The 226,453-nt window shown below is 63.9% G+C and carries 206 protein-coding genes, 2 tRNA genes, 1 rRNA gene and 1 riboswitch (2 of these 210 only partly in view); of the genes, 109 read left to right on the forward strand and 100 right to left on the reverse strand.

Annotated elements, in window-relative coordinates:
* The 3 genes from L1O02_RS27345 to L1O02_RS27355 form a co-directional block, all read right to left on the reverse strand.
* Window positions 1-714, reverse strand: a 16S ribosomal RNA gene (locus tag L1O02_RS27345); it reaches 825 nt to the left of the window's first position.
* A 626-nt stretch (window positions 715-1,340) separates the two neighbouring features.
* Entirely contained in the window at window positions 1,341-2,834 is a 1,494-nt protein-coding gene (locus L1O02_RS27350; protein WP_060837399.1) for a CoA-acylating methylmalonate-semialdehyde dehydrogenase, read from the reverse strand.
* 74 nt (window positions 2,835-2,908) lie between these two features.
* Window positions 2,909-4,258 carry an aspartate aminotransferase family protein gene (locus L1O02_RS27355; RefSeq protein ID WP_060837398.1) on the reverse strand — a complete coding sequence of 450 codons (1,350 nt, stop codon included), beginning with the start codon at window positions 4,256-4,258 and terminating at the stop codon, window positions 2,909-2,911.
* A gap of 124 nt (window positions 4,259-4,382) precedes the next feature.
* On the opposite strand from L1O02_RS27355, the gene L1O02_RS27360 reads away from it, so the two are divergent.
* From L1O02_RS27360 to L1O02_RS27390, 7 genes are all read left to right on the forward strand, one after another.
* A complete protein-coding gene (locus L1O02_RS27360) occupies window positions 4,383-5,303 on the forward strand; it encodes a LysR family transcriptional regulator (protein ID WP_060837397.1) in 921 nt (306 codons plus the stop codon).
* A 130-nt stretch (window positions 5,304-5,433) separates the two neighbouring features.
* Window positions 5,434-6,828: a nucleobase:cation symporter-2 family protein gene (locus tag L1O02_RS27365; RefSeq protein ID WP_060837396.1), complete on the forward strand. Its 1,395-nt coding sequence runs from the start codon at window positions 5,434-5,436 to the stop codon at window positions 6,826-6,828.
* A gap of 87 nt (window positions 6,829-6,915) precedes the next feature.
* The gene (locus L1O02_RS27370) at window positions 6,916-7,584 is read left to right on the forward strand and encodes a TetR/AcrR family transcriptional regulator (protein ID WP_016966688.1); all 669 of its coding nucleotides are present in this window, start codon (window positions 6,916-6,918) and stop codon (window positions 7,582-7,584) included.
* A gap of 5 nt (window positions 7,585-7,589) precedes the next feature.
* The gene (locus L1O02_RS27375; RefSeq protein ID WP_060837395.1) at window positions 7,590-8,171 is read left to right on the forward strand and encodes a YigZ family protein; all 582 of its coding nucleotides are present in this window, start codon (window positions 7,590-7,592) and stop codon (window positions 8,169-8,171) included.
* A 531-nt stretch (window positions 8,172-8,702) separates the two neighbouring features.
* Complete coding sequence (locus tag L1O02_RS27380; RefSeq protein WP_060842396.1) at window positions 8,703-10,268, forward strand: ABC transporter ATP-binding protein; 1,566 nt, start codon at window positions 8,703-8,705, stop codon at window positions 10,266-10,268.
* 11 nt (window positions 10,269-10,279) lie between these two features.
* Window positions 10,280-11,386, forward strand: a complete 1,107-nt coding sequence (locus tag L1O02_RS27385) for an ABC transporter permease (protein ID WP_060837393.1) — start codon at window positions 10,280-10,282, stop codon at window positions 11,384-11,386.
* Window positions 11,386-12,312: an ABC transporter permease gene (locus tag L1O02_RS27390; protein WP_060842394.1), complete on the forward strand. Its 927-nt coding sequence runs from the start codon at window positions 11,386-11,388 to the stop codon at window positions 12,310-12,312. The genes L1O02_RS27385 and L1O02_RS27390 overlap by 1 nt, the downstream gene beginning before the upstream one ends.
* On the opposite strand, the gene L1O02_RS27395 is transcribed toward L1O02_RS27390, so the two are convergent.
* Window positions 12,309-12,746 (reverse strand): hypothetical protein, encoded by a 438-nt coding sequence (locus L1O02_RS27395; RefSeq protein ID WP_108546007.1) that lies wholly within the window; start codon window positions 12,744-12,746, stop codon window positions 12,309-12,311. The two genes, L1O02_RS27390 and L1O02_RS27395, sit on opposite strands and share 4 nt — an antisense overlap.
* Window positions 12,747-13,077: 331 nt before the next feature.
* Between L1O02_RS27395 and L1O02_RS27400 the strand changes: the two genes are divergently transcribed.
* The 3 genes from L1O02_RS27400 (at window position 13,078) to L1O02_RS27410 (ending at window position 16,444) form a co-directional block, all read left to right on the forward strand.
* Window positions 13,078-13,761 (forward strand): SDR family oxidoreductase, encoded by a 684-nt coding sequence (locus L1O02_RS27400; protein WP_060837390.1) that lies wholly within the window; start codon window positions 13,078-13,080, stop codon window positions 13,759-13,761.
* 205 nt (window positions 13,762-13,966) lie between these two features.
* Complete coding sequence (locus tag L1O02_RS27405) at window positions 13,967-15,325, forward strand: 8-oxoguanine deaminase (RefSeq protein WP_108546006.1); 1,359 nt, start codon at window positions 13,967-13,969, stop codon at window positions 15,323-15,325.
* Window positions 15,326-15,436: 111 nt separating this feature from the next.
* The gene (locus L1O02_RS27410; protein ID WP_060842390.1) at window positions 15,437-16,444 is read left to right on the forward strand and encodes an SUMF1/EgtB/PvdO family nonheme iron enzyme; all 1,008 of its coding nucleotides are present in this window, start codon (window positions 15,437-15,439) and stop codon (window positions 16,442-16,444) included.
* Here the strand turns inward: L1O02_RS27410 and L1O02_RS27415 are convergent.
* Window positions 16,441-17,529: a calcium:proton antiporter gene (locus L1O02_RS27415; RefSeq protein WP_060837387.1), complete on the reverse strand. Its 1,089-nt coding sequence runs from the start codon at window positions 17,527-17,529 to the stop codon at window positions 16,441-16,443. The two genes, L1O02_RS27410 and L1O02_RS27415, sit on opposite strands and share 4 nt — an antisense overlap.
* A gap of 323 nt (window positions 17,530-17,852) precedes the next feature.
* On the opposite strand from L1O02_RS27415, the gene L1O02_RS27420 reads away from it, so the two are divergent.
* From L1O02_RS27420 to L1O02_RS27430, 3 genes are all read left to right on the forward strand, one after another.
* On the forward strand, window positions 17,853-18,935 hold the full coding sequence (locus tag L1O02_RS27420) for a BMP family ABC transporter substrate-binding protein (RefSeq protein WP_060837386.1): 1,083 nt from the start codon (window positions 17,853-17,855) through the stop codon (window positions 18,933-18,935).
* Between the two features lie 65 nt (window positions 18,936-19,000).
* Complete coding sequence (locus tag L1O02_RS27425) at window positions 19,001-19,966, forward strand: 2-oxoglutarate and iron-dependent oxygenase domain-containing protein (RefSeq protein ID WP_060837385.1); 966 nt, start codon at window positions 19,001-19,003, stop codon at window positions 19,964-19,966.
* 178 nt (window positions 19,967-20,144) lie between these two features.
* Window positions 20,145-21,098 (forward strand): adenosine deaminase, encoded by a 954-nt coding sequence (locus tag L1O02_RS27430; RefSeq protein WP_016966700.1) that lies wholly within the window; start codon window positions 20,145-20,147, stop codon window positions 21,096-21,098.
* Between the two features lie 76 nt (window positions 21,099-21,174).
* Here the strand turns inward: L1O02_RS27430 and L1O02_RS27435 are convergent, their stop codons facing one another.
* Window positions 21,175-22,551, reverse strand: a complete 1,377-nt coding sequence (locus L1O02_RS27435; protein WP_060837384.1) for an MFS transporter — start codon at window positions 22,549-22,551, stop codon at window positions 21,175-21,177.
* 125 nt (window positions 22,552-22,676) lie between these two features.
* Entirely contained in the window at window positions 22,677-23,585 is a 909-nt protein-coding gene (locus L1O02_RS27440) for a LysR family transcriptional regulator (protein ID WP_060837383.1), read from the reverse strand.
* A 118-nt stretch (window positions 23,586-23,703) separates the two neighbouring features.
* Between L1O02_RS27440 and L1O02_RS27445 the strand changes: the two genes are divergently transcribed.
* The 3 genes from L1O02_RS27445 (at window position 23,704) to L1O02_RS27455 (ending at window position 25,363) form a co-directional block, all read left to right on the forward strand.
* Window positions 23,704-23,997 carry a putative quinol monooxygenase gene (locus L1O02_RS27445; protein WP_108546003.1) on the forward strand — a complete coding sequence of 98 codons (294 nt, stop codon included), beginning with the start codon at window positions 23,704-23,706 and terminating at the stop codon, window positions 23,995-23,997.
* A gap of 31 nt (window positions 23,998-24,028) precedes the next feature.
* Entirely contained in the window at window positions 24,029-25,042 is a 1,014-nt protein-coding gene (locus tag L1O02_RS27450; RefSeq protein ID WP_108546002.1) for a zinc-binding alcohol dehydrogenase family protein, read from the forward strand.
* A gap of 144 nt (window positions 25,043-25,186) precedes the next feature.
* A complete protein-coding gene (locus L1O02_RS27455; protein ID WP_164990742.1) occupies window positions 25,187-25,363 on the forward strand; it encodes a hypothetical protein in 177 nt (58 codons plus the stop codon).
* 1 nt (window position 25,364) lies between these two features.
* Here the strand turns inward: L1O02_RS27455 and L1O02_RS27460 are convergent, their stop codons facing one another.
* Both L1O02_RS27460 and L1O02_RS27465 read right to left on the reverse strand, forming a co-directional pair.
* The gene (locus L1O02_RS27460) at window positions 25,365-26,561 is read right to left on the reverse strand and encodes a multidrug effflux MFS transporter (RefSeq protein WP_108546001.1); all 1,197 of its coding nucleotides are present in this window, start codon (window positions 26,559-26,561) and stop codon (window positions 25,365-25,367) included.
* Window positions 26,562-26,654: 93 nt separating this feature from the next.
* A complete protein-coding gene (locus tag L1O02_RS27465; protein WP_060837380.1) occupies window positions 26,655-26,852 on the reverse strand; it encodes a cation transporter in 198 nt (65 codons plus the stop codon).
* 145 nt (window positions 26,853-26,997) lie between these two features.
* Between L1O02_RS27465 and L1O02_RS27470 the strand changes: the two genes are divergently transcribed.
* The 3 genes from L1O02_RS27470 to cueR all read left to right on the forward strand — a co-directional run bounded on the left by L1O02_RS27470 (window position 26,998) and on the right by cueR (window position 30,332).
* On the forward strand, window positions 26,998-27,381 hold the full coding sequence (locus L1O02_RS27470) for a hypothetical protein (protein ID WP_016966707.1): 384 nt from the start codon (window positions 26,998-27,000) through the stop codon (window positions 27,379-27,381).
* A gap of 153 nt (window positions 27,382-27,534) precedes the next feature.
* Window positions 27,535-29,931: a heavy metal translocating P-type ATPase gene (locus L1O02_RS27475; RefSeq protein WP_108546000.1), complete on the forward strand. Its 2,397-nt coding sequence runs from the start codon at window positions 27,535-27,537 to the stop codon at window positions 29,929-29,931.
* Window positions 29,928-30,332: a Cu(I)-responsive transcriptional regulator gene (gene cueR, locus L1O02_RS27480; RefSeq protein WP_060837378.1), complete on the forward strand. Its 405-nt coding sequence runs from the start codon at window positions 29,928-29,930 to the stop codon at window positions 30,330-30,332. The genes L1O02_RS27475 and cueR overlap by 4 nt, the downstream gene beginning before the upstream one ends.
* A 220-nt stretch (window positions 30,333-30,552) precedes the next feature.
* Here cueR and L1O02_RS27485 read toward each other — a convergent pair whose 3' ends face one another.
* On the reverse strand, window positions 30,553-31,449 hold the full coding sequence (locus L1O02_RS27485) for a PA4780 family RIO1-like protein kinase (protein WP_060837377.1): 897 nt from the start codon (window positions 31,447-31,449) through the stop codon (window positions 30,553-30,555).
* Between the two features lie 433 nt (window positions 31,450-31,882).
* Between L1O02_RS27485 and L1O02_RS27490 the strand changes: the two genes are divergently transcribed.
* A complete protein-coding gene (locus tag L1O02_RS27490) occupies window positions 31,883-33,829 on the forward strand; it encodes a methyl-accepting chemotaxis protein (protein ID WP_060837376.1) in 1,947 nt (648 codons plus the stop codon).
* Between the two features lie 74 nt (window positions 33,830-33,903).
* Here L1O02_RS27490 and L1O02_RS27495 read toward each other — a convergent pair whose 3' ends face one another.
* Window positions 33,904-35,181 (reverse strand): acetyl-CoA C-acetyltransferase, encoded by a 1,278-nt coding sequence (locus tag L1O02_RS27495; protein ID WP_108545999.1) that lies wholly within the window; start codon window positions 35,179-35,181, stop codon window positions 33,904-33,906.
* A 133-nt stretch (window positions 35,182-35,314) separates the two neighbouring features.
* On the opposite strand from L1O02_RS27495, the gene L1O02_RS27500 reads away from it, so the two are divergent.
* Window positions 35,315-36,667: a 3-oxoacyl-ACP reductase gene (locus tag L1O02_RS27500; RefSeq protein WP_108545998.1), complete on the forward strand. Its 1,353-nt coding sequence runs from the start codon at window positions 35,315-35,317 to the stop codon at window positions 36,665-36,667.
* A gap of 2 nt (window positions 36,668-36,669) precedes the next feature.
* On the forward strand, window positions 36,670-37,524 hold the full coding sequence (locus L1O02_RS27505) for a MaoC family dehydratase (RefSeq protein WP_060837373.1): 855 nt from the start codon (window positions 36,670-36,672) through the stop codon (window positions 37,522-37,524).
* A gap of 7 nt (window positions 37,525-37,531) precedes the next feature.
* Here the strand turns inward: L1O02_RS27505 and L1O02_RS27510 are convergent, their stop codons facing one another.
* Window positions 37,532-37,981 (reverse strand): DMT family transporter, encoded by a 450-nt coding sequence (locus L1O02_RS27510; protein WP_060837372.1) that lies wholly within the window; start codon window positions 37,979-37,981, stop codon window positions 37,532-37,534.
* A 413-nt stretch (window positions 37,982-38,394) separates the two neighbouring features.
* Here L1O02_RS27510 and L1O02_RS27515 point away from each other — a divergent pair, with 413 nt between their 5' ends.
* Entirely contained in the window at window positions 38,395-39,915 is a 1,521-nt protein-coding gene (locus L1O02_RS27515) for a collagen-like triple helix repeat-containing protein (protein WP_060842382.1), read from the forward strand.
* A gap of 189 nt (window positions 39,916-40,104) precedes the next feature.
* Window positions 40,105-41,781 (forward strand): POTRA domain-containing protein, encoded by a 1,677-nt coding sequence (locus L1O02_RS27520; RefSeq protein ID WP_060837370.1) that lies wholly within the window; start codon window positions 40,105-40,107, stop codon window positions 41,779-41,781.
* Between the two features lie 154 nt (window positions 41,782-41,935).
* On the opposite strand, the gene L1O02_RS27525 is transcribed toward L1O02_RS27520, so the two are convergent.
* From L1O02_RS27525 to L1O02_RS27535, 3 genes are read right to left on the reverse strand one after another with little or no spacing between them, the layout of a single operon-like run.
* A complete protein-coding gene (locus L1O02_RS27525) occupies window positions 41,936-42,349 on the reverse strand; it encodes a response regulator (RefSeq protein ID WP_060837369.1) in 414 nt (137 codons plus the stop codon).
* Between the two features lie 54 nt (window positions 42,350-42,403).
* Window positions 42,404-42,610: a Flp family type IVb pilin gene (locus L1O02_RS27530; RefSeq protein ID WP_060837368.1), complete on the reverse strand. Its 207-nt coding sequence runs from the start codon at window positions 42,608-42,610 to the stop codon at window positions 42,404-42,406.
* Window positions 42,611-42,667: 57 nt separating this feature from the next.
* Window positions 42,668-42,874, reverse strand: a complete 207-nt coding sequence (locus tag L1O02_RS27535) for a Flp family type IVb pilin (protein WP_060837367.1) — start codon at window positions 42,872-42,874, stop codon at window positions 42,668-42,670.
* Window positions 42,875-43,204: 330 nt separating this feature from the next.
* Here L1O02_RS27535 and cpaB point away from each other — a divergent pair, with 330 nt between their 5' ends.
* The 5 genes from cpaB to L1O02_RS27560 are packed head-to-tail and all read left to right on the forward strand — an operon-like array spanning window position 43,205 to window position 48,425.
* Window positions 43,205-44,143 (forward strand): Flp pilus assembly protein CpaB, encoded by a 939-nt coding sequence (gene cpaB, locus L1O02_RS27540; RefSeq protein ID WP_108545995.1) that lies wholly within the window; start codon window positions 43,205-43,207, stop codon window positions 44,141-44,143.
* A gap of 39 nt (window positions 44,144-44,182) precedes the next feature.
* Window positions 44,183-45,370, forward strand: coding sequence for a pilus assembly protein (locus tag L1O02_RS27545; protein ID WP_235759060.1), 1,188 nt, complete (start codon window positions 44,183-44,185; stop codon window positions 45,368-45,370).
* On the forward strand, window positions 45,367-46,641 hold the full coding sequence (locus L1O02_RS27550; RefSeq protein WP_060837364.1) for a CpaF family protein: 1,275 nt from the start codon (window positions 45,367-45,369) through the stop codon (window positions 46,639-46,641). Before L1O02_RS27545 ends, L1O02_RS27550 begins: the two co-directional genes overlap by 4 nt.
* 16 nt (window positions 46,642-46,657) lie before the next feature.
* Entirely contained in the window at window positions 46,658-47,539 is an 882-nt protein-coding gene (locus L1O02_RS27555) for a type II secretion system F family protein (protein ID WP_060837363.1), read from the forward strand.
* Window position 47,540: 1 nt separating this feature from the next.
* A complete protein-coding gene (locus L1O02_RS27560) occupies window positions 47,541-48,425 on the forward strand; it encodes a type II secretion system F family protein (protein ID WP_060837362.1) in 885 nt (294 codons plus the stop codon).
* A 72-nt stretch (window positions 48,426-48,497) separates the two neighbouring features.
* Here the strand turns inward: L1O02_RS27560 and L1O02_RS27565 are convergent, their stop codons facing one another.
* On the reverse strand, window positions 48,498-49,289 hold the full coding sequence (locus L1O02_RS27565; RefSeq protein ID WP_060837361.1) for a response regulator transcription factor: 792 nt from the start codon (window positions 49,287-49,289) through the stop codon (window positions 48,498-48,500).
* Between the two features lie 125 nt (window positions 49,290-49,414).
* Window positions 49,415-49,885, reverse strand: a complete 471-nt coding sequence (locus L1O02_RS27570) for an A24 family peptidase (RefSeq protein ID WP_235759062.1) — start codon at window positions 49,883-49,885, stop codon at window positions 49,415-49,417.
* Window positions 49,886-49,958: 73 nt separating this feature from the next.
* On the opposite strand from L1O02_RS27570, the gene L1O02_RS27575 reads away from it, so the two are divergent.
* Together L1O02_RS27575 and L1O02_RS27580 are read left to right on the forward strand one after the other, a co-directional pair.
* Window positions 49,959-50,396, forward strand: a complete 438-nt coding sequence (locus tag L1O02_RS27575; protein WP_060837359.1) for a TadE/TadG family type IV pilus assembly protein — start codon at window positions 49,959-49,961, stop codon at window positions 50,394-50,396.
* Window positions 50,393-53,158 carry a PAS domain-containing sensor histidine kinase gene (locus tag L1O02_RS27580; protein ID WP_235759064.1) on the forward strand — a complete coding sequence of 922 codons (2,766 nt, stop codon included), beginning with the start codon at window positions 50,393-50,395 and terminating at the stop codon, window positions 53,156-53,158. Before L1O02_RS27575 ends, L1O02_RS27580 begins: the two co-directional genes overlap by 4 nt.
* Here the strand turns inward: L1O02_RS27580 and L1O02_RS27585 are convergent.
* From L1O02_RS27585 to L1O02_RS27605, 5 genes are all read right to left on the reverse strand, one after another.
* A complete protein-coding gene (locus L1O02_RS27585; RefSeq protein ID WP_235759066.1) occupies window positions 53,143-55,161 on the reverse strand; it encodes a pilus assembly protein TadG-related protein in 2,019 nt (672 codons plus the stop codon). The two genes, L1O02_RS27580 and L1O02_RS27585, sit on opposite strands and share 16 nt — an antisense overlap.
* A gap of 167 nt (window positions 55,162-55,328) precedes the next feature.
* Window positions 55,329-55,886 carry a DUF4136 domain-containing protein gene (locus L1O02_RS27590; protein WP_060842377.1) on the reverse strand — a complete coding sequence of 186 codons (558 nt, stop codon included), beginning with the start codon at window positions 55,884-55,886 and terminating at the stop codon, window positions 55,329-55,331.
* Window positions 55,887-55,922: 36 nt separating this feature from the next.
* The gene (locus tag L1O02_RS27595) at window positions 55,923-56,531 is read right to left on the reverse strand and encodes a DUF4136 domain-containing protein (RefSeq protein ID WP_060837355.1); all 609 of its coding nucleotides are present in this window, start codon (window positions 56,529-56,531) and stop codon (window positions 55,923-55,925) included.
* Window positions 56,532-56,542: 11 nt separating this feature from the next.
* The gene (locus L1O02_RS27600; RefSeq protein ID WP_235759068.1) at window positions 56,543-57,292 is read right to left on the reverse strand and encodes a methyltransferase; all 750 of its coding nucleotides are present in this window, start codon (window positions 57,290-57,292) and stop codon (window positions 56,543-56,545) included.
* The gene (locus L1O02_RS27605; RefSeq protein ID WP_235759070.1) at window positions 57,289-57,594 is read right to left on the reverse strand and encodes a MazG-like family protein; all 306 of its coding nucleotides are present in this window, start codon (window positions 57,592-57,594) and stop codon (window positions 57,289-57,291) included. The genes L1O02_RS27600 and L1O02_RS27605 overlap by 4 nt, the downstream gene beginning before the upstream one ends.
* Window positions 57,595-57,781: 187 nt before the next feature.
* On the opposite strand from L1O02_RS27605, the gene L1O02_RS27610 reads away from it, so the two are divergent.
* Together L1O02_RS27610 and L1O02_RS27615 are read left to right on the forward strand one after the other, a co-directional pair.
* Window positions 57,782-58,075 (forward strand): hypothetical protein, encoded by a 294-nt coding sequence (locus tag L1O02_RS27610; RefSeq protein ID WP_060837353.1) that lies wholly within the window; start codon window positions 57,782-57,784, stop codon window positions 58,073-58,075.
* A 67-nt stretch (window positions 58,076-58,142) separates the two neighbouring features.
* Window positions 58,143-59,489 (forward strand): MATE family efflux transporter, encoded by a 1,347-nt coding sequence (locus tag L1O02_RS27615; protein ID WP_060837352.1) that lies wholly within the window; start codon window positions 58,143-58,145, stop codon window positions 59,487-59,489.
* On the opposite strand, the gene L1O02_RS27620 is transcribed toward L1O02_RS27615, so the two are convergent.
* From L1O02_RS27620 to L1O02_RS27640, 5 genes are all read right to left on the reverse strand, one after another.
* On the reverse strand, window positions 59,483-60,358 hold the full coding sequence (locus tag L1O02_RS27620; RefSeq protein WP_235759072.1) for an alpha/beta hydrolase: 876 nt from the start codon (window positions 60,356-60,358) through the stop codon (window positions 59,483-59,485). The two genes, L1O02_RS27615 and L1O02_RS27620, sit on opposite strands and share 7 nt — an antisense overlap.
* A gap of 115 nt (window positions 60,359-60,473) precedes the next feature.
* Entirely contained in the window at window positions 60,474-62,387 is a 1,914-nt protein-coding gene (gene speA, locus L1O02_RS27625) for an arginine decarboxylase (RefSeq protein ID WP_060837350.1), read from the reverse strand.
* Between the two features lie 223 nt (window positions 62,388-62,610).
* Complete coding sequence (locus L1O02_RS27630; RefSeq protein ID WP_015634001.1) at window positions 62,611-62,982, reverse strand: translation initiation factor Sui1; 372 nt, start codon at window positions 62,980-62,982, stop codon at window positions 62,611-62,613.
* A gap of 198 nt (window positions 62,983-63,180) precedes the next feature.
* A complete protein-coding gene (locus tag L1O02_RS27635; RefSeq protein ID WP_060837349.1) occupies window positions 63,181-63,717 on the reverse strand; it encodes an NUDIX hydrolase in 537 nt (178 codons plus the stop codon).
* A 3-nt stretch (window positions 63,718-63,720) separates the two neighbouring features.
* Window positions 63,721-64,788, reverse strand: a complete 1,068-nt coding sequence (locus tag L1O02_RS27640) for a DUF2333 family protein (protein WP_060842374.1) — start codon at window positions 64,786-64,788, stop codon at window positions 63,721-63,723.
* A 288-nt stretch (window positions 64,789-65,076) separates the two neighbouring features.
* Between L1O02_RS27640 and gcbA the strand changes: the two genes are divergently transcribed.
* The 16 genes from gcbA to L1O02_RS27720 all read left to right on the forward strand — a co-directional run bounded on the left by gcbA (window position 65,077) and on the right by L1O02_RS27720 (window position 83,589).
* Complete coding sequence (gene gcbA, locus L1O02_RS27645) at window positions 65,077-66,747, forward strand: diguanylate cyclase GcbA (RefSeq protein ID WP_060837347.1); 1,671 nt, start codon at window positions 65,077-65,079, stop codon at window positions 66,745-66,747.
* A gap of 53 nt (window positions 66,748-66,800) precedes the next feature.
* Window positions 66,801-68,762, forward strand: a complete 1,962-nt coding sequence (locus tag L1O02_RS27650) for a methyl-accepting chemotaxis protein (protein WP_060842373.1) — start codon at window positions 66,801-66,803, stop codon at window positions 68,760-68,762.
* 312 nt (window positions 68,763-69,074) lie between these two features.
* The gene (aroQ, locus tag L1O02_RS27655) at window positions 69,075-69,527 is read left to right on the forward strand and encodes a type II 3-dehydroquinate dehydratase (RefSeq protein WP_060837345.1); all 453 of its coding nucleotides are present in this window, start codon (window positions 69,075-69,077) and stop codon (window positions 69,525-69,527) included.
* Between the two features lie 48 nt (window positions 69,528-69,575).
* The gene (gene accB, locus L1O02_RS27660) at window positions 69,576-70,037 is read left to right on the forward strand and encodes an acetyl-CoA carboxylase biotin carboxyl carrier protein (protein ID WP_060837344.1); all 462 of its coding nucleotides are present in this window, start codon (window positions 69,576-69,578) and stop codon (window positions 70,035-70,037) included.
* A 17-nt stretch (window positions 70,038-70,054) separates the two neighbouring features.
* The gene (gene accC / locus L1O02_RS27665; protein WP_060837343.1) at window positions 70,055-71,416 is read left to right on the forward strand and encodes an acetyl-CoA carboxylase biotin carboxylase subunit; all 1,362 of its coding nucleotides are present in this window, start codon (window positions 70,055-70,057) and stop codon (window positions 71,414-71,416) included.
* 232 nt (window positions 71,417-71,648) lie between these two features.
* A complete protein-coding gene (gene prmA, locus L1O02_RS27670; protein WP_060837342.1) occupies window positions 71,649-72,527 on the forward strand; it encodes a 50S ribosomal protein L11 methyltransferase in 879 nt (292 codons plus the stop codon).
* A 30-nt stretch (window positions 72,528-72,557) separates the two neighbouring features.
* Window positions 72,558-73,862 carry a DUF3426 domain-containing protein gene (locus L1O02_RS27675; RefSeq protein ID WP_129406331.1) on the forward strand — a complete coding sequence of 435 codons (1,305 nt, stop codon included), beginning with the start codon at window positions 72,558-72,560 and terminating at the stop codon, window positions 73,860-73,862.
* Window positions 73,863-74,058: 196 nt separating this feature from the next.
* Window positions 74,059-75,072, forward strand: coding sequence for a tRNA dihydrouridine synthase DusB (gene dusB, locus L1O02_RS27680; protein WP_016968220.1), 1,014 nt, complete (start codon window positions 74,059-74,061; stop codon window positions 75,070-75,072).
* Window positions 75,069-75,389 carry a DNA-binding transcriptional regulator Fis gene (gene fis, locus L1O02_RS27685; protein WP_003186237.1) on the forward strand — a complete coding sequence of 107 codons (321 nt, stop codon included), beginning with the start codon at window positions 75,069-75,071 and terminating at the stop codon, window positions 75,387-75,389. The genes dusB and fis overlap by 4 nt, the downstream gene beginning before the upstream one ends.
* Before the next feature lie 82 nt (window positions 75,390-75,471).
* Window positions 75,472-77,079, forward strand: coding sequence for a bifunctional phosphoribosylaminoimidazolecarboxamide formyltransferase/IMP cyclohydrolase (gene purH / locus L1O02_RS27690; RefSeq protein ID WP_235759074.1), 1,608 nt, complete (start codon window positions 75,472-75,474; stop codon window positions 77,077-77,079).
* A gap of 170 nt (window positions 77,080-77,249) precedes the next feature.
* Window positions 77,250-78,539, forward strand: coding sequence for a phosphoribosylamine--glycine ligase (gene purD, locus L1O02_RS27695; RefSeq protein ID WP_060837339.1), 1,290 nt, complete (start codon window positions 77,250-77,252; stop codon window positions 78,537-78,539).
* Window positions 78,540-78,638: 99 nt separating this feature from the next.
* Window positions 78,639-81,425 (forward strand): hybrid sensor histidine kinase/response regulator, encoded by a 2,787-nt coding sequence (locus tag L1O02_RS27700; RefSeq protein WP_060837338.1) that lies wholly within the window; start codon window positions 78,639-78,641, stop codon window positions 81,423-81,425.
* 63 nt (window positions 81,426-81,488) lie between these two features.
* Entirely contained in the window at window positions 81,489-82,085 is a 597-nt protein-coding gene (locus tag L1O02_RS27705) for a MarC family protein (RefSeq protein ID WP_060837337.1), read from the forward strand.
* A 33-nt stretch (window positions 82,086-82,118) separates the two neighbouring features.
* Window positions 82,119-82,571: a hypothetical protein gene (locus L1O02_RS27710; protein WP_235759076.1), complete on the forward strand. Its 453-nt coding sequence runs from the start codon at window positions 82,119-82,121 to the stop codon at window positions 82,569-82,571.
* Window positions 82,568-83,140, forward strand: coding sequence for a CPCC family cysteine-rich protein (locus L1O02_RS27715; RefSeq protein ID WP_235759078.1), 573 nt, complete (start codon window positions 82,568-82,570; stop codon window positions 83,138-83,140). Before L1O02_RS27710 ends, L1O02_RS27715 begins: the two co-directional genes overlap by 4 nt.
* A complete protein-coding gene (locus tag L1O02_RS27720; RefSeq protein WP_235759080.1) occupies window positions 83,137-83,589 on the forward strand; it encodes an SMI1/KNR4 family protein in 453 nt (150 codons plus the stop codon). Before L1O02_RS27715 ends, L1O02_RS27720 begins: the two co-directional genes overlap by 4 nt.
* Window positions 83,590-83,656: 67 nt before the next feature.
* On the opposite strand, the gene cobJ is transcribed toward L1O02_RS27720, so the two are convergent.
* The 4 genes from cobJ to cobG are packed head-to-tail and all read right to left on the reverse strand — an operon-like array spanning window position 83,657 to window position 88,026.
* Complete coding sequence (gene cobJ, locus L1O02_RS27725; RefSeq protein ID WP_235759082.1) at window positions 83,657-85,363, reverse strand: precorrin-3B C(17)-methyltransferase; 1,707 nt, start codon at window positions 85,361-85,363, stop codon at window positions 83,657-83,659.
* A complete protein-coding gene (locus L1O02_RS27730; RefSeq protein WP_060837333.1) occupies window positions 85,363-86,094 on the reverse strand; it encodes a precorrin-2 C(20)-methyltransferase in 732 nt (243 codons plus the stop codon). Before L1O02_RS27730 ends, cobJ begins: the two co-directional genes overlap by 1 nt.
* Window positions 86,094-86,720: a precorrin-8X methylmutase gene (locus L1O02_RS27735; protein WP_060837332.1), complete on the reverse strand. Its 627-nt coding sequence runs from the start codon at window positions 86,718-86,720 to the stop codon at window positions 86,094-86,096. The genes L1O02_RS27730 and L1O02_RS27735 overlap by 1 nt, the downstream gene beginning before the upstream one ends.
* Window positions 86,713-88,026 (reverse strand): precorrin-3B synthase, encoded by a 1,314-nt coding sequence (gene cobG / locus L1O02_RS27740; protein WP_281063616.1) that lies wholly within the window; start codon window positions 88,024-88,026, stop codon window positions 86,713-86,715. The genes L1O02_RS27735 and cobG overlap by 8 nt, the downstream gene beginning before the upstream one ends.
* Window positions 88,027-88,157: 131 nt before the next feature.
* Between cobG and cbiE the strand changes: the two genes are divergently transcribed.
* The 27 genes from cbiE to L1O02_RS27875 all read left to right on the forward strand — a co-directional run bounded on the left by cbiE (window position 88,158) and on the right by L1O02_RS27875 (window position 114,394).
* The gene (cbiE, locus tag L1O02_RS27745; RefSeq protein WP_235759084.1) at window positions 88,158-89,372 is read left to right on the forward strand and encodes a precorrin-6y C5,15-methyltransferase (decarboxylating) subunit CbiE; all 1,215 of its coding nucleotides are present in this window, start codon (window positions 88,158-88,160) and stop codon (window positions 89,370-89,372) included.
* 93 nt (window positions 89,373-89,465) lie between these two features.
* Window positions 89,466-90,563: a cobalt-precorrin-5B (C(1))-methyltransferase gene (locus L1O02_RS27750; RefSeq protein WP_235759086.1), complete on the forward strand. Its 1,098-nt coding sequence runs from the start codon at window positions 89,466-89,468 to the stop codon at window positions 90,561-90,563.
* The gene (locus L1O02_RS27755; RefSeq protein WP_060842362.1) at window positions 90,560-91,288 is read left to right on the forward strand and encodes a cobalt-precorrin-6A reductase; all 729 of its coding nucleotides are present in this window, start codon (window positions 90,560-90,562) and stop codon (window positions 91,286-91,288) included. The genes L1O02_RS27750 and L1O02_RS27755 overlap by 4 nt, the downstream gene beginning before the upstream one ends.
* A 173-nt stretch (window positions 91,289-91,461) precedes the next feature.
* Window positions 91,462-91,764: a type II toxin-antitoxin system RelE/ParE family toxin gene (locus tag L1O02_RS27760; RefSeq protein WP_060837327.1), complete on the forward strand. Its 303-nt coding sequence runs from the start codon at window positions 91,462-91,464 to the stop codon at window positions 91,762-91,764.
* A 3-nt stretch (window positions 91,765-91,767) separates the two neighbouring features.
* Complete coding sequence (locus L1O02_RS27765) at window positions 91,768-92,058, forward strand: addiction module antidote protein (RefSeq protein ID WP_060842360.1); 291 nt, start codon at window positions 91,768-91,770, stop codon at window positions 92,056-92,058.
* 99 nt (window positions 92,059-92,157) lie between these two features.
* A complete protein-coding gene (locus L1O02_RS27770) occupies window positions 92,158-92,556 on the forward strand; it encodes a DUF2946 domain-containing protein (RefSeq protein ID WP_060837325.1) in 399 nt (132 codons plus the stop codon).
* Window positions 92,557-92,620: 64 nt separating this feature from the next.
* On the forward strand, window positions 92,621-93,100 hold the full coding sequence (locus L1O02_RS27775) for a copper chaperone PCu(A)C (RefSeq protein ID WP_173655926.1): 480 nt from the start codon (window positions 92,621-92,623) through the stop codon (window positions 93,098-93,100).
* 114 nt (window positions 93,101-93,214) lie between these two features.
* On the forward strand, window positions 93,215-93,568 hold the full coding sequence (locus tag L1O02_RS27780; RefSeq protein WP_235759088.1) for a DUF2946 domain-containing protein: 354 nt from the start codon (window positions 93,215-93,217) through the stop codon (window positions 93,566-93,568).
* A gap of 88 nt (window positions 93,569-93,656) precedes the next feature.
* The gene (locus L1O02_RS27785; RefSeq protein ID WP_235759090.1) at window positions 93,657-95,789 is read left to right on the forward strand and encodes a TonB-dependent copper receptor; all 2,133 of its coding nucleotides are present in this window, start codon (window positions 93,657-93,659) and stop codon (window positions 95,787-95,789) included.
* Window positions 95,790-95,888: 99 nt separating this feature from the next.
* Window positions 95,889-97,271 carry a PepSY domain-containing protein gene (locus L1O02_RS27790; protein ID WP_235759092.1) on the forward strand — a complete coding sequence of 461 codons (1,383 nt, stop codon included), beginning with the start codon at window positions 95,889-95,891 and terminating at the stop codon, window positions 97,269-97,271.
* A 154-nt stretch (window positions 97,272-97,425) separates the two neighbouring features.
* Complete coding sequence (locus L1O02_RS27795; RefSeq protein ID WP_235759094.1) at window positions 97,426-99,561, forward strand: TonB-dependent receptor; 2,136 nt, start codon at window positions 97,426-97,428, stop codon at window positions 99,559-99,561.
* Between the two features lie 29 nt (window positions 99,562-99,590).
* The gene (locus L1O02_RS27800) at window positions 99,591-100,379 is read left to right on the forward strand and encodes an ABC transporter ATP-binding protein (RefSeq protein WP_235759096.1); all 789 of its coding nucleotides are present in this window, start codon (window positions 99,591-99,593) and stop codon (window positions 100,377-100,379) included.
* Window positions 100,376-101,335: an ABC transporter substrate-binding protein gene (locus tag L1O02_RS27805; protein WP_235759098.1), complete on the forward strand. Its 960-nt coding sequence runs from the start codon at window positions 100,376-100,378 to the stop codon at window positions 101,333-101,335. Before L1O02_RS27800 ends, L1O02_RS27805 begins: the two co-directional genes overlap by 4 nt.
* Window positions 101,332-102,342, forward strand: coding sequence for an iron ABC transporter permease (locus tag L1O02_RS27810; RefSeq protein WP_235759100.1), 1,011 nt, complete (start codon window positions 101,332-101,334; stop codon window positions 102,340-102,342). Before L1O02_RS27805 ends, L1O02_RS27810 begins: the two co-directional genes overlap by 4 nt.
* Window positions 102,343-102,490: 148 nt before the next feature.
* On the forward strand, window positions 102,491-102,790 hold the full coding sequence (locus tag L1O02_RS27815; RefSeq protein WP_060837317.1) for a hypothetical protein: 300 nt from the start codon (window positions 102,491-102,493) through the stop codon (window positions 102,788-102,790).
* A 279-nt stretch (window positions 102,791-103,069) separates the two neighbouring features.
* Window positions 103,070-104,335: an urea ABC transporter substrate-binding protein gene (gene urtA / locus L1O02_RS27820; RefSeq protein ID WP_060837316.1), complete on the forward strand. Its 1,266-nt coding sequence runs from the start codon at window positions 103,070-103,072 to the stop codon at window positions 104,333-104,335.
* 153 nt (window positions 104,336-104,488) lie between these two features.
* Window positions 104,489-105,991 carry an urea ABC transporter permease subunit UrtB gene (gene urtB / locus L1O02_RS27825; RefSeq protein WP_235759102.1) on the forward strand — a complete coding sequence of 501 codons (1,503 nt, stop codon included), beginning with the start codon at window positions 104,489-104,491 and terminating at the stop codon, window positions 105,989-105,991.
* Complete coding sequence (urtC, locus tag L1O02_RS27830; RefSeq protein WP_235759104.1) at window positions 105,991-107,070, forward strand: urea ABC transporter permease subunit UrtC; 1,080 nt, start codon at window positions 105,991-105,993, stop codon at window positions 107,068-107,070. The genes urtB and urtC overlap by 1 nt, the downstream gene beginning before the upstream one ends.
* Window positions 107,067-107,927 (forward strand): urea ABC transporter ATP-binding protein UrtD, encoded by an 861-nt coding sequence (urtD, locus tag L1O02_RS27835; RefSeq protein ID WP_060837314.1) that lies wholly within the window; start codon window positions 107,067-107,069, stop codon window positions 107,925-107,927. The genes urtC and urtD overlap by 4 nt, the downstream gene beginning before the upstream one ends.
* A 116-nt stretch (window positions 107,928-108,043) precedes the next feature.
* Window positions 108,044-108,742: an urea ABC transporter ATP-binding subunit UrtE gene (gene urtE, locus L1O02_RS27840; protein WP_129406315.1), complete on the forward strand. Its 699-nt coding sequence runs from the start codon at window positions 108,044-108,046 to the stop codon at window positions 108,740-108,742.
* A gap of 30 nt (window positions 108,743-108,772) precedes the next feature.
* Window positions 108,773-109,612, forward strand: coding sequence for an urease accessory protein UreD (locus tag L1O02_RS27845; RefSeq protein WP_235759106.1), 840 nt, complete (start codon window positions 108,773-108,775; stop codon window positions 109,610-109,612).
* A gap of 43 nt (window positions 109,613-109,655) precedes the next feature.
* Window positions 109,656-109,958 (forward strand): urease subunit gamma, encoded by a 303-nt coding sequence (locus L1O02_RS27850; protein ID WP_060837311.1) that lies wholly within the window; start codon window positions 109,656-109,658, stop codon window positions 109,956-109,958.
* Between the two features lie 9 nt (window positions 109,959-109,967).
* The gene (locus L1O02_RS27855) at window positions 109,968-110,501 is read left to right on the forward strand and encodes a GNAT family N-acetyltransferase (RefSeq protein ID WP_060837310.1); all 534 of its coding nucleotides are present in this window, start codon (window positions 109,968-109,970) and stop codon (window positions 110,499-110,501) included.
* A gap of 7 nt (window positions 110,502-110,508) precedes the next feature.
* Window positions 110,509-111,042 (forward strand): GNAT family N-acetyltransferase, encoded by a 534-nt coding sequence (locus L1O02_RS27860; protein WP_060842352.1) that lies wholly within the window; start codon window positions 110,509-110,511, stop codon window positions 111,040-111,042.
* Window positions 111,039-111,344, forward strand: coding sequence for an urease subunit beta (locus L1O02_RS27865; RefSeq protein WP_060837308.1), 306 nt, complete (start codon window positions 111,039-111,041; stop codon window positions 111,342-111,344). Before L1O02_RS27860 ends, L1O02_RS27865 begins: the two co-directional genes overlap by 4 nt.
* Before the next feature lie 123 nt (window positions 111,345-111,467).
* Entirely contained in the window at window positions 111,468-113,168 is a 1,701-nt protein-coding gene (ureC, locus tag L1O02_RS27870) for an urease subunit alpha (RefSeq protein ID WP_108545973.1), read from the forward strand.
* A 98-nt stretch (window positions 113,169-113,266) separates the two neighbouring features.
* On the forward strand, window positions 113,267-114,394 hold the full coding sequence (locus tag L1O02_RS27875) for a HAMP domain-containing sensor histidine kinase (protein ID WP_129406313.1): 1,128 nt from the start codon (window positions 113,267-113,269) through the stop codon (window positions 114,392-114,394).
* Between the two features lie 196 nt (window positions 114,395-114,590).
* On the opposite strand, the gene L1O02_RS27880 is transcribed toward L1O02_RS27875, so the two are convergent.
* Together L1O02_RS27880 and L1O02_RS27885 are read right to left on the reverse strand one after the other, a co-directional pair.
* Window positions 114,591-114,896 (reverse strand): chaperone modulator CbpM, encoded by a 306-nt coding sequence (locus L1O02_RS27880; protein ID WP_173655925.1) that lies wholly within the window; start codon window positions 114,894-114,896, stop codon window positions 114,591-114,593.
* A 20-nt stretch (window positions 114,897-114,916) separates the two neighbouring features.
* Complete coding sequence (locus tag L1O02_RS27885; protein ID WP_060841868.1) at window positions 114,917-115,855, reverse strand: DnaJ C-terminal domain-containing protein; 939 nt, start codon at window positions 115,853-115,855, stop codon at window positions 114,917-114,919.
* Window positions 115,856-116,153: 298 nt separating this feature from the next.
* On the opposite strand from L1O02_RS27885, the gene L1O02_RS27890 reads away from it, so the two are divergent.
* Window positions 116,154-117,419, forward strand: a complete 1,266-nt coding sequence (locus L1O02_RS27890; RefSeq protein WP_060837304.1) for an Hsp70 family protein — start codon at window positions 116,154-116,156, stop codon at window positions 117,417-117,419.
* A gap of 95 nt (window positions 117,420-117,514) precedes the next feature.
* On the opposite strand, the gene L1O02_RS27895 is transcribed toward L1O02_RS27890, so the two are convergent.
* From L1O02_RS27895 to L1O02_RS27915, 5 genes are all read right to left on the reverse strand, one after another.
* A complete protein-coding gene (locus L1O02_RS27895) occupies window positions 117,515-118,525 on the reverse strand; it encodes a hypothetical protein (protein WP_060837303.1) in 1,011 nt (336 codons plus the stop codon).
* Between the two features lie 124 nt (window positions 118,526-118,649).
* The gene (locus tag L1O02_RS27900) at window positions 118,650-119,369 is read right to left on the reverse strand and encodes a hypothetical protein (RefSeq protein ID WP_235759108.1); all 720 of its coding nucleotides are present in this window, start codon (window positions 119,367-119,369) and stop codon (window positions 118,650-118,652) included.
* A 164-nt stretch (window positions 119,370-119,533) separates the two neighbouring features.
* On the reverse strand, window positions 119,534-119,998 hold the full coding sequence (locus L1O02_RS27905; protein ID WP_235759110.1) for a hypothetical protein: 465 nt from the start codon (window positions 119,996-119,998) through the stop codon (window positions 119,534-119,536).
* Between the two features lie 214 nt (window positions 119,999-120,212).
* Window positions 120,213-120,512 carry a PsiF family protein gene (locus L1O02_RS27910; RefSeq protein ID WP_047301399.1) on the reverse strand — a complete coding sequence of 100 codons (300 nt, stop codon included), beginning with the start codon at window positions 120,510-120,512 and terminating at the stop codon, window positions 120,213-120,215.
* Between the two features lie 71 nt (window positions 120,513-120,583).
* A complete protein-coding gene (locus L1O02_RS27915; protein WP_235759111.1) occupies window positions 120,584-121,372 on the reverse strand; it encodes a helix-turn-helix transcriptional regulator in 789 nt (262 codons plus the stop codon).
* A gap of 96 nt (window positions 121,373-121,468) precedes the next feature.
* On the opposite strand from L1O02_RS27915, the gene L1O02_RS27920 reads away from it, so the two are divergent.
* Window positions 121,469-122,374, forward strand: coding sequence for a DMT family transporter (locus L1O02_RS27920; protein ID WP_129406309.1), 906 nt, complete (start codon window positions 121,469-121,471; stop codon window positions 122,372-122,374).
* Between the two features lie 3 nt (window positions 122,375-122,377).
* Here L1O02_RS27920 and L1O02_RS27925 read toward each other — a convergent pair whose 3' ends face one another.
* From L1O02_RS27925 to L1O02_RS27935, 3 genes are all read right to left on the reverse strand, one after another.
* On the reverse strand, window positions 122,378-123,268 hold the full coding sequence (locus L1O02_RS27925; RefSeq protein ID WP_060842346.1) for a triacylglycerol lipase: 891 nt from the start codon (window positions 123,266-123,268) through the stop codon (window positions 122,378-122,380).
* Window positions 123,269-123,378: 110 nt separating this feature from the next.
* Window positions 123,379-123,684 carry a multidrug efflux SMR transporter gene (locus L1O02_RS27930; RefSeq protein WP_060837297.1) on the reverse strand — a complete coding sequence of 102 codons (306 nt, stop codon included), beginning with the start codon at window positions 123,682-123,684 and terminating at the stop codon, window positions 123,379-123,381.
* Window positions 123,685-123,693: 9 nt separating this feature from the next.
* Window positions 123,694-124,332 (reverse strand): NAD(P)H-dependent oxidoreductase, encoded by a 639-nt coding sequence (locus tag L1O02_RS27935; RefSeq protein ID WP_060837296.1) that lies wholly within the window; start codon window positions 124,330-124,332, stop codon window positions 123,694-123,696.
* Between the two features lie 137 nt (window positions 124,333-124,469).
* Between L1O02_RS27935 and L1O02_RS27940 the strand changes: the two genes are divergently transcribed.
* Both L1O02_RS27940 and L1O02_RS27945 read left to right on the forward strand, forming a co-directional pair.
* Window positions 124,470-125,411, forward strand: a complete 942-nt coding sequence (locus L1O02_RS27940; RefSeq protein ID WP_235759113.1) for a LysR substrate-binding domain-containing protein — start codon at window positions 124,470-124,472, stop codon at window positions 125,409-125,411.
* A 111-nt stretch (window positions 125,412-125,522) separates the two neighbouring features.
* On the forward strand, window positions 125,523-126,053 hold the full coding sequence (locus L1O02_RS27945) for a ferritin-like domain-containing protein (protein ID WP_060842343.1): 531 nt from the start codon (window positions 125,523-125,525) through the stop codon (window positions 126,051-126,053).
* Between the two features lie 64 nt (window positions 126,054-126,117).
* Here L1O02_RS27945 and L1O02_RS27950 read toward each other — a convergent pair whose 3' ends face one another.
* Entirely contained in the window at window positions 126,118-128,193 is a 2,076-nt protein-coding gene (locus L1O02_RS27950) for an AsmA family protein (protein ID WP_235759115.1), read from the reverse strand.
* 384 nt (window positions 128,194-128,577) lie between these two features.
* On the opposite strand from L1O02_RS27950, the gene L1O02_RS27955 reads away from it, so the two are divergent.
* The 7 genes from L1O02_RS27955 to L1O02_RS27985 all read left to right on the forward strand — a co-directional run bounded on the left by L1O02_RS27955 (window position 128,578) and on the right by L1O02_RS27985 (window position 133,890).
* Window positions 128,578-129,045, forward strand: coding sequence for a hypothetical protein (locus L1O02_RS27955; protein ID WP_235759117.1), 468 nt, complete (start codon window positions 128,578-128,580; stop codon window positions 129,043-129,045).
* 169 nt (window positions 129,046-129,214) lie between these two features.
* Complete coding sequence (locus tag L1O02_RS27960; protein ID WP_016967858.1) at window positions 129,215-129,847, forward strand: TetR family transcriptional regulator; 633 nt, start codon at window positions 129,215-129,217, stop codon at window positions 129,845-129,847.
* Window positions 129,848-130,127: 280 nt separating this feature from the next.
* Complete coding sequence (ureE, locus tag L1O02_RS27965; protein WP_060842341.1) at window positions 130,128-130,628, forward strand: urease accessory protein UreE; 501 nt, start codon at window positions 130,128-130,130, stop codon at window positions 130,626-130,628.
* Complete coding sequence (locus L1O02_RS27970) at window positions 130,625-131,299, forward strand: urease accessory protein UreF (RefSeq protein WP_060837290.1); 675 nt, start codon at window positions 130,625-130,627, stop codon at window positions 131,297-131,299. Before ureE ends, L1O02_RS27970 begins: the two co-directional genes overlap by 4 nt.
* 9 nt (window positions 131,300-131,308) lie before the next feature.
* The gene (gene ureG / locus L1O02_RS27975; protein ID WP_060837289.1) at window positions 131,309-131,923 is read left to right on the forward strand and encodes an urease accessory protein UreG; all 615 of its coding nucleotides are present in this window, start codon (window positions 131,309-131,311) and stop codon (window positions 131,921-131,923) included.
* A 36-nt stretch (window positions 131,924-131,959) separates the two neighbouring features.
* Entirely contained in the window at window positions 131,960-132,532 is a 573-nt protein-coding gene (locus tag L1O02_RS27980) for a HupE/UreJ family protein (RefSeq protein WP_108545967.1), read from the forward strand.
* A gap of 218 nt (window positions 132,533-132,750) precedes the next feature.
* Window positions 132,751-133,890, forward strand: a complete 1,140-nt coding sequence (locus L1O02_RS27985) for an AGE family epimerase/isomerase (RefSeq protein ID WP_108545966.1) — start codon at window positions 132,751-132,753, stop codon at window positions 133,888-133,890.
* A gap of 73 nt (window positions 133,891-133,963) precedes the next feature.
* On the opposite strand, the gene L1O02_RS27990 is transcribed toward L1O02_RS27985, so the two are convergent.
* From L1O02_RS27990 to L1O02_RS28030, 9 genes are all read right to left on the reverse strand, one after another.
* Window positions 133,964-134,869, reverse strand: coding sequence for a cation transporter (locus L1O02_RS27990; protein WP_060842338.1), 906 nt, complete (start codon window positions 134,867-134,869; stop codon window positions 133,964-133,966).
* A 222-nt stretch (window positions 134,870-135,091) separates the two neighbouring features.
* Window positions 135,092-135,853, reverse strand: a complete 762-nt coding sequence (locus L1O02_RS27995) for an SDR family oxidoreductase (protein ID WP_060837285.1) — start codon at window positions 135,851-135,853, stop codon at window positions 135,092-135,094.
* An 896-nt stretch (window positions 135,854-136,749) separates the two neighbouring features.
* Entirely contained in the window at window positions 136,750-137,466 is a 717-nt protein-coding gene (locus L1O02_RS28000; RefSeq protein ID WP_016967871.1) for an ABC transporter ATP-binding protein, read from the reverse strand.
* Window positions 137,463-138,335, reverse strand: a complete 873-nt coding sequence (locus L1O02_RS28005; RefSeq protein ID WP_060837284.1) for an ATP-binding cassette domain-containing protein — start codon at window positions 138,333-138,335, stop codon at window positions 137,463-137,465. Before L1O02_RS28005 ends, L1O02_RS28000 begins: the two co-directional genes overlap by 4 nt.
* Window positions 138,332-139,627, reverse strand: a complete 1,296-nt coding sequence (gene livM / locus L1O02_RS28010; RefSeq protein ID WP_060837283.1) for a high-affinity branched-chain amino acid ABC transporter permease LivM — start codon at window positions 139,625-139,627, stop codon at window positions 138,332-138,334. Before livM ends, L1O02_RS28005 begins: the two co-directional genes overlap by 4 nt.
* A 2-nt stretch (window positions 139,628-139,629) precedes the next feature.
* On the reverse strand, window positions 139,630-140,544 hold the full coding sequence (locus tag L1O02_RS28015; protein ID WP_011058967.1) for a branched-chain amino acid ABC transporter permease: 915 nt from the start codon (window positions 140,542-140,544) through the stop codon (window positions 139,630-139,632).
* Window positions 140,545-140,705: 161 nt separating this feature from the next.
* On the reverse strand, window positions 140,706-141,842 hold the full coding sequence (locus L1O02_RS28020; RefSeq protein ID WP_016967874.1) for a branched-chain amino acid ABC transporter substrate-binding protein: 1,137 nt from the start codon (window positions 141,840-141,842) through the stop codon (window positions 140,706-140,708).
* Window positions 141,843-142,206: 364 nt separating this feature from the next.
* The gene (locus tag L1O02_RS28025; RefSeq protein WP_060842337.1) at window positions 142,207-143,490 is read right to left on the reverse strand and encodes an FAD-binding oxidoreductase; all 1,284 of its coding nucleotides are present in this window, start codon (window positions 143,488-143,490) and stop codon (window positions 142,207-142,209) included.
* Window positions 143,491-143,603: 113 nt separating this feature from the next.
* Window positions 143,604-145,094, reverse strand: a complete 1,491-nt coding sequence (locus L1O02_RS28030; RefSeq protein ID WP_281063620.1) for an aldehyde dehydrogenase family protein — start codon at window positions 145,092-145,094, stop codon at window positions 143,604-143,606.
* 171 nt (window positions 145,095-145,265) lie between these two features.
* Here L1O02_RS28030 and L1O02_RS28035 point away from each other — a divergent pair, with 171 nt between their 5' ends.
* The 3 genes from L1O02_RS28035 to nadE all read left to right on the forward strand — a co-directional run bounded on the left by L1O02_RS28035 (window position 145,266) and on the right by nadE (window position 148,415).
* Window positions 145,266-146,168: a LysR family transcriptional regulator gene (locus L1O02_RS28035; RefSeq protein WP_060842336.1), complete on the forward strand. Its 903-nt coding sequence runs from the start codon at window positions 145,266-145,268 to the stop codon at window positions 146,166-146,168.
* Between the two features lie 201 nt (window positions 146,169-146,369).
* Entirely contained in the window at window positions 146,370-147,584 is a 1,215-nt protein-coding gene (gene pncB, locus L1O02_RS28040) for a nicotinate phosphoribosyltransferase (protein ID WP_060837279.1), read from the forward strand.
* 3 nt (window positions 147,585-147,587) lie between these two features.
* Window positions 147,588-148,415: an ammonia-dependent NAD(+) synthetase gene (nadE, locus tag L1O02_RS28045; protein ID WP_060842334.1), complete on the forward strand. Its 828-nt coding sequence runs from the start codon at window positions 147,588-147,590 to the stop codon at window positions 148,413-148,415.
* 156 nt (window positions 148,416-148,571) lie between these two features.
* Here nadE and azu read toward each other — a convergent pair whose 3' ends face one another.
* On the reverse strand, window positions 148,572-149,018 hold the full coding sequence (gene azu / locus L1O02_RS28050) for an azurin (RefSeq protein ID WP_047301366.1): 447 nt from the start codon (window positions 149,016-149,018) through the stop codon (window positions 148,572-148,574).
* A 351-nt stretch (window positions 149,019-149,369) separates the two neighbouring features.
* On the opposite strand from azu, the gene L1O02_RS28055 reads away from it, so the two are divergent.
* Both L1O02_RS28055 and L1O02_RS28060 read left to right on the forward strand, forming a co-directional pair.
* Window positions 149,370-149,957 carry a TIGR00730 family Rossman fold protein gene (locus tag L1O02_RS28055; protein ID WP_060837277.1) on the forward strand — a complete coding sequence of 196 codons (588 nt, stop codon included), beginning with the start codon at window positions 149,370-149,372 and terminating at the stop codon, window positions 149,955-149,957.
* 68 nt (window positions 149,958-150,025) lie between these two features.
* Window positions 150,026-150,196, forward strand: a complete 171-nt coding sequence (locus L1O02_RS28060) for a hypothetical protein (protein ID WP_164990740.1) — start codon at window positions 150,026-150,028, stop codon at window positions 150,194-150,196.
* Between the two features lie 109 nt (window positions 150,197-150,305).
* On the opposite strand, the gene L1O02_RS28065 is transcribed toward L1O02_RS28060, so the two are convergent.
* The 13 genes from L1O02_RS28065 to rnr form a co-directional block, all read right to left on the reverse strand.
* A complete protein-coding gene (locus L1O02_RS28065) occupies window positions 150,306-151,196 on the reverse strand; it encodes a transglutaminase family protein (RefSeq protein ID WP_235759119.1) in 891 nt (296 codons plus the stop codon).
* Window positions 151,196-153,682, reverse strand: coding sequence for a circularly permuted type 2 ATP-grasp protein (locus L1O02_RS28070; protein ID WP_235759121.1), 2,487 nt, complete (start codon window positions 153,680-153,682; stop codon window positions 151,196-151,198). Before L1O02_RS28070 ends, L1O02_RS28065 begins: the two co-directional genes overlap by 1 nt.
* An 87-nt stretch (window positions 153,683-153,769) precedes the next feature.
* Window positions 153,770-157,045: a transglutaminase family protein gene (locus L1O02_RS28075; protein WP_235759123.1), complete on the reverse strand. Its 3,276-nt coding sequence runs from the start codon at window positions 157,043-157,045 to the stop codon at window positions 153,770-153,772.
* 171 nt (window positions 157,046-157,216) lie between these two features.
* Window positions 157,217-157,678 carry a hypothetical protein gene (locus L1O02_RS28080; RefSeq protein WP_060842331.1) on the reverse strand — a complete coding sequence of 154 codons (462 nt, stop codon included), beginning with the start codon at window positions 157,676-157,678 and terminating at the stop codon, window positions 157,217-157,219.
* Window positions 157,675-158,607: an NAD synthetase gene (locus L1O02_RS28085; RefSeq protein ID WP_235759125.1), complete on the reverse strand. Its 933-nt coding sequence runs from the start codon at window positions 158,605-158,607 to the stop codon at window positions 157,675-157,677. Before L1O02_RS28085 ends, L1O02_RS28080 begins: the two co-directional genes overlap by 4 nt.
* Before the next feature lie 180 nt (window positions 158,608-158,787).
* On the reverse strand, window positions 158,788-161,085 hold the full coding sequence (locus L1O02_RS28090) for a YgiQ family radical SAM protein (protein WP_060837271.1): 2,298 nt from the start codon (window positions 161,083-161,085) through the stop codon (window positions 158,788-158,790).
* A gap of 277 nt (window positions 161,086-161,362) precedes the next feature.
* Window positions 161,363-162,760, reverse strand: coding sequence for a replicative DNA helicase (gene dnaB, locus L1O02_RS28095; RefSeq protein WP_007921486.1), 1,398 nt, complete (start codon window positions 162,758-162,760; stop codon window positions 161,363-161,365).
* A 123-nt stretch (window positions 162,761-162,883) separates the two neighbouring features.
* Window positions 162,884-163,330: a 50S ribosomal protein L9 gene (gene rplI, locus L1O02_RS28100; RefSeq protein ID WP_007921484.1), complete on the reverse strand. Its 447-nt coding sequence runs from the start codon at window positions 163,328-163,330 to the stop codon at window positions 162,884-162,886.
* A 21-nt stretch (window positions 163,331-163,351) separates the two neighbouring features.
* Window positions 163,352-164,251 carry a hypothetical protein gene (locus tag L1O02_RS28105; RefSeq protein ID WP_235759127.1) on the reverse strand — a complete coding sequence of 300 codons (900 nt, stop codon included), beginning with the start codon at window positions 164,249-164,251 and terminating at the stop codon, window positions 163,352-163,354.
* Window positions 164,252-164,287: 36 nt separating this feature from the next.
* Window positions 164,288-164,518 carry a 30S ribosomal protein S18 gene (gene rpsR / locus L1O02_RS28110; protein WP_002551829.1) on the reverse strand — a complete coding sequence of 77 codons (231 nt, stop codon included), beginning with the start codon at window positions 164,516-164,518 and terminating at the stop codon, window positions 164,288-164,290.
* A 28-nt stretch (window positions 164,519-164,546) separates the two neighbouring features.
* The gene (gene rpsF, locus L1O02_RS28115) at window positions 164,547-164,972 is read right to left on the reverse strand and encodes a 30S ribosomal protein S6 (RefSeq protein WP_011058949.1); all 426 of its coding nucleotides are present in this window, start codon (window positions 164,970-164,972) and stop codon (window positions 164,547-164,549) included.
* Between the two features lie 247 nt (window positions 164,973-165,219).
* Complete coding sequence (rlmB, locus tag L1O02_RS28120) at window positions 165,220-165,981, reverse strand: 23S rRNA (guanosine(2251)-2'-O)-methyltransferase RlmB (protein WP_060842330.1); 762 nt, start codon at window positions 165,979-165,981, stop codon at window positions 165,220-165,222.
* Window positions 165,978-168,605 carry a ribonuclease R gene (gene rnr / locus L1O02_RS28125; RefSeq protein ID WP_235759129.1) on the reverse strand — a complete coding sequence of 876 codons (2,628 nt, stop codon included), beginning with the start codon at window positions 168,603-168,605 and terminating at the stop codon, window positions 165,978-165,980. The genes rlmB and rnr overlap by 4 nt, the downstream gene beginning before the upstream one ends.
* 226 nt (window positions 168,606-168,831) lie before the next feature.
* Here rnr and L1O02_RS28130 point away from each other — a divergent pair.
* From L1O02_RS28130 to L1O02_RS28145, 4 genes are all read left to right on the forward strand, one after another.
* Window positions 168,832-168,918, forward strand: a tRNA-Leu gene (locus L1O02_RS28130).
* Between the two features lie 165 nt (window positions 168,919-169,083).
* A tRNA-Leu gene (locus L1O02_RS28135) sits at window positions 169,084-169,170 on the forward strand.
* A gap of 183 nt (window positions 169,171-169,353) precedes the next feature.
* Complete coding sequence (locus L1O02_RS28140; protein ID WP_060837267.1) at window positions 169,354-170,379, forward strand: extracellular solute-binding protein; 1,026 nt, start codon at window positions 169,354-169,356, stop codon at window positions 170,377-170,379.
* A complete protein-coding gene (locus tag L1O02_RS28145; RefSeq protein ID WP_108545956.1) occupies window positions 170,379-171,944 on the forward strand; it encodes an iron ABC transporter permease in 1,566 nt (521 codons plus the stop codon). The genes L1O02_RS28140 and L1O02_RS28145 overlap by 1 nt, the downstream gene beginning before the upstream one ends.
* Before the next feature lie 64 nt (window positions 171,945-172,008).
* Here the strand turns inward: L1O02_RS28145 and L1O02_RS28150 are convergent, their stop codons facing one another.
* The 12 genes from L1O02_RS28150 to L1O02_RS28205 all read right to left on the reverse strand — a co-directional run bounded on the left by L1O02_RS28150 (window position 172,009) and on the right by L1O02_RS28205 (window position 186,348).
* Window positions 172,009-173,943, reverse strand: coding sequence for a methyl-accepting chemotaxis protein (locus tag L1O02_RS28150; RefSeq protein ID WP_060837265.1), 1,935 nt, complete (start codon window positions 173,941-173,943; stop codon window positions 172,009-172,011).
* A gap of 139 nt (window positions 173,944-174,082) precedes the next feature.
* Complete coding sequence (locus tag L1O02_RS28155) at window positions 174,083-175,375, reverse strand: adenylosuccinate synthase (RefSeq protein WP_047283686.1); 1,293 nt, start codon at window positions 175,373-175,375, stop codon at window positions 174,083-174,085.
* Window positions 175,376-175,429: 54 nt separating this feature from the next.
* Complete coding sequence (locus tag L1O02_RS28160) at window positions 175,430-176,617, reverse strand: ATP phosphoribosyltransferase regulatory subunit (protein WP_016965258.1); 1,188 nt, start codon at window positions 176,615-176,617, stop codon at window positions 175,430-175,432.
* 292 nt (window positions 176,618-176,909) lie between these two features.
* Window positions 176,910-177,779 carry a protease modulator HflC gene (hflC, locus tag L1O02_RS28165; protein ID WP_016965257.1) on the reverse strand — a complete coding sequence of 290 codons (870 nt, stop codon included), beginning with the start codon at window positions 177,777-177,779 and terminating at the stop codon, window positions 176,910-176,912.
* Window positions 177,779-178,957 (reverse strand): FtsH protease activity modulator HflK, encoded by a 1,179-nt coding sequence (gene hflK, locus L1O02_RS28170; RefSeq protein WP_047283685.1) that lies wholly within the window; start codon window positions 178,955-178,957, stop codon window positions 177,779-177,781. The genes hflC and hflK overlap by 1 nt, the downstream gene beginning before the upstream one ends.
* Window positions 178,958-179,053: 96 nt before the next feature.
* Window positions 179,054-180,355: a ribosome rescue GTPase HflX gene (gene hflX, locus L1O02_RS28175; RefSeq protein ID WP_060842327.1), complete on the reverse strand. Its 1,302-nt coding sequence runs from the start codon at window positions 180,353-180,355 to the stop codon at window positions 179,054-179,056.
* Window positions 180,356-180,367: 12 nt separating this feature from the next.
* Entirely contained in the window at window positions 180,368-180,628 is a 261-nt protein-coding gene (gene hfq / locus L1O02_RS28180) for an RNA chaperone Hfq (RefSeq protein ID WP_007921378.1), read from the reverse strand.
* Window positions 180,629-180,720: 92 nt separating this feature from the next.
* Window positions 180,721-181,692 carry a tRNA (adenosine(37)-N6)-dimethylallyltransferase MiaA gene (gene miaA, locus L1O02_RS28185; RefSeq protein ID WP_108545955.1) on the reverse strand — a complete coding sequence of 324 codons (972 nt, stop codon included), beginning with the start codon at window positions 181,690-181,692 and terminating at the stop codon, window positions 180,721-180,723.
* On the reverse strand, window positions 181,692-183,602 hold the full coding sequence (gene mutL, locus L1O02_RS28190) for a DNA mismatch repair endonuclease MutL (RefSeq protein ID WP_108545954.1): 1,911 nt from the start codon (window positions 183,600-183,602) through the stop codon (window positions 181,692-181,694). Before mutL ends, miaA begins: the two co-directional genes overlap by 1 nt.
* Window positions 183,599-185,026: an N-acetylmuramoyl-L-alanine amidase gene (locus tag L1O02_RS28195; protein WP_219915011.1), complete on the reverse strand. Its 1,428-nt coding sequence runs from the start codon at window positions 185,024-185,026 to the stop codon at window positions 183,599-183,601. Before L1O02_RS28195 ends, mutL begins: the two co-directional genes overlap by 4 nt.
* 3 nt (window positions 185,027-185,029) lie before the next feature.
* Window positions 185,030-185,500: a tRNA (adenosine(37)-N6)-threonylcarbamoyltransferase complex ATPase subunit type 1 TsaE gene (tsaE, locus tag L1O02_RS28200; RefSeq protein WP_060837261.1), complete on the reverse strand. Its 471-nt coding sequence runs from the start codon at window positions 185,498-185,500 to the stop codon at window positions 185,030-185,032.
* Window positions 185,488-186,348 carry an NAD(P)H-hydrate dehydratase gene (locus L1O02_RS28205; RefSeq protein ID WP_108545952.1) on the reverse strand — a complete coding sequence of 287 codons (861 nt, stop codon included), beginning with the start codon at window positions 186,346-186,348 and terminating at the stop codon, window positions 185,488-185,490. The genes tsaE and L1O02_RS28205 overlap by 13 nt, the downstream gene beginning before the upstream one ends.
* 63 nt (window positions 186,349-186,411) lie before the next feature.
* Between L1O02_RS28205 and queG the strand changes: the two genes are divergently transcribed.
* Window positions 186,412-187,491: a tRNA epoxyqueuosine(34) reductase QueG gene (queG, locus tag L1O02_RS28210; RefSeq protein ID WP_060837259.1), complete on the forward strand. Its 1,080-nt coding sequence runs from the start codon at window positions 186,412-186,414 to the stop codon at window positions 187,489-187,491.
* Here the strand turns inward: queG and L1O02_RS28215 are convergent.
* Together L1O02_RS28215 and orn are read right to left on the reverse strand one after the other, a co-directional pair.
* Window positions 187,473-188,087, reverse strand: a complete 615-nt coding sequence (locus L1O02_RS28215) for a trimeric intracellular cation channel family protein (RefSeq protein WP_173655924.1) — start codon at window positions 188,085-188,087, stop codon at window positions 187,473-187,475. The two genes, queG and L1O02_RS28215, sit on opposite strands and share 19 nt — an antisense overlap.
* Before the next feature lie 117 nt (window positions 188,088-188,204).
* Window positions 188,205-188,747 (reverse strand): oligoribonuclease, encoded by a 543-nt coding sequence (gene orn / locus L1O02_RS28220; RefSeq protein WP_011058931.1) that lies wholly within the window; start codon window positions 188,745-188,747, stop codon window positions 188,205-188,207.
* Window positions 188,748-188,855: 108 nt separating this feature from the next.
* Between orn and rsgA the strand changes: the two genes are divergently transcribed.
* Entirely contained in the window at window positions 188,856-189,887 is a 1,032-nt protein-coding gene (gene rsgA, locus L1O02_RS28225; protein ID WP_016965247.1) for a small ribosomal subunit biogenesis GTPase RsgA, read from the forward strand.
* Window positions 189,888-189,939: 52 nt separating this feature from the next.
* Here rsgA and motB read toward each other — a convergent pair whose 3' ends face one another.
* Together motB and motA are read right to left on the reverse strand one after the other, a co-directional pair.
* Window positions 189,940-191,037, reverse strand: coding sequence for a flagellar motor protein MotB (motB, locus tag L1O02_RS28230; protein WP_060837258.1), 1,098 nt, complete (start codon window positions 191,035-191,037; stop codon window positions 189,940-189,942).
* Between the two features lie 3 nt (window positions 191,038-191,040).
* On the reverse strand, window positions 191,041-191,892 hold the full coding sequence (gene motA / locus L1O02_RS28235; protein WP_060837257.1) for a flagellar motor stator protein MotA: 852 nt from the start codon (window positions 191,890-191,892) through the stop codon (window positions 191,041-191,043).
* 166 nt (window positions 191,893-192,058) lie between these two features.
* Here motA and L1O02_RS28240 point away from each other — a divergent pair, with 166 nt between their 5' ends.
* The 3 genes from L1O02_RS28240 to asd are packed head-to-tail and all read left to right on the forward strand — an operon-like array spanning window position 192,059 to window position 195,335.
* Entirely contained in the window at window positions 192,059-193,597 is a 1,539-nt protein-coding gene (locus L1O02_RS28240) for an HDOD domain-containing protein (protein ID WP_108545951.1), read from the forward strand.
* Window positions 193,598-193,640: 43 nt separating this feature from the next.
* On the forward strand, window positions 193,641-194,456 hold the full coding sequence (gene rhdA / locus L1O02_RS28245; RefSeq protein WP_060842322.1) for a thiosulfate sulfurtransferase: 816 nt from the start codon (window positions 193,641-193,643) through the stop codon (window positions 194,454-194,456).
* Window positions 194,457-194,474: 18 nt separating this feature from the next.
* Window positions 194,475-195,335 (forward strand): archaetidylserine decarboxylase, encoded by an 861-nt coding sequence (gene asd, locus L1O02_RS28250; protein WP_060837254.1) that lies wholly within the window; start codon window positions 194,475-194,477, stop codon window positions 195,333-195,335.
* Between the two features lie 72 nt (window positions 195,336-195,407).
* Here the strand turns inward: asd and serB are convergent, their stop codons facing one another.
* Window positions 195,408-196,622 (reverse strand): phosphoserine phosphatase SerB, encoded by a 1,215-nt coding sequence (serB, locus tag L1O02_RS28255; RefSeq protein ID WP_016964907.1) that lies wholly within the window; start codon window positions 196,620-196,622, stop codon window positions 195,408-195,410.
* Window positions 196,623-196,755: 133 nt separating this feature from the next.
* Between serB and L1O02_RS28260 the strand changes: the two genes are divergently transcribed.
* The gene (locus L1O02_RS28260; RefSeq protein ID WP_235759131.1) at window positions 196,756-198,282 is read left to right on the forward strand and encodes an AhpA/YtjB family protein; all 1,527 of its coding nucleotides are present in this window, start codon (window positions 196,756-196,758) and stop codon (window positions 198,280-198,282) included.
* Window positions 198,283-198,501: 219 nt separating this feature from the next.
* Here L1O02_RS28260 and L1O02_RS28265 read toward each other — a convergent pair whose 3' ends face one another.
* From L1O02_RS28265 to L1O02_RS28305, 9 genes are all read right to left on the reverse strand, one after another.
* A complete protein-coding gene (locus L1O02_RS28265; RefSeq protein WP_060837252.1) occupies window positions 198,502-199,212 on the reverse strand; it encodes an ABC-type transport auxiliary lipoprotein family protein in 711 nt (236 codons plus the stop codon).
* A gap of 178 nt (window positions 199,213-199,390) precedes the next feature.
* Window positions 199,391-201,649, reverse strand: coding sequence for a DNA topoisomerase IV subunit A (gene parC / locus L1O02_RS28270; protein WP_060842320.1), 2,259 nt, complete (start codon window positions 201,647-201,649; stop codon window positions 199,391-199,393).
* Between the two features lie 7 nt (window positions 201,650-201,656).
* On the reverse strand, window positions 201,657-202,178 hold the full coding sequence (locus L1O02_RS28275) for a TIGR02281 family clan AA aspartic protease (protein ID WP_108545949.1): 522 nt from the start codon (window positions 202,176-202,178) through the stop codon (window positions 201,657-201,659).
* A complete protein-coding gene (locus L1O02_RS28280; protein ID WP_060837249.1) occupies window positions 202,175-203,158 on the reverse strand; it encodes an esterase-like activity of phytase family protein in 984 nt (327 codons plus the stop codon). The genes L1O02_RS28275 and L1O02_RS28280 overlap by 4 nt, the downstream gene beginning before the upstream one ends.
* A complete protein-coding gene (gene parE / locus L1O02_RS28285) occupies window positions 203,158-205,062 on the reverse strand; it encodes a DNA topoisomerase IV subunit B (RefSeq protein WP_060837248.1) in 1,905 nt (634 codons plus the stop codon). Before parE ends, L1O02_RS28280 begins: the two co-directional genes overlap by 1 nt.
* Window positions 205,063-205,104: 42 nt before the next feature.
* The gene (locus L1O02_RS28290; protein ID WP_060842316.1) at window positions 205,105-205,713 is read right to left on the reverse strand and encodes a YqiA/YcfP family alpha/beta fold hydrolase; all 609 of its coding nucleotides are present in this window, start codon (window positions 205,711-205,713) and stop codon (window positions 205,105-205,107) included.
* A 67-nt stretch (window positions 205,714-205,780) separates the two neighbouring features.
* A complete protein-coding gene (cpdA, locus tag L1O02_RS28295) occupies window positions 205,781-206,596 on the reverse strand; it encodes a 3',5'-cyclic-AMP phosphodiesterase (protein ID WP_235759133.1) in 816 nt (271 codons plus the stop codon).
* Window positions 206,597-206,695: 99 nt separating this feature from the next.
* A complete protein-coding gene (locus L1O02_RS28300) occupies window positions 206,696-207,148 on the reverse strand; it encodes a DUF1249 domain-containing protein (protein WP_060837245.1) in 453 nt (150 codons plus the stop codon).
* Window positions 207,139-207,756 (reverse strand): NUDIX domain-containing protein, encoded by a 618-nt coding sequence (locus L1O02_RS28305; RefSeq protein WP_108545947.1) that lies wholly within the window; start codon window positions 207,754-207,756, stop codon window positions 207,139-207,141. The genes L1O02_RS28300 and L1O02_RS28305 overlap by 10 nt, the downstream gene beginning before the upstream one ends.
* Before the next feature lie 224 nt (window positions 207,757-207,980).
* Here L1O02_RS28305 and L1O02_RS28310 point away from each other — a divergent pair, with 224 nt between their 5' ends.
* Entirely contained in the window at window positions 207,981-208,724 is a 744-nt protein-coding gene (locus L1O02_RS28310) for an RsiV family protein (RefSeq protein WP_060837243.1), read from the forward strand.
* On the opposite strand, the gene cytX is transcribed toward L1O02_RS28310, so the two are convergent.
* Both cytX and thiC read right to left on the reverse strand, forming a co-directional pair.
* Window positions 208,696-209,982 (reverse strand): putative hydroxymethylpyrimidine transporter CytX, encoded by a 1,287-nt coding sequence (gene cytX, locus L1O02_RS28315; RefSeq protein WP_235759135.1) that lies wholly within the window; start codon window positions 209,980-209,982, stop codon window positions 208,696-208,698. The genes L1O02_RS28310 and cytX overlap by 29 nt on opposite strands.
* 100 nt (window positions 209,983-210,082) lie before the next feature.
* Window positions 210,083-211,972 carry a phosphomethylpyrimidine synthase ThiC gene (gene thiC, locus L1O02_RS28320; protein WP_060837241.1) on the reverse strand — a complete coding sequence of 630 codons (1,890 nt, stop codon included), beginning with the start codon at window positions 211,970-211,972 and terminating at the stop codon, window positions 210,083-210,085.
* Window positions 211,973-212,135: 163 nt separating this feature from the next.
* A riboswitch (TPP riboswitch) is annotated at window positions 212,136-212,240 on the reverse strand.
* A gap of 196 nt (window positions 212,241-212,436) precedes the next feature.
* Here thiC and L1O02_RS28325 point away from each other — a divergent pair.
* A complete protein-coding gene (locus L1O02_RS28325) occupies window positions 212,437-213,867 on the forward strand; it encodes a TolC family outer membrane protein (protein ID WP_060837240.1) in 1,431 nt (476 codons plus the stop codon).
* A gap of 98 nt (window positions 213,868-213,965) precedes the next feature.
* On the opposite strand, the gene waaA is transcribed toward L1O02_RS28325, so the two are convergent.
* Together waaA and L1O02_RS28335 are read right to left on the reverse strand one after the other, a co-directional pair.
* A complete protein-coding gene (gene waaA, locus L1O02_RS28330) occupies window positions 213,966-215,246 on the reverse strand; it encodes a lipid IV(A) 3-deoxy-D-manno-octulosonic acid transferase (RefSeq protein ID WP_108545943.1) in 1,281 nt (426 codons plus the stop codon).
* A gap of 22 nt (window positions 215,247-215,268) precedes the next feature.
* A complete protein-coding gene (locus tag L1O02_RS28335) occupies window positions 215,269-216,153 on the reverse strand; it encodes a LysR family transcriptional regulator (RefSeq protein WP_181321634.1) in 885 nt (294 codons plus the stop codon).
* 110 nt (window positions 216,154-216,263) lie between these two features.
* On the opposite strand from L1O02_RS28335, the gene L1O02_RS28340 reads away from it, so the two are divergent.
* The 4 genes from L1O02_RS28340 to L1O02_RS28355 all read left to right on the forward strand — a co-directional run bounded on the left by L1O02_RS28340 (window position 216,264) and on the right by L1O02_RS28355 (window position 219,734).
* A complete protein-coding gene (locus L1O02_RS28340; RefSeq protein WP_011058907.1) occupies window positions 216,264-216,596 on the forward strand; it encodes a multidrug efflux SMR transporter in 333 nt (110 codons plus the stop codon).
* 110 nt (window positions 216,597-216,706) lie between these two features.
* Window positions 216,707-217,882 carry an FAD-dependent oxidoreductase gene (locus L1O02_RS28345; RefSeq protein ID WP_060842309.1) on the forward strand — a complete coding sequence of 392 codons (1,176 nt, stop codon included), beginning with the start codon at window positions 216,707-216,709 and terminating at the stop codon, window positions 217,880-217,882.
* Entirely contained in the window at window positions 217,879-218,700 is an 822-nt protein-coding gene (locus tag L1O02_RS28350) for an aldo/keto reductase (RefSeq protein WP_108545941.1), read from the forward strand. Before L1O02_RS28345 ends, L1O02_RS28350 begins: the two co-directional genes overlap by 4 nt.
* Before the next feature lie 62 nt (window positions 218,701-218,762).
* The gene (locus L1O02_RS28355; RefSeq protein WP_108545940.1) at window positions 218,763-219,734 is read left to right on the forward strand and encodes a metal ABC transporter ATPase; all 972 of its coding nucleotides are present in this window, start codon (window positions 218,763-218,765) and stop codon (window positions 219,732-219,734) included.
* 47 nt (window positions 219,735-219,781) lie between these two features.
* On the opposite strand, the gene hldE is transcribed toward L1O02_RS28355, so the two are convergent.
* The 5 genes from hldE to L1O02_RS28380 all read right to left on the reverse strand — a co-directional run bounded on the left by hldE (window position 219,782) and on the right by L1O02_RS28380 (window position 225,785).
* Window positions 219,782-221,215, reverse strand: a complete 1,434-nt coding sequence (hldE, locus tag L1O02_RS28360; protein WP_016968290.1) for a bifunctional D-glycero-beta-D-manno-heptose-7-phosphate kinase/D-glycero-beta-D-manno-heptose 1-phosphate adenylyltransferase HldE — start codon at window positions 221,213-221,215, stop codon at window positions 219,782-219,784.
* Window positions 221,216-221,318: 103 nt separating this feature from the next.
* Window positions 221,319-221,939 (reverse strand): adenylyl-sulfate kinase, encoded by a 621-nt coding sequence (cysC, locus tag L1O02_RS28365; RefSeq protein WP_108545939.1) that lies wholly within the window; start codon window positions 221,937-221,939, stop codon window positions 221,319-221,321.
* The gene (locus L1O02_RS28370) at window positions 221,932-222,636 is read right to left on the reverse strand and encodes a sulfotransferase family 2 domain-containing protein (protein WP_060842305.1); all 705 of its coding nucleotides are present in this window, start codon (window positions 222,634-222,636) and stop codon (window positions 221,932-221,934) included. The genes cysC and L1O02_RS28370 overlap by 8 nt, the downstream gene beginning before the upstream one ends.
* Before the next feature lie 152 nt (window positions 222,637-222,788).
* The gene (msbA, locus tag L1O02_RS28375; RefSeq protein ID WP_108545938.1) at window positions 222,789-224,597 is read right to left on the reverse strand and encodes a lipid A export permease/ATP-binding protein MsbA; all 1,809 of its coding nucleotides are present in this window, start codon (window positions 224,595-224,597) and stop codon (window positions 222,789-222,791) included.
* 15 nt (window positions 224,598-224,612) lie between these two features.
* Window positions 224,613-225,785, reverse strand: a complete 1,173-nt coding sequence (locus tag L1O02_RS28380) for an O-antigen ligase family protein (RefSeq protein ID WP_108546014.1) — start codon at window positions 225,783-225,785, stop codon at window positions 224,613-224,615.
* A 146-nt stretch (window positions 225,786-225,931) separates the two neighbouring features.
* Here L1O02_RS28380 and L1O02_RS28385 point away from each other — a divergent pair, with 146 nt between their 5' ends.
* Window positions 225,932-226,453 carry the 5' portion of a lipopolysaccharide kinase InaA family protein gene (locus tag L1O02_RS28385; RefSeq protein WP_173664399.1) on the forward strand. It continues 45 nt past the right edge of the window, so only the first 522 of its 567 coding nucleotides appear in the window; its start codon is at window positions 225,932-225,934; the stop codon falls past the right edge of the window.

Below are 226,453 nucleotides of genomic sequence, written 5' to 3' on the forward strand. Positions count from 1 at the left end.
TGTTCCTTCCTATATCTACGCATTTCACCGCTACACAGGAAATTCCACCACCCTCTACCATACTCTAGCTTGCCAGTTTTGGATGCAGTTCCCAGGTTGAGCCCGGGGCTTTCACATCCAACTTAACAAACCACCTACGCGCGCTTTACGCCCAGTAATTCCGATTAACGCTTGCACCCTCTGTATTACCGCGGCTGCTGGCACAGAGTTAGCCGGTGCTTATTCTGTCGGTAACGTCAAAATACTCACGTATTAGGTAAGTACCCTTCCTCCCAACTTAAAGTGCTTTACAATCCGAAGACCTTCTTCACACACGCGGCATGGCTGGATCAGGCTTTCGCCCATTGTCCAATATTCCCCACTGCTGCCTCCCGTAGGAGTCTGGACCGTGTCTCAGTTCCAGTGTGACTGATCATCCTCTCAGACCAGTTACGGATCGTAGCCTTGGTGAGCCATTACCTCACCAACTAGCTAATCCGACCTAGGCTCATCTGATAGCGTGAGGTCCGAAGATCCCCCACTTTCTCCCGTAGGACGTATGCGGTATTAGCGCCCGTTTCCGGACGTTATCCCCCACTACCAGGCAGATTCCTAGGCATTACTCACCCGTCCGCCGCTCGCCACCAGGTACAAGTACCCGTGCTGCCGCTCGACTTGCATGTGTTAGGCCTGCCGCCAGCGTTCAATCTGAGCCATGATCAAACTCTTCAGTTCAAACATCTTTGGGTTTTGAGAAAACCCTAAACTTGGCTCAGCAATCGTTGGTTACATCTTTGATTTCTCGCGGAGTAACTTGTGATGCTGATAATCTTTTTGACTATCAGTCTGACTCCACAAGCACCCACACGAATTGCTTGATTCAGTTGTTAAAGAGCGGTTGGTTAAGATCTTTCGTCTCAACCGAGGCGCGCATTCTACAGCAGCCTCATTTGCTGTCAAGCGATTTTTTAAGAAGTTTTTGAAGATTTCCTCAACAACTTCAACCACTTGCGCTTTCGATCTCTCGTTAGCGGGAGGCGAATTCTACAGCGTTACACGCTGCTGTCAACACCTCTTTTTAACCGCTTTCGACCGAGATGATCGAATCGTTAACAAGGCGAAAACACACTGCCTTACTAACTGCTTCTGGCTTCGATAAACTGAAGCGTAACCGCTGCCGAAAACTGCGTAACTCGTTGAATCTCAAGGAGTTTTCCGTTTCGACTGCGCCGGAAGTGGGGCGAATTATAGACCTGTAGAATCTGCCGTCAACACATATTTTCATAAATCTGTCATATCGGTCAGAAAGCCCATAAAAGCAAAGGCCGGCCCATGAGGGCCGGCCTTTGCTGCTTCACAACTTACAGGCTTGGGAAGGCGAACTGCGAGGCTTCATGGCTGGCACGTTGCGGCCAACGCTGGGTGATAGCCTTGCGGCGCGTGTAGAAACGCACCCCATCAGGACCATAAGCATGCAGGTCACCAAACAACGAGCGCTTCCAACCACCGAAGCTGTGATAGGCCACCGGCACCGGCAGCGGTACGTTGACGCCCACCATGCCCACTTCGATCTCGTCGCAGAACAGGCGCGCCGCTTCACCGTCACGGGTAAAGATGCAGGTGCCGTTGCCGTACTCGTGATCGTTGATCAGTTGCATGGCCTCTTCCAGGCTGTTGACCCGGACGACGCACAGCACCGGCCCAAAGATCTCTTCCTTATAAATGCGCATTTCTGGGGTGACACGGTCGAACAGGCAGCCACCGAGGAAGAAACCGTCTTCGTGACCGGCCACGCTCAGGCCACGACCATCCACCACCAGTTGCGCGCCCGCGGCAACACCGTCTTCTACATAGCCACTGACCTTGTCACGCGCTTGCGCGGTAACCAGCGGTCCCATGTCCAGGCCGCAGGAAGTGCCGGCACCAATCTTCAGCGCCTTGATCTGAGGCACCAGCTTGGCAACCAGAGCATCAGCCACTTGATCCCCTACGCACACGGCTACCGAAATCGCCATGCAACGCTCACCACAGGAACCATAGGCTGCGCCCATCAAAGCACTGACGGCGTTATCCAGATCGGCATCGGGCATCAGGACCGCGTGGTTCTTCGCCCCGCCCAGCGCCTGAACGCGTTTGCCGCGCTTGGTGCCTTCGGCGTAGATGTACTCGGCAATCGGCGTCGACCCTACAAAACTCAGCGCCTTGACTTCCGGCGCCTCGATCAGCGCATCCACTGCGGTCTTGTCACCGTGCACCACGTTCAGCACGCCCTTGGGCAGACCGGCTTCATGCAGCAGCTCGGCGATCAACAGGGTGGAACTTGGATCGCGCTCGGATGGCTTGAGGATGAAACAGTTGCCGCAAACGATGGCCAGCGGGTACATCCACAGCGGAACCATGGCCGGGAAGTTGAACGGAGTGATACCGGCCACCACGCCCAGTGGCTGGAAATCGGACCAGGCATCGATGTTCGGCCCCACGTTGCGGCTGTACTCGCCTTTGAGAACTTCCGGCGCGGCACAGGCATATTCGACGTTCTCGATACCGCGCTTCAGTTCACCAGCCGCGTCCTCCAGCGTCTTGCCGTGCTCCTCGCTGATCAGCTGGGCAATGCGAGCCTCGTTCTGCTCCAGCAGTTGCTTGAAGCGGAACATCACCTGGGCGCGCTTGGCCGGTGGCGTATTGCGCCAGGCCGGGAACGCGGATTTGGCAGAATCGATGGCTTGCTGGATGGTTTCACGGCTGGCCAGCGGCACTTTATGAATCGCCTTGCCAGTGGACGGGTTGAACACGTCGCTGCTACGGCCGTTGTCGCTGACCAGCTCGCCGTGGATCAGGTGTTGAATCAGACTCATGCGGGGACTCCTGAAAGGGGGGAAGGCGCAGGCACGAAACGCTTCATGCCTGCTTCTATATAAGAGGGATCGAATCAGTCGAGCTTGTTCAGCACTTCGCCAACCGCGTCGAACAGACGATCGAGGTCTTGCGGCTTGCTATTGAAGGTTGGGCCGAACTGCAGGGTGTCGCCGCCGAAGCGCACGTAGAAACCGGCTTTCCACAGGGCCATGCCGGCCTCGAACGGACGCACGATCGCATCGCCGTCACGGGCCGCGATCTGGATCGCGCCGGCCAGGCCGAAGTTACGGATGTCGATCACGTTCTTCGCCCCCTTGATGCCGTGCAGCGCATTCTCGAAATGCGGAGCGACTTCAGCCACGCTCTGCACCAGGTTTTCCTTCTGCAGCAGATCCAGTGCCGCCAGGCCCGCCGCACAAGCCACCGGGTGCGCCGAGTAGGTGTAGCCGTGAGGGAATTCCACGGCGTACTCGGGAGTCGCCTGGTTCATGAAGGTCTGATAGATCTCGGAGCTGGCAATCACCGCGCCCATGGGAATGGCGCCGTTGGTGACCTGCTTGGCCACGCACATCAGGTCCGGGGTCACGCCGAAGCTGTCGGCACCGAACATCGAACCGGTGCGACCAAAGCCGGTGATCACTTCGTCGAACACCAGCAGGATATTGTGCTGGTCGCAGATTTCCCGCAGACGCTTGAGGTAGCCCTGTGGAGGCACCAGTACCCCAGCGGAACCGGCCATCGGCTCGACGAAGACCGCTGCAATGTTGGAAGCGTCGTGCAACTCGATCAGTTTCAGCAGCTCGTCGGCCAGGGCGATGCCGCCCTGCTCCGGCATGCCCCGGGAAAACGCGTTACTGGCCAACAGGGTGTGCGGCAGATGGTCGACATCCATCATCGCCTGGCCGAACAGCTTACGGTTGCCGTTGACGCCGCCCAGGCTGGTGCCGGCGATGTTCACCCCGTGGTAGCCACGGGCACGGCCGATCATCTTGGTCTTGGTCGACTGGCCTTTCAGGCGCCAGTAGGCACGCACCATCTTCACCGCGGTATCGGCGCACTCGGAGCCGGAGTCGGTAAAGAACACATGGTTCAGGTTGCCCGGAGTCAGGTCAGTGATCTTCTCCGCCAGCTGGAACGACAGCGGATGGCCGAACTGGAAGCCTGGCGAGTAATCCAGGGTGCCCAGCTGCTTGGATACCGCTTCCTGAATCTCCTTGCGCGAGTGACCGGCGCCACAGGTCCACAGACCGGACAGCGAGTCATAGACCTTGCGCCCCTTGTCATCCACCAGCCAGCTGCCTTCGGCGCCGACGATCAGCCGCGGGTCACGCTGGAAGTTGCGGTTGGCGGTGTAGGGCATCCAGTGAGCGTCAAGCTTGAGCTGACTGGCCAGGGACTGAGGAGCGGTTTCCGGCATGTTCATGAGCAAAACCTCGCGAGGCAATGAAGCGGCATAGGAACAAAAGCGTTGTTGCGACTAAGTTGCCACGGCTATAAAGTCGGTGAAATCCAACTTTAATAACCTTCAGTCTGGCCCCCACTAAACTATGAGTAGCCGTCGAGCCGACCCGCTGGCGCAAGTCAGCGACTTTGATATCCGCCTGCTGCGGATCTTTCGCAGCGTGGTGGAGTGCGGCGGCTTCTCGGCCGCAGAAACCGTACTCGGCATCGGCCGCTCGGCCATCAGCCAACAGATGAGCGACCTGGAACAGCGCGTCGGCCTGCGCCTGTGCCAACGCGGACGCGCCGGTTTTTCCCTCACCGAGGAAGGCCGCGAGGTCTATCAGTCGACCCTGCAACTGCTCAGTGCCCTGGAAAGCTTTCGCACCGAGGTCAACGGCCTGCACCACCATCTGCGGGGCGAATTGATCATCGGCCTCACCGACAACTTGGTGACCCTGCCCCACATGCGCATCACCCACGCCCTGGCGCAACTGAAGGAGCGCGGGCCGGATGTGCAGATCCAGATCCGCATGATCGCCCCCAGCGAGGTCGAGCAAGGGGTACTCGACGGCCGCCTGCACGTCGGCGTCGTGCCCCAGGCCAGCGCCCTGTCCGGGCTGGAGTATCAGCCGCTGTACGACGAACGCTCATTGCTGTACTGCGCGGTGGGCCACCCGCTGTTCTATGTCGACGACAGGCAACTGGACGACCAGCGCCTCAACGACCAGGACGCCATTGCCCCGACCTTCCGCCTGCCGGCGGAGATCCAGGCCCATTACCAGGCGCTGAACTGCACCGCCAGTGCATCCGACCGCGAAGGCATGGCGTTCCTGATCCTCACCGGACGCTACATCGGCTACCTGCCCGACCACTACGCCGCTCTCTGGGTCCAACAGGGCCGGTTGCGCGCCCTCAAGCCCAAGTCGCGCTTCTATGACCTGAGCCTGTCTTCGGTCACTCGCAAGGGACGGCGCCCCCACTTGGTGCTGGAGAGCTTTCTGGAGAGCCTGGCGGCGACTCGCTGAATCCCCGTCCGGCCCCGGCAAAGCCGCGCATTCAAAGGCCCGGAGCGACATTTTCGACAATAAACTGATCACTTGGACAGCTTTTTGCACAGACCCGGGCATCCAGAACCCTCAGCCCGAGTTCCATGCCATGTCGTCCGACCCTTCCCGCCCCACTGAACTGATCTACGGCCTCAACGACCGCCCGCGTCCCCCGGCCGCGCTGCTTGCCGCCCTGCAGCATGTGCTGGCCAGCTTTGTCGGCATCATTACCCCGCCGCTGGTCATAGGCTCGGCCCTGGGCCTGTCCACCCACCTGCCCTACCTGATCAGCATGGCGCTGATGGTGTCCGGGGTCGGCACCTTTATCCAGGCACGTCGCCCCTGGGGCATCGGCGCCGGAATGATCTGCCTGCAAGGCACCAGTTTCGCCTTCCTGGGCGCGGTGCTGGCGGCAGGGTTCCTGGTCAAGCACAGGGGCGGCAGCCCGGAAGACATCCTGGCGATGATCTTCGGCGTGTGCTTCTTCGGCGCCCTGGTACAGATCGTCCTCAGCCGCTTTATCGGGCAACTGCGAAGGGTCATCACCCCGCTGGTCACCGGCATCGTCATCACCCTGATCGGCATCAGCCTGATCAAGGTCGGCATCACCGATCTGGGAGGCGGCTTCAATGCCCCGGACTTCGGCGCCCCGGGCAATCTCGGCCTGGGCCTGCTGGTGCTGCTGACCATCATTGTGCTCAACCGCAGCGACACCCCGTGGATTCGCCTCAGCGCCATCATCATCGGCCTGGCCCTGGGCAGCCTGGTGGCCTGGTTCAGCGGCAAGCTGGTGCCCCAGCCCCTGCCCGACCTGCCGTTGATCAGCCTGCCGCAACCCTTCAAGTACGGTTTCAGTTTCGATTGGAGCGCCTTCGTCCCCGTCGCCCTGATCTACCTGATCAGCACCCTGGAAACCGTCGGCGACCTCACCGCCAACTGCATGCTGGCGCGCCAGCCCATCAGCGGTCCTTCCTATATAAGTCGGCTCAAGGGCGGGGTCCTGGGGGACGGCGTCAGCTGCCTGATCGCCGCCACCTTCAGCGCCTTTCCCAACACCACCTTCGCCCAGAACAACGGCGTGATTCAGCTGACCGGCGTGGCCAGCCGCTTCGTCGGCCTGTACATCGGCCTGATCCTGTTCTGCCTGGGGCTGTTCCCGCTGATCGGCGCGTTGCTGCAACAGATCCCCAAACCGGTACTCGGTGGCGCCACCCTGGTGATGTTCGGCAGTGTCGCCGCCGCCGGGGTACGCATTCTCGCCCAGGCGCCCCTGGACCGGCGCAGCATGCTGATCATCGCCACGTCCTTCGGCGTCGGCCTGGGCATCGCCGCACAACCGAACCTGCTGCACCTGCTGCCCCAGGTGGTGCAGACCCTGTTCGACTCGGCAATCACCAGCGGCGGCCTCACTGCACTGCTCATGTGCCTGCTGCTGCCGGAGGGCAAAAGCCTGCCGAACGACATAAATCCGGCGCCGGAAAAACCCGGCCTGAACGCCCGCTGAAGCTTTTGTCGCACCAAGGCTTGTCTGATCCACGTGGGTGCGCTATCAACGCACAGGTTGCACCCACAGACTTGCTCGGAAACCTCCATGACCTTTGAAGTCCCCGCCCACAGCACTCCTCACCCCGGCAAACCCGCCAGCCGCATTCGGCAGAAGAATGAAGAGGCCATCATCCAGGCCGCCGAGGACGAGTTCGCCCGTCACGGCTTCAAAGGCACCAGCATGAACACCATTGCGCAGAACGCCGGGCTGCCCAAGGCCAACCTGCACTACTACTTCACCAACAAGCTGGGGCTGTACATCGCGGTGCTGAGCAACATCCTCGAACTCTGGGACAGCACCTTCAACACCCTCACCGCCGAGGACGATCCGGCCGAGGCCCTGACCCGCTACATTCGCGCCAAGATGGAGTTTTCCCGGCGCCAGCCCCAGGCCTCGCGGATCTTCGCCATGGAAATCATCAGCGGCGGCGAATGCCTCAGCGAATACTTCAGCCAGGACTACCGCGCCTGGTTCCAGGGCCGCGCCGCGGTGTTCCAGGCCTGGATCGACGCCGGCAAGATGGACCCGGTCGATCCGGTGCACCTGATCTTCCTGCTCTGGGGCAGCACCCAGCACTACGCCGACTTCGCCACCCAGATCTGCCGCGTCACCGGCCGCAGCCGCCTGACCAAGCAGGACTTCGAAGCGGCCGGCAACAACCTGATCCGCATCATTCTCAAAGGCTGTGGCCTGACTCCCGCCCAGAAAGACTGACGCCCATGCCCTTTACCCTGGCCGGCCTTTGCGAATACCGCGAGGAGATTCGCAAAAGCCGCTTCATCACCTTCGCCGCGCCCATCAGCAGCGCGGCCGAGGCCCAAGCCTTCATCCAGCAGCACAGTGACCTCAACGCCTCCCATAACTGCTGGGCGTGGAAACTGGGCGACCAGTACCGCAGCAACGACGACGGCGAACCCGGCGGCACCGCCGGCAGACCGATCCTCGCGGCCATCGAAGCCCAGGACTGCGATCAGGTGGCAGTACTGGTGATCCGCTGGTACGGCGGCATTCAGTTGGGCACCGGCGGCCTGGCCCGAGCCTACGGCGGCGGCGCCAACAAATGCCTGCAGAGCGCCGAACGCATTGCCCTGGTCAACCGTGTGCCACTGCGCTGCGCCTGCAGCTTCAGCGAGCTGGCCCTGGTCAAACTGCGCATCGCCGAACTGGGCGGATTACTGGTGGATGAAGCGTTCACCGCCAACGGCGTGGAGCTGCAACTGGCCCTGGGTGAAGCCCTGATCGATACCCTGCAACAGCAACTGGCCGACCTCAGCCGCGGACGCATCCTCTTGCAGCGCTGAACGCACCAAGCCGGCCCGGCCACCTTGTGCATAACCTGGGCACCCCGGGCGCAGTTGCCCACATCGGCTGTGCACCCGCCTGTGGATAACCTGAGCACATAGCGCTGCAACCCTTCTGCAACGTGGCTTTGCGGGCTTTGCTCAGTTTTTATCCAAAAATCCCAGGGCCGAGCTTTTTGTACTGAAAAACAGCAGCTTAGGGCGCTTTATCGCGGTTCGGAAACAACCGCCCCCGGCTTATGCCCAAGCCGGCTGCTTGCACACAATTACTGTGGAGCAAGCTGTGGATAACCCGTGCAAGGCTGCTTCAGCCCCTGACGCCACAGGGCCTGCAGGCAACTGATCATTTTTCGCTCACCGGCTGGCGGACAAAAAAGGAGCCGTTTCAAGCACTTTGCCCCGAACTGGTGCTCGTCCGGGGTCGTGGCTCATCGCTCAAGGTGCATGCCTGAGGGACCTCCCGGTTTTTCTGACCCACTGGCCAGGAAATTGCTTTATCCACAGGCACACCGCCCAGCCGTCGAGCCAGCCATGCCCAATTCCGCCGTGCCCGTTGTCCCCACACCGCGCCTGCAACTGCGCCAGATCAGCAAACGCTACCCCGGCTGCCTGGCCAACGACGCCATCGACCTGAGCATCGCCCCCGGGGAAATCCATGCCTTGCTGGGGGAAAACGGCGCCGGCAAAAGCACCTTGATGAAGATCATCTACGGGGTGGTCCAGGCCGATTCCGGAGAGCTGCTCTGGCAAGGGCGCCGTCAGTCCATCGCCAACCCGGCCCAGGCCCGGAGCCTGGGCATCGGCATGGTGTTCCAGCATTTCTCGTTGTTCGAAACCCTCAGCGTGGCGCAGAACATCGCCCTGGCCATGGGCCGCGGCGCGGGCACGCCGAACCAGCTGGAAGCCAGGATCCGCGAGGTTTCCCAGCGCTATGGCATGCCCCTGGAACCCCAGCGCCTGGTGCACAGCCTGTCCATCGGCGAGCGCCAGCGGGTGGAGATCGTGCGCTGCCTGATGCAGGACATCCGTCTGCTGATCCTCGACGAACCGACCTCGGTCCTGACGCCCCGGGAGGCCGACGATCTGTTCATGACCCTGCGCCGGCTGGCCGACGAGGGCTGCAGCATCCTGTTCATCAGCCACAAGCTCGGCGAGGTGCGCGCCCTGTGCCACAGCGCCACCGTGCTGCGCGCGGGCCGGGTGGCCGGGCACTGTATTCCTGCGCAGTGCTCGGACCCGGAACTGGCGCGGCTGATGGTCGGCGACGCCGCGGCGATGATCACCGAGCACCCCAAAGCCCGGGGCAGCCATGACTTCCTGCGCATCGACCACCTCAGCTGGCACAGCCCCGATCCCTTTGGCTGCTCGCTCAAGGCCATCGACCTGACCCTGCGCAGCGGCGAGATCGTCGGCATCGCCGGGGTCGCCGGCAATGGCCAGGACGAGCTGCTGGCGCTGCTCAGCGGCGAGCAGCGCCTGGCAGCCGACGAGGCCCGACGCATCTGCTTTGCCGGCCAGGCGGTGGGCCACCTGTACCCCGATGCGCGGCGCCGGAAGGGCCTGGCCTTCGTCCCCGCCGAACGCCTGGGGCACGGCGCCGTGCCGGAGCTGAGCCTGGAAGACAACGCCCTGCTCAGCGCCTTCGAGCAGGGACTGGTGCGCCACGGCCTGATTCGACGATCCCGGGTCCGGGCCCTGGCCGAGCGCATCATCCAGCGCTTCGGGGTCAAGACCGGCGACGCCCAAAGCCCGGCCCGTAGCCTGTCCGGCGGCAACCTGCAGAAATTCATCCTCGGGCGCGAAATCCTCCAGCAGCCACGCCTGCTGATCGCCGCACACCCGACCTGGGGCGTGGACGTGGGCGCTGCCGCCACCATTCACCAGGCACTGATCGCCCTGCGCGACGCCGGGGCGGCGATCCTGGTGATCTCCGAAGACCTGGATGAACTGCTGCAGATCAGCGATCGCATCGGCGCCCTGTGCAGCGGTCGCCTGTCGGCGTTGAAGGACTGCGCCGACACCTCCCTGGTGGAAATCGGCGGCTGGATGGCCGGCGATTTCACCCCGTCCCCTTCAGCCCCCGCCTTAGCGGTGTAACGGAGTCGTCCATGCTGCTTTCACTCGAACCCCGCGGACGGCAATCGCGCCTGATGCTCGGCTGCTCGCCCCTGCTGGCCGCGCTGCTGACCCTGGGCTGTGGCGCCCTGCTGTTCATGGCCCTGGGACAGGACCCGATACTGACCTTGCACACCTTGCTGATCGCGCCGCTCAGCGACCTGTATGGCGTCTCCGAACTGCTGGTCAAGGCGCTGCCGATCCTGCTTTGCGCCCTGGGCCTGGCGGTGGCCTACCGGGCCCGCATCTGGAACATCGGCGCCGAAGGCCAACTGCTGCTCGGGGCCCTGGCCGGCAGTGCCCTGGCGGTCAACCTCATCGAGTTGCAAAGCCGCTGGGCGCTGGTGCTGATCCTGCTCACCGGCACCCTGGCCGGGGCCGCCTGGGCCGGGCTCACCGCCTGGTTGCGCACCCGCTTCAACGCCAATGAAATCCTCACCAGCATCATGCTCAACTACATCGCCCTGAACCTGTTGCTGTATTGCGTGCACGGCCCCTTGAAGGACCCCGCCGGGTTCAACTTTCCCGAGTCGGCGATGTTCGGCGACTTCAGCCGCCTGCCGCTGTTGATGGACGACGGCCGGGTTCACGCCGGGGTGTACTTTGCCCTGCTGGCCCTGGTGGCGGTCTGGGTGCTGTTACAGAAAAGCTTTGTCGGCTTCCAGATCAAGGTGCTGGGCCTGGACGCGCGCGCCGCCGGTTTCGTCGGCTTCCGCCAAAAGCGCCTGATCTGGCTGGCGCTGTTGATCAGCGGCGCCCTGGCCGGGTTGGCCGGGGTCTGCGAAGTCAGCGGCCCTATCGGCCAGCTGGTGCCGCAAGTCTCCCCCGGCTATGGCTATGCCGCGATCACCGTGGCCTTTCTCGGGCGCCTGAACCCGATCGGCATCCTGTTCTCCAGCCTGCTCATGGCGCTGCTGTACATCGGTGGCGAAAGCGCGCAGATGACCCTCAACCTGCCCCAGGCCATCACCCAGCTGTTCCAGGGAATGATGCTGTTCTTCCTCCTGGCCTGCGACGTACTGATCCTCTACCGGCCGCGCCTGAACCTGCGCTGGGCACGCCGCGACACTCCCCTCAGCGCAACCGCCGGAGCCCTGTGATGGACATCGATCTGCTGAGCAACATCTTCTACGCCATGGTCCGCTGCGGCACGCCCTTGCTGCTGGTGGCCCTGGGGGAGCTGATCTGTGAAAAAAGCGGGGTTCTCAACCTCGGCCAGGAAGGCATGATGCTGTTCGGCGCGGTGGTGGGGTTTATCGTCGCCCTCAACAGCGGGCAGCTGTGGCTCGGGGTACTGCTGGCGATGGCGGCGGGCATGCTGCTGTCGGCGCTGTTCGCCCTGGTGGCCCTGGTGTTCAACGCCAATCAGGTGGCCACCGGACTGGCCCTGAGCATTTTCGGCGTCGGCCTGTCGAGCTTTGTCGGCGCGGCCTGGGTCGGCAAGCCCCTGGCCGGGTTCGAGCCCCTGGCACTGCCGTTGCTCAGCGACATCCCGCTGATCGGCCGCATGCTGTTCGCCCAGGACCCGCTGGTGTACCTGTCCTTCGTCCTGTTCGCCCTGGTGGCCTGGGTCATCCTCAAGAGCCGGATCGGCCTGATCATCCAGGCCGTCGGCGAAAATCCCGACGCCGCCAGTGCCATGGGCCTGCCAGTGCTGCGGGTGCGGACGCTCGCAGTGCTGTTCGGCGGCGCCATGGCCGGGCTGGCCGGGGCCTACCTGTCCCTGGCCTACACGCCGATGTGGGCCGAGAACATGAGCGCCGGTCGCGGCTGGATCGCCCTGGCCCTGGTGGTGTTCGCCAGCTGGCGCGTGTGGCGCCTGTTGCTCGGCGCCTACCTGTTCGGCCTGGCCAGCATCCTGCACCTGGTAGCCCAGGGCCTGGGGCTGGCGATTCCGGCCAACCTGCTGGCGATGCTGCCCTATGCCGCGACCATCCTGGTGCTGGTGCTGCTGTCCAGGGACGCCTTGCGCACTCGCCTGTACGCACCGGTGTCCCTGGGCCAGCCATGGCAGGCGGGCCATTAGATGACCGGCACGCGCCCCGCTGCAGCCGGCTTGCCGACGACGCCTTTGACCGGCAGCAACTGCGCCACGCACCAGGCCAGCTCGAACAACAGGATCCCCCAGAGCAGCGCCGTGGCGCCGTGCATCAGGGCATAAAGCTGCCAGCTGGCGAAAAGGATGCGTCCCACCGCGTCATATCGGCCAAACGCCTGCTGCGGATCGCGAATCCGCAGCACCGCCCACACACAGACAATCGAGCCCATCAGGTTGGCCATCAACAGGTGGGTCGGTTCGAAAGGCGGCAGACTGCCCGCCAGGTGCAAGGCCTGGGCCGTGTCCTGCAGCAACCCGTGCAGGGCCATGAAACTCCAGGGGGTGACAAAGGCCAGGGTCATCAGCAAGTCATACCAGCCGCTGGCCCGGACCAATGTCCGATACTGCTCGGTCGTCCACATAGATGTCGCTCCATCGATTCAAGGAGCGCGCAGGCTAAAGCCTGGAGTATGCTCCAGGGTCAAGCCCTTTCGAGCCCCACGCATGCGCATTGCAGAACTGGCCGCCTGCGCCGTCAGCCACCACACCCTGAGCTTCGACCCGCAACGCGGGCTGGCCGCGTCCCCGCGCGGCGCCAAAAGGTGTCGCGACTGTCCGCCCGAGAGGCGGTCATTGCGGCTCTGCATCAAGACCGCGCAAGCGAACCGGGGCACTTGCGCCAGGCGCTGCAACCGCGGCTCGGCCAAGCCTGTCCATTGAATCCGTGATCCTCATTTTTCAAGGAGCCTCCTCATGTCCACGGCAAAAACCGCTCTGATCATCGGCGCTTCCCGGGGCCTGGGCCTCGGCCTGGTCCAGCGCCTGCTCGAAGACGGCTGGCAGGTCACTGCCACCGTGCGCAACCCGCACAAGGCCGAGGCCCTGCAAGCGTTGGGCAAGGTGCAGATCGAGCAGCTGGACATGGACGATCAGCAAGCCGTGATCGCCCTCAGCCACAAGCTCAAGGATCAGGTGTTCGACCTGCTGTTCGTCAACGCCGGGGTCAAGGGCCCGGACAACCAGTTGCCGGGCCACGCGACCCTGGCCGAAGTCGGCCAGCTGTTCTTCACCAACGCCGTGGCGCCGATCAACCTGGCCCAGCGCTTTGTCGGGCAGATCCGCAAGGACAGCGGCGTGCTGGCGTTCATGAGTTCGGTGCTGGGCAGCGTGACCATGCCGGATGCTCCGGAACTGGCGCTGTACAAGGCCAGCAAGGCGGCGCTGAACTCCATGACCAACAGCTTCGTCACCCAGCTGCAACAGAAGCTGACCGTGCTCTCGCTGCACCCTGGCTGGGTGAAGACCGACATGGGCGGCGAAGGCGCCGACATCGACGTGGAAACCAGCACCCGCGGGCTGATCGCCCAGGTCAATGCCTACACCGGCAAGGGCGGGCATCACTTCGTCAACTACAAGGGCGAAACCATCCCCTGGTAAGCCCGCAACCCCTGCAACCAGTGTCCCAGGTAGTGCTTGCACAGCGCTGCCAAGGCGCTGCAACGGGGGGGCAAACCGCAAGTTTTGTCCCCCGGCAAATCTTTCGCTAGACTGCGCACCTCGCCCCTTGCGGCGACCCTGGATCAGCAGACAGGGCAACACTGAGCTGGCTAACCTGAACCCACTTTCAGAGGAGCCGGCCACCATGCCTGCGACCCGTACCTGGTTAAAAAATCCCCTGGCCATCTTCACCGGCAATGCCCTCGACGCCCGTGGCGGCCTGGTCGTGCAAGACGGTCTGATCGTTGAAGTGCTGGGCCAGGGCCAACAGCCTGCGAGCCCTTGCCAGCAGGTCTTCGATGCCCGCGAGCACGTGTTGCTGCCGGGCCTGATCAACACCCACCATCACTTCTACCAAACCCTGACCCGGGCCTGGGCGCCGGTGGTCAACCAGCCGCTGTTCCCCTGGCTCAAGACCCTGTATCCGGTCTGGGCCCGGCTGACCCCGGAAAAACTCGCCCTGGCGACCAAAGTGGCGCTGGCCGAACTGCTGCTCTCCGGTTGCACCACCGCCGCCGACCATCACTACCTGTTTCCCGACGGCCTGGAAAACGCCATCGACGTGCAAGTCGAAAGCGTGCGTGAGCTGGGCATGCGCGCCATGCTCACCCGCGGTTCCATGAGCCTGGGCGAAAAGGACGGCGGCCTGCCACCGCAACAGACCGTGCAGGAAGGCCAGGTGATTCTCGACGACAGTCAGCGCCTGATTCGCCAATACCACGAGCGTGGCGACGGCGCGCAAATCCAGATCGCCCTGGCGCCGTGCTCGCCGTTCTCGGTGACCCCGGAAATCATGTCGGCCAGCGCCGAACTGGCCAACGGACTCGATGTGCGCCTGCACACTCACCTCGCCGAAACCCTCGACGAAGAAGACTTCTGCCTGCAGCGCTTCGGCCTGCGCACCGTGGATTACCTGGACAGCGTCGGCTGGCTCGGTCCGCGTACCTGGCTGGCCCACGGCATCCACTTCAACCCGGATGAAATCGCCCGCCTGGGCGCTGCCGGCACCGGCATCTGCCATTGCCCGAGTTCGAACATGCGCCTGGCCTCCGGCATCTGCCCCAGCATCGAGCTGACCGACGCCGGCGCGCCCCTGGGCTTGGGCGTGGACGGTTCGGCGTCCAACGATGCGTCGAACATGATCCTCGAAGCGCGGCAGGCGCTGTACATCCAGCGCCTGCGCTACGGCGCCGAGAAGATCACCCCGGAGCGGGTATTGGGCTGGGCGACCCGGGGTTCGGCGAGCCTGCTGGGCCGCACCGACATCGGCGAGCTGGCGGTGGGCAAGCAGGCGGACCTGGCGTTGTTCAAGCTCGATGAACTGCGTTTCTCGGGCAGCCATGATCCGGTTTCGGCGCTGCTGTTGTGCGGCGCGGATCGGGCGGATCGGGTCATGATCGGCGGCCAGTGGCGGGTGATTGATGGCCAGGTCGAAGGCCTGGACCTGAAAAACCTGATCGCCGATCACAGCCAGGCGGCCCGGCAGTTGATCGCTGGTAGCTGATCCTTGACTCCAACGGCGAGGGCCCCGATCCCTCGCCTGCGCCTTAAGCGGAATCGGATTGAGGAAACATGTTAGTTTCCGCCCTCGAACGAACCGCTATAGGGACATTACGTGAAACCAAAGTACGGACTGGCGCTCTGCGTCGCGCTGCTGATTTCAGGCTGCGAGAAACAGGAGGTTGCTGGCCCGCCCAGCAACGTGCTGTCAGCTGAAAAAGTGGCAGAAATTGCGTCGACCATCAGCCGTAAATACCCGAATCTGTCCCCACAAAACCGCGAGGCCGTACTCAACACAGTGGTCCGCTCGCTGGACAACATGGTGCTGATTGAGGGGGGCGAATTCCAGATGGGTGATTTCGGCTGGCCCCGTGGCTTCGACCCACAGGCCTTGTGCCAATGGCCCTGTGGCGTGGCCCCGGAAAAAATGGAGCGGATCAGCCTCGAGGTCGATGACGACTTCGTTCATCCGGTCAAATTGAGCAGCTATTACCTGTCCTCGTTGCAAACCACCCTGGGCGATTTTGATCTGTTCTTCCTGGCCCAAGGCAAGCCGCCGTTCGACGCAAAACTGCGCGAACTCGCCGAGATGAAGCACCTTTACCAGGCAAACCTGCCCGCCCCGGCGTCTAAAGAATGGCAAGAAGCCAAGGATTACTGCGGCTGGCTGGCAGAGCTCAGCGGCTATCCCGTCGATCTACCCACCGAGGCCCAATGGGAATATGCGGCGCGCAACCGCGGCCAACCGGTGATGTTCGCCACCGACAACGGCAATCTGGATTACGGCCGCAACTTCCCGGCCCCTGACGACAACGAAACCTTCGCCGTGGATAGGTTCGTGCCCAATCCGCTGGGCCTCTACAACCTCACCGGCAACGCCAGTGAATGGGTCAACGATTGGTACGATAAACACTACTATCGCGAGTCTCCCGTGGAGAACCCGCAAGGGCCTGAAACAGGCATTTATCGGGCGCAACGGGGCGCCAACAACGTAAATGCCAACGACCCGACCTTTTCGCCCTCGGCCAGCACCGTGCGTCGTTGGAGTTGGGGGGCACTCGCGGCCTGGAATGCCCCTGGAGTCAGCTTTCGCTGTGCCATCCAGTCAGCCCAGCCGCTTTAAAGACCCAGCAGCGACAGCATGATGAAGGTGGCAAACAGAACGAAGTGAGTCATGCCCTCGATGGCGTTGGTTTCACCGTCGTTGAGGTTGATCGCGCTGACGATCAGGGTGATGAACACCATCACCGTCTGCACCGGGGTCATGGCCATCTGGAACGGCTGGCCGGTGTACAGGGCCATGGCCTCCATCACCGGCACCGTGAGGATCACCGTCGACAGGGACGCGCCCAGGGCCACGTTGACCACCGACTGCATGCGGTTGGCCAGGGCCGCGCGCAGGGCGGTGAGAATCTCCGGCGCTGCGGAAATGGCCGCCACCAGGATCGCCGTGATCACCGGCGGCGCGCCCGTGCCTTCCAGGCCTAGGTCCAGTGTCTTGGACATCACCTCGGCCAGGGCGCCGATCACCACCACGCCGAACACCAGGATGCCGATGCTCCAGGCCAGGTTGATGGCCTGGGGTTGTTCCTGGGCCTCTTTACTGCGGCGCTTTTCCGGGTAGCTGTAGCTGAAGAAGTAACTGTGGGGCCCGACCTGCATGCGCAGGAACAGGGTGTAGAGCACCACCATCGCACCGATGGTGAAGGCCGAGTAGACCTTCCAGTCGGCCTCGGGGATGAACTCCGGCACCACCATCGACACCCCCATGGCGGTGAGGATCATCACGCTGTAGGTGCGCGCCGAATCGTCGTTGTAGGGCTGCTCGCCGTGCTTGATGCCGCCCATCAGCGCGGCCAGGCCGAGGATGCCGTTGATGTCCAGCATCACCGCCGAATAGATGGTGTCGCGCACCAGGGTCGGCGAGGCTTCGTTGCTCATCATGATGGCCAGGATCACCACCTCCACCAACACAGCGGCCAGGGTCAGGATCATGGTGCCGTAGGGGTCGCCGACCTTTTCCGCCAGCAGTTCGGCGTGATGGGCGACGCGCATCGAGGCGATGACGATAAAGCCGATCAGCACCAACCCGGCCATCAGGGCGATGCCTTGGCCGCTATTGAGCAACAGGTGTTCCAGGGGATAGGCGGCCACGGCCGCCAGCAGCGCAAGCAGCAAAAACTGTTCTTGCTTGAGGGAAGTGAACATTGCAGTCCTTTGACGGAAATAAAAACGAGTACAGGAGATGAGTAAAAGACTGCTTCGGGTCACTAACGTTTCGTTACATGTTAGTGCACCAGCCTCAGGCACCGCGCACCGGGTTGGATCTTGAAAGCCCTTCGCCGGCAAGCCGGCCCCTAGATTCCAGCCCCGTAGGAGCTGGCTTGCCAGCGAAAAGCGCGCCCCAAAGCCCCCGTAGGAACCGCCTCGCCGGCGCAACCGCCATCTTTGTTGTCCTGTTGGTCAGCTATTTGCATTGGCCTGCAGCGTTTGCCGCCCGCCCCCCTCACAACAAGATGGAGCTTCCATTCATGCATACACGCCCGTTGCACAAGCTGCTCTGCGCCCTGGCCGCCGCCATCGGCCTGAGTGCCAGCCTCACCGCCAGCGCCGCCGACCCGCTGAAGGTCGGCTTCGTCTACATCGGCCCCATCGGCGACCACGGCTGGACCTATCAGCATGAGCAGGGACGCAAGGCCCTGGCGGAAAAGTTCGGCGAGCAGATCAAGACCAACTACGTCGAGAACGTGGCCGAAGGCGCCGATGCCGAGCGGGTGATCCGCAACATGGCCAAGGACAACTACGACCTGATCTTCACCACCTCCTTCGGCTACATGAACCCCACCCTGAAAGTCGCCAAGCAGTTCCCCAAGGTGACCTTCGAACACGCCACCGGCTACAAGCAGGACAAGAACCTTGGCACCTACCTGGCGCGCACCTACGAGGGGCGTTACGTCGGCGGCTTTCTCGCGGCGAAGATGACCAAGAGCAAGAAGATCGGCTACGTCGCCTCGTTCCCGATCCCGGAGGTGATCCGCGACATCAACGCCATCCAGCTGGCCCTGAACAAGTACAACCCGGGCACCGAGATCAAGGTGGTGTGGGTCAACTCCTGGTTCGACCCGGGCAAGGAAGCCGACGCCGCCAACGCCCTGATCGACCAGGGCGCCGACGTGATCTTCCAGCACACCGACAGCCCGGCGCCGATCCAGGCCGCGGAGCGCCGCGGCGTCTATGCGGTGGGCTACGCCTCGGACATGGCCCACTTCGGCCCCAAGGCGGTGCTGACCTCCATCGTCAACAACTGGGCCCCGCACTACATCCAGGCCACCCAGGGGGTGCTCGATCACAGCTGGAAATCCCAGGACTACTGGGGCGGCCTGAAAGAGGGTACGGTTGAGCTGCCCCTCAGCGACCTGCTGCCGGCCCCGGTGAAAACCGAGGCCGAGCAGATCATCGCCAGCATCAAGAGCGGCGAGTTCCACCCGTTCACCGGCCCGATCAAGGACCAGGCCGGGGTCGAGAAAATCGCCGCGGGGGTCAGCGCCAGCAATGCCGAACTGGCCTCGATGAACTACTACGTCGAAGGCCTGAAGGCAGACCTCCCCAAATAAGCTGGTCGTCGCTGCCGGAACATCCGGCAGCGACGGCTGACCGTCAACCGGATGGGAGCCATTTCATGCATCAACTGCCGATCATCGATATCAGCCCGCTGTATCAGGAGGCCCAGCCAGGCTGGGACAGTGTCGCCAAACAGATCGACCGCGCCTGTCGCGAGTGGGGCTTCTTCTACATCAAGGGCCACCCGATCAGCGCGCAACGCATCGAGCAATTGCTGGCCATGGCCAAGCACTTCTTCGCCCTGCCCAGCGCCGAAAAACTCAAGATCGACATCACCCAGAGCCGCCACCACCGCGGCTACGGCGCCATCGCCACCGAGCAACTGGACCCGGGCAAGCCCAGCGACCTCAAGGAAACCTTCGACATGGGCCTGCACCTGCCGTATGACCATCCCGAGGTAGTGGCGGACAAGCCCCTGCGCGGCCCCAACCGCCACCCGCACCTGCCCGGCTGGAAAGACCTGATGGAGCAGCACTACCAGGACATGCAGGCCCTGGCCCAGACCCTGCTGCGGGCCATGACCCTGGCCCTGGGCATCGAGCGCGACTTCTTCGACCGCCGCTTCCAGGACCCGGTCAGCGTGCTGCGGCTGATCCACTATCCGCCGCGCCACACCGCCAGCAGCGAAGAACAGCAAGGCGCGGGAGCCCATACCGACTACGGCTGCATCACCCTGCTCTACCAGGACACCGCCGGTGGCTTGCAGGTGCGCAACGTCCAGGGGCAGTGGATCGATGCGCCGCCCATCGAAGGCAGCTTCGTGGTCAACCTCGGCGACATGATGGCGCGCTGGAGCAACGACCGTTACCTGTCGACCCCGCACCGGGTCATCAGCCCGCTGGGGGTGGACCGCTACTCGATGCCGTTCTTTGCCGAACCGCACCCGGACACCCGCATCGAATGCCTGCCCGGCTGCCAGGACGCGGAGCACCCGGCCAAGTACCCGGTGACCACCTGCGCCGAATTCCTGCTGTCGCGCTTTGCCGATACCTACGCCTATCGCCGGGAGCTGGAGCAGGCCTGATCGCCCATTCGGTCAGGTTTTACCGAACAATGGCGCCGCCAGATGTAGAATGGCGGCTTTTTCGGGCCCGGTGAAAACCTGGCGATAGCCGCAACCGCCGCCAGTTCCCCAGAGAAGGGCACGGCCCCGGCAGCGCATCACTCTCGCAGCGCCCGCCTGCACCTGATGAGACAACACCATGTATGACTGGCTGAACGCCTTGCCCAAGGCCGAGTTGCACCTGCACCTGGAAGGTTCCCTGGAACCGGAACTGCTGTTCGCCCTGGCCGAACGCAACAAGATCGCCCTGCCCTGGAGCGACGTCGAAACCCTGCGCAAGGCCTACGCCTTCAACAACCTGCAGGAATTCCTCGACCTGTATTACCAGGGCGCCGATGTGCTGCGCACCTCCCAGGATTTCTACGACCTGACCTGGGCCTACCTGCTGCGCTGCAAAGAGCAGAACGTGATCCACACCGAGCCGTTCTTCGATCCGCAGACCCACACCGACCGCGGTATCCCGTTCGAAGTGGTGCTCAACGGCATCGCCGCCGCCCTCAAGGACGGCGAACAGCAACTGGGCATCACCAGCGGCCTGATCCTCAGCTTCCTGCGCCACTTGAGCGAAGAAGAAGCACAGAAAACCCTCGACCAGGCGCTGCCGTTCCGCGATGCCTTCGTTGCCGTGGGCCTGGACAGTTCGGAAATGGGTCACCCGCCGAGCAAGTTCCAGCGGGTCTTCGACCGCGCCCGCAGCGAAGGCTTCCTGACCGTCGCCCACGCCGGCGAGGAAGGCCCGCCGGAGTACATCTGGGAAGCCCTGGACCTTCTGAAGATCCAGCGCATCGACCACGGCGTGCGCGCTTTCGAGGATGAGCGGCTGATGCAGCGCATCATCGACGAGCAGATCCCGCTGACCGTGTGCCCGCTGTCCAACACCAAGCTCTGCGTGTTCGACCACATGTCCCAGCACAACATCCTGCAAATGCTCGAGCGCGGGGTGAAGGTCACGGTCAACTCCGATGACCCGGCCTACTTCGGCGGCTACGTCACCGAGAACTTCCACGCCCTGTACACCGACCTGGGCATGACCCAGGACCAGGCCCGGCGCCTGGCGCAGAACAGCCTGGATGCGCGGCTGGTCAAACCGTAACGGCCTTCGCCGGCCAGCCGGCTCCTACAGGTTCATGTAGGAGCCGGCTGGCCAGCGAACAGCTCTCCCCTCTCTATCAGCCCCCCGCCTCGCTCAACGCCTCCAGCGTCTTGCCCCGGGTCTCCATCCCGAACAGCCAGACCACTCCCGCCGCGATCACGAAGCACGCCGCCCCCAGGGCAAACACCCCGCCCTGCCCGGTGATGGGAAACACCAGCCCGGTCACCAAGGGCCCCAGCAACGAACCGATCCGGCCAACGGCCGAAGCAAAGCCCGAGCCCGTGGCCCGGGCCGACGTCGGGTACAGCTCGGGCGTGTAGGTGTAGAGCACCGCCCACATGCCGAACAGGAAGAACTGCATCAACAGCCCGGTGCCGATCAGCAGCCCGACGTTGCCGCCAAACACCGCGCTCTGTCCGTAGAAGAACGCCATGACCCCGCCACCGAGCAAGGTCACGATGCACACCGGCTTGCGTCCCCAGCGCTCCACCAGCCAGGCGGCCATGAGAAACCCGGGAATCCCGCCCAGGGAAATCAGCACCGTGTAGTACACCGACTGCGTCACGGCAAAACCGGATGTTTGCAGCAAGGCGCTGAGCCAGGACGTCAGCCCGTAGAAACCCAGCAGGGCGAAGAACCACAGGCTCCAGATCATCAACGTGCGTTGCCGGTACAGGGGCGACCAGATCTGTTTCAGCGCGGAGAAAAAGTGCCCCGGCGCACTGTCGAGGCGTGGCAGGCGCACCGGCTCCGGCAACTGCGCCGTGCCCAGGGAAGCCCGGACCTTGTTCTCGATGTCGCCCAGCACGCGGTCCGCATCGGCATGCCGCCCGGCCTGCTCCAGCCAGCGCGGCGACTCGGGAATAAAGAAACGGATCACCAGCACGAACACCGCCGGAATCGCCAGCACCAGGAAGATGTCGCGCCAGCCGATCAGCGGCAGGAGGAAATACGACAGCACCCCGGAGGCAACGAAACCCAGGGGCCAGAAGCCGTCCATCAAGGCGATGTAGCGTCCACGGCGCTGCGCCGGGATCATCTCTGAAAGCATCGATTGGGCGATGGGAAACTCCATGCCCATGCCGATCCCCAGCAGCACCCGGAACAGGGTCAGGCTGTCCACGCTCTGGGCGGTGGAACACAGGTAGCTGGCCAGGCCCCAGAGCACGATGCTCCATTGGAACACCGGCTTGCGCCCGAAGCGGTCGGCGAGCATGCCCGACAGCGACGCGCCGAGCACCATGCCGAAGAAACTGGAGCTGGCCAGCAGGCCGGCCTGGGCCGAGCTCAGGCCGAACTCGGTTTTGATCGAGCCGAGGAGGAACGTCATCATCGCCAGGTCCATGGAATCGAAGAAAAACGCCAGGGCGATAATGATGAAGATCACCCGGTGATAACCGCTGATGGGCAATCGTTCCAAGCGCTCGGCGGCGCTGTATCCCTGTATGGCCATGCCCGTTCCCCCGGTTGAATGCTGGACCGTCCGAGTGTGCGGGATCGAGGCCGGGACGGATGGCTGAGGGCGACCTGTTCGCGTCAGGCAGCGACGCCGGGCACGGGGCCCGGGGTGGCCGGCTGCTACGGGCGGCGGGCGCTGATCTCGGCGCAACGCTCCTGAAGCAGGTCGCGCAGCAACTTCACCGGTTTGCTCAGGTGCGCCCGATGGGTGCACAGCAGGTTCAACGACGCGCCTTCGCAGCGCAGCTCCGGCAGCAGGATCTGCAGGCGACCGGCGAGCACATCGCCGGCCACGTCCAGCCAGGACTTGTAGGCAATCCCCTCGCCGGCCACGGCCCAGCGCCGCACCACATCGGCATCGTCGCTCAAGCGGTCGCCACTGACGGTCAGGCTCACCTCGCGCTTGCCGTCAAAAAAGCTCCAGAGGTCGTGCGCCCGGCTGTCGAGCATGTACAGCAGGCAGTTGTGCTGGGCCAGGTGTTCCAGCTGGCGCGGTTCGCCGTGCCGCGCCAGGTAGCTGGGAGCGGCGCACAGCACCCGGCGGTTGTCCGGGGCCACCGGCAAGGCCACCAGGCTGGAGTCCTCCGGCTCGCCGTAGCGCAGGGCGATATCCACCGGCTGGCGGAACAGGTCGGCAATCCGGTCCCCTAGCAGCAGGCGCACGCTGAGCTTGGGGTAGGCACGCTGAAACTCGTCGAGCCAGGGCAGCAGCAGGTTGCGGCCAAAGTCCGAAGGCGCGGACAGTTGCAACACGCCGCTGACCTGATCCTGGCCGCTGGCCAACAGGCGCCGTCCTTCATCCAGGTTGCTCAAGGCGGCGCGGGCGTATTCCAGAAAGCCCTCGCCCTCGGCGGTCAGGCGCAGGCTGCGGGTCGAGCGGGCCAGCAGGCGCGCGCCCAGGTGTTCTTCAATGCGCTTGAGGGCGGCGCTGGCCACCGCCGGCGACAGGTCCATGACCCGGGCCGCCGCCGACAGGCTGCCCAGATCGGCGGCACGCACGAACAACTGCAGGTCATCGAATCGCAGCATCGGTGAATTTCCGGATTATCAAAAAAATATTGAAAGAGACTGCTCTTTTAGCCGGTTTTATCTTCGGGAGAAATAGCCAATTATCTGCCCATCGCCTGACTCCCCTGAGGAAAACCCCATGTCCCAAGCCTTTACCGCGATTGCGACGCTGATCGCCAAGCCCCAGCAGCAAGCCGTCCTCAAGCGCGAACTCAGCGCCCTGGTCCCGCCCAGCCGCGAGGAAGCCGGCTGCCAGTACTACGAACTGCATGAGGACGCCGCGCAGCCGGGCACCTTCTACGTACTGGAACGCTGGGACGATGAAGCCGCCCTGGACTTTCACAACCACACGGCGCACTTCCAGCACTTCATCGCCCAGACCCGCGAGGCAATCGAGCACTTCGAGCTCAAGCGCCTGCAATTGCTCGTCTGAGCCCAACTCTCACACTCATCAGGAACTCATCATGAAAGCCATCGCCTACTACGCCTCCCTGCCGATCGACGACCCCAAGTCCCTGCAAGACATCGAACTGCCCGAGCCGGTGGCCGGCCCTCGCGACCTTCTGGTGGAGGTCAAGGCCATCTCGGTCAACCCGGTGGACACCAAAGTCCGCCAGAACGTCCAGCCCGAAGGCGGCGCCGCCAAGGTGCTGGGCTGGGACGTGGCCGGCGTGGTCAAGGCCGTGGGCAGCGAGGTCAGCCTGTTCAAGGTCGGCGACCGGGTGTTCTACGCCGGCTCCATTGCCCGGGCCGGCGGCAACAGCCAATTGCATACGGTGGATGAACGCATCGTCGGCCATATGCCCAAGAGCCTGGGCTTTGCCGAAGCCGCGGCCCTGCCGCTGACCGCGATCACCGCCTGGGAGCTGCTGTTCGAACGCCTGCAGATCAGCCAGGACCGCAGCGACCAGGGCCAGAGCCTGCTGATTGTCGGCGCCGCCGGCGGGGTCGGTTCGATCCTCACCCAACTGGCCCGGCAACTGACCGGTCTCAAGGTGATCGGCAGTGCCTCCCGGGAACAGACCCAGGCCTGGGTCCGCGAGCTGGGCGCCCAGCATGTGGTGGATCACCGCCAGCCACTGAGCGCCGAGCTCAAGCGCATCGGCATCCATCAGGTGACCCACGTGGCCAGCCTGACCCAGACCGACGCTCACCTCGATGAATTGGTGGAGGCCCTGGCGCCCCAGGGCAAGCTGGCCCTGATCGACGACCCGAAAAGCCTCGATGTGACCAAGCTCAAGCGCAAGAGCCTGTCGCTGCACTGGGAGTTCATGTACACCCGTTCGCTGTTCGAAACCGCCGACATGCAAGAGCAGCATGTGCTGCTCAACAAGGTCGCCGAGCTGATCGACGCCGGCACCCTGAAGACCACGCTGGGCGAGCATTTCGGCCAGATCAACGCGGCCAACCTGCGGCGTGCCCATGCCGTGCTGGAGAGCGGCACGGCCAAGGGCAAGATCGTTCTGGAAGGTTTCTAAGGCCCTGGCGGACGGTGGCCATCGCGCAGAAAAGCCCGCTGGTCGCCGTCAGTCCGAGAGTTGATTTCGGTCATATTTGTGACCGTATTCGGGTCTACACTGGCAGCCCTTGCACCGCACTCTTTTAGCGTTAGGAGGTCAGCAATGAAGATCCTGATAAAAGAACTGGCACACCCTCAAGGCTCCCAATGGCAGGTACGCCTGGATCAGCACGCGGTGACTTTCCGCAGCGAGGCCGAAGCCCGGGCGTTCACCCAGACCCTGCAGGCCCGCTTGCAAGCTCCCCACCAGATTCCCCAGGTTCAGCGCGCCGTCGGCTGACTCAAGGCTCGGCGGCTCTCAAGGCCCGGGCATTCTGCAAACGCCGGGTCACGACCGCCATGCTCACCGCCAGAACCCCGCACAGGCAGATGACCATGGCCATCGGCATGGCGCTGCCATCGTGCAATACCCCCACCAGATAGGCGGCACCCGCCGCCACGCTGAACTGCAGGCAACCGAGCATCGCCGACGCGCTGCCGGCCCGCGCGCCCTGGCCGTTCATGGCACAGGCCGCAGCGTTGGGAATGATGCAGCCCAGGCTGGCGATGCACACGAACAACGGCAGTAGCAGCGGCCAGAGTGCGCTGGTGTGCAAGGCGCTGATTCCCAACAGGGTCAGGCCCGCCGCCAGGTAGATCCACACCGTGCGCGCCAGCAGAAAGGCCGGCCCGCGCTTGGCCAGCAGGCGCGCATTGATCTGCGCCACCAGGATGAAGCCCCCGGCGTTGATCCCGAAGAACCAGCCAAAGTGCTCCGCCGGCACGCCGTAGAGCTTGATAAAGACAAAGGGCGAACCGGCGATGTAGGAAAACATCCCGGCGATGGCGATGCCGCCGGTCAGGGCGTGACCGAGAAAGACCCGGTCCGCCAGCAGCAGGCCGTACTGGCGCAGCGCTCCGGACAAGGGCAGGCGCGGACGCGTGGCCGGCATGCTTTCCGGCAGGCCCAGGGCCACCGCCAATCCGGACAGGGCGCTGAACACCGTGAGCATGATGAAGATCGACTGCCAGCCATACAGGTTGACCAGCAGGCCGCCGAGCATCGGCGCCAGGATCGGCGCCAGGCCCATCACCAGCATCAGTTGGGAGAACACCTTGGCCGAACCCACCGCGTCGCACTTGTCGCTGACCACCGCGCGGGAAATCACCATGCCGGCACAGCCGCCCAGGGCCTGGACAAAACGTGCACCGATCAGCCACTCCAGGTTGGGGGCATAGGCGCAGGCCAAGGAGGCCAGGGTGAACAGCCCCACGCCAGCCAGCAGGGGCAGGCGCCGGCCAAAACGGTCGGCCACCGGGCCATAGGCCAGCTGGCCGATGGACAGGCCGAGGAAATAGGCTGCCAGGGTCAGTTGGACGTGTTTTTCATCGGTGCCGAAAGCCAGGGCCATCGATGGAAAGGCCGGCAGGTAGAAGTCGATGGCCAAAGGGCCGAAGGCACTCAAGGCACCGAGAATCAGGATTGTGCGCAGGTTCATGGCATCCAGGCGAAGCGTAGGTCAGCGGGCGCACAGTCTAGCCGCGCTTGGACGCCTTGAACATTCCGATAGGTCGCTAACGATTAAAAAGACTCAGGCAACCTTGACCGCATAGCCTTCCTCACTGATCAGGCTGATCACTTCTTCATTGGACAGGCGACTCTCGACGCCCACTTCCTTGGCCGCCAGATCGACCCGCACCGTGGCCGCCGGATCCTTGCTTTGCAAGGCTTGAGTGATGGCCCGCACGCAGTGGCCGCAGGACATGCCTTGAACATTGAAAACTTGCATCACGCTTCTCCTGTATTGGGATGCACGCAGTCTTGTCCTTGCCACCGTGGCAAGGTCAAGTTGCGGATTGATCTGCCGGGCTGGAAATCGGCGCCGCGCTCCGCCAAGCTGCACGTCTTACGACATCACAGCAGGAGATTCAGCCATGCGCTGGTCCACTTTCAGCCTCGTCGGCCTCCTTGGTCTGTTCGCGGCAGCGCCGCCGGCCCTGGCCGCAGGAGAAGACTACGGCGTCCTGATCATTTCCCGGGAGCGGCTGGAAGTCGCCACCTCCTGCGAGATCGGTCTGTACCTTCAGGACCAGCTCGCCGGCCGGCTGTTCCAGGAGCAGAGCGCCTCCTTCAACCTGCCACCGGGCAAGGTGTCCGTGCGCCTGAAACTGCTGCCGGGCCAGGCGCCGGGCTGCAACCCCGGCATGCTTGCCCCAGGTTCCCAGGACATCAGCCTGCGGGCCGGCGATGTACTGAAGTTCCGCATCGCCAGCAACGCCTCGGGCATGTACCTCAAGCCCGCCGCCCTGGAATACTGAAGCCCCGCCTCGCCACACGCCTTGCGCCAGCCCGCGCAAGGCGCGCTGCAACGCCCCCCTTGGGACAAAATGAAGCACCCTGGCAATGCCCGCTTGACCTTGCCTGCATGGCAAGGTTGATCCTGTGGGCATCATTTACAGGGAGTGTCAGCCATGCCTGAATCAACCACCTTCGACCTGCCGATTGCCGGCATGACCTGCGCCAGCTGCGCCGGTCGTGTCGAGCGAGCCCTGGGCAAGGTCGCCGGTATCCGTGCAGTGAGCGTCAACCTGGCCACGGAACAGGCCCGGGTCGAAGCCCCCGGGGACAGCCTGCCGGCGCTGCTGCAAGCCGTGGAAAATGCCGGTTACAGCGTGCCGGTGCAATCCGTCGAATTGACCATCGGCGGCATGACCTGCGCGACCTGCGCCGGTCGCGTCGAACGGGCCTTGAACAAGGTTGCCGGGGTGCGCAGCGCCAGCGTCAACCTGGCCACCGAACGCGCCCACGTCGAGCTGCTGGGGCAGGTCGACCCGGGGCTGCTGATCAACGCCGTGACCCAGGCCGGCTACTCCGCCAGCCGGTGGCAAGCCGAGCAGAAACAGGGCGACGAGCAACAGCAGCACCTGCGCCGCGAGCGCTGGAGCCTGGTGCTGGCGATCCTCCTGGCCCTGCCCCTGGTGCTGCCGATGCTGGTGCAACCCTTCGGCCTGCACTGGATGCTCCCGGCCTGGGCCCAGTTCGCCCTGGCCACCCCGGTGCAGTTCATCTTCGGCGCACGCTTCTATGTCGCCGCCTGGAAAGCCGTGCGCGCCGGCAGCGGCAACATGGACCTGCTGGTGGCCCTGGGCACCAGTGCCGGTTATGGCCTGAGCCTGTATGAATGGGCCACGGCCGCCGCCGGCAGCATGCCGCACCTGTACTTCGAAGCCTCGGCGGTGGTGATCGCCCTGGTGCTGCTGGGCAAATACCTGGAAAGCCGCGCCAAGCGCCAGACCGCCAGCGCCATCCGCGCCCTGGAAGCCCTGCGCCCCGAGCGGGCGATCCAGGTCATCGACGGGCGCGAGCAGGAAGTCGCCATCAGCGCCCTGCGCCTGAACGACCTGGTGCTGGTCAAGCCCGGCGAGCGCTTCCCGGTGGACGGCGAAGTCATCGAAGGCCAGAGCCATGCCGACGAAGCGCTGATCAGCGGAGAAAGCCTGCCGGTGCCCAAGCAGCCCGGGGATAAAGTCACCGGCGGCGCCATCAACGGCGAAGGTCGCCTGCTGGTACGCACCCTGGCCCTCGGCGCGGAAACCGTGCTGGCGCGGATCATTCGCCTGGTGGAAGACGCCCAGGCCGGCAAGGCACCGATCCAGAAACTGGTGGACAAGGTCAGCCAGGTGTTCGTGCCCACCGTGCTGGTGCTGGCGCTGATCACGCTGGTGGGCTGGTGGCTCTATGGCGCGCCCCTGGAAACCGCAGTGATCAATGCGGTGGCCGTGCTGGTGATCGCCTGCCCTTGCGCCCTGGGCCTGGCCACGCCCACCGCTATCATGGCCGGCACCGGCGTGGCCGCCCGCCACGGCATTCTGATCAAGGACGCCGAAGCCCTGGAGCGGGCCCACGAAGTGAGCTCGGTGGTCTTCGACAAGACCGGCACCCTGACGTCCGGCACGCCGCGCATCGCCCACATGCAGGCCCTGGAGGGCGACGACAACAGCGTGCTGCAACTGGCCGGCGCCCTGCAACGCGGCAGTGAACACCCCCTGGCCAAGGCGGTGCTGGACCTGTGCCAGGAACGCCAACTGCCAGTGGCCGATGTCAGCGCCAGCCAGTCCCTGACCGGACGCGGTATCGCCGGCACCCTGGACGGCCGGCAACTGGCCCTGGGCAATCGCCGCCTGCTGGAAGAGTGCGGCCTGAACCCGGGCAGCCTGGCCCAAGCGGCCAAGGACTGGGAGCACGAAGGCCGGACCCTGTCCTGGCTGATCGAACAGAGCCCGCAATCCCGGGTCCTGGGCCTGTTTGCCTTTGGCGACACGCTCAAGCCCGGCGCCTTGCAGGCAGTGCAGCAACTGCGCGCGCGGCAGATCAGCAGCCACCTGCTGACCGGCGACAACCGTGGCAGCGCCAAGGTGGTGGCCGATGCCCTGGGCATCGACGACGTGCACGCCGAAGTGCTGCCGGCGGACAAGGCCGCCACGGTAACGGCGCTGAAAAAGACCGGGGTGGTGGCCATGGTCGGCGACGGCATCAACGACGCCCCGGCCCTGGCGGCGGCCGACATCGGCATTGCCATGGGCGGCGGGACCGACGTGGCGATGCATGCGGCGGGCATCACCCTGATGCGTGGCGATCCACGCTTGATCCCGGCGGCCCTGGAAATCAGCCGCAAGACCTACGCGAAGATCCGCCAGAACCTGTTCTGGGCCTTCGTCTACAACCTGATCGGCATCCCGCTGGCGGCGTTCGGCCTGCTCAATCCGGTGCTGGCCGGCGCGGCCATGGCCCTGTCCAGCGTCAGCGTGGTGAGCAATGCGCTACTGTTGAAAACCTGGAAACCCAAAGACCTGGAGAACGCCGAATGAACATCGGCCAAGCAGCGCGCAAGAGCGGCCTGAGCGCCAAGATGATCCGTTACTACGAGTCCATCGGCCTGCTCAAGCCGGCCCATCGCAGTGACAGCGGCTATCGCCTGTACGGCGACGAAGACCTGCACAGCCTGGCCTTCATCAAGCGTTCCCGGGACCTGGGCTTTTCCCTGGAGGAAGTGGGCAAGCTGCTGACCCTGTGGCAGGACCGGCAGCGGGCCAGCGCCGATGTGAAGGCCCTGGCGCGCCAGCACATCGACGAGCTGAACCAGAAGATCCGTGAACTGGCCGGGCTGCGCGACACCCTGCAGGACCTGGTGGAGCACTGCCACGGCGACCACCGCCCGGACTGCCCGATCCTCAAGGAACTGGCTTCGGGCAGTTGTTGCGGGTCCTGAGTACTTGCAAGAAGCAATCTCTGTAGCCGCTGCCGAGCCCTAGCGAGGCTGCGAAAAGGCCCGCAGGGCCTTGCTTGGCGATCCCTTGCAAAACCTCGGCGCCCTCGTCCCTTCGGGCCGTGCGCAGCCTGCGGCAGCGGCTACAAGGTGCCAAGGTGCCAAGGTGCCAGGTAGTTTGCAGGAATAAAAAATCCGGCCAAGGCCGGATTTTTCTATTCCATCACTGCATCCAGGGCGGAGGCGGTGGTTCTTCGGATTTGCCTGGCGGCGCATCGTCCGCCGCCCGCACGGCCTGCCGGCGCTCCTCGTCGAGACGTGCCGCTTCGATCTCGCGGATCACGCTGCCGACATCCGCCAGTTCCTCGGGGTCGTCGAACTCGCCGGTCAGCACACTGCCCGGGTGCAAGGTGCCGGCCTCGTACAGGGCCCACATTTCCTTGGCATAACGGGTGCGCTTGAGCTCCGGAGCGAATCGCCCGAAGTAGGACGCCATGTTGCCCACGTCCCGCTCCAGCATGCTGAACGCGTGGTTGTTGCCCGCCGCATCCACTGCCTGGGGCAGGTCGATGATCACCGGACCGTCCGGTGTCAGCAGCACGTTGAACTCGGACAGGTCACCGTGCACCAGCCCGGTACACAACATCAGCACGATCTGGGAAATCAGGAAGGCGTGATACTCACGGGCCTGGTCCGGTTCCAGCACCACATCGTTGAGCCGTGGCGCCGCATCGCCGTATTCGTCGGCCACCAGTTCCATCAGCAGCACGCCTTCGAGAAAGTCGAACGGCTTGGGCACCCGCACCCCAGCGTTGGCCAGGCGGAACAAGGCCGCCACTTCGGCGTTCTGCCAAGCGTCTTCGGTCTCCTTGCGCCCGAACTTCGAGCCCTTGGCCATGGCTCGCGCCTGACGGCTGTTGCGAACCTTGCGCCCTTCCTGATACTCCGCCGCCTGACGGAAACTGCGTTTGTTCGCCTCCTTGTAGACCTTGGCGCAACGTAGCTCGTTGCCGCAGCGCACCACATACACAGCTGCCTCTTTACCACTCATGAGTGGGCGCAGCACCTCGTCTACCAGACCGTCTTCGATCAGGGGTTCAATGCGTTTTGGAGTCTTCATCAGCTTTTATTGTGGGTCCCTTGTTACCAAACACGCGAAAGTCACTCGTTATACGGCAATCCTCCCACCACGGGAAAGGGCCGCCGAGCCGCGAGCGACAGCAATGCACTCAATGTGCCAGATCAATCCATCGACGCCGCCAGGGATCATAGCCAAGACTGCAGCGGCCAGTGGCTTTGCACGCCCTCGCCGCCGACGCGCCGCGACCAGTTTTTTTTGCGCCGCCGGCTCAATATTGCTCGGCGCCAGCCGAAGCCCTCAGAGAGACAGGGAGTTTGTCCGACAATCCAATAAAGACGTCAGCCGCCGGCCAAGGTTCGACCGCCCGCGGTTCGACTTCAGCCACAGGGACGACAATCAGCGCCACCTCACAATCTGCCAATAATCCGCGAGTCGCCTGCACTTCGTGGTCATACAAAAAACTGGAGCGCGGATGAACATCAAACAGAAACTGACCTGGGCCTTCGCCGTCATTGCCTGCCTGCCCGTGGTGCTGGTGGCCACGCTGGTGGTGATCAACCTGCGCAGCGAAGCGCAAAACACCTTTGTCGACGGCAGCGGCCGCGAGATCCGCCAAGTGGCCAACGCCATGCAGCTGTTCTTCGAAGGCATCAGCCAGAACATCGATTACCTGGCGGCGCAACCGTTGCTCACCCAGGCCGGCGGCGACCTCAAGACCTGGATGAGCGCCGATGCCGCCAAGGTGCCGGAAGGCGAGCAGGACAAGCGCATCTTCGACCTGTTCGCCGCCATGGCCGCCAGCCATCCCGCCTATGCCTATGTGTCCTACGGCGTGAGCAACGGCGGTTACGTCTCCTGGCCCGCCGACCTGAAGCTGGCCAACTACGACCCGCGCGTGCGCCCCTGGTACAAAGCCGCGCTGGCCAGCCCGGGCAAGACCCTGCGCACCGATGCGTACTACTGGGCCCCGGACGATGCGGTGCTGGTCAGCACCGTGCGCTCCCTGGCCAACCAGCTAGGGCCCCAGGGCGGCGTGGTCGCGGTCGACGTGTCGCTCAAACAGCTCACCGAAATCGTCAAGCAGATCAAGCTGGGCGAATCCGGCTACCTGATGCTGATGGAAAACAACGGCACGGTACTGGTCGACCCCAAGCAGCCGGAGCACAACTTCAAGGCCCTGGACAGCCTCGGCGAGGGTTACGCGCAACTGGCCAAGACCGGCAAGGGCCTGGTGCAAGTGGAGCTGGGCGGCGAACACTACATGGCCAACGTCTGGCCTTCGCAACAGCTGGGCTGGACCTTCATCGGCCTGATCAAGCAGAGCGAAGTCATGGGTTCGGCCACCCAGCTGACCTGGATCATCGCCGTGATCGCCGGGGTCCTGGCGGTGCTGTTCGCGGTGTTCGGCGCCAGCTTCGCCAGCCTCATCGTGCGGCCGATCCGCGGCGTGGCCAGCGGCCTGGAAGGCATTGCCCAGGGCGAAGGCGACCTGACCCAGAACCTGAACATTCGCGGCAATGACGAAACCGCGCAGTTGGCCAACTGGTTCAACCAGTTCCTCTCGGCGATCCGCAGCCTGATCCAGCACATCGGCCAGGCGGCGCAGAAGATTCTCGCCACCTCCCACTCCTCGACCCAGGTGTCCAGCGACATGGCCGAAGCCGCCGGGCGCCAGCGCGAAGCCGTGGACATGGTGTCCACCGCGTTCCACGAAATGGTCGCCACTGCCAACGAAGTGGCCCGCTCCTGCAGCCAGGCCGCGGAGTCGGCGGACAGTGGCCAGCGCCAGGCCCGGGAAGGCCAGCAGCAGATCGACGACGCGGTGCACAGCGTCGACCGCCTGAGCCAGGAGATCGAACAGTCGGCGCAATCGATGCAACAGCTGGAACGCGACAGCACCGATATCCAGTCGATCCTCGGCACCATCCGCTCGATCGCCGAACAGACCAACCTGCTGGCCCTCAACGCCGCCATCGAGGCCGCCCGGGCCGGTGAGCAGGGCCGCGGCTTTGCCGTGGTGGCCGATGAAGTGCGGGCCCTGGCCAAGCGCACCGCCGACTCCACCGCCGAGATCGACGGGCTGCTGGGCAACCTGGCCAAGCGCACCAGCGCGGTGACCCAGCAGATGCACGCCAGCCTGGAAGTGTCCCAGCAGTCGGTGAACCGCATCGGCCTGGCGCGCAACAGCTTCGGGCAGATCCGCGAATCGGTGGACGTGATCCGCGACATGAACACCCAGATCGCCACCGCCGCCGAAGAGCAGCACCAGGTGGCGGAAGACATCAACCGGCACATCAGCCAGATCCATGGCGATGCGCAGTTGGTGGCGGAACTGGCGAACTCGGCACGCCTGGATTCCCAGAGCCTGGCGGGGTTGTCCAATGAGCTGGACGCCCTGGTGCGGCGCTTCAAGACTTGAGGGTCTTTTCGCCGGCCAGCCGGCTCCTGCGGATGGGCGACTTGCCTCTGTAGGAACCGGCTGGCCGGCGAACATCAGCGTTCGATGATCGCCGTCACGCCCTGCCCACCTGCAGCACAAATCGAAATCAGCCCGCGCCCCTGCCCCGCCACACTCAGCAACTTCGCCAGGTTGGCGACGATGCGCCCGCCGGTGGCGGCAAACGGATGCCCCGCGGCCAGGGAGCTGCCTTTGACGTTGAGCCGGGCGCGATCGATGCTGCCCAGGGGCGCCTCCAGGCCCAGGCGGGTCTTGCAGTACTGCGGATCTTCCCAGGCCTTGAGGGTGCACAGCACCTGGGCGGCGAAGGCTTCGTGGATTTCGTAGTAGTCGAAGTCCTGCAGGCTCAGGCCATTGCGCGCCAGCAGGCGCGGTACGGCGTACACCGGCGCCATCAACAGCCCTTCGGCCCCCTTGACGAAGTCCACCGCCGCCGCCTCGCCGTCACGCAGGTAGGCCAGGATCGGCAGGCCGCGTTCCCTGGCCCATTGCTCACTGCCCAGCAGCACCAGGGAGGCGCCATCGGTCAGCGGCGTGGAGTTGCCGGCGGTGAGGGTGCCCTGGCCGCTGTGGTCGAAGGCCGGCTTGAGGCTGGCGAGTTTTTCCAGGCTCAGGTCCGGGCGCAGGTTGTTGTCCCGGGTCAGGCCGAGAAAGGGAGTGAGCAGATCGTCATGCCAGCCTTCGGCATAGGCCGCGGCCATTTTCTGGTGGCTTTCCAGGGCCAGTTGGTCCTGTTCGCCGCGGCCGATGCTCCAGGTCTTGGCCATCTGCTCGCAATGCTCGCCCATGGACAAGCCGGTGCGCGGCTCGCCGTTGCGCGGCAGTTCCGGCTTGAGGTGATGGGGTCGCAGTTGCAGGAGGATCTTGAGCTTGTCACCGATGCTCCGGGCCCGATTGGCCTGCAGCAGAATCTGGCGCAGCCCTTCGTTGACCCCGATCGGTGCGTCCGAGGTGGTGTCGACACCGCCGGCGATGCCGCAGTCGATCTGCCCCAGGGCAATCTTGTTGGCCACCAGCAACGCCGCCTCCAGGCCGGTGCCGCAGGCTTGCTGGATGTCGTAGGCCGCCGTGGTGGGCGCCAGCCGCGAGCCCAGCACACATTCGCGGGTCAGGTTGAAATCCCGGGAGTGCTTGAGCACGGCCCCGGCCACCACCTCGCCGATACGCAGGCCATGCAGGTTGTAGCGCTCGATCAGGCCTTCGAGGGCGGCGGTGAGCATGGCCTGGTTACTGGCCGTGGCATAGGGCCCGTTGGAACGGGCAAAGGGGATGCGGTTACCGCCAATAATCGCCACGCGACGCAGTTGTGTCATGGAGAGCTCCCTGTTCTGTGAGTGCGACTGCGGTGAGTAGGTCCCCCTCTAGCGTAGGAGGCTTCTGGCTGATCGAACGACTCGGAGCCATTCATGGTCCACACTTTGAACCCCAGCCAATGGAGTGCGTTCCATGTCCGACCGTTATATCGACTTCGCCAATTCATCCATCGGCCAACGCCTGGTGGGCGCCCTTGGCCTGCCGTCACCGGTGCGCCTGGAACGCTGGCAGGCCGGACGGCTGCGGCCCATCGAGGGCGCCTTGCTGGTGGGCGGCGGTCCCCTGGCCCAGCAGGTGAGCAGCCTGGCCCCGCGCCTGACCGACTCGATCTACAGCTACGGCTGCGATCCGGCCCTGGCCACACCGTGGATTCCCGGGCACGGTCCCAGGCTCAAGGCAGTGGTGTTCGATGCCAGCGAACTGCGCCACACCGATCAGCTCAAGCAACTGCGGGAATTCTTCCAGCCGCTGCTGAGAAGCCTCGAACCCTGCGCCCACCTGCTGATCCTCGGCCGGGCCCCGGAAACCCTCGATACGCCCTTCGCCGCCAGCGCCCAGCGTGCCCTGGAAGGTTTCAGCCGCTCCCTGGCCAAGGAACTGCGCAACGGCGCCACCCTGCAGTTGCTGTATGTCGGCCACGGAGCCGAGGACCAGCTGGAGGGGGCGCTGCGCTTCTTTCTGTCGCCCAAGAGCGCTTTCGTTTCCGGACAGGTTCTGCGCTTGCAGCCCTGCGCCGTCCAGGTCCAGGACTGGAGCCGCCCGCTGGCCGGGCGCAGGGCCCTGGTCACCGGCGCGGCGCGGGGCATTGGCGCGGCCATCGCCGAAACCCTGGCCCGTGATGGCGCCCAGGTGCTGTTGCTGGATGTGCCCCAAGCCAAGGTCGACCTGGAAACCCTGGCCGCGCGCCTCGGCGGACAGGCCATCACCCTGGATATCTGTGCTGCGGACGCCGCAACCCAGTTGCTCGAGCATCTTCCGGACGGACTCGACATCCTGGTGCACAACGCCGGCATCACCCGGGACAAGACCCTGGCCAACATGACCGCGGAGTTCTGGGATGCGGTGCTGGCGGTGAATCTCAACGCTCCCCAGGTGCTGACCCAGGCCCTGCTCGACAGCGGGCGCCTGCATGACCACGGGCGGGTGATCCTGCTGGCCTCCATCAGCGGCATTGCCGGCAACCGCGGGCAGACCAACTACGCCGCCAGCAAGGCCGGACTGATCGGCCTGGCCCAGTCCTGGGCGCCAGCGCTGCAGCCCCGGGACATCAGCATCAATGCCGTGGCCCCGGGCTTCATCGAGACTCAGATGACCGCCAGGGTGCCCTTCGCCCTGCGCGAGGCCGGGCGACGCATGAGCGCCCTGGGCCAGGGCGGCCTGCCCCAGGATGTCGCCGAGGCGGTGGCCTGGCTCGCCCAGCCGGGCAGTGGCGCGATCAGCGGACAAGCCTTGCGGGTCTGCGGCCAAAGCGTCCTGGGAGCCTGACGATGAGCAACCACTGGCACGATCTGCACCTGCCCGCCTCCCTGCCCCCGCTGTTCCTCAAGGCCGCGCTACGTCGCGGGATCAAGAACACGCCGTTGCCGGAGCAGGGCCTGCGCTGTTGGATCAGCGTCGAGCCGCGCCGGCTGGAGGCCTATCGCCAGGTGTGCGGTTACCTCGACAACGGCCTGCTGCCCGCCACCTATCCCCATGTGCTGGCCTTTGCGTTGCAGATGCAATTGCTCACCGACCCGGCGTTTCCTTTCCCCCTCTTGGGGCTGATTCATCTGGCCAACCGGATCCGCATTCTGCGCCCCATGGGCAATGTCGGCAGCGTGCGAGTCGCCGTTCGGGCGGGCAACCTGCAACCTCACGCCAAGGGCGCGGTGTTCGATCTGCTGACCACGGTCGACGATCTGCTGGGACCGCTCTGGGAAGCCGAAAGCCGCATGCTCTGCCGGGGTGTGCAAGTGCCGGGCGAGCCCGGCGCCCTGCCGTCGATGTCTGGGCTGGGTTTGAACGAAGTCAGTCGCTGGCAGGCCCAGAGCGATATCGGCCGGCGTTACGCCCGGGTTTCCGGCGACTACAACCCGATTCATCTCAGTGCCTGGAGCGCCCGCCTGTTCGGCTTCCCCCGAGCCATCGCCCACGGTCTGTGGAACAAGGCGCGAGCCCTGGCGGCCCTGAGCGACACCTTGCCGGCCGCCAACATCGAGGTGACGGTGCAATTCCTGAAACCGCTGCTGCTGCCCGGTGAAGTGCGCTTGCTGGCCAGCGCGGCGGGGTCCAGCGGTGAACTGCAATTACTCGGCAACGGCGATCTGCAGCACATGCAGGGAGGTTGGCGACCGATCGCCTGACGCGCGCTCAGCCTCGACGAATCAGCACCACGCCAATGACGATCAGCAGCAGTCCGGCGATCTTGCCGAGGCTGACCGGTGCCTCGCGAAACCCCACCCAGCCAAAGTGATCCAGGGCCAGGGCCATGCTCAACTGGCCGGCCAGCACCAGTGCCATGAACAGCAAGGCACCGATCCGTGGCCCGGCAAATGCGGCGGTGGTGATGAAAAACACCCCCAGCAAACCACCGCACCAATGCCACCAGGTCAGGCCCCTGAGGGCGCTCAGCGCAGGCATCTCGCGCTGCGCCAGCACCAGGATCAACAAGGCCAGGGTGCCGACGAAAAATGAAATCAATGCAGCGGCCAGTACCCCGCCGACCTGCTTGGCCAACTGACCGTTGATTCCGGCTTGCAAGGCCAGAAAGGCCCCGGCAAAGAACGGCAGGCACAGCAGCCACCAGACTGGGCTCAGCATCACGGACTCCAAGGGAATTTCGGTCGCGCATTATAAGCCAGGCTCAAACGGAAAGTCTGCGAAGCCAACTAAGCCGCAAATAAACTGCCGTATCCCGGCCTTTCGCTCAAATAAAACCCATTAATTGTATATATATAACTTTAGTTTCACGCCCTACCCACACACTCACGCGCAAACTACAAACCATTGATTAATAACATAATTAAAACAAACAACCTCCCCACCCATACTTTCAGACTAGCTACTTATCAGGAGAAAAAACAGCAAGATATAAGTCATTAATACCAAGTTCATAATTGTTCAAATTTCTTCTTGCGCCTCTTATGTACTCAACGGACGAAAGTATCTCCAGCACAAGAACTGGAGAACTGTCGAAGACAACGAACGTTGTAATAGGTGCAGGGATAACGATCATGAACACTCAAATTGGATGGAAAGCATGTACCGCATTGGCCTTGGCCCTGACTCTCGGCCTGACCGGCTGCAGCGGCGGTGGCGGTCACAAGAGCGGAGGTAGCAGTTCATCGACGACCAGCGCCGGCGGCAGCAGTGGCGGTACCGGTGGCACGGGCGGCGGCACAGGTGGTACGGGTGGTACCGGCGGCACCGGCGGCACCACAGGGACACTGACCACCAGCAGCCTGGTGTCCGACCTTGGCACCACCGTCAGTGGCGTCGGTACCGGGGTCAGCGATCTTGGGACCTCCCTGGCAGCGGTTCCAGTCGTCGGCGCTGTCGCACAAAGCGCAGTCAATACCGCGGGCAACGTGGTCGATACCGTGGGCCAAGGCTTGACCGGCGGCCTCGGCAAGCTGGGCACCGATCCCAAGGCGCTGAGTAAAACCACGGCCACCGTCGGCAACGTCGTCGGCGATGTGGGCACCGGGGTCACCGACCTCAGCGGCAAACTGGCCACCACGACCCAGAGTGTTCCACTGGTAGGAGGCGTGGTGACTCGCGTGGCACCGGTGGTCGGTGGCGTCGGCGCCCGAGTGACCATGCTCGGCAACACCTTGAGCACAGTCACCAGCAACGGCCCGGTGGGCACCCTGACCGATGGCGTGGGCGACAAGGTGCTGGTGCCCGTCGTCAGCCTGGCGGAGGGTGTGACTGGTAAAGCCGGCAGCGCGACAGGGCTCGGCGCACCGGTCAAAGGCCTGCTCAACGGCGTGGCCCAGGCGGTGGACAGCTCCGGCAATGCCGTCAGCGACTCCGGCGACGGCAACCCTGTGACCGACCTGCTGGGCAATGCCCTGAGCAATACCAGCAATGCGGTGGGCCGCGCCGGTGGCTATCTGGGCGGCTCGGGAAGCGGTTCCGGTACCGGCTCAACTGTCGGTAGCAACGGTCTGCTGGAAACCGTCGGCGGTGCCGTGGCCAACCTGAGCAACGGTGTGAATACAGGAAACAGCAACGGTACGGTCAGTGCGGGCGGTGTCACCGGCGGCGCGGTCGGCGGCCTGATCGCCTCGGTCGGCGGTGCTCTGGGCGGCAGCGGTACACCCAATCTGGTGGTCACCGCGCCCCTGGCCAGTGTCGGCGTGAGCCTGGGCTCGGCGCTGAACCCGGTCACCAGTTCGGTCACCGGCCTGACTCAGCAAGTAGGCGCCGCCACCGGAATTGGCGCTCAGGCCGGCAGCCTGCTGGGTCAAGTGGGAGGCGCGGTCAGCAACGTGGGCAGCACCATTGCTGGCAACAGCACCGGCAACCAGGTTGGCACTGCCCTGGGCGGCACCCTCGGTGCACTGGGCTCAACCGTGGCCTCGGTCGGTGGCCTGGTCAACGGCGGTACAGCCCCCAGCGGCGGCCTGCTCGGTGGCCTGAATGTCGGCGCCAGCGCAAGCGGCAGCGCCTCGGCCGGAACCACCGTCAACGGCGGCCTGGGTGGAGTGCTGGGTGGCCTGACCGGCGCCCTGGGCGGCACCAGGAAATAAATTGCACCTGGCCGATTCGACGGCCTTACCTACAGCGCCTACGCTTGGTTGAGAGCGAGGGATTCAGATGAATCTCTCGCTTTTTTTATCCAGAGCATGGCATCCCGGCGTGCGATCAAGGCCAAGACCCTGAACAACGCCAGGTATGAGGACTATTGGCGCCACCGCAGTTTGACCATGGAGTGTCCTATGCGCACATTGGCCAGTTTGTTGTTGATTGGATGCTGCACCTCCGCTTACGCCGACACCCTTCCCCGCTTTCTCAACAGCAACGACAGCATCAACAACCTGCCCCAGCCCAACTTGCCAGTGGACGCCTATCGTCCGGCCACTCCGCAGTTGCAGACGCCCGAGCAACCCGCAGCCCCCCAGGGGCAACAGCCCCTGATGATGGGGACCAAGGTCACGGTGCGCCAGGTGCAGATCGAAGGCGGCACCGTCTATCCCCTGGAACAACTGGCGGCCGTCTACCAGCCGCTGATCGGTCACGAAACCAGCTTCAGTCAATTGATCGAGGCCACCCGCGACATCACCCGGCGCTATCAGAACGACGGCTACCTGCTGTCCTACGCCTTCATGCCGCAACAGAGCTTCGATCAGGGCGTGCTGCGGGTGGTACTGGTCGAAGGCTATATCAAGGACTACCAGCTGCAGGGCGATATCGGCCCGGTGTCGGCCTACCTGGACAAACTGGTGAGCAAGCTCAAGGCCGAGCGCCCACTGACCCGCAAGACTTTCGAGCGCTACACCACCCTGATGAGCCGGGTACCCGGGGTGACGCTGCAAGCGGTGGTGCCGCCGCCCGGAACCACTGACGGCGCGACCCGGCTGGTGGCGGTGGCCAGTCGCAAATCCATCACCACCACCCTCAACAGCACCGATGACAACCGCAACGGCCTGCAGGCCCTGGTGGGCATCATCAGCAATTCGCAAACCGCCTGGGGCGAACAGCTCAGCCTCAGCGGCCTGTTCCCGCCCGGCAAGGACAAGGAGCACTACTACCGCCTGGACTACAGCCAGTTGCTGGGCTCGGAAGGCACGCAACTGAATCTCTACGGCGCACGCTACCGCAGCGATCCGCGTAGCAACGTGCAATTGAGCAACGGCCTGGAGCTTGAACCCCATCGCGAGAACGACCGTTTTTCCATCGGCGTCAGCCACCCCTTCATCGCCTCGCCCAATGAGATGCTCAGCGTCGGAACACGCCTGTATGCGGTGAACGACAAGACCCGCTACCGGGTCAGTAACAGCCCTCTGACCCTGGAAGAAAAAACCGATATCCGCGCCCTGGCACTGGAAGGCGACTGGAGCAAATCCGATCCACGGCAATTGCGGATTCTCAGCGCCGGCCTGTACCGCGGCCTGGACAGCATGGGGGCCAACACCAACAACGAACTCTATGACCTGGACTTCTTCCGCCTGCGCCTGGCGGGGGTACAGAGCGACCGCTTCTTCGACAACTGGCAAGGAGTGCTTTCCGGCGCCCTGTACTGGAGCGCGGACAACCTGCCCGACAGTGAACGAGCCAGCTTCGGTGGCCAGAACTTCGCTCGCGGCTACCCCGATGATCAGGCCACCGGCGACAAGGGCTGGGGCGTCGCCTACGAGGTGAACTACAGCTTCAACCGCGAAGGCCCCTGGGTGCGGGTGCTGCAGCCCTATGTAGTGCTGGACCGCTCGAAGACCTGGTTCAACCAGTTGCCGGTCAAGGGCAGCAATCTGTCGTCGGCGGCGCTGGGGGTGCGCTTCGGCGACGCCAAGCACTACAACATCGCCCTGGAGGCGGCCAAGCCGATGTCCGATGAAGCCCTGGACACCTACAACCGCCGACCGCGCTACACCCTGAGCTTCAGCTACCAACTCTGAGCCCTGCACCACCGAGGCCTGCTATTGCAGGCCTTTTTCTGCCCGCAGGACGCCACAGCCAAAGGGTTCAAGGCACTGGTGTTTGAGGGGCGTTTGCAACAGGCGCCGCCGCCCCGGCAAGCCGAAGGGCTTGAACCGGGACCGCCGCTGGCGCTCAGGGGCCGACGATATGCAGCCGGGGTTGGGGAAACAGATTGTTCAGGGTTTCCAGCAGGCGCACGTGATAGATCGGCTTGCGGAACAGGTCGAGTACCTGCAGGCGCAGCAGATCGCTGACGTCGTCCATATCGGCATGGCCGGACATGACGATGACCGGCAGATGCTGTCGCGAGGTGTGTTCACGCAGGCGCTTGATCAACGACAGCCCGCTTTCTTCCGGCATACGCAGGTCGGTGATGACCAGCGCGATGTCCGGATGGCGGGTGAGGTGCTCCAGCGCCAGCTTCACCGAAGTTGCGGTGAAGCAACAGAAGCCCTCACCTTCCAGCAGCTCGGTGAGTTCCAGCAGCGCGTCTTCTTCATCGTCGACCAGAAGCAGTTGCTGGCGTGGGGGGGAAGCACTATTCATCGACATTACCTTGAACTGACTGTCCGACGGCCTTCACAGGAGCAATCGCCGGTCTCAAGGCACGGGGCGGGTAACCGTGGCACCTCCCATGGCAACGAGGATGTTGTTGAAGATGGCCAGGACCCGGTCACCCATCGGCGTCACGAACACCACCACGACCACGGCAACCATGGCCACCACGATCGCGTACTCGATGGCCGATGCGCCGTGGGTTCTGGCCAGGAACAGACGCAAGCGAAGCAGCAGGTAGTCAAGCAGCATGAAGCACCTCCGATTTATCGATCGCAGCTACAGCCGGCGAAGCACTCATGCGTTGAATCATGGAACTGGACGAGTGACCGTGGCTCCTCCCAGGGCAACCAGAACGTTGTTGAAAATGGCCAGTACCCGATTGCCCAGAGGGGTCACGAACGCCACCACCACAACCGCAACCATGGCCACCACAATCGCGTACTCGATCGCCGAAGCGCCGTCGGTACGGTCAAAAAACAGGCGCGCCCTGAGCCACAAATATTGAAGGATCATCCTAGTTCTCCTGGGCGCCAGAGGGCGCCGATGCAAGCGCACCGGAACACGATTCCCCGGTGCAACTTGAGCATTGTCAACAAAGTGGCGACCAGCAACTGTAAGAACGGATTAATCACTAAGTATTAATTGGAAGGCTGACACCAAAAACTCTCCTCCAATTGAGAGCAGCCTGCTTTTGTGTGCAATTTTTCCGCGAGTTAATGGCATTTCGTCCTAGCTCTACTACCTTCACATAGCGAAATAGTTGCATGTTCATAGCTGCCTAGTTGCGAAGTTAACTCGTTTGGAAGCGCCGACTGGTAATGCAGCAGGATAGGGAGAGCCTTTATGAACAGTCGCGTCACCATAGGCCTGGCTGGGCTTCTACTGCTAGGTGCGGTGTTTTTCGGTTACTGGGGGCTGGTACTCAGCCGCCAGCCTGCGCCCACCACCGCGCCTGCCCCGGCAGCCCCGAGCATGGTTGAAAAAACCACTGCCAGCGCCGAAGACCAGACCCGCCAGCCCGTGGTGGTAGTGGTGCGCGACGTACCTCCTTTCGTTCCCCTTACCGCCGCCGATCTGGCGCTGGAAAAACTGCGCACCGCACCGGCCGGCAGCCTCAGCGCAATCGATCAGGCGGTGGGACGCACGCCCTGGCGGCAACTGAGCGCCGGGACCTGGCTCAACGCCCAGAGTTTCGACAGCGGTGGGGCCCTGGCCCGAATGATTCGCCGTGACGAGCGCGCGCTGGCCGTGGCGGTGGATGAAGTGATAGGCGCCGCCGGGCAACTGAGCCCAGGGGACTATGTCGACGTGCTGCTGTTCCTGCGCCAGGACACCACCAATCTGCAGCAGTCGGCGCAGATCGCGGTCCCGGCGATGCGCGTGCTGGCGGTCGGCGAACAGCTGGGGCTGACCAACGACGGACAGCCCGCCACCCCTGCGCTGAGCAACGAAGAAAAGCTCAAGCAGGACCAGCGCCGGGTCGCCGCTCGCACCGTGGTCCTGGCCGTTCCCGAACAACTTTTGAGCCGCCTGATGCTCGCCACCCAGGTCGGCGTACTGCGCCTGGCGGTTCGCAGCAGCGAGGAACAGCGCCTGGCCCAGTACTGGGCTGGCGACAAAAACGCGGTCAGCCACCTCGATGTGGCCAACAGCAATTTGTTTCAGTTCACCCAGTTGGCGCTCGGCAATGCCCCCCGCAGTCAGGTTGCCCAGCAAAACGGCGCACCACGATCAGCGGTGGAGGTGATTCGCGGCAACCAGATCACTCAACAAACGCCCTGATCAGGCGAGGATTCTCGACATGCGCAGCGGGCTATCACCATGAGTCAAAGCCTGAACCAGACCTTTCTTGCCATCACCCGCAACAGCACCGACCTCGAATGGCTGCAAGGCGCCCTCGCGCCCCTGGGCCAGGTGGTGGGCGCCGACGGCAGTCTCGACGAACTGCTGGCGCTGGTGGACGTGACCTTCGCCAACCTGGTGTTCGTCGGCCTCGACCGCGAGCACGTGGTGGCCCAGGCCGCACTGATCGAAGGCGCCCTGGAGGCCAAGCCGATGCTGGCGATCGTCGCCCTCGGCGACGGCATGGACAATCAGCTGGTACTCAACGCGATGCGCGCCGGGGCGCGGGATTTCGTCGCCTACGGCTCACGCTCCAGCGAAGTCGCCGGGCTGGTGCGGCGCTTGAGCAAACGCCTGCCGGCGGTCACCCCCAATACCCAGCTGGGGGGCCTGACCGTGCTCTACGGGGTCCAGGCCGACGGTGACGGCGCCCTGCTGGCCGGGCACATGGCCCAGGTGGTGCAAAAGAGCGGCCAGCAGACCCTGCTGCTGGACCTCGGCCTGCCCCGGGGCGACAGCCTGGCCTTGCTGGGACTGGAGAGCTCCTTCCACTTCGGCGATGCCCTGCGTCACCTGCGGCGTCTGGATGCGACCCTGATCGACAGCGCCTTCACCAGTGCCGAGGCCGGCTTGCGGATCCTCGCCTACGCCCCCCACGACGAGCCTCTGGAACACACCAGCGCCGCAGAGCTGTACATGCTGCTCAGTGCCCTGCGCCAGCACTTCCAGCACATCGTGGTGAACCTGGTGGGACAGCCGGACAGCGAGGCACTGCGCACCTTTGTCAGCCATTGCGACAAGCTGATCTGGTGCACCGACCAGAACGTCCTCGCCTGCCGGCGCAACCTGGCGGTGCTCAACCACTGGCGCGAAAAGGGCATGAAGCTCGATCACGCACGCTTGCTGGTGGACCGCTACCTGAAAGCCGTCGCGCCGGACTCCGAAACCCTGGGCAAGACCTTCGGCCTGGAAGTGATCGCGGTGCTGGCCTACAGCCCGGAGGTGCGCCTGAATGCCAAGAACCAGGGCGTGACCCTGTTTGAAATGGCCCCTCGCGAGGCCCTGACGCAAAGCCTGAAAACCCTCGGCGAGCGCCTGGCCAAGCGCTCCGAAGGACTGGCCCGACCCAAGGGTGGCTGGCTCAATCGAATCATGGGGGGCAAATGAGCGGAGAAAAACTCTTCGGCGCCTCGACCCGCACGGTGCCGGGCAACAGCGACCACGAAGGCCTGAAACTGGTGCTGCATCGCTACATCATCGATGCCATCGAAGAGTCGGGCAGAAACCTGCTGGAGAGCTCCCGGCAGAACCTCTCGCAGTTCGTCACCGACAAGGTGGCGGAGTACATCGCGCGCATGCACCTGGCGATTTCCCGCTATGAAATGGAGCGTCTGGCCGAGGAGATCGTCGACGAACTCACCGGTTTCGGCCCCCTGGAAGTCTTGCTGCGCGATCAGGCAGTCACCGAGATTCTGGTCAACGGCCCGCACCGGGTGTTCGTCGAACGCGATGGCGTGCTGCACCAGAGCGACTTGCGCTTCATCGACGCGCACCACGTGGAGCGGGTCATGCAACGGATTCTCGCGCCCCTGGGCCGGCGCCTCGACGAATCCTCGCCCATGGTCGACGCGCGCCTGCCCGACGGCAGCCGGGTCAACGCGATCATTCCCCCCATTGCCCTGGACGGCCCCTGCCTGTCGATCCGCAAGTTTCGCAAGGACATGCTCAAGAGCAGCGACCTGATCGCCATGCAGACCATCGATCTGGCGATCTTCGAGTTCCTCCAGGACGCTGTGGGCAAGCGCTGCAACATTCTCATCAGCGGCGGCACCGGCACCGGCAAGACCACCCTGCTGAATATTCTCAGCCAGTTGATCAACCCCCACGAGCGCCTGGTCACCATCGAAGACGTGGCCGAGCTGCAACTGGGGCATCCCCACGTGGTGCGCCTGGAAACCCGTCCGCCCAATGCCGAAGGGCACGGCGAGGTCAAGGCCAGCGACCTGATCCGCAACGCCCTGCGGATGCGCCCGGACCGGATCATCCTCGGCGAGATCCGCGGCGTCGAAGTGCTGGATGTCCTGACGGCCATGAACACCGGCCATGACGGCTCCATGAGTACGGTGCACGCCAACAACGCCCAGGACGCCCTGCTGCGCCTGGAAACCCTGGTGGGCCTGACCGGGCGCCAGGTGGCCGAGCGCACCCTGCGGCAGATGATCTGCGCGGCCCTGGACGTGGTGATCCAACTGACCCGCCTGCCCGACGGCCGCCGCTGCGTCAGTGAAGTGGTGGAGGTGGTGGGCATCCGCGAGGACATCTACGTCACCAATACCCTGTTTCGCCTGAACCGCCGCAACGGCCTGGGTTTTGAGCGCGAGGCGCTGAACCCGGCAGGCGACAAACTGCGCCGCGAGAGCGGACTGGGCATCAACTGAACCGCCGAGGTGGCCCATGATCGGCCTGCTGCTTACCTTGATCTGCCTGCTGCTACTGGGGCTTTCCGGATGGCTGTTCTACCACGGCGTGCGCAAGACCGAGCGCGAGCGCGTGCTCAATCGCCTGGCTCAGGGGCAACCCGAACTCAACCCGCAACGCCGTTCATGGACCGGCCTGGACCAGGCCTTCGCCCGCGCTGGCCTGGGCCAGCCCACGGAGCGCCTGGGCCTGTGGCTGGCGGTCTGGGCGGTACTGACCCTGCTGGGTTACCTGCTGGGAGACTGGCTTGGCCTGCTGGCTTGCGTGCTGCTGCCGCCCCTGTTGCTGCGCCTGTCCATTGCCTGGCTGTATCAGCGCCGGCTCAAGCGCATGATCGAACAACTGCCCGCGCTGCTGGATCACAGCGTGCGCAGCCTGAAGTCCGGACGCACCCTGGCGGATGCCGTGCTGGGCGCCATCGAGGCCAGCAACGACCCACTCAAGCAAGCCATGGGACGCATCCAGCGCAACGTGCAGTTGGGGGTCAACCTGCCGGACGCGGTCAGTGATTTCGCCGAGTTCTACGAACAGGACGAGCTGCGCATGTTCGCCCTGGGGCTGAAGGTCAACCACCGTTACGGCGGCAACGCGAGCGAGTTGCTGGAGAACCTGATCAAGCTGATCCGTGAGCGCGAGCAAGGGGCCCGGCAGTTGCGCGCAATGACCGGGGAAACCCGCATGACGGCCTGGGTCCTGGGCAGCCTGCCGCTGCTGCTGGTGAGCTACTTCATGCTCACCAATCCGGGCTACATGCTGGGCATGTGGCACGACCCTTCCGGCCAGGCGATGCTGATCACCGCGGTGTGCCTGCAGATCTTCGGTTGCCTGGCCCTGTGGCGCATGTTGAGGAGTATCTGAAATGCTTCTGCTGGCTGCTGCGCTGCTGTTTCTCGGGGCCTTGCTGCTGCTCAGTAACGGCCTGCTGACGCAACGCCGGCGCGAGCGCCAGATTGCCCAGCGGCTGCAGGGCCACATGACCCGCGACAACCGCCTGGGCAGTTGGCTGCGGCGGCTGGGCAACAGTCGTTTCGGCCAACGCGCGGTGAACATGGACAGCGAAACCCAGACCCTGCTCAATCGCCTGGGCTGGCGCCGGTCCGCGCAGCGTTCACTGTTCGCGGCCTGCCAGATCGGCACCCCGGTGGTAGCCGTGTGCCTGGTGATCTTCATCCAGGAGGTGGCGTTTCCCGAAGCCCAGAGCCACTGGCTGACACCGATGCTCGCCGCCGGCGCCGGCTACCTGCTGCCCAAGCGGGTCCTGGCCTACGCCGCCCAACGCCGGCAAAAACACATCGCCCTGGAGATCTCCACCTTCATTCCCTTGCTGCGCATCCTGTTCGAGTCGGGCATGGCGGTGGAGCAGGCGCTGCGGGTCCTGAGCAACGAGGCCGGAAAACTGCTGCCGGAACTGACCCACGAACTGCGCCTGATCCTGGCACGGGTGGACTCAGGCCTGGAGCTGGGCCAGGAACTCAACAAGACCGCGACCCTGCTGGCGGTGGACGAGTTCACCGACACCTGCGTGATTCTCCAGCAACTGATCCTGCAAGGTGGCGGCGCGATGAAATCCCTGCAGGCCCTCAAGCAATTGCTCGACGACCGGCGCCTGACACGCTTGCAGGAATACATCTCGAAAATGTCGGCCAAGATGTCGGTGGTGATGATGCTGTTTCTGTTTCCCGCCCTGCTGATCGTGCTGGCCGGGCCCGGCTTTACCGCCATTGCCCGGGCCTTTGCCTACTGAGCCTTGGCCGGCTGGACAGGGGCGAGAGTGTCGCAGCCGGCGGCGAATGGCCCGCCGCCGGCTGCGACAGCCTCAGTGGGCGGTGACTCGCTGGCGCAGTCCCGAATTGCTCGGCGACAAGGCCAGGGCCAGTTGCGTGCGGTTGTGCATGTGGGTCAGCCGCAGGACCTGGGAAACATAGAGCTTGACGGTGTTTTCGGTGATCCCCAGTTCACAGGCGATCTGGTAGTTGGTCTGCCCCTTGCCCACCAGTCGCGCCACATCCAGCTGGCGTGGGGAGAGCTGGTTGAAGATCGCCGGCACTTCGAACGGGTCCGCATCGCCACTGCCCTCGTCCAGGGACTCCTCGGCGCGGCTGGCGGCTGGCGTGCGCCGGACCTTGTCCAGGTCCTGGTACAGGTCGTCGATGGATTCGGAGAGGAACTGCAGCTTCTGGTTCAGATGCCCCAGGTGCAGGTTCTTCTGCCGCTCCTGCAAGGCGACTTCCTGACGTTGCAGGCCTTCGAGGAGTTCATCCAGGTCGATGGGTTTCTGGTAGTAATCGGCGATGCCGGCACGCATGGCCTTGATCACGTCCTGCTTGTCGGACTGCCCGGTGAGCATGATGGCTTCGAACACCCGTTGCTTGCCGGCCAGGCGCTGCAGTTCCTGCACCAGTTGGATCCCGTCCATGTCGGGCATGTGCAGGTCGCAGAGCACCAGGGAAATGTCCGGGTCCCTGTTGAAGCACTCCACCGCCTGGCGGGCGGACTCGCAAGGGACACAGCGGTAACCGCTGTTTTCAAGAAACTCGCAAAGCTCTTCGACAATCAGCGGCTGATCATCAACCACGAGCACTTTCATCTGGGAGGTGAGATTGTTCACGTGCGACTCCGTGCGGGCCAATCGCCGATTGACCACTCCTGTCCTGCCCGCAGGATCCGGGCAGCCACGACTTAAAACCTAGACCTACTTTCCGACTATGTACATAGCATTAATCGGCCCGGCGACTAGTGGATCACGCACACAGTTAAGACCATTCCAGCCAGGACAAAGGGGGCGAACGGGTATTTTTTTGACAGCCCCGTGGCGCAGGTCTCGGTTTGTGGCTCAAGCCCCTGTTTCGCTGCGAGTCGGAGCCCGGGGACGAGCAGCAGCCACAGCAGGCTGCAGACCCCGGCGCCGATAAACGCCCCCAGCAGATGTTCGGGATCGCTGGCCAGTCCCAGGGCGGCCATCAACTTGACGTCCCCCGCCCCCATCCGCCCCATGGCGTACCCCGGCAGGGTGAGCAGCAGGGCCAGCAACAATGCCCAGCCGCCCTGGGCAGCCGCAGCGCCCAGCCAGGTGCTGCCGGTCCACAGCAGGTAGCCGCTCGCCAGCAGCGCGGCGCCCAGCGTCAAGGTGTTGGCAATATGCCGTTGACGCAGGTCCTGCACCGCGCAGAGCCCCAGCCAGATCCACAGAACCCAGAAATGCATCAGCTAAAAAGCTCCTTTTACCGGATTGATTCTATGCTCAATGGACATAGTGACTGTCAGGGTAGACGCACTCATGAAACCGGGCCTCCCCAGCAAGCAGAAGGGCGCTGCAGCCATCGAGTTCGCGGCGGTGTTCGTGATCTTCTTCGCGGTGTTTTACGGTCTGGTCAGCTACAGCCTGCCGCTGTTGATGATGCAGTCCTTCAACCAGGCCACCGCCGAGGCCGTGCGCCGCGCCGTGGCGGTGGATCCCAACAGCGCCAACTACGCCACCACGGTGCAGAACCTGGCCAATAGCGTGGTGCAGGCCCAGACCCTGTGGATTCCAACCCTCTTCAACTTCGCCGCCACCGACTACAGCGCGGTGTATGCCAATGGCGTGCTCACCGTGCGCATCGACTACCCCACCGCGAAGCTCACCCAGGTGCTGCCGCGCCTGGTGTTGCCGGTGATAGGCCCGGTCCCCAACTTGCCCACTACCCTGTCCGCCCTCTCGAGCGTGCAATTTTGAACGCCAGCGACAAGCTGTTCGGGCGCCTGCTGGGCCGCCAGCCAGCGCCCGCCGACGAACCCCAGGCCCCGTTGCCGGCCCAGGCCGTCGGCCTGCAACTGGTGCTGGATTCGAAGGGGCGGATCCTCACCAGCAGCGGACCGCTGCGCCATGCGCTGGCGCAGTTGCCGCCCTCGCCCGAGCCCCACCACCTGATGGACTACGCCCTGCCCGGCTGCGCCCTGGCCCTGGAGGGGCACCCCACCGACTGGAGCGCACAGGTGCTGGATCTGGACCTGCGCGGACTGGGCGGCCAGACCCTGCACCTGCGCGGCTGGGTCCAGAGCTGTGGCAGCCAGTGGCTGCTGCAACTGCTGGACATCGGCGACCTGATCCAACAGCGCCAGCAGGCCCTGAGCCGGGAGCAATGCCAGATCTTCGCCACGCAGATCAACGAGCAGATCCGCCTGTGCACCCTGAGCCGGCTGCCGGACGTGCTGCTCGACCAACTCACCGACCTGGCCCGCTACTGCCACATCCCTTGCGTGGGCCTGGCCTTGCTCGACGACGAGGAACAAACCTGGGTACTGCACAGCGGCTACAGCGCCCACGACGCCCCCCGGCTGTGGCAGGACGGCCAGGTTCTGGGTAGCGGCCTGGACAGCCTGAGCGGCAATGCCCCGCTGCACCTGAATCACATCCAGGGCCTGAATGAACACCCGCGCCTGCAGGGGATCTTCGGTCACCGCGAAGGCTTCCTGGTGCCCTACCGGGACGCTCACGGTGTCGCCGCCTGGTTGCTGTGCGGCTGTTACGCCGTGCAACAGCAGGCGCCGCACCTGCTGGAACGCGACTGGCTGATGCTCACTGCGGCCCTGGCCGAGCCCTTGCTCGAGCGCCTGCGCGAACAACGCAACCACCTGCATCTGGAACGCCTGGAGGCACTGCAGGGCCTGTTGGGCGCGGGCTGGTGGGAATTGTGCCCAGAGACCGCCGAGATCGAGCTGGCCAGTCAGCTGGTCGCCAGTCTGCAGCTGCCCGACTCGTGCAACAGGCTGCCGGTCCAGGACTGGCTGGAGCTGATTCACCCCGCCGACCGCGGCGAACTGGCCAGCCGCCTGCACGCCCTGACCCTGGGCAAGCCGCTGCTGCTCTGCGTGCGCCTGCCCGGGCCGGACCCGAGCCTGCCGCCACGCTGGTACCGCTTGCAGGGCCAGTCCCTGGGACGAGGGGAACAACAGCGGCTCCTGGGCTTCATGCTGGACATCAGCGATATCAAGAACCAGCAGCAACAGGCGGCGGCGGCCCATGCGCGCCTGGACAATCTGATTGCCAGCTCACCGGCGGTGATCTACGTCCAGCGCTACCTGGAAGGCGCCCTGCAACCGAGCTTTTTCAGCGCCAGCCTGCAACCGCTGCTGGGCTGGAGCCTGGAGGACTGCACCGCGGCCGGCCTGGCGGACTGGGTGCACCCCGAGGACCACGACCTGTATTTCCAGCGCTGCCGCCAGTTGTTGCGCGAAGGCAGCGTCCACGCCCGCTATCGCCTGCGCGACCGCCATGGGGCTTTCCATTGGGTCATGGATGAAGCCAAGCTGTTGCGCGACGACCTGGGGCTACCGGTGGAGGCCGTCGGCCTGTGGCTGGACGTGACCGAGGCGACCCTGGCCGCCGAACAGATGCGCCAGAGCGAGGAGCGCTACCGGATCCTGGTGGAAGACTCGCCGGCGATGATCTGCCGCTACCGCCCGGACCTGACCCTGACCTTCGGCAACCGGCCGCTGGCGGCCTACCTGGAATGCCCCGCCGAGGAACTGCCGGGGAGCAATCTTGGGCAATGGCTGTCTGCCGAACAGCGCGAAGGTTTCGAGCGAAGGATCCAGCGGCTGAGCCCGGAGTTTCCCCTCAGCACCGCCGAGATCTGCCTGCAGCTGCCGGGGCGTGAACACGCCTGGTGGGTCTGGTCCGATCGCGGGGTCTTCGATGAGCAGGGACAGTTGCTGGAGATCCAGGCCGTGGGCCGCGACAACACCGAAGTCCGACGTGCCCAGCAGCAGCTCATGCAAAGCGCGAAAATGGCCACCCTGGGGGAAATGGCCACCGGCCTGGCCCACGAAATCAACCAGCCGCTGAACGTGATGCGCATGGCCATCGTCAATGTGCTCAAGCGCCTGAACAGCGGCGAGATCCAGATCGACTACCTCACCGACAAACTGCATCGCATCGACACCCAGGTGCAGCGGGCCGCCCGGGTGGTGGACCACATGCGGGTGTTCGGCCGACGTTCGGAGGTGGAACAACAACCCTTCAACCCGGCCCTGGCCATCGAGGGCACCCTGTCCCTGCTGGCCGAAGGCATGCGCGGCAAAGGGATCGAACTGCGCATCAGCGAGCTGGGGTTCGAGGTGCAGGTGCTGGGCTTCGTCGACCAGCTGGAGCAGGTGCTGATCAACCTCATGGTCAATGCCCGGGACGCGCTGCTGGGCCAACAGCAGCGGCAAGCCTTCAAGCCCTGGATTGCCGTGCATGGCCAGCGCGACGAACACTGGGTACGCCTGTGGGTCGAGGACAATGGCGGCGGTATCGACCCGCGCCTGCTGGAGCGGATCTTCGAACCCTTCTTCACCACCAAGCCGGCGGGCATCGGCACCGGGCTCGGGCTTTCGGTGAGCTACGGCATCGTGGAAAACATGGGCGGCCGCCTGAGCGTCAGCAACGGAGTGGACGGCGCGCGCTTTTGCATCGAGCTGCCGATTGCCCCGGCGGATCAGATCACCAGGTAGGCCCGGCCGGTCTGCCCGCAGGTGAGATTGGCCCCGACCTCAACGTCCATCAGCTTGATGCCCAGGGTCGCCAGCAGGCTGTTGAGCAGCGGATCGAGCAAGGGGCTCAAGAGGTTGCTGATCAGCGGCATGATCAGGCTGGTCACTCCATTGATCACGCCTCCCGCCCCCGCCACCACCGAGCCCAGCAGATTGCCACTGGTCGGCTGGTACACCTCCAGGCTGATCCCGGCAATAGCGCCCGACAGGCTGTTGACCAGATTGTTGGTCGGCGCCGCGTTCTGGTAGCTCGGCGCCTGATTGACGTTGGGCGGCGTGGGAAACGGCGGCGCGCTGCTGGCGTACACCAGGTCGCGCCCGACGTTGGGTCCGGTCTGGCTGAGCCCCAGCGCACTGTCGACCTTGAGCCCGATGCCGCCGGCGGCGAACGCCGTCCGCGCCGGTCCGCAACTGCCGATGCCGAGGATCTTGTGGCAGGTCCAGATCCCCAGGTCGACGATCGGCACCGGCGTCACCACCGGTTCTGCTGCCGAGGAGAAGGCGGTATTGGGATCGATCTGCCCGACCTTGATATCGACCAGTGACGACTCGCTGTGCACCGTGAGGCTTTTACTGCCGGCGTTGTCCGTCGGACAGCTGTAGTTGGTGACGTAGGCCTTGGCGCCCCCCAGTTCCAGGTTGATGTCGATGCGCGCCGTGGGCAGCACCTCGGGATCGACCTGCTGGCAGCCGGCGCCCAGCAGGCAACCGACGGAGTTGATGGTGGCCGCCAGGTTCAGGCTCAGGACGCTGTTGAGGGTCGGCGTCAGTGAACTCACCAGGCCCAGCAGGGCGTTGGCCAGGCCGGTGATCCCGGACAATCCGGTCAGGTTGACCGACACCAGGGTGCGCACCTGGGCCGTGCGGACATAGATGCGGTTGGCGCCCAGGGGATCGAGGATGGCCAGCCGGGGATCGCCGACCGCCGAGAACTGCGGCGGTTCGATGACCTTGACCCTGATGGTGACGTTGGCCAGCCCCAGCAGGTTGGCCGGCACCACCGCCGCCACCGCGCTCTTGCTGTTGGCCAACTGGATCATCGCCTGCAGCAACTGGAAGAGTTGCAGATTGGCATCCAGTGCGGTGGTCGCCGCACCGGTCTGCAACTTGAGGATATCCCCCAGCTTGAGTTGCGGGATCTGGCTGCTCACCGCCACTTGCAGGGCGCCCAGGGCCGCCAGCACATCGGCCGTCGCGCCATTGGCCTGGACCACGGTGGCGGCGGTCTGGATCAGCCGGGTCAGGCTGGCCTGAGTGTTGAGCAACTGGCTGTAGTTGCCCGCGGCAACCCCCAGGTCGATGGCCAACTGGTCGAGGTAGCGCAGCAGGTTGATGTCGCTGTTGAGCAGGCCATTCCAGCCCACGGCGCTGATGTTGAGGCTGCCGCCCAGCATGCTGCCCACCAAGGTGTTGAGCAGCGGTGAGTTGGTGCTGTCGACGGTGGCCAGGGTGCTGCGAATGCTCAGTTGCGCCCGCGGCGGGGTGGGCGCGGCGGCAACCGCCGTGGCGCTGAGCTGGGTGTTGAGGTTGATCGGCCCCGGGGTGAACAGCGCCCCGATGCCCGACGCCACACTGATGGGCACCGTGTGGGTCGCCACTACCCGCACGGCCGCCGATTGCGCCGGGTCGGCATTGAAGGTGCGCAAGCTGTTGGCCCCGGTGGTCAGCGCACCGCACGCGGTCGTCAGGGTACTGCCGGCGTCGACGGTAAAACCATTGCGGGTCGCGCTCTGTCCGGCATAGGTCGCGGCGCTGAGGCCGGCCTGGCAGTTGCCGCCCCGGCTCACGGCCTCCAGGGCTGCGTTGTCGGCGACCCGCTGCAACTTGCGCTGCTCCATGTACAGCCGGCCGCTGTCCACCACCACGACCATCAGCAACAACGCCAGCCCCATGGTCACGGCAGCCATCAGACCAATGGCTCCACGCTGGCGACGCGGACCGGTAAAACGCTTCAGGGGAGACATCGGGGCACTCCTTTTCCCGGCTCGTGGCCGAGCGCGCACTCCATCGATGCACAGCAGTGTAGTCAAAGGCCGGGCCGTCGCTGGCAAGGTGCCAGCTCGCCTGACTGGCGGCGCCAGGGTGCTCCGCCAGTCAGTGTCGAGGCGTGTGCCGCGCGGGACCCAAGGCCCTAGTGCGGCGGGTAGTTCTGCAGGATACGCATCACCGTATTACGCACCGCGGCGCTGCGATCCACCGGGCTCGGCGAGCTGCTGAGCAACTGCTCGTCGCTGCCGCGCCACACCAGCTTGCCGTCCTTGCCATCGAGCAGGTCGATCTGGATGGTCGCCACCTTGTAGGAGATGTTGCGGGTCTCGTTGTACATCGGCCCGCCCCAGTAGCCATTCCAGGGGCCGCCCCAACCGCCACCGTAGTTGGTGGTGACCTGCTGCTGACGGTCCTCGACGATCAGGTATGCCTGGACCTTGAGATCGGCCTGGGCAGGGCCCTGCACCGGGCGCAGGCCACGCTGGTCCAACTGCTCGGCGACGGCCTGGCGGATGCGCTGCTCGGTCAGGTCGCTCTTGATCCGCGGATCATCGGGGCGATATTGCAGGGCGGGTTCTTTCCAGCTCCAGCTGCGGTAGGCGCCAAAGTCCCGGCTGGCGTCGAAATCATGATTGACCTGGTTGGCGGCACAGGCACTGAGCAAGGCGGCACATACCAGTAACGCGATTCGATGGAACATGCTGATTCTCCGATTCAAGAACAACCACCGGTGGCCCTAACTGGGAGGATAGGCCGCCATTGCCTTTTGCACCGCCTCACGCAAGGCCTCGGCGCGCTCGCCGAGGCTGCCGCGGCTGCTGGTTTCGGCGCTGGCGCTCCATACCGGCTGGCCACTGGCGCCGTCGTACAGATTGACCCGAACCACCACCACTTCGACTTCGTAGGTGCGCACCACCGGCACGCTGCCGTACATGCCGTAGCCCGGGCCATAGCGGTTATAACCGCCGTAGCCGCCATAACCGTAGTCGTCCTGGACCTGGCGCAGGCGCTTCTCCAGGTGCAGGTCGGCACTGACCCACAGGTCCGCCGGGCGCCGGTCTAGCACCGGACGCAGGCCCTGCTGGTCCAGAGCGTTGCTCACCGCCTCGGCGATCTGCGCCGAATCGGCCCAGGCCGAGCCGTTGGGCAGGCGCCCATTGAGCCAGGCCCAGTTGCGATAACGTCCATAATCGCGCGGCGGCGCCGGGTAGGCGCTGCGGTCGAAGGTGTTGGCCGCTTGCGGCGGCGCCGGCGGCAGGGGATTGCTACTGGCGACGTAGGGGTTGCTGCCCTGACAGGCGGCAAGCCCCGAACACAGGAAGATCAGACCCAGACGGCGTTTCATTGCGCACTCCGTTAGACCGGCCGGCACAGCCAATGCAGATAACGCCCAAGGCCGGCGAAACTTGGGTGTCGGCGGTGAGCCAGTTCCATTTGCAACAGGTCCGTCAGCTCGGCTCGCGCCTGGAACTCCACCGGCATGTAGTCGTGGAAAACCCGCACTCCACTCTGGGTTTCGACTCGCCACAAGCCTTCAAGTTGCGCCGCCAGCTCGCGAGGATCAAGCGGTTGTTGCGGAGTCAGGCTCTGCTTTTCACCGGCCATGTCGTTCTTGCGCATCTTGCGGAAGTGGCCCTTGAGCAGGTTGCGGTAGACCAGCGCATCGCGGTTGTAGAAGGCCAGGGACAACCAGCCATCGACGCGAGTCAACTGGTGCAGCACCGGCAGGATCGCGTGGGGCTCGGCCAGCCATTCCAGCACCGCATGGCAGAGCACCAGGTCGTAGGGCTCGGTCAGTTGGCCCAGCAGTTCCTGCCAGGGCGCCTGGATGAAGGTCGCCTGCTGCCCGGCCTCGGCGAAGCGCTGGCGGGCACCGTCGAGCATCGGCGCGGCGGGCTCGGCCAGCGTCACCTGGTGCCCCTGCTCGGCCAGCCACAAGGACATGTGCCCCAGGCCCGCGCCGATATCCAGCACCCGCAGCGGCCGCTGGGGCAGGCTTTCCTTGAGGTCGGCCTGGAGCACCGCGAGGCGGATCGCGCCCTTGGCACCGCCATAGATCTTCTCGGCGAAACGGGTCGCCAACTGGTCGAAATGCCGGTCGCTCATGAGCAGAACCGCCGTTCGCTGTCCGCCAGCTTGCTGCGCACCACCTGGTCCATGTCCAGCCCCAATTCGCTGCACAGCAACAGCAGGTAGAGGACGATGTCGCCCACTTCCTGGCCGGCATGGGCCAGCTTGTCCGCCGACAGTTGCCGGGACTGGTCCTCGGTCAGCCACTGGAAGATTTCCACCAGTTCGGCCATTTCGACGCTGGCGGCCATGGCCAGGTTCTTCGGGCTGTGAAATTGCCGCCAGTCGTTGCGGTCACGGATGGCATGCAGGCGTTGGGTCAGTTGCTCTAGGTTCATCGGGGTCTCCTGAAGGCGTATAGCTTCCGGGGGATGGCCGTGGGACGCAAGAGCGCTTTCGCCGGCCGGCCGGCTCCTACAGAATGTGCGACCCCGGCAGCTTCTATGCTGAACCGGGAACTCGCTACGGGCAGTCATGGCCCAAGGTTGAGCGGGCACCCGGCCCCTCGTCGATCAGGACACACACATGCAGGTAGAAAGCTTCTTCGAATGGCTTGGCCAGGCCATAGGTTCGGTCATCCGCTTCATCGTCGACCTGCTCAGCGGGTTGTTCGGCAGCCTGACCCACGCCGGCGGCAACTTCGTCGATGGGCTGGCCCGGGCCCTGGGCATGGACACGTCGATCGTCAGCATCATCGGCCTGATCGTCGGCCTGATGTTTCTCTACTGGGCGATCCGCGCCTTCATGCGCGCCTCGATCATCCTCGGCATCATCTGGCTGGTGCTGGGCCTCTGGCTGCTGAGCTGGATCATCCACTGACGCGGCGGTAAAACCTCGGCGCATCACGGCGCCGGGGCTACAATGCCGGCTCTCGCAAGGAGCCCGCATGTCCCCCCTGATCACCGATTGGCGTCATCGCCCCACCCATCGTCGCGTCTGGGCCCTGGCCGCGCCGATGATCCTGTCGAACATTTCCGTGCCCCTGGTGGCCCTGGTGGACAGCACGGTCATCGGCCACCTGCCCCACGCCCATCAACTGGGTGCGGTGGCGGTGGGCGCCAGCCTCTATACCTTTCTCGCCTGGGCCATGGGTTTCCTGCGCATGGGCGCCACCGGTTTCGCCGCCCAGGCCGCCGGACGCGGCGACGGTGCGGCGCTGCGCCAGATCCTGCTCCAGGGCCTGCTGCTGGCCCTGGGCCTGGCGCTGCTGCTGGGAGCCATTGGCGTGCCGCTGAGCGGCGCGGCCTTGCACCTGATGCAGCCCTCGGCGGACCTGGACCAGATGACCCGGGCATTTTTCCACACCCGCCTGCTCGGCCTGCCCGCGGCCCTGGCCAGCTTCGCCCTGGTGGGTTGGTTCCTCGGCACCCAGAATGCGCGGGCGCCGCTGACCATCCTGCTGAGCACCAACCTGGTGAACATCGCCCTCAACCTGTGGTTCGTCCTCGGACTGGACTGGGGCGTGGTGGGTTCGGCCCGGGCCTCGGTGGTCGCCGAATGGACCGGCGCGCTGATCGGCCTGGCCATGACCCGGCCGGCCCTGCGCGCCTACCCGGGACAGATCGCCTGGGCCGCCCTGCGCCGCTGGCAGAGCTGGCGCCCGCTGCTGGCGGTGAACCGCGACATCTTCATCCGCAGCCTGGCCCTGCAATCGGTGTTTTTCCTGATCACTGTCCAGGGCGCGCGCCTCGGCGATGCCACGGTGGCGGCCAATGCCCTGCTGCTCAATGGCCTGTTGCTCACCGCCCATGCCCTGGACGGCCTGGCCCACGCGGTGGAAGCCCTGTGCGGCCACGCCATTGGCGCCCATGATCGCCCGGCCCTGCGTCGCTCACTGGTGGTGGCCGGGGGCTGGTCGCTGCTGGCCAGCCTGGGATTTGCCGCGCTGTTCCTGCTCGGTGGCCACCTGTTCATCGAGATGCAGACCGACATTGCCGAAGTCCGCCAGACCGCTTTCACCTACCTGCCCTACCTCGCCGTGCTGCCCTTGATCGCAGTCTGGAGCTACCTGCTCGATGGCTTGTTCATCGGCGCTACCCGGGCCCGGGAAATGCGCAACGGCATGCTCCTCACCGTGCTCCTGCTGCTGCCTTTTGCCTGGGCCCTGCAAGGCCTGGGCAACCATGGCCTGTGGCTGAGTTTCTTGCTGTTCATGCTCCTGCGCAGCCTGACCCTGGGTGCCTTCGCCTGGCAGCTGGAGCGACGTGACGGCTGGTTCGCCGGGGCTCACTGAGCCGGCGGCGTTTGGACAAAGCCGCTGACCCGTTCCAGCACCGGGGCCAGCCCGCGCAAGGGGCGGGACAGGGCGGCCACCAGGGTGGCGTGATTGGTGCGGGCGAAATAAAACTCCTGCACCGGCACGCCTGCCGCGCGCAGCTTGTTGGCCAGGCCACCGGTATTGCGCTGCGGGTTGACCAGGGAATCCTGGTTGGAGGCGATCAACAGCGCCGGCGGCGCGCCCTGGCTGACGTGGTTGATCGGCTGCGAGTCCGGCGGCGAGTCGGGGTAGAAAAACACCGGGCGCACCTCGGGATTGCGAATGGGCAGGAAGTCATAGGGCCCGGCCAGACCGATCCAGCCCTTGATGATCTGCGGGCTCAGCCCGACCTCTTCCAGCAACCGTCGGTCCAGCGCCAGCATCGCGGCGTTGTACGCCCCGGAGCTGTGCCCCATCAGGAACAGGCGCTGGGGATCGGCGCCATAGCCGCCGATGTGTTCATGAGTCCAGGCCACGGCGCGGGCCGCGTCCTCCAGAAAGGCCGGGTAACGCACCTGTGGATAAAGCCGGTAGTCGGCCAGCACCACCACCATGCCCCGGGAGGCCAGGGCCTCGCCGACAAAGTCGTAGTCGCTGCGCGAACCGCTGTTCCAACTGCCACCGTAGAAGAACACCACCACCGGCGCCCCGGGAGCCGCCCCGCGCGGCTGATAGACATCGAGCTTCTGCCGTGGATCGCTGCCGTAGGCGATGTCCGGGGTCTTGATGAAGGTGCTGCCGGGGGTCAGGGCGTTGAGCAGCTTGAGCGGCGAACAGGCCGCCAGCAGGCTGAGCACCAGGGTGCCGCACAGCAAGCGCCAGGTCCTGCGGGTCGTATCGCTCATCGCTTGCCCCCTATCGCCCACCATGGACGGCTGTGTTCAGGCTAGCTGCAATGGCTGCACCGGGGACAAAAAAAACCCACCGCATGCGGTGGGTTTTCAAGGCTTGCGCCGAGCGTCAGGACGACAGGTAGGACGAACGGGTCAGGCCCAGGCGCAGTGCGTCGAGGAACTGGGTGCGCTCGGCGGTGCTGATCTTGGCGCTGGCCACTTTGTCGCGGTAGTGAGTCATCAACTCCTCCGGCGACAAGTGCACGTAGCGCAGCATGTCTTCGATGGTGTCGTGGGTCTCGATCCCGGCGTGGTACACGCTGCCATTGGGCCGCTGGTAGATGTTCACCGAGTCGGTGTCGCCGAACAGGTTGTGCATGTCGCCGAGGATTTCCTGGTAGGCGCCCACCAGGAAGATCCCCAGCAGGTAGTCCTCGCCCTCGTTGAGGCCGTGCACCGGCAGGCTGGTCTCGATGCTCTGCTCGTCGACGTACTGCTTGATCTTGCCGTCGGAGTCGCAGGTCAGGTCTTGCAGCACCGCGCGACGCAGCGGCTCTTCGTCCAGACGGTGCAGCGGCAGGATCGGCAGTACCTGGCCGATGGCCCAGGTGTCCGGCAGGCTCTGGAACACCGAGAAGTTGCAGATGTACTTGTCCGCCAGCTTGTCGTTGAGTTCGTCCAGCACCTGGCGGTGGGAACGCTGACGGGCCTTCAGCGAGTTGTGCAGGCGCCGGCAGACCGCGAAGTAGCATTGCTCGGCCAAGGCTTTCTCGGCCAGGGTCAGCTTGCCATCGGCGTACTGGGCGGCGACGTCGCTCATGTAGTGCGTGGCGCGCCAGTAGGTTTCGGTGACCATCTCGATGTCGGTCGGACCCAGCAGGTCCACCAGCCATTGCACGGTTTCCGGCAGCTCTTCCTTGTTGTCGATCTTCGGCACGTCGTCGTTGTGCTTCTCGACGTCGGTCACCTGCACCACCAGCATGGCGTGGTGGGCGGTCAGGGAACGGCCGCTCTCGGAGAAGATGTGCGGGTGTGGCAGGCTCTGCGCGTCGCAGAACTCCTTGAGCATGCCCACCACGACGCCGGCGTAGTCGTCCATGTCGTAGTTGATCGAGCTGGCGTTGCGCGAGTGGGTGCCGTCGTAGTCCACGCCCAGGCCGCCGCCGACGTCGATGTGATCCACCGGCAAGCCGAGGTTGCGCAGCTCGCCGTAGTAGCGGATGGCTTCCTTGAAACCGTGCTGGTAGTCCGCCAGGTTGGCGATCTGCGAACCCATGTGGAAGTGCAGCAGGCGGATGCCCTGATCCAGGCCGGCGGCGCGGAAGCGCTCCACCACCGACAGCAGCTGCGCCGCCGACAGGCCGAACTTGGACTTTTCACCGCCGGTGTCGGCCCACTTGCTCGACGCCAGGGACGACAGGCGCACCCGCAGGCCCACTTGTGGCTTGACCTTGAGCGAGGCAGCTTCCTCGATCACCAGGCCCACTTCGGACTCTTTCTCGATGACGATGAACACGTTGTGGCCGAGCTTCTGGCCCATCAGCGCCAGGCGGATGAACTCGCGGTCCTTGTAGCCGTTGCAGACGATGGTGCCGCCTTTGGGCGCCAGGGCCAGAACCGCCAGCAGCTCAGGCTTGGAACCGGCTTCCAGACCGATGGAGACGTTCTGGGTGGCGATGATGTTCTCGATCACCGCTTCCTGCTGGTTGACCTTGATCGGGTACAGCGCGGTGTACTTGCTCTGGTATTCCAGGCGCGCGATGTTGGCGTCGAACGCGCCGGTCAGCTGACGCACGCGATCCTGGAGAATGTCCGGAAAACGCACCAGCAACGGCAGGGACAGACCGCTCTTGCGCAGCTCCTCGACCTGCTCGAACAGATCGATGGGCAAACTGCTCGGGCCGTTCGGGCGAACTTCGACGCGACCGGCGTCATTGATCGCGAAATACCCGGCCCCCCAATGGCGAATCCCGTAAACACTGCGGCTGTCCGCAACTGTCCATTGGCTGCCATCGTCTTTACGTGTGCGTCGTACGGACATCGAAGTCCCCTATAAAGAAGTCATAGAGCGCCGCCCCAATCCGGGGTCGGCGCAGTCTAAAGAATGAAAATGACGATTAGCCTGCAAGCGCAATAGACCGCGCCTGCCGTGCTGAGTTTAGAAACCGTTCATGAACAGGCTCTGTGAAAACCATGGGAGACGACGCCAGCGTCCTGAGCGAATCAAGACAGGGTCCAGTCAGAGGTGGTTTTCACAGAGGCTGCTAGCCGCCGGACTTCTTCGCCTTGAAACCGTGCTTGACCAGTTCGGCCAAGAGTAGCTCGACATGGTCGCCCTGGATTTCAATGACGCCGTCTTTCAGCGCGCCACCGGTGCCACAGCGCTTCTTCAAGGTGGTCGCCAGTTCCTTGAGGGCGTCTTCGGCCAGGGGCACGCCGGTGATGGTGGTCACCGTCTTGCCGCCACGGCCCTTGCTTTCGCGACGCACGCGAGCAATGCCGTCGCCGGCCGGAATCACGGTTTGTTTGCAGATACAGGCGGCCACCGGCTGGCTACAGTCCGGGCAATGTCGACCTGCGTCGGTGGAAAACACCAGGCCACCAAGGGCGGCGAAGGATGCGGCTTTTTTGGCCACCGGCAATCCTCTTGGGAGGACAAAGACTGGTCGAAGCACATGGCGGTGCCATCGACCGCGAAGCCCCACTCAGGCAGGGGCAGCGCTACTGAGCCGGCGCGTTTGCAACAAGCGCCGCCGGTTCAGCTTGAAAAGTCGCGCAGTGTAACGGCAAAAAGCCCGGTTGCTAAGAGCCAATCAGCGTCAATTTATGCAACTTTAACGACGTCGCGCCAGATAGCGTTGCAAGGCAGCCAGGGAGTCCGGGCAATAGGGCTTTTCATGGATTTCCCGCAGCACCTGGTCCAGGGGAATGAAGCGCGCTTCGAGGACTTCTTCCGGCTGCAGGCGCAGCGGACCGTCCCAGACTGCGGAGAAGGCCGAACACCAGAGACGGTTGCCGGTGTCTTCGAAGAAAAAGTGATCGTGGGCGGTCAACTCGACCCCGCTGACTCCCAGCTCCTCTTCCAGCTCCCGAGCGGCGGACTCGGCATAGCTTTCCGTCGCCAGGACCATGCCGCCGGCGGCGACATCCCAGTAGCCCGGGTAGATGGCCTTGCTCAGGGTGCGCCGGTGCACGCACAGCTCACCGGCGGAATTGAACAGCATGATGTAGGTGCCACGACCGATCAGGCCACGCTCGCGAAGCTCGGAGCGGACCATGGCACCCAGCAACTGGTCTTCGCCATCGACCCAGGCAATCTCTTCAGCATCGGAGGCGGCGCGATGGGCCGCCTCATTGGTGGTCGCAACCATGGATCAGCCTTGATTGAGCAATTGACGCAAGTCGATGACCGCCGCGTTGGCCCGGGAAATATAGTTGGCCATGACCAGGGAGTGGTTGGCCAGAACGCCAAAGCCGCTGCCATTGAGGATCATCGGGCTCCAGACCGGCTCCTGGGAGGCCTCCAGTTCACGGATGATCTGGCGCACGCTGACGGTGGCGTTCTTCTTCGCCAGCACGTCGGCAAAGTCCACTTCGATGGCGCGCAGCAGGTGGGACAGCGCCCAGGCCTGGCCACGGGCTTCGTAGAACACGTTGTCGATCTGCATCCATGGGGTTTCCTCAAGCTCTTCATCGACCTGAGGAACCTGGCCGGGCGCGACCACTTCGGTTTTCAGGGCGGTGTTGAGCTTGACTCGGCCAACACTGGCCGACAGCCGCTGGGACAGCGAGCCCAGGCGCGTGCCCACATCACCCAGCCAGTTGTTGAGGTTGTCGGCACGGGCATAGAACTGTGCGGTCTTCTGGTTCGGATCGGACAGGCGCGCCTGATAGCGGCTCAGGGAGTTGATGCCGTCCTGATATTCCGACTCGCTGGAAGGCAGCACCCAGCTCTTGTTGTCGAAGTTGAAGCGCGGCTCGGCCTTGGCCAGGTCGGCATCCTCGGCGGACTGGGACTGGGAGCGGGCGAAGTCCTTGCGCAGGGCACGGGTCAGGTCGCGAACCTGGACCAGCACGCCGTATTCCCAGCTCGGCATGTTGTCCATCCACAGGCCCGGTGGAAAACGGTCGTTGGAGATATAGCCACCCGGTTTGTCGAGCAAGGTGCCGGCGACGGTCTTGAGGGTTTCCACGGTGGTGTAACCCACCACCATCTGCCGGCCGGCCTTCTCGGCGGCAATCTGGGCATTCTGCTGGACCGGAAACAGCGCCGGCTCCTGGCTCCAGTACCAACCCAGGCCACCGGTCACCAACAGGTACAGGCCCAGCAAGGTGGCCAGGGCGCGACTGAACAGCAGGCCACCAAAATAGCTGCGTGTCGCCGACTTGGGTTCGGCAGCACGATCCGGCGCGCTGCCTGCGCGATTCTTCCAATCCAGCATGGCTATGTCCTTTCAATCACTTGGGTTCATCGGTTCGACCACAACCCTACTCCATCGTGCCTTGCCTTGACGGGATAAATCTTCCGGCAAATGCGCGCCGCGCAATGATTGCGAATCAGGCGATCACTATAAATGAAGCACAGTCCCGAGCCTATGCGACCAGTCGGTCAGGAACTGAATAACATCGCTTCACACATTATTGACGCACGACACTCATGGGACGCAAAAGTGGTGCTAGCATAGAGCCACCAGTCGATCTCAGCATGCACCCTAACTAGTAGTCAGGATATGACCGAGCCAGAAGACCCCAGCCGTGAGCGCCTCAAGCACCACTTTGCCCAGCGGGTAATTCATCAGGCACGTCAGATTCTTGAGATATGGCAGCGTCTGCAACGCAGCGAATGGTCCACCAACGACATGTCCGAACTGTGCGAGGCCAACCTGCGCCTGCTGCGCTTCGCCGAACGCTTCGAACAACCCGAACACACTCAGCTGGCCCGCAGCATCAGTCAGTCCCTTGAGGCGGTGGATGCCAATCGCGGCCGCCTGAGCAGCACCCTGATCACCGATCTCAACCGCCTGATGCAACGCCTGTCGCGCACCGGCCTGCGTCACGGCGACCAGCTGGAACAGACCTTCCTGCCGCCTTTGCGCAAGCCGATCTACGTGATGCTGCAGGACCACGACCGCGCCGAACGCCTGGCCAAGCAGCTGGAGTTCTTCGGCCTCAGCGCCCAGTCCCTGGACAGCATTGCGGCCTTTCGCTCGTCCATGGTCGAACGCCTGCCGGCCGCCATCGTCATCGATGTCGACTTTTGCGGCCCCGGCATGGGCCTGACCCTGGCCGCCGAGGCCCAGGTCGGCCTGGAGCAGAAACTACCGCTGCTGTTCTTCAGCCTGCATGAAACCGATACCCCGACCCGCCTCGCCGCCGTGCGCGCCGGAGGCCAGGAGTTCCTCACCGGCACCCTGGAAGCCTCCAGCCTGCTGGAAAAGATCGAGGTCCTGACCTGCGTCGCCCAGTACGAACCCTATAAAGTGCTGATCATCGATGACTCCCGGGCCCAGGCGCTGCACACCGAGCGCCTGCTCAACAGCGCCGGGATCGTCACCCGCACCCTGATCGAGCCGATCCAGGCCATGGCCGAGCTGGCGGACTTCCAGCCGGACCTGATCATCCTCGACATGTACATGCCGGCCTGCACCGGCACCGAGCTGGCCAAGGTGATCCGCCACAACGACCGCTACGTCAGCGTGCCGATCATCTACCTGTCCGCCGAGGACGACCTGGACAAGCAGTTGGACGCCATGAGCGAAGGCGGCGACGACTTCCTGACCAAGCCGATCAAGCCGCGGCACCTGATCACCACCGTGCGCAACCGCGCGGCCCGGGCGCGCAACCTCAAGGCGCGGATGGTCCGCGACAGCCTCACCGGCCTGTACAACCACACCCATATCCTGCAATTGCTGGAAGACTGCAGCTTCCGCGCCCGCCGCGAGAACAAGCCGCTGAGCTTTGCCATGCTCGATATCGACCACTTCAAGCGGGTCAACGACAGCCACGGCCACCCCATGGGCGACCGGGTGATCAAGAGCCTGGCGCTGTTTCTCAAGCAACGCCTGCGCAAGACCGACTTCATCGGCCGCTACGGCGGCGAGGAGTTCGCCATCGTCATGCCCGACACCGATCAGGAAGCCGCCTGCAAGGTGCTCGACGAAATCCGCCAGCGCTTCGCCGAGATCCACTACCCGGCCCAGCCCCAGGACCTGTGGTGCACCTTCAGCGCCGGGGTGGTGGAGATGCAGGAAGACTCCGACAGCCTGATGATGGCCAGCCAGGCCGACGAAGCGCTGTACCGCGCCAAGCACGGCGGCCGCAACCGGGTACAGGCCGCGCGGCAATCAAGTCAAAGTGCCACCTTTTCATCCGAATCCACTGATTCGGTCATAACCTTGTAATACAAACGCAATAAATTCAGGCGCTTACCATTTTCGCCGTTGGTAGAGCCCCGATGCGCCTGAAGCTGCTGACCAATCTCAATACCCTGTTGCTCGTTGCCGTTTGCCTCGCGCTGGGGGCAACGCTGTGGTGGTCGCAACGGGCCCTGGAACGCCCCTATCTATTGATGGAGCGTTACCTGGGTCTGTCCCAGCAGTTTCAGAATCAAGTGGCGCGCAATATCGAAGACTATCTGGCCAGCGGCGATGCCCTGCGCCTGAGCGGCGCGACCCAGGCCCTGGAAGCCCTGCAGGGCGAGCTGGGCGAACTGCCAGCGCCGCTGGCGCAGAGCCTGCGCCCAAGCCTGGCCAGCCTCGACACCTTCAGCAAGAGCGACCTGCTGGCCGCGGGCAAGCTGGCCGGCGATCCCCAGGCGCTGCTGTTGCAGGCCGAGCGCGAACTGGGGGCCAACCTGGAGCAGCTCAGCCAGTACGCCAGCGGGACCAAGAACCCGGACGCGGCCCAGTACCTGCCGTTGTTGCTCACCGCCTCACAGCACCTGGGCAAACTGTCCCTGGCCCGCGACAAGCTGGTGAGCAGCGGTCGCAGCGAACTGGCCGCCGATGTCGAACGCGAACTCAACAGCATTCGTGCCCAGGCCGATCGGCTTGAAGCCCTGCCTTTATTAGGCGTGGCGGCCAGCAGTGAATCCGGCACCGATGATTTCGCCGCCATGATGGGCCTGGAAAACACCCAGAAAGCCGCCGCCGAAGACGCCGGGATCAGCCTCAAGCGCGAGCTCAACAGCCTGCTCAACCGCTACCCGGCGGAACTTGAGCGCACCCGCGAGCAGATCCAGAAACGCGCCGACCTGAGCGCCGCCACCCTGCTGAAAATCACCGCCGTGCGCCAGGCCATTGCCGAGCTGGAACCGGCGGTGCGGGCCCAGCACGGGCAGATCCAGGGCGAAGTACGGCTGATGCAGGGGCTGATGATCGGCCTGATCCTGCTGATCGCCCTGGTCATCGACACCTTGCAGCGCAAGCTGGCCCGGGTCCTGACCAACCTGGCCCCGGCCCTGTCGACCTGGGCCGAAGGCGACTTCAGCCGACCGATCCAGCTGGGCAAGACCAACCGCGAACTGCACGCCATCGAAGAGTCCCTGAACCGTCTGCGCGCCTACCTGGTGGACCTGGTGGGCACCATCCGCCAGAACGCCGAGCAAGTGGCCGGCAGCAGCCGCGCCCTGGCCGACCTCAGCAGCGGCCTGCACAGCGGGGCCGAGCGCCAGGCCGGTGATACCGCGCAGATCCGCGATGCCCTGGGCGAGCTGGAAGCCACCATCCAACAGGTCGCCGGCGATGCCAGCCAGGCCGCCGATGCCAGCCGCAGCGCCGGCCTCGCGGTGCAACAGGGACAGAAAGTCATAGGCCTGAGCCTCACCGGTCTGCATGCCCTTGTAGGGGAAGTCCAGGGCAACGCGCAGATGATCGAGCATCTGGCCCAGGAATCGGCGACCATCGGCGGCGTGCTGACGGTGATCCGCTCCATCGCCGAACAGACCAACCTGCTGGCCCTCAACGCCGCCATCGAAGCCGCCCGCGCCGGAGAGATGGGCCGCGGTTTCGCCGTGGTGGCCGAAGAGGTGCGCTCCCTGGCCCAGCGCACTGCCGGGGCCACGGCTGAGATCCAGACCCTGATCGCCGGCCTGCAAAGCGCCGCGCAGCAATCGGTGCAAGGCATGCGTGCCCAGGTGGAGCATGCCGAAGCCACCGCCAGTCAGGCCCAGGCCGCCGACGGCGCGCTGGATGAAATCGTCGGGGCGATCCAGACCATCGCCGACACGGCCGTGCGCATCGCCGATGTCACAGCCCAGCAAAGCGGCGCGGTCAGCGAGATCCGCGACCACAGCGAACGCATCCATCAACTGGGCGGCGACAACCTGCTGCGCATCGGCGAAGGCCGGGCCCAGGGCGAGAACCTGCTGGACCTGGGCGGTCAACTGCACACCGCGGTGCAGGCCTTCCGCGTCTGAGCCGGTTTCCCCGCTCGGCGTCGCTGCCAACCGGCCCGGTTCCTGCCGGCCGTCTGTGCTGGGGGCACTGCGGCTCATGGCGCAAGCTCGCAGCGGCCAGCGCCCCTTATCAGCCCAACATCGGCGAAATCGACGCCAGGCACTGTAGTGCTCCCTTCTTGCGGGCAAATGACCGGATTTAATCACTCGGTCACATATTTTGCGCAAACATCGGTCATCGTGCTGGCTATTGCCGAGAACTGGACAGTCATAAAGTCTTTCCGGCATAGTCGCCGGGTTCTGACAACAGCCCCCGACAACAAGGAACGACCGATGGCCACCCTACTGGTGCTTCACGGCCCCAACCTGAACCTGCTCGGCACCCGTGAACCGGGGGTCTACGGAGCAACCACACTGGCCCAGATCAACCAGGATCTGGAGCAGCGGGCCCGTGATGCCGGGCACCATCTGCAGTATTTGCAGAGCAATGCCGAGTACGAATTGATCGAGCGCATCCATGCCGCCCGCGATGAAGGCGTGGACTTCATTTTGATCAATCCAGCAGCTTTTACGCATACAAGCGTCGCATTACGTGACGCGCTGCTGGCGGTGAGCATCCCATTCATCGAAGTGCATTTGTCCAACGTGCACAAACGCGAACCTTTCCGCCATCACTCCTACTTCTCCGATGTTGCGGTGGGAGTGATCTGCGGCCTTGGCGCCAGCGGTTACCGACTGGCCCTGGAGGCCGCCCTAGAACAGCTTGAACGACAGGCAAGTGCTTGAACGACAGGCAATAAACGCCCCTGACCGACCCTTGGGAGTTGATGATTCATGGATATCCGTAAAGTTAAGAAACTGATCGAGCTGCTGGAAGAGTCCGGCATCGACGAGTTGGAGATCAAGGAAGGCGAAGAGTCCGTACGCATCAGCCGTCACAGCAAGACTCCAGCCCAGCAGTACTACGCCCCCGCACCGGTGGCCGCTCCTGCTGCTGCACCTGCCGCTGCTGCCGCCCCGGCCGCCGCTGCTCCTGCTGCCCCGGCCGCACCTGCGCTGAACGGCACCGTGGCCCGTTCGCCAATGGTCGGTACTTTCTACCGCAAGTCTTCACCAACCTCGCCAGCCTTCGTTGAAGTCGGCCAGAGCGTGAAGAAAGGCGACACCCTGTGCATCGTCGAAGCGATGAAGATGATGAACCACATCGAAGCTGAAACCAGCGGTGTGATCGAATCCATTCTTGTCGAAGACGGCCAGCCGGTTGAGTACGACCAACCGCTGTTCACCATCGTTTGAACCGCGGAGAGTCTTTGATGTTGAAGCCTGCGAAGTTGGAAAAAGTCCTGATCGCCAACCGCGGCGAAATCGCCCTGCGGATCCTGCGTGCCTGCAAGGAAATGGGGATCAAGACCGTCGCCGTCTACTCCAAGGCCGACAAGGAGCTGATGCACCTGGGCCTGGCGGACGAATCCGTTTGCATCGGGCCTGCGCAAGCCGCGCAGTCCTACCTGCACATCCCGGCCATCATCGCGGCCGCTGAAGTCACTGGCGCTACGGCGATCCACCCTGGCTACGGCTTCCTGGCGGAAAACGCCGACTTCGCCGAACAGGTGGAAAACTCCGGCTTCGCCTTCATCGGCCCGAAAGCTGAAACCATCCGCCTGATGGGCGACAAGGTTTCCGCCAAGCACGCGATGATCGCTGCCGGAGTGCCTACGGTTCCAGGTTCCGACGGCCCGCTGCCGGAAGACGAGGAAACCGCATTGCGCATTGGCCGTGAAGTCGGCTACCCGGTGATCATCAAGGCCGCCGGCGGCGGCGGTGGTCGCGGCATGCGCGTGGTGCACAAGGAAGAAGACCTGATCGCCTCGGCGAAGCTGACCCGTTCCGAAGCCGGTGCGGCGTTTGGCAACCCGATGGTCTACCTGGAAAAGTTCCTGACCAACCCACGTCACGTGGAAGTTCAGGTGCTGTCCGATGGCCAGGGCAATGCCGTCCATCTGGGCGATCGCGACTGCTCGCTGCAGCGCCGTCACCAGAAGGTCCTCGAAGAAGCGCCGGCACCGGACATCGACGAGACTGCGCGCCAGGAAGTCTTTGCCCGCTGCGTCAAGGCCTGTATCGACATCGGCTATCGCGGTGCCGGTACGTTCGAGTTCCTGTACGAGAACGGCCGCTTCTACTTCATCGAGATGAACACTCGCGTGCAGGTAGAGCACCCGGTATCGGAAATGGTCACCGGCATCGACATCGTCAAGGAGATGCTCAGCATCGCCGCCGGCAACAAGCTGTCGTTCACCCAGGATGACGTGGTCATCCGCGGTCACGCGCTGGAATGCCGGATCAACGCCGAAGACCCGAAAACCTTCATGCCAAGCCCAGGCACGGTCAAGCATTTCCATGCCCCGGGCGGCAACGGCGTGCGCGTCGACTCGCACCTGTACAGCGGTTACGCGGTTCCACCGAACTACGATTCGTTGATCGGCAAGCTGATCACTTACGGCAGCAGCCGTGACGAAGCCATGGCGCGCATGCGCAATGCGCTGGACGAAATCGTCGTCGACGGGATCAAGACCAACATCCCGCTGCACCGCGATCTGACCCGTGACGAAGGCTTCTGCAAAGGGGGCGTGAACATTCACTACCTCGAGCACAAGCTGGCCGAGCAACACTGATCGGCACCCGCCACACCGACAAGGCCGCTTTCGAGCGGCCTTGTCGTATCCGCCCCTGCGCCCCGCAGGAGCGAGCTTGCTCGCGAACCACGCAGCGGCTATCCCCCGATCAACCGCCATCGCGACCACGCACTCGGCTTCCCCCCTCGCTCCCACCGGGCGTCTCGCGTAAACTTGCGCGCTTCTCGCGGCCCGCTAGGCTGCACTTCACATATTTTCAAAGGTGCCCGCCATGCCTTGGCTGCAAGTCCGTCTCGCCATCAGCCCAGAACAAGCCGAAACCTATGAAGACGCTTTTCTTGAAGTCGGTGCCGTTTCGGTCACCTTCATGGACGCCGAGGATCAGCCGATCTTCGAACCCGAACTGAACACCACCCCGCTGTGGTCCCACACCCACCTGCTGGCCCTGTTCGAGGGCGGCACCGAGGCCGCCAGCGTGCTCGCCCACCTGGAACTGCTGACCGGCGCTCCGCTGCCCGAACACCACAGCGAAGTCATCGAAGACCAGGACTGGGAACGCAGCTGGATGGACAACTTCCAGCCGATGCGCTTCGGCCAGCGCCTGTGGATTGTTCCCAGCTGGCACGCCGCGCCGGAGCCGGATGCGGTCAACCTGCTGCTGGACCCGGGCCTGGCGTTCGGCACCGGCACCCACCCGACCACCGCCCTGTGCCTGCAATGGCTGGACAGCCAGGACCTCAAGGACTGCAACGTGCTGGACTTCGGCTGTGGTTCGGGAATCCTGGCCATCGCCGCCCTGCTGCTGGGCGCCCGCCACGCGGTCGGCACCGACATAGACATCCAGGCCCTGGAAGCCTCCCGCGACAACGCCGGACGCAACGGGATTGCCGACGAACTGTTCCCGCTCTACCTGCCCGAGCAACTGCCGCAGGTAGAGGCCGATGTGCTGGTGGCCAACATCCTGGCCGGCCCTCTGGTGGCCCTGGCTCCGCAGCTGTCGGGCCTGGTCAAGTCCGGCGGACGCCTGGCGCTCTCCGGCATCCTCGCCGAGCAAGGCGAAGAAGTCGCTGCGGCCTATGCCCAGGACTTCGATCTGGATCCGATTGCCACCCTCGATGGCTGGGTGCGCATCACCGGCCGTCGGCGCTAGAATGGCCGCCTGCATAATCCGGATGGCCGCATGACCGACAGTTTCGTCACCCAATGCCCACATTGCCAAACCAGGTTCCGTGTCAGCCACGCTCAACTGAGCGTGGCCCGTGGAGTGGTGCGCTGTGGCTCCTGCCTGCAGGTGTTCAACGCCGCGCGGCAGTTGCTGGAGCAGCGCGCCGCCAAGGAAAGCGCAGCGTCCAGGCCAGTGGCGAAACCGGCGCCCGCCCCCGCGCCTGCGGCAGCGCCTCCCGTCGAGCCGCCAGCCGAGCCTGCCGCCAGCCCCACGCCAGCGGCGCCCCCCGTGCAACGCGCCATCAGCCAGAAACAATGGTCGGCTGCCGAAATGGACCTGGATCACCTGGACCTCGACGAGGAGCTGGCCAAGCTCGAACAGCGAGAGATCCAGCCGGCCAAGGCCTTTGGCCAGGAACGGGAACACAAGGAAGGCAGCCTCAGCGCCCGCCGCGACCCGCAGGACGCCGATGACGCCCACTGGCCCGACGGCCTGTTTGGCAGCGCCGCTGAACACGACGAGCCGCAACCTGTCGCTCTCAAGGCCCAGGCGGACGAACCCGCCCCCGAGCCGCCCCGGCAGAGCCGTACCGAACCGTCGCTGTCCTTCAACCTGGCGGACCTGGAAGACGAACCCAAAGCCCCCAAGCTGCGCCTGGATGACGACCTGGAACCGTTCGACGCCCGGATCTCGGCAGACAGCCCCGAAGCGGACAATGAAGCGGACATCCCCCACGGCAAGAAACGCCGCGAACGCAGCGAACCCGCCGTGCCGGAAGACGTCTTGCTGGACCTGGTGGATGATCCGATCCACCTCGACTGGCAGAAACGCCGCTCGCCCTGGGGCCGGCGCCTGCTCTGGCTGCTGTTGATCCTGCTGGCCGCCGGCGGCCTGGCAGGTCAGTACATCGCCTACCATTTCGACGAACTGGCGCGCCAGGACCAGTACCGCCCCTGGTTCCAGCAACTGTGCCCGGAGTTCGGCTGCACGGTGCCATCCCGGGTGGATATCGCCCGGATCAAGAGCAGCAACCTGGTGGTGCGCAGCCACCCGGAATTCAGCGGGGCCCTGGTGGTGGACGCCATCATCTACAACCGTGCGCCCTTCTCCCAACCCTTCCCGCTGCTGGAACTGCGCTTCGCCGACCTCAACGGCCACCTGATCGCCAGCCGCAGCTTCAAACCCGGGGAGTACCTGGGCGGTGAGATGCAGGATGTGGCGGAAATGCCGCCGCAGACGCCGATTCACATCGCCCTGGACATTCTTGACCCCGGACCGAAAGCCGTGAACTACAGTCTCAGTTTCCACTCGCCCGAGTGAATCGGCTGAACGAGCTGGCGAACAACTCCGAATTGAAGACAGATTTATGACTGCGTCGCTCAGATTGATCCCAGAGCGATAACGGAATAACTGTTCAGATTTTATCCAATTCAGCCTTTATCCGGTCATCGAGAGCGGGTATCATGCCAACCCTTTTTCGAACTCTCATGATCCGGCCCCACAACAGGGAAGTCCTATGTCGGCGGTACGCATCGGCCCATATACATTGCACAACGGCTTGATTCTCGCCCCGATGGCGGGGGTCACCGACCAGCCCTTTCGTCAGCTTTGCAAGCAGTTGGGCGCGGGCCTTGTAGTCTCGGAAATGGTCACCAGCGACATGAGCTTGTGGAACAGCCGCAAATCGCGGTTGCGCATGATCCACGAAGGCGATCCCGAGCCACGCTCGGTGCAGATTGCCGGTGGCGATGCACAGATGCTGGCGGATGCCGCCCGCGCCAACGTCGAGTTGGGCGCACAGATTATTGATATCAACATGGGTTGTCCGGCGAAGAAGGTCTGCAACAAGGCCGCCGGCTCCGCGTTGCTGAAAGACGAAGCCCTGGTCAACGAGATTCTCCAGGCGGTGGTGGCCGCGGTGGATGTACCGGTCACCCTGAAGATCCGCACCGGCTGGGACCGGCAGAACAAGAACGGCCTGACGGTGGCGAAGATCGCCGAACAGGCAGGCATCACGGCGCTGGCGGTCCATGGCCGGACCCGGGCCGACCTGTACACCGGTGAAGCCGAGTACGACACCATTGCCGCGATCAAGCAGGCGGTGTCGATTCCGGTCTTTGCCAACGGCGATATCGACTCACCCGAAAAAGCCCGGCAGGTCTTGCATGCCACCGGCGCCGACGGGCTGTTGATTGGCCGGGCCGCCCAGGGGCGGCCATGGATTTTTCGTGAAATCGAGCACTTCCTGCGCACCGGTGAGACCCTTCCGGCACCGGAGCTGTTCGAAGTGGAACGTATTCTGCTAGAGCACCTGGCCGCGCTGCATGCCTTCTATGGAGAGGTCATGGGCGTACGCATCGCACGCAAGCATGTGGGCTGGTATCTCGCAACCCTGCCGGGCGCCAGGGAGTTCCGCGCCCACTTCAATCGTTTGGAAGATACGGAAGCACAATGCGCCAACGTTCGTGAGTTCTTTGCCGGACGTTACAAGAGCCTGGAAACAGGGGACGGAGAAGGGGTGGCCGCATGACGATGATGACCGAGACTTTAGTGAGTGGAACAACACCCGTGAGCGACAACGTGAATTTGAAACAGCACCTCAATACCCCCAGCGAAGAAGGCCAGACCCTTCGCGGGAGTGTCGAGAAGGCGCTGCACAATTATTTCGCCCACCTTGAGGGCGCTGCCGTCACGGACGTGTACAACCTGGTGCTCTCCGAAGTCGAGGCTCCGTTGCTCGAAAGCGTGATGAACTACGTCAAGGGCAATCAGACCAAGGCCAGCGAACTCCTGGGCCTGAACCGCGGCACCCTGCGCAAGAAACTCAAGCAGTACGATTTGTTGTAAGCATTCAATCAAACCAGAAAGGCGCCCGCGTAAAAAACGGTCGCCTTTTTTGCTGACTCCTTTGCTTTTGATGGAAATTGAGATGACCGACCAGACTACCCGCCTGCCGATCCGCCGCGCCTTGATCAGTGTTTCCGACAAGACCGGGATCCTTGAATTCGCCAAGGAACTGGAAGCCCTCGGCGTGGAGATCCTCTCCACCGGCGGGACCTTCAAGCTGCTGCAGGACAACGGCGTGTCCGCAGTGGAAGTGGCGGATTACACCGGTTTCGCGGAAATGATGGATGGCCGGGTCAAGACCCTGCACCCGAAAATCCACGGCGGTATCCTCGGTCGTCGCGGTATCGACGACGCCATCATGAACGAGCACGGGATCAAGCCCATCGATCTGGTGGCGGTCAACCTCTACCCTTTCGAAGCCACCATCTCCAAGCCCGGCTGCGACCTGCCGACCGCCATCGAGAACATCGACATCGGCGGCCCGACCATGGTCCGCTCGGCGGCCAAGAACCATAAGGACGTGGCCATCGTGGTCAACGCCAGCGACTACGCCGGTGTCCTGGAAAGCCTCAAGGCCGGTGGCCTGACCTACGCCCAGCGCTTCGACCTGATGCTCAAGGCCTTCGAACACACCGCCGCCTACGACGGCATGATCGCCAACTACATGGGCACCGTGAACCAGGCCGCCGACACCCTCTCGACATCCGGCCGCAGCGAATTCCCGCGGACCTTCAACAGCCAGTTCATCAAGGCCCAGGAAATGCGCTACGGCGAGAACCCGCACCAGAGCGCGGCGTTCTACGTGGAAGCCAAGCCCGCCGAAGTCGGCATCGCCACCGCCACCCAGCTGCAAGGCAAGGAGCTGTCCTACAACAACGTAGCCGACACCGACGCCGCGCTGGAATGCGTGAAGAGCTTCGTCAAGCCGGCCTGCGTCATCGTCAAGCACGCCAACCCGTGCGGCGTGGCGGTCAGCCCGGATGCTGAAGGCGGCATCCGCCAGGCCTATGAACTGGCCTACGCCACCGACACCGAATCGGCCTTCGGCGGCATCATCGCCTTCAACCGCGAACTGGACGCCGACACCGCCAAGGCCATCGTCGAGCGGCAGTTCGTCGAAGTGATCATCGCCCCGAGCGTCAGCGAGGAAGCCCGCGCCATCGTCGCCGCCAAGGCCAACGTGCGCCTGCTGGCCTGCGGCCAGTGGTCGGCCGACCGGGTTCCTGCCTGGGATTACAAGCGCGTCAACGGTGGCCTGCTGGTGCAGAGCCGCGATATCGGCATGATCGGTGCCGATGACCTGAAAGTCGTCACCAAACGCGCCCCGACCGAGCAAGAGATCCACGACCTGATCTTCGCCTGGAAAGTGGCCAAGTTCGTCAAGTCCAACGCCATCGTCTACGCCAAGAACCGCCAGACCATCGGCGTCGGCGCCGGTCAGATGAGCCGCGTGAACTCGGCGCGAATCGCCGCGATCAAAGCCGAACACGCCGGTCTGCAGGTCCAGGGCGCCGTGATGGCTTCCGATGCCTTCTTCCCGTTCCGTGACGGTATCGACAACGCGGCCAAGGTCGGCATCACCGCGGTGATCCAGCCCGGCGGCTCGATGCGTGATGCAGAAGTGATTGCCGCGGCCGACGAGGCCGGCATTGCCATGGTCTTCACCGGCATGCGCCACTTCCGTCACTAACAGCAGCCACAAGCATCAAGCTGCAAGCGACAAGCCAGGGCCAAGCGCAGTTGCGCTTGCCTGATCCTTGCAGCCTTCCCTTTTCAGAGCCGCACGCAGCACGGCAGGGCGATAAGAATTGCTCTTCACTTGCAGCTTGCGGCTTGTAGCTTCCTCCGAAGGAGTCTGACTTGAACATTTTGATCATTGGTAGCGGCGGTCGCGAACACGCCCTGGCCTGGAAAGTCGCTCAGGACCCACGGGTCGAAAAAGTATTCGTCGCCCCCGGCAACGCCGGCACCGCCATCGAAGCCAAGTGCGAGAACGTCGCCATCGACGTCCTGGCCCTGGAGCAACTGGCCGATTTCGCCGAGAAGAATGTGTCCCTGACCATCGTCGGTCCGGAAGTGCCGCTGGTGGCTGGCGTGGTCGACCTGTTCCGCTCCCGCGGCCTGGACTGCTTCGGTCCGACTGCCGGTGCCGCGCAGCTAGAAGGCTCGAAAGCCTTCACCAAGGATTTCCTCGCGCGCCACAAGATCCCGACCGCCGACTACCAGAACTTCACCGAAATCGAGCCGGCCCTGGCCTACCTGAAGGAAAAGGGCGCCCCGATCGTGATCAAGGCCGACGGCCTGGCCGCCGGCAAGGGCGTGATCGTCGCCATGACCCTGGCCGAAGCCGAGGAAGCCGTGCGCGACATGCTGGCCGGCAATGCCTTCGGCGAAGCCGGTTCCCGCGTGGTCATCGAAGAGTTCCTCGATGGCGAGGAAGCCAGCTTCATCGTCATGGTCGACGGCAAGAACGTGCTGCCGATGGCCACCAGCCAGGACCACAAGCGCGTCGGCGACGGCGACACTGGCCCCAATACCGGTGGCATGGGCGCCTACTCGCCAGCACCGGTGGTCACCGCCGAAGTGCACCAGCGGGTCATGGATCAGGTGATCTGGCCCACCGTGCGCGGCATGGCCGAGGAAGGCAATGTCTACACCGGCTTCCTCTATGCAGGCCTGATGATCGACAAGGCCGGCAACCCGAAAGTCATCGAATTCAACTGCCGCTTCGGCGATCCGGAAACCCAGCCGGTGATGCTGCGCCTGCAGTCGAGCCTGGTGCTGTTGGTCGAAGCCGCCCTGGCCCAGGCCCTGGACAAGGTCGAAGCGCAGTGGGACCCACGCCCGAGCCTGGGCATCGTCCTGGCAGCCGGCGGCTATCCTGCTGACTACGCCAAGGGCGCGGTCATCACCGGCCTGGACGCGGCGGCGGCCCTGGAAGGCAAGGTGTTCCACGCTGGCACCGCGCTCAAGGACGGTCAGATCGTGACCTCCGGCGGCCGGGTACTCTGCGCCACCGCCATGGGCGACAGCGTCGACGCGGCCCAGCAGCAAGCCTACCGCCTGGCGGCCAAGATCGACTGGCAAGGCTGCTTCTACCGCAAGGACATCGGCTACCGAGCCATTGCCCGTGAGCGCGGTCAGGAGTAAAGCTGCCCCTGTCCCCGGCAAGGGCCCGGTGCCCTTGCCGTGCGGTCATTACGCCGCGCATAGTTATAATCAGGCATCAACCAATGAAGGGATTTCGCCGTGCGCTGGCTCAGGATTGCCCTAGGCTTCACCGTCACATTGCTGACCCTGCTCTGCTTGAATCCGGCTCTGGCCGCTCAAGGCAGTGGCTGGGCGGTTTTGCTCGACGAACAGGCCGATCTGCAGCTCAGTGACATCCGCTCCCCGCGCTACACCAACCAGTTCAGCCCCATCGAGCTGGACAAGCTGACCGCCGCCGAACCCGATGGCGCGCTGTGGCTGCGCTTCAAGCTGCAACCCGGGCCCCACGAACAGCTCCTGCGGATCTTCGCCCCCGACCTGTCCCACCTGAATCTCTACGTGCTCGACGGCGACAAGCTGATCGAGCAAGTGAACACCGGCTCCAGCCAGCCACAAACGGAAAAGCCCCTGCCCAGCAGCGACTTCATGCTGCCGCTGCCGCAAAGCGCCAAGCCGCTGGAGGTCTACCTGCGGCTGGTGTCCGAACACGAACTGCGCCCTTACATCACCCTGCAATCGGCGGTGATGAGCGCCGCCGACCAGAGCCAGACCCTGATCTACGGCCTGTTGTTCGGCTGCCTGGCGATGCTGATCCTGCATAACCTCACCCGCTTCGCCTACACCCGTTCACGCAGCAGCCTGTGGCTGGCGGCCTGCGAGGGGCTGTTGACCCTCAGCCTGCTGATGCTGCTGAACCTGTTCGGCCCGTGGCTGCCGGACTGGCAAGCCTTGCAGACCCCGGGCGCCTACCTGGCGCTGCTGCTGACCGCGCCCTGCGGGATGATGTTCGCCTACCGCTTCTTCGCCCCGCTGGGCCCGCACCCGCTGAACCGCTTGCTGCTGGGCAATATCCTGCTGATCAGCCTGTTCGGCCTGTTGCTGCTGTTCGTCAACACCCTGCCGCTGAACATCATCACCTACGGCCTGGTGGCCCTGGCCGGCCTGAGCATGCTGTTCGTCGGCGGCTATCACTGGCACAAGGGCTATCGCCCGGCCCGGCTGTTCGTCACCGCCATGGTGATCTTCAACCTCGGCACCCTGGTGATTCTCCCGGCCCTGCTGGGCCTGACCCTGGTGGCCCCGCAAGGGCTGATCGTTACCCTGCTCAGCGTGGTCTGCGTCGCCGGCCTGCTGATGAGCGTCGCCCTGGGCGAACGCCAGCGCGACATCACCGAGAACCGCTTCAGCGTCAGCCGCGATCTGGCCGCCAGCACCGCCGAGGTCAATGCCAAGGCCGAGTTCCTGGCCAAGATCAGCCACGAGATCCGCACCCCGATGAACGGCGTGCTGGGCATGACCGAGCTGCTGCTGGGCACCCCGCTGTCGGTCAAGCAACGCGACTACGTGCAAACCATCCACAGCGCCGGCAACGAGCTGCTGACCCTGATCAACGAGATCCTCGACATCTCCAAGCTGGAGTCCGGGCAGATCGAGCTGGACGACGTGCAGTTCGACCTCAACGCCCTGATCGAAGACTGCCTGAGCATCTTCCGGGCCAAGGCCGAACAGCAGAACGTCGAGCTGATCAGCTTTATCCAGCCCCAGGTGCCGCGGGTCATCAGCGGTGACCCGACCCGCCTGCGCCAGGCGCTGCTGAGCCTGCTGGAAAATGCCCTGAAGAAGACCGACGAGGGCGAAGTGCTGATCGTCGTCGCCATCGACGAGCGCAGCAGCAAGCCGCGCCTGCGCATCGCCGTGCAGGACAGCGGCCAGCCCATGGACGCCGAAGAGCGCGAGGCCCTGCTGCACACCGAACTGCACAGCAAGAACTTCCTCGCCACCACCCGCCTGGGGGGCAACCTGGGCCTGGTGATCGCCCGCCAGCTGATCCTGCTGATGCACGGCGAGTTCGGCATCAAGAGCGGCACCAACCAGGGCAGCACCCTGTGGCTGACCCTGCCCCTAGACGCCGAGCGCCTGGAGCACCCGACCGCCGACCTCGACGGCCCCCTGCAGGGCGCGCGGGTACTGGTGGTGGACGACAACGACACCTGCCGCAAGGTGCTGGTGCAGCAATGCAGCGCCTGGGGCCTGAACGTCAGCGCCGTGCCTTCGGGCAAGGAGGCCCTGGCCCTGCTGCGGACCAAGGCGCACCTGCGGGACTACTTCGATGTGGTGCTGCTGGACCAGAACATGCCCGGCATGACCGGCATGCAACTGGCAGCCAAGATCAAGGAAGACCCGAGCCTGAACCACGACATCCTGCTGATCATGCTCACCGGCATCAGCAACGCACCGAGCAAGGTGATTGCACGCAATGCCGGGATCAAGCGCATCCTCGCCAAGCCGGTGGCCGGCTACACCCTCAAGACCACCCTGGCCGACGAACTCAATCAGCGCGACAAGGCCCCTGCCGCCCCCTACAACATGCCCCTGGCCCCGGCTCCGGGGCCTGAGCCGGTCACGGTTCCCAGCGACTTCAGCATCCTGGTGGCCGAGGACAACAGCATCTCCACCAAGGTCATCCGCGGCATGCTGGGCAAACTCAACCTGCAGCCCGACACCGCCAGCAACGGCGAGGAAGCGCTGCAGGCGATGAAAGCCAAGCGCTACGACCTGGTGCTGATGGACTGCGAGATGCCGGTGCTCGATGGCTTCTCCGCCACTCAGCAACTGCGTGCCTGGGAAGTGGGCAACCAGCGGGTGCGCACCCCGGTGGTGGCGCTGACCGCGCACATCCTCGCCGAGCACAAGGAGCGCGCGCGCCAGGCCGGCATGGACGGGCACATGGCCAAGCCGGTAGAGCTCTCGCAACTGCGCGAGCTGGTGGAACACTGGGTCACCCAGCGCGATCTGCGCGAACGTAGCGCCGCCCACACCAGTTGAGCCGACAGCCCGGGCGGCGCCTGTTAAACTCTCGCTCGCCCTCCCTAGTCGTGAGCTTCCACCATGCTCCACGTGCTGTTCAGCGTTTACCTGAAGATGCTGGTGCTCTATAGCCCGTTCTTCGTTCTCTCGTGCTTCATCAGCCTGACCCGCGGCTACTCCTCCAAGGAGCGCCGGCGCCTGGCCTGGAAAGTCGCCCTCGCCACCCTGGTTTCCAGCGTCCTGCTGTACCTGTTCGGTCGAGTGATCTTCAGCGTGTTCGGCATTACCGTGGATGCCTTCCGCATCGGCGCCGGCAGCGTGCTGTTCATCTCCGCCCTGGGCATGGCCCAGGGCAAGTCGGCGGTGCAGACCGACAACGTGCAGCAGGACGTGACCATAGTGCCGCTGACCATTCCCCTGACCGTGGGGCCGGGCACCATCGGTGCCCTGCTGGTGATGGGGGTCAGCCAGCCGCACTGGGACGACAAGCTCACCGCCATCCTCAGCATCGCCCTGGCCAGCCTCACCGTGGGCGTGGTGCTGTACCTGTCCAACCGCATCGAACGCATCCTCGGCGACCAGGGCCTGCAGATCGTCAGCCGGCTGATGGGACTGTTCGTCTGCGCCCTGGCGGCGCAGATCATCTTCACCGGGGTCAAAGGCTATCTGGTGCCCTAGCAGCGGCGCGCCCCAGCGGACAAGGAATGTCACATGCCCGGCCATGAAGATCGCCAGCTCATCCAGCAACGATGGCAGGACGAACGCTACCCCAGGGACAACTCACTCGCCCTGGGCTCGGGCTTCTACTGCCTGTTCGAGCTGCTCCATGAGCATCCCCGACTGATCAACAAAGTGTGGCTGCCGGCCTCGGACTGCGACGCTCATCAGGACGGCGAAGGCCTCGCTACCCTGGCGCTGTGCGTCGCCGGCAACGGCGCCTTGCAGGCCCGGGCCGGCGAGTGTGCCGCGCATGGCGGGGATGGTTTCCTGGCATTGCAGGAGAAAGATTCTGAGGCCCTGATCTGGCTGCTGGTCCTGAGGGACACCAATCCCTTCAACCGGGTCGAGATCCAGGACCGACACCTCTATGCCGAGTCGACCTCCGGTGTCAGCGTGAAGATTCCTCTGGAGCGCCCCGATCAGTTGACCCTGGCCTGGCCATGACCCTTGCACTGCCACCGAGCCCGATGAAAAAACTGACCGTCACCGCCGCCATCGACCTCCTCAGCCGCCAGCGGTTGCCCGGCCTCGACGCCGCCGCCCGCGCCTCCCACCTCCTGAACTGGTGGGGAATAGACAGCGACGACCTTGAGTTCGCCGCACTCCCACCCAGCCTGCAACAACAGCTCAGGGCGCAGCCGGAGCCCCCGGAAGACCCGCAGGCCCAACGCTACGACGCCCTGCTGCTGATCGCCCTGCGCGCCGAATACCGCGGCGTGACCCACCGCTACCTGATGCGCTGCCTGCGTGAAGCCGGGCTGGGCGACTACGCCGTCAGCGCGGACATCGAGTACCTGGAGGCCTGTCCCTGCTGCGGTTATCGAACCCTCTCGGCGCGGGGCGACTACCAGATCTGCGACCTCTGCCATTGGGAGGACGACGGCAGCCAGGCGCTGGATGTGCTGAGCGGACCCAACCACAAAACCCTGGGCCAGGCCCGGGAACACTTTGCCCGGCAGCAGGGCCACCTGCCCTTGGACAAGTGGCCACACATCAGCAAGGACACCCCATGATTCCCCAGCAGTTGATCGCCCTGATCGAAGCCCAGCCCCGCTTCCGCCCGCGCCCCGACACCGCCGAGGTCACCCGAGCGCTGGCAACATTGGGGATTGCCCTGGACAGCGAGTTCGCCCAGATCTACCTGGCCTGTCACCCCGCCGACTTCGAAAGCCGAGCGAGCTACGAAGTGCTGATGGATATCGACGGGCCCAGTGATGAAATCCTGATGTGCACCGAGTTCATTCATGAAGTCTGGGAGTTGCCAGAGAACTTCGTCGCCTTCACCTCGTTGCAAGGTGAAGGCGGCTACTTGCTGGACAAGGACAGCGGTGGCGTCTGGGATTTCGACCTGGGCGACCGGGAGGCGTTCGTTGCCGGCCGCCTCCCCGCCCGCTGGGCCGGCTTCTTCGAATTCATCACCTGGCTGCTGACCGCCAAGGACAAGGACCAGGATGATGAGTGACCCTGCGCGCTAGAAGCCGTTGCCGGCGATGGCGATCTTGCGAGCGCCTTCGCCGGCAAGCCGGCTCCTACACGGGTTTATTGCCGTACCAGCGCGGGGTGTAGACCCACTCGCCGCCCTCGGTCCGGGGGAACACGCAGGTGGTGGAAGACCCCACCAGCACCATGGTGCGCATGTCCACCTGCTCCGGGGTCAGCTCGCCCAGGGTGATGACCCGCAGGGTCTGCCCCGGACGACCGATATCCCGTCCCAGCACCACCGGGGTGTGCGGCGTACGGTGCTGGCGCACGATCTCCAGGGCCCGGCCCAGTTGCCAGGGCCGCGAGCGGGAGATCGGGTTGTAGAAGGCCAGCGCCAGATCGGCCTGGGAAGCGAGGTCCAGGCGCTTCTCGATGATGTCCCAGGGCTTGAGGTTGTCCGACAGCGACAGCACGCAGAAGTCATGCCCCAGCGGCGCGCCGGCCTGGGCGGCAGTGGCCAGTGAGGCGGAGACGCCCGGGAGGATCTCCAGGTCGACACGATGCCACGCCGGGTCGCTGGATTCGTGCAGGGCTTCGAGCACCGCCGCGGCCATGGCGAACACCCCAGGATCACCGGACGACACCACCACCACCGAACGGCCCTGGGCCGCCAGTTCGAACGCATGGCGGGCGCGCTGCATTTCTTCACGGTTGTCGGTGCAGTGCATGACCTGATCGGCGCGGAACGGACCGGCCATGCGCACGTAGGTTTCATACCCCAGGATGTCGTTGGCCCGGGCCAGTTCGGCTTTTACCGCCGGCACCATGAGTTCGGCTGCGCCGGGGCCAAGGCCGATCACCGCCAGGCGCCCACGGGGCCGGCCGATCTGTTCGGGGTCCAGGGGCTGGTTGGCCACGGCGATGGCGAGGTCGTCACCCACCTTCAGCGGCGGCAGCAATTGCGGCACGGCCTGTTGCGCCAGCTCGGCGACGCTGCCGGTGGCGGGCAGAAAGCGCAGCGGCACCCCCAGCTCGTCAGCCGCCTGGTGCAGGCCGCGGTCGGCCATGTCGCTGTCGGCGGCCAGCAGGCAGGCTAGGGACTGCACGGCGATGCGCGCCTGATGCAGGGCCTGGCGGATGGACGTGGCAAGGCCCGCGTCGCTTGGCCCACGACAGGCCACCAGGACGCTGCGGGGGTAGATCAGCAGCTCGTTGGCCGCCGGTTCGCGCTCGGCGGAACCGACGCGGATGGTCAGGCGGGCCTGATCGTTCTCGGGCAGCTTGGCCTCAGCCAGCCAGGGCGCGGCGCCTTCGATACGCACGCTCTCGCCACCCAGCAGATCGGAGACGAAGCGCTTGCCCAGTTCCAGATCCCCCAGGGCATAGCCGCTGGGCGGGTTCAGCAGGCAGGTGCCAAAGCGCAGTTCACCGCTGGTGGTAATGGCCGCGGCCACGCCAAGGCCGGCGGCTATTTCCCGGGCCATGACGTTGACCCCGCCCAGGCCACCCAGCAGCGGCACCACGGCGCTGCCGTCCTCGGCAACGGCCAGCACTGGCGGCTCGGCACCCTTTTCCAGCAACAGCGGGGCCAGGGTGCGGATGACGATGCCGGCCGCGCACAGGGCGATGATCGGCGTGTCATGTTGATACAGCTGGCGCAGCGTCGCGCCGAATTCGTGGTAGATCCGATCGGCGCCTTCGACCCGTTCCGCCAGACCGTGGATCAACGAATCGGGGTACAGCCGCTGGATCTGCCGCGCGGTGTCGAGGCTGCCTTGGCCCAGGATGACGATGGCCGGAATTGAACGGGCCATCAGCCTTGCCACCTTTCGCCGGGCACGATGATCAACGAGAAATACGGCGAGGACATCGGCTCCACTTCATCCAGCGGCACGATCTTCTGGTTGGCCATGGTGGCGCGCTCGACGTACAGCGCCCGCTGCGCCAGCCCCAGTTCTTCCAGGACCTGGCGCACCTTGGGGAAGTTGCGCCCCAGCTTCATCACCACCGCCGCGTCGGCGTCCGCCAGACGCCGCTTGAGCTCCTCGTGGGGCAATACCCCCGAAAGCACCGACAGACTCTGGTTGCGATACACCAGGGGCGCGCCCAGCACCGAGGCGCCGCCCAGCATCGAACACACCCCCGGCACCACTTCGGCCTGGTAACGCTCGGCCAGGCGGTCGTGCAGGTACATGTAGGAGCCGTAGAAGAACGGGTCGCCCTCGCAGATCACCGCCACGTCGCGGCCGGCATCCAGGTGCAGCGCCAGCTCCTGGCTGGCGCCGTCGTAGAAATCGCTGATCACTTGCTCGTAGGACAGCGGCGCCGGCAGCACTTCGGTGGTCACCGGGTACACCAGTGGCAGCAGGGTCTGGGCGTCCTGCAAATGCTCCTCGATGATGCCGAAGGCATTGCCTTTCTTGCCCTTGGCCACGAAATACGCCACCACCGGCGATTCGCGCAGCAGGCGCAAGGCCTTGAGGGTGATCAGTTCCGGATCACCGGGGCCCACGCCAAGGCCGATCAAACGTCCGGGTTGCTGCATCATTCGACCTCCGTGGCCAGGGCATTGACGGCGGCGGCGGCCATGGCACTGCCGCCCAGGCGCCCCTGCATGATCACGAACGGCACGCCACGGCTGTCGGCGGCGAGCATGGCCTTGGATTCGGCGGCGCCGACGAAGCCCACCGGGAAGCCGAGGATCAGCGCCGGTTTTGGCGCGCCGGCATCGAGCATTTCCAACAGGTAGAACAGCGCGGTGGGGGCATTGCCGATCACCACCACGCTGCCTTCCAGGTGCGGACGCCAGAGTTCCAGGGCCGCCGCCGAACGGGTGTTGCCCAGCTCTCGGGCCAGCTCCGGGACACTGTCATCGCGCAGGGTGCAGATCACTTTGTTGTTGGCCGGCAAGCGTGCCCGGGTAATGCCTTCAGAGACCATCCGCGCATCGCAGAGGATCGGTGCCCCGGCGGCCAGGGCATCACGCCCGGCCTTGCCGGCGCCCGCGGAGAATTGCAGGCCGTCGATGGCCTCCACCATGCCGCAGGCGTGGATCACCCGAACCGCGAGTTTTTCCAGGTCGGCCGGAATGCGATCCAGCTTCGCTTCTTCGCGAATGATCGCGAAGGAGTTGCGATAGATCTCCTGACCGTCGCGGATGTAATCAATCATCTAGGGAGCTCCGTAGGCGGGCATCAAGCAGGGCCTCTGCCGCTGCAATAGAAAGGTTGCGTGCGTGCAGCGTGCCGAACCCCGGCTGCGCTGCATCGCGTAAATACAAGTCGTAGCGCCCTGGGGCCAGCGCCAGCAGGGTAGCCGGCGCCACATGGGCGGCAGCGCAGGAACGGGAGCAGCCCGACAGGTGCACGGCCGCCTGCCGGCCGTGGCGTTGCAGCAGTTGCGCCAGCTCAAGCGCGTCGCCCTTGGTGTCGGCCAGGGCCTTGCCGCAGCCACTGGAGCCGGTGCAGGCAACCAGATGGGCCAGGGGTTGTTGAGCACTGCACAGCAAGCCTAACTGCCCCAGGCCGGCGGTGACCGTGGCCGCATCCGCCGGAGCAATGCCCGGCAGCAACAGGCTCTGCCAGGGCGTGAAACGCAGGCTGGCGTCGCCGTACTGCTCGGCCAGTTGCGCGGCGCCCTTGAGCATGACGGGATCGAGGCGCCCCAGGGGCGCGACCGCGCCGACATAGACCCGGTCGCCCTCGCGCTGTGGATAAGTTCCCAGGTGCAGCCCTGGAACCGCAGCTGGACGCTGCCAGCCATCGATGTTCAGCAAAGGGCTGCTCAGGCGCAGGTTCAGTCGGGCGAGAAAATCCGCCACCGGCATCTGCGCCAACAGGTGGCGCATCCGCGTCTGCTCGGGGGTGGCCAGTTCGAGAAACAGCTCCAGCACCGCCACCAGCAGCTCATGGCCCTGGGCCTCGGGCACCGCCGCCAGGGGTTTATCCACAGGACTGCCGGCCAGGCCGAAGGCCAGCAGCAACTGCCCGTCATGCACAAGTGCCGCCAGCCAAAGGTCGTGGTGATGTTCGAGCATGGCCAGGGCTTCGCCGCCATCGAGCTGCACGGCGAACTTGGCCGACAGTTCATGAAAGCGCGGGTGACTCTGCAAGGTCGCCAGGATCTGCCCGGCCAGGGGGCGGGTGTCCATCAGCATTTGCCGGTCGATGCCGGCGCCGGGGCTGAGCATCAGGTTGCGGACATCGTCGCCGGCGGCGGTGGTCGGCCCCAGGCCCGCCGCCAGGAGTGCATCGATCAGCGCCTGATGCTCGACACCGATCCCGCGAATCTGCAGGTTGGCGCGGTTGGTGGCCTCGATCACGCCGCCGGCATAGGCCTGCGCCGCCTCGGCCACCGCCCTGGCCTGGGCGGCGCTGATGACCCCGCCCGCCAGCTTGATCCGGCAGATGCCGCCGTCCAGCGCCGGGACGATGCGCAGCAATCCCGGGCAGGCCGAGGGGCGGATGGCGGTGGACATTGGGCGTTCGTTCAAAGGGGCAACCGGCAGTGTGGGAAAAGCGCTTCGTCAGCGAAGGCGCGGTATTATGCCTGCTTTGTCCGAAGGCATGAAAAGCCTGCCGGTCGGAACCTTAGGTTTGAGGAATATAGATGTCGCCCTGGCTGACAGTAGTGGGAATCGGTGAAGACGGCTTCAAGGGGCTGGGCAGGAATGCCCGCCACGCCCTGCTGGGCGCTTCACGGATCGTCGGCAGCCAGCGTCAGCTGGATCTGCTGCCGGCCTGCATCCGCGGCGAGCGCCAGTTGTGGCCCAGCCCGTTTTCCCTGGAACCGCTGTTGAGCCTGCGCGGAACGCCGGTCTGCGTGCTGGCCAGCGGCGATCCGATGCTGTTCGGCGTAGGGGCCAGCCTGGCCCGGCAACTGCCGGCCGACGAGTTGCAGGTGGTGTCCTTCCCCTCTTCCTATTCCCTGGCCGCGGCTCGCCTGGGCTGGGCGCTGCAGGACGTGGTCACGCTGTCGGTGGTGGCACGGCCGATTGCCGCGCTCAATGCCCAGCTGTCCAGCGGCGTGCGCCTGCTGGTGCTGAGCAATGACCGCCACAGCCCGGCGGCGATCGCCGGCCTGCTGCGCGAACGCGGTTTCGGCCCGAGTCGCCTGACGGTGCTGGAGCACCTGGGCGGCCCCCTGGAACGGCGCCTGGACAGCACCGCCGATGACTGGAGCGATCCGGCGCTGGCCGACCTCAATCTGCTGGCCATCGAATGCCGGGCGGCAGCGGATACGCCGCAACTGTCCCGACTGGCCGGCCTGCCGGACTCGGCCTTCCGCCACGACGGCCAGTTGACCAAGCGTGACGTGCGCGCCATCACCCTGGCCCGCCTGGCCCCGGTGCCTGGCGAGCTGCTCTGGGATGTGGGCGCCGGCAGCGGCTCCATCGGCATCGAATGGATGCGCGCTCACCCCAGTTGTCGAGCCCTGGCCATCGAAGCCGACGATGGCCGCCAGCAGTTGATCGAATACAACCGCGACGTGCTCGGCGTGCCCGGGCTGCAGCTGATTCGCGGCAGCGCGCCCCAGGCCCTGGCCGGGCTGGAGCGTCCGGATGCGGTGTTCATCGGTGGTGGGGTGACCCGCGAAGGCGTATTGCAGACTTGCTGGGAGCAGCTCAAGCCCGGTGGGCGCCTGGTGGCCAACGCGGTGACCCTGCAAAGTGAAATGATCCTGATGCACTGGCGCGAGCAGTACGGCGGGGAACTGACCCGCATCCATATCGCCCAGGCCCAGCCCCTGGGGGAGTTCGATACCTGGCGCCAGGCCCTGCCGATCACCCTGCTGGACCTGCACAAACCCCTGGACCTGCCATGAACCTTGCGGGAGCGGGCTTGCCCGCAAAAGCGTCCAGCAAAGAGACCGCAGCGCGCCCTTCGCGAGCAAGCTCGCTCCTACGGGAGCAAGGGCATGCGTGAGGAAACAGCGGAACAGCCCGCGCCCCTGCGCAGCGGCCTGACCACCGGCAGTTGCGCCACCGCCACCAGCCTGGCCGCCGCGCGCCTGCTGCTGGGGGGCGTCAACGCCGATGCGGTGGAGATCGTCCTGCCCAAGGGCAAGCAGGTGCAGATGCGCCTGGAGTTCTGCCGCCGCACCGCCGAGGGCGCCGAAGCCGGGACCCTCAAGGATGCCGGCGACGACCCGGACGTGACCCACGGCGCCCTGCTCTACTCCCAGGTGCGCCTGACCCGCGAGCCGGGAATCCGCTTTGTCGCCGGCCAGGGCGTGGGCACTGTGACCCGCCCCGGCCTGGTGCTGGCGGTGGGCGAACCGGCGATCAACCCGGTGCCACGCCGGATGATCAGCGAGCACCTGCAACGGCTTGCCGAGGAGCACGCCTACACCGGCGGTTTCGAAGTCACGGTGAATGTCGAGGGCGGCGCCGAACTGGCCCTGAAAACCATGAACCCGCGCCTGGGGATTCTCGGCGGGCTGTCGATCCTGGGCACCAGCGGCATTGTCCGGCCCTTCTCCTGCGCGGCCTATATCGCCTCGATCCACCAGGGCATCGACGTGGCCAAGACCAACGGCTACCTGCACATTGCCGCCTGCACCGGCAACGCCAGCGAAGACACCATGCGCCGGGTCTACAACCTGCCGGAAATCGCCCTGATCGAAATGGGCGACTTTGTCGGCGCGGTGCTCAAGCACCTGCGCAAAGTGCCTGTGGATAAACTCAGCCTGTGCGGTGGCTTCGGCAAGATCAGCAAGCTGGCCGCCGGACACATGGACCTGCACAGCCGCCATTCCAGCATCGACCTGCCGCAACTGGCGCAATGGGCCGCCGCGGTGGGCGCCGGAGCCGACCTGCAACAGGCCATCCGCGCAGCCAATACCAGCCAGCAGGCGCTGGCCATGGCCAGCGCCGCCGGGATCGCCCTGGGCGACGCGGTGTGCCGGCACGCCCTGGACTTCGCCCGCAGCGTGGTGCCGGCTCAGGTCCAGGTGGAAGTCTTCGCCATCGACCGCCAGGGCGGCATCGTTGGCCACGCCGGAGTCTTGTCATGAGCCGCATCCTGCTGCTGGGCGGGGTCACCGAGGCCCTGGCCATCGCCCGTACCCTGGGCCCTGAACATATCTACAGCCTGGCCGGGGTCGGTCGGGTGCCCAGCGACCTCAGGTGCCAGGTGCGGGTGGGCGGCTACGGCGGTGCCGAGGGACTGGCGCGCTTTATCCGCGAACAACGCATTGGCCTCCTGCTGGATGCCACCCACCCCTACGCGGCACAGATCAGCGCCAATGCCGTGGCTGCGGCACAGCACGCAGCCGTGCCTTGCTGGGCCTTGCGGCGCCCGGCCTGGCAGCCGCAACCGGGCGATGACTGGCGCGAGATCGCCGGCTGGGAGGCATTGGTCGAGGCCCTGCGGCCCTTCAAGCGGCCGCTGTTCACCCTGGGCCGCGAGCCGTTGCAGCATCTGAACGAGATTCCTGCGGGGCAGTTCTGGACCCTGCGCGCCCTGGAAAGCTGCCCCGGCAACGAGCGTTGCGAAGTCATCGGTGCCCGTGGGCCTTTCCTGATCGAAGACGAGCGCCAACTGTTCGCACGTCGGGACATCGATGTGCTGATCAGCAAGAACAGCGGCAGCAGCGCCACCGAGCCCAAGCTGGAGGTGGCACGTGAGCGGGGCATACCGGTGCTGGTGCTCAAGCGCCCAAAGCTGCCCGAGGCCGACCGCCACTTTGCCAGCGTGGCCGAGTTGCTGCAGGCGCTGCACTCGCCGGACAAAACCTGACAGGCAAAACCGCCGCGCCCCACAAACACTTGGGAAGCCCCTGGCAGCGCGCTACCAACCCCATGCTTTAGCCTCCTTGGACCGTCTCAATGGCGCCGGCTCCGCTCGTCGCCTGATTGAGCTCTAGGCGGGCAAATGGGTTGCCACGCTGTATCCCAAGGAATACATTCACCATGTACGTCTTCGAGCAGACCCTGGAGTTCAGCCGCTGGCTCCTGCACCTGAAGGATCCGCAAGGCAAAACCCGTGTACTGGCCAGGATCCGCGCCGCCCAACTGGGCCGATTCGGCGACTGCGAAGCACTGGGTGGAGGCGTCTACGAGATGCGCATCCATCGTGGTCCCGGCTACCGGGTGTACTTCTCGCGCCGGGGCACGGTGATCTACCTGTTGTTGATCGGCGGTGACAAGAACACCCAGAGACGCGATATCCAACGCGCCAGGCAACTGGCCCACGACCTCAAGAGCGAGGGTTGAAACATGCACACCCCAGTCACCCGCTTCGACGCGGCGGAGTACCTCAAGACCCCTGAAGACATGGTCGCCTACCTCGACGCCTGCTTCGAGGAAGACACCGGCGACGGCAAGCTGATCCGCGCCGCCCTCAACGATATCGCCCGCGCCCGCGGCATGACCCAGATCGCCCGCGATACCGGCCTGGGCCGCGAGAGCCTGTACAAGGCCCTGGGCAGCCAGGGCAATCCCGAGTTCGCAACTATCATCAAGGTCATGAAAGCGCTCGGACTCAAGCTCCACGTCAGCCCGGCCTGAACTGGCACTGCGACACCACACCGCATACGCTGCTTTTTTACTTATCCACGGCGATCAGGCTAAATACCCGCCTGATTGCTCAACCGACGGATCGTCCCCATGTCCCGACAACGGCTCGCATTTGCCTGGATCGCCTGCTTCGCAGTGCTGTTCAACATGCTTGCCATGCCGCTTTCCGGGGCCATGCAGCGCAGCGATGCGGGACTGGACGAGCAACTGCTGTGGGGCAGTTTCTGTTCCGCCAGCGGCACCAAGCTGCAAGCCATTGCCTTGGGCAAGCTTGAACAGAAAGCTCCGCAGAACGACGACCACTCGAACATGCAGCACTGCTGGTGCTGCTCCGGCTCGGCGCCCCTGGTGGCCCTGCCCGGCCATGCTCATCCGCTGAACTTCATGCGTTTCGCCGCCCAGCCGGGCGCGCCGCAACCGAAGATCGAACTGCTCACCCTGCGCCAGCAATGGCCCAGCCTGAACCCCGGTGCACCGCCTCTGGCATGATTCCGTTTCGCAAGTGATCTGCGTCTTTGAATCGTTCTGGAGAACTGCCATGTCTCAACCATCCCTGGTCAAGCAATCCCTGCTCCTGGCCGCACTGCTGCTGCCTGCCTGCTTCGCCAACGCCCATGACTACAAGGCCGGCGAATTGCAGATCGCCCATCCCTGGTCCCAGGAACTGCCGCCGAACGCGCCGACCGTGGCCGCGTACTTCGTGGTGCACAACCCGGGCAAGAACGCCGACACCCTGCTCAGTGTCGACTCGCCGATCGCCGGTCGGGCCGAGCTGCATGAGCACGTCAAGCAGGGCGACATGATGAAGATGCAGCAGGTGCCCAAGGTCGCGGTTCCCGCCGGTGGCGAGGTGACCTTCGCGCCCATGGGCTACCACGTGATGTTGATGGAGCTCAAGGATCGCAGCCTGCTCAGCGACGGCAAGCGCTTCCCCCTGACCCTGCACTTCGAGAAGTCCGGCAATGTCACGGTTGAGGTCGCCGTGCAGAAGCAGGCCCCCGACGCCATGCAAGGGCATATGCACGACCAGTAAGCCCTGACCGGCCCTTCGACCGTGAACGCCCCGCACGCGCCTGGCCGCGGGCGGTCCGTGCCGCGTCGCAACTCCCGAAGAGTTCGACGCGGCAGCTGGATCAGCCTGTTCGCCATGTTGATGATCTTTATCGGCCCGCTGATTTCCCAGTCGATGCCGATGGATCACACCACGCCGATGAACATGTCCTCCGCCATGGACATGGGCGACGGCGCGCCCGGCTGTCACGGTGAACCCCCGCATCACGCGCAATCGGGCAAGTCCCAGGGCCAGCAGCATGTGCTCTGGGAAAAGTGCGGCTATTGCAGCCTGCTGTTCAACTGCCCGGCACTGCCTTCGGGCCTGTCGTTCGCCGCACTGGCGACCACACCCACCAGCGGTTTCCTGATCCCCGCCACGCGCCTGGGCCACGCCCGGCAGACCGTGTTCCCCGGCGCCCTGACCCGCGCCCCACCGATCCTCGTCTGAGTCCCCTGCTCATCTCACACGGCCGGCTGTCAGCGCGACAGGCGCGTACCCGCGGCCGTGTCATTCAAGACTGATCGATGGAACATCTATGTTTTCTGCTGACTCTCGCCTGGGCGTTGCCCAGCCATTCAAGCCCTTCGCCTTGAACCCTGCCCGCCTGCATTTCAACCGTGCTCTGGCGGTACTCTGCGGCGCCCTGCTGAGCCCCCTGGCACTGGCCGACGACGCGCCAATGGAGCACGCCCAACACAGCACCGAACTGAGCCCGACGGTGATCACCGCCGTCGCCCCGAGCTCGCCGCTGACCGTGGTCACCAATCCCAAGGACCCGCGCCAGCCGGTCCCGGCCAGTGACGGCGGCGACTACCTGAAGACCATTCCCGGCTTTGCCCTGGTGCGCAACGGCGGCACCAATGGCGACCCGGTGTTGCGGGGCATGTTCGGCTCGCGGCTGAACATCCTCACCAACGGCGGCATGATGCTCGGCGCCTGCCCCGGACGCATGGACGCACCGACGTCCTACATTTCCCCGGAAACCTACGACCGCCTGACCGTGATCAAGGGCCCGCAAACCGTGCTCTGGGGCCCGGGCGCCTCGGCCGGCACCGTGCTGTTCGAGCGCGAACCGGAACACTTCGGCGAGCTCGGTACCCGGATCAACGCCAGCCTGCTGGCCGGTTCCAACGGCCGTTTCGACAAGACCCTGGACGCGGCCGCCGGTGGTCCCCTCGGCTATGTGCGGGTGATCGGCAACACCGCCCATTCCGACGATTACAAAGACGGCAACAACGACACCGTGGCCTCGCGCTACGACAAGTGGAACGGTGACGTGGCCCTGGGCTGGACCCCGGACGCCGACACCCTGCTGGAGCTCACCGCCGGCAAGGGTGACGGTGAAGCCCGCTACGCCGGGCGCGGCATGGACGGCTCGCAGTTCAAGCGCGAAAGCCTGGGCCTGCGTTTCGAAAAATCCAACCTCGGCGAGGTGCTGGACAAGGTCGAGGCCCAGGTCTACTACAACTACGCCGACCACGTGATGGACAACTACAGCCTGCGCACCCCGTCCGGCACCGGAATGATGGCCGGCCCCATGGCCTCCAACGTCGACCGCCGCACCCTCGGCGCGCGGATCAAGGCCACCTGGCGCTGGGCCGACCTGCAACTGATCGGCGGCCTGGATGCCCAGACCAACGAGCATCGCGCCCGGGCCAGCAGCGGCATCGACACCTACAAGCAACTGCCCCGCACCAAGGACGCCGACTTCCATAACTATGGTGCCTTCGGCGAACTGACCTGGTACGCCGCCGAGCGTGATCGCCTGATCACCGGCGCGCGCCTGGACCGCGCCTCGGCCAAGGACTATCGCGAGCGCATCGGCTCGGGAATGATGAGCCGCGCCAACCCCACCGCCGGCGACACCCGCGCCGATACCCTGCCCAGCGGCTTCGTGCGCTACGAGCACGACCTGGCCGACAGCCCGACCACGCTCTACGTCGGCCTTGGCCACACCCAGCGCTTCCCCGACTACTGGGAGCTGTTCTCGCCGAAAATGGGCCCGGCCGGCTCGCTGAATGCCTTCGATTCGATCAAGCCGGAAAAAACCACCCAGCTGGACTTCGGCCTGCAATACCAGAGCGAAGACCTTGAAGCCTGGGCCTCGGGCTACATCGGCCAGGTGCGTGACTACATCCTGTTCGACTACAACACCCAGATGATGAACATGAGCACCTCCCGGGCCGACAACATCGACGCCCGGATCATGGGCGGCGAACTGGGCGCAGCCTACAAGCTGACCTCCAACTGGAAAGCCGATGCGACCCTGGCCTACGCCTGGGGCAAGAACAGCAGCGATGGCAAGGCCCTGCCGCAGATGCCACCGCTGGATGCGCGCTTCGGCCTGACCTACAGCCAGGACGACTGGAGCGCCGGGGCCTTGTGGCGAGTGGTGGCGGCGCAAAACCGCGTCGACCTGAACAAGGGCAACGTGGTCGGCAAGGACTTCGGCAAGAGCGGTGGCTTCGGCGTGTTCTCCCTCAACGGCGCCTACCGGGTGACCAAGAACCTCAAGCTCAGCACCGGGGTCGACAACCTGTTCGGCAAGGCCTACGCCGAACACCTGAACCTGGCGGGCAACGCCGGCTTCGGCTACCCGGCCAATGATCCCCAGGCGATCAAGGAGCCCGGGCGCACCCTGTGGACCAAGGTCGACCTGAGCTTCTGATCCTCGTTCGCCGGCACGCCGACTCCTCGCCACAGGAGCTGGCTGGCCGGCGAACAGTCCCCATAAGAAAAGATCCACTGCCCTGCGGAGCGTTCCCCGATGAGTCGACCCAACGTGTCTTTCTATAACCTGGCCTGGCGCTGGCATTTCTACGCCGGGCTGTTCGTGGCTCCATTCATGGTGATGCTGGCCCTGACCGGCATCATCTACCTGTTCAAACCGCAACTGGACCCGCTGATGTACCCCAGCCTGCTCAAGGTGCCCGCCGGTCATCACCAGCTGAGCGCCGACGATTTGCTGCAACGGGTGCAAGCGGCCTACCCCCGGGGCCATATCACGCAGTACCTGCCGCCCATCGATGCCGAGCGCAGTGCGCAGTTCGTGGTGCAGGACCAGGGGCAGGAGCTGAATGTCTTCATCGACCCCTACCACGGCGACGTGCTCGGCGAGCAGGATGCCAAGCGCAACCTGCAGGCCGTGGCCCGGGCCATTCACGGCGAACTGATGATCGGCACCGTCGGCGACCGCCTGGTGGAACTGGCCGCAGGCTGGGGCATCGTCCTGATGGTGTCCGGCCTGTACCTGTGGTGGCCCCGGGGCAAGTCGTCGGCCGGCGTGCTATGGCCGCGCTTCAGTGCCCGCGGTCGCCTGTTCTGGCGTGACCTGCACGGCGTGCTGGGCTTCTGGGGCGCGGCATTCCTGCTGCTGATGCTGCTCAGCGGCATGACCTGGACCGGCTTCTGGGGCAAGCAGTACGCCGACCTGTGGAACCGCTTCCCGGCGGCCATGTGGAACGATGTACCGACCTCCGACCAGCAGGCCCGCACACTCAACAGCGCCACGCGCCAGACCGTACCCTGGGCGCTGGAAAACACGCCGATGCCGATGTCCGGCGACCACGCCGAACACATGGCCCATAGCGGGGCCGACAGTGCTCCCGCGGCCCCGAGCGTCAGCCTGCAAGCGGTGCAGGACATCGCTCGACAGCGCCAGGTGGCGCCGGGCTACAGCATTACCCTGCCCAAGAGCGCCACCGGGGTGTTCACCATTTCGGTGTTCGCCGATGACCCGCGCCACGACGCCACCCTGCATGTCGACCAATACAGCGGCCAGGTCCTGGCCGACGTACGCTGGCAGCATTACAGCAACGTGGCCCGGGCCACCGAGCTTGGGGTGATGCTGCATGAGGGCAAGATGTTCGGCCGCATCAACCAGATCCTGGTGCTGGTGGTGTGCCTGATGATCCTGCTCAGCGCCGTGAGCGGCATCGTCATCTGGTGGAAGCGGCGTCCCCAGGGTCGACTCGGCGTCCCACCGCTGCGCCATGACCTGCCGAAATGGAAAACCGCGATCCTGATCATGGCGTTGCTGGCCCTGGCCTTTCCGTTGGTCGGGGCCTCGCTGGTTGCCGTGTGGCTGCTCGATCGCCTGCTGCTGTCACGCTTCAACCACGGCCCTGAATCGGCTTCATCTTCAACATGAATCAGCCGAGATGCGCGTTCCAGAGGGCTCTGTAGAATCCCGGCAGCTTAGCCATGCACAGTTATAATGTTACTTTATAACGCTAACGTGTAAGATCCCGGCCCGCAGTCCCCCCACTGCGGGCACCCCCTCGAAGAAGTGATTCAGCGTCCCGATGAACAACTCCCTGCTGCCCAGCCTCTGCCTGATCGCCCTGCCCTGCCTGGCCCAAGCGGCCCCATCTGCCTCGTCCCTGACCCTGCCTACCGGCACCATTTCGGCTGCGACCAGCGAGGCCGACGACAGCGTCAGCCTGAACACCCCCACCCGCGCCGGTTCGCGCCTGAACCTCAGTGCCCTGGAAACCCCGGCCAGCACCGACAGCCTGAGCGGCGAACGGATCCGCGCCCGGGGCGATCGCAGCATTCAGGACGCGGTATCACGCAGCACCGGCATCAGCCGCACCGGCACCCCGGGGGACGGCGGCACCTCGCTGTCGGCACGGGGCTTTACCGGGCAGAGCTCGGTGATGCAGCTGTATGACGGCAACCGCCTGTACACCGGCATGGGCACCGTGACCTTCCCGGTGGACACCTGGGCGGTGGAGCGGGTCGACGTGCTGCGTGGCCCGGCCTCGGTGCTGTATGGCGAAGGCGCCACCGGTGCGGTGATCAACAGCATTCCGAAAAAGCCGTTCAGCGGCGCGATCGAAAACCACCTGCGCCTGGGCTACGGCTCCTTCGATCGCCAGCAACAAGCCCTGGACAGCGGCGGCTCCCTGAACGACAGCCTGAGCTACCGGCTCAACCTCAACCGCGAGCGCAGCAACGGCTGGATCGACCGCGGCGACTCCAGCGCCGACTTCGTCAGTGCCGCCCTGCGCTGGCAAGCCCGCGACGACCTGGCCTTCACCCTGGCCCACGACTACGGCGACCAGAACCCGATGAACAACTTCGGCACGCCGCTGATCGACGGGCGTTTGCACAAGAGCCTGCGGGACAAGAACTACAACATCCACAATGACCAGCAGCACTACAACGACCAGTGGACCCGCCTGACCAGCGAATGGCAGATTTCCGACACCCTCAGTGCCAGCAACGAGCTGTACTACCTCAAGGCCCAGCGCCGCTGGCAGAACGCCGAGAACTACAACTTCAATTCCCCCACCGGCCAACTGAGCCGCAGCGGTTACTACGGTATCGGCCACCAGCAGGAACAGGTCGGCGACCGCCAGACCTTCACCCTCCGGCACTCGCTGTTCGGCCTCGACAGCCAGACCCTGACCGGGGTGGACTACAACCGCATTCGCTTTCACCTGAAAAGCAATTCGCCCTTCACCGACAGCGTTACCAACGGTCAACCGCTGGACCTGTATCACCCGGCACCGGGCGACTTCGCCAGCAACAGCCCCTACCGCGATCAATTCAAGACCACCACCAAACAGATGTCGGTGTTCGCCGAAAACCGCCTGCAACTCAGCGAGCGCTGGTCCCTGGTGAGCGGTGTGCGCCGCGACTACGCGCATATCGATCGCGATGACTTGGTGAAGAACGAGCGCGATGACAAGACCCTCACCGGCAACAACTGGAAGGCCGGGCTGGTATTCGCCGTCACTGCGGACACCTCGGTATACGGCCAGTACTCCACCAGCACCGACGGTGTCGGCGGGCTGATTTCCCTGAGCAAGAGCCAGCAGCAGTTCGACCTGTCCAGCGCCCGGCAGACCGAGATCGGCCTCAAGCAGGCGTTCTGGGACCAGCGCGGCGAATGGACCCTGGCGGCCTACCACATCGTCAAGAAGAAGCTGCTGACCGATGTGCCCGGCGAGCCGAACCGCAAACAGCAAGTGGGCCAGCAATCCTCCAACGGCCTGGAAGCCAGCCTGGAGCTGCAACTGCCCCACGCCTGGCAACTGCAGGCCAACGCCGCCATCGTTCGTGCCCAGTACGACGACTTCCAGCAGGACGTCAACGGCGTGCAAGTCTCCCGCGATGGCAATCGCCCGGTGGACGTGCCGCGCCGCACCGCCAACCTGTGGCTGAGCAAAGCCCTCAACGATGACCTGCGGGCCGGCGCCGGGGTGCGCTACGTAGATGCGCGCTACGCCGATATGGCCAACCGCAACGAACTGCCCAGCTACACCGTGGTCGACGCCAACCTGTCGTGGAAAGCCCTGCCCAATACCACCCTGGGCCTGCAATTGAACAACCTGTTTGACCGCCAGTACGCACAAAGCCAATACAATGACGGCCAGCAATGGATACTCGGCGAGCCGCGCTCGTTGTTCGTCACCGCTGACTACACCTTTTAACCGCACCGGCCGGACCCTACGGACACCGCATGACCTCGCTGAACCTCACCAACCTGGCCTGGACACCCCTGGGCCAGGGCCACTGCCATCACCAGTTCCAACTGCGTGAGGCCAGCCTGCAGGTGGCGGCCGGCGAATTCGTCGGCCTGATCGGCCCCAACGGCAGCGGCAAGACCAGCCTGCTGCGCTGCGCCTACCGCTTCAGCAAGCCGCAGCAGGGCGAGGTGCAACTGGCCCACCACAACGTCTGGAAGCAGTCGCCGCGCTGGTGCGCGCAGCGCATTGCCGTGGTGCTCCAGGAGTTTCCCGACGCCTTCGGCCTGACCGTGGAAGAAGTGGTCGCCATGGGCCGCACGCCGCACAAGGGCCTGTTCGACGGCGACACCGAACAAGACCGGCGCATCGCCCGCGAGGCACTGGAATCGGTGGGTCTGCTGGGCTTCGAGGACCATGCGTTCGCCACCTTGTCGGGGGGCGAGAAACAGCGGGTGATCCTGGCCCGGGCCCTGGCTCAGCGACCGCAGTTGCTGATCCTCGATGAACCGACCAATCACCTCGACCCGCGCTACCAGCTGGAGCTGCTGCAACGGGTCAAGCGCCTGGGCATCGGCACCCTGGCGAGCATCCATGACCTGAACCTGGCCGCGGCGTTCTGCGACCGGCTGTACGTCCTCAATCACGGGCGCATCGTCGCCAGCGGATCCCCCGCCGAGGTACTGACGGTCGAGCTGTTGCGCAATGTCTTCGGGGTCGAGGCCCTGATCGACGCCCACCCCCTGTCCGGCTACCCACGAATCACCTGGATCACTCAACCATGACCTTGCGCTCCCTGCTCCACCGCAGCCTGTTTCTGGCCCTGTCACTGGGCACCGCCCAGGCCTTCGCCGCAGCCACCCACTACCCGCTGACGATCAACAGCTGCGACCGCCAAGTGACCTTCAAGCAGGCGCCGCAACACGCCCTCAGCCACGACATCAACATGACCCAGATGATGCTCGCCCTCGGGCTCAAGCCGCGCATGGTGGGCTACAGCGGCGTCAGCGGCTGGAAGGCCGTGACCCCGCAAATGAGCACCCTGCTCGACGGACTGCCGGAGCTGGCGGCCAAGTACCCGTCGGTGGAAACCCTGCTCAACGCCAACGTCGACTTTTTCTTCGCCGGCTGGGACTACGGCATGCGCATCGGCGGTGACCTCACGCCGCAGACCCTGGCGCCACTGGGGATCAACGTCTACGAGCTGACCGAGTCCTGCGCCTTCGTGATGAAGCGCCCGGCGGCCAGCCTCGACGACACCTACAACGACCTGCGCAACCTGGGCCGGATCTTCGACGTGCAGGACCGGGCCAACGCGCTGATCGCGCAGATGCAGGAGCAGGTCGCCGAGGTACAGAAGGACCTGCCCAAGGACAAGCCCCGGGTGTTCCTCTACGACAGCGGCGAAGACCGGGCCATGACCTCGGGCCGCCTGGGCATGCCCCAGGCCCTGATCGATGCGGCCGGCGGGCGCAACATTCTCGACGACGTCGAGGCCAGCTGGACCCGGGTCAACTGGGAAACCGTGGTCGAACGCAACCCGCAGGTGATCGTCATCGTCGACTACAGCGAAGTCACCGCCGAGCAGAAGCAGCAGTTCCTGCTGAACAACCAGGCCCTGCAAGGGGTCGACGCGATCAAGAACCAGCGTCTCATCGTCATTCCCTATGTGCAGGCCACCCCGGGGATCGACAACGTGCTGGCGGTAGAAGCCCTCGCCAAGGGTTTCCACGGCCAATGATCAAGGGTCGCTATGCCTGGCTGTTGCTGACCCTCGGCGCCCTGCTGCTGGCGTCCTGTGTGCTGTCCCTGGGGTTTGGCCCGGCGCGGGTGCCGGCGGAGGTGGTCGGGCGGATTCTCCTGCACAAGGCCCTGGGCCTGGGCACGGTGGACTGGAGCCCGGGCCAGGAGCATATCGTCTGGCTGATCCGCGTGCCGCGCATGCTGCTCGGCGCTCTGGTCGGCGCCGGGCTGGCCCTGATCGGCGCGGTGCTGCAGGCCGTGACCCGCAACCCCCTGGCCGACCCGCACCTGCTGGGGGTGACCTCCGGCGCCACCCTGGGCGCGGTGATCGTGGTGCTGCACCTGGGGCAGGTCATCGGTCTCCTGACCCTGCCCCTGGCGGCCTTTGTCGGCGCCCTGCTGAGCATGGCCCTGGTCCTGGGGATCGCCGCCCGCAACGGCCGCCTGGACAGCGACCGCCTGCTGCTGTGCGGGGTGGCGGTGTCCTTCGTGATGATGGCGGTGGCCAACCTGCTGCTGTTCATGGGCGATCACCGGGCCAGCTCGGCGGTGATGTTCTGGATGCTCGGCGGCCTGGGTCTGGCGCGCTGGGAACTGCTGGCGGTTCCCGCGGCCAGCGTGCTGCTGGGGCTGGGTTTGCTGCTGGGCATGGCGCGGCCGCTGAATGCCCTGATGGCCGGCGAACAGACCACCGTGACCCTGGGCCTGAATGCGCGCAACGTGCGCCTGAAGGTGTTCCTGATCGCCTCGCTGATGACCGGAGTGCTGGTGTCCATCAGCGGCTCCATCGGTTTTGTCGGGCTGATGGTGCCGCACATCGCCCGGCGCCTGGTGGGCGCCGAACATCGCCGCTTGCTGCCGGTGTGCGTGCTGCTGGGCAGCCTGTTCCTGGTCTGGGTCGACGTCGCCGCCCGCACCCTGATCGCCCCCGAGGACCTGCCGATCGGTGTGGCCACGGCGGCCATTGGCGGGCTGTTCTTCATCGGCCTGATGCGCCGCCGCTGATCCATCCGCCGCTGTAGGAGCCGGCTGGCCGTCGAAGACGCCCCTGAGCCTTGTGCCAGATTCGAGGGCCTCTTCGCTGGCCAGCCAGCTCCTACAATCGTCGCCCTTGCTTTAAGATCGCGCGCTTGGATCTCTCAGGATGAGTCTCATGTTCAGAACCGCACTCTTGGCCGTGCTGCTCGGCACCGCCCTTGGCGCCCAGGCCGGCACCTCGGTCGACGTCTCGAAAATCTACGGCAACATCCAGATCGTCAACAGCTTCCCCGACTACAAGGTCAAGGTGGTGAACTCCTTTCCCGACCTGAAGGTCAAGCAGGTCAACTCCTTTGCCGACTCGCCGGGCAAGTGGAAGATCGTCAACAGCTATCCCGATTACAAGATCCAGATCGTCGACTCCTTTCCCGACTTCACCATCAAATACGTCGACTCCTTCCCTGGGGTGAACTGAAGCCCTCGCTGACCAAGGCTGCCGCTCTGCGGCAGCACCACAATGACGCATCCCTGCGCACCATCCTCTGATCCAGGCCTCCTCTTGGGGCATCGACCGCCCTGCCCCAGCGCCTGAAGCGACGTTTTCATGCCCTGCGGCGACTCGGCACATCCCTTGCAAAACACCCCTTCAGTACCGACTCGGTGAACACCTCGGCGAGTGCCGAGGTGTTCACCGAGCCTGTGAAGTCCGCATCTGCCGCCTGAAAAAAAATCAAAAGTTCATGGAGATCGCACAATGAAGCGTCGTAGTTTGCTCAAGGCTTTCACTCTCTCGGCAAGCATTGCCGCGATGGGCATGACCTGGACCGTCCAGGCCGCCGAGACCATCAAGGTCGGTATCCTGCACTCCCTGTCGGGGACCATGGCGATCTCTGAAACCTCGCTCAAAGACATGGCGCTGATGACCATCGACGAGATCAACGCCAAGGGCGGGGTCAACGGCAAGCTGCTGGAACCGGTGGTGGTGGACCCGGCGTCCAACTGGCCGCTGTTCGCCGAGAAGGGCCGCCAGCTGCTGACCCAGGACAAGGTGGCGGTGGTGTTCGGCTGCTGGACTTCGGTGTCGCGCAAATCGGTGCTGCCGGTGTTCGAGGAACTCAACGGCCTGCTGTTCTACCCGGTGCAGTACGAAGGCGAAGAAATGTCGCCCAACGTCTTCTACACCGGCGCCGCGCCGAACCAGCAGGCGATCCCGGCCGTGGAATACCTGATGAGCGAAGACGGCGGCAGCGCCAAGCGCTTCTTCCTGCTGGGCACCGACTACGTCTACCCGCGCACCACCAACAAGATTTTGCGTTCGTTCCTGCACTCCAAGGGCGTGGCCGACAAGGACATCGAAGAGGTCTACACCCCGTTCGGTCACAGCGACTATCAAACCATCGTCGCCAACATCAAGAAGTTCTCCGCCGGCGGCAAGACCGCGGTGATCTCCACGGTCAACGGCGACTCCAACGTGCCCTTCTACAAGGAGCTGGCCAACCAGGGCCTGAAGGCCACCGACGTGCCGGTGGTGGCGTTCTCGGTGGGCGAGGAAGAACTGCGCGGCATCGACACCAAGCCGCTGGTGGGCAACCTCGCAGCGTGGAACTACTTCGAGTCGGTGGATAACCCGGTGAACCAGAAGTTCGTCGCTGCCTGGAAGGCCTACGCCAAGGCCAAGAACCTGCCGGGAGCGGACAAGGCGGTGACCAACGACCCGATGGAAGCCACCTACGTCGGCATCCACATGTGGGCCCAGGCGGTGGAGAAAGCCAAGTCCACCGATGTCGACAAGGTTCGTGAGGCGCTGGCCGGGCAGACCTTCGCCGCCCCCTCGGGCTACACCCTGACCATGGACAAGACCAACCACCACCTGCACAAGCCGGTGATGATCGGCGAGATCCAGCCGGACGGTCAGTTCAATGTGGTGTGGCAGACCGAAGGGCCGATCCGTGCCCAGCCATGGAGCCCGTTCATTCCGGGCAACGACAAGAAGCCGGACTACGCGGTCAAGAGCAACTGATCCAGCCCCAGGCCTGACGCCTTCCCTGTAGGAGCGAGCTTGCTCGCGATGAGGTCCGCAGGACCTGCAACGAAAACCGCTCGGCTGGCCGCTGCGCGGATCGCGAGCAAGCTCGCTCCTACGGGTTACCCGGGTGTTTTCAAGGACATCGCCATGCCCACTGCCCTCTACCGTTTGCTCCTCGCCTGCCTGTTACTGCTGCCCATCGCAGCCCATGCCGGTGAAGCCGAAGATTTTGTCGCGGCCAATTCCAACCAACAGGCGCAACTGCTGGAAACCTGGGCCGCGCAGCCCGATCCGGCACGCCTGGAACTGCTCAAGGCCCTGCAGCAGGGTCAACTGAGCATCGCCGGTGAAAGCAAAACCCTGCGCCTGAACAACCGCCTGCGGGGCCTGATCGACAGCGCCCTGGCCAGCCACCAGTTGCTTGCCACCGAGGCCAGCACCCGGCTCGACGCCGCCCGGCAGCTGCAGAAAAGCGCCAAGCCGGCGCAATTGAAATTCCTCGATGCCCGGCTCGCCGCCGAGCAGGACCCCGGCGTGCACGACGCCCTGAGCCTGGCCCTGGCCAACCTGCAACTGGTGGACGGCGATCCGGCAGTGCGCCTGGCCGCCGTGCGCCTGCTGGGGGAAACCGGCGACCCGCTGGCCCGCACCCGTCTCGAAGGCCTGCTGCAACCCGGGGTCGAGGCCGATGCCAACGTGCGCACCGCCGCCGAAACCAGCCTGGCCCAGGTCAAGCGCAAGCTGCTGCTGGGTGAGGTCCTCGGCCAGGCCTTCAGCGGCTTGTCCCTGGGTTCGATCCTGCTGCTGGCGGCCCTGGGGCTGGCCATCACCTTCGGCCTGCTGGGGGTGATCAACATGGCCCACGGCGAGATGCTGATGCTCGGCGCCTACTCCACCTACGTGGTGCAGTGGCTGTTCCAGCGTTTTGCTCCGCAGGCCATCGAGTTCTACCCGTTGCTGGCCCTGCCGGTGGCATTTTTTGTCACCGCCGCAATCGGCATGGCCCTGGAGCGCACGGTGATCCGCCACCTCTACGGCCGCCCGCTGGAAACCCTGCTGGCCACCTGGGGCATCAGCCTGATGCTGATCCAACTGGTGCGCCTGCTGTTCGGCGCGCAGAACGTCGAGGTGGCCAACCCGGCCTGGCTGTCGGGCGGCATCCAGGTCCTGCCCAACCTGGTACTGCCCTACAACCGCATCGTGATCATCGCCTTCGCCCTGTTTGTCGTCGTGCTCACCTGGCTGCTGTTGAACAAGACCCGCCTGGGCCTGAACGTGCGCGCGGTGACCCAGAACCGCAACATGGCCGCCTGCTGCGGCGTGCCCACCGGACGGGTGGACATGCTCGCCTTCGGCCTCGGCTCGGGGATCGCCGGCCTGGGCGGCGTGGCCCTGAGCCAGATCGGCAACGTCGGCCCGGACCTGGGCCAGAGCTACATCATCGACTCGTTCCTGGTGGTGGTGCTCGGCGGCGTCGGCCAGTTGGCCGGCAGCGTGCTGGCGGCCTTCGGCCTGGGGATCGCCAACAAGATCCTCGAACCGCAGATCGGCGCCGTGCTGGGCAAGATCCTGATCCTCGCGCTGATCATTCTGTTCATCCAGAAACGTCCCCAGGGACTCTTTGCACTGAAAGGACGGGTGATCGACTGATGAACCAACCACTGCTCATTACCGCCAGCCAGAAAGCCGGGCCCAAGCTCACCCTCAGCGTCGGCGCCCTGCTGCTCCTGGTGTTGCTGGCATTGCCGCTGTTGTCGCTGCTGGCGGCGGACCACCCGCTGCACGTCTCGGCCTACACCCTGACCCTGGTGGGCAAGATCCTCTGCTACGCCATCGTCGCCCTGGCCCTGGACCTGGTCTGGGGCTATGCCGGGCTGCTGTCCCTGGGCCACGGTCTGTTCTTCGCCCTGGGCGGCTACGCCATGGGCATGTACCTGATGCGCCAGGCCGCCGGAGACGGCCTGCCGGCATTCATGACCTTTCTCTCGTGGAACGAGTTGCCCTGGTACTGGACCGGCACCAGCCACTTCCTCTGGGCCCTGTGCCTGGTGGTGCTGGCGCCGGGTCTATTGGCCCTGGTGTTCGGTTTCTTCGCCTTCCGCTCGCGGATCAAGGGCGTGTACTTCTCGATCATGACCCAGGCCCTGACGTTTGCCGGGATGCTGCTGTTCTTTCGCAACGAGACCGGCTTTGGCGGCAACAACGGCTTCACCAACTTCCGCAGCATCCTGGGCTTCGGCATCACCGAGCCGGGCACCCGGGCGGTGCTGTTCCTGGCCACGGTGCTGCTGCTGGTGGCCAGCCTGCTCCTGGGCTGGCGCCTGGCCCGGAGCAAGTTCGGCCGGGTGCTGACCGCCCTGCGCGACGCCGAGAACCGCCTGATGTTCTGCGGCTACGACCCACGCGGCTTCAAGCTGTTCGTCTGGGTCCTGAGCGCGGTGCTCTGCGGCCTGGCCGGGGCCCTGTACGTGCCCCAGGTGGGCATCATCAACCCCAGTGAAATGTCCCCCACCAACTCCATCGAGGCCGCGGTGTGGGTGGCCCTGGGCGGGCGCGGCACCCTGGTCGGCCCGCTGCTGGGCGCCGGGCTGGTCAACGGCATGAAGAGCTGGTTCACCGTGGCCTTCCCCGAGTACTGGCTGTTCTTCCTCGGCGCCCTGTTCATCGTGGTGACCCTGTACCTGCCCAAGGGCGTGATCGGCCTGCTGAAGAAACGAGGTGAACAATGAGAGTCACGGCCACGGCGGACTTCATGCTCGAACCCATACTCGAACCCAACAAGGACTCGGGCAGCAGCCGCGACGCCATCGGCCTCGGCCAGGCCGCCGGCAGAGGCCTGAACACCCGTCACGGCACCATCCTGACCCTGGAGGACATCAGCGTCAGCTTCGATGGCTTCAAGGCCCTCAACGACCTCAACCTGTACATCGGCGTCGGCGAACTGCGCTGCATCATCGGCCCCAACGGCGCGGGCAAGACCACCCTGATGGACGTGATCACCGGCAAGACCCGGCCGACCCGGGGCAAGGCCTGGTTCGGCGAAACCCTGGACCTGACCCGGATGAGCGAAGTGCAGATCGCCCAGGCCGGGATCGGCCGCAAGTTCCAGAAGCCCACGGTGTTCGAGGCCCTGAGCGTGTTCGAGAACCTGGAGCTGGCGCAGAAGACCGACAAGTCGGTGTGGGCCAGCCTCGGCGCGCGCCTGAGCGGCGAACAGCAGGACCGCATCGCCCAGGTGCTGGAGACCATTCGCCTGAGCCCTTCGGCCCAGCGCCAGGCCGGCCTGTTGTCCCACGGCCAGAAGCAGTTCCTGGAGATCGGCATGCTGCTGATGCAGGACCCGCAACTGCTGTTGCTGGACGAACCGGTGGCGGGCATGACCGATGCCGAGACCGAGTTCACCGCCGAGCTGTTCAAGACCCTGGCCGGCAAGCACTCGCTGATGGTGGTGGAGCACGACATGGGCTTTGTCGGCTCGATTGCCGACCACGTCACCGTGCTGCACCAGGGCAGCGTGCTGGCCGAAGGATCGCTGGAACAGGTGCAGGCCGATGAGCGCGTGATTGAGGTTTACCTGGGCCGATGAATCGGCCAGCGACAAGCCGCAAGCTTCAAGCGGCAAGTAAAGAGCAAAGCCGTACAACCATCCTGCCCTGACTTGCAGCTTGAGTCTTGCAGCTTGAATCTACTGACGGAGTTCCGATGCTAGAGGTCCAACAGCTTCACCAGTACTACGGCGGTAGCCACATCCTCCGGGGCCTGAGCTTCGAGGCCCGGATCGGCGAAGTGACCTGCTTGCTCGGGCGCAACGGCGTGGGCAAGACCACCCTGCTCAAATGCCTGATGGGCCTGCTGCCGGCCAGGGAGGGCACGGTCAACTGGGAGGGCCGGGCCATCACGGGCTACAAGCCCCACCAACGGGTCCAGGCCGGTATCGGCTACGTGCCCCAGGGGCGGGAGATCTTTGCTCGCCTGACCGTGGAAGAAAACCTGCTGATGGGTCTGTCCCGCTTCCCCGGCTCCCAGGCCAAGGAAGTCCCGGCCTTCATCTACGAACTGTTCCCGGTGCTGTTGCAGATGAAGCAGCGCCGCGGCGGCGACCTCTCCGGCGGCCAGCAGCAACAGCTGGCCATCGGCCGGGCCCTGGCCAGTCGGCCCCGGCTGCTGATCCTTGACGAGCCCACCGAAGGCATCCAGCCCTCGGTGATCAAGGAAATCGGCGCGGTGATCAAGCAACTCGCGGCCCGGGGCGACATGGCGATTGTGCTGGTGGAGCAGTTCTACGACTTTGCCGCCGAACTGGCCGACCACTACCTGGTGATGTCCCGGGGGGAAATCATCCAGCAGGGCCGCGGTGAAAATATGCAGGCCGACGGTGTACGCGGCCTGGTTACGATCTAATCTGTAGCCTCCTAACGATAACGACCCAGCATGAACTCACCTGCCGCCACCGCCCTGTTCACCCCCAGCTGGCACGCCGAACTGGAGCTGGCCTACGCCCGTTTCGGCGCCAGCACGCGCCCGGTGCTGCGCCGCCACCTGGGCCCGCTGCGGGTGCAGAAGCACCTGTACGCCGAAGGACCCGAGGTGTGCCAGCACATCATCGTGCACCCGCCCGGCGGCATCGCCGGCGGCGACCGGCTGGCCATCAGTGCCCGGGTCGAGCGCGACGCCTGGGCCCAGTTGACCAGCCCCGGCGCCGCCAAGTGGTATCGCGCCAACAGCCCGGCCGGGCAGACCCTGGACCTGCAGGTGGCGCCGGGGGCGACCCTGGAGTGGCTGCCCCAGGAAACCATTGTCTTCAGCGCCGCCCAGGCCGAACTGACGACCCGGATCGACCTGCAAGGCGACGCCCGGCTGTTCTACTGGGACATCGTCGCCCTCGGCCGCCCGGCCAGTGCCGAGCGCTTCGAGCACGGACACTTCCAGGCCCACCTGGATATCCGTCGCGACGGCCGGCCGCTGTGGCATGAGCGCCAGCGCCTCAGCGGCGGCGACGGCCTGCTGGATTCGCCCATCGGCCTGGACGGCCAGCCGGTGTTCGCCACCCTGCTGGTGAGCGGCGACATCGACAGCCAACTGCTGGAGCGCTGCCGTGCTCTGCAGCACCCGGTACGCGGCGACCTGAGCCAGCTGCCGGGGCTGCTGGTGGCCCGCTGCCTGGCCAGCGAGGCCCTGCTCGCCCGTGCCTGGCTGATCGACCTGTGGCGCCTGCTGCGCCCGGTCCTGCTGGGCCGCGAGGCGGTGCCGCCGAGGATCTGGAACACATGAAACACCTGCCCTTTTCAAACTGCCCAACGACGGATCGATCACGATGGACCTGACCCCACGCGAAAAAGACAAGCTGCTGATCTTCACCGCCGGCCTGGTGGCCGAACGGCGACTGGCCCGCGGCCTCAAGCTCAACTACCCGGAAGCCATGGCCTATATTTCCGCCGCGCTGCTCGAAGGTGCCCGGGACGGCCAGAGCGTGGCCGATCTGATGCACTACGGCACCACCCTGCTCAGCCGCGAACAGGTGATGGAAGGCATCCCGGAGATGATCCCGGAGATTCAGGTGGAGGCCACCTTCCCCGACGGCACCAAGCTGGTCACCGTCCACCAACCCATCGCCTGAGGCCGCGTCATGACCTATCGCATCCGTGATGCGCTGCACGCCGACCTGCCGGCGATCCGCGACATCTACAACGACGCTGTGCTCAATACCACGGCGATCTGGAACGACGCCCCGGTCGACCTGGGCAACCGTCAGGCCTGGTTCAGCGCGCGCCAGAGCCAGGGCTATCCGATCCTGGTGGTGGTCAACGCCGAGGAGCAGGTGCTCGGCTACGCTTCCTTCGGCGACTGGCGGCCCTTCGACGGCTTTCGCCACACCGTGGAACACTCGGTCTACGTGCGCCGCGACCAGCGCGGCAACGGCCTGGGTCCACAACTGATGGCGGTGCTGCTGGAACGCGCCCGTGGCTGTGACAAGCACGTGATGGTGGCCGCCATCGAGAGCGGCAACACCGCCTCGATCCGTCTGCATGAGCGCCTCGGTTTCATCAGTACCGGGCAGATGCCCCAGGTGGGCACCAAGTTCGGGCGCTGGCTGGACCTGACCTTCATGCAACTGACTCTCAACCCCGGGGCACAACCGCCCGCCCCTCACCAGGAGTGACCTCTCGATGAACGCCGCCCAACTGCGCCGAGTCCATGGAGAAAGCTTTGCCCATTACCGCCAGGGATTGATCGACCTGCTGCTGGACTCGGTGCAGCACGGCGCGTCAGTCGGTTTCATGGCCGACCTGGACGACAGTCAGGCCCGGGCCTACCTCAGCAGCGTGCAGGCCGGGGTCGAGGACGGCAGCCTGCTGCTGTGGGTGGTGGTGCATGACGAGAGGGTCCTGGCCAGCGTGCAGTTGGCGCTGTGCATGAAGGCCAACGGGCGCAACCGCGCCGAAGTGCAAAAGCTCATGGTGCTGCACAGCGCCCGGCGTCGCGGCCTGGGCCAGCAGTTGATCAATGCCCTGGAGCAGGCTGCCCGCCAGCACCGGCGCGGGCTGCTGTACCTGGACACCGAGGCCGGCTCGGCGGCGGAAGCGTTCTACCGCGCCCTGGGTTACACCCGGGTCGGCGAACTGCCCAACTACTGCCAGAGCCCGGACGGCACCTACACCCCTACCGCCATCTACTTCAAGACTCTGGGACAACCGCTATGATTCCTGGCCAATACCAGATCCAGCCCGGCGAGATCGAACTCAACGTCGGGCGCCGCACCTTGAGCCTGAAGGTGTCCAACAGCGGCGACCGGCCGATCCAGGTCGGCTCGCACTATCACTTTTTCGAAACCAACGACGCCCTGACCTTCGACCGCGCCGCCAGCCGCGGCATGCGCTTGAACATCGCCGCCGGCACCGCGGTGCGCTTCGAACCGGGGCAGACCCGCGAAGTGGAACTGGTGGAGCTGGCCGGCAAGCGCCGGGTGTTCGGCTTTGCCGGACGCATCATGGGCGACCTCTGAACACAGCTCCCAGTGACAAGCTTCAAGCGCCAAGCAAAAGCGGCCTGAAGCGCTATGGATGTCTTTTGAATTTTCTTGCAGCTGGCAGCTTGAAGCTTGCCGCTCATTTCCGAGGAACGAGGAATGCGCATTTCCCGTGAGGCCTACGCCGACATGTTCGGCCCCACCGTGGGCGACAAGGTACGGCTGGCCGACACCGAGCTGTGGATCGAAGTGGAGAAGGACTTCACCACCTACGGTGAAGAAGTGAAGTTCGGTGGCGGCAAGGTGATCCGCGATGGCATGGGCCAGAGCCAGCTGCTGGCGTGCGATGTGGTGGACACCCTGATCACCAACGCCCTGATCATCGATCACTGGGGCATCGTCAAGGCCGACGTCGGCCTCAAGGACGGGCGCATCGCCGCCATCGGCAAGGCCGGCAACCCGGATATCCAGCCCGACGTGACCATCGCCATCGGCGCCAGCACCGAAGTGATCGCCGGGGAAGGCATGATCCTCACCGCCGGCGGCATCGACACCCACATCCACTTCATCTGCCCGCAGCAGATCGAAGAAGCGCTGATGAGCGGCGTCACCACCATGATCGGCGGCGGCACCGGGCCGGCCACCGGGACCAACGCCACCACCTGCACCTCCGGGCCTTGGCACATGGCGCGCATGCTCCAGGCCGCGGACGCCTTCCCGATGAACATCGGCTTTACCGGCAAGGGCAACGCCAGCCTGCCGGAGCCCTTGATCGAACAGGTCAAGGCCGGGGCCATCGGCCTCAAGCTGCACGAGGACTGGGGCAGCACCCCGGCCAGCATCGACAACTGCCTGAGCGTGGCCGACCAGTACGACGTGCAGGTGGCGATCCACACCGACACCCTCAACGAGTCCGGCTTCGTCGAAACCACCCTGGGCGCCTTCAAGGGGCGGACCATCCACACCTACCACACCGAAGGCGCCGGCGGCGGCCACGCTCCGGACATCATCAAGGCCTGCGGTTTTTCCAATGTGCTGCCCAGCTCCACCAACCCGACCCGGCCCTTCACCCGCAACACCATCGACGAGCACCTGGACATGCTCATGGTCTGCCATCACCTGGACCCGAGCATCGCCGAGGACGTGGCCTTCGCCGAAAGCCGCATCCGCCGCGAGACCATCGCCGCCGAGGACATCCTCCACGACCTGGGGGCGTTCTCGATGATCAGCTCCGACAGCCAGGCCATGGGCCGGGTCGGCGAAGTGGTGACCCGCACCTGGCAGACCGCCGACAAGATGCACCGCCAGCGCGGCCCGCTGCCGGGCGACGGCCCCGGCAACAGCAACTTCCGGGTCAAGCGCTACATCGCCAAGTACACCATCAACCCGGCGATCACCCATGGCATCAGCCATGAAGTGGGCTCCATCGAAGTCGGCAAGTGGGCCGACCTGGTGCTCTGGCGCCCGGCCTTTTTCGGGGTCAAGCCGACCCTGATCCTCAAGGGCGGAGCGATTGCCGCGAGCCTGATGGGCGATGCCAACGCCTCGATCCCGACCCCGCAGCCGGTGCATTACCGGCCGATGTTCGCCAGTTACGGCGGCAGCCGCCACGCCACCAGCCTGACCTTCATCAGCCAGGCGGCGCTGGACGCCGGAGTGCCGGAACAATTGGGCCTGAAAAAACGCATCGCCGTGGCCAAGGGCTGTCGCACGGTGCAAAAGAGCGACCTGATCCATAACGACTACCTGCCGAACATCGAAGTCGACCCGCAGACCTATCAGGTCAAGGCCGACGGTGTGCTGCTGTGGTGTGAACCGGCGGATGTGCTGCCCATGGCCCAGCGCTATTTCCTGTTCTGAAACCCATCCAGCCGCTGGGCAGGGACGGTGTTGAACCGGCGGATATGGCGCTAAGATGCGTCTCGTTTTCCACTCTCTGCCCACTAAGGTGCCCGGCCATGCGCCTGTCCGATTTCATCGTCCAGCACGTTGAGCAAATCGTTGATGAATGGGAACAATTTGCCAGGACCCTGGCCCCTGACTGCCTGACCCGCAGCGACCTGCGGGATCACTCGCGGTCGATTCTGCTGGCCGCCGCCCGGGACATGCGCACCAGCCAGAGCCCGGGGGAGCAATTGGCCAAGGCCAAGGGCGAAGGCCCGGACAAGTCACCGAGCCTGGATGCGGCCGCCGCCAGCCATGGCGAACTGCGCCATCACGTGGGTTTCGATCTGGTGCAGATGACCTCGGAGTTCCGCCACCTGCGGGCCTGCGTGATCCGCCTGTGGGTTGCCAGCCTGACAACCCCGGACCTGGAGCACCTGCAGGACATGATCCGCTTCAACGAGGCGATCGACGAAGCCCTGGCCGAGTCCACCACCGCCTATGCCGAGCAGGTCAGCCGCTCGCGGGATATCTTCCTGGCGATTCTTGGCCACGATCTGCGGGCGCCGCTGCAAGCGGTGAGCATGTCCACCGAGATGCTGGCGCGCAAAGTGCCGCTGGATGAGGACGCCCTGGCCTTTGTGTCGCGGATCAAGACTGGCACCCGGCACATGGGCGCCATGGTCAGCGATTTGCTGGAGTTCGTCCGCAGTCGCCTGGGCAACGGCTTGCCCATCGACCCCGCGCCCATGGACCTGGCCAGCGCGGCCAAGGCGGCCATGGACGAAGCCTGCGCGGGCCAGCCCGACTGCCTGCCGCTATTGAGCTTCGAAGGAGACAGCCACGGCATCTGGGACCGCGCCCGCATCGAGCAGATGCTGCAGAACCTGATCGGCAATGCCTTGCAGCACGGCAGCAACCGCCGCACCGTCACCGTGACCCTCACCGGCGGCGTCGAGCAAGTGCTGCTGACCGTTCACAACTACGGCGTCCCCATCCCCCAGGAAGCCCTGGCCACCCTGTTTGACCCGCTGGTGCGCAGTGCCGACGAGGAACTGGGCAGTACCAGCACCAGCCTTGGCCTGGGGTTGTTCATCGTCAAGGAAGTGGTGACCGCGCACCAGGGCAGCATCGAGGTCAGCTCCAACGAAAGCGACGGCACCACCTTCACCGTCACCCTGCCGCGGGTGTCCCGCGCCTGAGGCACGCTATTACTGCTGCTGCCCTCTGTAGCCGCTGCTGAGCGCCAGCGAAGCTGCGAACGAGGACCCAGTCCTCGCAACCTGATTTTCCTGACACGCCGCAGCTGCCTGTTTTTACGGTCGCTGCGCGCCCGGTCGCAGCCTCGCTGGCGCTCGGCAGCGGCTACAGGCCGTCAGGCCGTCAGGCCATGGGACATCAGTCCAGCAGCAGGCGGCCCAGGCGCTGCCTGAGCATCTGGTTCTCGGCGCGCAGTTGCCGCACTTCATCCAGCAGGTCTAGGGCCAGGGCGACCCCTTCCCACTCCAGGTCCAGATCGCGGCGCAGCTTCGCCGCGCGCTTGGCCAGGGACAGTTCGACATCACTGAAACGCCAGTTCTGGGGCGCCGTCCCCTGAGGTTCGAGGATGCCGTGCTCGACGATTTCGATCACGTAGGCCGCCGACAGGTCGGCCACTTCACAGAATTCTTCCATGTCCAGCTGAACGATCAGGGTGCTCATGATCGGCGCCTCCTAGTGTCGAATCAGAAATTTTCCCGGGGGTCGAACGCCGCCTTCTTCGCCAGCTCCTGCCACAAGGCCTTGACGTCATCGCCGGTGTGCTTGGGCATCACCGCCTTGAGCTGGACGAACAGGTAGCCGCGCTGGCCGGCCTTGTTCAGCAGACCGTGGCCCTTGGCGCGCATGCGCTGGCCGTTCTGGCTGCCGGCCGGAACCTTGAGGTTGATCTTGCCGGTCAGGGTCGGGACCGCGACCTCGGTGCCCAGCGCCAGCTCCCAAGGGGCCAGCGGCAGGGTGATGATCAGGTTTTCGCCTTCGACATCGAATTTCGGGTGCGGCGCAAAACGAATGGTCAGGTACAGGTCGCCATTGGCCCCGCCGCCCACGCCCGGCGCGCCCTGGCCCTTGAGGCGGATGCGCTCGCCGTCGGTGACCCCGGCAGGAATCTTCACGTTCAGGCTCTTGCTGGTGTTGCTGACGTGCTGGCCGGCGGCGTTGTACTGCGGCACCTGGAAGCTGATCTTCTTCGACTCGGTCGACAGGGTTTCCTCAAGAAAGATCGGCAGTTCCATTTCCACATCCTGTCCACGACGACCGCTGCTGCGGCGCTGTTCCGGGCCGCCGAATCCTGGCCCCCGGTTACCAAAGATCGAACTGAAGAAGTCCGAGAAATCACCACCGTCGCCGCCGCCAAAGCCGCCACGGCTCTGCCAGCCCGGCGGCCCCTGGAAGGGCTGGCCATGCTGACCGTACTTGCGCAGGTCGTCGTATTCGGCGCGCTTGTCGGCGCTTTTCAGCGCCTCATAGGCTTCCGAGGCATCCTTGAACTTGGCCTCGGCATCCTTTTCCTTACTGACGTCGGGGTGGTATTTGCGCGCCAGCTTGCGATAGGCGGCCTTGATCGCCTTGTCGTCCGCTGTCGGCTCCACACCGAGAATCTTGTAATAGTCTTTGAAGTCCATCGAGGGAATCACCATCCGTTATCAAAGTCGCGCGGCGTGCAGCACAGCATGCTCGGTCTGGCAGCATGAGAATTGATCAATCTCAATCCTCTGACTGAACGGCGCATCAGAAGTTTATCGGCAGCCGCGGGCGGATCTTGTGATCCCTGGACGACTGCTCGGCCCATGCCTGCAAGTTTGGGGGTCAAGGATAGTCTTTCAAGGCACAACGGGTTGCGATTTAGCACATGGTCGGCCTTTGCAACGCGCGAGGACTGGCGTACGCTGCGCGGCCGTTTTTTTCACCGGATCCAAAGACATGAACAACGCCACCCCGGCCCGGGCCTGCGGCATTGACTTCGGTACCTCCAACTCCACCGTCGGCTGGCTGCGCCCCGGCGAGGAGACGCTGATCGCCCTGGAGGACGACAAGATCACCCTGCCTTCGGTGGTGTTCTTCAATATCGAGGAGCGCCGTCCGGTGTACGGCCGCCTGGCGCTGCACGAGTACCTGGAAGGCTACGAAGGCCGGCTGATGCGCTCGCTGAAAAGCCTGCTGGGCTCCAAGCTGATCAAGCACGACACCAGCGTGCTGGGCACCGCCATGCCGTTCAAGGACCTCTTGGGGCTGTTCATCGGCCAGTTGAAAAGCCGCGCCGAAGCCACCGCCGGTCGGGAATTCGAGCAAGTGGTACTGGGCCGCCCGGTGTTCTTCGTCGATGACGATGCCGCCGCCGACCAGGAAGCCGAAGACACCCTGGTGGAAGTGGCGCGCAAGATCGGCTTCAAGGACGTGTCCTTCCAGTACGAACCGATTGCCGCGGCCTTCGACTACGAGTCCACCATCGAACGCGAAGAGCTGGTGCTGATCGTCGACATCGGCGGCGGTACTTCGGACTTCTCCCTGGTGCGCCTGTCCCCCGAGCGCCGTGGCGTCGATAACCGTCACGACGACATCCTCGCCACCGGCGGCGTGCATGTCGGCGGCACCGACTTCGACAAGCAGTTGAGCCTGCAGGGCGTGATGCCGCTGTTCGGCTACGGCAGCCGGATGAAGAGCGGCGCCTACATGCCCACCAGCCACCACATGAACCTGGCGACCTGGCACACCATCAACTCGGTGTACTCGCAAAAGTCCCAGCTGGCCCTGGGCAGCATGCGCTACGACATCGAGGACACCGGCGGCATCGACCGCCTGTTCAAACTGATCGAACAGCGCGCCGGGCACTGGCTGGCCATGGAAGTGGAAGAAACCAAGATCCAGCTGACCCACGCCGAGAACCGCCTGGTGGCCCTGGACCGCATCGAGCGCGACCTCAGCGTCGACCTGAGCCGGGCCCTGTTCGAATCCTCCATCGACGGTTTGCTGGAGCGCATCCGCACCAGCGTCACCCAACTGTTGAGCGACGCCAATGTTGGTGTGGCCCAGGTCGACACGGTGTTCTTCACCGGCGGCTCCAGCGGCATTCCGGCGCTGCGCCAGAGCGTGGCGGCCATGCTGCCCAACGCCCGGCATGTGGAAGGCAACATCTTCGGCAGCATCGGCAGCGGCCTGGCCATCGAAGCCAAGAAGCGCTACGGATAAGGGCAGCGGCAAGCTTCAAGCGGCAAGCCGCAAGTAAAGGCAAGAGCGGGATCGGCTGTAGCTTGCGGCTTGAAGCTGCAAGCTGGCGGCTGCTGTTAAACCAGGCCCGCCAGCTTCAATTCGCTCTTCAGGTAGGCGTAATAGATCGGTCCCGCCACCACCCCGGGCAGGCCGAAGGCGGCCTCGAACACCAGCATCGCCAGGAGCAGTTCCCAGGACTTGGCACTGATCTGCCCGCCGACAATCCGCGCGTTGAGGAAGTATTCCAGCTTGTGGATAAAGATCAGGTAGCCCAGCGCCGCCACCGCCACCCAGATCGACAGCGACAGCCCGACGATGGTGATCAGGGTGTTGGAGATCAGGTTGCCGATCACCGGCAACAGGCCCAGCAGGAAGGTCAGCACGATCAGGGTCTTGGTCAGCGGCAGCTTGACCCCGAACAGCGGCAGGATCAGTGCCAGGAAGATCCCGGTGAAGAAGGTGTTGAGCAGGGAGATCTTGATCTGCGCGAAGACGATGTTGCGAAACGCCTGGACCAGCAGGTGCAGGCGGTCGAACAACGCCGCTGCCAGGGGCTTGCGCTTGGTCAGGTCGGGGATGCGCTGCAGGGCGATGATCGCCCCCAGGACCATGCCGATCAGCAGGGTCACGAACATGTGCGCCGCGTCCTTGCCCACCAGCTGCAACTCGCTCAAGTGCTTGCTGGCCCAGGCGCCGATGGCGGCCTGGAACTCCGCGGCGCTGGCCGGCAGGTAGGCGTCGAGGAACGGCGGCAACTGGCCCCGGGCCTTGTCCACCACCACCATGAACTTGCCCAGCGAGGCGCCAGGGTTCTCCGCTTCATGCAACAGGAAACTGATGGCCCCGGCGAACAGCAGGGTCAACAGACTGACCACCAGCGTGCCCAGCAGCGCCACCGCCAGCCAGCGCGCCCGCCGGCCCTCGATCAGCCGCTGCAATTGCGGGGTGAGCATGTTGACCAGCTCGAACACCAACAGCCCCGCCAGCAGGCTGGGTAACAGACGCAAGGGCAAGGCCAGCAACAGGCCACCGAAGATGATGATCCAACTGATGAACAACAGATGACGCTGTGAAAACGCTGGCATATAGCCTCAAGACAAACAGCGGGAAAAGACCGGCAGTCTGCCAGCCTTCACCCCCGAGGAATAGTGGCAGGCGCCTTAAGGACGCGGGCTTACAGGGTACTGGAGTGTCGTGACGGACGAAGGTTCAGTCGGTTTTGGCCCCAGGCACCGGGGCTGAAAGGTCGGGCAGCTGCACGTCATAGCCGCAGTAGTGCAATTGTGTCCGGATCAGTCGCTGGTCGGGGTAGTCACTGCCCCAGGGCAGCTTGCGGTCGTAGCGCGATTTGATATGGGCACAGACCCCCTGGATATCAGCCCGTGCCTTGGCCAGCACCGGCGCCGGCAAGGGGTTGATCTTCAGGCTCTGGAAGAACGGCACGATGAACACCTGATCCAGGTCGTAACCCTTGCTCCCCAAGGGCAAGCGCTGGCCTGCATGCACATAGAACGGCTGTTGCAGGCCGCTCTCCTGCTCCCAGCACCAGTACTTGACCTTGTCTTCGAGAATGCCCACTGCGGTCCCCTCCCAGCGCTCGTAGGCGCGCAGGCATTGATAGCCCTGCATGTTCACCCAATCGAGACTGCTGGGCTTGACACCGGTATGGGATGGCCGCGCCTGCCTGGCCAGCAGATCCTCAAGAAAGGCCTGCTTCGGATAGAGCAGACCATCCCCCCAGCCATCGAGAAAGCTGTTGACCCGCATATAGAGCCCGGAAGCCGTCACCTGAATGTCCCCATAGGAGAAAGATCCCGAGGTGCCGACCGACAGCGCATCACGGCCCTTTTCATAGGTGAACCCGCCGGTGATGGTTCCGCACTGCGCATGCCGATAAGGCTCGGGCAGGTCGAAGGAGTAACGCTGCATCAGAGTGATCCGCTTCGCGCCTTCCGTGCACAGCATCCGGCTGTCCAAGCGATCATTTTCGTAGACCAGGGGCGGCGACATGCAGCCGCTGACGATCACCAACAGTCCGCCTACCAGTAGGTGCCCAAGGGCGCGGCGAAGGCTTGCGGCCAACCTGAGCCTGCTCATTCCTGGTATTTGCTGATAAACGAATACTTGCTCCCCGCTGCTTCGACGATGGCCTGCATCTCCTGCTCCTGCGCCGGCTCGCCGACAAAGAACACCCAGACCCGAGGAAACTGCTGATCACTCAGCGCACCGCCGACAATCGCCTTGTCCAGTGCCGGGTTGGCGCCGAATATCACGAACGTTCCATACTGCTCTGCCGAGGCTGTGCGAAACATATCGCGCATGTTGAACCGTACCATTCCGCCCCCCGCCACAATCGCCAGGCGATCCGGAAGCACTCCATGACTGTTGATCCGAGTGAAGACCAGTGGCGGGCCTTCCTTGGATTGCAACGAACCATCGCGGCTGTGCTGCACAACCGACACCACGTCAGAGAGGACCTCATCCTGGCTTTTTTGACGAGGAGCAGAAGCACACCCGGCAAGAACACAACACAGCAGAACCCACAGAACTTTTTTCACCGTCACATCCCTATGCAATTGCTGGCCAGCTCCAGGCGCTGAGCCTCCATTAAGGCGTCGAACATCCGCCCCCTTGCTTGCGATGAAGCGCGGAGGATCATAAACACAATGACTGGCTATGGCTGAGAAAAAACAGCCATGAGCAACGAGGCGCGCGGGAGATGAGCCTCCCCAAGGCAAGACGGGGAGGCGCAATGACGGTATCGACAGGGACTTATTTCTTCTTCAGGCAATCACTCATGAACGCCTTGCGCGCATCGCCCTTGAGGGCCTTGGCGGTGGCGTCGGCGTTGCAGGTCTTCATTCTTTCCTGAGGCGTGGAAGGGGTGGCGGCGGCAGCCGGGGCGGCCTTGAGGCAGGTGCTCATGAAGGCCTTGCGCTCGTCGCCCTTGAGGCTCTTGGCGGTGGCTTCGGCATTACAGCTGGTCATCTTGTTCTGCTGGGCGGTGGCGGCAAACCCCTGGGAGCACAACAGCAGGCCCACCATCAACAACGGAATACGCAACATCTTCATGGAGTTTTCTCCTTGTCACCGCGCCGACGGGCACGGCCTCCTGCGCAGTGTAGACAAAGCCTGTTACACCTTCATCTGTTCTGCAGGCCGGCCCGGCGGTATTGCTCGGGGGTGCAGCCGGCCTGGCGCTGGAACATCGCGATAAACGCCGAGGCGGTGCTGTAGCCCATGTCGAAGGCGATTTCCTGGATGCTGCGCGGGCTGTCTAGGGCCTCGATGGAGGCCAGGAAACGCTGGCGCTGGCGCCATTCGCCAAAGCTCATGCCCAGCTCGCGAACGAACTGCCGGGCCAGGGTGCGTTCGCTGACATGGGCCTGCTGCGCCCAATGGGCCAGCGGCTGGTGGTTGCCCGGCTCGGCCTGCAGGGCCTGGAGCACTCGCAGCAGCTCCGGGTGGCGGGCGTAGGGCAGGTAGCAGTTATGCACCGGGGCCTGGCGCAGTTGGTCCAGCGCCACCTGGGCCAGGCGCTGGTCGGCCTCGCCCTCGGGGATCTGCACGTCCCGGGCGGCGAAGTCCTTGAGGATCGCCTTGAGAATCTCGCTGATGGCCAGGGTGCTGCCCTGCAGCGGCAGGTCCGCGCACAGTTCCGGCGCCAGCAGCACCGCCCGGTAGTTGATCGGCTGGGAAGTGTAGAAACTGTGGGGCGTCTGCGGCGGCACCCAGACCGCATATTGCGGTGGCGACATGAAGCGCTGGCCGGCGATCTCCATGTGCATCACCCCATGGGCCGAATACTCCAGGCAGCCCCAGGGATGACGGTGCTCCAGGGCATGGCTGTGGGCGGCGAAGTCGGCATAGCGGAAATACACCGGCGCGGGGAGCCCGTGGAAATCCAGGAGGTCGATGTGTTTTTTGCTCATGCTGTCCGGATGTCGGGGCGGGTTGTCCGGTTCGCAGTATAGGCGTTGATCCGGACAAGGGGATAATCGCTCCTCATCAACTCTGTGGCTGTCTCCATGCAATACGCTTATCCACTGCTGGCCATCTTTATCTGGGCCGGCAATACCGTGATCAACAAACTCGCCGTGGGCGCGATCTTCCCCGCGGAGATCGGCTTCTATCGCTGGTTGCTGGCCGGCCTGCTGTTCACCCCCTTCATGCTCAAGCCGGTGATCGGCCACTGGCCGGTGATCCGCCCCAATCTGTGGCGCATCGCCATTCTCGGCATCCTGGGCATGGCGGTGTATCAGAGCCTGGCCTACTTCGCCGCCAGCCTGACCTCGGCCACCAACATGGGCATCATTCTGTCGCTGATGCCGCTGATGTCCCTGGCCATGGCCATCGCCGCCCTGGGCCAGCGCCTGACCGCCGGGGCCCTGGTGGGCGCGGTGCTGTCGTTTGCCGGGGTGCTGCTGGTGGTGTCCTCCGGCAGCCTGGCGGCGCTGCTGCAGCACGGGGTCAACCTGGGGGACGCGATGATGCTGGTGGCCACCCTGGCCTATGCGATTTACAGCACCCTGCTGAAAAAATGGCAGCTGCGCCTGCCACCGCTGGTGCTGCTGTACCTGCAGGTGCTGGTGGCGGTGGTGGTTCTGCTGCCGCTGTTCCTGGCCTCGCCAAAAGTCGGGCCGACCCTACAGAACATTCCCCTGGTGCTCTATGCCTGCCTGCTGGCCTCGATGCTCGCGCCCCTGGCCTGGATGCAGGCGGTGGTGCGCCTGGGGCCGAGCCGGACCACGCTGTTCTTCAACCTCTTGCCGTTGATCACGGCGCTGATTGCCGCGGTGGTGCTGCATGAGCGACTGGCCTGGTTTCATCTGGTGGGTGGCGTGCTGACGTTGGCCGGGGTGGTTCTGTCGGAGCGCTGGACCACGGTGCTGCGGCCGTTGGCCGGCAAGCCGGCGCCTACGGGGCAAGGCTGAAGGTCAGAGGCCGGCGGCCTTGAGGCGCTGGGCATGTTCGACGAACAAGCGGATCGGTTCAGCGCCCTTGCCCACCAGGCCCAGGGACTGGTTGACGATATCGAAGTGATCCAGGGGGTAATCGTCGCCAATGACCTGCCCCAGATGGGAGCTGTAGCGCCCCACCATGCCGTCGCACTGGCCGGCTTCGCGGACGAAGGTCCGGGCGAACAGGCGGCAGCTGCGACTGGTGCCGTCGAACAGATTGCGTCCGCGATTGGTCTTGCCCGGCTGCAAGGTGCCGGACCAGGAGTAGTAGCGCACACCGTCGACCTGTTCCGGCCCCTGGCCGCCCCAGGTCGTCGGCAACCCCTGGGGGTATTGGCGGTTGAACAGGGCCACGCCCTCGGTGGTCAGCGACTGGTGCGAGGCGTGAATATCCACTGGCAGTTTCGGCCCGCGATAGCCGGTTTCCAGCAGCGTCATCAAGGCCGCGATACCCCGCAATAGCGCACTCAGGATGCGCCCCTTGAAGCTGTGGGCCGGGGAATGCCGGGCCAGGTAATCCGCCAGTTCGGAACCGTGGTTGGGACCGGCCACCGAAGTCACCGAAGCCACCCAGTCCGGGCGCTTGGCGGCAGCGTAGCGCGCGGTGAGCGCGCCCTGGCTGTGGCCGATCAGGTTGACCCGCGAGGCACCGGTCTCGGCCAGGATCCGCTGGACCTGGGCCAGCAGTTGTTCGCCGCGCACCTCGCTGGAGTTGAGCGGCGACACTTGCACCGCATACACCCGGGCCCCGCCCCGGCGCAGGGCCGGGATGATCCCGTACCAGTAGGGGTACAGCAGCAGGCGGACAAAACCGAGCATGCCGGGAACCAGCACCAGGGGGTATCGCGTGGCAAGCGCTTGGGACATGCAGTAAGTCCTTGAAATGGGCCGGGCTGGCCCAGGCTGAAAGCTAGACCATAACCAAGGGCATCGTCAGTCCCCGTGACGGTTTGACGACAGCAGCATGACAGCCCCGCCTACTTCAACCCCGCCACCCCGGCCACGATCAGCCCTACCGACAGCAGCTTGAGCGGCGTCAGGCTTTCCCCCAGCAGCACGAAGCCCAGCAGCACCGTGCCCAGGGAGCCGATCGCGGTCCAGATCGGATAGGCCACGCTGACCGGCAACTCGCGCATGGCCAGGGTCAGGAAGTAGATGCCGGCCACGGCCGCCATCACCGTCACCAGCGAAGGCCAGGGACGGGTGAAGCCCTCGGCGTACTTCATGCCCATGGCGAACGTGACCTCAAAGGCCGCCGCCAACAGCAGGTATATCCAGGCCATGGCGCCACCTCAGAACGTGCGTGCCAAGGCCAGCAGACGCTGCTGCGCCTCGTCACAGGACTGTTGGAAACGCTCGGGCACCGACTCCTCGCCTTCTGCCGCGACCACGGTCACGTCCTCGATACCGATGAATCCCAGGGCCGTGCGCAACCAGCGATCGGCGTGGTTCAGCGCTTCGTGCTCGCCCCCGGGACCGAAGCCGCCACCGCCACGACTGGTGACAATCAATACCTTCTTGCCCTGCACCAGTGGCTGGTACTGGGCCACGCCGTTGTCCAGCAGGGTGTTGAAGGTCAGCCCCAGGCGCACGATGTGATCGACCCAGGCCTTGATCCCACTGGGCACGCTGAAGTTGTACATGGGCGCCGAGATCACCAGGCGCCGATGCTCCAGCAACTCGCCCACCAGCTCGTCGCTCAAGGCCAGGTCGGCCTGCATCGACAGCGACCGGGCCTCGGGCTGTGGATAAAACGCCGCGGCGATAAAGGCCTCGCTGACGTGGGGCAGGGAACCCCGCCCGACCTCCCGGCGCGTGAGCCTGCCCTGGGGATGGGCCCCTTGCCAGGCCTGGAGAAACGCTTCGGCCAACCGCCGGCTATGGGAACGCTCGCCCCGTGGACTGCCGTGAATGACAAGAACTGAACTCATCTTGATGCTCTCCTGCGGATTGATTTCAACGACCTTGCACGGCCGTAGATTCCGCGATAAATCTAGAGGCACCGGGTTTTCGCAACAAATGAGCAAAAGTTCACTCAGATGAACTTAGCTCATCCATGGAGCCAAACATGTTCGCCCATCTGCCCCTCACCGCCCTGCGCACCTTCGAATCCGCCGCGCGCCTGCTGAGCTTCAAGGCCGCCGCCGAGGACCTGTCGGTGACGCCCACCGCGGTGTCCCACCAGATCCGCAGCCTGGAGCACTGGCTGGGCGTGCCCCTGTTCCAGCGCCTGCCACGCCAGGTACGCCTGACCGACTCCGGCGAACGGCTGTTCCACAGCCTGCACGGCGCCCTGCTGGATGTGACCCAGAGTGTCGATAGCCTGCGCCCCAGCCCCAGCCCGACCCAGTTGACGGTATCCACCACGGCCGCCTTCGCCGCCCTGTGGCTGGTGCCGCGGCTGGGAAGGTTCTACACCCGGCACCCGCGCATCAGCCTGCGCCTGGACACCCGTTGTGACGTGGTGGACTTGCAGCAGGACGCCAGCATCGACGTGGCGATCCGCTATAGCCAGGGTGACTACCCGGACCTCCACGGCCTGTGTCTGTTCGATGAGCGTTTCGCGGTCTACGGCGCCCCCCGGCAAGTGGCCCTCGCACAGCAGCAGCGACCGTCGCTGATCAGCGTGCATTGGCGCAACTCAAGGCTTTACGCCGACGGCTGGCAGGCCTGGTGCACCCTGGCCGGTGAACAGTGGCTCGACGACCCGGCACTGGTCCGCTCCTACGACGAAGAGCAATACGCCCTGCAGGCCGCCATTGCCGGCCAGGGCCTGGTGCTGGCGAGCAATATCCTGGTGTCCCAGAGCGTGGCTAGCGGCCTGCTGCAACCCTATCGCCCGCAGGTCCAGGTGGACGGTGCCGGCTACAGCGCCCTGTGCGTGCCGGGCCGTGAACGCCATCCGCCGGTGAAGGCCTTCCTCCAGTGGCTGCAAGAGGAATCGCTGCTGGACGGGCATCCGCCCCTGGCGCGCGGCGGCGCTCCTGGCCGCTCACACAGCGCGAACTGAAGGAGCAGGCCTATCCGATAAAACTTTTTGCCGCGCCCGGGACTCACAACCCATGTAGCGATCAGGTCGACAGAGCCTGACGCCAAACGGATTAGCCCCCAGGAGATCGACATGAGCGACAAGCATTTATCTGATGTGCAAAGCCTGCGGCAGCGGGCCCGTCAACACGTGGAAAACGGCGCCGTGACCGAAGGCTACAGCGCCGACCGCGAGGAGGTGCTGCGCCTGCTCAACGAGTCGCTGGCCACCGAGCTGGTGTGCGTCCTGCGCTACAAGCGCCACTACTTCATGGCCACCGGCCTCAAGGCCAGCGTGGCGGCCGACGAGTTTCTCGAGCATGCGACCCAGGAGGCCGAACACGCCGACAAGCTGGCCGAGCGCATCGTCCAGCTCGGTGGCGAACCGGAATTCAATCCGGACCTGCTGTCCAAGCACTCCCACGCCCAGTACGTGGCCGGCAACAACCTCAAGGAAATGGTCTACGAGGACCTGGTGGCCGAGCGGATCGCCATCGACAGCTACCGCGAGATCATCCAGTACATCGGCGACAAGGATCCCACCACCCGCCGCCTGTTCGAAGAGATCCTGGCCCAGGAAGAAGAACACGCCGACGACATGGCCGACATCCTCAAGGATCTGTAACCCCCTCCCCAGGCCCGCCCCTGCCTTGCGCTGGAGCGGGCTTGCGCGCCAGGCGCCCCTTTTCCTACTTGCTCGGTTTCACCGTCACCGGTGCCTTGCCCGAGCGCATCTGCTGCAGCAACGGCGCGCACTGATTGGGCTCGTCACCGCTGGGCGCCACAAGCGCCAGCAGCCCCGCCGCCGGCCCGGCGATCACCCCCAGCGCCACCATCCCGGCCCCGCGCAGCACCAGCGGCACCGCCTTGACGCCGGCGCTGGGCTTGATGAACTTGCCCTGCACATACAACGGTGAACGCAGGGAGAACAGCCGCAGGCCCTTGGATTCCGGGGTGATGGTCAGATCCAGTTGCTCGGTGGCCATGTTGGCGGTGCCGTCGATGTAGATGATGGCGTTCTCGGTGTCGAAGACGAACAGCCGGGAACTGGCCAGCCCGCTCTTGATGCCGAAGTCGGCGGCGGCGCAATTGATCTTCACTTCCTTGTCGCCAAACATCTTGCCGACCACATAGTTGCCGACGTTGAGTCCGGCGATTTCCATCAGGCTGCGGCTGATGGCGCCGTCGTTGATCAGCATCTTCAGGTCACCGTTGGCGCTGCCCAGCAAGGCCGCCACCGAGTTGCCGCGGCCGGAGATGTCGGCATCGCCGTTGAGCTCGCCGAAACTGGTCTTCATCGGTTCGAACCCTGGGAACAGCTGCTTGAGCTTGAAGTTGCGCGCGGTCAGCCTGGCCCGGCCTTCCAGCGGCGTGGCCTGCCCATTGAGGCGCACCTGAGCATCCAGCCTGCCGCCGGCCACGCCGAAGCGCAGCGGCTCCAGGCTGAGCTGGCCGTCATTGAGCACCAGGTGGGTGTAGAGATCGGTGAACGGCAGATCGGCGCTGTGGACGATGCGCTTGCCGGTGAACTCCACATCGGCGTCCATGTCGCGCCAGCGCTCGGTACGGAACTCCTCCACCGGCAGCACCTTGTCCGCCGGCTGCTTGCTCTCGCCGCCCCGGGCCTTCTGCGCGGAGTTGGAGTCGGCACCGATCAGCGGCGCCAGGTCGCTCATCAGCAACTGGTTGGAAACCAGCGCACCGCTGAGCTTGGGCCGCGGCTGACTGGCCACGTAGGTCAGGTTGCCGTGGATATCGCTGTCGCCGATCTTGCCGTTGAAATCCTGGTAACTGAAGGTCGCGCCCGCCGGGTCGCGCAGCTTGGCAGTCAGGCGGCCATCGGTGGCATAGGGCGGCGAATCCGGCAGGGTCACGCCAGTCAGCGGATAGAGGTTGCCCAGGCTGGTGCCTGCCAGTTTCAGGCGCAGGTCCAGGGCGCCCAGATTCAGCGGGTCGGTGAGGCTGCCCCGCAGCTCCACCTTGGTGTCGCCGATCTGCGCCTGGGCCTGCAGTGGAAACGGCTTGCGCCCGTCCTGCAGGGCCAGCAAGCCGCCGATCTTGCCGGTGCCGGCAAGCTTCTGCCCGTGGTACTGGCCCTTGACCTTGAGGGCGAACGCGTAGGCCTGCGGCTCGGCGCCTTTTGCCGTGACCTTCTGCGCCTCGCTTTCACCGACGATGTCGCTGAACGGAATGGGCTTGCCGAGCAACTCCACTTGCAGGTCGAGCTGGGTGTTCAGGGTCTGGTCATCCAGGGTCACGTGGCCCTTGTCGAAACCGATGGCGCCGATATCCAGCGTCCAGCTCGAAGGCTCGGCCTCAGGGTCTTTCGGGTCGAACTTGAAGGTCCAGTTGGCGCGACCGTCGGCCAGCCGCTGCAGCGCGGCGTCGGGCTCGGTGAGGTCGATTCGCGGGATGCTGACCCGCCGCACCAGCAGGGCCAGGGGCGAGATCCGCAGCTCGACCCGTTTGAGGCCGACCATCTGCGGCGCCTTGGACCAGTCCGGATTGCCCAGGGTCAGGTCCTGGGCCACCACGTGGGGCCAGGGCACCCAGGCGCGCCAGCCGCCCTCTTCAGGCTCGCGGTGCCAGGCCACCGACAAGTCGCCATTGATCGCGAACGGCCGGTGCAACTCCTCGGACACCTTGGCGTTGAGGGTCGGCTTGATCCGGTTCCAATCGAAGAAGGCAATCACCAGCACCAGCACGGCCAGTAGCAGGATCAGACCACAGACGGTCCAGGCGAGAATTTTACGAGTGCGCGTCATTGCACGAGGCTCCTGAAGACAACTGAGCGCCAAATCACGACGCATCGGTGAAATGCCGGTGGAGAATCCCCGGCCATGAAAACTACGACTGATAAAGCCCACACAGGTTTAATCCGGGCGCCGGCTCAGGCGAAAAAAACCGATTTCCTGATCGATCGGACAGCCGGGTGTTACCTCGCCTTGCCCTGTTGCGAAGCCTGAGTGAGTCGAAAATACCCACATCAGTGCAAACGCCATCGGCGCAAAGGCCCGGGCTAGAGCCTTGCGGGCAAACAATCAATTTCGTTGATTATTACCATTGTGGTTATGAACTTTTATATCGAATTTGCGGCGGTAACATTAGCTCCGTACCCAATTTATCGCCCTGCCAAGGAGCAACCCATCATGAAACGCCACATCTTACTGAGCCTGACCCTGTCCATCCTGGCCGCCAACGCCTTCGCCCTGCCGGCCGCCGAACAAGCCACTCCACAGGTCAAGGCCAGCCATAGCGTGTTCAGCCAAACCCTGGCTGAAGGCGGTTCGGATCGCCTGATCGAACGCAACAAAGTCGCTACCGACGGTTATGACCGCACGCCACAAGGCCAGAGCGTTGCCGAAGACGGCTATGATCGCACCCCTCAGGGCCAGAACGTTGCCGAAGATGGTTACGACCGTACTCCACAAGGTCAGAACGTCGCTGAAGATGGCTACGATCGCACCCCACAAGGTCAAACCGTAGCCGAAGGCGGCCGTGATCGCCTGGAAGAGAAAGGCCTGGTGGAAGATGGCTTCAGCCGCACCCCTCAAGGCCAGACTGTTGCCGAAGGCGGTGCCGATCGCCTGGCCGAACGTCATCAAGCAGCGAGCTGAGGCCATGCTGGCCCTTAAGAAAAGCCCGATCCCTGGATCGGGCTTTGGCTTTCATGGAGCCCCGTTGTCGCCCCCCGCCCTCCCTGCCCTCGCCTGACGCAGGTTCGACTCCGGCAAAGTTGATTTGCTAGAGTGCGCCGCTCCTCTTGAGCAAAGAAATAACCCGCCGATGCTGCCCCGCGCCGAACAGAAGCAACAGACCCGTAATGCCTTGATGGATGCCGCCCGGCATCTGATGGAGTGTGGTCGTGGTTTCGGCAGCCTGAGCCTGCGGGAAGTGGCGAAAGCCGCTGGCATCGTGCCCACCGGTTTCTACCGGCACTTCAGCGACATGGACCAACTGGGCCTGGAACTGGTCAGCGAGGTCGGCCAGACCTTTCGCGAAACCATCCGCCTGGTGCGCCACAACGAATTCGTCATGGGCGGCATCATCGACGCCTCGGTGCGCATCTTCCTCGACGTGGTGGAAGCCAAGCGCGCGCAGTTCCTGTTTCTCGCCCGCGAGCAATACGGCGGCTCGCTGCCAGTACGCCAGGCCATCGCCAGCCTGCGGGAGAACATCAGTTCCGACCTGGCGGCCGACCTGACCCTGATGCCCAAGCTGCAGCACCTCAATGCCGCCGATCTCGGGGTGATGGCCGACCTGATCGTCAAGAGCGTGTTCGCCACCCTGCCGGACATCATCGATCCGCCAGCTCAGGCCCTGCCCGAGCACCTCACGCCCCAGGCCAAGATCACCCAGCAACTGCGCTTCATCTTCATCGGCCTGAAACACTGGCAAGGCCTGGGCAGCACCGAGTAACCCGCCGCTCCCCCCCTTCAATTCATCTGCGCGCCCCGCTCAAGGGCGCGGGTTCGCGCCTGGGCGCCGGCCCGGCACCGGATTGCGGCAAAAATATTTCCCGCGCACCAACTCGGTGCTATAAATCAGCGCAGCGCGCCATTTTGTAACAAGATAAAACAAGGTTTTGCCCCTTTTTCAGGCGCAGTTCCGGTGTCGACAAAGGGGTTTCCCTCTCCTCCGAGCGATTGGCAAGCCCCTTGCTCTGGCTTGTGCATCGCTCATAGCTGGAAGCTCCCCGATGCTGGTGATCCACCGCAGAACCGCCCCCCAAACCGCCTGGTCCGCCGAGCTGCACCTGACTTACGAGGCCCGCAGCAAAAGCCGCCTGCGCTGTTTCAGTGCCGAGGGTGAAGACGTCGGCCTGTTTCTCGAGCGTGGCCAGCCGCCGCTGCACGACGGCGAGTTCCTTGAAGCCGAGGACGGCCGCATCGTCAAGGTCTGCGCCCGCCCGGAAACCCTGCTGCACGTCACCTGCCGCAATGCCTTCGAACTGACCCGCGCCGCCTATCACCTGGGCAACCGCCACGTGGCCCTGCAAGTGGGCGACGGCTGGCTGCGCCTGCTCGATGACTACGTGCTCAAGGCCATGCTCGAACAACTGGGGGCCAGCACCGACACCATCGAGGCGCCCTTCCAGCCCGAGCACGGCGCCTATGGCGGCGGCCACCATCATTCGCGTCACGGCGATGAAGACTTCAACTATCCACCGCGCTTGCACCAGTTCGGCGTCCGTCCATGAACCCGGCCTGGGCCCTGTTGCGCCTGGCCAGTCCGCAGTTGCCGATTGGCGGCTACAGCTATTCCCAGGGCCTGGAGATGGCCGTGGAACAGCAGCGCGTGCATGACCCGGACAGCGCCCGCCGCTGGATCGGCGACCAACTGCTGCTGAACCTGGCGCGCTTCGAAGCACCGCTGTTGCTGGCCCATTGCCAAGCCGCCGCCGATCAGGACTGGGTCCGCCTGCAGCAGCTGTGCGAAGCCCACCGGGCCAGCCGCGAAACCCGCGAGCTGTACCAGGAAAGCCGGCAGATGGGCTATTCCCTCAAGCAACTGCTGGAAGGCTTGCCGGAACTCGACGCTGGTGCTCGGGACCTGCTGGCGCGCCAGGACGAACCGCACCTGGCCCTGGGCTGGGCCCTGGCCGCTCGCGCCTGGCACATCAGCCCCGCCGATGCCCTGGCCGCCTGGCTCTGGAGCTGGCTGGAAAACCAGCTGGCGGTGCTGATGAAGACCCTGCCCCTGGGCCAGCAGGCCGCCCAGCGCCTGACCAGCGAGCTGCTGCCTTTGTTGCAGCAGGCCCAGCACCACGCCACGAACCTTGATCCCAACCATCATGGCAGCGCCGCTTTCGGCCTGTCCCTGGCGAGCATGGCCCACGAGCGCCAATACAGCCGCCTGTTCCGTTCCTAGGAGAAACTCATGAACGCACAACCTCTGCGCGTCGGCATCGGCGGCCCAGTGGGCTCCGGCAAAACCGCCCTGACCCTGGCCCTGTGCCTGGCCCTGCGCGAACGCTACAACCTGGCGGTGGTGACCAACGATATCTACACCCGCGAGGATGCCGACTTCCTGGTACGCAACCAGGCCCTGGCCCCGGAGCGGATCATCGGCGTGGAAACCGGCGGCTGCCCGCACACCGCCATTCGCGAAGACGCCTCGATCAACCTGGAGGCGGTGGACCAGCTGAACCGGCGCTTCCCCGGGCTCGACCTGATCCTGGTGGAATCCGGCGGCGACAACCTCTCGGCCACCTTCAGCCCGGAACTGTCGGACCTGACCATCTACGTGATCGACGTTTCCGCCGGCGACAAGCTGCCGCGCAAGGGCGGCCCGGGAATCTGCAAGTCCGACCTGCTGGTGATCAACAAGATCGACCTGGCGCCGCTGGTGGGCGCCTCACTGGAAATGATGAACAGCGACACCCAGCGCATGCGCGGCGGCAAGCCGTTTGTCTTCAGCAATCAGAAAACCGGCCAGGGACTGCAAGAGATCATCGCCTTCATCGAACGCCAAGGGCTGCTGACCGCGGCCTGAAACCGAACCTGAAAAAGCTCAACAAGGAAGCCACTCATGACCCTGAAATCACTCTTCGGCGCCCTGGCGCTGCTGCTGACCCCGGCCCTGGCCTTCGCTCACCCGGGCCACGGCGACAACGGCCTGATGGCCGGCATCAGCCACCCCATCGGCGGCCTCGACCACTTGCTGGCCATGCTTGCGGTCGGCCTGTGGGCGGCCCAGCAGCAAGGCGCGGCGCGCTGGGCGCTGCCCTGCACCTTCGTCGGCACCATGCTCATCGGCGGCCTGCTGGGCTTCGAAGGGCTGAACCTGCCGGCCCTGGAAAGCGGGATTGCCGCGTCGGTACTGGCCCTGGGCCTGGCCGTGGCCCTGGCGGTGCGTCCGCCGCTGAGCCTGGCGCTCGCCGCCACTGCGCTGTTTGCCCTGTTCCACGGCGTGGCCCATGGCCTGGAGCTGCCGGACATGTCCAGCCCCTGGACCTACGCCGCCGGTTTTGTCGCAGCCACTGCGGCCCTGCATGCCGCCGGCTATGCCGTGGTGCGGGTACTGCCTCAGGCGGCGGCGCCGCTGGTGCGCGTGGCCGGTGCCGCCTCGGCCGCAACGGGCGTGTGGTTGCTGGCAGGCTGATCCCTGCCCTCTTCTGTAGGAGCCGGCTGGCCGGCGAAGGCGGTCTTGCGGGCCTTGTTCGCGGGCAAGCCAGCTCCTGCAAGGCTGAGGTGATCTTCGGGCCGCCTTCGCTGGCAAGCCGGCTCCTACCCGTATGGCGTGCTTGGCGGGCAAGCCGCCTGGCGGGGCTTCTCTGGTAACATGTCGCGCACTCAAACCTGCCGTGACGACGCCAGCCAATGCCCGATGTATCCCGCTCCGCCACCTCGCCTGAATCGAGCGCTCTGTTCAACGCCATGCAGCAGCATTTCCATAAGGTGATCGTGCCGCTGTGGCAAGGCCCGGGCTGGAATCCGCAGTTGGCACTGCCCTATGAGGCGCTGGACGCTGAACAGCGGCCATTGCCGCCGCAGCGCTATCGAGCCATGGCCTGTGCCCGGCAGCTGTACCTGTTCTCCCAATTGATCGGTGATGCCGCCGCCCCCTTTGCCCAAGAGCGGGCCGCCGCGCTGTTCCGCTCGCTGCAGCGGCACTTCCACGATGCCGAGCACGGTGGCTGGTTCTACAGCATCGATGCCGACGGCGCACCGCTGGATCGGCGCAAGGACCTCTACACCCACGCCTTTATCCTCTTCGCCTGCGCTCATTACTGGGCCAAGGTCCGCGAGCCGCTGGTGGAGTCGGTGCTCAATGCCGCCCTGGAAGTGGTAGCCCTGCGCTTTGCCCGGGGCGATGGACTCTACGAAGCCAGCCTCGCCGAGGACTGGTCCGGACTGGGTTCCGGGCCCCTGCAGAATCCGCTGATGCACCTGGCCGAAGCCTTTCTCGCAATCCTGGCAGTGCGCGAAGACGCCGCGGTACAAACCGCACTGCTGGAGCTGTGCCAGGCCATGCAGCAGCAGTTCATCGACCCGCAGCACGGAGTGATGCTGGAGAAGCCACTGGGGGCTGTGGATAACTGGTTCGAGCCAGGGCATCAGTTCGAGTGGTTCTTCCTCCTCGACTCTTCGCCCTTGCTGCGCAGCAACCCGCTGCACGCCTCATTGAGTCGTGCCTTCGCGTTTGCCGAGCAGCTTGGTGTCGACCCGAAGAGCGGCGCGGTGTGCGCCATGCTCGACCTGCAACCGGGTGCCCCCATCAAGGACGCCACCCAGCGCATCTGGGCCCAGGCCGAGTACGTGCGTGCCCTGACCTTGCGTGCGGACAGCCAGGCGCCCCTGCTGCGTCAGCTCAAGGCGCTGCACGCGCATTTCCTGCATGCAGGGGGCTGGAATGAATGCCTGGATGCCAGTGGCGCGGTCAGCCGGCGGGATATGCCATCGACCACGCCTTATCACCTGGCGACCTGTTATCGCGGGCTGGCGGAATATTTTGCCTGAAGCCTCTGCCGGCCAGCCGGCTCCTGCAAGCCCCCTGTAGGAGACGGCTGGTCGGCGAAAAGCGCACCGCCGATCAAACGATCCACTTGCGATCCCCGGTAAAGCTGATGGTCAGCCAGCGCGCGGCGTCAGCCTCTCCCAACTCACTGGAAATCTCCTCGCGCAAGCGGTCCAGAGTCGCCACATCCTGCAGCGGATAGTCCGCCGGCAGCACGATATGGATCTCGATGAAACGCGCCCGGCCGTGCTTCTGCACGTAGGAAATGTATTCCTGGAAGCCATAGGCAACCATGGCCTCTTCCATCACGCTGCGCACCTTTTCATCCAACTGGTCCGGAGCGATGCCCAGCACATCACGCAACGCCGGCCGCAGGATCTTCAAGGCCGGCGGCAGCATGCTGATGGCCAGCAGGATCAGGATCGCCGGGTCGACATACACCGCCCAGCGGTCATGCCCGTACTGCTTGAGCAGCAGCGCCGTGACAAAGCTCACCAGCAGCCCCACCGAGAGCATCGCGTCCACCAGCCAGCTGATGTTGTCGAACTGGATCAGCGACGATTTGAGCTTGCGGTTACGCCGGCGCACATAGAAGAAGTAGGCGAACTCCGCCACGGCGAAGAAGGCGGCATAAAAGATCACCAGCCCCAACTCGACCTCTCGGCCACCGTTGATGATGCCGAACACACCGTTGAGGAAGGCATAGATGGCAATCAGCAGCAGGAAGCTGCCCTCGATCAGCAGCACCATGGGCTCCAGATGCCAGAAGCCGAACTGGAAACGGTGGTTGCTTTCCTTGGCGATCAACCGGGCGGTGATCAGCATCAGGACCTTGATGAAGGTCGCGATCAGGGAAAAAAATCCATCGAACAAAATGGATTGGGCGCCAGAAACAAAACCCGTGACGATACCGGCGATCGCCACGATGAACATCAATACAGTCGATTGTTTGAGCAGAGACTGCTCACCTCGGTTACTCACGATTCCTCCTATCGAACTTCGAAAACACCGCCTCGTGTGAGACGGCCGCGAAATTTCGGGTCGGAATTCTACCTTGCCAGGGCCGGCTTCAAGCTGAAACGAATCAGCTTATGTGTTTCCGAGTACAACTGTAGTCGCTGCCGAGCCATGGCGAGGCTGCGAGCGCCGAGGTCTTGCGAACGCAGGAGGGCCTGGCGGCCCTGTCGCAGCCTGCGGCAGCGGCTACACCTTGCGCTCGATGGCGAAGCCGGCCCAGGTCTGGCTCACCGGCATCAGCTCCAGACTGTTGATGTTGACGTGGGCAGGCGTGTTGAGCACCCAGAAGATGGTGTCGGCGATGTCCTCGGGCTGGATCGGTTCGGCGCCGGCATAAGTGGCGTCATAGCGCGCCTGGTCACCGGCGAAACGCACCAGGGAGAACTCGCTTTCGCACAGGCCCGGCTCGATGTTGGTCACTCGTACCCCGGTGCCCTGCAGGTCGCAGCGCAGGTTCAGGGAGAACTGTTTGACGAAGGCCTTGCTCGCGCCATAGACGTGGCTGCCCGGGTACGGGTAGTTGCCGGCGATGGAGCCCAGGTTGACGATCCCGGCGCCCCGGCCATGGGCGATCAGCCGTGGCAGCAGCAGGCGGGTGCTGTACATCAGGCCCTTGATGTTGGTGTCGACCATGGTGTCCCAGTCATCCAGGTCGCATTTGGGCGCCGGGTCGACGCCCAGGGCCAGGCCGGCATTGTTGATCAGGCCGCGCAGCTTGCCGAAGGACGCCGGCAGATTGGCGATGGCGGTTTCCATGGCCTTGCGGTCGCGCACGTCGAGCACCAGGCCGTGCACTTCGGTCTGCTTGGAAAGCTCCGCGCACAGCGCGTTGAGACGCTCTTCGCGCCGGCCGGTGAGCACCAGCGACCAACCGGCCGCGGCAAAACGCCGGGCGCAGGCTTCGCCAAAACCGGACGTCGCGCCCGTAATGAACAGTGTGGAAGTCATGGTGTTCTCCTTGCTGGGTGGCGAGCCGCCGTTTCATGAAAAAAGCGTTTCGCAGCATGCCCGGCCCGGCTCTGGGCGGCAACAGAAGCCCCGGACACCCCGGGCAGCTGTACAAAAAACGCTCACTGGCCCGGAAGGCACGGCAGCCGTGGCCTGCAGCCAGCTGCGCGCACCTTATCCACAGGCCGGTCCACAGTCTTTGGGGGCAAGTGCAGATCCCGCAAAGCCACTGTGCACAAGGCTTGCAGCCGATCACGAGAAGTTTTTTGCTTGACCCGCAGCCGCTGTCCATGCACCCGCGACCGGCAAAGATGACCGCGCGGTCAAAGTGCATAAGGCCAGAGGCCAGCAACCACGCTGCTCAGCGCAGTCTTTCCAGAGTTTAGTCACAGACTTATCCACAGGCTTATCCCCGCCTTTGGCAAGCTCCGGCTGCGACAATAAAAAGGTTGACAATTGCCTCCACGAGCCCCTGCAAAAGCCCTGATCAAAAAACACACAATCGCCTGCAGGCCACGTAAATAAAGGCCTTCAGCCAGCTACTCCCACGTTACCCACAGCCCGCTCCACAGCAAACGGGGACAAGTCAAAACGATGGAAAAACAACTGTTTGCAGCGTCTTTATGCCGCGCTTTAGCAGCTTGCGAATAATGTTGTCCACAATTGTCCGACGTGAGCGGCCCTGCTGCGAAGGCTGCCTTGTCCATGCACGCGCCAGACACCCAGGAGCCGACTGGCCAGCGCGGCTGTAACCCACGAGCCCATCTCAACGAGCGGCCATCGGGGAGAGTGGTTTCGCCGACAGGCCAGCACCGACACGGCGGGCAGGCTGCTGTGGATAAAAAATGCCCCGGCGGCGGGAACCGACGGGGCATTTTTATCCACAGAGCGGGCGGTCAGTGACCGCCCAGGTAAGCGTTGCGCACCTCCTCGTTGACCAGCAGCTCCTTGCCGGTGCCACTGAGGCGGATCTCGCCGTTGACCATCACGTAGGCGCGGTCCGACAGCTTCAGGGCGTGGTTGGCGTTCTGCTCCACGAGGAAGATGGTCATGCCGGTGGCCGCCAGCTCCCGCAGGGTGGCGAAGATCTGTTTCACCACGATCGGCGCCAGTCCCAGGCTCGGCTCGTCCAGCAGCAGCAACTTGGGCCGGCTCATCAGCGCCCGGGCAATGGCCAGCATCTGCTGCTCACCGCCGGACATGGTCATGGCCCGCTGGGTACGCCGTTCCTTGAGCCGTGGAAACAGCTCGAACATGCGTTGCATGTCCTCATTGGCGTACTTGTCGCCAATCGGGATGGTGCCCATCAGCAGGTTCTCCTCCACGGTCATGTCGGGAAACACCCGGCGCCCTTCCGGGGACTGGGCGATGCCGTTGGAGGCGATGTAGTGGGACGACTTGTGGGTGATGTCCACGCCGCGATAGAGGATCTGCCCGGACTCCGCCCGGGGCTGGCCGAAGATCGACATCAGCAGCGTCGATTTGCCGGCGCCGTTGGAGCCGATCAGGCTCACGGTTTCCCCTTCATTGATGTGCAGCGAGACTTTCTTCAGGGCCTGGATCGGGCCGTAGTACACGTCCAGGTCCTTGAGTTCGAGGATAGGTTGACTCATACCAGCTCCTCTTCGTCGGCACCCAGGTAGGCGGCGATCACCTTCGGATCGTTGCGGATCGCCTCCGGTCCGCCTTCGGCGATCACGTTGCCGTGGTCCAGCACCACGATGTGGTCGGAAATACTCATCACCATGCCCATGTCGTGTTCGATCAGCACCACGGTCAGATCGTGCTCGTCGCGCAGCAGCCGGATCATCGCGCTCAGCGCTTCGGTTTCCTGAGGGTTGAGGCCGGCGGCCGGTTCGTCGAGGCAGATGATCTGCGGTCGGGTGCACATGGCCCGGGCGATCTCCAGGCGCCGTTGCTGGCCGTAGGACAGCTCGCCGGCCAGGCGGTTGGCGCAGTCCACCAGGTCCACCACTTCCAGCCAGTAGAAGGCGTGATCCAGGGCGGCGCTTTCCGCCTTGCGGTAGCCCTTGGTGTTGAGGATGCCGGACAGCAGGTTGCGATTGACCCACATGTGCTGGGCCACCAGCAGGTTCTCCACCACGGACATTTCCTTGAACAGGCGAATGTTCTGGAAGGTCCGCGCCAGGCCGGCCCGGTTCACCAGGTGGGTGCCGCCGAACATCTTGTAGTACAGGCGGCTGGCGAAGCTTTTTGGCGACACGAAGTCGGTGGCGCGAAACGGCTCGCCCAAGAGCTTGATGACGTTGGTCTGCTGGCCCCGGGTATTGAGCTCGATGCGCCCGCCGGAGGCCTTGTAGAAGCCGGTCAGGCAGTTGAACACTGTGGTCTTGCCGGCGCCATTGGGGCCGATCAGGGCGAAGATCGAGTTGCGCTTGACCTTGAGGCTGACGTCGCTGAGGGCCTTGATGCCGCCGAAGTGCATCATCAGGTTCTCGACCGAAAGAATGTATTCGCTCATGGCGCGTTCCCCTCAGTCAGAGCACCTTTGCGTGGAGTGACCCCGGTACGGCTGATGCGGATCAGCCCTCGCGGTCGCCAGATCATCATCAACACCATGAGAATGCCGAACAGCAGCACCCGGTATTCGGAGAAGCTGCGCAGCAGCTCCGGGGCCACGGTCAGGACGAAGGCCGCGATCACCACGCCCACCGTGGAGCCCATGCCCCCCAGCACCACGATGGCGAGGATCAGCGCCGACTCGAAGAAGGTGAACGAGGACGGGTTGACGAAGCCCTGGTAGCTGGCGAAGAACACCCCGGCAAGGCCGGCGGTGGAAGCGCCGATGGTGAAGGCCGAGAGTTTCACCAGCACATGGTTCAGGCCCATGGCGCGGCAGGCGATCTCGTCCTCACGCAAGGCTTCCCAGGCGCGCCCCACCGGCATGCGGGTCAGCCGGTGCTTGATGTAGAGCACCAGCAGCACCACGATGAACAGCACGATGTAGATGAACAGGAACTTCAGGTTGGGGTTGTATTCCAGGCCGAAGAACTCGTGGAACGGCACCCCGCCGTCCTTGGCCTTGCGCCCGAACTCCAGGCCGAAGATGGTCGGCGAGGGCACCGGCATGCCGTTGGGACCGCCGGTGAAGGACAGCCAGTTGTTGAGTACCAGGCGGATGATCTCGCCAAAACCCAGGGTCACGATGGCCAGGTAGTCACCGTGCATCCGGAGCACCGGGAAGCCCAATATGCACCCTGCCAGCGCCGCGGCAATCGCCGCCAGGGGCAGCACGGTCCAGAAGCCCAGGCCCAGGTACTGGTAGCCCAGGGCCAGGCCGTAGGCACCGATGGCGTAGAACGCCACGTAACCCAGGTCCAGCAGCCCCGCCAGGCCCACCACGATGTTCAGCCCCAGGCCCAGCAGCACGTAGATCAGCCCGAGGATGACCACGGTCAGCAGGTACTTGTTGGCGAAGAACGGGAACACGATGGCGATCACGATCAGCGCCGGGATGATCCAGCGCAGCCGCGACTTGTAGTCCGGCGCCAGTACATGCACCCCGGAGCCGGTGGTCTCGAAGCCCTGGAGAATCCTCAGGCCCTTGGGGGTTTGCAGGAACAGGCTCAGGGCCAGGCGGCCGGCCATGACGATCGCCACCAGCCAGGCCACGCGGGTTGGCTGCAGGTTGAAGCTGTAGCCGTCGAGCACCACGCCCACGATGGGACCGAACACGATCAGCGAGATCAGCCCGGCCAGTACGGCGTCGATGACGCTCTTTTTGATATCAATCGGTTTATTGGCAGCAGACATACTTATACCTTCGCCACGAGTGGGCGACCCAGCAGGCCTTGGGGACGGAAGATCAGGATCAGCACCAGCAGCGAGAAACTGAACACGTCTTTGTAGTCGGAGTTGATCAAGCCGGAGAACAGCGACTCGGAGATCCCGAGGATGATCCCGCCAAGCATCGCTCCGGGCAGCGAACCGATGCCGCCGAGCACCGCCGCGGTGAACGCCTTGATGCCGATCACGAAGCCGGCATAGAAGTCGAAGGTGCCGTAGTTCATGGTGATCAGCACCCCGGCCAGGGCCGCCATGGCCGCGCCGATGACGAACACATAGGAGATCACCCGGTCGGTGTTGATGCCGAGGATCGAGGCCATCTTGCGGTCTTGCTGGGTGGCCCGGCACATGCGCCCCAGCTTGGTGTACTTGATGATGTAGGTCAGCAGCGCCATACCGGCGAACGCCGCCACCAGGATGAAGATCTTGGTGTAGGTGAGTTGCACGAAGCCGGTGCCGATGTCGACTTTCCAGGCCCCGGCCAGCAGGGTCGGAACCCCTTGCTGCTTGGCGCCCTGACTGATCTGCGCGTAGTTCTGCAGGATCAGCGAGATGCCGATGGCGCTGATCAGCGGTGCCAGGCGGGTGGAGTTGCGCAGGGGTTTGTAGGCCACACGCTCGATGACCCAGCCGTAGATCCCTGTCACCACCACGGTGAAGATCAGGGTGCCGAGAATGAGTAGCGGGAAGGATTCGATGCCGAAGTAGGCCAGCAGAGCCAGACTGATTGCCGCGAGGTAAGCGGAAATCATGTAAACCTCGCCGTGGGCGAAGTTGATCATGCCGATGATGCCATAGACCATTGTGTAGCCGATGGCGATCAGACCATAGACAGACCCGAGGGTCAGTCCATTGATCAGTTGCTGCAGGAAAATACCATCCATAACGCAATCTCACGGACTTGAGAGACGGCACAGGGCGTCAGCGACGGGCAGGGATCACCGGCCCGCGCAACACGTCCGTTGTGCAGCTCTACGAGAAAAGGCAAGTACTGCACGAATACGAACCGGCACCAGGGGGTAGTACCGGTTCGCTCGGACTCAGGTCACTTCTGTTTTTCCAGCTGGTGGTACTTGCCGTCCTTGTCCCACTGATAGACCACGTAGTCGGAGATCTTCAGGTCGCCCTTGGCGTCCCAGGACTTCTCGCCCATCACGGTTTTCACCGGATTGGCCTTGAGCCATTTGGCGGCGTCTTCGCCCTTGTTGGATTTGGCGCCGTTGAAGCCGGCGGCCAGTGCCTGGACCGAGGCATAGGCGTACAGGGTGTAGCCTTCAGGCTCGGTGCCGGCCTTGCGGAAAGCATCCACCACGGCCTTGCTGTCGGGCAGCAGGCGTGGGTCGGCGCCGAAGGTCATGTACACGCCGTCAACGTATTGCGGGCCACCGGCGGTGGTCACCAGCTCGTCGGTCACGATGCCGTCGTCGGACATGAACTTGACGTCCTTCAGGCCCTGCTCGCGCAGCTGGCGGACCAGCGGACCGGCTTCCGGGTGCAGGCCGCCGAAGTACACCACGTCGGCGCCAGCAGCGCGGATCTTGGTCACCACGGCGCTGAAGTCCTTCTCGCCACGGGTCAGGCCCTCGTACAGCACCGGGGTCACGCCGCGCTTGGTCAGCTGTGCCTTGGTGGCATCCGCCAGGCCCTGGCCGTAGGTGTCCTTGTCGTGCAGCACCACGACTTTCTTGCCCTTGAGCACGTCGACGATGTAATCGCCGGCGACAATGCCCTGCTGGTCGTCACGCCCGCACATGCGGAACATCGCGGACAGGCCGCGCTCGGTGACCTGCGGGTTGGTGGAGCCCGGGGTGATGGCAATCACGCCCGCGTCGCTGTACACCTCGGAAGCCGGAATGGTCGACGAAGAGCAGAAGTGCCCGACCACGCCGGCCACCTTGTCCTGGTCCACCAGACGGTTGGCCACCGCCACCGCCTGCTTCGGTTCGCAGGCGTCGTCGCCCTTGACCAGGACGATCTTCTCGCCGTTGACCCCGCCCTTGGCGTTGATCTCGTCAGCCGCTGCCTGTGCACCCTTCATGTACTGCTCGCCAAATGCCGCATTGGCGCCTGTCATGGGACCCGCTACGCCGATCTTCAGGTCGGCTTGAGCAAACGCAGAAACACCCAGCGCAGTTGCCACTGCGAGGGCCAGAAAGCCTTTCTTGTAAAACGTCTGGGACATGAGGTGGTGCTCCAAGGTTTTTTTAGTTGGCACTGCGACTTCACTAGGATTGCTCAGAGCAAGCGCCGTGCCAGTGGTTTTTTATTCTGAAAAAAGTCGCTGTCTTATTGTTATTTCGACTGTTTCGAGCCCTTTTTTATTGGGCGTGCAACCGTCTAAACCGCGGAAGGTGAAACCCTGCTTTTTAATGGGCGCAACCCATGCGTGCCATCATTGCAACCGCGACACAATTCAACGTGCAACCTTGCTGTAACAGCCCGCGTCACCGAACTGCACACTGCTGGTGCGGGACTGCTACGAGCCGCACCATTACAGGCTAGTCGTTGCATCGAAAAGCGTCGTCTCCGGCCGTTGAATTCCTTGTTCAGATCACGATCCGCAGGCACTGGCCCGCGTGATAGAGAGAAAATCCCGCCTCGTACAGGCAACTGCGCAACCCCACGCCGGCCAGGGGCTGCATGGGCGCGAAGGGAATCGGCAATGCCTGGGGATCGCCGTGACACAGGTAGTCGGCGAAGGCCTTGCCGACCACGGTTCCGGTGGTCACCCCACGGCCGTTGTAACCGGTGACGGCCACCAGGCCGGGGGCCGGTTCGAACAGGCGCATCAGGTGGTCGGGGGTGAAGGCGATGCAGCCGGTCCAGGTGCATTCCCACTGCACCGGTTTGAGGTAGGGGAAGTAGTGCTGCTGCACCCGATCGGCCCAGGCCTTGAGGAACCACAGCGGTTTCTGGTTGCCGTTGCCCAGACTGCCGAGCAACAGGCGCCCGTCGGCATCGCGCCGGATACTGCTCAGCACCTGCCGGGTATCCCAGGAACCCTGGCCACCGGGCAGGATCTGCCGCGCCGCCTCTTCGGTAAGCGGCGCGGAAGCCACCTGGTAGTAGTAGCCAGGGAAGAAGTTGCGCCGCAGCTCGGTCCAGTCGCCTTCGGTGTAGGCGTTGGAGGCAATCACCACCTGTTCGGCCAGCACCGAACCCTGCGCGGTCTGCACCGACCAGCGCTGGCCCTGGCGTTCCAGGCGGGTGACCGGGGAATGGTCGAACAGCTGGCCGCCGAGCTTGATCGCGGCCTTGGCCAGCCCGGTGGTGTAGGCCATCGGGTTGAGGGTGCCGGCACGCCGGTCGAGCAGCGCGGCAGCGATCTTGCGGGTGCCGGTGGCCTGTTCGCAGGCGGCGCCGGTCAACAGTTCCACCGGTGCACCACGGCGCTTCCATTGCTCCTCGCGACTGCGCAGGTCAGCCTCGCCCCGAGCGTTGTGGGCCATGTGCAAGGTGCCTTCGCGACGCAGCTGGCAATCGATCTGGTACTTGTCCACCAGACTGAACACCAGGGACGGCGCGGCGCCGAGCATGCGGTTGAGCTGGCTGCCCACCTGCTCGCCGAAACCGGCCTCGATCTCGTCCGGGGGAATCCACAGGCCGGCGTTGACCAGCCCGACGTTGCGCCCCGAACCGCCCTGCCCCGCGCGATGGGCCTCGACCACACAGACCCGCTTGCCCTGTTCCAGCAGATGCACCGCCGCCGACAGGCCGGTGAAACCGGCGCCGATGACGCACACATCCGCCGTCAGTTCGCCCTTGAGCGGGGCATTGTCAGGCCGCTGCGGGGTCAGTTTTTCCCATAGACATTGTTCTTGTAGCGCCATTGCCAGACTCCGAAATCAACGAACCACAGACGCTGAAACGCATTGACCGCTGTTCGCCAGCAAGCTGGCTCCTACAACCCTCCCCGTAGGAGCGAGCTTGCTCGCGAAAAGACTCAATCGAAGGTAATGCCCTGGGCCAGCGGCAGTTCCCGGGAGTAGTTGACGGTGTTGGTCTGGCGCCGCATGTAGCCACGCCAGGCGTCGGAGCCGGATTCGCGACCGCCGCCGGTTTCCTTCTCGCCACCAAAGGCTCCACCGATTTCCGCGCCACTGGGGCCGATGTTGACGTTGGCGATGCCGCAGTCGCTGCCCACCGCCGACATGAACTGCTCGGCCTCACGCACGTCGGTGGTGAAGATGCAGGACGACAGGCCCTGGGGCACGGCGTTGTTCAGGCGCAGGGCTTCCTCGAAGTCGTTGTAGCCGATCACATACAGGATCGGGGCGAAGGTTTCGCTGCACACCACGTCGCTCTGCTCGGGCATTTCGACGATGGCCGGCGACACGTAGTAGGCGTTGGGGAAGGTGTCCTGCAACTGGCGCTGGCCACCGAAAACCCGGCCGCCTTCGCTCAGGGCCTGCTCCAGCGCGTCCTGCATGGCATCGAAGCTGTGCTTGTCGATCAGCGGGCCGATCAGGTTGCCTTGCAGCGGGTGGCCGATGCGCACCTTGGAATAGGCGGTCTTGAGGCGGCTGACGATTTCTTCCTTCACCGACTCATGGGCGATCAGTCGGCGCAAGGTGGTGCAGCGCTGGCCGGCGGTGCCGACGGCGCTGAACAGGATGGCGCGCACCGCCATGTCCAGGTCGGCGCTCGGGCCCAGGATCATGGCGTTGTTGCCACCCAGTTCGAGAATGCTGCGGGCAAAGCGCGCGGCAACCTTGGGCGCCACTTCGCGGCCCATGCGGGTGCTGCCGGTGGCGCTGATCAGGGCCACGCGTGGATCGTCCACCAGGGCGGCGCCGGCGTCACGACCGCCGATGATCACCTGGCTCAGGTAGTCGGGGGCGTCCTGGAAATTCTTCAGCACGCGCTCCAGCAGGGCCTGGCACGCCAGGGCGGTCAGCGGGGTCTTCTCCGACGGCTTCCAGATCACCGAGTTGCCACAGACCAGCGCCAGGGCGGTGTTCCAGGCCCAGACCGCCACCGGGAAGTTGAAGGCGCTGATCACCCCCACCACGCCCAGCGGATGCCAGGTTTCACGCATGTGGTGGCCCGGACGCTCGGACGCGATGGTCAGGCCGTAGAGCTGGCGCGACAGACCGACGGCGAAGTCGCAGATATCGATCATCTCCTGCACTTCCCCCAGGCCTTCCTGGGTGATCTTGCCGGCTTCCCAGGACACCAGCTCCCCCAGGTCGGCCTTGTGCTCACGCAGCACTTCGCCAAATTGCCGTACCAGTTCGCCGCGACGGGGTGCCGGCACTTTGCGCCACAGAGCGAAAGCATGCTCTGCACGACTGACCTGCTGCTCCACTTCCACGGCGCCCTGCCAGTTCACCGCGGCGATCCGGCTGCCGTCGATGGGCGAATGCACAGGCTGGGAGCCCGACTGGTACAGGGCCGGGTTCACACCCAGACGATCAAGCAATGCGGCAACCATGGGGTCACTCCTTACAGGTGAAAAGCGAAAAATCCCGACCGCTGCGACGGCCATCAAGGCCTGTAGTTGTAGCTGGCCCGAGACTTGCCAACAAACGACCTTTAAGCGAGATATCATTCCGTTTATTCATGCTGAGCCGGTATCCAGCACCGATAAGAACAAGGACCACCCATGCTGAACAAACGCTACCTGCCGTCGATCACCGCCCTGCAGTGTTTCGAGGCCGTGACCCGGCACCTGAGCTTCACCCGCGCCGCCGAGGAACTCAATCTGACCCAGAGCGCGGTAAGCAAGCAGGTGGCGCAACTCGAAGAGCTGCTGCAGCACCTGCTGTTCCGCCGGGTGCGGCGCCGCCTGCAGCTGACCCCGGCCGGCGACCTGTACCTGGTGGAGGTCCGCAAGATCCTCACCCAGGTGGAGATGTCCACGCATTACCTGCGCTCCTACGGCGGCGAGACCGAAGTGCTGCGGGTGTCCACGCCCTACACCTTCGGCGCCCGCTGGCTGGTGCCGCGCCTCAAGGGCTGGCGCCTGCGCCACCCGCATATCCACCTGGACCTGTGCAACGAGCAGGAGCCGGACGAACTGCTCCAGGGCCACGCCGACCTGGCGTTCTACTTCGGCCAGGGCGCGCGCCCCGGCACCGAAAGCCTGAAGCTGTTCAGCGAGGAACTGGTGGCGGTCTGCGCCCCGGACAGCCTGCCCGCCGAACCCTTGAGCGACCCTCGGCAACTGACCGAGCTGGTACTGCTGCAGAACGCCTCGCGCCCACAGGGCTGGCACGAATGGTTCGAACAGCAGGGCTACCAGACCGAACACAGCTATCACGGCCCGCGTTTCGAAACCTTCTATATGTGCATCCGAGCCGCCCAGGTCGGTTGCGGTGTGGCCCTGCTGCCGCGCTTCCTGGTGGAAGAGGAGCTGGCCGAGGGCAAACTGGTGATCGCCTGGAAATACGCCATGCCCAGCCAGGACGCCTATTACCTGGCCTACCCCGAACACTCGGCGGAAGTACCCAAGGTCCGCGACTTCGTGCGCTGGATGCTCGAACACAACGACGCCCCCCTCCCGTAGGAGCCGGCTTGCCGGCGATGGGGCCCTTGAGCCCGGCACAAGGCTGAAGATCCGTTCGCTGGCAAGCCAGCTCCTACGGCAGGAGAATGGCCCGCCGCAAAAATCGCTGGTCAAGCGCAGGACGTCTATGCGCCACTAGCGCCTTCATTGAAAGAGCTGAAGCCGCCGCTGTCCGTCGCGGCCAGCATGGAGATTCCCGTTATGAGCGAGAGTGTGTTTGCCGATCGCATCGTGCAGAACCTGCTCGACACCGACTTCTACAAACTGACCATGATGCAGGCGGTGCTGCACAACTACCCCAACGTGGAAGTGGAATGGGAGTTTCGTTGCCGTAACAGCGAGGACCTGCGGCCGTACCTGGCAGAGATCCGCTACCAGTTCGAGCGCCTGGCGGAACTGAGCCTGAGCGCCGACCAGCTGGGTTTTCTTGAACGCATCAGCTTTCTCAAGCCGGACTTTTTGCGCTTTCTCGGGCTGTTTCGCTTCAACCTGCGCTACGTGCACACCGGCATCGAGAACGGCGAGCTGTTCATCCGCCTGCGCGGTCCCTGGCTGCACGTGATCCTGTTCGAAGTGCCGATGCTGGCCATCATCAGCGAAGTGCGCAACCGCTACCGTTACCGCGAGATCCAGTTGGTCCAGGCCCGGGAGCAGCTGTACCGCAAGTTCGATTGGCTGACCGCCAACGCCAGCAGCGAGGAACTGTCCGAGCTGCAAATGGCGGATTTCGGCACACGCCGGCGCTTTTCCTATCGGGTCCAGGAAGAAGTGGTGAACGTGCTCAAGCACGATTTCCCCGGGCGTTTTGTCGGCACCAGCAACGTGCACCTGTCCCGCGAACTGAACATGAAGCCCCTGGGCACCATGGCCCACGAATGGATCATGGCCCACCAGCAACTGGGGCCCCGGCTGATCGACAGCCAGATCGCCGCCCTCGACTGCTGGGTCCGGGAATACCGCGGCCTGCTGGGCATCGCCCTGACCGACTGCATCACCACCGATGCCTTCCTGGGGGATTTCGATCTGTTCTTCGCCAAGCTGTTCGACGGCCTGCGCCACGATTCCGGGGACCCGATCCTCTGGGCGGAAAAAGCCATCGCCCACTACCACAAGCTGGGCATCGAGCCGATGAGCAAGACCCTGGTGTTCTCCGACAGCCTGACCCTGCCCCGGGCCCTGGAAATATTCCGCGCGCTGCGGGGACGGATCAACGTCAGCTTTGGCATCGGCACCAACCTGACCTGCGATATTCCCGGTGTCGAGCCGATGAGCATCGTGCTTAAAATGGCCGCCTGCAATGGCCAGCCCGTCGCCAAGATCTCCGATGAAGCGGGCAAGACCCATTGCAAGGATCCCAACTTCGTCGCTTACTTGCGCCACGTTTTCCAAGTACCTGCCCAACCTGGCAAGGAGTGAATCATGCAAGCCGTACAGCGTGAGATTGCGCAGCAGCTCAAGGTCCAAGCCCCTTTTTCCGACCACGCCGCCCTGGAGGCGGAAGTCGCCCGACGCATCGGCTTTATCCAGGATTGCCTGGTCAATTCCGGGCTCAAGACCCTGGTGCTGGGCATCAGCGGCGGCGTCGACTCGCTGACCGCGGGCCTGCTGGCCCAACGGGCGATGCGTGAACTGCGCGAGCGCAGCGGTGACGACAGCTACCGCTTCATCGCGGTGCGCCTGCCCTATGAAACCCAGTTCGACGAACACGACGCCCAGGCCTCGGTGGACTTCATCAACCCCGACGAACGCCACACGGTGAACATCGGCCCGGCGGTCAAGGCCCTGGCCAGCGAAGTGGCGGCCTTCGAAGGGCAGCACGCGGTGTCCCGGGACTTCGTCCTCGGCAACACCAAGGCACGGATGCGCATGGTCGCCCAGTACACCATCGCCGGTGCCGCCCACGGCCTGGTGATCGGCACCGACCACGCCGCCGAAGCGGTGATGGGCTTCTTCACCAAGTTCGGTGACGGCGCCTGCGACCTCGCGCCCCTGAGCGGCCTGGTGAAGAACCAGGTGCGCTCCATTGCCCGCTATTTCGGGGCGCCGGAGTCCCTGGTGGAAAAAGTCCCTACCGCCGACCTTGAAGACCTGTCGCCGGGCAAGCCGGATGAAGCGTCCCACGGCGTCACCTACGCCGAGATCGACGCCTTCCTGCACGGCCAGCCGGTGCGCGAGGAAGCCTTCAGGATCATCTGCGACACCTACCGCAAGACCCACCACAAGCGTGTCATGCCGTTCGCCCCGTGAGCCACCATGTTCTGTAGGAGCCGGCTTGCCGGCGAAAGGGCCGCTTGATGCTGCACAAGGCTCAAGGGCCTGTTCGCGGGCAAGCCCGCTCCTACAGATGCCCCCACAAAAAAAGCGCCCCTAGGGGCGCTTTCTTGTTGCAGCCGTGCCTGATGCTTACTTCAGGATCACAGCGCCTTTCATCATCGAGTTGTGGCCTGGGAACGAGCAGAAGAACTGGTAGCTTTCGCCCGCGGTCAGCTTCGACACGTCGAAGGTGACCGAGTCTTTCTCGCCGGCACCGATGATCTTGGTGTGGGCGATGACGCGAGTGTCGCCTTCCTTCAGGTAGCTCTTGTCGATGCCAGCGGCCATGCCGTCGGTGGCGATGCCGGCCATGTCTGCGGTTTTGCTCAGGACCCAGTTATGGCCCATGACGTTCTTCGGCAGGCTGCCGGAGTGAGTCAGGTTCACGGTGAAGGTCTTGCAGCTCTTGTCGATGGTGATTTCCTTGGTGTTGAAGGACATCTGGTCGGTAGAGTCGACATCGACCTTGCATTCGGCAGCCATCAGTTGGCTGCTGGCCAGTGTCAACAGGGATACCGCAACGAGTTTGGCAAACATGGTGAATCTCCAAGGCAGGGTTAACAAAATCCATCTGAATCCATGGGAGCGAAGACTGCCTGAATTTCTCCCAAGTTCCTATGATGTGCATCAAAAAACTGTATACAACTCTCTGCTATCAGGCCGATCGAGACAATCAAACAGCCCGCTTCGCCTGGGCAGCCTAGACTTCGCCCACCTGCACTTTCCGGAGCCTTGGTCATGCCCTTCAACAGCCTGTTTCGCAGTTTGCTCGCCGCCTACGCCTGTGGCGCCAGCGGCACCCATGAAACCCCGCAACACGAGGTTTAATGCTTGGAGCCACGCCTGCCTGCCTTTACTCTGAGGCCCTCAATGACCTCGGAGTAAGGCATGTCGTTAACATCCGTCTGTGTATTCTGTGGCGCCAGCACCGGCACCAACCCTCTGTATCGTGAAGCCGCCCAGGCCCTGGGCCGCGCCCTGGCCGAGCGCAAGCTGACCCTGGTCTACGGCGGCGGCGCGGTGGGCCTGATGGGCATCGTCGCCGATGCGGCCCTGGCGGCCGGCGGCGAGGTCATCGGGATCATTCCGCAAAGCCTGAAAGACAAGGAAATCGGCCACAACGGCCTGACCCGCCTGGAAGTGGTGGACGGCATGCACGCGCGCAAGGCGCGCATGGCCGAACTCAGCGATGCCTTCATCGCCCTGCCCGGCGGCCTGGGCACCCTGGAAGAGTTGTTCGAAGTCTGGACCTGGGGCCAGCTCGGCTATCACCACAAGCCCCTGGGCCTGCTGGAAGTGAGCGGCTTCTACGAAAAACTCAGCGGATTTCTCGACCATATCGTCGGCGAAGGCTTCGTCCGCGCCCCGCACCGTGACATGCTGCAAATCAGCGACTCGCCCGCCAGCCTGCTGGATGCCCTGGACGCCTGGAAACCGTCGGTGGCGGACAAGTGGGCCGACAGCAAACCCAGTTAACGGTCAACGCCCGATTACAGGCAGAATACGCGCCGCTCAACCTCACCTTCGACCCCAGAGGATCGCCCATGGCCAAACCCAATTACTCCTTCGCCAAACGTCAACGTGACTTGGCCAAGGAACAGAAGAAAGAGGAAAAGCTGCAACGCAAGAAAGCCGCCGCCGAAGAAAGCAGCGCACCGGATGCGGATCCTGAAGTGAGCATCGACGACGCCGAACCCGAGGCCCCCCAGGCCTGACCTGCCCCGTAGGAGCTGGCGTGCCAGCGAAAGCGCTCTCCAGCCCTACGCAGTATCCGCTGGCTCCTTCGCCGGCAAGCCGGCTTCTACAAGGTCGGAATCAGCCGTGTCATGCCAGAGGCATGACGGTGACCCGGACATCAGGGTCATGGCTGCCCCCTCCCAGAATCACCCCACGCAACGGCGACACATCGGAAAAATCCCGGCCCCAGGCCAGGGTGATGTGTTCCAACGCCGGCTGCACATTGTTGGTCGGGTCGAAATCCACCCAGCCCAGCACCGGGCAAAACACTGAAACCCACGCGTGGGAAGCATCGGCGCCAATCAGCCGCGGCTGCCCCGGCGGTGGCTGGGTCAGCAGGTAGCCGCTGATGTAGCGCGCCGCCAGCCCCCGCGAACGCAGGCAGGCGAGCATCAGGTGCGCGAAGTCCTGGCACACCCCACGGCGGCGCTCCAGCACCTCCACCAGGGGCGTCGCCACCTGGGTCGCCTCGGCATCGAAGGTGAACTCGCTGAAGATCTTCTCCATCAACGCCTGGACGCCCAGCAGCAAGGGCCGGCCGGCAGGGAAACAGCTGGCGGAAAACTCGACGAAGCTTTGCTTGAGGTGCACATAAGGCGACTCGAAGCGATAACGGCAGGCATCCAGCAGCTGGGGCGCCAGGGGCCTGCCGCTGTAACTCAGGCTGCTGCGGGCAGCGTCCCAGGCCTCGGAGAGCGCGAAGTCCAGCGGCGGCCGGTCCAGCACCTCGACGCTGAGCTGGGCGTTGACCTGCAATTCATCATGGGGCCGCTCAAAAGCCAGCCGGGTCAGGGGATTGCCGAACACATCCTGTTCGTCGCGACGGCTGGTGGGCTCGGGACTGATCAGCAACTGCCGCTCGCTGCACCGTTGCCAGGCACAGGCCCGGGGCCACAGGTGCGCCAGTTGCTGGGCCAGGGACACCGGGCTGTCATAGCGATAATGGGTGTCGTGGAATATCTGGTAACGAGCGCTCATCAGACCGACACCGTTTGCTGGCTGACATCATCCACATGGGCGAAATGCCGCAGGGCCAGGCGATCGGAAACCTGGCCGCTGACCTCGGCGATCTCCTGCAAAAGGTCCGCCAGCCCTTCCACCGCCGCCCGGACACTGGCCTGGCCGAACAGCGAGTTCTCCAGGCAACCCAGGTCGAAACGCGCCAGGCGCTCCACCAGCTTGGGCAGCGCCAGATCGCGGGGCACGGCGAAGTCGTCGTTCAGACGCTTGAGGGTGCGGGTCACCAGCTTGAGCTGGAACAGCACCGCATGGGGGTTCTGCTCGTCGAGCAGCAACAGGTCGAGCACCGGGATCAACTGCGCCACCGCCAGGTAACGCGAGCGATAGGTGATGCTGCTGTTGCCCAACTCCAGCAGCCACTCCAGGCCCGCCTGATCGAAGGCCGCGGTGCCCCGCAGGAAGGCCGCCAGGCTGCTGCTGAGAAATTGCAGGCGCTCGATACGGCGGCCGATCATCAGGAAACGCCAGCCTTCATCCCGGGTCATGTCGTCCAGGGCAAAGCCCGAGAGTGCCGCCAGGGACATCACCAGCCGATTGAGAAAGTCCAGCAGCTCACCGAAATCCGGCTCCTGGGTGTCCAGCTCCTGGGCCTCGCGCTGCAACTCCACCAGGGCCTGCCAGTTTTCCCGGGACAGCTTGCCGCGTACCTGGGACGCCGCCCACTGCAGGCGCTGCAGGTTGGAACGCAGGCTGAACGACCAGTCCTCGCCCAGCAGGGCCGCCAGCAAGCGCTCGGGCAATTCGCCCTCCTCCGGCAGCAGCATCAGGCTTTCCCCCAGGTCCACCGCGGCCCGCAAGGCTTGCGGGTCATCGCCATCGACGTAGCGCGCCAGCATGATCCGCAACAACCGCGCACTGTCGTCGCAGCGCTCGCAGTAACGACCGAACCAGTACAGGTTCTCCACCACCCGCGATGGCAGGTAGGGGTCGCGACGCACCAGATCGTAGACGCCAATGGTGCGCTGGGCCTTCCACTGCTCGCCGCTGGGGGCTCGCTCCCCCAGCACCCAGGTGTCCTTGCTGGCGCCGCCGCGCTGCATCGACACCGCGTCGGCGTCAGCGTCGGCGGCGACCCGGGTCAGGCCGCCGGGCAAGACCCGGTAACCCTCATCACTGGCCACCGCGTAGACCCGCATGCCGATCGCCCGGGATTGCAGCCGGCCGTCCTCGGCCTGCCAGACCGGCGCCTGGGACAGTTGCGGCAACTCCTGGGCGACATAGGCATAAGGCCGCGCGCGCATGCGTTCGGCAAGGCGCTGGCGCTGCTCGGGACTCAGGTCGCGGCCCAGCACCGGGGTAAAGCTCTGGGACGGAAAAGCCGGCTTGATCAACAGTTCCGGGAGTTTTTCCAGGGCCTGTTGCAGCACAGGAGCCTCACCGCACCACCAGGTGGCGATGGACGGCAGGAGCAGGTCCTCGCCCAGCAGGAACTGACTGATCTTCGGCAGGAAGCCCAGCAGCCCGGGAGACTCCAGAACCCCGCTGCCCAGTGCATTGGCCACCAGCACCCGGCCCTGGCGCACCGCGTCGAGCAGGCCGGGCACCCCCAGGGCCGAATCGGTACGCAGCTCCAGGGGATCGCAAAAGTCATCGTCCAGGCGCCGCATGATGGCGTGCACCCGACGCAGGCCACTGAGGGTCTTGAGGTAGACCGTGGCGTCGCGCACCGTCAGATCGCCGCCTTCCACCAGCGGGTAGCCCAGCTGGCGCGCCAGGTACAGGTGCTCGAAGTAACTCTCGTTGAAACGCCCCGGAGTCAGCAGCACGATCAGCGGCGCCTCGGCATCCCGTGGGGCCTGGCGGGCCAGGGTTTCCTGCAGGGTCCGGAAGAACCCGGCCAGATGCTGGACCTGCAAGTCGCGGTACAGATCGGGAAAGGCCCGGGACACGATCATGCGGTTTTCCAGGGCATAACCGGCCCCCGACGGCGCCTGGGTGCGATCGGCAGTGACCCACCAGCGACCATCGGGGGTGCGCGCCAGATCCACCGCGTACAGGTGCAGGAACGTCGCCTCGGGCGACTGGATGCCCTGGCACGGCCAGAGGAAATTGTTGTGCCCGAACACCAGCTCGGCGGGCAACAGCCCTTCACTGATCAGGCGTTGCGGGCCGTACAGGTCCGCCAGCACGGCATTGAGCAGCCGCGCCCGCTGGGCAATCCCGGCCGACAACTGCTGCCACTCCGCCACGGGGATCACATGGGGCAACAGGTCCAGCTCCCAGGGGCGGTCGGCGCCCTTGGGGTCGGCATAGACGTTGTAGGTGACACCGTTCTCGTGGATCTGCCGGGTCAGCAGCGCCTGGCGCTGAGCCAACTGCGCGGGGCTGCTGCGCTGCAGCTGTTCGAGCAGGCGCCGCCAGTGCGCCCGCACCGCACCCTGGTCATCCAGCAGCTCGTGGTAGGTACCCGCGGTCAGCGGGTAGCGGTCTAGCAAGTCAGGCATGGAACACTCGGCAGACGGCAGGGAAAGGCAGATTAACCCACAGCCATGACGCCCGGATATGGCTATATCGCGGGCGTCGCAGCGGGACTAAAAGCGTCGTAAATCCAGGGTCATGGGCATTTCCTGGTTGCTGCTCGGCGGCGCAACCGGGAGGCTGCCGGGGCTGTGGCCGTGGCGGAAAAAGCGCGCCATGCGCCGGCTTTCCGCCTCATTGGCATTGACCGGCAGGCTGTCATAGTTGCGTCCTCCGGGGTGGGCCACATGGTATTGGCAACCACCCAGCGAGCGCTGCATCCAGGTATCCAGCAGGTCGAACACCAGGGGCGCATGTACCGGAATCATCGGCTGCAGGCAGTTGGCCGGCTGCCAGGCGCGAAAGCGCACCCCGGCGACGAACTCGCCCACCCGCCCGGTGGGCTGCAATGGCACCGGCACGCCGTTGCAGGTCAGCACATGGCGCTCGGGCGTCAGCCCGCTGACCTTGACCTGCAAGCGCTCCAGCGAGGAGTCGACGTAACGCACCGTGCCCCCGGCCGCGCCCTCTTCTCCCAGCACATGCCAGGGCTCCAGGGCCTGGCGCAACTCCAGTTCGATACCGCCGACGGCATAGTCGCCCACCTTGGGAAAGCGAAACTCCCGGTGCGCGGCAAACCACTCGGCCTGCAACGGATAGCCCGCGGCATTGAGCTCCAGCAGCACATCGGCGAAATCCTGCTCGATGAAATGCGGCAGCAGAAAGCGATCGTGCAGCTCCGTGCCCCAGCGCGCCAGCCTGGCCGGAGCGTAGGGCTCGCGCCAGAACCGCGCCACCAGCGCCCGCAACAGCAACTGCTGGACCAGGCTCATGCGCGCATGGGGCGGCATCTCGAACGCGCGCAACTCCAGCAGCCCGAGACGCCCGGTGGCGCCATCCGGCGAATACAGCTTGTCGATGCAGAACTCGGCGCGGTGGGTGTTGCCGGTGACATCGATCAGCAGGTTGCGCAACAGGCGGTCCACCTGCCAGGGCGCGCACTCCTCGCCCGGCACGGGCATCTGCGCGAAGGCAATTTCCAGTTCGTAGAGTGCATCGTTACGAGCTTCGTCGACCCTGGGCGCCTGGGACGTGGGGCCGATGAACAAACCGGAAAACAGGTAGGACAGCGACGGGTGGTTGTGCCAGTAGCTGATCAGGCTGCGCAGCAGATCGGGGCGGCGCAGAAACGGCGAGTCTCCCGGGGTGGCGCCGCCAAGGACGAAATGGTTGCCGCCGCCGGTGCCGGTGTGGCGCCCGTCGATCATGAACTTCTCGCTGGTCAGGCGCGTCTGCCGCGCCTGCTCGTAGAGGAACTCGGTGCGCTCCACCAGTTCGTCCCAACTCACCGAAGGCTGCACGTTGACCTCGATCACTCCCGGGTCCGGGGTCACCCGCAAATTGCACAGGCGCGGGTCCGCCGGTGGCTCGTAGCCCTCCAGCAGCACCGGACACTGCAGCTCGGCGGCGGTGGCCTCGATCACGCTGACCAGTTGCAGGTAATCCTCCAGTCGCTCCAGCGGCGGCATGAACAGGTACAGGCGTCCTTCCCGCGCCTCGGCGCACAACGCGGTGCGGATCAGCCAGTCGGCGGACTGATCGATCGCGGGCACGCGCTCCTGGGCGGCGGCCGCCTCGGCGACATCCGCCAGCTGCGACGGATCCGGCAGGTCCGGGAAGTCCTGGTTTGGATCCTGGGGGTGAATGAAGGGGTACTCCGCCGCCGTCACCCAGGGCTGGGACGCCAGGGGCAGGCGGTAGCCCAGGGGCGAATCCCCGGGCACCAGGCGGCAGTGACTGTCGCGCAGGTACCAGCGCCCGCTCTGCCACTGGTCGCCCTTGGCCGTGCGCGCCAGGGGCAGCACCTGGCCAATGACCTTGTCCAGGCCCTGGCTGAACACCTTGCGCAGCCGCTGACGCTCCAGGGCGTCCTCCAACCGCGAGTCTTCGGCGCTGACATTCAGCGGCAGGCGGCCTTCGCGCCACAGGTAGTAGAAATTGTCCTCGTAGGCGGGGAACACGAAGCGTGCCGGCAGTTTCAGGCGCTTGGCGACAGAGGCCAGGAAGCGCCCGGCCAGTTGCGCGTCGGCGGCGTAATCCTGGTGCTCGTCGGCAATCAGGGCATGGTCGTGCCAGATCGGCACGCCGTCGCGCCGCCAGTAGCCGTTCAGCGACCAGCGCGGCAATTGCTCCCCCGGGTACCACTTGCCCTGACCGAAGTGCACCAGCCCCTGGGGGGCGTAGCGCTGGCGCAGGCGCTGGAACAGCTCGCCGGCCAGGCGGCGCTTGTTCGGCCCCAGGGCCGCGGTGTTCCATTCGGCGCCGTCGGGATCGTCGATGGCCACGAAGGTCGGTTCACCGCCCATGGTCAGGCGCACATCGCCTTCCAGCAGCTCATGGTCGATCTGCCGCCCCAGGGCCTGGATCGCCTCCCACTGTCCATCGGTGTAGGGCTTGGTCACCCGGGGCGCTTCCCAGATCCGCTCGACACTCATGGCATGACTGAACTGGCACTCGCAGGGCTCCACCAGGCCGCTGATGGGCGCCGCTGAAGAAGGATCGGGGCTGCAGGCCAGGGGAATATGCCCTTCCCCGGCGAACAGCCCAGAGGTGGCGTCCAGGCCGATCCAGCCGGCGCCGGGCAGGTAGACCTCGCACCAGGCATGCAGGTCGGTGAAATCCACTTCGGTGCCCGAAGGGCCGTCCAGGGCCTTGACGTCCGCGGTCAGTTGGATGAGGTAGCCGGAGACGAACCGCGCCGCCAGCCCCAGGTGGCGCAACAGCTGCACCAGCAGCCAGGCCGAGTCGCGACAGGAGCCCGACCCGTTGACCAGGGTCTGCTCCGGGGTCTGCACCCCGGGCTCCATGCGGATCAGATAGGCAATGTCGTCGCTGAGCCGCTGATTCAGACCCACCAGAAAATCCACGGTCGGCAGCGGCGTGCGGGGGATGGCGTCCAGGTAGGCCTGGAATGTCGGGGTCAGGGGCAGGGTTTCCAGGTAGGGCGCCAACTCCCGCCGCTCATCGGCGGCGTAGCTGAACGGGATCTGCTGCGCGTAAGGCTCGAGGAAAAAGTCGAAGGGATTGAACACCGCCATTTCCGCCAGCAGATCCACTTCGATGCGCAGCTCGGTGGTTTTCTCCGGGAACACCAGGCGCGCCAGGTAATTGCCCTGGGGGTCCTGTTGCCAGTTGATGAAATGCTGCTCGGGCTCGACCTTCAAGGCATAGGCAAGAATTCGCGTGCGGCTGTGGGGCGCCGGACGCAAGCGGACGATCTGCGGGCCAAGTTCGACGGCGCGGTCGTAGCGATAGTGCGTGACATGGTGCAATGCGACATGGATCGACACGGCGTGCCTCCTGCGAGCCTGAGCGGTGGATGGACCCGCGCAAGACTTATGCCAGCGCACAGATTCCGGGGTTTGCTCAACGACTCGGGGCAGTACAGCACCAAAATCGCGCAACCGGTGCATCCCTGTGCAACGGATTGCACGAAAATGCACCGGCCGGCCGGGCCAACGTCAATGGCGCTTGCGCGATTGCTTGGCGGCAGCCAGCAGGCGCCGACGCTGGTGACGGATCTCCAGCAGGCGCTCACGCATCTCCCGGTGCCGTCGGCTGTTGAGCAACAGCAGGCCGAGCAGCGGCACGAGCATGGCGAACAGGTACACGCCCTGGTGCGGGCGGTACTGGATCATCGGCACCACCAGCAGCAGGCAGGCCAGAAAGTAGCCGGCCAGCAGCCACACCGCCCAGGCCACTCCGCGCACGATCAGCAGGTTGCTGAGCACCAGCAGCGGAATCAGCAGCAACAGGCCCAGCAGCAGGTAGTCGTCGCGCTGCGCCGGCGCCATGCCACGCCAATAGGTGGTTCCGCACAGGGACAGCAGCAGCGAAGCGCTGAAGCAGCCGAGCAGGACCGTGAGCATGAAAATCGGAAAATAACGCGCAAGGAACTCGCCCATCCGGCCGCCCCCTATCACTGGTCGAACTCCTCGTAGAGGCCCACCGCCAGGGTCTTCACCGTGCCGAGGTTGCCGGAGCTGTAGCTGCCGGCGGTGCTCAGGGCGGCGCCCAGGGCATCCTTCATCTGAGTCAGGGTGGCGTGCTTGATCTGCGCCGACGAGTAGCGCTTGGGCAGCCCCCCTGCCCGTTGCTGCAACTTGAGCAATTTGGGCGTCAGGCTGGGGTCGCGCAGGCTGAGCAACTCCTTGGTCAGTTTGGCCCGCTCCTGGCGATTGAGGCCCTTGAGCAACTGCACCCAGCTTTTGCCGGTGCTGGCGGCCTTGCTGGCCTTGAGCAGCTTGACCGTGGTCAGCGCCGAACCGCCGACACCCACCAGCGAGATGCCGTCGAGGATCGGCGACACGGTGTTGTACCACTCGGCGTCGTCCATGCGGTCGTTGGCCGCCGGATCCTGGATCTCGTTGATCACCCGGGCGCCACCGATGGCGCACTGGGCGGTGCCCGCCGCGGCGACGGTGACTCCCAGCCCGACCATCCAGGCGCTGGCGCCGGCGGTGAACGGCACGGCGATACTGCCACTGAACACCACCAGCCAGCCGATGACCGCGGCGGTGCAGGACAGCGTGGCGTTGAACGATTCCGTGGCCAGGCGGGATTCCCTTGGGTTGTTCTTCACTTGATCGACGAACTGCTGGGGCGCGATGTACTTCTTCGCCTCCCGCAGGATGATGCGCTTGGGCGTGATACTGCAGATCGGCTTGAATTCGCGCAGGGTCACCACGTTGAAGTCGGCATCGATGTACACCACCCCGGCGCCGACAATCGCTGGATCGGCGTCGATGGCGGCGAACAGGCGCGGCAGGTTGATCTGGCTTTCGATACGTTGGCGGGCAAGAAACTGCGAAGGGCTGGAGTCCATGCCAATGGCGGCTAACGAGCTGGTCACGGGATTCATCCTTGGTCTGGCGATTGGAAGCTGCCTGATGGCCTCAAGCCATCCCGGCATTACGGCGATAAAAACCCGGCAACCTTAACAAAGCCCTGGCGATTTGTTGCGGACCCACGGGCAAAAAAAACCATCGCCCTGAAAGCAAAACGCCAGCTCGGCGGCTGGCGTTTTGTCGGTTTAGCGCGGTACCACCGGCTTGCGGGTCGGCTTCTTGCCTTTGCCCTTGGCCGCATCGGCACGCTCCTTGGCGGCCTGCTTGTTGCGGGCGAACGCCGCGGCCTTGGCCTGCTCGCGCTTGTCCCAGGCATTGCCGCCGTCGCTGCCACGCGGTGGCAGGCCGGTGTGCTGGGTGAGGATCCTGGTTTCCTTGGCCACCTTGTGGCTGCCGGCAGGCGTCGAATTCTTGCGGCGCGCGCTCTGGTAGCTGTCGGTGGCCGGCTGGTGAGCCGGAATCAGCTGGTGCTTGCCCGGACCGATCAGGTCGCCACGGCCCATGCGCAGCAGGGCCTCGCGCAGCATCGGCCAGCCCTTGGGATCGTGGTAGCGCAGGAACGCCTTGTGCAGGCGGCGCTGCTCCTCGCTCTTGACGATGGTCACGCCGTCGCTCTTGTAGGTGACCTTGCGCAGCGGGTTCTTGCCCGAGTGGTACATGGCGGTGGCGGTGGCCATCGGCGACGGGTAGAACGCCTGCACCTGGTCGGCGCGGAAGCCGTTGCCCTTGAGCCACAGGGCCAGGTTCATCATGTCTTCATCGGTGGTGCCCGGGTGGGCGGCGATGAAGTACGGAATCAGGTACTGCTCCTTGCCCGCTTCCTTGGAGTACTTCTCGAACATGCGCTTGAAGCGGTCATAGGTGCCGATGCCCGGCTTCATCATCTGGTTGAGCGGACCTTCCTCGGTGTGTTCCGGGGCGATCTTCAGGTAGCCACCGACGTGGTGGGTCACCAGTTCCTTGACGTACTCCGGCGATTCCACCGCCAGGTCGTAACGCAGGCCGGAGGCGATGAGGATCTTCTTCACCCCGGGCAGGGCGCGGGCACTGCGGTACAGCTGGATCAGCGACGAGTGGTCGGTGTTCAGGTTCGGGCAGATGCCGGGGAACACGCAGGACGGCTTGCGGCACGCGGATTCGATCTCCGGGCTCTTGCAGGCGATGCGGTACATGTTCGCGGTCGGGCCGCCGAGGTCGGAGATCACCCCGGTAAAGCCGGGAACCTTGTCGCGAATTTCTTCGATCTCGCGAATGATCGACTCTTCGGAACGGTTCTGGATGATCCGCCCTTCGTGCTCGGTGATGGAGCAGAAGGTACAGCCGCCGAAGCAGCCACGCATGATGTTCACCGAGAAGCGGATCATCTCGTAGGCCGGGATCTTTTCCTTGCCATAGGCCGGGTGCGGAATGCGCTGATACGGCATGCCGAACACGTAGTCCATTTCCTCGGTGGTCATGGGAATGGGCGGCGGGTTGAACCACACGTCCACTTCGCCATGTTTCTGCACCAGGGCACGGGCGTTGCCCGGGTTGGTTTCCAGGTGCAGCACGCGGTTGGCGTGGGCGTACAGGACCGGGTCGTTGCGTACCTTCTCCATGGACGGCAGGCGGATCACGGTCTTGTCCCGGGTCATGCGCGGGCTGGCGAGGATCTGCACGACCTTGGCTTCGTTGGGGTCTTCGGCCGGGCCTTTTTCCTGCTCGATGGCGCAGGCGGCGGTGTCCTGGGTGTTGACGTAGGGGTTGATGATCTTGTCGATCTTGCCCGGACGGTCGATACGGGTGGAGTCCACTTCGTACCAGTCCTTGGGCGTGTCGCGGCGGATGAAAGCGGTGCCGCGCACGTCGGTGATGTCTTCGATCTTGTGGCCATAGGACAGGCGCTGGGCCACTTCGACGATGGCCCGCTCGGCGTTGCCGTACAGCAGGATGTCGGCGCTGGCGTCGATCAGGATCGAGTTGCGCACCCGGTCCTGCCAGTAGTCGTAGTGGGCGATGCGGCGCAGGGAGGCTTCGATGCCGCCGAGCACGATCGGCACATGCTTGTAGGCTTCCTTGCAACGCTGGCTGTACACCAGGCTGGCGCGGTCCGGGCGCTTGCCCGCCAGGCCGCCGGGGGTATAGGCGTCGTCGGAGCGGACTTTCTTGTCGGCGGTGTAGCGGTTGATCATCGAGTCCATGTTGCCGGCGGCGACACCGAAGAACAGGTTCGGCTCGCCGAGCTTCATGAAGTCATCTTTGGACTGCCAGTTGGGCTGGGCAATGATCCCCACGCGAAAGCCCTGGGACTCCAGCAGGCGGCCGATGATCGCCATGCCGAACGAAGGGTGATCGACGTAGGCATCACCGGTGACGATGATGATGTCGCAGGAATCCCAGCCGAGCTGATCCATCTCCTCCCTGCTCATGGGCAGGAATGGCGCTGGCCCGAAACATTCGGCCCAGTACTTGGGATAGTCAAATAACGGCTTGGCTGCTTGCATGTCGATGACCGGTGTTGGCTTGAATAGGGACGCGATGGCTATCAGGAAAATTCGCGGGCGCGGAATATAGCACAAAAAATAACCAATTCCGACCAAAAGGGTCGGAATTCATTTTCATGTCACGCAACCGGCTTGCTTCCGCTCGCCTGCGCGGCAGGCGCAGAGTCGGTGCTGACAATTTATCTGAAGCTGGGTGACGACCGGACATGGGGCCGCTGCGCGACCCAGCGGGAGCAAGCTCCCTCGCCACAGACGGCCACCACCATGGCGTGCGCCGTTACTCGTCGTCGTCGAAGTTGTAACTGCCCGGCGCGAGGTTCTCGAAGCGGGTGTACTTGCCGATGAACGCCAGGCGGATAAAGCCGATCGGGCCGTTCCGCTGCTTGCCGATGATGATCTCGGCAATGCCCTTGTGCTCGGTCTCGGGGTGATACACCTCGTCCCGGTACACGAACATGATCACGTCGGCGTCCTGCTCGATCGCTCCGGATTCCCGCAAGTCGGAGTTCACTGGGCGCTTGTTGGGGCGTTGTTCCAGGGAGCGGTTGAGCTGGGACAGGGCCACCACCGGGCAGTTGAATTCCTTGGCCAGGGCCTTGAGGGACCGGGAGATCTCGGAAATCTCGTTGGTGCGGTTGTCACCGCTGGACCCCGGGATCTGCATCAGCTGCAGGTAGTCGATCATGATCAGGGCGATATCGCCGTGCTCGCGCACCAGGCGCCGGGTCCGCGCGCGCATTTCCGAGGGGCTGATGCCCGCGGTGTCGTCGATGAACAGCTTGCGGTCGTTGAGCAGGTTGACCGCCGAGGTCAGGCGAGGCCAGTCATCGTCTTCCAGCTGGCCGGAACGGACCTTGGTCTGGTCGATGCGGCCCAGGGAGGACAGCATACGCATGATCAGCGATTCACCTGGCATCTCCAGGGAGTACACCAGCACCGCCTTGTCGCTGCGCAGTACCGCGTTTTCCACCAGGTTCATGGCGAAGGTGGTCTTACCCATGGACGGACGGCCGGCGACGATGATCAAGTCGGCCGGCTGCAGGCCGCTGGTCTTCTCGTCGAGGTCGGTGTAGCCGGTGGACAGGCCAGTGATGGCGTTGTCGGTGTTGAACAGGGTATCGATGCGATCGATGGCCTTGGTCAGCAGTTCGTTGACCCCCACCGGGCCGCCGGTCTTGGGCCGCGCTTCGGCGATCTGGAAGATCTGCCGCTCGGCCTCGTCGAGGATCTCCTCGGCGGTGCGGCCTTCGGGGTTGAAAGCGCTGTCGGCGATCTCGGTGCTGATGCCGATCAGCTGGCGCAGGGTTGCCCGCTGGCGAACGATCTGCGCGTAGGCCTTGATGTTGGCCACCGACGGGGTGTTCTTCGCCAGCTCGCCCAGATAGCCCAGGCCGCCAACCTGCGACGTCTGGCCTTCCTTGTCCAACTGCTCGGACAGAGTGACCACGTCGATCGGCATGTTCTGGTCGGCCAGCTTGGCGATGGCGCGGAAGATCAAACGGTGGTCATGCCGGTAGAAATCGCCGTCGGACACTTGATCCAACACGCGTTCCCAGGCGTTGTTGTCCAGCATCAGACCACCGAGCACGGCCTGTTCGGCCTCGATGGAATGCGGCGGCACCTTCAGGGCGGCGGTTTGCAGATCGTATTGCTCGGGAGCGGAGATATCGTTCATGGCCACTTGGAATTCGGGGGTGAAAATCAGGATCAGCAGAAAGACAAAGGGCACGACCTGTAAACAGGATCGTGCCCGATGTTAACCGTCAGCCACACAAGGTGCCAGACGATTTGGTACTGCTTAAGCAGCCACCACGACAACGCGTACGGTTGCTTCAACTTCAGCGTGCAGGTGCACGGCTACGTCGAATTCACCTACGTTGCGGATGGTGCCGTTCGGCAGACGAACTTCGCTTTTTGCCACTTCAACGCCCGAGGCGGTCAGTGCATCAGCGATGTCGTGGGTGCCGATCGAACCGAACAGCTTGCCTTCGTCACCGGCGGTGGCAGTGATGGTCACTTCCAGCTCAGCCAGTTGCGCAGCGCGAGTTTCGGCAGAAGCCTTCTTCTCTGCAGCCAGTTTTTCCAGCTCGGCACGACGCGCTTCGAACGCAGCCAGGTTGGCAGCGGTAGCAGCGGTGGCTTTGCCGAAAGGCAGCAGGTAGTTACGGCCGTAACCAGCCTTAACGTTTACCTTATCGCCCAGGTTGCCCAGGTTGGCGATTTTTTCCAGCAGGATCAGTTCCATTTGGTAATAACCTCTTAACTTTTAACCTTCACCGTTCGCAGAGCCGTTATCAGCGTCTTTCGGCGCCAAACGACCGCGAAAATCAACCAGACTGTCGACAATGGCCACAACCACGAGCAACGGATAGATCAGTTGCATGAACGGCAACAGCGTGACGTACAACCCCACCAGCCAGAACCTGGCCAGCTGCCCTTGTGCCACCAGCCCGTGAATCAGGGCCAGCCCGGCAAAAACCAGCGGGATACTGCACATCGGCGTCAGCATGGCCAGTTGTGGTCCGAAATTCGGCCCTACCAGCATGCACGCCAGCAGCAACATCGCTGGCCCAAGAGGGATTCTGATGGCACGAAACTCGCGCCCAAAACCGCCCGGGTTGTACAACACAGCCTGCCAGTAACGCCCGAGAATCAGGCTCAGCACACTGACGGCTTGCAACAAGGCCGCTATCAGGCCGGTCAGGACCGGTGCAACCAGCGTGGCAAGACGAGCTTGGTCTTCCACCGGTAACTGCTGGTAGACCTCACCAAAGGCCATCGGCAGGACTTTTATCAATTCCTGCGCCAGCGCTTCGATCTGCGAGCGGTAAGCCGCCCCCAGGGCTCCAGCAAACACCAACCCTATCGCTATGCTGACCAGCAGCACGCGGTTCCAGGACTCGCTTGCGCGCAAAACCAACGCAAGACTCGAAGACCCCAGCAGCACCAGAAGCGCCCGTGGATCATCGAACATCAGCCACCAGAACAAACCTGGCAGCACTCCCAGAGCAAGGACGCCAAGGGCATCCTTCAATCCGCGCCGCAGAAGCACTAGGCTCCCGGCGGCAGCACTCAACCAATACAACAACGGCAATGCCGAACAGCCAGCCACTACCAGAGTGGCCTGCACACGACCGCGCATGATGAACTCAGCTAAGGCGCGCATGCATTCAATCCCTTACTACTTGTCGACTGCCCGATCTCAGCGGCCGTGGCTGTCGGTGTAGGCCAGCAGGGCCAGGAAGCGGGCGCGCTTGATAGCGGTGGCCAGCTGACGCTGATAACGAGCTTTGGTACCGGTGATGCGGCTTGGAACGATTTTGCCGGTCTCGGATACGTAGGCTTTCAGAGTGTTGAGATCTTTGTAATCGATCTCTTTCACGTCTTCAGCGGTGAAGCGGCAGAATTTACGACGACGGAAGAAACGTGCCATGTAATTGGCTCCTCAAAAGGTCCGTGGATTACTCGTCAGCGTTATCGCTGGCGTCGCTGTTGTCGCTGTCATCGCCATCGGCGCTGTCAGCATGCTCAGGACGGTCACGACGCTCACGGCGCTCACTGCGGTTTTCTTCAGCCTTGAGCATCTCGGATTGGCCAGTGATGGCTTCTTCGCGACGGATGACCAGGTTACGGATCACAGCATCGTTGTAACGGAAGTTATCTTCCAGCTCGGCCAGGGCTTTACCGGTGCACTCAACGTTCAGCATCACGTAGTGAGCCTTGTGAACATTGTTGATTGCGTAGGCCAGTTGACGACGGCCCCAGTCTTCCAGACGGTGGATTTTGCCGCCGTCTTCTTCGATCAGCTTGGTGTAACGCTCAACCATGCCGCCGACTTGCTCGCTTTGATCCGGGTGGACCAAAAAGATGATTTCGTAATGACGCATGAATGCTCCTTACGGGTTGTAGCCTGCCGCCTATAAGCGGTCAGACAAGGAGTGAATGACACTGGTGTGTCTTGCCACAGATAGGCACATATGCGCCTGCCGTCACGGCAAGGGGCGCAATTGTAGAGAAGGGGGAACAGCGGCGCAAGGCAATTGGTGATTATTTGAACAGCAGTTGCAAGCCACGAGCTTCAAGCGACAAGTCAAAGCGCTTGGCGCTGGTAACTTGCCGCTTGCAGCTTATTTGTTACTTGCGCGAAGTCGAAGCCTTGACGCTACGTTGACGCATGGCTTCGAACAGGCAGACGCCCGTGGCCACGGAGACGTTGAGGCTGCTGACGCTGCCCGCCATTGGCAGGCGCACCAGGTAGTCACAGTGTTCGCGGGTCAGGCGCCGCATGCCTTTGCCTTCGGCGCCCATGATGATGATGGTGGGGCCGGTCAGGTCCTGATCGTACAGTTCCTGTTCGGCCTCGCCGGCGGTGCCGACGATCCACAGGCCGCGCTGCTGGAGCTTTTCCAGGGTCCGCGCCAGGTTGGTCACCGCCACTAGCGGAATCACTTCCGCAGCGCCGCACGCCACTTTGCGCACGGTTGGTGTCAGGGTCGCCGACTTGTCCTTGGGCACCAGCACCGCCAGGGCACCGGCCGCGTCGGCGGTGCGCAGGCAGGCGCCGAGGTTGTGCGGGTCGGTCACGCCATCGAGCACCAGCAACAGCGGCGCGCCCTCGGTACGGTCCAGCAGCTCGTCGAGCATGGCCTCGCCCCACACCTGGCTCGGGCTGACTTCCGCCACCACGCCCTGGTGCACGCCTTCAACCCAGGCATCCATTTCGCGACGCTCGGCCTGACCGACCGACACACGGTTCTGTGCCGCCAGATCCACCAGTACCTGAACCCGCGGGTCACTGCGCCCTTCAGCCAACCAGATCTGCTTGACCCGCTTGGGATGGTGACGCAGCAACGCTTCTACAGCATGTACGCCGTAGATCTTTTCCAACTGACTCATGACTTGGCCTTAGGTTTGCGCGCCCCGCCGCTTTTCGCACCGGAAGCAGAGCCCGCCTTGGGCGGACCTTTACGATGTTTGCTCGGCTTGGCTGGACGGTCGCTGTCTCTGGCCGGAGCCGATTTGCCGGACTTTCCCCCAGACGCCGCTTTACCACCGCTTTTGGCTTCAGCCAGCAGCGCCCGTTTCATTTCACGGCTCTTGCGTACTTCGGCGTTTTTCGCCGCCGCGTCGCTCGGACGATAAGCCTCGACCGCCTTCTCCTTGGTGGAGCTGCGACGCCCCGCCTTGGCCGGCGCCGGCTCTTCTACCGCCTTGCTTGCAGGCACGTCCGCGACACCGCGCTTCTTGCGGCCGATCGGGGCATTGATGGTTTTTTCGGCCATCTCGAAGTCGATCTTGCGCTCATCCAGATCGACGCGCATGACCCGCACTTCCACAGTGTCGCCCAAGCGGAAACTGCGCCCGGTGCGCTCGCCCGCCAGGCGGTGATGCACAGGATCGAAATGGTAGTAGTCGCCCGGCAAGGCGGTGACATGCACCAGGCCTTCGACGTAGATATCGGTGAGTTCGACGAACAGACCGAAACCGGTCACCGCAGTGATCACCCCCGGGAAGGACTCGCCGACGCGATCCTTCATGAACTCGCACTTGAGCCAGTTCACTACGTCGCGAGTGGCCTCATCGGCACGGCGCTCGCTCATCGAGCACTGTTCGCCGAGCTGTTCCAGGGTGGCTTCGTCGTACGGGTAGATACGCGCCTTGGGAATGGTCATCGCTCCAGCTCGACGCACGTGCGGCGTGTCCTGCCTGGAGTGAATCACACTGCGGATGGCCCGATGGGTCAGCAGGTCCGGGTAGCGACGGATCGGCGAGGTGAAGTGGGTGTAGGCTTCGTAATTCAGGCCGAAGTGGCCCTGGTTATCGGCGCTGTACACCGCCTGGCTCAGGGAACGCAGCATCACGGTCTGGATCAGGTGGTAATCCGGACGATCCTTGATGGTTTCCAGCAGTGCCTGGTAGTCCTTCGGCGTCGGGCCGTCCTTGCCTTTATGCAGGGACAGGCCCAGCTCGCCAAGGAAGGCGCGCAGCTTTTCCAGGCGCTCCGGCGGCGGACCATCGTGCACCCGGTACAACGCCGGGATCTCATGCTTCTTGAGGAACTCGGCAGTGGCCACGTTGGCGGCCAGCATGCACTCCTCGATCAGCTTGTGGGCATCGTTGCGGGTGGTCGGGCGAATTTCGGCGATCTTGCGCTCGGAGCCGAAAATGATCCGGGTTTCCTGGGTTTCGAAGTCGATGGCGCCACGGGTATGGCGAGCACCGAGCAATACCTTGTACAGCGCATACAGCTGCTTGAGGTGGGGCAGCACATCGCCATACTCGCCGCGCAGCTGCTTGGCTTCGCTGGTTTTCGGCTGCTCGAGCATGGTGCTGACCTTGTTGTAGGTCAGACGCGCCTTGGAGTGGATCACCGCTTCGTAGAACTGGTAGTCGGTCATCTCGCCGGACTTGGAGATGGTCATCTCGCATACCATGGCCAGGCGATCGACTTTCGGGTTCAGCGAGCACAGGCCATTGGACAACTGCTCCGGCAACATCGGGATCACCCGCTCGGGGAAATACACCGAGTTGCCGCGCACCTGGGCTTCGGCGTCCAGGGCCGAACCAATCTTCACGTAGCTGGACACATCGGCGATCGCCACATACAGCTTCCAGCCGCCACCGAACAGGCGCAGTTTGCCGGGCTTGGCTTCGCAGAACACCGCATCGTCGAAGTCGCGAGCGTCTTCGCCGTCGATGGTGACGAAAGGCAGGTCACGCAGGTCGATGCGCTTCTCTTTGTCCTTCTCTTCCACTTCCGGCTTGAGCTTGCCGGCTTCCTTGAGCACGGCTTCGGGCCAGACATGAGGGATGTCGTAGGTACGCAGGGCGACATCGATCTCCATGCCTGGAGCCATGTAGTTGCCCACCACTTCAATCACGTCGCCTTGCGGCTGGAAGCGCGGCGTTGGCCAGTGCGTGATTTTCACCTCAACGAACTGACCGATCTTGGCGTTGGCATTGCGACCGGGAGTGACCAGCACTTCCTGCTGGATCTTCGGGTTATCCGCCACCACGAAGCCGATGCCGCCTTCTTCGAAGTAACGACCCACGATGCTTTCATGGGCACGGGACACCACTTCGACGATCACGCCTTCGCGACGACCACGACGATCCAGGCCGGAAACCCGGGCCAGAGCGCGGTCGCCATCGAAGACCAGACGCATTTGCGCCGGGCTCATGAACAGGTCATCACTGCCATCATCCGGCACCAAGAAGCCGAAACCGTCGCGATGACCGCTGATACGGCCCAGGATCAGGTCGAGCTTATCCACCGGTGCATAAGTACCCCGGCGGGTGTAGATCAGTTGAGCGTCGCGCTCCATGGCGCGCAGGCGGCGACGCAGGGCTTCCAGTTGGTCCTCTGTGGTCAGACCGAACTCTTCTACCAGCTGCTCGCGACTAGCAGGCGAACCCCGGTCAGCAAGGTGCTGGAGGATGAGTTCGCGGCTAGGAATAGGGTTTTCGTATTTTTCCGCTTCACGAGCGGCCTCGGGATCGAGGGACTGCCAATCGGCCATTAGATAAATTTCACCTTGTCTATATGCGGGTTAGTTTGGCATACGCGTATTGAAACGGGAAATTTCAGGCTCAGACAACGCTGGAAAAATCCGCCCCTTCGCTTCAGAAACATCCTTATGCATGCCGCCGATGACTTTTTTCAAACTTTTTTGAAATCGGGGGTTTACAGCTCAAAGGAGCCTCCGTATAGTGCGCGCCATCGACGACGGAGACGTCAGCGATACTGCCCAGATGGTGAAATTGGTAGACACGCCAGCTTCAGGTGCTGGTGGCCGCAAGGCCGTGGAAGTTCGAGTCTTCTTCTGGGCACCAATTCAAGAGCTTGAGATTAGATCAGTTTCAAGGCTCAAACAAAAACCCGCGAAAGCGGGTTTTTGCATTCTAAGTGTTTGATTTAATAAATCCAAAACAGGGGTTTACAGATCAAAACACGATCCGTATAGTGCGCTCCATCGACACGGCGACGACGTCGATACTGCCCAGATGGTGAAATTGGTAGACACGCCAGCTTCAGGTGCTGGTGACCGCAAGGTCGTGGAAGTTCGAGTCTTCTTCTGGGCACCAATTCAAAACTTGAGAGCAACGCTTTCAAGTCTCACAAAAACCCGCGAAAGCGGGTTTTTGCGTTTCTGCCCCCAGCCATCCCCCCCTCCTCACCTGCAGCACAACCCGCAAAGCGCACATGAGAAACAATATCGTTTATGATTGTTACAAGTTTTTGCGGCACAACAGTGAGGAAACCTGCGAATGATGTTCAGAAACACCCTCCTTTCAACATCCCTTCTGCGTGGCTTGACCATCACTTTGCTGGGACTGACCCTGGCATCTCCACTCACCCAGGCAGCCGATAAGATTTCCCTGACCCTGTACAACGGCCAGCACAAGGAAGTCGGCGACGCCGTCGCCAAGGCCTTCGAGGCCAAGACCGGAATTCACGTCAACGTGCGCAAAGGCAGCAGCAACCAGCTGGCCAGCCAAGTCGTCGAGGAAGGCGAGCGCTCGCCCGCCGACGTCATCTATACCGAAGAATCCCCGCCCCTGAACAAGCTCGGCGAACAGGGCCTGCTGGCCCAGACCGACGCGGCAACCCTGGCCGTGCTGCCCAAGGAATACGTAGCTGGCAACGGCACCTGGATCGGTGTCACGGCACGGGTACGGGTGGTGGCCTTCAACCCGAAACTGATCGACGAGAAAGACCTGCCCAAATCCGTGCTGGAATTCTCCCAACCACAATGGCAAGGCAAGGTCGGCTTCGTACCAACCAGCGGCGCCTTCCAGGAACAGGCCGTAGCCATCATCAAGCTGCATGGCATGGACGCTGCCGAGGAGTGGCTGACCGGGCTGCGCGCCTTCGGCAAGGTCTACAGCAACAACATGGTGGCGCTGAAAGCCGTGGAGAACGGCGAAGTCGCCACGGTCCTGGTGAACAACTATTACTGGTTCGCCCTACAGCGGGAAAAAGGCCAGCTGGACTCCAAACTGCACTACTTCACCGACGGCGACGTCGGCGGCCTGATCACCGTCTCCAGCGCCGCAGTGCTCAAGTCCAGCAAGCACCCCAAAGAAGCCCAGCAACTACTCGCCTACATGGCCAGCGAAGAAGGTCAGCGAGTGATCACCCAGACCACCGCCGAATACCCGCTGCATAAAGGCATGGAATCGAATCGCGGGCTCAAGCCCTTCAGCGAATTGCAGGCACCCAAGGTGACCCCGGCCGACTTGGGCAACGCCGAGCAAGCCCTAGACCTGGAACGCGACGTCGGCCTGAATTGATGAACCCACCGCTATCGCCACTCGCCTCACGCACGCCCTACGTGCCGAGGCGCAAGCGGCCTTCGATCTGGTTGCTGCTGCCTGTCCTGCTGCTGGTCTGCCTGAGCCTGCTACCGCTGCTCTTTGTCGGGCTCAAGGCCTGGCAGGCCGGCTGGGCGGAAGCCTTGCACCTGCTATGGCGCCCCTACGTATTGCGCCTGCTAAGCAACACCCTGCTGCTGATGTGCGGGGTGACCATCGCCTGCGCCATCATCGGCCTGTCCCTGGCGTGGCTGCTGGAACGCAGCGATTTGCCGGGGCGGCGAATCTGGGGCGTGGTGCTGTGCCTGCCCTTCGCCGTGCCGGCTTTTGTCAGCAGCTTTACCTGGGTGTCCCTGAGTTCCGGATTCGAAGGGCTGGGCGGTGCGATCCTGGTGATGACCCTGTCCAAGTACCCGCTGGTGTTCCTGCCGGTGGCAGCCACCTTACGCAATCTCGACCCGGCCCTCGAGGAATCGGCGCGAACCCTGGGACAAAATCGCTGGGGCGTGTTCTTTAAGATCACCCTGCCCCTGCTCTGGCCTTCTCTGCTGGCCGGATCGCTGCTGATCGCCCTGCACATGCTGGTGGAATTCGGCGCCCTGTCGATTATTGGCCTGCAAACCTTTACCACGGCGATCTACCAGCAATTCGAGCTGGAATTCAGCAACGCCAACGCCGCCATGCTCTCAGCCGTGCTGCTGGCGCTGTGCCTGATTCTGCTGGGCCTGGAACTGCGGGTTCGGGGCAAGGGTCGCCATGTGCGCACCGGCCAGGGCGCAGCACGACACGCCGAACAAGTGCGATTGGGGCGCTGGTCCGCAGGGGGACAACTCTACTGCCTGCTGCTGACCGTGATCGGCAGCGGCATCCCCCTGGGCATGCTCGCCTACTGGCTGGCGGTAGGCTCATCAGCTGCCTTTCCAGTGGCCGCCATCAGCCAGGCACTGCTTTCCTCCCTGGCGCTGTCGCTGGGCGGTGCCGGCCTGTGCCTGATGCTGGCGGTGCCAGTAGGCCTGTTGGTGGTGCGCTACAAGGGGCCGTTGGCGCTCTGGGCCGAACGCCTGCCCTACCTGCTGCACGCCCTGCCAGGCCTGGTGATCGCCCTGACCCTGGTGTATTTCGCCCTGCACTATGTGCCGGCGCTGTATCAAACCTCGGCGCTGCTCCTGATCGCCTATGCCTTGCTGTTCCTGCCGCTGGCCCAGGCGCCGATCCGCACAGCACTGAACAAGGCGGCGCCACAGCTGGAAGAGGCGGCCAGAACCCTGGGCGCATCGTCGTTCAGCGCTTTCTGCCGGGTGACCCTGCCGATCATCTTCCCCGCACTGGGCGCAGCATTCGCCCTGGTGTTTCTGGACGCCATGAAAGAGCTGACCGCGACACTGCTGCTCAGCCCGACAGGGCTGAACACCCTGGCCACGGAGGTCTGGGCGCATACGGCGAATGTGGAGTTTGCGGCGGCGGCACCTTATGCGGCGCTGCTGATTCTGGTATCGGGGCTGCCGGTCTATCTGCTGACGACGCGGATGTATTTGAGTCGCTGAGAAGGGTTGCGCCGACAAGCCGACTCCTGCGCAAAGGCGCAGGAGTCGGCTTATCAGCGAAGCATCAGGCGCGGAACTGGCCGAGACTGGCCTTGAGCTGCGCCGCCAGGCTGTCCAGCACCTTGCCACTGGCCGTGGTTTCCACCACCGCCTGGGCCGCCCGCTCGGCCTGGGCATGGATGGTTTCCACCCGCCCACGCACCGCTTGCGCGCCTTGAGCCTGATGGGCCGCGGCCTGGGTGGCCAGGCCAATGGCGGCATGTACCTGTTCGACCGAAGACTGCACCGTCTGCTGCAGGCGAGCACTGTCACGCAGCACCAGCAAGCCCTCGCTGGCCTGACGCCCAGCCTGACCAATGGCCGCCACCGCCTCCCGCGCGCCCTGCTGCAGCGCGCCGATATGGGCCTGGATGTCGCCAGTGGAGCTCTGGGTCTTGCTGGCCAGGGCTCGCACCTCATCCGCCACGACGGCAAACCCGCGCCCGGTTTCACCGGCGCGCGCCGCTTCGATCGCCGCATTCAGCGCCAGCAGGTTGGTCTGCTCGGCAATGCCATGAATCACCGTCAGCACCACCTCGATCTGCTCGCTCTGCTGCGCCAGGCGCTCGATCACCTTGGCCCCGGTATCCACCTGCCCGGCCAAGGCCTCGATGAGGTTGCCGACCTGCTCGGAGGTACGGGTGTTCTCGTCAGTGGCCTGACGGATCTCCACCACCTGCTGCAGCGCCGCCTGCATCGCCTGGCTTTCCGCCTGGGCTTCATCAGCCATCTGCGACAGTGCCCGCAGGCTTTCCGCCACCTCGTCGCGCTGCGCTTCGGCCGCCGCATCCGCCCCGGCATTACGCAGGCTCATGGCGCCGATCTCGACACCGGTACGCTGCGCCACATCCCCCGCCTCACGCACGATGGGCTGCAACTTATCCACAAAGCGATTCACCGCCGAGGCCATGTCGCCGATCTCATCATTGCTGTTGAGCGGCACACGCTTGGTCAGATCCCCCTCACCTGCTGCCAAGTCATTGAGGGCGGAAATCAACAGGTGCAACTTGTTCACCACGCGCCGCCCCAGCACCACCGCCAGCAACAGCAGCAAAGCCAGCCCCACCAGCGCCAGGCCCACGCCAATCTGCCAGCGCAGCGTCGCTGCCGCCTCTTGCACCGTGCTGGTGGTATTGGCCTGCATCTGCGCGGCAGTGGCCTGGGCCGACTGCAAGCGTGAACGCATGGCCGCCGAACTGTCGGCAGAGGCACCCTTGAGACTGTCGCCGACCAACTGGTCGCTGCTGGCGATCAATGCCCCAAAACGCTGATCCAGGGCGGCAATATCCGCTTCCACAGAAGCCGTGGACACCCCCATCAGCACCTTGCCGATCTCGACCCCATTAGGGTTGATCGATGCCTCCAGGTAGTAGACCGAAGGATCGTTCTTGGCCGCATCCAGCACCTTGTCCAAGGCCCGATCGCCCTTGCCCTTCTCCAGCAGGGCCTTGTTGATCGGATTCTCGCGGTTCAGGTAACGCGTCAGGTGTTCACCCGCAGCATCGTCATAAACCACGAACAACACGTTGGGATTACGCTGAGCACGTCGTGCGAACTCGGACAAAGTCGGCACATCACTGTCCCACATGGCACGAGGCGCCACGGAGGCCAGCAACTGAGCCATGTCATTGGCGGAGTCCTTCAGGTCCTTTTCCAGGGCCGCACGCAGTTGCACCTGCTCTTCCTTGAGACGGGAAGACAGGCCCGCGGTCAGACGCTGACGGGTGCTGCTGGACAGGCTTTCCAGGCTGGAAGTGACTTCCTTGCCTGCCTGCTCAAGTTCGCCAGACAACTTCTGGCTATCAACCCCCAAACGCGAAGCCAGATCGGCCTCCAGGGCAGTCACCGTGCTCCGAGTCAGGGCAACAGCGAGCACTACCTGCACCAAAAGGGCGATACCGAGGGTAACGAACACAGGCCGCAGTAAACGGCTTTGTAACAGTGAGAGAACGGCCGACACAGGAAATCCCTCTACTTTTGACGCCATTATTCTGATGGCACTCTAGAAGTGGATTTCACAGCAAGGGTCGTGCCGCGCGGCGAGCAGAAACGACAAAGGGCCCCATCAAGGGCCCTTTGGTTTTTACATCAACGACTTATCAAGCGAACGGATGGCGCAGAACGATGGTTTCGTTGCGGTCCGGACCTGTCGAAATAATGTCGATCGGCGCGCCGACCAGTTCTTCGATGCGCTTGATATAGGCCTGGGCGGCGGCAGGCAGCTCTTCCAGGGTCTTGGCGCCCAGGGTCGATTCGCTCCAGCCCGGCATCTGCTCGTACACCGGCTCCAGGCCGATGTAGCTGTCGGCGTCGGTCGGCGCGTCGATGACTGCACCATCCTGGTTCTTGTAGCCGACACAGATGTTGATGGTTTCCAGGCCGTCCAGCACGTCCAGCTTGGTCAGGCACAGGCCCGAGATGCTGTTGACGTCGATGGCGCGACGCAGGATCACGGCGTCGAACCAGCCGCAACGACGGGCACGGCCGGTAGTAGCGCCGAACTCGTGGCCACGCTTGGCCAGGAACGCACCGACGTCATCGAACAGTTCAGTCGGGAATGGACCCGAACCCACGCGAGTGGTGTAGGCCTTGGTGATGCCCAGGATGTAGTCCAGGTACATCGGGCCCACGCCCGAACCGGTGGCGATGCCGCCGGCGGTGGTGTTGGAGCTGGTGACGTACGGGTAGGTACCGTGGTCGATGTCCAGCAGCGAGCCCTGGGCACCTTCGAACATGATGTCCTTACCGGCGCGGCGCAGCTGGTGCAGCTCGGCGGTGACGTCGAGCATCATCGGCTTGAGCAGCTCGGCGTACTCCATGCACTCGTCCAGAGTCTTCTGGAAGTCGATGGCCGGCTCTTTGTAGTAATTGACCAGGACGAAGTTGTGGTAGTCCAGCAACTCGCCCAGTTTGGCGGCGAAACGCTCGCGGTGGAACAGATCACCGATGCGCAGGCCACGACGGGCAACCTTGTCTTCGTAAGCCGGGCCGATGCCGCGACCGGTGGTACCGATCTTCTGCTCGCCACGGGCCTTCTCGCGAGCCTGGTCCAGGGCTACGTGGTAGGACAGGATCAGCGGGCAGGAAGGGCTGATGCGCAGACGCTCGCGCACCGGCACGCCTTTCTCTTCCAGCTTGACGATTTCACGCATCAAGGCGTCCGGTGCTACCACCACGCCGTTACCGATCAGGCACTGCACGCCTTCGCGCAGCACGCCGGACGGAATCAGGTGCAGCACGGTCTTCTCACCGTCGATCACCAGGGTGTGGCCAGCGTTGTGGCCACCTTGGTAGCGCACTACGGCGGCGGCATGTTCGGTCAGCAGATCAACGATCTTGCCTTTGCCCTCATCACCCCACTGGGTGCCCAGGACTACGACATTCTTACCCATAACACTTGTCCTCATTCGCGCAAACTTGGTGCCGGCAGCCGCCGGCAGGAAAACTCAAGAAGCCAGCGGCAATACTTGCCAAAGCCCATTCTGCTGAATCAATTGCCGGTCGCAGTCCGCTTCACGGGCGGCGGCCAAAGGTTGTCCAGGCAACGCCTGAACGACACGCTGACCCTCACTGCGCAACTGGCAGACGGTCTGCCAGAGTGCCGCGTCAGTGCTGTCAGGCATCCAGATACCGCCGGACGGTAGCTCGACTTCAGCACGCCCCAGGGTCACCAGGGTTTTCAAATCGGTGGAGAAACCGGTCGCCGGACGGGCACGTCCGAAGTCCGCGCCGATGTCATCGTAACGACCGCCCTGGGCAATGGATTGACCCACGCCCGGCACGAACACCGCGAACACCACACCGGTGTGGTAGTGGTAACCACGCAGCTCGCCCAGATCGAAGTACAGCGGCAAATCAGGGAAACGCACCGACAAGCGCTCGGCAATCGTCAGCAACTCATCCAGTGCCAGCAGCACCGAAGTCGGTGCGCCAGCCAGGCGGCGACGGGCATCACTCAATACTTCGCGACTGCCGCACAACTCCACCAGGGAGCGCAGCATGTCGGCCAGATCGGCGGGCAGGCCCTGGGTCAGGCTGATGACTTCATCGATCGCCTTGCGCTGCAGGGCATCGAACAATTGTTGCTCTACGGCACCGGACAGACCGGCCGCCTGAGCCAGGCCACGGTAGATACCCACATGCCCCAGATCCATGTGCACATCCGGCACATCGGCCAGTTGCAGCATGGCCAGCATCAGGCTGATGACCTCGACGTCGCTGCTTGGGCTGGCATCGCCATACAACTCGGCGCCCAGCTGGATCGGGCTGCGCGAGGACGACAAGGCTCGGGGCTGCGCATGCAGCACGCTGCCGGCGTAGCACAGGCGGCTCGGCCCTTCGCGACGCAGAGTGTGAGCGTCGATACGCGCCACCTGTGGCGTGATGTCGGCACGGAAACCCATTTGCCGGCCCGATTGCGGGTCGATGACCTTGAAGGTGCGCAGATCCAGGTCCTGGCCGGCGCCCGTCAACAGGGATTCCAGGTATTCGATATGGGGAGTAACGACGAACTCGTAACCCCAGCTCTGAAACAGATCCAACACCTGACGACGCGCTACTTCAATGCGCGCCGCTTCCGGCGGCAATACTTCTTCGATGCCATCTGGCAGCAGCCAGCGGTCTACCGTTGCCATTACGCCATTCCCCCATGGTCCGGGCGGCAAGCCTTCGGCCAGCCTTAGAGTGAAGCAGAAAACAGTCGCATCCGACGCGAGCTCAGCCGGACAGGCAGCCAGAAATCAGCTGTACAGACCATTTTCCTCGAAAAATCTTACCGGGCTCTTGAACGAACCACGGCCAATCAAAGATGCAGACGCAAAAAAGCCGGGAATTTCCCGGCTGCCGCATCATACACCCGTTTTACCAAAGGATCACCCCGCGAGGCATTTTAGCCGCCCGGCGGGGTGTTCCCGGATCAGGGCCTGATCAAGGCTTGGACTTTTCCAGATAGTGGAAAAAGTCGCTGCTTGGGTCCAGGACCATGACGTCGGATTTGTTCGCGAAGCTTTCACGGTAGGCACGCAGGCTACGATAGAACGCGTAGAACTCCTGATCCTGACCGTAGGCCTTGGCATAGATCGCCGCCGCCTGGGCATCGCCATCACCGCGCACTTCTTCAGACTCGCGATAGGCTTCAGCCAGCAACACACGCCGCTGACGATCAGCGTCGGCACGAATGCCTTCCGCCAGCTCGTTACCCTTGGCCCGGTGCTCGCGAGCCTCACGCTCACGCTCGGTGCTCATGCGCTCGAACACGCTGCGGTTCACTTCCTTCGGCAGATCGATCGCCTTGACCCGGACATCGACCACTTCGATACCCAGTTCCTTCTCGGCCATCTTGTTCAGCGAAGCGGTGATATCCGCCATCAGCGCGTCACGCTCGCCGGAAACCACTTCATGCAGGGTGCGCTTACCAAACTGGTCACGCAGGCCCGATTCCAGGCGACGAGAAAGACGCTCGTCGGCGATCTGCTTGAGACCGGATGTGGCGGTGTAGAAGCGCTCGGCATCCTTGACCCGCCACTTGGCGTAGGCATCCACCATCACGGCTTTCTTTTCCAGAGTCAGGAAGCGCTGCGTCGGTGCATCCAGGGTCATCAGGCGCGCGTCGAACTTACGCACCTGGTTCACGTAGGGCACTTTCACATGCAGGCCAGGCTGGACATCGGCCTGGACCACACGACCGAACTGCAGCAACACCGCACGCTCGGTCTGAGCGACGATGTAGAAGCTGTTCCAGGCAACCACCGCCACGACAACACCCACGATCAGGGCGATCAGCGATTTATTGCTCATCAGCGACTCTCCCTAGAACGCGTCTGCTGCTGTTGCTGCATATGATCAGCCGCAGCGCGCGCGTTCGCTTCATTGCTGGCCGCAGAAGCCGAGCCCGTTACCGGAGCAGCGCCGCTACGACCACTGTCGATCATCTTGTCCAGCGGCAGGTAGAGCAGGTTGTTCTGCCCACCCTTGCTGCCGGTCACCAACACCTTGCTGGTGTTGCTGAAGACTTCCTGCATGGTGTCCAGGTACAGGCGCTGACGGGTGACTTCAGGAGCCTTGCGGTATTCGGCAACCAGCTTGGTGAAACGATCTGCCTCACCCTTGGCCCGAGAAACCACTTCGTCGCGATAACCGTTGGCGTCCTCGAGGATGCGCTGAGCCTGACCGCGAGCCTCTGGCACTACGCCGTTGGCATAGGTTTCAGCCTGGTTGCGCGAGCGCTGTTCATCTTCACGGGCACGGATCACGTCGTCGAAGGCTTCCTGCACTTCACGCGGTGCAGCTGCGCTCTGTACGTTCACCTGAGTCACGGTGATACCGGTGCGGTAGTTGTCGAGGAAACGCTGCAGACGCTCCTTGATCTCGCTGGCCATCAATTCACGGCCTTCAGTCAGCACCTGGTCCATGGCGGTTGAACCCACCACATGGCGCAGGGCGCTGTCAGTCGCATGCTGCAGGCTGATTTCCGGCTGATCTACGTTCAGCACGAAGTCCTGCAGGTTGCTGATCTTGTACTGCACGGTCAGCGGCACTTCGACGATGTTCTCGTCCTCGGTGAGCATCTGCCCCTGCTTGGTATAGGCACGCTCGCGCGTGACGTTTTCCATGTACTTGCGATCGATCGGCGGGAAGTAGATGTTCAGACCCGGGCCGACGGTTTCGTAGTATTTGCCGAAGCGCAGCACCACGGCCTGCTCCTGCTCATCGACTACATAAACCGCGCTGTACAGCCACACGGCCGCCAGCACGACAAGACCAATACCCAGCAAGCCGAAACCACCGCCCTTGCCGGAGCTACCGCCGTCATCACCACGTTTCTTACCACCACCGAACAACCCATTCAGGCTTTCCTGCAGCTTACGGAAGGCCTCGTCGAGATCTGGTGGCCCCTTGCGATCGCCATTATTGCGGCGCTTACCACCCCAAGGGTCCTGATTATTCGAGTTGCCACCCGGCTCATTCCAAGCCATAGCGCTCTCCATCTGATAAAGCAAAGACGCACCCACGGCGCGCCGACCAATGCTACAGAATGCCTGCTACAGCGGCACAACCGCTTGCCCAGGCTTTTATTGCAAAGTGTGTTGCTCGATGAATTCCGACGGCTGCAAACCTTCGCGACTGACCAGCCGATTCAACTCGGCCCGCGGCAGGCGAACGGCCAGCAAACTGACACCCTCGTCGTCATGATCTTCTTTCTGCACAGCGTTCAACTGGAAAAACTGTGCTCGCAGTCGAGCAAAACGTTGAGGCAAGCGCAAGGTGCCCACGAACAAATCTTCACCCAGCAGTTCCGCGATGGCCTGCTTGAGCAGATCCAGCCCCTGGCCGTCACGGGCCGACAGCCAGACTCGCTGCGGCTTGCCGTCCGGATCGCGCTGGATCTGCGGCTCCACACCCTCGAGCAAATCGAGTTTGTTATAGACCTCCAGGATCGGCAAGTCTTGAGCCCCGATCTCGCCCAGCACCACCATCACCTGCTCGATCTGGGCAGTACGCTCGGGTTCATGCGCATCGATCACGTGCAGCAGCAGGTCGGAGTTGCTGGACTCTTCGAGGGTAGCTCGAAATGCCTCCACCAGCTTGTGCGGCAGGTGACGAATGAATCCCACGGTATCGGCCAATACAATCGGCCCCAGGTCATCCAGCTCCAAGCGGCGCAAAGTCGGATCGAGGGTAGCGAACAGCTGGTCGGCGGCGAACACATCGGAAGCGGTGACAGCATTGAACAACGTGGACTTGCCAGCGTTGGTATAGCCCACCAGCGACACCGAAGGAATGTCGGCACGTTTGCGGCCACGGCGGGCCTGCTCACGTTGACTGCGAACCTTTTCCAGGCGCGCCTTGATCTGCCGCAGACGCACTCGCAGCAGGCGCCGGTCGGTTTCCAACTGGGTTTCACCCGGACCACGCAGACCGATACCGCCTTTCTGCCGTTCAAGGTGAGTCCAGCCGCGGACCAGCCGCGTGCTCATGTGCTCAAGCTGGGCCAGTTCAACCTGGAGCTTGCCTTCATGGGTGCGCGCACGCTGAGCGAAGATATCGAGAATCAGGCCCGTGCGATCAATCACGCGACACTCGAATACACGTTCGAGGTTACGTTCCTGACTGGGCGTGAGGATGTGATTGAAAATCACCAGGTCTACCTGTTCGGCTTTGACCAGGTCGCGCAATTCCTCGACCTTGCCGCTGCCAACCAGGTATTTGGCGGTTGGCCGATGACGCGGCACGCTAACAAACGCGACGGTCTCGGCGCCGGCCGATAATGCCAGCTCCTGAAACTCCTGCGGATCTTCGCGCGCCTCAGGGTCCTGACCATCCAAGTGAACGAGAATGGCCCGTTCACCACCACCGTGGCGCTCAAAGAACAAAGGAGACTCCTATCAGGCGTTACCTGGCTCAGCGTCACCCTGTTCGGATTCGGATGCACTAGGCAGACGAATTGGGCGAACCGGAACCACTGTAGAGATAGCGTGCTTGTAAACCATTTGGCTGACGGTGTTTTTCAGCAGGATGACGAACTGGTCAAAGGACTCGATCGTGCCTTGCAGTTTGATTCCGTTAACCAGATAGATGGATACCCCAACTTTCTCTTTACGCAATGTATTCAAGTAAGGGTCTTGTAGCGAATGCCCTTTTGACATGTGCCGCACTCCTTTAAGGATCAATAATAAAAATCGGAAAACAGATAGCTAAAACCGTCACACCCCCAAGGATAGACGGCAATTGCAAGGACTCAGCTCAATATGGAGATCGTCCCTAAGTATTTCAAGGCGCGTGGCAGATTGTCGCACTCCAGGCTGTCCAACCATTGCAGGTCAGCCCAACTGCGTAACCAGGTGAACTGCCGCTTCGCCAATTGGCGCGTGGCGATGATGCCCCGCTCCTGCATTTCGGCTGACGTCAGTTTGCCATCCAGGTAATCCCAGACTTGGCGGTAGCCCACAGCACGTATAGACGGCAACCCGGCGTGCAGGTCACTTCTGGAGCGCAGAGCTACGACCTCATCAATGAATCCCTGTTCCAACATTTGTGTGAATCTTTGTGCAATACGCTGGTGCAGTACCTGACGATTCGCCGGAGCGATGGCCAGATTGGCGACAGTATAGGGCAATTGACCGCGTCCCGATGCGCCTGCTTCAGTACTTTGCGCCAATTGACGCTGACGATGAGCGGTCATCGTCAACCCACTGACCCGATAGACTTCCAGTGCCCGAGTCAGACGCTGGGGATCATTGGGATGGATCCTGGCGGCCGACTCCGGATCCACCGCCGCCAACTGATCATGCAGCGCCTGCCATCCCAGACGCCGGGCCTCTTCTTCAAGCTCGGCCCGCACCTGAGGGTCCGCCGGCGGCATGTCCGCCAGACCTTCGAGCAGCGCCTTGTAGTACAGCATGGTGCCGCCCACCAGCAGCGGAATCTTGCCCCGCGCGGTGATATCGGCCATCGCCGCCAGGGCATCAGTCCGAAAGTCCGCCGCTGAATAGCTTTCTGCGGGATCGAGAATGTCGATCAGGCGATGGGGATATTGCGCCAGCAATTCCCTGGAAGGCTTGGCGGTGCCGATGTCCATGCCGCGATAGACCAGCGCCGAGTCGACACTGATCAACTCGCAAGGCAGCACCTTGCTCAGCTCGATGGCCAGGTCGGTCTTGCCCGCAGCGGTCGGGCCCATGAGGAAAATCGCTGGAGGAAGCTGAGTCATCAACGGCCGCGCAGAAAGAGTTTGTCCAAATCGTCCAGACCCAATTGGGTCCAGGTCGGTCGACCATGATTGCACTGGCCACTGCGCTCGGTATTTTCCATATCCCGCAGCAAGCCGTTCATTTCCGCCACGGCCAGACGCCGATTGGCGCGAATGGCACCGTGACAGGCCATGGTCCCCAGCAGCTCGTTGAGATGAGCCTGGATCCGGTCGCTGGTGCCGTACTCCATCAGATCCGCAAGCACATCGTGCACCAGGCGATTGGCTTCGGCCTGCTTCAGCAGCGCCGGAATCTGCCGGATCGCCAGGGACTCGGGCCCCAGGCGTTGCAACTCAAAGCCCAGCCGCTGAAACCAGGCGGCATGCTCTTCCGCGCAATCGGCTTCACGCTGGCTGACGGCAATCGACTCCGGCACCAGCAGCGGCTGACCACTCAGGCCTTCGCTGGCCATCGCCACTTTCAAGCGTTCGTACATGATCCGCTCATGGGCGGCATGCATATCCACCAACACCAGGCCCAGCGCATTCTCCGCAAGGATATAGATGCCCTTGAGCTGGGCCAGGGCGTAGCCCAGAGGTGGAATGTCCTCCTGCCCTTCCGGCAGGGTGGTGGCCGCCGCACCGGGCAGCGGGGCAAAGAATTCGCGATAGACGCCCTGGGATTCCGCCGCCGGCAATACCGGCTGGGGACGCGGCGTGTACTGGTACTGATAGCCGCTGCCGGCCGCGGAACCCGGAGCGCTGAAACCCGGCTGGGACTGCGGCTGCTCCAGTGCCAGGTTCGCGGCAAGGCGCATTTCGCCTTGCGGTCCGAACTCACCGGCTTCGATACCGGTCGGGCGCACGATACCGGCCACCGCTGCCGGCGCCGCCAATTGATCTTCGGGGCGCACATCCCCCAGGGCTCGGTGCAAGGTGCCATACAGGAAGTCGTGGACCATGCGCCCATCGCGGAAGCGCACTTCGTGCTTGGTCGGGTGCACGTTGACGTCGACCGCCGACGGATCGACCTCGAAAAACAGCACAAAAGTCGGATGCCGCCCGTTGAACAGCACATCGCGATAAGCCTGGCGAACCGCGTGGGCTACCAGTTTGTCCCGCACCGCACGACCGTTGACATAGAAATACTGCAAGTCCGCCTGACTGCGGGAGAAGGTTGGCAACCCCACCCAGCCCCATAGATGCAGGCCATTGCGCTCGACCTCGATGGGCAGCGCCTGCTCCAGGAAGCCCGAACCGCAAACCGCCGCGACACGCCGGGCGCGAGCCGCGTCGTCCTTGGCTTCGTGCAGGCTGAGGATACTTTTGCCGTTGTGGCGCAAGTGGAAAGCCACATCGAAGCGCGCCAGGGCCAGGCGCTTGATCACTTCCTGCAGGTGGTCGAACTCGGTTTTCTCGGCCTTGAGGAACTTGCGCCGCGCCGGTGTATTGAAGAACAGGTCGCGCACTTCCACCGAAGTACCCACCGGATGGGCCGCCGGTTGAACCCGCGGCGCCATGTCCCGACCTTCGGTTTCCACTTGCCAGGCCTGCTCGGCATCCCGGGTCCGCGACGTCAGGGTCAGGCGCGCCACGGAACTGATGGAGGCCAGGGCCTCGCCCCGGAACCCCAGGCTCATCACCCGCTCCAGGTCTTCCAGGTCACGGATCTTGCTGGTGGCGTGTCGTGCCAGAGCCAACGGCAGGTCGTCGGAGGAGATACCGCCACCGTCATCGCGGACCCGCAACAGCTTGACCCCAGCCTGTTCGACATCCACATCGATGCGCTTGGCGCCGGAGTCCAGGCTGTTTTCCAACAGTTCCTTGATCACCGAGGCAGGGCGCTCGACAACCTCGCCTGCTGCGATCTGGTTGGCCAGCCGCGGACTGAGCAGTTCGATGCGCGCGCTGCTGATTACCGAATCACTCATTCCTTGGCCGCCAATTCTGTACCGGGGATGGTCAGGACCTGGCCCACTTTCAACTCATCGCTTTTCAGATTGTTGGCACTGCGCAGGGTGGCCGCCGACACCTGATAGCGCACGGCGATCATGGCCAGGGTTTCTCCGGGGTTGACCCGGTGATCGCGGGGTCCCTGGGCGATCTTGCCGGAGTCCCGCAGCCAGGCAATGTAAGTGCCCGGTGGCGGATTCTGCTGGAAGAACTGCCGCACGCCGCTGCTGATGGAGCGCGCCAGGGCCTGCTGATGACTGGCGGTGGCCAGCTTCGAGGCTTCATTGGAATTGGAGATGAAGCCGGTTTCCACCAGGATCGATGGAATATCCGGCGACTTGAGCACCATGAACCCGGCCTGCTCCACCCGCTGCTTGTGCAACGGCGTGACCCGGCCAATGTTGTTCAGGACTTTCTGCCCCACATTCAGGCTCGAAGTCAGCGACGCAGTCATCGACAGGTCCAGCAGCACCCCGGCCAGCATCCGGTCCTTGTCATCGAGGCTGACGTTACCGGCCCCGCCGATCAGGTCGGAGCGGTTTTCACTGTCCGCCAGCCAGCGGGCGGTTTCCGAGGTGGCGCCGCGTTCGGACAGGGCGAACACAGAAGCACCAAAGGCGGCAGCCGAAGGCGCGGCGTCGGCGTGAATCGAGACGAACAGGTCTGCCCCCTTCTTCCGCGCAATCTCGGTACGTCCACGCAACGGGATGAAGTAGTCGCCAGTCCGGGTCAGCTCGGCGCGGAAGCCCTTGAGGCCATTGACCTGGCGCTGCAACTCGCGGGCGATGGCCAGCACCACATCCTTCTCGTGCTGACCACGAGAGCCGGATGCGCCCGGATCTTCACCGCCGTGACCGGCATCGATCACCACGATGATGTCGCGCTTGCCGGCCGGCGCCGGAGGCAGCTTGATCGCCGGTTCAGCAGGCGTGACCGGCACGGCGGGCACGGTGGTCACTATCGGTGGCGGGGCAGCAGGCGGCGCCGCGTCGGATGGATTGTCGAACAGATCGACCACCAGGCGATTGCCGTACTGCGCGTTGGGCGCCAGGGTGAAGCTTTTCGGTGTGACGGCCTTTTTCAGGTCGATGACCACCCGCAAATCGCTGGGGGTACGCTGCGCCGAGCGCATGGCCGTAATGGGGGTGTTGGCCGTGGCGACATTCAGCGGGCCACCGAGGGTTGCACCATTGATATCGATGACCAGACGATCCGGGGCCGTCAGGGTGAAGACGCTGTGCTGAACCGGGCCGGACAGGTCGAAGACCAGTCGCGTGTTATCCGGTGCCCGCCACAGGCGGACGCTGCGAACCTGTGTAGCGGCCACAGCATCGACGGCCAATGCCGTAAGCAACAGTCCTACGACAGCAACCAACGCGCGAATGCGCATACCTAACCCCATCAATTATTTGAATTCCAACGCCAAAGCGGCACACCAGGACTCGCCTCGCGAGCCTTGAGACAACAGATGCACAGAACGCCCGTTGTTATGCGGGGTAATGGTAATGGTCAGGTCAGGCTTTGGCAAAAAGCCTGCACCCTTCTGGGGCCACTCCAAAAGGCACAGCGCATCGCCTTCGAAGTAGTCGCGGATGCCTAGAAATTCCAGCTCCTCCGGGTCCACCAAACGATACAGATCGAAGTGAAAGGCCCTCACCGCGCCTATCTCGTAGGGCTCCACCAGGGTGAAGGTCGGGCTCTTCACCGCCCCTGCATGCCCCAGCCCGCGGATGATCCCTCGGGACAAGGTGGTTTTACCCGCCCCCAGGTCGCCCTCAAGAAAAATCACCCCCACCCCCTGGGTGACCTGAGCAATGCGTGCACCAAATTCCACCATGGCCTGCTCGTCGGCCAGAAAAAGGGTTAACTCAGACACGGTGATTGCTCCTCCAACAACTGACGAATGGCTGGAATCAGATCACTGGCCGCCAGCCCACGGCCCAATTTGCCTTGTCGCTCGCCGGCGCTGGCATGCAGCCAGACACCCAGGCAAGCCGCATCGAACGCCGACAGCCCCTGCGCCAGCAACGCACCGATCAGCCCCGCGAGTACATCCCCCAGCCCCGCGGTCGCCATCGCCGGGTGCCCGGCATCACAGCGCGCCAGCTGCCCATCGGGACCGGCGATCAAGCTGCCGGCGCCCTTGAGCACCGCAACCGCTGCATATTTTGCGCTCAAGGCCCGGGCCGCCGCCGGCCGATCGGCCTGAACCGCCGCGTTGGTCAGGCCCAGCAGACGGGCCGCCTCACCAGGATGGGGCGTGATCACACTGCCAGCTGGCAGTTGCAGCTCGCCTTGCGCCAGCAGGTTCAAGGCATCGGCATCCCAGACTTGAGGCAAGGGTGCATTGGCCGCCGCGGACAACAGACTGCGTCCCCACGCCCCCTGCCCCAGCCCCGGGCCGACCACCAACACCGACGCCTTGGCCAGCAGCCCCATCAACTGGTTGGCCGAATGAGTGCCCTGGGTCATGACTTCCGGCAGGCGCGCCAGCGCAGCCGCCACGTGCTCGCTGCGGGTCGCCAGGGAAACCATTCCCGCGCCACTGCGCAAGGCACTTTCCGCGCTCAACAACGCGGCGCCGGCCAAGCCGCGGTCGCCGCCGATCAGCAACAGATGGCCGAACTGGCCCTTATGGGCATCCACAGGCCGGCCGCTCAAGCGCGGCAAATGACCGCCAGTCAGCAACTGAACGTCAGGTAATGGGTGTTTTGTCTGCGGCATGCGTCTCAGGGCTCCGATGTCTGGCAGAATTATACGCACCTCAGCCCCGGTTTCTCTCGCCTCATGCCCGCTATTACCCAGGATCTTCCCGCTCTCGCCCAATCGATCAAGGACTGGGGCCGCGAACTGGGCTTTCAGCAAGTCGGCATCAGCGGCCTGGACCTGGCCGAGCACGAACAGCACCTGGAGCGCTGGCTCGCCGCCGGCTACCACGGCGAGATGGATTACATGGGCGCCCACGGCAGCAAGCGCTCCCATCCCGAACAACTGGTGCCCGGCACCCTGCGCGTGGTTTCGCTGCGCATGGACTACCTGCCTGGCGACACCCAGATGGCCCAGCGCCTGGCCCAGCCTTCCAAGGCCTATGTCTCGCGCTACGCCCTGGGCCGCGACTACCACAAGCTGATTCGCAAGCGCGTACAGCAGTTGGCCGAGCGCATCCAGCAAGCCATAGGTCCGTTCGGCTATCGTGCCTTCGTCGACAGCGCGCCGGTCCTGGAAAAAGCCATCGCCGAACAGGCCGGGCTCGGCTGGATCGGCAAGAACACCCTGGTACTCAATCGCAAGGCCGGCAGCTACTTCTTCCTCAGCGAACTGTTCGTCGACCTGCCGCTACCGGTGGACGAGCCTCACGCCAGTGAGCATTGCGGGCGCTGCACCGCCTGCCTGGACATCTGTCCGACCAACGCCTTCGTCGGCCCCTACGTGCTGGACGCGCGACGCTGCATTTCCTACCTGACCATCGAACTGAAAAACGCCATTCCCGAAGAGCTGCGCCCGCTCATCGGCAATCGGGTATTCGGCTGTGACGACTGCCAGATCGTCTGTCCCTGGAACCGCTTCGCCCGGACCTCGGCAGAAGGCGACTTCAAGCCCCGGCATAACCTGGACAACGCCGAACTGGCAGAGCTGTTCATGTGGGATGAGGACAAGTTCCTCAGCAGCACCGAGGGCTCGCCCCTGCGCCGCGCCGGTTACGAGCGCTGGCTACGCAACCTGGCCGTGGGCCTGGGCAACGCACCGTCGAGCATTCCCGTGCTGGAAGCGCTCAAGGCCCGGCAGGACCACCCCTCGGAACTGGTACGCGAACACGTGGAATGGGCCCTGGCGCAGCACGCCAACCGTCAGTGTTCGTCGTTGTAGACGAACTTGGGCATTTCCCAGTGGAAACGGATCGCCAGCAGCCGCAATAGAAAGCCGCCGAACAGGGTGATCAGGATCGACTGCTCGCTCGGCAACTGCAGATAAATGCACAGCATGTAGCACCAGGCCGCGGCGAACGACACGCTGGCATACAGCTCACGGCGGAAAATCAGCGGGATGTCGTTGCAGAAGATGTCCCGGAGGATGCCGCCAAAGACCCCGGTGATCACCCCACTGACCGACGCCACCAGCATGCCGTGGCCCATTTCCAGGGCGGTCATGCAGCCGATCAGGGTAAAGGCCACCAGGCCCACGGCGTCGAGCACCAGAAACAGCGAACGCAAATGACGCATCAAGGGCGCGATAAAGATCGTCACCAAGGCCGCCACCGAGGTCAGAACCAAGTACTCCGGGTGCTTGACCCAGGTCAGTGGGTAATGGCCGAGCAACACGTCGCGCACCGAACCACCACCCAGCGCGGTGACACAGGCGATCAGCACCACGCCGAACCAGTCCATGCCGCGGCGGCCGGCAGACAGGGCGCCGGTCATGGCTTCGGCGGTAATGGCGATCAGATAAAGCATCAACAGCATGATGGCGGTCCTTACAAGAAGGCGCGCAGTCTACTCAGTTGAGGCGAGCACCAAAAGAGGGCGGGTACGGGCGCCGAATGGCATCGCGCGCCCGTTCGCCGGCAAGCCGGCTCCTGAAGGTCAGAACTTGATGAAGTGCTTGCGGTAGTGCTGAAGCTCGGCGATGGACTCGCGGATGTCGTCCAGGGCCAGGTGAGTGCTGCCTTTCTTGAAGCTGTCGCGCACGTCCGGAGCCCAGCGCGCGGCCAGTTCCTTGAGGGTCGAGACATCCAGGTTGCGGTAGTGGAAGTAGCTTTCCAGGGCCTTCATGTGGCGATAGAGGAAGCGCCGGTCCTGGCAGATGCTGTTGCCACAGATCGGCGACTTGCCCTTGGGCACCCATTGTTCGAGGAAGGCAATGGTCTGGGCTTCGGCTTCGGCCATGCTGATACGGCTTTCGCGCACGCGCTGGGTCAGGCCCGAACCACCGTGCTGGCGGGTGTTCCATTCATCCATGCCGGCGAGAATCTCGTCGCTCTGGTGAATGGCGATGACTGGTCCTTCAGCCAAGGTGTTGAGGTTGCTGTCGGTGACGATGGTCGCCATCTCGATGATGACGTCGGTGTCGGGGTTCAGACCGGTCATTTCCAGATCGATCCAAATCAGGTTCTGCGGGTTTTGCATGGGAGGGCTCCTCGGCGTAGTTGCGCAGTTTAGCCTAGAGGACCCGCCCGGCGTGCTAAACTCGCCGCCGCTTTACCCAACCGCCGTAATTATCGACACGGAACACCAATGGCCAAACGCCAGCTCAATCGTCGCCAAAACTGGCGCATCGAAAAGATTCAGGGTGAGCGCGCTGCCCGCGCCGCCAAACGCGAGTCCTCTGCCGTTGAGGCGCTCGAAGGTGGCGACCTGGGCCCGGAACAGACCGGCCTGGTCATCGCCCACTTCGGCGTACAGGTCGAGGTCGAGGCGCGCGAAGGCGAGCTGGCCGGCCAGGTGTTCCGCTGCTATCTGCGGGCCAACCTGCCGGCACTGGTGACCGGCGATCAGGTGGTCTGGCGTGCCGGCAATCAAGGGATCGGCGTGATCGTCGCGCAACTGCCGCGCAGCACCGAGCTGTGCCGCCCGGACAGCCGCGGCCAGCTCAAGCCGGTCGCCGCCAACGTCGACATGATCGTGATCGTGTTCGCGCCCATGCCCGAGCCCCACGCCAACCTCATCGACCGCTACCTGGTGGCTGCCGAACACGCCGGCATCCGCCCCTTGCTGCTACTGAACAAGGCCGACCTGATCGACGAGCAGAACGCCCCGGCGCTCAACGCCTTGCTCGCGGTCTATCGCCAGCTGGGCTATCCGCTGCTGGAAGTCTCGGCGCACCACGGCGACGGCATGGAGCAACTGCAGGCCTTGCTGGACGGCCGCATCAGCGTGTTCGTGGGCCAGTCGGGGGTGGGCAAGTCCTCCCTGGTCAACAGCCTGCTGCCGGAAGTCGAAACCCGGGTCGGGCCGTTGTCGGAGTTTTCCGGGCAGGGCACCCATACCACCACCACCGCGCGCCTGTTCCACTTCCCCGGCGGCGGCGAACTGATCGACTCGCCCGGTATCCGCGAATTTGGCCTGGGGCATGTCAGCCGCGCCGACGTCGAGGCCGGGTTCATCGAGTTCAATGACCTGCTGGGCACCTGCCGCTTCCGCGACTGCAAGCACGATCGCGAGCCGGGCTGCGCTTTGCTCAAGGCCCTGGAAGACGGGCGCATCCAGCAACAACGGATGAACAGCTACCGCTCGATTCTCGCCAGCCTGCCCGACAGCAGCTACTGATCCCTGCGCTCCAGACACGAAAAGGCCGCGAAGATCGCGGCCTTTTCGTTGCTTACCTGGCGCTTCCCGGCGTCGCCGGGGGTGCCGCTGGCTGAGGTGCCGGCGCCGCCGGTTTGCCAGCGGGGGCCTGACCCGCAGCCCCCTGTTCATCCATCTTCAGCACACCGTCCTCAAAGATGTTCAGACGCTGGCGCACCTCGTGAGCCGGCAGCGGTTCGCTGCCCGGCGGCAAGGCATGGGGATCGGCCGGTACTTCTCCAGGAGCCCCGCTGCCCTGAGTCGGTGCTGGCGCCTGAGGATCCACCTGTTCGCCCTCGATGGCACGCTGGGCCTTCTTGGTCAGCACCACAATGTCGATCCGCCGGTTGACCGGGTTGAGCGGGTTCTTGCGATCGAACAGCGCCGAGGAGGCAAAACCCACCACCCGAGCCACTTGCGGATCAGGGTAACCACCGGCCACCAATGCCCGACGCGCAGCGTTGGCACGGTTGGCGGACAGCTCCCAGTTGCCGAACTCGCCACTGCCGGCATAAGGCGTGGCATCGGTGTGACCGCTGATGCTGATCTTGTTCGGCACCGCCTTGATGGTGTCGGCCATGGCCAGCAGGATGTCCTCGAAATACGGCTTCAGGCGGGCGCTGCCGGAGTCGAACATCGGCCGGTTCTCGGCGTCCATGATCTGGATCCGCAAGCCGTCCGGCGTGATCTCGAAGAGAATCTGGTCCTTGAACTTCTGCAACTGGGGATTCTCTTCGACCTTGTTCTGCAGCTCTTGCAGCAACAGTTCGAGACGCTCGCGCTCCACCTGCTCGGCCATGCCTTCCACTTGCTCGGCATCCACCGTGACCTTGTCCGGCTGCGGCTGGGACTTGACCTCGGGGTTGAGGGTGTTTTCCGGCGCCAGCTGCGGAGAGCCGCCCAAGTCGATGATGTAGGGCGTGCCGCTTTCCGAGAAGCCGATCGGGTCCTTGAAGTAACCGGCGATGGCGATCTTCTGTTCCGGGGTCGCGGTGGACAGCAGCCACAACACCAGGAAGAACGCCATCATCGCCGTGGCGAAGTCGGCGAAGGCGATTTTCCAGGCGCCTCCGTGATGCCCGCCAGCAAAGCGCTTGACGCGCTTGATGATAATCGGCTGATTATTTTCCATGACTTAGCGACCGCGAACCGCTTGTTCCAGCTCGGCGAAGCTAGGACGGTGGGCCGGATACAGGACCTTGCGCCCGAATTCCACCGCCAGCGAAGGCGGAACGCCGGAAGCGGAAGCTACCAGGGACGCCTTGATGGCTTCGTAGACATTGAGTTCTTCCTTGGCGTCGTGGGACAGCGAAGTCGCCAGGGGGCCGAAGAAACCATAGGCCGCCAGAATACCGAAGAAGGTACCGACCAGCGCCGCACCTACGTGCAGACCAATGGACTTCTGGTCGCCCTCGCCCAGGGACGCCATGGTCACCACGATCCCCAGTACCGCCGCCACGATACCGAAGCCGGGCATGGCATCGGCGATCCCGGTGACCGCGTGGGATGGATGCTCGAGGTCTTCCTTGAGACTGAACAGCTCCATGTCGAACAAGCCTTCGAGCTCGTGGGGCGCCATGTTGCCGGAGGACATGATCCGCAGGTAGTCACAGATGAACGCCGTCATGCGTTCATCTTTCAGCACTGCCGGATACTTGGCGAAGATCGGACTGGCCGCGGCGTCTTCGATATCACCCTCGATCGCCATCATGCCTTCGCGGCGGCTCTTGTTGAGGATCTCGTAGATCAGGCCCAGCACTTCCAGATAGAAAGTGTGGGTGAAACGCGAACTGAACATGCCCAGGGATTTTTTCACGACGTGCATCGTCATGTAGCCCGGGTTGGCCTGCAGGAACGCGCCGAAGGCCGCGCCACCGATGATCATGACCTCGAAAGGCTGGATCAGAGCAGCGATTTTGCCGTGAGAGAGCACGTATCCGCCGAGCACGCTCGCGAATACGACGATGATGCCGATAATTTTAGCCATAGGTAGGAGAGTACTTATTGAGTCGGGTTCAAGGTCATATTCGGAAGTTCTTAAAACTCTTCTTCTACTTATCGGCAAAACTGCGCCAGACTATAGCCAGTTAAGGCGAAAAGCCAGTTTGGCCCGCTCTGGGCGTGTTCAAAGCAGACGATGATTGCGCCCAACCATGTCTAATGAAACCAACGTCCCACATTCCCCGCCTACCTCTCTCGACGCCTGGCTAAAGCTGCTCAGTGGCGTGCGCCTGCCCGTGCCGCAAGCCAGCCATGATCGGGTGTGCAAAGCCATCGCCAACAACCGCAGTTCACTGCGGGATATCGCCGACCTGATGCAGAACAGCCCGGCGCTGGCCCTGAGCGTGATCCGCGAAGCCAATCGGCATTCTCACGGCAGCATGAGCGAACCGGCAGAAAACCTGGAAGTCGCGGTCAACCGCCTGGGCCTCAAGCGCACCGAAGAACTGCTGGAGCAGTTGCCGACCCTGCCCGAGGAAAAGATCCCCAAGGAGCTGCGGCAACTGCAACTGATCAGCCAGCACGCCACCCAGCAAGCCAACGGCTTTTTTGCCGGGCGCCTGGCGCGGCTGTGGCAGGACATTCACTGGGGTAGCCTGCTGTTCCTCTCGCCACTGTGGGCCATGGCGCTGGTCTATCCCAAGCTCATGGAAGAGTGGGAGCTGCGGGTCATCTATAAGCATGAGTCGGCACGCAAGGTGGAGATGCAGCTGTTCGGCGTGCCACTGATGGAGCTGTGCCAGGCGCTGGTGCAGGTCTGGCACTTGCCGATCTGGGTGCAGCAGGGTTACCGCCTGCTGACCCGTGAGCGACGTCAACTGGCCAGGGCCATGCTGATCGCCCGGGACAACGAGCATCCCCTGCGCCAGCAGCAGCGCCTGGACGCCGATCCGGAACTGCAGCGCTGGCTGAACCAGCCGGCCAACTGCGTCTTGCTGGCCAACGGCCTGGCCCTGGCGGCACAACACTCCTGGAACAACCCCCACGGCCGACGCTGGCAGAACCTCACCGGCCTCTACCTGCAGATGCCGATCGCCCAGGTCCAGCAACAGCTGCACCAGCAGGCCGCAACCAGCGCCCGCAATGACAGCCAGCCCGACCTCTGGCATCCGGCCCAGGCCCTGCTCTGGCCATGGGACGCGCGCCGCCTGCACAGCGGCGAACAGCCCGCGCCGGCACCCACGGCCGAAGAACTGGCCAAGTGGCGCAAGGCCTGCAGCGAACTGCTGCTCGAACAAAGCCCCTTTACCAATGCCGTGCATCTGACCAGCTTTGCCAGGGACGCGCTGGTGGCATGCGGCATGCGTCGGGTGCTGCTGCTCATGGTCGACCGCAGCCTCAGTCATCTGCGGGTACAACAGTTGTACGGTCTGCCCAAGGAGGCTGCGGGCCTGACGCTGCACACCCAACAGAGTTCGCTGCTACAGCGCTTGCTGGAAAAATCCGCCCAGGTGCGCCTGACACCGGCCAACAATGCACAGTACTCCTCCCACCTGCCGGGACAATTGCGCCAGCTGTTCCGCGGCGACCACCTGCTGCTGCGCTCGCTGTCCTGCAACGGTCGGGTACTGATGCTGGTAATCGCCGACCAAGGCGGCGTGCCGTTCTCGGAAATCAGTGTCCAGGCATTCGGCAAGACCGCTCAGTGCATCGAAAAAGCCTTGCACAGCTTTACCAACCGCAGCCAATGACGCTTGCGCTACAATCCCACCCTTTGTGCCCTGGGGACCTCACATGTCTGACTTCTCTGGCTTGCCGCTGGTCATCGAGCCGAGCGACTTGCTCGCCCGCCTCGACGCCCGCCAACTGATCCTGGTCGACCTGACCAGCGCCGCCCGCTATGCCACCGGGCATATCCCCGGGGCACGCTTCGTCGACCCCAAGCGCACCCAGCTCGGCCAGCCCCCCGCTCCCGGACTGCTACCGCCACAACACGCCCTGGAAGCGCTGTTCGGCGAGCTCGGGCACAACCCGGACGCGGTCTACGTGGTCTATGACGACGAAGGCGGCGGCTGGGCCGGGCGCTTCATCTGGCTTCTGGATGTGATCGGCCACGGCCGCTACCACTACCTGGATGGCGGCCTGCCGGCCTGGCTGGCGGAAACCCTGCCCGTGAGCACCGAAGTGCCACCTGTGGCAGGCGGTCCGGTGCCGCTGACCCTGCACGACGAACCCACCGCCACCCGCGAATACCTGCAAAGCCGTCTTGGCGCCGCTGACCTGGCAATCTGGGACGCTCGTGGCCCGCTGGAATACTCCGGCGAGAAGGTCCTGGCCGCCAAGGGCGGACACATCCCCGGCGCGGTGAACTTCGAGTGGACCGCCGGCATGGATCAGGCACGCCACCTGCGCATCCGCCGCGACATGCCGCAGATCCTCATGGACCTGGGCATCAGCAAAGACAAAGAAATCATCACCCACTGCCAGACCCACCACCGCTCCGGCTTCACCTACCTGGTGGCCAAGGCGCTGGGCTACCCACGGGTCAAGGGCTACGCCGGCTCCTGGGGCGAATGGGGCAATCATCCCGATACGCCCGTAGAGATTTAAGGTTTTTAAGGACACCCAATGAAAAAGCGCTTGTTCATCCTCAGCCAGTACCTGCTGCCTCACCACCTGCTGTCGCGCCTGGCCGGCTGCATTGCCGAGTGCCGCGTGCGCTGGTTCAAGAATGCCTTCACCCGCTGGTTCGCCAAGCAGTATCAAGTGAACATGTCCGAAGCTCAGGTCGAGGACGTGACCGCCTACGAACACTTCAACGCCTTCTTCACCCGCGCCCTGAAAGACGGCGCACGACCGCTGGATCCGACACCAGGCGCAGTGCTCAGCCCTGCCGACGGCGCTGTCAGCCAACTGGGGCCGATCGAACATGGCCGGGTATTCCAGGCCAAGGGCCACAGCTACAGCGTGCTGGAATTGCTGGGGGGCGATCCGGCCCTGGCCGCTCCCTTCATGGGCGGCGACTTTGCCACCATCTACCTGTCGCCCAAGGACTATCACCGGGTGCACATGCCGCTGGCCGGCACCCTGCGGGAAATGGTCTATGTTCCAGGCCGCATCTTCTCGGTGAACCAGACCACCGCCGAGAACGTGCCTGAACTGTTCGCCCGCAACGAGCGCGTGGTGTGCATTTTCGACACCGAACGCGGGCCGATGGCGCTGGTACTGGTGGGCGCCATGATCGTGGCTTCGATCGAAACCGTCTGGGCCGGCCTGGTAACCCCGCCCAAGCGTGAACTCAAGACCGTGCGCTACGACGAAGCGGCCCGGGCACCGATCCATCTGGAAAAAGGTGCCGAAATGGGGCGCTTCAAGCTGGGTTCCACGGCCATCGTGCTGTTTGGCCCGGACCAGGTGCAGTGGGCGCAAGAGCTGGCCGCCGGCTCGCCAGTGCGCATGGGCCAGGGCTTGGGCCTGCCCAAGGCCTGAGGCCCGGATACCGGACAAAAAAAACGCCGCTGATCAGCGGCGTTTTTTATTCACTGGGCTTTTCCCCACTGCTCAGAGCTGACCGTCGCGATCCCGGAAGCCCAGCAGATACAACACCCCATCCAGGCCCAGGGTGGAGATCGCCTGCTTGGCCGACTGCTTGACCAGCGGCTTGGCTCGGAATGCCACGCCCAGGCCGGCAATGCCCAGCATCGGCAGGTCGTTGGCGCCATCACCGACAGCGATGGTCTGCTCCAGACGCAGGCCTTCCTTGTGCGCCAGCTCGCGCAGCAGATCAGCCTTGCGCTGGGCGTCGACAATCGGCTCCACCGCCACGCCGGTCACTTTGCCGTCCACCACTTCCAGCTCGTTGGCGAACACGTAGTCGATGCCCAACTTGGCCTGCAACTGCTTGGCGAAGTAGGTGAAGCCGCCTGAGAGAATTGCGGTCTTGTAGCCCAGACGCTTGAGTTCGGCGAACAGGGTTTCGGCACCCTCGGTCAGGCGCAACGAGGCGCCGATGGAGTCCAGCACGCTGACGTCCAGCCCCTTGAGCAAGGCCAGGCGCTCCTTGAAGCTGGCACGGAAATCCAGCTCGCCCGCCATGGCCCGCTCAGTGATTTCTGCCACCCGGTCACCCACGCCTGCCGCCTTGGCCAGTTCGTCGATCACCTCGGCTTCAATCAACGTCGAGTCCATGTCGAACACCGCCAGGCGGCGGTTGCGGCGAAATAGCGAATCTTCCTGGAAGGCGATGTCGACGTTCAGCTCCTGGGCCACGCTGAGGAACTCGGCCCGCAGCGCTTGCGGGTCAGCGGCCTCGCCACGCACCGAGAACTCGATGCAGCCCTTGCCCTGATCGGCCGGCATGTCCAGGGGCATGCGCCCGGACAGGCGATCGATGTGATCGATGTTCAGACCGTACTTGGCGGTGATCGAACTCACCCGCTGCAACTGCTCGGCGGTGACCTTGCGGGTCAGCAGGGTGACGATGTGGCGTTGCTTGCCCTGCCCGTCGACCCACTGCTGGTAATCGTCTTCGGACACCGGCGTGAAACGCACCTGCTGGTCGAGCTTGTAGGCGGTGAACAGAATGTCCTTGAGCACCGAAGAGCTCTGTTCGTTGCTCGGAATTTCAACCAGGATGCCGAACGACAAGGTGTCGTGGATCACCGCCTGACCGATGTCGAGAATGTTCACACCGCCCTGGGCCAGAACGCCGGTAATGGCTGCAGTCAGACCGGGACGATCTTCGCCGGTGATGTTGATCAGGACAATTTCGCGCAAGGCGCACCCCCGAGGTGGAAAAAAAGCGCATTCTACCCACTTTCGGTGACCATCGGGCACAGCCAGCGCTTTGCCGGTCTAGGGCCTGTCGCTATACTGCGCGTCAAATTCACGGACAAAAGAGCCGAGCTCAGTGAACCGGCCCACGCCAGTCAAAACCGACAACTTCTTCCTGCTGATCTTCCGTGCACTGCGCCATCGTCGTGTGCCGATTGCATTGCGCATTGCCAGCCATAACGTGATCCTGGTCGCCCTGGCCCTGGTGATCTATGCCGGCGTGATGGGCCTGCAGTTCAAGCAAGCCATGCACGAACAGGCTGACGCCCTGGGTCAGAGCCTGACCACCCAGACCGCCACCTCGGCCACCGAGCTGCTGGTGTCCAACGACATCCTCAGCCTCAACGTCCTGCTCAACAACCTGACCAAGAACCCGCTGGTGGCCCACGCGGCGATCTACAGCGTCGACAACCGCATCCTCGCCGAGGCCGGACAGCGCCCCAAGAGCAGCCTGCTGGGCGAAACCGAGGGCGTGTACCAGACCAAGATCACCTTTCAGGACGTGACCGCCGGCAATCTGCGGATCAGCCTGGACATGGCACAGTTCCAGCAGCCAATGACCATCAGCCTGCAGAGCATGGGCATCCTCAGCGCCATCCTGCTGGCCCTGGCGCTGGCGTTGAGCCTGCGCCTGGGTCGCCACATCTCCACCCCGTTGCTGCAACTGCGGGTCTGGCTGCGGGACCTGGATGAACACACACCGGCCACTCAGCGCCAGGACGAGATCGGCGATCTGGCGCGCCAGCTGCACGCCCGCCTGGTGCCGGAAAAACCCGAGCCAGAGCCTCAACCCGAACTGGAAACAGAGGCCGACGAGGAACCCGAGCCCGGGTTCGAAGTGCGCAACCTGCGCGATCCGAGCTTTGATCAAAGCGCGCCCGTGGCAGGCCTGAAGCCTGCGCCACGGCACCTGGTCAGCGCCGAGGAGGACGAGCTGGACGAGGAAGATCCGTTCGCCGACCTGCGTGATCACTCGTCGACACCCGCGCCCAAACCGGCGCTGCAACCGCAAACGCCCGCCCAGCCTCAGCACAGCGCGGTACTCGCGGTACAACTGGGAGCCCAGGAGCAGTTGCGCCGCCTGCCACGGGCCCGCCTGATGGAACTGCTGGAGCGCTATCGGGACTGCCTGGATCAGGCCGCCTCGCTCTACCAGAGCGAGCTGCACACCCTGAACGACGGCAGCACGCTGATGCTGTTCCACAACGAAGACAGCGGCGACGATTACCTGACCAACGCCATCTGCTGCGGCGAACTGCTGCGCGCCCTGGGCCATGCCCTGCAGATCGAAGTGGCGGACAGCGGCATCACCCTGCAATTGCAACTGGGCCTGACGCTGGGCGAAGGGCTGTTCGGCCTGAGCCAGATCGACCTGCTGCTGACCGAGAGCGCCCAGGATGCCCTGGCACTGTCCCAGCACAGCCGCAACCTGCTGCTGGTGGAACGCCAGGTCAATGACGACGCCTTGATCCGTCAGCGCGCACGCATCCGCCCTATCGCCAGCCCGGAAGGGGCTTGCTGTGTCGAACGGCTGATGGAGCCCTACCCCTCGATGCTGGAGCGGCAACTGGCGCGCATGCATGAGACACGGGCCAAGCTGTAAGGCTGCCCTGCGTCCAAGAAAAAGCCCGCCAAGTGCGGGCTTTTTTATGCCTGGCGGGTGGGCAACGTGGAGCCCTTCGCCGGCAAACCAGCGCCTACAACAGTCCCGCAGACTCGGTAGAAACTGGCTTGCCAGGACAAAAAGCGACCCGACCTCCCCCACCCCACTGCAGAAACGACAAGGCCCGCCAATGGGCGGGCCTCGTCTTAGCCACTACGTTCAGAACCTGAACACTTCCATATCCGTGCGGATCGGCGTCGCCATCGGAATCTTTGGCTGCTTCTCCTGCTCTACCGGCTTGGCCACCGGTGCCGGCGGCGCCTTGCGCGGCACCTCGGCCACGGCCGGCTGGTTGGCCAGGGGCTTGAGGGCGACCGACAATTGCTCGGCCAGGCGCTGCAACAGCACGCCCTGAGCCTGGACCTGGGAAGCGGTGGTGCCCGCATGCTGCTCCTGCAGGTGCACGATGCGGTTATCCCGCACCTGACCACGCCGATCGATCAGACGCCACTGCGCATCCAGCACCGCCGGCTGCGACTTGCCGGAATCCAGGCGAGTGATCGACAGCAGAACCTGTACATCCGGGGTGAAACCGCTGGTCGCCGGTGCCAGCACTACGCGCTGACTGTCCAGATGACCGGCCACCTGGCGCAACAGCAACTGGTCGATGTCCGAAGACAGGCTGCCCGCCCAACGACCGTCGGTGGAGGCTTGCAGGCTGCCATCGTCCTGGCGTTGCAGGAGGGTTTCGCGTTGCAGGTAATCGGCGATCAGCACCGGTCCCAACAATACCGACATGCCGGCACTGGCCGGCTGAGCTGGACTTCCGCTGTCCAGCTGATACAGCGACACCGGCTGGTGCACGCTGCAACCCGCCAGGCCAAGAACGCCCGCGAGCAGAAAAACAAGAGGAAGGCGCAGAGCAGTCATCATCCCATCCAGGTGGCGGCCACAAGGCTGGCCACAGTGTAAATACTCAAAAAAATTGAATAACGCCGGCAAGGCCGGCGTTTGAAACGCGCATATCATCCGTGAATATGCGCCTTGACTCCAGTGTTCCAACATCGATCCGCCGCTTAAATCCAGGATCAAGCGCTCTGGCCGGCACTCAACTGAGAGGCTCTACCAACAACGCATCGACCCGCTGGAATCCGCGCGGCAGTTTGTTGCCCCGGCGTCCGCGCTCGCCCTTGTAGTGCTCTAGGTCGTCGGCCTTCAGCGACAAGGTCCGCTTGCCCGCCTGCAATACCAGGGTCGCGCCATCCGGCAACACCGCGATGTCGGTGACGTACTCTTCGCGGCTGGCCACCCGCTCACCGGGAATGCCGATGATCTTGTTGCCCTTGCCTTTGCCCAACTGCGGCAGATCGCTGATCTTGAACACCAGCAGACGCCCTTCGGTGGTCACCGAAGCCAGCCAGTTCTGCTCGCGATCGGCCACCGGCCGCGGCGCCAGAACCTTGGCGTTGTTCGGCAGGCTCAGCAGCGCCTTGCCCGCCTTGTTCTTGGCCTGCAAGTCCTCGCCCTTGACCACGAAACCGTAGCCCGCGTCGGATGCGATCACATACAGAGCCTCGTCATCCGGCAGCAGCACGCATTCGAAGGTCGCACCCGGCGGCGGCGTCAGGCGACCGGTCAGCGGCTCGCCCTGGCCACGGGCCGATGGCAGCGTGTGGGCCGCCACCGAGTAACTGCGGCCGGTGGAATCGATGAACACCGCAAACTGGTTGGACCGCCCGGCAGCGGCGGTCTTGTAGCCGTCACCGGCCTTGTAGGACAGACCCGTGGCGTCAATATCATGCCCCTTGGCGCAACGGACCCAGCCTTTTTCCGACAGAACGATGGTCACCGGCTCGGTGGGCATCAGCTCGTTTTCCGACAGGGCCTTGGCTTCCGCGCGGGCGACGATCGGCGAACGACGATCGTCGCCGTAGGTTTCTGCGTCTTGCAGCAATTCGGTGCGCACCAGCTTCTTGAGCTTGGTTTCGCTGTTGAGCAGGGCCTGCAGCTTGGCCTGCTCCTTGAGCAACTCGTCCTGCTCGGCCCGCAGCTTCATCTCTTCCAGACGCGCCAGTTGCCGCAGACGGGTGTCGAGGATGTAGTCGGCCTGGATTTCGCTGAGGGCGAAACGCTCGATCAGCTTGGCCCGCGGATGCTCCTCGGTACGGATGATGTGAATCACCTCATCCAGGTTGAGGTAAGCGATCAGCAAACCGTCCAACAGATGCAGGCGACGCTCGACCTTGTCCAGGCGGAACTGCAGGCGCCGGCGCACGGTGGCCACCCGGAACTCCAGCCATTCCACCAGCAACGCCCGCAGGTTCTTCAACTGCGGCTTGCCGTCCAGACCGATGATGTTGATGTTGACCCGGTAGGTCGATTCCAGCTCGGTGGTGGCGAACAGGTGCTGCATCAGCTCATCGGGATCGACCCGGTTGGAGCGCGGGATGATCACGATGCGGCAGGGGTTCTCGTGGTCCGACTCGTCCCGCAGGTCGGCCACCATCGGCAGCTTCTTGGCCTGCATCTGCGCGGCGATCTGCTCCAGCACCTTGGCCCCGGAGACCTGGTGCGGCAGCGCGGTGACAATAATGTCGCCATCCTCGATCCGATACACGGCGCGCATGCGCACCGAGCCACGGCCGGTTTCATAGATCTTCAGCAGGTCGGCGCGCGGGGTGATGATTTCCGCTTCGGTGGGGTAATCCGGCCCCTGGATATGCTCGCAGAGCTGCTCCACCGTGGCCTTGGGTTCGTCCAGCAGACGCACGCAGGCCGAAGCCACTTCCCGCAGGTTGTGCGGCGGCACGTCGGTGGCCATGCCCACGGCGATACCGGTGGTGCCGTTGAGCAGGATATTCGGCAGACGCGCCGGCAATACCAGAGGTTCCTGCAAGGTGCCGTCGAAGTTCGGCCCCCAGTCTGCCGTGCCTTGGCCCAGCTCGCTGAGCAGCACTTCGGAATAGCGCGACAGACGCGCCTCGGTGTAACGCATGGCCGCGAAGGACTTGGGATCGTCCGGCGCACCCCAGTTGCCCTGACCATCCACCAGTGTGTAGCGGTAGCTGAAGGGCTGGGCCATCAGCACCATGGCTTCGTAGCAGGCGGAATCCCCGTGAGGGTGGAACTTACCGAGCACATCACCCACGGTACGCGCGGATTTCTTGTGCTTGGAATCGGCATCCAGCCCCAGCTCACTCATGGCGTAGACGATACGCCGCTGTACCGGTTTCAGGCCGTCGCCGATATGCGGCAAAGCACGGTCCATGATCACGTACATGGAGTAGTTGAGGTAGGCACTTTCGGTGAAGTCAGCCAGTGACCGGCGTTCTACGCCATCCAGGCTGAGATCAAGGGAGTCGCTCATGCGGGCCTCATTGGTTCGTGGTCTGGCGCAGCAGCATGGTGCCGCCGCGCTGAGTAAATTCAAGTTTCTTCAAAGCGCTCATGCCCAGCAAAACCTGGTCGCCGTCGAGCCCCGGGGCCACCAGGGCCCTGACGTCCTGGAGAAAGATATCCCCCAGTTGCAGACGCTCGATGCGGGTCCGATAACCCTCGCTGCGCCCGTTGGCGGTACTCAGGGTCACCGGCACCCCGCGCTCCAGGCCCAGGCGCTCGGCGAGCCCGGAAGGAATCGAGACTTCGGTAGCCCCGGTATCGAGCATGAATTGCACCGGCTGCCCGTTGATATGGCCGCTGGCAACGAAATGCCCCTGGCCGTTACCGACCAGCTTCACTTCGATGTAACCCTCATGTTGTTGCGAACTGACGACAGTGTTGGGGTTCTCCTGGCGGGCCTCCCAGTCGGCGAAGAACCGCGTGGCCAGGAACAGCGCCGCGGCCCAGGCCAGGATCAGCATCACCCGCCCGGCGCTCTTGCCCGGTTGCTGGCTCATGGCTTGGCACTCCAGCCGCCTTCAGGGGCGGCAAAGCGCCAGACGATGGGGCGGGCCTCGCCATCGGCGCGGGCGCCGTTGTTGTTGTCCAGTCCGATCCAAGCGCCCTTGGCATCCACCACCAGAGCCTCCGCCAAGCCGTAAGGCTGTGGATAACGCCGGTGTTCCAGCAGCGCCTCGGCCGCAAAGGACCAGCACAGCTCAACCTTGGCGCTCTGCGCATCCCGGCGGCAGATCTGGTAGGCATTGCGCTCCAGGGTGAACAGCTTGCCATCGAACAGCGACAGGTCGGCAAAGTCCCGGGACACCGCCTTGGCGTTGGGCACCTGCGGTGGCTGCATTTCCGAGCCGGCCTCACTGAGCAGCACGCAACCGCCATCACAGTCCCAGGTGGTCTGCCCCCGCTTGATCAACAACAGCCCGCGCCGCTCTCGCTCTGCCGCCAGCCAGATCCGGTCACCGGCGGGGTTCACCGCCAGGCCTTCAAACAAGGCATTGAAATGCAGGAGCATGCCGCTGGCCCGCGCTTCACGGACCATGATCGGCGAAATCTTCAACCAGGCCGGAGCGCCTTGCGCCGGGACTTTGAGCACCGTGGCGTGAGCTTCGCTGACCACATATTTGTTGCCCGCGGCGTCGCAGGAGATGCCTTCGAAATCCAGGTCGCCGCCACGCACGAAGGACGCGGCCCAGGTCCGCGACTTCAAGCCCCAGGGCAAGCCCGTGTCCGGCACCGCCGGCACTTCCAGCTTGAGGGCCTCGGCCTGCCAGACGCTGTCGCGGGTATCGAGCTTGTAGATCTGATCGTCGTCGCGGTCGGAAACCGTCCACAACTCCTGGCCGCATAGCGCCAGCCCAGACAGATTGCCGCCGCGCATGCCTTCCACAGGATGCTCGGACAGCAAGGTCAGTTCGGGCGCAGGCGCGGCCACCACCGAGGTTGCCAATAGCGCTAGGGCCAGGGCAAAACCTCTGTGCATCAGGCCAGCACCTCGGCCAGGTTGCCCTTGGACTCCAGCCAGGATTTGCGATCACCGGCGCGTTTCTTCGCCAGCAGCATGTCCATGATTTCCGCGGTGGCCTCGACGTCGTCCAGGGTCAACTGCACCAGGCGCCGAGTGTTCGGGTCCATGGTGGTCTCGCGCAGCTGCGGCGGGTTCATTTCACCCAGCCCCTTGAATCGGGTGACCTGGGGCTTGCCGCGTTTCTTCTCGGCCACCAGGCGGTCGAGAATGCCGTCGCGCTCGGCCTCGTCCAGGGCGTAGTAGATTTCCTTGCCCAGGTCGATGCGGTACAGCGGCGGCATGGCCACATAGACGTGGCCGGCATCCACCAGCGGACGGAAATGCTGGACGAACAGGGCACAGAGCAAGGTGGCGATGTGCAGACCGTCGGAGTCGGCGTCGGCGAGGATGCAGATCTTGCCGTAGCGCAGCTGGCTCATGTCCTCGGCGCCCGGATCGACACCGATGGCTACCGCAATGTTGTGCACTTCCTGGCTGGCCAGAACTTCGCTGCCGTCCACTTCCCAGGTGTTGAGGATCTTGCCGCGCAGCGGCAGGATCGCCTGGAATTCCTTGTCCCGTGCCTGCTTGGCCGAACCACCCGCGGAATCACCCTCCACCAGGAACAGCTCGGAACGCATCGGGTCCTGGCCGGCGCAGTCCGCCAGCTTGCCGGGCAGTGCCGGGCCCTGGGTAATGCGCTTGCGCTCGACCTTCTTGCTGGCCTTCAGGCGGCGGCCGGCGTTGCTGATGGCCAGCTCCGCCAGTTGCATGCCCAACTCGGGGTTGGCATTGAGCCACAGGCTGAAGGCGTCCTTGACCACTCCGGACACGAACGCCGCCGCCTCACGGGACGACAGCCGCTCCTTGGTCTGGCCGGAGAATTGCGCGTCCTGCATCTTCATCGACAGGACGAAGGCGATGCGCTCCCAGACGTCTTCCGGGGCCAGCTTCAGGCCGCGGGGCAGCAGGTTGCGGAATTCGCAGAACTCGCGCATGGCATCCAGCAGGCCCTGGCGCAGGCCGTTGACGTGGGTACCGCCCTGGGCCGTGGGGATCAGGTTGACGTAGCTTTCCTGAACGCTGTCGCCGCCTTCGGGCAGCCACAGCAGGGCCCAGTCCACCGCTTCCTTGTTGCCTGCCAGGCTGCCGCAGAACGGCTCGTTGGGCAGGCGCTCGAATTCACTGACCGCGTCCACCAGATAGGAACGCAGGCCATCTTCGTAATGCCACTCGACCTTCTCGCCGCTGGACTTGTCCTCGAAGCTCACCAGCAGCCCCGGGCACAGCACGGCCTTGGCCTTGAGCACGTGCTTGAGGCGGCTGACGGAGAATTTCGGCGAATCGAAGTATTTCGGGTCCGGGGCAAAGTACACGCTGGTGCCGGTGTTGCGCTTGCCGACGGTGCCGACCACTTCCAGCTCGCTGGCCTTGTAGCCGTCGGCGAAGGTCATCTGGTATTCGTTGCCGTCGCGCTTGACCCGTACCCGCACCTGGTTCGACAGGGCGTTGACCACGGAAATACCCACCCCGTGCAGACCGCCGGAGAACTGGTAGTTCTTGTTGGAGAACTTGCCGCCGGCGTGGAGCTTGGTGAGGATCAGCTCGATCCCGGAGACGCCCTCTTCCGGGTGGATGTCCACGGGCATGCCGCGGCCGTCGTCGGAGACTTCCAGGGAGTGATCGGCGTGCAGGATGACCTGTATCGACTTCGCATGGCCGGCCAGGGCTTCGTCGACACTGTTGTCGATGACTTCCTGGGCCAGGTGGTTGGGCCGCGTGGTGTCGGTGTACATGCCCGGGCGTTTGCGCACCGGGTCGAGTCCCGAGAGGACTTCGATGGCGTCTGCGTTATAAGAGCTAGCGCTGGGAGTGGCCATGGGTTCTCGTCGTTAGTCGTTCAATGAATATGGGGCGAGGCTTCACAGTGCCGTGAAGTCGATCGCCTGGTACTGATCGGCAGTGATGCCGGCAAAATTCAACATTGCCGGCAATTGTCCGGTAAATCCTTGGAAACTATGATCGCCGCCGGCCTGGATGCGCAAGGCACAGGCGCGGTAGTAGCGCTCGGCGCTGCGATAGTCCAGCGTCTCGTCCCCGGTCTGCAACCACACCTGATAACGCTGCGGGTCCTGGGGTGGCGCGACTTCCAGCGCCGCCAGCGCCGCCACGTGGTCGTGGGTCAGTTCCCAGGTTTCGTCGGTGTACAGGTTCTTCTGCGTGCCCAGATAACCGTCGAACATCCGGTGCGGGCTGACAGCAGGGTTGATCAGCAGGGCTTTCAGACCATAGCGCTCGGCAAGGTGAGTCGCATAGTAGCCGCCGAGCGAGCTGCCGACCAGCAATGGACGACCGAGTTCGGCAATCGCCTGTTCCAGCTGGCCAATGGCCTGGCGCGGATGGTGATGCAGGGCCGGTACGCGCAATTGCTCGCCCAGCCCCAACTGCTCCATGACGCGCCGCAACTGGGAGGCCTTGGTTGACGCGGGCGCACTGTTGAAGCCGTGGATATAAAGGATCGAACCGGACATGCGAACTCCCTGTGCACCTGGGCAAAAGCCGCAGTTTACAGGGATGACGGCAGCTAACGAAGCCGCTTCAGTAGCCGTTGCTGCCGTAATCGATGCTGAATGCGTAGCCGTGGACCCGTTGTACACCGGTTTCCAACCGTCCATCGGGCAGCAGGCGCAGCCAGCGATAGCCGGGCACCTGTTCTTCGACCTTGAAATCGTCGCTGCCGGGCTCGAACTGGATGCAGGTAGAGGGTGAGGCCAACAGCCGCACGTCGCCACGCAAGCGGTCGATCTCCTGATGCACATGCCCCCAGAGCAAGGCGCGAACCTGGGGGAAGCGGTCGAGCACGGCAAACAGCGCCTCGGCATTGCGCAGGCCGATGGGCTCCATCCAGGCGCAGTCGATGGACACCGGATGGTGGTGCAGGCAAATCAGGTGATGACGCTCGGGCGCCTCGCCCAGGGAGCGGGCCAGCAATTGCAACTGGTCGTCCTGCAGATAGCCCGGCACTGAACCGGGCACCGACGAATCCAGCAGGGTTATGCGCCAGTTGCCGATGTCGATGATCGGTTCCAGCAGATCGCAGTCCCGCGTCGCCAGTTGCATGACCTGTGGCTCGTCATGATTACCGGGCAACCAGCGGCCTGGCGCCGGAATCTGCCGGGTCAACTGACGAAAGCGCTGATAGGACTCCAGAGTGCCGTCCTGGGACAGATCGCCGGTGGCCAGCATCAGGTCGATCCGCGGCTGCTGCGCCAGCACCAGGTCGATGACCCGTTGCAGGCTGTCGGCGGTGTTCATGCCCAGCAGCGCACCGTCGGTGTCGGCAAACAGATGGCTATCGGACAGTTGCACCAGCAGCACCGAGTCGTCGGCAGTCAGTGCGGATACGCTTGGCACGGCGTTCTCCCGGTGCAAGGGCACAAAGCATGATGAAGGCGGTAATTATGCTGGGGGAAGCAAAAAAGAGGAAACCCGGGAAGCGGACCCAGTTCACATCTAGCGCACGGCTTCGAACTCGTGCCCACAGGCCAGGCAATGGCTCAGCCACTCCCCCAGGAAAACATTCAGCTGGGCCTTCTCGTCGGGCTGGTGCATGAAGGCATTCGGATAGGGATAGATGCTGCGAAACCGCCGGGCATGCTCGGCGCTGATGACTTCCGCCATGCGCGCATCGTGATAGACCTGCACCTCCAGTTGCGGCACCGGCAGCCAGGGCAGACTGTGTTCCTGGCGCACCTGCAAGGTGGTGGTGTAAGGGCAGGTCAGCACCACTTCCAGGGCCAGGACGCCGAGCATCTGCTCGCCCTGGGTCACGGCGATGCGCCGAGCCACAGGCTGGTTGCGCATGTCAGGCAGCAGGCGCATCAGTCGGGCATAGTTGGCCTCGCAGGAAGCTTGCAGCCCCGCCAGATCCACCCGATAGCGGTCGCGTACCTTGTTTACGACCATAACCCCCTCACTTCAGCGCGATTGAGCGCCAGCCACTGCAAGGCAATGATGCTGGCGGCATTGCAGATCCGCCCATCGCGCATGGCCTGCTGCGCATCTTCATAGGCCATCACCGAAACCCGGATGTCTTCCGCCTCTTCCTCCAGCCCGTGCAACCCGCCGGCGGCACTGCTGTCGCATCGTCCCAGGAACAGATGAACGAATTCGGTGCTGCCCCCTGGCGACGGGAAATACTCGATCATCGGCCACAGCGCCGAGATATCCAGGCCAGCTTCCTCCTGCGCCTCACGACGCGCCACTTCTTCCGGCTGCTCGTCCTTGTCGATCAACCCGGCCACCAGTTCCACCAGCCAGGGCGTGGCGGCCTTGCCCATGGCACCGATGCGAAACTGTTCGATCAGCACCACCTCATCGCGCTGCGGATCGTACGGCAGTACGCATACCGCATCGTGACGCAGCAGAACCTCACGATTGATTTCCCGCCCCATGCCACCGGCGAACAATTCATGACGCAGTTGCAGGCGGTCGAGCCGATAGAAACCCTGGAAGCAGTTCTCGCGCCGGATGATCTCGACGGCACTCGGCGTGGAGTTGGCAAAGTCAGTCATAGCAATCCTCGTGTACAGCCTGTTCGTCCCGAGGATCCCCCTCGACTTCGCGCCATCCTAACGCGCCCGCCGCTGCCGATGCAGCCCCTTTAGCCTCAGCGGGATAGACGGCGAGGGGCTAAACCTAATCTAATTGCCTCTATTGAGCTTAGTGGCGAACCGACTGCCTCGCAGGCAGTCGAAGCCGGTAACCCATGCCTCCCCCTGGTTTATGAAGGACGCCCATGTCGCTTGTCAAAATCGCCTCCGTGGCCTGTATCGCCCTGACCCTGGGCGCCTGCCAAAGCCTGTTTCAGCCAAGCTACAACACGCCGCTGGAAACCAAGCGCGAGAAGTCCGAGCAGCTCAAGCCCGGCTGCAGCGGCGCCGACTGTCCGCTGGTCAACCTCGACACCGTGCACTTTCCCGCCGAGCCGCAACTGGATGCCATCGTCGAAAAACGCCTGCTGCAAATGACCCGCACCAGCCCCGACGCAGCGCTGCCGGCCAGCCTGGAAGCCTACCGCGAGCAGTTCCTGCGCAGCGCAGCGGACCGCCACGGCATGTACCTGCAATCCAAGGTACGCGAACAGCATGACGGCCTGGTGATCATCGAGCTGGCCAGCTACCTGGACACCGGTGCCGCCAACGGCACCCCGGGCCGGGGCTTCGTCAACTATTCGCGCCAGCAGCATCGGGCGCTGAGCCTGGCGGACATGCTGCTGCCCGGCCAGGAGGAGATGTTCTGGAAAGCCGCGCGGGTCGCCCACAACAACTGGCTGATCAGCACCCACCTGGATCGCGAAGCCGAATTCATCAAGACCTGGCCGTTCCAGAAAACCGCCAACGTGGCGCTGACCCAGAAAGCCGTGACCCTCAAGTACGACGTCAGCACCATCGCGCCCTCGGTGCTGGGCCATATCGAATTGCAGATTCCCTACGACCGCCTCAAGGGCGTGCTCAAGCCCGAGCTGTTTCCCGGGAACTGAACCCCCGGCCCAGCAGCCACTGCAACAGCCCTGCCAGCAGCAGCGACGGCAGGGTAGCCCCGACATCCGGATACAGGTTGGCCAGCAGGTGGTAGGTGCTCACCCCACCCAGCCAGGCCAACAGCGCGGTCCAGCGCCAGGCTGACAGCGAATCATCCCCGGAGCGTCGGCGCAGGATGAAGTGATCCACCAGCACCACGCCAAACAGCGGCGCGAACACCGAGCCGATCAGCAGCAGGAAGTTCTGGTACTGGGCCAGCGGTGCCAGGCAGGCGATCAAGGTGCAGAGCACACCGATGGCCAGGGCCAGGTGCTCGACCTTCAGGCGCAGCAGAATGCCACTGGAAACCGCCGCCGAATGAATGTCGGCAAAGGCGTTCTCCGACTCGTCCAGCAGGATCAGCAGCAGCGGAATCCCCAACCCGGCACCGGCCAGCGCCAACAGCAAGGCATTCACCTCACCGCTCGGGGCGAAGGCCAGGGTGTAGGCAACGCCCAGGCTCATCAGCCAGAAATTGCCGATGAAAAAACCCAGGGCCGTGCCGCCGAACACGCTCTTGGCGCGCTTGCCGAAGCGCGAGTAGTCGGCGATCAGCGGCAACCACGACAAGGGCATGGCAATGGCGATGTCGAAGCCTGCGGCAAACGGCATCGAGCCATCCCCGGCCTGAGCCCGGAGCGCCGCCAGGTCGGCCCGGGCGAACAGGTTCCAGGTCAGCCACAGGCACGCCGCGAGCAATAGCCAGATGCCCCACTTGCGCAGGATCCGGCGGACAAAGGTCAAGGGGCCGCTGACCGCCAGCAAGGTCGCCAGGGCACCGAAAAACAGGGTCCAGAGCAGCGGATTGGCCAGCAGGCTGCCTTCACTGAAGGCCCGGGTGCCCAGGAGGCTGGCGGCATCGCGCATGACGATAATTTCAAACGCGCCCCAGCCCACCAACTGCAGCAGGTTGAGCAACGCCGGCAGACTGGCGCCGCGGCGGCCCAGGCTGAGCTTGAGCGCAGCCATGGACGACAGGCCGGTGTCGCTGCCGATCACCCCCACCGCCGCCAGCAGCAGAACGCCCACAGCGGTGCCAAGAAAGATCGCCAGCAACGCATGAGACAGCCCCAGGCCCGGCGCCAACAGCGCACCGGTCTGCAGCACCATCAAACCGATGCCGAGGGAGAACCACAGGGAAAACAGATCCCGGGCGCCAAACACACGCTTGTCGGCGGGCACCGCAAGATTGGGGGAATAGGTACTTGGACTGTTCAAGGGATATATCTCAAAAGGGACAGGAGCAAGCTGCAAGCCTCAAGCGTCAAGAAAAAGCACGTCGCCCTTTGCTTTCCACTTGCGGCTTGCAGCTCGTGGCTTAGACCTTCTTGTACAGCTGGCTGCCTTCCTGCTTGAAGCGCTCGGCCTGCTCCGCCAGGCCCTTGGCGACGTCCACGTCCACCGCGTCGATACGCTGGTTGGCCGCGTACTCGCGAACTTCCTGGGTGATTTTCATCGAGCAGAACTTCGGCCCGCACATGGAGCAGAAATGCGCCACCTTGGCCGAGTCCTTGGGCAGGGTTTCGTCGTGGTACGAACGGGCGGTATCCGGGTCCAGGCCCAGGTTGAACTGGTCTTCCCAGCGGAATTCGAAACGCGCCTTGGACAAGGCGTTGTCGCGGATCTGCGCGCCGGGGTGACCTTTGGCCAGGTCGGCGGCGTGGGCGGCGATCTTGTAGGTGATGATCCCGGTCTTCACGTCATCCTTGTTCGGCAGGCCCAGGTGCTCCTTGGGCGTGACGTAGCAGAGCATGGCGCAACCGAACCAGCCGATCATCGCCGCACCGATGCCACTGGTGATGTGGTCGTAACCTGGAGCGATGTCGGTGGTCAGCGGGCCGAGGGTGTAGAACGGCGCCTCGTCGCAGCACTCCAGCTGCTTGTCCATGTTTTCCTTGATCAACTGCATCGGGACGTGGCCCGGGCCTTCGATCATGCACTGCACGTCATGCTTCCAGGCGATCTTGGTCAGCTCGCCGAGGGTTTCCAGCTCGCCGAACTGGGCTTCGTCGTTGGCGTCGGCAATCGAACCCGGACGCAGGCCATCTCCCAGGGAGAAGCTGACGTCGTAGGCCTTCATGATTTCGCAGATTTCGTCGAAGTGGGTGTAGAGGAAGTTCTCCTTGTGGTGCGCCAGGCACCACTTGGCCATGATCGAACCGCCACGGGACACGATGCCGGTGACCCGCTTGGCGGTCAGCGGCACATAGCGCAGCAGCACCCCGGCGTGGATGGTGAAGTAGTCCACGCCCTGTTCGGCCTGTTCGATCAGGGTGTCGCGGAACAGCTCCCAGGTCAGGTCCTCGGCCACGCCGTTGACCTTTTCCAGGGCCTGGTAGATCGGCACGGTGCCGATCGGCACCGGCGAGTTGCGGATGATCCACTCGCGGGTTTCATGGATGTGCTTGCCGGTGGACAGGTCCATCACTGTGTCCGAGCCCCAGCGAATGCCCCAGGTCAGTTTCGCCACTTCTTCCTCGATGGAGGAACCCAGGGCGCTGTTGCCGATGTTGCCGTTGATCTTCACCAGGAAGTTGCGGCCGATGATCATTGGTTCCAGTTCGACGTGGTTGATGTTGGCCGGAATGATCGCGCGACCACGGGCGATTTCCTCGCGCACGAACTCGGGGGTGATTTCCTTGGGGATGCTGGCGCCGAAGCTGTGGCCGGCGTGTTGCTGGTTCAGCAGGCCGGCGGCGCGGGCCTCCTGCAACTTCATGTTTTCGCGGATGGCGACGTATTCCATCTCGGCGGTGATGATGCCTTTGCGCGCGTAGTGCATCTGGCTGACGTTGGCCCCGGCCTTGGCCCGGCGCGGGTTGTTGACATGGGCGAAGCGCAGCTGGGTCAGTTCCGGGTCCGCCAGGCGCTGCTGGCCGAAGTTGGAGCTCAGGCCGGGCAGGCGCTCGGTGTCGCCACGGTCTTCGATCCACGCCGAACGCACATCGCCCAGGCCCTTGCGCACATCGATCACCACGTTCGGGTCGGTGTAGGGGCCGGAGGTGTCGTACACGGTCACCGGGGCGTTGATCTCGCCACCGAAATCGGTGGGGGTCACGTCCAGGGTAATTTCGCGCATGGGCACGCGGATGTCCGGGCGCGAACCCTGGACATAGATTTTTTGCGAGCGGGTAAAGGGCTGAACCGATTGTTGGTCGACTTGGGCCGACTCACTGAGGTTGCTAGCGTTTTTTAGTTTTGTCGTCATCACGGGCTCTCCAGACAGCATCCAGGCAGTGGATTGTTGTCGGAGCGAACCTGTAACGGACGGACGCACCCTGTCTAAGCAACTAGTGAGTGCAGTGCTTGGTACTCGAGGGGTGTTCGATTGTCGAACAACATCCCGGACGAAGCACAAGAGGACTCGCCGGGTGACGAGAAATCTTGTTCCCTACGCAGGCGCTAACCTGATCAGGTTCAACGGGATCCGGATTATCCGATCTCAGCCTCATAGCAAGGCACCCCGACAAGAACCGCGCCAGTCTAGACAAAGCCGGGACAGAACGCCAACACCGGTGCAATAAGCAGGATGAATGGCGTAATTGCAGGATTGTTGCCATAGGTCAGCAGCTCTACACTCCCAGCCCTATGTCGAACCTTGACGCTCCATGGACCGCGCCTTAGCCTTGGCGCCTGGATTATCTCCGTAATATCAACTCTAGGGATCGCCGAATGCTGCGCAAACTCTCACTGGCTGTTGCCGTGTCTTGTGCGTCCAATGGAATGGCATGGGCAGCAGAAGCGCCTTTGACCACCAAGACCGATCTGGTCAGCGTCTACCAGGAAGCGGTGGACAACAACGCCGATCTGGCCGCTGCCCGCGCCCAGTACGGCGCCCAGAAGGAAGTGGTGCCCCAGGCCCGCGCCGGGCTGCTACCCAACCTCTCGGCGGGGGCGGACATCAACAACACCCGCACCAAGTTCGATGAGCCATCCATGGCCTCGACCCGCAGCGGCAACGTCTACCAGGCGACCCTGGCCCAGCCGCTGTTCCGCGCCGACCGCTGGTTCCAGCTACAGGCCGCCAAGGACATCAACGAGCAGGCCTCGCTGCAGCTCTCGGCCACCGAACAGAACCTGATCCTGCAAAGCGCGGAAAACTACTTCGCGGTGTTGCGCGCCCAGGACAACCTGGCCTCGACCAAGGCCGAGGAGGCCGCCTTCAAGCGTCAACTGGACCAGTCCAACGAACGCTTCGACGTGGGTCTGTCGGACAAGACCGACGTCCTGCAGGCCCAGGCCAGCTACGACACCGCCCGGGCCAACCGGATCCTCGCCCAGCGTCAGGTGGATGACGCTTTCGAAGCGCTGATCACCCTGACCAACCGCGAGTACAACTCGATCCAGGGCATTGTCCACACCCTGCCGGTGCTGGCACCGACGCCCAACGACGCCAAGGCCTGGGTCGACACCGCCGCCCGGCAGAACCTCAACCTGCTGGCCAGCAACTACGCGGTCAGCGCCGCCGAGGAAACCCTCAAGCAGCGCAAGGCCGGGCACGCCCCGACCCTGGACGCCGTGGCGCAGTACAAGAAAGGCGATAACGACGCCCTGGGCTTCAGCAACCCCAACCCGTTGACGCGCTACGGCAGCGATGTCGAGCAGCGCTCCATCGGCCTGCAACTGAACATCCCGATCTACAGCGGCGGCCTGACCAGCTCCCAGGTCCGCGAGTCCTACTCGCGCCTGAGCCAGACCGAGCAGCAGCGCGAATCCCTGCGTCGCCAGGTGGTGGAGAACACCCGCAACCTGCATCGCGCGGTGAACACCGATGTCGAACAGGTCCAGGCCCGACGCCAGTCGATCATCTCCAACCAAAGCGCCGTGGAAGCCACGGAAATCGGCTACCAGGTGGGCACGCGCAACATCGTCGACGTGCTGGATGCCCAACGTCAGCTGTACACCTCGGTGCGCAACTACAACAACAGCCGCTACGACTACATACTCGACAACCTGCGCCTGAAACAGGCCGCCGGCACCCTCAACCCCGGCGACCTGCAGGACCTGTCGCGCTACCTCAAGGCCGACTACAACCCGGACCGCGACTTCCTGCCGCCGGACCTGGCCAAGGCCGCACAGGAGCAGCTCAAGGCTCGTCCCTGAAGCCTGGAGCCATGAAAAAGGCCACCTTTGCGGGTGGCCTTTTTTTGCGGCCGCTACGCAGCCGAACGCAGCCTGCGGCAGCGGCTACAGACGGACGATCAGTGCCTGTTCAAGAGACGATCAAGGCCATCCAATAACCGCTGCAAGGCCCCCTGGTTGGCCTTGAGCACCTTGAGCCCGGCCTCGGCCATCTTCTGCGCATCCCGGGGCAACTCGAACAGGCGCTGCACCGCCACCGCCAGCCCCTCGGCGTCATCCACCTCCTGCAGGGCTCCGGCCTCGCGCAGCATCGCGGCGATTTCCAGGAAGTTGAACAGGTGCGGCCCGCTGATCACCGGCTTGGCCAGCGCCGCCGGCTCCAGCAGATTGTGCCCGCCGTTGGCCACCAGGCTGCCACCGACAAAGGCGCTGTCGGCCAGGGCATAGAGGAACAGCAACTCGCCCATGGTGTCCCCCAGCAACACCGAGGTGGTGGCGTCCACCGGCTCCCCGGCGGAGCGGCGAATGGTCGTGAAACCCTGTTGCCGACACAGCTCGTACACCGAGTTGAAGCGTTCCGGGTGCCGTGGCACCAGAATCAGCAAGGCATTCGGGTAACTGGCCAGCAGTTGTCGATGGGCGTCGAGCACCACGGCGTCTTCACCTTCGTGGGTACTGGCGGCGATCCATACCGGGCGGTCCATGGCCTGCCACTGCTGGCGCAGCTCACGGGCACGCACCAGCAGTTGCGGATCGATGCTCAGGTCGAACTTGATCGAGCCTGTCACTTCCACCGTCTCGGGGCGCGCACCCAGCTCCCGGAAACGCTGGGCCTCGGTCTCGGTCTGCACCGCGAACAGGCTCATCTGCGCCAGCATCGGCGCCGTCAGAGCGGCAAAGCGCCCATAACCCTTGGCCGAACGCGCGGACAATCGGGCATTGGCCAAGGCCACCGGAATCCCGCGCCGAGCGCACTGGTCGATGTGGTTGGGCCACAGTTCGGTTTCCATGATCACCGCCAGCTTGGGCTGCACCCGATCGAGAAAGCGCGCAGCAGCGCAAGGCAGATCGTAAGGCAGGTAGCAATGCTGGATGCGCGGCTCATGGGCGAACAGCGCCTGAATGCGCTCGGAGCCGGTGGGGGTCATGCAGGTCACGGTAATCGGCAGTTGCGGATGACGGGCCAACAGGGCCCGGATCATTGGCGCCGCAGCAATGCTCTCGCCCACGGACACCGCATGCACCCAGATACCGCCGGTCTGCATCACCGGCAAGCCCAGAGAGAAGCGTTCGCCAATGCGCTTGGCATAAGCCGGGGCCTTGCGCGAACGCAGCCACAGGCGAATCGCTACCAATGGCAGCCCCAGGTAAAACAGTGCGGTATAGAGAGTTCTATTCATGGCGGCGGAGTTTATCGGTTTTTTAGCCGATCGCCTTCAGGTGCACGGCAAAACGTTCCGCCAGCCAGCACGCGGCCGGCCCCAGGGGCTCGTCGCGGCGCCAGGCTAGCTCCACCACCAGCGCCGGCGGCGTCCATTCGCTGACCAGCTCCACCATCTGATGCTGATAGGTCGGGTACTGCACCACATGCCGCGGCAACCAGGCCCAGCCAAGGCCACGCATCAGCCATTCGGCCATCACGTAGAAACTGTCCGCCCGCCAGACCTGGGGGCTGACTTGCTCACCACCGGGGTAACCACTGAGTTGCGGGGCGATCAGCAACTGCCGGTGCCGGGCCAGGAGCTGGCGATTGACCCGTTTTTCATGGGCCAGGGGATGCCCCACGGCACACACCGTGACCATTTCAACGCTGCCCAGGGCCTGACGCTCCAGGGTTTCGGGCATCTGCTCATGGTGGAACAGCAAGCCCAGGTCGGCCCGGCGCTCCACCAGTTTGCGCGCCACATCGCCCTGGGCGCCGCTGGCCAGTTGCACCTCCAGGCTGGGAAAACGCTCGGCCAGGGCTTCCAGGCTGTCGAGCACCGGCTGGTAAGGCATCGCCTCATCCTGGGCCAGGCGCAACCGCGCCTCCTGGCCCCGCATCAAGGCCAGGGCCCGGCCATTGAGGCGATCGCACTGGCGCAGAATCTCCCGCGCCTCCTGCAACAAGGCACTGCCGGCTTCGCTGAGCTTGGGCTGGCGCCCGCTGCTGCGCTCGAACAGGCTGACCCCCAGGTCCTCCTCCAGCAGAGCGATGGCGCTGCTGATGGCCGATTGCGCCTTGCGTTGCTGGCGGGCCACCGCGGAAAACGAACGCAGCTCGGCGACACTGACGAACAGCCGCAACTGCTCCAGGTTCCATTGCATGTTCATAGCGCAACCTATCTCCATAACAGATAGGTAATGACTTTACCCCATCTGGACAGTCTCTAGAATGCCGACCTCAGAAAGCAGTCCCAAACACGAGGAACCCTCCCATGAACGCTTACTACTACCTGGCCATCGCCATCTGCGCGGAAGTGATTGCCACTGTTTCAATGAAAGCGGTCAAGGGCCTGAGCACACCGTTGCCCCTGGCGCTGATCATCGTCGGCTACGGCGTGGCCTTCTGGATGCTGACCCTGGTGGTGCGCACCGTCCCGGTGGGCGTGGCCTATGCGGTATGGGCCGGCATGGGCATCGTCATGGTCAGCATTGCCGCGCTGTTCCTGTACGGCCAGAAGCTGGATATCCCGGCGATGCTGGGCATGGCGCTGATCGTCCTCGGCGTGGTGGTGATCCAGTTGTTCTCGAAAACCGCCGGGCATTAAAAAGCAGCCTCAAGCGACAAGCTTCAAGCGGCAAGAGTGAGTGCCATGCTTGCAGCTTGAGGCTTGAGGCTTGAAACTTGCGCCTTCGTTTTGTTTACCGAGGTCGCTGCATGCCATCCGCTATTTCCACCGATGTGCTGATTGTCGGCGCAGGCGTCGCCGGTCTCTGGCTCAACGCCCGCCTGCGGCGCCAGGGCTTTTCCACTGTACTGGTGGAAAGCGCCAGCCTCGGTGGCGGACAGAGCGTGAAGTCCCAGGGGATTATTCACGGCGGCGCCAAGTACGCCCTGCACGGTGCCCTCACCGGCGCCTCGGAAGCCATCGCCGACATGCCCCGGCGCTGGCGCGAGGCCCTGGCCGGTACCGGCGAGCTGGACCTGTCCGGCGTGCGCCTGCTCTCCGAGTCCCACTATCTCTGGTCCCCCGGCACCCTGGCCGGCAACCTCACCAGCTTCTTTGCCAGCAAGGCCGTGCGTGGCCGGGTCGACCAGGTCAAGGGCGAGCAACTGCCTCCAGCGCTGCAGGACAAGCGCTTCAAGGGCAAGGTCTATCGGCTGGCCGAGCTGGTGGTGGACGTGCCCAGCGTCATCCAGCGTCTGGCGGACCTGGGCGGCGACAGCCTGCTGGCCGGCCAGAAGATCGAGCCACTGCGCGAGAGCGGCCAACTGGTGGGCCTGCGGATCGACGAACGGGAAATTCGCGCGCAGCGCATCGTCCTCAGCGCCGGTGCCGGCAATGCCGAGCTGCTCCAGGCGCTCGGCCTGAGCCAGCCGGCCATGCAGCGACGCCCGCTGCACATGGTGCTGGTCAAGGGACCCAGCCTGAAACCGCTGTACGCCCATTGCCTGGGCGGCGGCCCCAAGCCGCGGATCACCGTCACCACCCATCCGGCCGCCGACGGCCAGTGGGTCTGGTACCTGGGGGGCGATCTCGCCGAAGCCGACGGCGTGGCCCGGGAGCCGGCGGCGCAGATCGCTGCGGCCCAAAAGGAACTGGGACAGCTGCTGCCCTGGGTCGACCTGAGCCAGGCGCAATGGGCCACCTTGCGAGTGGAACGGGCAGAACCGGCACAATCAGGCCTGACCCGCCCGGACAACGCCTTCCTCGCCGGACAAGACCGCCTGCTGGTGGGCTGGCCGACCAAACTGGCCCTGGCGCCGGACTTTGCTGACCGAGTCCTGGCGGCCCTGGAGCGCGATGGCATTCGCCCTGGCCCCAGCCCGGCCCTCCCCGACCTGCCCAAGCCACCCCTGGCGCAAACGGCCTGGGAGCAACTGCTGCCATGAGCCAGCCAACCCTGCACGACCTGCATCGCCCCTTCGGCAGCACCGGGCTGATGGTTTCCCCCCTGGGCCTGGGCACGGTCAAGCTGGGCCGTGACCAGGGCGTGAAATACCCCAACGGCTTCCAGATCCCGGACGACCAGGAAGCGCGCATGCTGCTCAAGCTGACCCGCGACCTGGGCATCAACCTGATCGACACCGCTCCGGCCTACGGCCGCAGTGAGGAACGCCTGGGCCCGCTGCTGCGGGGCCAGCGCCAGGAATGGGTGATCGTCAGCAAGGTCGGCGAAGAGTTTGCCGACGGCGTGTCCCGCCACGACTTCAGCGCCGCCCACACTCGACTGTCCGTGGAACGCAGCCTGCAACGCCTGGAAACCGACTTCATCGACCTGGTGCTGGTGCATTCCGACGGCAACGACCTGGCGATCCTCGAGCAGTGCGAGGTCTACCAGACCCTGGCGCAGCTCAAGCAGGAGGGCAAGATCCGCGGCTTCGGCTTCTCCGGCAAGACCGTGGACGGCGGTTTGAAGGCCTTGGAGCAAGGCGATTGCGCCATGGTTACCTACAATCTGAACGAACAGGCCGAGCGGGCGGTCATTGATTATGCCGCCGCCCAGCACAAGGGCATCCTGGTGAAAAAGGCCCTGGCCAGCGGCCACGTGTGCCTGAGCCCGGGCACCGATCCGGTGCGGGCCAGCTTCGAATTGCTGTTTGACCGGCCCGGTGTGGCCAGTGCTATTGTCGGGACCATCAATCCGCTGCACCTGGCCCATAACGTGACGACTGTGGCACAGGTTCTAGGGGCTGTTCCCGCTGGGTGACAGGCCCTGGGCCAAAACTGATGCCGCCGACGCGGCCGACCCCGACGCAAGAAGGAGCCGAGATGTCGCGACCGCTGATTAGAAAGAACCCCAGCAACTTCAAGACCCTGCCCCTGTTCGTCGAAGCGACTCCCGAAGGCCTGTGCTACCAGAGCGTGGGCATGCCGCTGAACTTCGCCCAGACCCTGCAGCGCCGACGCCCGGTGACCGTGGCCGATAACCAGCGTTTCGCTCTGGAGTTGGCCAACCTCGGGGTCTCGGTGCGCCTGACCCTGCATTGGCAGAACCGCGATTACTGGGTACTGGTGCGCCAGCGCCGCCAGGATCGCGGCGACGTGGTGCTCAAGCTGATCTCCGGCTACGTGCCGGCCCATGAGCTGAACCTGCCGCTGCTCACCGCCATCCAGGAAATTGCCGAGGAATGCCTGCTGGAAACCCCGGAAGGCTGGCTCGGCGGACGCTTCAACGACACCTGGCTCCCCGCCCCCTATGCCGGGGCCCTGCACTACCGCGAAGCCCTGCCCTTTCGCCTGACGCCGCTGTCCGGCGCGGCGCGGCCGGTGCGTTGCGCCAACCTGCAATTGCTCGAGCGTCCCCAGGCCTATGTCCACCTGCCCACGGCATCGCTGCAGCTGATCTACGACCTGCGCCTGGAGGTGCCCCGGGAAGCCAAGTCCCTGAGCCTGTTCCACGTCGATGAACGCCTGGAAGGTGATCAACTGGTGGCCCGCCTGGACCGCAAGCGCCCGGACCTGTACCTGATGCCCCTGGAGAACGGCGAACCTTGCGCCGAGCTCTACACCCTGATGAAGGACCAGTTGCACCCGGCGAGCACCCGTGGCCTGTACCTGGCAGAAAGCTTCGCCCAGCAGGAAGGCTGGGTGGTGCGCGACGAGCGGATTCGCTGGAAGGACTGGCTCAGGCAACGAGGCCTGAGTGAACCGGAGAAGGACTCGAAACTCTCACGCCTGACCGGCAAGGCACGGCAGATCCTGCGCAAGATGGTTCCGGCCAAGGCCAGGCGCCAGGGCTGAGGCAAAAAAAAGGCGCCTGGAGCAGGCGCCTTTTTTCACTGCAGCCGTTACTCGGCCTTGTCGGTCTTGCGGATCTTCTCGACGATGGCGGTGGTCGAGCTGTTCTCGACCAGCCCCAGCACCTTCACCGTGCCGCCATAAGCGGTGACGATATCTGCGCCCACCACCTGATCGATGCCATAGTCGCCGCCCTTGACCAGCACATCCGGCCGTACCTGGGTCAACAGGTTTTCCGGAGTGCCTTCAGGGAAACTGATCACCCAGTCCACGGCGCCCAATCCCGCCAGCACCGCCATGCGTCGGTCGACACTGTTGATCGGCCGGCCGGGCCCCTTGAGGCGACTGACCGAGGCATCGTCGTTGATCGCCACGATCAGCCGGTCACCCTGGGCCCGAGCCTGTTCCAGGTAGGTCACGTGGCCGGCATGGAGAATGTCGAAGCAGCCATTGGTGAACACAATCTTCTCGTTGTGCGCCCGGGCGTCGTCAATCGCCAGCAGCAGCTGGTCGAGGCTCAGGACCCCACGCTCGGAACCTTCCTCGCGCTGGATCGCCCGGCGCAATTCCGGCGCGCTGATGGCGGCAGTCCCCAGCTTGCCGACCACGATGCCCGCCGCCAGATTGGCCAGGCCCACGGCATGGGGCAACTCTTCACCGGCAGCAATGGCAGCGGCCAGGGTAGAGATCACCGTATCCCCGGCACCGGTGACATCGAATACTTCACGGGCACGGGCCGGCAGGTGCAGGGGCGGGTGCTCCGGACGCAACAGGGTCATGCCATGCTCGCCACGGGTCACCAGCAGCGCACCCAACTCCAGATCGTGCATCAGCTTGGCGCCCTTGCTCACCAGCTCGTGCTCATCGGCACAGCCGCCGACGATGGTTTCGAACTCGCTGAGATTCGGCGTGATCAGGCTGGCGCCGCGATAGATGGAAAAATCCTTGCCCTTGGGATCGGCCAGCACCGGAATGCCCCGCGCCCGCGCCGCTGCGATCAGTACCTGATGGTTACGCAACGCGCCCTTGCCGTAGTCGGACAGCACCAGCACCTTGATCCCGTCGAGCAGGGCGTCGACCTCGGCCGCCAGGGCCAGGGCGTCAGTGGCGAACGGCTCTTCGAAATCGATACGCAGCAACTGCTGGTGACGGCTCATGACCCGCAGCTTGACGATGGTCGGCTGGTGAGCAATGCGCTGGAACAGCGCCCGTACGCCCGCGCCTTTCAAGCTGTTGGCCAGACTGTCGGCAGCCTCATCGTCACCGGTCACCCCCACCAGAGACGCCGGAGCGCCGAGAGCGGCGATGTTCAGGGCAACGTTAGCGGCACCACCCGGGCGGTCCTCGATTTGCTCGACCTTGACCACCGGCACCGGTGCCTCAGGGGAAATCCGTGAGGTACCACCATGCCAGTAACGGTCGAGCATGACATCGCCGACCACCAAGACAGGGGCTTGATCGAATCGCGGCATGGACAACTTCATGGAGCATCCCACATACAAAATGAACAGGGGCGCGATATTAACACAGGGTTGGCGCCGTCTCGTTTGAGAGCTTTACGCGGGATGTATCACGCACATTATCTGCTCACTTTTTGAACACCCGACTCAAAACAAACTGCACCGCATCGGACAATTCGATTTCATCGGTATTGACCTCGCAATCTGCGCGCTCTGGCGCTTCGTAAGGACTGTCCAGCCCGGTGAAATCCTTGATTGCTCCTTGCAGAGCAGCTTGATACAGGCCCTTGGGATCACGTCGGGCGCACACATCAAACGGCGTGCTGACATAGACCTCGAAAAACTGCCCAGGACCAAACAACGACCTGGCAATCGCCCGACCAGCACTGAAAGGCGAAATAGCCGAGACGATCACAATCAATCCGGCGTCGACCATCAAGCGCGCCACCTCGCCAATACGACGAACATTCTCTTTGCGCGCCTCGATTCCCATCCCCAGATCGCTGCATAAACCGGTGCGCAGGTTGTCACCGTCCAGCACAAATGTATGGCGACCCAGCTCATTGAGCTTGATCTCCAACGCGTTGGCCAGCGTGGACTTTCCAGCGCCCGACAGCCCCGTCAGCCACAGACAACAAGGCTGCTGTTGCTTTAACGCAGAGCGGGCATCCACTGACAACGATAGGGAAAAGGGACGGATAGCGGGAGCAACCCCAGTAGAGGCCGGAAAGACTGAAGAGTCACTCATAACCCAGGACCTCATAATCACGCTGATAAGCACGCCTGACCAAGCGCCGCGTACGCAAGGAGCAAAACTCCCTGACCGGCTCATTTCGACGGTCAAGGGAAACATTCAGATGTGGCAATAATGTGTCCACTCCGAGTCGCTTACACAGATGGCGAAAATCTCGCTCAATATGCTCGTGCCGGCCTAGAAAATCCATGGACATCCGCCCCATCTGATCAACAAGAAAGTCTGTCTGAGGCGCAAAGTGGAGCTGACGACGCAGGTTGTCCGGGTGCAACCACTGCGCAACGAAATCGTCGAAGTCTCGGTAGCTGGTCACCAAGGCCTGAGCCTCCCGGTCACGCCGCCCCATGTTATTGCCCCGCAAGTAAGCGTACGCCGAGTAAGCCCGCTCCAAGGGATCGCGGACAAAAGCGAACTTGAAACTACCCGCGCAGTGTTCGGGGAACTGCTGCTGATACCAGTAATACGGTAAATGCCCTGGCCACCGACCATCTAAAAACGCAGAGCACAGGCTACTGCCACCACATTTGGGTACATGAATGAACACACACTTATGCGTCACAAAACTTTTTGGAAGCGCAATGTTCGCAGACAGAGACTTGTTCACAGCCTGCCGGTCAACCACTGACAATCGCCCCAGCAAAAAAGCCCTTTGATTCTTAGGAAGCAGTTTCCACAACAGACGTTGCAACATCCGATTATCCACGCAAGAAGGTTAGCCCTCTCGTTCATCATTCGAATCGAGAGGGTCAACATAACAAACGCTGGAGAAGGAATTATTTAGCTTTGGTCAACCCTGTAAGGGTATTGATACAAATGCCCGGGCGCATTGCGCGCCCGGGAATATCAGACGATATCGGCCTCAGACGGCGCGTCCAGCCCCATGGCGTGCAGCCGCGAGTAGTAGCCACCCATGGCCAGCAACTCGAGGTGAGTACCACGCTCGACAATTTCGCCGTGGTCCATCACCAGAATCAGGTCAGCCTTCTCGATAGTGGACAACCGGTGAGCGATAACCAGGGTGGTACGCCCTTTCATGACCTTGTCCAACGCCGCCTGAATATGCCGCTCCGACTCGGTATCCAGTGCTGATGTCGCCTCATCCAGAATCAGCAACGGTGCATTCTTCAGCAACGCCCGGGCGATCGCCAAGCGTTGACGCTGGCCACCCGAAAGGAGCACGCCGTTCTCTCCGACTTCGGTATCCAGGCCATGGGGCAGTTCAGCAATGAAGTCCATCGCATAGGCATCTTGGGCAGCCTTCTCGATATCCGCACGCGGCGCACCGGCCAGGTCACCGTATGCAATGTTGTTGGCAACGGTATCGTTGAACAACGTCACATGCTGCGTGACCTGAGCCACGTGTCGGCGCAAGTTACGCAGCCGGTAGTCTTCGACCTCCACGTCGTCGAGCAGTATTTCTCCGGTTTCATGATGGTAAAAACGCGGAATCAGGCTGGCCAATGTCGACTTACCACTACCAGAGCGCCCAACCAAGGCAATCATCTGCCCTGGCTCGGCACTGAAGGTAATGTTCTTGAGAACCTCACGCCCGGTCTCCGGATACGTGAAGCTCAAGTTGCGTACTTCAAGGCGACCACTGATACGATCTCGTTCGACCGTTCCGCTATCGACTTCAGGCTCAACGTCCAGTTGCTCGAAGATACTTTCGGCACCAGCAACGCCCTTTTGAATCGTTGAGCTGACTTCCGACAACTGCCGAATCGGTTTAGGCAGCAAACCAGCGGCAGTGATATAGGCCACCAGATCACCGGCTGTTGCATCGCCCCGCAAGAACAACACCAGGAACATCAATGCAGCCATGGCGGAGTAAATCACCAGTTGCAACATGGGGGTGTATACAGCACCAGTCTTGGTCATGCGCAGCTGTTTTTCGGTATTGCTCTGGCTAGCCGCGGCAAAGCGCCGCTGCTCATAGCCTTCACCACCGAAACTGCGCACCACTCGATACCCCTGGATCGCTTCCGAAGCAACATGGGTCACATCTCCCATGGCGACCTGGATCTTTTTGCTCTGCTTGCGAAATTTCTTGCTGGTACTGCCGACCATCAGGGCAATCACTGGCAGGATCGCCAGCATCACCAGCGTCAGCTTCCAGTTCATCCACAACAGATAAACAAATAGAAAGACCACTGTCAGGCCTTCGCGAATGACCACTTTGATCGCGTCGGTGGCCGCCCCCGTAACCATAGTCACATTGAAAGTGATACGGGAAATCAGGTGCCCAGAACTATGAGTATCAAAATAGCGATTGGGCAGGACTAAAAGCTTGTTGAACAGTTCGACACGCAGGTCGTGGACCAACCCCAAGGAAACCTTGGCCAGGTAGTAGTTGCCCAGAAACGACCCCAAACCTTGCCACGCGGCGATCAGGACGATCAGCAGCGGAACAGCCATCAGCAGCTTCAGGTCTCTCAGATACGGCACATTGGGGAAGAACACCACATCGGGATTGCTCAAGCCATCAACGAAGTATTTGAGGATTCCCGCGAGCATCGGCTGGGTAGACGCAAAGATCACGAAGCCCACGATACTCAACAGAAACATGCCAAGGTACGGCCGTACATAGCCCAGCAGCCGGAAATAGATTTTCAGGCTGGAATCCTGTTCCGCTTTGGGCGGTGCGTCACTCATCATCGGGCTCACTGGTTAGGTAGAACGGCGAATTTTATCACAAGCCTCGGGCTTGGCCCGAGCCCAGACCAAAACGCTGGCCAAGGCAATTGGAAACCAGGAGATGAACCACTCGGCGCGAGGTGTGCCTGTGAGGCTTGCGGCATCGAACTGCATCGCCAGAAATGAGAACACCCATATCCCGATGATGCCCTTGCCATATTGGGTATCACGCGCCTTCCACGCTTGCCATAGCACTCCGAACCACAGCCCACACCAAAGCAGCAGGCCCGGCAGACCGAGTTCGATGGTCACATGGGTGAACAGATTGTGAGAGTGATCGAAATAGAGGTTATCGGCAAAGACCTTGTAATCGCCGCCCAATCCCAAGCCGCCCCATGGCCGCTCAGCAATCATGTGCAAGGCCGCCATGAAAATCTGAGGACGATAGGAAACGCCACGAGACAAGACCAGAGACTCCATTGCCCAGAACACCGCCAACGCGGTGACAACCGCCGCTGCCGCGATCAACGTACTGCGCCGGTCACGACACCAGATAGGCATAGCCACGATGCTCAGAAGCAGTGCCAGAGCGGCGCCTCTGCTTTGGCTCAGCACCACAAAGAGTGCGAGCAGCCCCATTGCCAACAACCAAGCCACCTGCATCCAACGGCCGCGAGGCACCCAGTGCAGCATCCACACCGCAGCCAAACCAATGACGTAAGCACCAAGAATCGGATGAGACAGCTGGCCTAACCCCTCAAGACGGGCATACCAGGCATTTCCTTCAATGCCATAGAATTTGATCACTGCAATCAGCGACGACAATGCCAGTCCGAAACCTCCCCACTGCATGACTCGAATGACCCGCTCGGGTCGAGCATTGGCAAACACCGGGAAGAACAGCAGGAAGACGCCGATGTAAAGCAGGCGCTTGGCCTCACGGGAAGGATCTTCTACGTTGGTCCAGAGCAAACTGATCCCGCCCCACACCGCCAACAACAGGATCATCAGGCAGATCCAAGTTTGCGAACGCCAGACTTCCTTGAGCCGATCACGGGCAGGCCAGGCAAAAACCAGGGCCGGCAACCAGAGAAAGAGCACCAGGCCCTGCTGATAGATCTTGTTGGTCGGCGCAAATGCAATAGCCAGTAAAAACCATAACAGTCCACAGACCATCCATCCCTGCGCCCAACGATTTGCTTGCATTCCTTCCCCCTCATCACGGCCAACCACCCTGACCGGCATGGTTAAAACCCAAAACTTTCGGCATCATTACCGACCACTGTGCCCGCGACTCCGAGAAGGCTCCGACGATGCAATGTTCAAGGCTTTCCCAAGCCGCTCTAACTTCAATGACTGAAGGCGCCAGAATATTGGAAGCCGACAGCTATGGTCCTAAAGTCTACCTGCTGGCAGACGGAGACATCCTCAAACTGTTTCGCCGCAAACGCCTTTTTTCTTCAGCGTTGTTTCACCCCTACTCCAAACGCTTCATCGACAACGCGGCGGAGTTGCGCAAGCGTGGAATCCCCACCTTGACCGTACTCAAGTTCTTCGAACTAAGTGCCCCCGGCATGACCGCGGTGCTTTATCGACCATTACCTGGGCAGACACTGCGTCAAATGGCCAGCCAGAAAGACTTTGACTGGCAACAGAACCTCGAGCCGCTGGTGGCCCTGATTCGTCGATTGCACACGGCCGGCATCTACTTCCGCTCATTACACTTGGGCAATATCGTGATCACGCCCGACAATGAAATGGGGCTGATCGATGTAGCCGATATGCGTTTCTTGCGGGCGCCGCTGCCTCCCAGGCTGATCAAGCGCAACTTGCAGCACTTTGCACGCTATATTGCGCGCGAAGAGCTGAACGAA

The organism is Pseudomonas sp. BC42, assembly GCF_021560055.1.
In the GTDB taxonomy this organism is placed as follows: Bacteria; Pseudomonadota; Gammaproteobacteria; order Pseudomonadales; family Pseudomonadaceae; genus Aquipseudomonas.

What these genes read in the sequence shown, in the direction of transcription:
- L1O02_RS27350 (WP_060837399.1), bottom strand. Translation starts at nt 2,834, where the DNA reads ATGAGTCTGATTCAACACCTGATCCACGGCGAGCTGGTCAGCGACAAC.
- L1O02_RS27355 (WP_060837398.1), bottom strand. Translation starts at nt 4,258, where the DNA reads ATGAACATGCCGGAAACCGCTCCTCAGTCCCTGGCCAGTCAGCTCAAG.
- L1O02_RS27360 (WP_060837397.1), top strand. Translation starts at nt 4,383, where the DNA reads ATGAGTAGCCGTCGAGCCGACCCGCTGGCGCAAGTCAGCGACTTTGAT.
- L1O02_RS27365 (WP_060837396.1), top strand. Translation starts at nt 5,434, where the DNA reads ATGTCGTCCGACCCTTCCCGCCCCACTGAACTGATCTACGGCCTCAAC.
- L1O02_RS27370 (WP_016966688.1), top strand. Translation starts at nt 6,916, where the DNA reads ATGACCTTTGAAGTCCCCGCCCACAGCACTCCTCACCCCGGCAAACCC.
- L1O02_RS27375 (WP_060837395.1), top strand. Translation starts at nt 7,590, where the DNA reads ATGCCCTTTACCCTGGCCGGCCTTTGCGAATACCGCGAGGAGATTCGC.
- L1O02_RS27380 (WP_060842396.1), top strand. Translation starts at nt 8,703, where the DNA reads ATGCCCAATTCCGCCGTGCCCGTTGTCCCCACACCGCGCCTGCAACTG.
- L1O02_RS27385 (WP_060837393.1), top strand. Translation starts at nt 10,280, where the DNA reads ATGCTGCTTTCACTCGAACCCCGCGGACGGCAATCGCGCCTGATGCTC.
- L1O02_RS27390 (WP_060842394.1), top strand. Translation starts at nt 11,386, where the DNA reads ATGGACATCGATCTGCTGAGCAACATCTTCTACGCCATGGTCCGCTGC.
- L1O02_RS27395 (WP_108546007.1), bottom strand. Translation starts at nt 12,746, where the DNA reads ATGTGGACGACCGAGCAGTATCGGACATTGGTCCGGGCCAGCGGCTGG.
- L1O02_RS27400 (WP_060837390.1), top strand. Translation starts at nt 13,078, where the DNA reads ATGTCCACGGCAAAAACCGCTCTGATCATCGGCGCTTCCCGGGGCCTG.
- L1O02_RS27405 (WP_108546006.1), top strand. Translation starts at nt 13,967, where the DNA reads ATGCCTGCGACCCGTACCTGGTTAAAAAATCCCCTGGCCATCTTCACC.
- L1O02_RS27415 (WP_060837387.1), bottom strand. Translation starts at nt 17,529, where the DNA reads ATGTTCACTTCCCTCAAGCAAGAACAGTTTTTGCTGCTTGCGCTGCTG.
- L1O02_RS27420 (WP_060837386.1), top strand. Translation starts at nt 17,853, where the DNA reads ATGCATACACGCCCGTTGCACAAGCTGCTCTGCGCCCTGGCCGCCGCC.
- L1O02_RS27425 (WP_060837385.1), top strand. Translation starts at nt 19,001, where the DNA reads ATGCATCAACTGCCGATCATCGATATCAGCCCGCTGTATCAGGAGGCC.
- L1O02_RS27430 (WP_016966700.1), top strand. Translation starts at nt 20,145, where the DNA reads ATGTATGACTGGCTGAACGCCTTGCCCAAGGCCGAGTTGCACCTGCAC.
- L1O02_RS27435 (WP_060837384.1), bottom strand. Translation starts at nt 22,551, where the DNA reads ATGGCCATACAGGGATACAGCGCCGCCGAGCGCTTGGAACGATTGCCC.
- L1O02_RS27440 (WP_060837383.1), bottom strand. Translation starts at nt 23,585, where the DNA reads ATGCTGCGATTCGATGACCTGCAGTTGTTCGTGCGTGCCGCCGATCTG.
- L1O02_RS27445 (WP_108546003.1), top strand. Translation starts at nt 23,704, where the DNA reads ATGTCCCAAGCCTTTACCGCGATTGCGACGCTGATCGCCAAGCCCCAG.
- L1O02_RS27450 (WP_108546002.1), top strand. Translation starts at nt 24,029, where the DNA reads ATGAAAGCCATCGCCTACTACGCCTCCCTGCCGATCGACGACCCCAAG.
- L1O02_RS27455 (WP_164990742.1), top strand. Translation starts at nt 25,187, where the DNA reads ATGAAGATCCTGATAAAAGAACTGGCACACCCTCAAGGCTCCCAATGG.
- L1O02_RS27460 (WP_108546001.1), bottom strand. Translation starts at nt 26,561, where the DNA reads ATGAACCTGCGCACAATCCTGATTCTCGGTGCCTTGAGTGCCTTCGGC.
- L1O02_RS27465 (WP_060837380.1), bottom strand. Translation starts at nt 26,852, where the DNA reads ATGCAAGTTTTCAATGTTCAAGGCATGTCCTGCGGCCACTGCGTGCGG.
- L1O02_RS27470 (WP_016966707.1), top strand. Translation starts at nt 26,998, where the DNA reads ATGCGCTGGTCCACTTTCAGCCTCGTCGGCCTCCTTGGTCTGTTCGCG.
- L1O02_RS27475 (WP_108546000.1), top strand. Translation starts at nt 27,535, where the DNA reads ATGCCTGAATCAACCACCTTCGACCTGCCGATTGCCGGCATGACCTGC.
- cueR (WP_060837378.1), top strand. Translation starts at nt 29,928, where the DNA reads ATGAACATCGGCCAAGCAGCGCGCAAGAGCGGCCTGAGCGCCAAGATG.
- L1O02_RS27485 (WP_060837377.1), bottom strand. Translation starts at nt 31,449, where the DNA reads ATGAAGACTCCAAAACGCATTGAACCCCTGATCGAAGACGGTCTGGTA.
- L1O02_RS27490 (WP_060837376.1), top strand. Translation starts at nt 31,883, where the DNA reads ATGAACATCAAACAGAAACTGACCTGGGCCTTCGCCGTCATTGCCTGC.
- L1O02_RS27495 (WP_108545999.1), bottom strand. Translation starts at nt 35,181, where the DNA reads ATGACACAACTGCGTCGCGTGGCGATTATTGGCGGTAACCGCATCCCC.
- L1O02_RS27500 (WP_108545998.1), top strand. Translation starts at nt 35,315, where the DNA reads ATGTCCGACCGTTATATCGACTTCGCCAATTCATCCATCGGCCAACGC.
- L1O02_RS27505 (WP_060837373.1), top strand. Translation starts at nt 36,670, where the DNA reads ATGAGCAACCACTGGCACGATCTGCACCTGCCCGCCTCCCTGCCCCCG.
- L1O02_RS27510 (WP_060837372.1), bottom strand. Translation starts at nt 37,981, where the DNA reads ATGCTGAGCCCAGTCTGGTGGCTGCTGTGCCTGCCGTTCTTTGCCGGG.
- L1O02_RS27515 (WP_060842382.1), top strand. Translation starts at nt 38,395, where the DNA reads ATGAACACTCAAATTGGATGGAAAGCATGTACCGCATTGGCCTTGGCC.
- L1O02_RS27520 (WP_060837370.1), top strand. Translation starts at nt 40,105, where the DNA reads ATGCGCACATTGGCCAGTTTGTTGTTGATTGGATGCTGCACCTCCGCT.
- L1O02_RS27525 (WP_060837369.1), bottom strand. Translation starts at nt 42,349, where the DNA reads ATGAATAGTGCTTCCCCCCCACGCCAGCAACTGCTTCTGGTCGACGAT.
- L1O02_RS27530 (WP_060837368.1), bottom strand. Translation starts at nt 42,610, where the DNA reads ATGCTGCTTGACTACCTGCTGCTTCGCTTGCGTCTGTTCCTGGCCAGA.
- L1O02_RS27535 (WP_060837367.1), bottom strand. Translation starts at nt 42,874, where the DNA reads ATGATCCTTCAATATTTGTGGCTCAGGGCGCGCCTGTTTTTTGACCGT.
- cpaB (WP_108545995.1), top strand. Translation starts at nt 43,205, where the DNA reads ATGAACAGTCGCGTCACCATAGGCCTGGCTGGGCTTCTACTGCTAGGT.
- L1O02_RS27545 (WP_235759060.1), top strand. Translation starts at nt 44,183, where the DNA reads ATGAGTCAAAGCCTGAACCAGACCTTTCTTGCCATCACCCGCAACAGC.
- L1O02_RS27550 (WP_060837364.1), top strand. Translation starts at nt 45,367, where the DNA reads ATGAGCGGAGAAAAACTCTTCGGCGCCTCGACCCGCACGGTGCCGGGC.
- L1O02_RS27555 (WP_060837363.1), top strand. Translation starts at nt 46,658, where the DNA reads ATGATCGGCCTGCTGCTTACCTTGATCTGCCTGCTGCTACTGGGGCTT.
- L1O02_RS27560 (WP_060837362.1), top strand. Translation starts at nt 47,541, where the DNA reads ATGCTTCTGCTGGCTGCTGCGCTGCTGTTTCTCGGGGCCTTGCTGCTG.
- L1O02_RS27570 (WP_235759062.1), bottom strand. Translation starts at nt 49,885, where the DNA reads ATGCATTTCTGGGTTCTGTGGATCTGGCTGGGGCTCTGCGCGGTGCAG.
- L1O02_RS27575 (WP_060837359.1), top strand. Translation starts at nt 49,959, where the DNA reads ATGAAACCGGGCCTCCCCAGCAAGCAGAAGGGCGCTGCAGCCATCGAG.
- L1O02_RS27585 (WP_235759066.1), bottom strand. Translation starts at nt 55,161, where the DNA reads ATGTCTCCCCTGAAGCGTTTTACCGGTCCGCGTCGCCAGCGTGGAGCC.
- L1O02_RS27590 (WP_060842377.1), bottom strand. Translation starts at nt 55,886, where the DNA reads ATGTTCCATCGAATCGCGTTACTGGTATGTGCCGCCTTGCTCAGTGCC.
- L1O02_RS27595 (WP_060837355.1), bottom strand. Translation starts at nt 56,531, where the DNA reads ATGAAACGCCGTCTGGGTCTGATCTTCCTGTGTTCGGGGCTTGCCGCC.
- L1O02_RS27600 (WP_235759068.1), bottom strand. Translation starts at nt 57,292, where the DNA reads ATGAGCGACCGGCATTTCGACCAGTTGGCGACCCGTTTCGCCGAGAAG.
- L1O02_RS27605 (WP_235759070.1), bottom strand. Translation starts at nt 57,594, where the DNA reads ATGAACCTAGAGCAACTGACCCAACGCCTGCATGCCATCCGTGACCGC.
- L1O02_RS27610 (WP_060837353.1), top strand. Translation starts at nt 57,782, where the DNA reads ATGCAGGTAGAAAGCTTCTTCGAATGGCTTGGCCAGGCCATAGGTTCG.
- L1O02_RS27615 (WP_060837352.1), top strand. Translation starts at nt 58,143, where the DNA reads ATGTCCCCCCTGATCACCGATTGGCGTCATCGCCCCACCCATCGTCGC.
- L1O02_RS27620 (WP_235759072.1), bottom strand. Translation starts at nt 60,358, where the DNA reads ATGAGCGATACGACCCGCAGGACCTGGCGCTTGCTGTGCGGCACCCTG.
- speA (WP_060837350.1), bottom strand. Translation starts at nt 62,387, where the DNA reads ATGTCCGTACGACGCACACGTAAAGACGATGGCAGCCAATGGACAGTT.
- L1O02_RS27635 (WP_060837349.1), bottom strand. Translation starts at nt 63,717, where the DNA reads ATGGTTGCGACCACCAATGAGGCGGCCCATCGCGCCGCCTCCGATGCT.
- L1O02_RS27640 (WP_060842374.1), bottom strand. Translation starts at nt 64,788, where the DNA reads ATGCTGGATTGGAAGAATCGCGCAGGCAGCGCGCCGGATCGTGCTGCC.
- gcbA (WP_060837347.1), top strand. Translation starts at nt 65,077, where the DNA reads ATGACCGAGCCAGAAGACCCCAGCCGTGAGCGCCTCAAGCACCACTTT.
- L1O02_RS27650 (WP_060842373.1), top strand. Translation starts at nt 66,801, where the DNA reads ATGCGCCTGAAGCTGCTGACCAATCTCAATACCCTGTTGCTCGTTGCC.
- aroQ (WP_060837345.1), top strand. Translation starts at nt 69,075, where the DNA reads ATGGCCACCCTACTGGTGCTTCACGGCCCCAACCTGAACCTGCTCGGC.
- accB (WP_060837344.1), top strand. Translation starts at nt 69,576, where the DNA reads ATGGATATCCGTAAAGTTAAGAAACTGATCGAGCTGCTGGAAGAGTCC.
- accC (WP_060837343.1), top strand. Translation starts at nt 70,055, where the DNA reads ATGTTGAAGCCTGCGAAGTTGGAAAAAGTCCTGATCGCCAACCGCGGC.
- prmA (WP_060837342.1), top strand. Translation starts at nt 71,649, where the DNA reads ATGCCTTGGCTGCAAGTCCGTCTCGCCATCAGCCCAGAACAAGCCGAA.
- L1O02_RS27675 (WP_129406331.1), top strand. Translation starts at nt 72,558, where the DNA reads ATGACCGACAGTTTCGTCACCCAATGCCCACATTGCCAAACCAGGTTC.
- dusB (WP_016968220.1), top strand. Translation starts at nt 74,059, where the DNA reads ATGTCGGCGGTACGCATCGGCCCATATACATTGCACAACGGCTTGATT.
- fis (WP_003186237.1), top strand. Translation starts at nt 75,069, where the DNA reads ATGACGATGATGACCGAGACTTTAGTGAGTGGAACAACACCCGTGAGC.
- purH (WP_235759074.1), top strand. Translation starts at nt 75,472, where the DNA reads ATGACCGACCAGACTACCCGCCTGCCGATCCGCCGCGCCTTGATCAGT.
- L1O02_RS27705 (WP_060837337.1), top strand. Translation starts at nt 81,489, where the DNA reads ATGCTCCACGTGCTGTTCAGCGTTTACCTGAAGATGCTGGTGCTCTAT.
- L1O02_RS27710 (WP_235759076.1), top strand. Translation starts at nt 82,119, where the DNA reads ATGCCCGGCCATGAAGATCGCCAGCTCATCCAGCAACGATGGCAGGAC.
- L1O02_RS27715 (WP_235759078.1), top strand. Translation starts at nt 82,568, where the DNA reads ATGACCCTTGCACTGCCACCGAGCCCGATGAAAAAACTGACCGTCACC.
- L1O02_RS27720 (WP_235759080.1), top strand. Translation starts at nt 83,137, where the DNA reads ATGATTCCCCAGCAGTTGATCGCCCTGATCGAAGCCCAGCCCCGCTTC.
- cobJ (WP_235759082.1), bottom strand. Translation starts at nt 85,363, where the DNA reads ATGGCCCGTTCAATTCCGGCCATCGTCATCCTGGGCCAAGGCAGCCTC.
- L1O02_RS27730 (WP_060837333.1), bottom strand. Translation starts at nt 86,094, where the DNA reads ATGCAGCAACCCGGACGTTTGATCGGCCTTGGCGTGGGCCCCGGTGAT.
- L1O02_RS27735 (WP_060837332.1), bottom strand. Translation starts at nt 86,720, where the DNA reads ATGATTGATTACATCCGCGACGGTCAGGAGATCTATCGCAACTCCTTC.
- cobG (WP_281063616.1), bottom strand. Translation starts at nt 88,026, where the DNA reads ATGTCCACCGCCATCCGCCCCTCGGCCTGCCCGGGATTGCTGCGCATC.
- cbiE (WP_235759084.1), top strand. Translation starts at nt 88,158, where the DNA reads ATGTCGCCCTGGCTGACAGTAGTGGGAATCGGTGAAGACGGCTTCAAG.
- L1O02_RS27750 (WP_235759086.1), top strand. Translation starts at nt 89,466, where the DNA reads ATGCGTGAGGAAACAGCGGAACAGCCCGCGCCCCTGCGCAGCGGCCTG.
- L1O02_RS27755 (WP_060842362.1), top strand. Translation starts at nt 90,560, where the DNA reads ATGAGCCGCATCCTGCTGCTGGGCGGGGTCACCGAGGCCCTGGCCATC.
- L1O02_RS27760 (WP_060837327.1), top strand. Translation starts at nt 91,462, where the DNA reads ATGTACGTCTTCGAGCAGACCCTGGAGTTCAGCCGCTGGCTCCTGCAC.
- L1O02_RS27765 (WP_060842360.1), top strand. Translation starts at nt 91,768, where the DNA reads ATGCACACCCCAGTCACCCGCTTCGACGCGGCGGAGTACCTCAAGACC.
- L1O02_RS27770 (WP_060837325.1), top strand. Translation starts at nt 92,158, where the DNA reads ATGTCCCGACAACGGCTCGCATTTGCCTGGATCGCCTGCTTCGCAGTG.
- L1O02_RS27780 (WP_235759088.1), top strand. Translation starts at nt 93,215, where the DNA reads ATGTTGATGATCTTTATCGGCCCGCTGATTTCCCAGTCGATGCCGATG.
- L1O02_RS27785 (WP_235759090.1), top strand. Translation starts at nt 93,657, where the DNA reads ATGTTTTCTGCTGACTCTCGCCTGGGCGTTGCCCAGCCATTCAAGCCC.
- L1O02_RS27790 (WP_235759092.1), top strand. Translation starts at nt 95,889, where the DNA reads ATGAGTCGACCCAACGTGTCTTTCTATAACCTGGCCTGGCGCTGGCAT.
- L1O02_RS27795 (WP_235759094.1), top strand. Translation starts at nt 97,426, where the DNA reads ATGAACAACTCCCTGCTGCCCAGCCTCTGCCTGATCGCCCTGCCCTGC.
- L1O02_RS27800 (WP_235759096.1), top strand. Translation starts at nt 99,591, where the DNA reads ATGACCTCGCTGAACCTCACCAACCTGGCCTGGACACCCCTGGGCCAG.
- L1O02_RS27805 (WP_235759098.1), top strand. Translation starts at nt 100,376, where the DNA reads ATGACCTTGCGCTCCCTGCTCCACCGCAGCCTGTTTCTGGCCCTGTCA.
- L1O02_RS27810 (WP_235759100.1), top strand. Translation starts at nt 101,332, where the DNA reads ATGATCAAGGGTCGCTATGCCTGGCTGTTGCTGACCCTCGGCGCCCTG.
- L1O02_RS27815 (WP_060837317.1), top strand. Translation starts at nt 102,491, where the DNA reads ATGTTCAGAACCGCACTCTTGGCCGTGCTGCTCGGCACCGCCCTTGGC.
- urtA (WP_060837316.1), top strand. Translation starts at nt 103,070, where the DNA reads ATGAAGCGTCGTAGTTTGCTCAAGGCTTTCACTCTCTCGGCAAGCATT.
- urtB (WP_235759102.1), top strand. Translation starts at nt 104,489, where the DNA reads ATGCCCACTGCCCTCTACCGTTTGCTCCTCGCCTGCCTGTTACTGCTG.
- urtC (WP_235759104.1), top strand. Translation starts at nt 105,991, where the DNA reads ATGAACCAACCACTGCTCATTACCGCCAGCCAGAAAGCCGGGCCCAAG.
- urtD (WP_060837314.1), top strand. Translation starts at nt 107,067, where the DNA reads ATGAGAGTCACGGCCACGGCGGACTTCATGCTCGAACCCATACTCGAA.
- urtE (WP_129406315.1), top strand. Translation starts at nt 108,044, where the DNA reads ATGCTAGAGGTCCAACAGCTTCACCAGTACTACGGCGGTAGCCACATC.
- L1O02_RS27845 (WP_235759106.1), top strand. Translation starts at nt 108,773, where the DNA reads ATGAACTCACCTGCCGCCACCGCCCTGTTCACCCCCAGCTGGCACGCC.
- L1O02_RS27850 (WP_060837311.1), top strand. Translation starts at nt 109,656, where the DNA reads ATGGACCTGACCCCACGCGAAAAAGACAAGCTGCTGATCTTCACCGCC.
- L1O02_RS27855 (WP_060837310.1), top strand. Translation starts at nt 109,968, where the DNA reads ATGACCTATCGCATCCGTGATGCGCTGCACGCCGACCTGCCGGCGATC.
- L1O02_RS27860 (WP_060842352.1), top strand. Translation starts at nt 110,509, where the DNA reads ATGAACGCCGCCCAACTGCGCCGAGTCCATGGAGAAAGCTTTGCCCAT.
- L1O02_RS27865 (WP_060837308.1), top strand. Translation starts at nt 111,039, where the DNA reads ATGATTCCTGGCCAATACCAGATCCAGCCCGGCGAGATCGAACTCAAC.
- ureC (WP_108545973.1), top strand. Translation starts at nt 111,468, where the DNA reads ATGCGCATTTCCCGTGAGGCCTACGCCGACATGTTCGGCCCCACCGTG.
- L1O02_RS27875 (WP_129406313.1), top strand. Translation starts at nt 113,267, where the DNA reads ATGCGCCTGTCCGATTTCATCGTCCAGCACGTTGAGCAAATCGTTGAT.
- L1O02_RS27885 (WP_060841868.1), bottom strand. Translation starts at nt 115,855, where the DNA reads ATGGACTTCAAAGACTATTACAAGATTCTCGGTGTGGAGCCGACAGCG.
- L1O02_RS27890 (WP_060837304.1), top strand. Translation starts at nt 116,154, where the DNA reads ATGAACAACGCCACCCCGGCCCGGGCCTGCGGCATTGACTTCGGTACC.
- L1O02_RS27895 (WP_060837303.1), bottom strand. Translation starts at nt 118,525, where the DNA reads ATGCCAGCGTTTTCACAGCGTCATCTGTTGTTCATCAGTTGGATCATC.
- L1O02_RS27900 (WP_235759108.1), bottom strand. Translation starts at nt 119,369, where the DNA reads ATGCAGCGTTACTCCTTCGACCTGCCCGAGCCTTATCGGCATGCGCAG.
- L1O02_RS27910 (WP_047301399.1), bottom strand. Translation starts at nt 120,512, where the DNA reads ATGAAGATGTTGCGTATTCCGTTGTTGATGGTGGGCCTGCTGTTGTGC.
- L1O02_RS27915 (WP_235759111.1), bottom strand. Translation starts at nt 121,372, where the DNA reads ATGAGCAAAAAACACATCGACCTCCTGGATTTCCACGGGCTCCCCGCG.
- L1O02_RS27920 (WP_129406309.1), top strand. Translation starts at nt 121,469, where the DNA reads ATGCAATACGCTTATCCACTGCTGGCCATCTTTATCTGGGCCGGCAAT.
- L1O02_RS27925 (WP_060842346.1), bottom strand. Translation starts at nt 123,268, where the DNA reads ATGTCCCAAGCGCTTGCCACGCGATACCCCCTGGTGCTGGTTCCCGGC.
- L1O02_RS27930 (WP_060837297.1), bottom strand. Translation starts at nt 123,684, where the DNA reads ATGGCCTGGATATACCTGCTGTTGGCGGCGGCCTTTGAGGTCACGTTC.
- L1O02_RS27935 (WP_060837296.1), bottom strand. Translation starts at nt 124,332, where the DNA reads ATGAGTTCAGTTCTTGTCATTCACGGCAGTCCACGGGGCGAGCGTTCC.
- L1O02_RS27940 (WP_235759113.1), top strand. Translation starts at nt 124,470, where the DNA reads ATGTTCGCCCATCTGCCCCTCACCGCCCTGCGCACCTTCGAATCCGCC.
- L1O02_RS27945 (WP_060842343.1), top strand. Translation starts at nt 125,523, where the DNA reads ATGAGCGACAAGCATTTATCTGATGTGCAAAGCCTGCGGCAGCGGGCC.
- L1O02_RS27950 (WP_235759115.1), bottom strand. Translation starts at nt 128,193, where the DNA reads ATGACGCGCACTCGTAAAATTCTCGCCTGGACCGTCTGTGGTCTGATC.
- L1O02_RS27955 (WP_235759117.1), top strand. Translation starts at nt 128,578, where the DNA reads ATGAAACGCCACATCTTACTGAGCCTGACCCTGTCCATCCTGGCCGCC.
- L1O02_RS27960 (WP_016967858.1), top strand. Translation starts at nt 129,215, where the DNA reads ATGCTGCCCCGCGCCGAACAGAAGCAACAGACCCGTAATGCCTTGATG.
- ureE (WP_060842341.1), top strand. Translation starts at nt 130,128, where the DNA reads ATGCTGGTGATCCACCGCAGAACCGCCCCCCAAACCGCCTGGTCCGCC.
- L1O02_RS27970 (WP_060837290.1), top strand. Translation starts at nt 130,625, where the DNA reads ATGAACCCGGCCTGGGCCCTGTTGCGCCTGGCCAGTCCGCAGTTGCCG.
- ureG (WP_060837289.1), top strand. Translation starts at nt 131,309, where the DNA reads ATGAACGCACAACCTCTGCGCGTCGGCATCGGCGGCCCAGTGGGCTCC.
- L1O02_RS27980 (WP_108545967.1), top strand. Translation starts at nt 131,960, where the DNA reads ATGACCCTGAAATCACTCTTCGGCGCCCTGGCGCTGCTGCTGACCCCG.
- L1O02_RS27985 (WP_108545966.1), top strand. Translation starts at nt 132,751, where the DNA reads ATGCCCGATGTATCCCGCTCCGCCACCTCGCCTGAATCGAGCGCTCTG.
- L1O02_RS27995 (WP_060837285.1), bottom strand. Translation starts at nt 135,853, where the DNA reads ATGACTTCCACACTGTTCATTACGGGCGCGACGTCCGGTTTTGGCGAA.
- L1O02_RS28000 (WP_016967871.1), bottom strand. Translation starts at nt 137,466, where the DNA reads ATGAGTCAACCTATCCTCGAACTCAAGGACCTGGACGTGTACTACGGC.
- L1O02_RS28005 (WP_060837284.1), bottom strand. Translation starts at nt 138,335, where the DNA reads ATGAGCGAATACATTCTTTCGGTCGAGAACCTGATGATGCACTTCGGC.
- livM (WP_060837283.1), bottom strand. Translation starts at nt 139,627, where the DNA reads ATGTCTGCTGCCAATAAACCGATTGATATCAAAAAGAGCGTCATCGAC.
- L1O02_RS28015 (WP_011058967.1), bottom strand. Translation starts at nt 140,544, where the DNA reads ATGGATGGTATTTTCCTGCAGCAACTGATCAATGGACTGACCCTCGGG.
- L1O02_RS28020 (WP_016967874.1), bottom strand. Translation starts at nt 141,842, where the DNA reads ATGTCCCAGACGTTTTACAAGAAAGGCTTTCTGGCCCTCGCAGTGGCA.
- L1O02_RS28025 (WP_060842337.1), bottom strand. Translation starts at nt 143,490, where the DNA reads ATGGCGCTACAAGAACAATGTCTATGGGAAAAACTGACCCCGCAGCGG.
- L1O02_RS28030 (WP_281063620.1), bottom strand. Translation starts at nt 145,094, where the DNA reads ATGGTTGCCGCATTGCTTGATCGTCTGGGTGTGAACCCGGCCCTGTAC.
- L1O02_RS28035 (WP_060842336.1), top strand. Translation starts at nt 145,266, where the DNA reads ATGCTGAACAAACGCTACCTGCCGTCGATCACCGCCCTGCAGTGTTTC.
- pncB (WP_060837279.1), top strand. Translation starts at nt 146,370, where the DNA reads ATGAGCGAGAGTGTGTTTGCCGATCGCATCGTGCAGAACCTGCTCGAC.
- nadE (WP_060842334.1), top strand. Translation starts at nt 147,588, where the DNA reads ATGCAAGCCGTACAGCGTGAGATTGCGCAGCAGCTCAAGGTCCAAGCC.
- azu (WP_047301366.1), bottom strand. Translation starts at nt 149,018, where the DNA reads ATGTTTGCCAAACTCGTTGCGGTATCCCTGTTGACACTGGCCAGCAGC.
- L1O02_RS28055 (WP_060837277.1), top strand. Translation starts at nt 149,370, where the DNA reads ATGTCGTTAACATCCGTCTGTGTATTCTGTGGCGCCAGCACCGGCACC.
- L1O02_RS28060 (WP_164990740.1), top strand. Translation starts at nt 150,026, where the DNA reads ATGGCCAAACCCAATTACTCCTTCGCCAAACGTCAACGTGACTTGGCC.
- L1O02_RS28065 (WP_235759119.1), bottom strand. Translation starts at nt 151,196, where the DNA reads ATGAGCGCTCGTTACCAGATATTCCACGACACCCATTATCGCTATGAC.
- L1O02_RS28070 (WP_235759121.1), bottom strand. Translation starts at nt 153,682, where the DNA reads ATGCCTGACTTGCTAGACCGCTACCCGCTGACCGCGGGTACCTACCAC.
- L1O02_RS28090 (WP_060837271.1), bottom strand. Translation starts at nt 161,085, where the DNA reads ATGCAAGCAGCCAAGCCGTTATTTGACTATCCCAAGTACTGGGCCGAA.
- dnaB (WP_007921486.1), bottom strand. Translation starts at nt 162,760, where the DNA reads ATGAACGATATCTCCGCTCCCGAGCAATACGATCTGCAAACCGCCGCC.
- rplI (WP_007921484.1), bottom strand. Translation starts at nt 163,330, where the DNA reads ATGGAACTGATCCTGCTGGAAAAAATCGCCAACCTGGGCAACCTGGGC.
- L1O02_RS28105 (WP_235759127.1), bottom strand. Translation starts at nt 164,251, where the DNA reads ATGCGCGCCTTAGCTGAGTTCATCATGCGCGGTCGTGTGCAGGCCACT.
- rpsR (WP_002551829.1), bottom strand. Translation starts at nt 164,518, where the DNA reads ATGGCACGTTTCTTCCGTCGTCGTAAATTCTGCCGCTTCACCGCTGAA.
- rpsF (WP_011058949.1), bottom strand. Translation starts at nt 164,972, where the DNA reads ATGCGTCATTACGAAATCATCTTTTTGGTCCACCCGGATCAAAGCGAG.
- rlmB (WP_060842330.1), bottom strand. Translation starts at nt 165,981, where the DNA reads ATGAGTCAGTTGGAAAAGATCTACGGCGTACATGCTGTAGAAGCGTTG.
- rnr (WP_235759129.1), bottom strand. Translation starts at nt 168,605, where the DNA reads ATGGCCGATTGGCAGTCCCTCGATCCCGAGGCCGCTCGTGAAGCGGAA.
- L1O02_RS28140 (WP_060837267.1), top strand. Translation starts at nt 169,354, where the DNA reads ATGATGTTCAGAAACACCCTCCTTTCAACATCCCTTCTGCGTGGCTTG.
- L1O02_RS28145 (WP_108545956.1), top strand. Translation starts at nt 170,379, where the DNA reads ATGAACCCACCGCTATCGCCACTCGCCTCACGCACGCCCTACGTGCCG.
- L1O02_RS28155 (WP_047283686.1), bottom strand. Translation starts at nt 175,375, where the DNA reads ATGGGTAAGAATGTCGTAGTCCTGGGCACCCAGTGGGGTGATGAGGGC.
- L1O02_RS28160 (WP_016965258.1), bottom strand. Translation starts at nt 176,617, where the DNA reads ATGGCAACGGTAGACCGCTGGCTGCTGCCAGATGGCATCGAAGAAGTA.
- hflC (WP_016965257.1), bottom strand. Translation starts at nt 177,779, where the DNA reads ATGAGCAATAAATCGCTGATCGCCCTGATCGTGGGTGTTGTCGTGGCG.
- hflK (WP_047283685.1), bottom strand. Translation starts at nt 178,957, where the DNA reads ATGGCTTGGAATGAGCCGGGTGGCAACTCGAATAATCAGGACCCTTGG.
- hfq (WP_007921378.1), bottom strand. Translation starts at nt 180,628, where the DNA reads ATGTCAAAAGGGCATTCGCTACAAGACCCTTACTTGAATACATTGCGT.
- miaA (WP_108545955.1), bottom strand. Translation starts at nt 181,692, where the DNA reads ATGACTCAGCTTCCTCCAGCGATTTTCCTCATGGGCCCGACCGCTGCG.
- mutL (WP_108545954.1), bottom strand. Translation starts at nt 183,602, where the DNA reads ATGAGTGATTCGGTAATCAGCAGCGCGCGCATCGAACTGCTCAGTCCG.
- L1O02_RS28195 (WP_219915011.1), bottom strand. Translation starts at nt 185,026, where the DNA reads ATGGGGTTAGGTATGCGCATTCGCGCGTTGGTTGCTGTCGTAGGACTG.
- L1O02_RS28205 (WP_108545952.1), bottom strand. Translation starts at nt 186,348, where the DNA reads ATGCCGCAGACAAAACACCCATTACCTGACGTTCAGTTGCTGACTGGC.
- queG (WP_060837259.1), top strand. Translation starts at nt 186,412, where the DNA reads ATGCCCGCTATTACCCAGGATCTTCCCGCTCTCGCCCAATCGATCAAG.
- orn (WP_011058931.1), bottom strand. Translation starts at nt 188,747, where the DNA reads ATGCAAAACCCGCAGAACCTGATTTGGATCGATCTGGAAATGACCGGT.
- rsgA (WP_016965247.1), top strand. Translation starts at nt 188,856, where the DNA reads ATGGCCAAACGCCAGCTCAATCGTCGCCAAAACTGGCGCATCGAAAAG.
- motB (WP_060837258.1), bottom strand. Translation starts at nt 191,037, where the DNA reads ATGGAAAATAATCAGCCGATTATCATCAAGCGCGTCAAGCGCTTTGCT.
- motA (WP_060837257.1), bottom strand. Translation starts at nt 191,892, where the DNA reads ATGGCTAAAATTATCGGCATCATCGTCGTATTCGCGAGCGTGCTCGGC.
- L1O02_RS28240 (WP_108545951.1), top strand. Translation starts at nt 192,059, where the DNA reads ATGTCTAATGAAACCAACGTCCCACATTCCCCGCCTACCTCTCTCGAC.
- rhdA (WP_060842322.1), top strand. Translation starts at nt 193,641, where the DNA reads ATGTCTGACTTCTCTGGCTTGCCGCTGGTCATCGAGCCGAGCGACTTG.
- asd (WP_060837254.1), top strand. Translation starts at nt 194,475, where the DNA reads ATGAAAAAGCGCTTGTTCATCCTCAGCCAGTACCTGCTGCCTCACCAC.
- L1O02_RS28265 (WP_060837252.1), bottom strand. Translation starts at nt 199,212, where the DNA reads ATGACTGCTCTGCGCCTTCCTCTTGTTTTTCTGCTCGCGGGCGTTCTT.
- parC (WP_060842320.1), bottom strand. Translation starts at nt 201,649, where the DNA reads ATGAGCGACTCCCTTGATCTCAGCCTGGATGGCGTAGAACGCCGGTCA.
- L1O02_RS28275 (WP_108545949.1), bottom strand. Translation starts at nt 202,178, where the DNA reads ATGAGCCAGCAACCGGGCAAGAGCGCCGGGCGGGTGATGCTGATCCTG.
- L1O02_RS28280 (WP_060837249.1), bottom strand. Translation starts at nt 203,158, where the DNA reads ATGCACAGAGGTTTTGCCCTGGCCCTAGCGCTATTGGCAACCTCGGTG.
- parE (WP_060837248.1), bottom strand. Translation starts at nt 205,062, where the DNA reads ATGGCCACTCCCAGCGCTAGCTCTTATAACGCAGACGCCATCGAAGTC.
- L1O02_RS28290 (WP_060842316.1), bottom strand. Translation starts at nt 205,713, where the DNA reads ATGTCCGGTTCGATCCTTTATATCCACGGCTTCAACAGTGCGCCCGCG.
- L1O02_RS28300 (WP_060837245.1), bottom strand. Translation starts at nt 207,148, where the DNA reads ATGGTCGTAAACAAGGTACGCGACCGCTATCGGGTGGATCTGGCGGGG.
- L1O02_RS28305 (WP_108545947.1), bottom strand. Translation starts at nt 207,756, where the DNA reads ATGACTGACTTTGCCAACTCCACGCCGAGTGCCGTCGAGATCATCCGG.
- L1O02_RS28310 (WP_060837243.1), top strand. Translation starts at nt 207,981, where the DNA reads ATGTCGCTTGTCAAAATCGCCTCCGTGGCCTGTATCGCCCTGACCCTG.
- thiC (WP_060837241.1), bottom strand. Translation starts at nt 211,972, where the DNA reads ATGACGACAAAACTAAAAAACGCTAGCAACCTCAGTGAGTCGGCCCAA.
- L1O02_RS28325 (WP_060837240.1), top strand. Translation starts at nt 212,437, where the DNA reads ATGCTGCGCAAACTCTCACTGGCTGTTGCCGTGTCTTGTGCGTCCAAT.
- waaA (WP_108545943.1), bottom strand. Translation starts at nt 215,246, where the DNA reads ATGAATAGAACTCTCTATACCGCACTGTTTTACCTGGGGCTGCCATTG.
- L1O02_RS28335 (WP_181321634.1), bottom strand. Translation starts at nt 216,153, where the DNA reads ATGCAATGGAACCTGGAGCAGTTGCGGCTGTTCGTCAGTGTCGCCGAG.
- L1O02_RS28340 (WP_011058907.1), top strand. Translation starts at nt 216,264, where the DNA reads ATGAACGCTTACTACTACCTGGCCATCGCCATCTGCGCGGAAGTGATT.
- L1O02_RS28345 (WP_060842309.1), top strand. Translation starts at nt 216,707, where the DNA reads ATGCCATCCGCTATTTCCACCGATGTGCTGATTGTCGGCGCAGGCGTC.
- L1O02_RS28350 (WP_108545941.1), top strand. Translation starts at nt 217,879, where the DNA reads ATGAGCCAGCCAACCCTGCACGACCTGCATCGCCCCTTCGGCAGCACC.
- L1O02_RS28355 (WP_108545940.1), top strand. Translation starts at nt 218,763, where the DNA reads ATGTCGCGACCGCTGATTAGAAAGAACCCCAGCAACTTCAAGACCCTG.
- hldE (WP_016968290.1), bottom strand. Translation starts at nt 221,215, where the DNA reads ATGAAGTTGTCCATGCCGCGATTCGATCAAGCCCCTGTCTTGGTGGTC.
- cysC (WP_108545939.1), bottom strand. Translation starts at nt 221,939, where the DNA reads ATGAGTGACTCTTCAGTCTTTCCGGCCTCTACTGGGGTTGCTCCCGCT.
- L1O02_RS28370 (WP_060842305.1), bottom strand. Translation starts at nt 222,636, where the DNA reads ATGTTGCAACGTCTGTTGTGGAAACTGCTTCCTAAGAATCAAAGGGCT.
- msbA (WP_108545938.1), bottom strand. Translation starts at nt 224,597, where the DNA reads ATGAGTGACGCACCGCCCAAAGCGGAACAGGATTCCAGCCTGAAAATC.
- L1O02_RS28380 (WP_108546014.1), bottom strand. Translation starts at nt 225,785, where the DNA reads ATGCAAGCAAATCGTTGGGCGCAGGGATGGATGGTCTGTGGACTGTTA.